Raw genomic sequence first — 198,808 nt, 5'->3', positions numbered from 1 at the left:
CGTTTGCTCCATCGATACCGTGTCGCGCACGCGCGCGCGACACGGTCTTTTCTTGCACCAGCGCCCTCGTCCGGGCGCGTGCTCAATCTGCGCCGCCCGTATAGGGCTTGAAGCCGTAACGCTCGAAGATCTCAAGCGCTTCGGGCGAACGGATGAACTGCAGCCAGCGCTGTGCCGCCTGCGGATGCGGGGCGTGCGCGGCCATGCCGCCCGCATAGATCGCCGTCGTATTCTGCGCATCCGGGATGTCGACGTGAGTAATCGCATGGCCGGCCTGCTCCTGGAACATGGCTTCGGACTGCCAGGTGACCCCGGCCTGAACCTTGCCCTGCATGATCCACAGCGGCGTTTGCCGGTGATGAATGTGCGTGAGCAGCGTGGTGCCGCCGTCGACCTTGGTCGTATAAACCGCGGTCACGAGCGCATCGCCGCCCGCCTTGGCAAGCGACGCCTTGATCTGCCGCGCAATGCCCTCGAACTCGGGATTCGGCATGGCGAGCCGCACGTCGGGCTTGCCGAGATCGGCGAGGCCCGTGATATGCGCGGGGTTGTCCTTCGGCACCATGATCGTGAGCGTGTTGGTCACGTAGGGAACAGCGGGTGCCTTGACGGTGCCGAGGTCAATCTGCTTCTGCACCGCCTTCAGGCCGGCGAGGTAAACATCGGGCTTGACCGTCCACGTCATGTTGCCGACCGTCACCGTGCCGCCGTTTTCCATCTGCTTCACGAGCAGCCCGGGCGGAATCGTTTCCCAATACAGGTGGCCGCGGTACTCGGGGTACTTGTCCTCGAACGCATGAACGAGCGGCGCCATCGCGAAGAAGTAATTGCCGCCGACATAGAGCGCAAGCGCAGGATGCTGCGGATCGCCGTGGAAGTCGGCAAGATTGTCGGCATCGGGCTCGGTGAAATCGAGCCCGCGCTTTGCCGCGTCGTCGTTCGCACCGTGTTGCCACGGCGGCGAGACGTTTTGCGGCGCGGAAGCGGTAGCGGTCGCCGCGGCATCGGCCGCGTGGGCCGGCAATACGCTTAATGCGCCGAGTGCGGCGACGAGCGAGGCAAAGAGGGGCGTTCTGATGAAAGGCATGGTCGGCATCCGTTTCGGCGGGATCAATCAAAGCGGCATGAGAACATAACCCTGCGATTCGAGCGTCGTGACCGTCGTCAGACCCGAGAGCGCGAGCGTAACGTCGGAGGCGATCGAGTCGTAGCTGAAGTGATGCTCCGCAACCGCCTGGCCGCATACGGCCACCGTCACGCCAGCCTTCTTCAACTCCGCGATCAGCGGCAGATTGGGATTGGCCACGCCGTACGCGGCGCGGTAGTGTGCGTCGTCGAGCACGAGCGGCGTCGCGGCGCCGTAGGCCACGGCCACGAACTTCAGGTGCGAAAGCGGCACGCCCGCGGCGGCGTACAGATTGACGGTGCGCGCCACGTGGTCGAGTGCCGGATTGACGGCGTCGGGCGTTTTCGGCCCCTGCGTGAGCGCGAACACGATCTTGTAGGTATGGTCGGCTTCGGGCTTGAACGCCGCATCGGGCAGGTAGTGCATCGGCCCGTAGCCCTGGATCGTGGGTGAGGTCCAGAAACCTTGCGGTTCGGCTTGCTGGGCATGAGCGCCAAACGACATCGCCGTGGCGGCCACCAACGTTGCGCACGCAATCGACTTGAGAATTTTCATGATCGTTCCATTCGTATGAGGTGAAAGAGAGAAGCGCGAAACGGGATTACGAAACAAACGCGCGTTCGACAACGTAGTGCGCCGGCGCGGCCTGGCTGCCCTCCACGAAGCCGCGCGCTTCGAGCAGCGTCTTCGTGTCCTTCAGCATCGGCGTGCTGCCGCACAGCATGAGGCGGTCGTGTGCGGGCGAAAACGCCTCGACGCCGATGTCGTCGAAGATCTGTCCGGACTCGATCAAGTCCGTGATGCGTCCGCGATTTGCGAACTCCTCGCGTGTGACGCTCGGGTAATAGATGAGCTTGTCGCGCACTGCCTCGCCCAGAAACTCGTGCTGCGGCAACACTTCGGTGATGTAGTCGCGATAGGCGAGCTCACGCACGTATCGGCACGTATGCGTGAGCACGATGCGATCGAAGCGGTCGTAGACCGACGGGTCGCGTATCACGCTCAGAAACGGCGCGAGGCCGGTGCCCGTCGAAAGCATCCAGAGCGTCCTGCCAGGCAGCAGGTTGTCGACGATGAGCGTGCCGCTCGGGCGCCGGCCGATCAGGATCGGGTCGCCCTCCTTCAGGTGCTGGAGCCGCGAGGTCAGCGGACCGTTGGGAACCTTGATGCTGAAGAACTCGAGATCGTCTTCGTAGTTTGCGCTGGCGATGCTGTATGCGCGCATGAGCGGCCGGCCTTCCACCTCCATGCCGACCATCGTGAACTGCCCGTTCTCGAAACGAAATGACGTATTGCGTGTGCAGGTAAAGCTAAAGAGCGTATCGGTCCAATGGCGGACCGACAGCACGGTTTGTTGTTCGACGTTGCTCATGATGGCGTCCATTCCTTGCACTGGATTCGCGAAGGTCTTGCGACCGCTTGATCCGCAGTCTAGGGAACGGGTCTCGCCCTGAAAAATACAAGGATGGCATCGTCGCCATGACTTCTGCGCATAGCAGGCGAACCGTAATGAATGCGGCGAACGCAGATACCTCGTAGATACCTAAAAGGCATCGCGCGAATGCCATCAAGATATTTTTCCGCGCGACGCTCTACCGATAAGCTGGATTTACCCGCACCGGCAAAGGAGAACACACGGTGGCGGGCACTACCCTTGAACCTGCGTTCCTGCTTACCGGACACCGCGATGAATTCCACTACCCTTCACCCCGCCAACGGCAGAATCAATACGACACAGGCTGCCGTGCCGGGTCTCAACGAGTCTGCTGTGCGAGCCGCCGGCCTTTCGTTAATTTCAGTTCGTGCAATTCAAGGTTTCATTTATTGGGGCGGCGGCTCGCGCCGCTTCATTTATGCTCCCAGCAAGCTCGATCCGCATGCCACGCACTGGATGGCAAACAAGTTCCAGACGGCCATGCCCGGCGCCCTGTTCGGCATGGACCACGTGATCAGCTACATGCTCCATCATTTCGCGCTGCTGTATGCGGGCGTGATCCTGTTCAGCGCGGCCGAACTCATCGTCGGCCTCATGCTGATCGCGGGGCTCTACACGCGGGCAGCGGCGCTCGCATCGATGGGTTTTTCCGTGCTGCTGATGCTGATGTTCGGCTGGCAGGGCGCAACCTGTATCGACGAGTGGACGATGGCCGCCTGCAATCTCGCCATGGGCGCCACGCTGTTCCTCGGCGGCGGCGGCGCGTATGCGCTCGACAACGTCCTGCTGCGCAAAAAGCCGGCGCGCGCGGATAGCACGCTCTTTCGCTGGGCCTCCGGCACGCTGCCGCTGCCGATGACAGGCGCCGGCTTTCGCAAGCTCGCGCTTATCGTGCTCGCGTTTGTCGTGGTGTTCGACGTGGGCACCTATAACTACTATCGCGGCTCCGTGTTCTCGCCGTTCCATAGCGGCCCCGTGAGCCCGACCGCGCATCACGTGACGCTCGCCGAGGCGACACTCGACGCCCAGGGTCAGTTGCGCTTTCACGCAACCCTCGACGCCGGTACGCCCGAAGCGCCGCTGCATATCGTGCGGGCCGCGCTCGTCGATGCCAACGGCACCCCGCTCGCCCAGTGGGACGCCGAAGCGCTCTCGCACCTGCCGAAAACCGCGTTCGCCAACGACTACGACTACAACCGCTTCGGCCCGGGCCCGTTCGGTCTGCGTGCGCCAATGGGCGCGGCGTCGTACATCACGCTTGCGTTGCCGGCCGGCAACGCCGCCGATGCGAAGAACGGAACGCGAATCGTCCTGACCGACGTCGACGGCCGCACGTTCTCGGCGCCGGTCCGTCCCGCAGTGGCAAACGCGCAGTCCGGCGCCTGATGCGGCGACCGGAATAAACGACGGCGAGGCGCGTTCGCCTCAGCAGGATTGATCACTGACTGAAGCATGCGCCCGCCGTCAAAGGCGCTTACCTCGATACAAGCCGCATGGAACATGTTCTCATCGTCGAATCCGACGTTGCCATCTCCGGCAACGTTGCCCGGGCGCTGAACTCGATGGGCCTGCGCGCCGATATCGAAGCCACGGGCCGGAACGCCATCGGAAAACTGATCGGCAACGGCTACCGCATGGCGGTGCTCAACCGCAGACTCCCCGATCTCGATGGGCTCTCCGTCGTTTCCTCGATCCGGGGCCTGGGCGTCACCATCCCCATGATCGTCGTCGATGCAGCAGGAAGCGTCGAGCACTGCATCGGCGCACTGCGCTCGGGCGCGGACGAATACCTCCCGCTGCCCGTGGACTGGGAAGAGTTTTCCGCCCGTACGATGGCAATCCTCCGACGCGACGCGCGCCGCAGCGCTTCGTCCGACGAAACGACCCAGACCGTTCTACGGGGTGGCGGCATTGTCCTTGATCGGGTTCTTCGCAGCGTGTCGGTAAAGGGAAACGCCGTGCAACTGCGCCCCACGGAATTCAGACTGCTCGAATTCATGATGCTCAACCCGGGACGGGTCATCACGCGCGTCGAGATACTCGAGGTCCTCTGGCATCGACGCTTCGATCCGGGCACGAACACCGTCGACGTTCACATCGGGCAACTGCGTTGCAAGCTCGGCGACCTGGCGGGAATGGGCATCATCCGCACCGTGCGCGGGGCGGGATATCTGTTCCAATCGGAAACCCGAGACACGCCCTCGATGGAGAGACGCAATTCAGCCCCGGAAATCCCGATCCGGATGCCCGCCATCCCCTGGACACCGACCCTTGCGCTCGACATGCGGGCAGGCCGGGCCGGTGATGGCTATCCGTGATCAACACCGCCATCCTGATGGCCGCCAACCACTTCCATACCCGGTACACCCGCACCCGCGCGAAACCCATCCGGCCGCGCCGGAATCGACGCGGCGGGGCGGCGTGCGCCGGATTGCACCCGCTCTCATTTCATTTTCCGGAGAAGTCACCATGAAGCTCGCCCTCCGCGCCGCCGGCGCGCTCTGCTTTTCGCTTGCGTGCGGCTATGCCGCCGCGCAGTCCACGCTGCACGTCTATGGGCCCGGCGGCCCGGCACCCGCGATGAAGGAAGCAGCCGCCGCGTTCGAAAAGGAAACCGGCACGCATGTCGACGTCACGGCGGGCCCGACCCCTGCCTGGATCGATCACGCGCGCGCCGACGCGGATCTCATCTTCAGCGGCTCGGAGACGATGATGTCCGACTTCGTCGTGGCGATGGGCGACCAGCTCACGCCCGATGCGCCCACGCCGCTCTATCTGCGCCCCATGGCGATCCTCGTGCGCCCCGGCAATCCGCGCCAGATTCACGGTCTCGCGGACGTGCTCAAGCCCGGTGTGAAGGTCCTCGTCGTGAACGGTGCGGGACAGAACGGCGTGTGGGAAGACGTGGCAGGCCGGCTTGGCGACATCCGCACCGTCGAGGCCCTGCGCCACAACATCGTGAGCTATGCGGGCAACAGCGCCGTCGCACGGCAGACCTGGACCTCGCAGCCCGATATCGACGTCTGGCTGATCTGGAACATCTGGCAGGTGGCAAACCCGTCGCTCGCGGACACGGTGCCGATCGAGCCGCGCTATGCGATCTATCGCGACTCGGGTATTGCGATAACGAAGCGCGGGGCCGACAATCCAGCATCCCGGCAATTCGTCGACTTCCTCAAGTCGCGCGAGGGTGCCGCGATCTTCTCGCGCTGGGGCTGGATGACCGGCACTGCGCCCGCGGACGGCAAAGCGCCGGCCTGAACGTATCGTTTCTCCCAACCGCCAAACCCGATGAACTTCACCCACCTCCTTGCGTTCTACGAAGTCGCACGCGCAGGCAGTGTCAGCGCAGGGGCCGAGCGCCTGCACGTGAGCCAGCCTGCGGTGACCCGCGAAATCCGCGAACTGGAGGACCGGGTGGGCCTGATCCTGTTCGACCGCCTGCCGCGCGGCGTCGCGCTGACCGAAGCGGGCAAGACCCTCTTCGAATACGCGGACCGCATCTTCTCGCTCGCGGACGGCGCCGAAAACCAGTTGAAAGAACTAGCGGGGCTTGGCGCCGGGCACATGAAGATCGGCGCGAGCGCCACGCTCGGCGTGTATTTCGTGCCCGACATGATTGCGCGCTTCAATTCGACCTATCCGCGCGTGGCGATCGACCTGACCGTCACCAACACGGAGCGCGTCGAAACCGGGCTGCGCGATCTCACGTTCTCGCTGGGATTCGTGGAGGGCCCGTTCGACGACACGGTCCTGCACGCGCACCCCATCGGCTCCGATGAGATCGCCGTGGTCGCCGCGACAGGTCATCCGCGCGCGAACCAGCGCCTGCGGGCCGGAGACCTCGTCGATCAGGTCGTCATCATGCGCGAGCCCGGTTCGGGCACGCGAGCCATCGTCGAGCAGGCCTACGCGCGCGCGGGGTTGCAGATCGAGCCGCTGATGTCGGTGAGCGATACGGAAGCGATCAAACGCATGCTGCTCGCCCAGCATGCGCTCGCCTACGTATCGCTGCTGAGTGTGCGCAACGAAATTCGGCGCGGCGAACTCACGATCATCGAAGTCGATGACCTGCGTATCGAAAGGCCGTTGCACATGGTCTGGAACAAGGGACGTTCGCTCTCGCCGAGCAACCAGGCGCTGTTCGATCTCGTCGTCGCCACGACGGCGGCGACGACGACGGGCACGCAGAAACGGCAGAAACCGCCGAAACCGCCGAAACCGCGCAAAACGGTTGCAGCGCCTTCCGAAAACGACGCCGCGTAAGCGTTTCGATTCGACCGATGAAGTGTGTCAAGCCCCAGCAATAGCTTCTACACCCGCTTCCTGCTGGATGGGATTACTGAGGCACCCGATTCGCTCGATTTCCACCTCGCAAATATCACCCGGTTTCATCCAGAGTTGAGGCTTGCGCGCTAGCCCGACGCCGCCCGGTGTACCCATGATTAACAAGTCTCCCGGCTCAAGCGTGGTCACCTTGCTGAGAAGCACGACAGCCTCCACCACTGAAACGATCATGTCGCTCGTATTGGCTGATTGGACAGTCGTTCCATTCAGCCGTGTTTCAATCTTGAGCCCCGCGGCTCCAGGCGGCAACTCATCCGCTGTGACGAATACAGGTCCAAACGCACCAGTACCGTCAAAGTTTTTCCCTAAAGTCCACTGCGACGATTTGAACTGGTAGTCTCGAATTGAAGCATCGTTGAACACCGAGTACCCCGCAATCACATCAAGAGCATTCTCTGGCGACACGTGTCGGGCGCGCTTACCGACTATCGCCACTAGCTCCCCCTCGAAGTCCAGGCTATCGGAACAATTCGGGCGAATAATGGCAGCATCCGGTCCAACCAAAGACGTTGCGGTACGAAGGAAAATGACCGGGAAATCCGGTCGGGCGACCTCGCTCTCGTCCGCATGTTCAACGTAGTTCAGGCCGAGGCAAAACATCTTTCCGGCTCGCGTGGTTGGTGCATGCAGCAAGACATCCTCGCGCCTGACGATGGCATTCCCGCGGGCCGCTTCGCCCGCGGCCCTTGCTACATCGAGACCATTCTCGCCTAGCGCCAGCAACTCCACCAGCTCTCGTGGAAGTTGGGGGGCAGCCACCCCAAGGTCGACAATAGTCTCCCCAACCTCCAACCCCAACTGGGGAGTGTCACCACGTGAGAAATTCACAATTCGCATGCCATACCCTTTAATATGTTATTTTGAAACGCAAGTTAATACGGATTTACTTTTAAATATTTAATATGCGAATCCAACTTCATTTATCTCTGCTGGATCATAAAACGACATCTTTTAAATAAATGTGCCAACGCGAGCAATTTCCGCGCCGAACTGCGCAAAGCTCATAGCCTATGACTCGACGGGAAATTGAACATGCCACAAGCAGGTCGCGATGGTTACGTCATGCTGCACGCTTGCGAAAACCGTTCCAATGGCCAACGGTGAGTTGCCCTAAAAGGAATGCCTGATCCCGAGGTCGACGCCAACCGTAGCCCCTTTGGCACCGGGAAGTGCACTGTTCACCAACAGCCCTGTATTCAACGCACCATGGTTCTCCACGACGCCGACCTGGGTGTAGAAGTTCGTCCGCTTTGACAAGAAGTACTGCGCACCGAGCGCACCCATGATCGAATGATTGGCTGTATGGTCACGATCGCTTGTCACCCAGACGCCGCCATTGAGGTCGACTTGCGGCGTAACGATAAAATCCAGCCCGCCGCTGTAAACATTGTTATTGAAGGAACCCGCGACCTTATAGTTGACGAAAGCGGTCTTGGCGGTAATATTGCCGAATTTGTAGCTCACTCCTATTGTGCGCCCTTCGAATGCGAGTGTAGTGGGAATCGCTGTCTGTACAGTGCCTCCGCTGTTACCGTCATATAGCGCCGAATTAATAAGAAAATTCCCATTTTCATATTTCAGGCTGAGGGAATATTGCCGCCCCGCCTGAAAATTCCCCGGCGCCCCACCTAGTGCAAGCATGGCCCTGCCTTCTAATCCGGCGACCTTGGGGCTTGTATACGAAATCCCGTTAGAATTAAAAATACTTGTACCAGCGACGTTGCCAATATATGTGACGAGACCGCTGCCGAACTGACTGAACCCGCGAGGGTCCGTGTCACGTAATGCGAGGAAAAGCGGTGAAAATTGCAGGCCTGCCGTAACTACGCCGTAATGACTGTCCAGCCCTACCCATGCCTGACGACCAAACAGATTGCCATTGGAATTGCCGAGGCCGCCATTCGCGACACTAATACCACTTTCCAGCCTGAATTCCACCTTCATACCACCCCCAACGTCTTCCACGCCGGTCAATCCGAACCGCGATGGCGAGGAACCACTGCTTACCAGGGAAAACTGCCTCCCCATATTCTGAGCATTGGACTGACTCGATGTCTTGCTGGTGTATAGCAATCCGGCGTCTAACACGCCATACAGCGTCACACTACTCTGCGCTCCTGCCAACCCGGAACCCGCCATTCCGACCGCAAATATCGCCACCTTCATTCCAAAAAAATTCTTCATGAAAACCCGTCTCCAGTTTTTGAAATTATATAAATTACAATTATTAAGTATTTCTAAATATATTGAGAAATACGTTTTATCTTCGAATAATCGCACGCTCCATTAAAACGTAAAACGGATTTATATTTAGATTACTAAATTCGCGGTGATTCAGGAGTGGCCGCGTGCGCCCAAGAAAAGGAAAGTAATTTTCGAAAATAGCCCATCATGAACCAAGGGCTAGTTAAACTGACCTTAACCATTTCGTCAGGTGAGTGCAGTATCGTCGTCCGATACGTGCGAGTATTCGCTCGACGCCATGTCATTCAATGCAATCACCGTGTTAGCAATCAAACCTTCCCTCCCACGATGACCACGGACAGCGGTCGGGGAAAATCCAAACCGTTGGCGAAAGCGGATGGCGAAACGCGACGACGATTCGTAACCTACGTCGAAAGCGATGTTACTGACCGGCGCATCAGTCGATTGCAACAATCTCAGCGCCAGCGACATCCGCGTATCGACAAGGACATTTCCCAGCGTCTCCCCCTCAACCGCGAGATGACGCCGCAGTGTTGCTTCACTCAACGCCAGGCGGTCCGCCACGGACGCGATGGACCACTTCTCCCCAGGGGACGATTCCACCAACTTCCGGACTCTCGTCGATAAAGACATCGTCGTCTGGGTCCGGAAACGGATCCCAAACGATGAAAGCCATAAGAGAACTTCCGCGACACGGTGCTGAGCCACCTCCTGCGGAATGACATCGTTCAGCCTAATGGCCTCACGCGCTCGAAGGAACGCGGCATATAACTCGTCATCGATGTGCGTGAGAATAGTCGCATCGACAAGAGGATCCTTCAATGGACCTTTGTTGTAGTTCGCCAAGATCGCAGGATCCCAGGTCAACCACTGGGCTTCATAGGCACCGTCCCTGGAGGGGCGATTGCCAATCGTCACAGTTTGGCCGCCGGCGAGCGCGATCGCCTGGCCACCTTCGAGCTGCCATACCCGATCGCCTGATTGAAGCGTCTTGAATCCCCGATGCAAAACGATAAGCGTTGGCTGATCGACGACAAGCCGGCTAAAACGAAGCTCACTCTTTTGCAGGATGCCAGCGGTAACACCAACACCTTGCCGAACGTAGATTGCGCGGTCGCTCGTAGCATGCTTGTCGTCCATTACTATCGTGCCCCCGTCAGTGTCAACTTCGCCTCGCCCAGCTTATGCATGTTGGAAAGAAACCCGACAAGCGCGCCAGTAGCGTTGGGGGGCAAATCCAGTTTCTCGACATCAAGCGCCTTCACCGTGATGAGATAGCGGTGCGTTTCCCCAACGGGTGGACAGGGGCCGCCATAGCCTGCCATCCCGGCATCCGTATTGGTTTGAATGGCGCCGGCGGGCAATCTGGAAACCTGGCCGCCAGCACCACGCGGCAATGAAGTCGCCGACGCAGGCACATTGACTACGACCCAATGCCACCAGCCAGAACCAGTCGCCGCGTCTTGATCGTACATCGTCACGACGAAACTTTTCGTACCCGCCGGTGCGCCGGACCACGAGACCTCCGGAGAGATGTTCTCTCCCGGACATCCCATCATGTTGGTGAAATGCACAACGGGAAGAATTCCGTTTTTGGCATCCGTGCTATTGACTTCAAACGATGCAGCCATGGCACTTCCACTCATGAGCATAACCCCCGCAAAATATGAAAAACACTTAAACCTGAACATAGGCATGATTTCCCCCTATCGATTACCGCGCTTCATTGACTGAACCGTTTGAATGGTACAGGTGAACCGCGGCAGCACATGTGCCTGGCAGATCAATTTAGATGCCGATCTGCGCACAAATCAGGGAGTGTCAAATCGGAACGGTGCTCGATGGGAACGTCAGCATTTGAAATGCGGACGGAGTCGGAAGTGGCACTCTTTACTTGAACGAAGGAACCGCAGCACGGAGAATTTCGACAAACATCAATTGCGTGAGATACGTCGAAGCAAGCGCGCTCCCCGGTAAATTGAACGCAAGCTCGGTTACCAGGCGCGTGAGCAACCACTGGAGGACAGCTGCCTGACCGTGATGCGCGGAGATATGTACCAGCGGCGGCAATACGTCGAGCAGCAGCGTGCCGTCGGGCCTCGCGAGCCGGACATGGCCGCCGATCTGCACACAGTCGCTGCCGTCGCCGATCTTCGCAGTCTTGGTCACGTTGCCGGAGAACAAGCCCGATGCGTCCACCGGCACCACGTCCGGCGCACTCGCAAGAACAAACGAGCGTTCGCCAGTCAGGAGAAAAACATCCCCCTGCTGAACATGGATCGGCGCCGTCGCCGCATCGATGCAAAGCCAGCAGTTTCCCTTGACCAAAGCAAAGAACTTGATCTTGTTCGGTTGAGGAAAACGGATTGCCCACCTGCCGCCAGCAGAAAAGCCGCCTGCCACAATGGGTTGGGCGCCCACCAGCATGAGCATATCGGAAAGTGGATCACTCGCGATTTCTGAACTCATACGACAGTATTCTGAATTTTTGATTATTCATCGTACAGGAGTTTGAGCACACACTGTCTGCATCATCATTCGTTCAGGAAGACACCATGCAGACGCCACAAAGACCAATCGGCTCTGGTTTCGGAGCCGCTACCACCGCTGAAGAGGTCGTCGCCGGCATCGATCTCTCCGGCAAGACTGCAGTCGTGACCGGCGGCTACTCCGGCCTGGGACGCGAGACCGCTCGTGTTCTGCGCGCGGCCGGCGCACGCGTCATCGTTCCCGCGCGCGACACGAGCAGGGCCCGCGTAGCACTGAGCGGCATCGACGTGGAAATTGTGCCGATGGACTTGCTCGATCCAGCCTCTATCGACGCGTTTGCCGTATCACTGCTCGAATCGACGCCAACTCTGCACATGCTGGTCAACAACGCCGCCATCATGGCCGTGCCGGAATTGACACGTGACGCGCGGGGCTATGAGCATCAGTTTGCGACCAACCACCTCGGCCACTTTCAGCTCACCATGCGGCTCCTGCCTGCGCTGCGCAAGGCGCAAGGCGCTCGCGTGGTGTCGGTCTCGTCGCTCGGCCATCGCTACTCGCCCGTGTTTTTCGACGACCCGAATTTCGAGCGTCGCCCGTACACGCCGTGGGCCGCGTATGGACAGTCGAAGACGGCCAATATCCTCTTTGCCGTCGCCCTCGACCAGCGCGAAAAAAGTCATGGCATCCGCGCGTTTTCGTTGCATCCGGGCGCCATTGCCGATACTGGGCTGGGAAAATACGTCTCGCACGAGCAGTTGGTCGCCGCAGGCATTCTCGACGAACAAGGCAAGCCGGTGCGCGATCCAGCCAAACAACTCAAGACCGTCGAGCAAGGCGCGGCCACCCAGGTATGGTGTGCAACCAGCCCGCAACTTGCAGACATGGGCGGCGTGTACTGCGAAAATGTCGATGTGGCGACGTTAAGGACGATACAACTGGAGAAGATCGATATGGCAGACGCCACACGACTCACCGGCGTCGCGCCTTACGCCGTGGATCGTGAGTCCGCCGACACCCTGTGGAGGCTCAGCGAGCGGCTTCTCGGGCTCTAGTGGGAGCGCCTGTCGGCCGGATCGCGGTCTGGCGGGTTGTCCGGATAAGGTAGATTCTGGCCGATCGACCTCCTCGTCCCATAACTCCTTCGTATCAGGAGGTTACGCAAGTGAAACTCGATGCGGAGTTCACGTCGCCACTGCCATTGTATTTCGGCCACGCCGGATAGCGGCACATCGGGCGAGTCAACGCAACCGAGCCGTCCGCCGCCAGTTTCTCTGCAAGCAACTGGTCCGGCGGCGTCACCCCTTTTTCCACCCAGTTTTCCAGCGCACCGAGGCGATCCGCGAGTCCCGCGCCGGGTCCCGTGCCGCTGTGCGTAACACCTGGCGCCGTGTAGTACCGCAGAAACGAATCGGTCTGCGTTTGCCCCATGGTCTGCACAACCGAATTGTAATAGGCGATGGTCCCAAACGGCTCCACCAGTTGATCACTGAGGCTCGAATACAAAATAAGCTTGCCGCCGCGTGCCGCAAATGCATTCATATCAGGATTCGTTGCATTCACCTGCTCCGATACAGCCTGCCATTGCTGCACATTGGAAGTCGGGTTGTACGTCAACAAGTTGTTTGCCGGATTGCCAGTGATCGCATACTTCACCCATTGATCCGAGAAAACCCCGAGCGCAGACGCAATTGCAGCATTGGTCGGCCCCAATTGCTCAGCGGCCCAGCCACCGCCGCTGTCCGTTTCTGCACCGATGCCCCAACGAGGCGCCACGGTAACGTTGTTTGCGAGTGGCACCGGCAACGTACTGTCGGTGGTGAGTAATTCAACTGTTGCAAGCTGTGCATCGGAAAGACAGGTATCGCCCGAATCCACGCCACCGGGGCAGCGAAGCGACTGCGGATTGAATGCGGTCTGGCATGCCGCGACGTTGGAAATAATACCGTCCGCTACGCCATCCAGTGCGTCGCATGCCGCCAGTTCGGCATTGGCATAAAGCTGGATCTTGTTCGCGTCCAGCCATCCCGCGCCGTTCGAATTCAATGCTTGCTGCTGGACACCAATCCCCTTCTGAATCACCTGGTCGTAGTCGATGACTGGCACATCAGCCACAATACCGTCATAGTTTTGGGGATTACGCTGCGCCTGCTGTAATGCCTCCCGCCCGCCGGTCGACATGCCGTAAAAGTAGTTATGAATCGGCGCGGCGCCGTACATTAGCTTGATCGTTGCCTGAGCCGCGGCGTAGGTTCTCGGCACTGCCAGCTCGGCGAAATTGTCGAAGCCCACTGGGTTGTTCAGCGCGAAGCTGAGATCCGCGATATTGCTGCTTTGATGCCCCGAGTCGTCCGCCACAACCGCATAACCACGCTGCCGCACATTGCCTGTTTCATAGACGCTCGTGTAGTCCTCGATCACACCGTCGTACGCGCCACCGCCCTCCTGCAGCATCTTATGATTCCAGGCGCTCGTGGTTGGCATCTCCACCTTGAAATTGATGGTCGATGCCGGAGATGAAACGATCGCCCCCATCACCGTGCACATTTCCGGTACGACGCCCGACGCCGGCACATCTACCGCGCTGACAATCGTTCCTTCCCCGACACTTTGGCCTTTCAACCCTGCACACGTTTGCTGGAACGTCTGCTGAGTGCTACTGCCGCCACATGCTCCCAACGAAAGCACGAACAGCAAACAGAATAGCAACTGCGCGAACTTGCTACCGTATGAATGTGATCGATATGAAAATCGGTTATGCATTGTCTCCTCCATAGTTTCGATATTCGCGGATTACTTCAGCCATGTACGCCAGGCTATTTTTTATGGACTACATAGTAATTTTTATGAATAAAAACCAATGAAATAAATTCCACCTCGGTTCTTACCAAACGTCGCTCCACCAGCCGTGCAGCACGACAACCGGTGCGCTGAAGATAGGGACGTACGTACCGCTAGACTTTGAATACCGAAATCGCTTTGACCAGCGTAGTCGCCTGCTCTTCGAGGGACTGCGCTGCAGCAGCGGCCTGCTCAACCAGTGCGGCGTTCTGTTGCGTGTCGTGGTCAATCTCGATGATTGATTGATGGAGATACTCGATCCCACAGTCTTGTTCATCGGAAGCCTGTGCAATTTCGCTGACAATGCCTCCTACGTGTGCAATCGAAATCCTGATACTTGACATTGCGGCCGTCACTTGCCTTGCCTGCTCCGAACCCGCCCGTATCTCGTCCACCGACGAAGCGATAAGATCTCGAATCTCCTTCGCCGCAACCGCGGAGCGTTGCGCCAAGCCGCGTACCTCGGTAGCGACCACTGCGAAGCCTTTCCCCTGTTCTCCCGCCCGAGCGGCCTCCACGGCTGCATTCAGTGCGAGGATGTTCGTCTGAAAAGCAATGCCCTCGATCACCGCAGTGATCTCGCTAATCCTCGCGGAACTCTTGCTAATTCTTCCTATTATGTCCACCATAGTGCGAACGACTTCCTCACCCGTCGTCACGGTCCCGGATGCCTCGATTGCCAGTGTATTCGCCTGTTGAGCGTTTGCGGCGTTCTGAGCGACGGTCTGGCTCAGAGTGGCCATAGTGGAGGTCGCCTTCTGCAGCAACAGCGCTTGCCTTTCCGTGCGAATCGACAAGTCAAGGTTACCGCTTGCAATTTCCTGCGTCGCAATGCTAACCGAACCCGTTGACGTATGTACGATCGACACCGTTTCCCCCACCTGACGCATAAATCTGTCGAAGGAAAGAGCCGCTCGGCCGAACTCATCCATCCGGGGCGGTGCTGCTCTTTTGGAGAGATCCAAAGTCGACGCAATATAGTCGAATACGGCCGACATTCGACCGAGACCGCTGCAAACTACGTTGTGTAGGTGAAACCCGCCATATACGGCGACCGCCAGGCCGACTGACACCGCGACCAGTACACCGGCGGTCTCCCATTCTCCAGGTGCGCGTGCCATGCCACCGAGACGATAGCACCAGGACGCTATCACGAAGCTCATGAACAGCATCACTACCGCACACGAACCGAACACAACGATCAGTTTGAGGCGTATAGAAAAATAGAACTTGCGCAAGTGAATTCCTCGACGCGCCAAAGTCCCCGTCAATCGTTGCTCCGACTGCACAGGCCGGCCAGGAGACTTCACGCCTCATGCCCCGAACGATGGCCACTTGAAGTCATTGGTTGCATGCTGGCCCAGATGTTGGCTCCAGGCGGCGCCGTCGCGCGATCAGAATAAGTTGATGGCGACGGCTCCCGCCACCTCCGATCAGAATGTATGGCGAATGCCAATATCGGCACCCACCGTCGTTCCCTGTACCCCGAACAGGGCATTGCTGACCGACAGTCCGGTGTCCATCGAGCCGTGATTGTTTACAACGCCGAGCTGACTGTACAACGCCGTACGTTTTGAAATGAAATATTGCGCACCGATCGCGCCCATTATCGAGTGATTCTCCGAATGGCCACGATCGGTCGTATAGTACACACCGCCATTAAGGTCGAATTGCGGCGTCACGTAACAATCCAAACCTCCGCTGTATATGTAGTTATTGAAGGATCCAGCAACTTTGTAGTTCACGAACGCAACCTTCGCTGCGACAATGCCGAACTTGTAAGACGCGCCAATCGTCCTGCCGATAAACGGGACCGTGGTGGGAACCGGTGTCTGCACGGTCCCGCCACTGTTTCCGTCGTAGAACGCGGCGCTGACGAGCAACCCTCCGGTTTCGTACTTCAGGCTGACGGAGTACTGCCGCCCCGCCTGGAAGTTTCCCGCCTCCCCACCCAATGCCAACATGGCGCTACCCTGAAATCCCGCGACGTTCGGGCTCGCGTATGAAATGCCGTTGGAATTGAAAATTCCCGTGCTGATAGCATTGTCTATATATGTTACGAGACCACTGCCGAATTGCGAAAATCCACGCGCGTCTGTTTCGTACTGCGATAGAAAGAACGGTGAAAACTGCAGACCTGCGGTCACCTGGCCATACCGGCTCGCGAGCGCAACCCATGCCTGACGACCGAACAGATTCCCGTTGGAGTCGTTAAATCCGCCATTTGCAACGCTGATACCGCTTTCCAGTTTAAACTTCACCCGAAGATCTCCACCCAGGTCTTCTGTACCCATCAACCCGAACTGAGATGGCGCCGAACCGCTATCGATCATCGAGAATTGATGGCCGGCGTTCTGGCCCGTCGTCTCATTCAATGTCTTGCTCGTATAAAGCAAGCCACCATCCACCAGACCGTACAGGTTGACGCTCGACTGTGCGTGCGCAATGTCTCCGCACACGCAGGCGATAGCCAGTACCGACACCTTGATTCCCCACTCTCCACGTTTCCACATACCTTTGTCTCCATTTCTGGCTTTAATTTAACTTTCCAGCATGCTCGATAGGCATACATTGCGGCAGACCAGAGTCGTGCTATCGCCGTCCTGCCGATGATTCTCGCCATGGAATAGCGCTTTAATTCATGGCATTTTTATTCGTTATACTTATTTATTCTTGTAGAAATTCGTATGTCGTTACCGCCCTTCAATTCACTCAGTGATCTATGGTCTGCGGTCTTCGGGGGGCACTAAACTTCATCCCGATCCGTCCATCCCACCACTTTGTTCACCATAACATACGCATTCGTATGCGTATGTTATGGTGAAGACTTTTGATGGTCAACGTGTTTGGCCTCGGGGTATACACCCGCTCTTACAGCTATTCGAAAGCTCTACTCCTTCAAATCAAGCGCGAGCTGGCCCGTCTTCCGCAACACTAAACGGCTATCACTCTTCGTTTGGTTGATGATCGACTGCCGTCACGAAAGCATCGCTGAAAAAGCTGCTTTCGCGCAAACCACACTCCGTTCGAAAGGCGTGACGCGCCGCATCGATCATCAGTGGATTTCCACACGCATAGACTTCGAACATCGAAAGATCCGGGTGATCTTCCTGGACCACCTCGTGAACGAAGCCTGTACGCCCCCTCCATGAAGCGTCCGGCTCGGATACAACGGGGACAAACCTGAAATTTGGTGAGAGACTCGCCCAGTTCCGAGCCTCTTCTGCTGCGTACAGGTCCTCTGCTCGACGACCACCCCAATACAATGTCGCCCCTCGCGCAGCGAGGTCGGCAGAATGTGTACGTATGATGGACGAGATCGGAGCGTAACCAGTGCCGGACGCGAGCAGTATCACTGGCGCTTGCGTGTTGCGAAGCGTAAAAGAACCAAACGGTCCCTCAACCCGCAGCAGATCTCGCGGCTTTAGATTTTGATAGACATGCTGGGAAAATCTGCCACCGGCCATCGCGCGGATGTGCCATTCTATCTGGCCGTCATCGGTAGGCGCGTTCGCCATCGAGTAACTACGGCGTGCGCCATCACGCAGTACAACATCCATATATTGCCCGGGAGCGAAGCTGAATCCCCCCGCTGCCGGTGCCTGCAAACGCAAGACAGTCACATCGCCGCTTACGCGGTCGACCTCCATCACGCGAACGCCTGTTTTGACAATCGGACGGCCGGCCACGCTCGACACTTCAGGCGCATCGAGCACGACATTCGATCGGGGAAGTGCCTTGCACGTCAGACAATGGCGTGGCTTCAAATCGTCTGGCGCGAATCCGTCTGCATATTGAATATCCCCAGAAACGATACGGGTCTCGCAGGCACGACATTCACCGCGTCGACAACTGTGCTTCGGGAAATATCCGGATGCCAGCGCGACGTCCAGTAACGTCATGTCGCCGTCGCAAGGCAACTCGATGTTCGAGGGCTCGAACTTCACTTTAAACGTCGCCATGGTGCGGTTCCGAATCAGCGGGTCACTGCGTCATCTGACGCAAGTTGGTGCCCGCTCCTCAGATCGAGTGCCACGTCGACAATCATATCCTCCTGGCCGCCGACCATGCGGCGCTTGCCGAGTTCGACGAGGATATCTACCGTCTTCAGGCCGTATTTCTTTGCAGCGACCTCCGAGTGGCGCAGGAAGCTCGAGTACACACCTGCGTAGCCCAGGGCGAGCGTTTCACGGTCCACGCGCACCGGGCGATCCTGCAGCGGGCGCACGATGTCGTCAGCGGCATCCATCAGCGTGTAGAGGTCGGCGCCGTGGTTCCAGCCCATGCGCTCCGCCGCCGCGATAAATACCTCGAGTGGCGCGTTGCCTGCACCCGCGCCCATGCCGGCGAGTGACGCATCGACGCGGTCGCAGCCTTCCTCCACCGCCACGATCGAGTTCGCCACGCCGAGCGAGAGGTTGTGGTGCGCGTGCATGCCCGTCTGCGTTTCGGGTTTCAAAACGGCCTTCAAGGCGCGGAAGCGATCGCGGACGTCGTTCATCGTCAGCGCGCCGCCCGAGTCCACCACGTAGATGCAGGTGGCGCCATAGCTTTCCATCTTCTTTGCCTCGACGGCAAGGTTCTCGGGCGTCGTCATGTGGCTCATCATCAGGAAGCCAACCGTGTCCATGCCCAGCTCACGCGCGTACTCGATGTGCTGCTTCGAGATGTCCGCTTCCGTACAGTGCGTGGCGACCCGTACCACGCGCGCGCCTGCGTTGTAAGCGGCCTTCAGGTCGTGGATCGTGCCAATGCCCGGCAGTAGAAGCGTCGCGATCTTCGCATGCTGCACGACCTCCGCCACCGCTTCGATCCATTCGAGATCGCTGTGCGCACCGAAGCCGTAGTTGAAGCTAGAGCCCTGCAAGCCGTCGCCGTGAGCGACTTCGATGCTGTCGACTTTCGCCTTGTCCAGTGCACGGGCGATGTCCTGCACGTTCTGGATCGAATACTGATGGCGGATCGCGTGACTACCGTCGCGCAGCGTCACGTCGGAGATATAGAGTTTCTTGCTCATGGTTTTAGGCTCCCTGTACGCTCAGGAGTGTTTGCGCCATACGCTCGGCAGTGGCGAGCGCGGCGGAGGTCATGATGTCGAGGTTGCCGGCGTAAGCAGGCAGATAGTGCGCGGCGCCTTCCACTTCCAGGAACACCGAAGTTTTCAGACCGCTGAATTTGCCAAAGCCCGGAATATTCAAAGGCGCACTCACGGGAATCTCGTCGAACTGGACCTTCTGCTTGAGGCGATAGCCCGGTACATAGGCGTGAACTTTCTTCACCGTCTCTTCGATCGACGCTTCCACCTTCTCGCGGTCCGCAAGCTCGGAGAGCGTATAGACGGTGTCGCGCATCATGACCGGCGGCTCGGCCGGGTTCAGCACGATAATCGCCTTGCCCTTTGCGGCCCCGCCTACCACTTCAATCGCCCTGGCGGTGGTTTCGGTGAATTCGTCGATATTGGCGCGCGTGCCGGGTCCCGCCGACCTGCTGCTGATTGAAGCCACGATCTCCGCGTAGTGCACCTTCGCCACGCGCGAAACGGCTGCGACCACGGGAATCGTCGCCTGGCCGCCGCAGGTGACCATGTTGACGTTGGGCGCGTCGATATGCGCGTCCAGGTTCACCACGGGCACGCAGTACGGGCCGATAGCGGCGGGCGTCAAGTCGATCATGCGAATCGACGGCTTTAGGCTGCGCAGCCGAGCATCGTTCCTCACGTGGGCGCCGGCCGAAGTGGCGTCGAACACGAAATCGATGTCGTTGAACACGGGTAAGCGCGTAAGACCCTCGACGCCTTCATGCGTGGTCGCAATGCCCAGACGCGCAGCGCGCGCGAGGCCGTCCGAGTTCGGATCGATGCCGACCATCGCCGCCATGTCCAGATGCTGGCTGTGGCGCAGAATCTTGATCATCAAGTCTGTGCCGATGTTACCTGAACCGATAACGGCTGCTTTCAGTTTCATTTCGTATTCCTGATCAGTCTAGGCGTGAGAAACATGGATAACTGCGTGATGCGCGGAATAAAGGCGTTCGACCTCTTCGGCGCGCATCGTGAGTACCGCGCGCTGATTGACGTATCCCTTGTCGGTGATTTCGCCCAGTTCGAGCGACGGCGGCGTCGAGAGCAACATGGCGCGTGCAGGACGCTGGGATGACCCCAAGCCCGAACCGAACTCGGCGAGCGCAGATGCCAGCACTTGCTGCACCTTTCCGTGGGCGGCCAGTTCTTCACCCGTCAGCCTCCCCGTAGAATCCTCGGCTAATGCGCGAAGAGCGGCCGACGGAAACAACAGTAGGCCAACTTCGTCCCGATCGTGGCCGGTAATCACCGCGTCCTGGACATACGGCGCAAGCGCCGACACGACTCGCACCCGCAACGTACCCACCGATACCCACGTCCCTGTCGTCAACTTGAAGTCTTCTGCAACGCGACCGTCGAAAATGACGCCGAGATTGGGGTCACCCGGATCGGCGAGCCGCCCGGCGTCACCGATGCAATAGAACCGCTCGCTGTCAAACGCCGCTGCTGTGCGTTGCGGATCGTCCCTGTAACTTGTAAATACAGAAGGACCACGCACACGCATCTCGAGCTTGCCCTGGCAGGGCACAAACTTCAGTTCGACGCCGGGGACCGGCACACCAATGTTGCGCGAGTCATGAGTGGCGAAGTGCGCACTGGTAATCACGGGCGAAGTCTCAGTCGAGCCCCATTCGGTCGTAAAGAACACGGGATCGTCGCGTACCGTTGAAGCGAGCGCCCGAATCCTGTCTGCGGTCTTTTGCGGAAGCGCCGCAGCGGCAAAGAACAGCATCTCGACTCGCTCGAACAGTGCCGAAGTCGCCTCCGCGTCGTTTTCCAGTAACGGCAATAGTGCGTCGTAACCACGTGGTACGTTAAAGAACAAGGTGGGCCTGACATCCTTCAGGTTCTGAACCGTGCGCTCAATCATCCCCGGCACAGGTCGGCCGTCATCGATGTAGAGCGAGCCGCCATTACGGAGAACCAGGTTGAAATTGTGATTCGCACCGAAGGTATGACTCCAGGGCAGCCAATCGAGGACCACCGGCTGAGCACGGTCCACAAAGTGCCAACACTGGGCAATCATCTGCTGGTTTGCACAAAGCATGTCATGCGTGTTGATGACAACCTTGGGTTTCCCGGTCGAACCCGATGTCAACAACAGGCGGGCGGTAGTTTGCGGCGTAGTGGCAAGGAACGCCTGCTCGACCGCATCCGTCGCCACAGTCGCTTCAATCTCCTGAAACGAGATTGCACCTGAACGAACGTTGCGCGTATATACGACATGACAACGACCCGAATAGCTCTCGACTGCCGTCCCGTATACTCCCCCGTCTTCCGCATAAATCACGGCCGGAGCCAGCTGATCGAGCATCGTATGCAGCTTCGCGTAGTCTTTCGCGACACGCGAATAGGCCGACGACACGACAGCAATTGGCTTGCCGACATGCATTGCGGCGAGAGACAACAACGCCAGGTTTACGCTGTTATCGGAGAGTGCGACGATCGAACCGCCGGCAGGCAAGTCGAGGTCCAGCAGCGACTGCGCGATCCGGCGGACCTTGTCAAATGCCGTCGAGTAACGAATCTCTCTCCACGTATTACGAGGACCCTCGATGTCGCGTTCAGCAATAAAGATCGCATCCGGTGTCTTGCGCGCCCACTCGATGAGCCATTCGCCGACTCGCCGATGGTATGGCTGGAGAAGGTCCGACGAACGGAGCACGAAGCTACCGTCGTTGCGGTCCTCCCGAATAATGTGCGGCACGGCCAACGCATTGGCTTGCGCAAGCGGGGATTGCCGATGGACTCCGGTCAACATGCTGGCTCCTGCGCACTCTGAATATCAAGGTTCGGCCCAGTTTTCGCAAAAGCCTTATCTGTCTTGGTCAATTAGTCTCTCCTCCATCCGCCTGCTTTGGCCGATGACTAAACCAGCTGGCAAGAAACGGAGCCGAAGCCACCAATCTGGACGTCGATCTGAGTGCCCCTGGACACCGCCACCATCGGACCCAGCGCACCGGAAAGCACGACATCGCCCGCGCACAGTGGTTGTCCGCGTGCGGCCAGGGTCTTCGCGAGCCACCATCCCGCGTATAGTGGATTGCCGAGGCACGCGGCACCCGAGCCTTCCGAAACAACAATACCGTTTGCACTGCAAACCATCTGGCAGGCGGTCAGATCGATCTCCGAGATGCGTCGTGGACGACTCCCGAGCACGTACAAACCGCATGAGGCGTTATCTGCAATCGTGTCGACGAGGGTAATCCTCCAATCCTGGATGGCGCTATCGACGACCTCGATTGCGGGCAATGCATACTCGATGCCATGCAGAAAACGTCCCCAGCTGATTACGTCGTCGTCAAGATCCCGACCGAATACGAAGGCAATTTCAGCTTCTGCCTTGGGTTGAGTGAGGCGCTCGCCGGGCAATTCCGCCCCCGTCAGGAACTCCATGTCGTCAAAGAGCACACCGAAGTCCGGCTGATCGACGCCCAACTGCTGTTGGACCGCCTTCGACGTTAGTCCGATCTTCTTCCCTATCATTCGGCGCCCGCTTGCCAGATCCCGACGTGTATTGAGCTCTGCGACCGCATACGCTGCGTCGATTCCATCAATGCCATAAGTTTCCGAAATCCGCGGGATTGTCGTACGCGTCCGACGTGCCTCTCGCAAGGCCCCAGCAGCTCGCTCGATTTGCTCACTCGTCATTGAAGTGCTCCCTCGTCGGTGGCCGATACGTCAGCCACCTTCCACCCTTGAACTTGTTCGGCCAGCCGCGCGATTACCTGACGCTCAACAGAGAGGCTCCCTGCATACTCCTGCGCCAGCCGATCAACAATGGCCGAAAGCGGCTCGATTTCCCTCACCGCCCCGACACCGTGCCCCGCTGACCATACGTCTTTCCATGCCTTGGGAGCCGTGCTGATATCGCCGGAGAAATCAATTTTCTTGTCTTCGCCAAGTTGCTCTGCCGATATGCCTGCACGTTCAAGCGTCGGTCGCAACCAGTTTGCGAGAACACCGGATACTGCCCTGGAAGCAGCGAGGTCCTCCATTCCGCTTTCAACGAGCAGTTCACGATAAGCGGGCTGAGCCATGCTTTCTTCGGCTGCGATGAAGCGTGTGCCGAGCACAGCAAAGTCAGCGCCAATCTGCTGGGCGGCCCGCACGTGTGCTCCGGACGAAATGGCTCCGGCAAGGCCGAGCGGTCCGTCCCAGAATTTGCGCACTTCGTCTACAAACGAGAAGGGGTGGTAGGTTCCCGTATGACCGCCTGCTCCGGCACACACGAGGATGAGCCCATCGACCCCGGCATCCGCTGCCTTGCGAGCCATCGTGGGTGTCGCCACGTCGGCCATCACAAAGCCGCCATAGCCGTGCACGTGCTTCAGCACCCGGAGTGGACTGCCAAGTGCGGTCGTAACGATTCTCGGCTGATATCGAAGCACCAGGTCAAGTTCAGCGTCGAATCTGTCATAGCTGCTATGAACAATCATGTTCAACGCCCAAGGAGCTGTGCCGCCGCGTTTGACACCCGCCGCGATGGCACCCAGTGCCTTGTCGAGAGCGGCGATATCGCGTGCGTTGGGGGCTGCGTATGTGCCAACAATGCCCGCATGTGCCGACGCAATGACAAGTTCCGGGCTCGAGACCAGGAACATCGGAGCGGCCATCACCGGCAGGCGGGTTCGCGCGAACAACGCGCGCAGTTCAGAGGCAGTAGTGTTTTCGTGCATGGCGATTAAATCAGTGGTTCGCGTCACTGTGCTTTCTTCCGCACGGGCCTGCCACGAATTTCCCAGCCGCAATCGCTTTGAAGGACAGTCGCGGTCGTCGCCGGCGAATTGACGCGAGAAGCAAGCAGCACATAGTGGCCGGTGTGGTCTTCCGGCCTGGCAATAAATCCGAGCGCCATAGCATCGGCGACGGTCTCCGCAAAGCCCGGGATGTCCGATAGCCGGTCATTCTCGCGTCCAAGCGCCTGCGGCCCCTTCAACGGAGTGACGGTTCCACCGGGCGCGACAGCATTCACACGGATGTCGGGTGCGAGCTCGTAGGCAAGCTGCTTCACGAGGCCAACTCCTGCATGCTTGGACGCGACATACACAGGACCACCGCCGCCGGCGTAGAAGCTCGCATTCGAGAGCGTGAAAATCATGCTTCCGCGTGTCTCGCGCAAAGCAGGTGCTGCTGCATGAGCGGCAAGCATGTAGCCGAGCACATTCACGCCGAACACCTCCTCGAATGTCGCCTTGAGCGTCGAGCCTTCGTACCTGCGCAGCGAGGCAAAGTGGTCCCATACCCCCGCATTTCCGACAAGTGTGTCGAGCTTGCCGAACGTCCTCACTGTCGCATCGACGGCTTCCGCGTTGGACTCCGGCGAGCGCACGTCCCCGACCGTCACTACAACCTTGTCGCCGAACTCCTCGTACATGGAATCAGCCTGCGCGGCGTTTCGAATCAGGACGCCAACGCCGCGCGCTCCTTCAGCGAGAAAGCGACGGACAACGGCAAGGCCGATACCCGAATTTGCGCCGGTCACGAGCGCAACATCATCATTGAGCCAGCCCATAATCAGAAGAATGTGTTGATGTTTTTGGACATCAGCAGCGACTGCGTGATGACGATCTTTCGTCTCGCAATACGCAGCTTCCCCTCGACTTCGCGCAGAACGTCCTCGCGACGTCCGAGCAGCAGATCGTTATCCGCCTCGCCACGACTCCGATAATTCACAAAGACCGAGTACACGACGAATTCTCCATTCGTATCGGAGTGCTGCGCCTCGACGTTACTGATCACATGCACGTGGCGGGTTGGCGGATCCTCCGCCCAAGCCGATGGCTGCATGAAGCGTGCAATACGGCGCTCCAGATCAAAGTGGTTATCGTCGAAATAGGCGCCTCGTCCCGGTGCGTACGCACCGAGGCGGTCAGCTCGGCGACGATTCTCGATCGCCGGCATCCAGTAGTGAATGTCGGGCGTCATGAGTTCAAGCCACTGTTCCCAGCGTTCGCTATCGAGCAGACGAGCTTCACGGAACAGAAACTGCTCGATTCGGTGCGCGGTATCCTGGTCGACAATCTGTTCGCCGGCAATGGCAAATTCCGCTTGTGCATTGGCATTCATGCCGCCACCTTCCCGTCCTGCCGATCAAATGCGCTCTCCGGCAGCATCGCGTTGTCGCGCTGCGGAACCTCGGCCCAGGAGCGCGCCCCCATCAGGTCCGCCCAGCGCTGGTAGAACGCCCGGTGATTCGCCTCGTTGACCTGGTTGCGGTAGACATTCCCCGGCAAGTCAGTGTAGGTCAAGCGGCTGCCGAGGCCGAGACCCATATAGAGCGCTTGCTGACGCGTAACGAAACCGGCATTCGTGCGCGTAGAGAATTCAAAGTTTTCCCCGTCGTCCATCTCGAAGACGCCCGACGGCGAGAACGTCATCATTGTTCCCTTGAGCCAGCGGTCCTTGATGTCCTGCGGCGCACTGCGGTTCACGATGGTCCAGGTGTGAAGCTCAATCTTGCCTGGACCGCGAGGGTGCCAGACACGGAAGGTGTTCTGCCCCGGCAGAAACGAGAGATTCGGGAAAACGCTTACCGACGAAATCGAGCCAATCATCTTCGAGCGGAACTCGCCGAGCCGCTCCGCCACCTGTGGCTGAATCCCGTAGAGATACTTACGGATCTCCTTGTCTCCTAACGTTGCCGCATTGCCGATAACGTCGAGATTGAACTCCCAACCGTGACCGTTGAAATTCACGTGATACGACTCAGGGTCTTTATAGACCTCGGCAACCGGGCCACCTAACATCGCGCGTGCTGCGGAGTCATGCGTCCACAAGGCGTGATAGATGTCGCCGATGAAATTCTCGACCGGTACTTTCCAGTTGCAATGGATCACGGACTTCACACACCCGCCCACGAACTCCGTGCCCTGCCCATCCATATCGAGCATGACATCCAGATAGAAGCGGAAATCGCCCAGCCATTGCGCGAGCGGCGGCGCTTCCGGATCCATGTTGCCGAAGACGAGCCCCTTGTACGACGCAACCTGCGCAACCGGGTGCAGGCCGTGTTCACTCGCTTTCATGCCGCTGGCGTCGAAGAGAGCCTGCCCCGCCATGCCGCGCAACGCCCCGTCGATGCCGAAGCTCCAGCCGTGGTAGTTGCACACGAAGCTGCGCGCATTGCCCGCATCGGTGAAATTCAGCTTGTTGCCGCGGTGCGGACACGTATTCAGAAACGCCTTGATCGAGCCATCTTTCTGGCGGACCACGATGACGTTGTCCTCCGCCATATAGGTGGTCAGGTAGTCGCCCGCTTTGGGCAGTTGCGACTCATGTGCGAGAAAGAGCCAACTGCGCGCGAAAATCTTCTCGAGTTCCTGCTCGTAAATCTGGTGATCCCAATAGACCCGACGCGAAAGACTGCCTTTTTCAAGGTCGATCAACCGGTCCAGATACGCAAGCGGCTCGCTCACTGCGTCGCGCTCGAGTCGCGGGCAAGTGCCCGTACAATCGTGTGACATATCGATCCCCTTAGACCGACGAAACCGCGTCTTCCGACTCGGCATCCAGATCGGCAAACACTTCATCGCCTTCTTCGATAACGCGGTAGGTGCGCAGGTCGACCGTGCAGGGAAAGGCAACGGCCTGGCCGGTCGGGATGTGAAACTGACCATCGTGCACTGGGCAGGCGATGAGATCGCCGTCGATGATTTCGCCCTCGGTGAGGGACGCCGTAGCGTGCGTGCAGGTATCGCTGGTCGCGTAGTAACGCCCGTCGACATTGAAGACGGCAAGCGGGCACCCGCTGTTTTCCACCTTGCGCATTTCGCCAGGCGCGAGCTCGTCACGCTTGATGAGAAAAACCTTGTTCATCTGAAACACTCCCTTATTGCAGACGGAGCTCGACGAAACCGAGCCCCGTCACCCACTCAGGCACGGGCGCATAGTCAATGACTTCCCCGCGTGCGCCGGTAAGTGCGCCCATTGCGCAGGCCCAATTCCGGATCTCCATCCCGCCATTCCCGCCGTTCCCAAGAATGTACTCATCAGTGAGTCGCGCGATGGCGTCGACGTCACAGCGCACCGCATAGTCGAGTATTTCGCGATCAAAGTCCTCGTTGACACGGCCCATGTCTGCAGTACCCACCCAGTGGCTAATGCCACCGCTGCCGATAATTGCAACACGCTCATCGCCGCGCCATGCTTCGACGGCGTCGCGAATCTGGCGTCCAAGCGACACTGCCCGGGTCAAGCGGATATAGGGGTCAACACCTGCTGCCAGATAGACCGGAATCGTGCCGACTTGCATACCGGCGTCACGAAAAGGCTGAACGATTAACTGATTAGGAATACCCACCGAATGATCGACAGTCAGTGCTCGCGCGACCGCCCAGTCAAAGCCGTTCGCAAGCCCATGTTCTGCGATGTATTGCGCCAGCGGTGCGCTATCCGGAATCACCCCTCGTTTCAGGCCAGGAAGCACATCGAGAGGCCCCTCGACGTCGCCAGTGCCTATCAGGAAACTCGGAAGACAATCCGTGCCGAAGAGCATGTAATGGTCCGCGCCGATAATCACGACGCTCGTCGGGCGCAGTTGTGCCAAACGCTCTGAGCAGGTCCTGAACGCTTTCCACATGCGGTCGCGAATTTCCGGCTTCGGCGCATCCGGCGCGACGAACATCACCGGGTCGTGTGGCACGAGAAAGCCACCTACTATTTTTGCCATGTTGGCCTTCCCCTGTTATTGCTTGAGTGCCGCAACGTGCACGGACTCACCGTCGCCCACCGGACGCAGACGCGCCATGTATTCGCGCATGTCGCGGTTCGGGGCGAGCTCCTGCCAAAAACCCATCGTCAGCATCGGATTGACACCCGCTTGCTGCAAACCCAGGACGTCGAAGTCGAGGACCATCCGGCGCTCGCCGTCGGTGAGTACGAAGCGCTGCAGAAAGCCTTCCGCATCTTCGCGAAAACGCTGCTTGGCGGAACGATCGACGCTCAGCTGATGGAGTACGCGCTCCAGTACGTTTCGGCTCATAGCGCTTATTCGCAGAAAGCCGTCACCAGGCGCAGGAAGTCCGCGCGGCGCTCGGTTTGCACCCAATGACCACATTGACCAAAGAGATGCAGGTCTGCACGCGGAATCGCGCGTGCGAGCAACTGGCCACAGGCCGGCGGAACCACACGATCTTCGCGGCCGTGAAGCACGAGCGCCGGCGCCTGAATCTTTGCGACCACATGCTCCGGAAAGCCCTTCACCATCGTCGGGCCTTCCAGGTTTGGTTTTGGAATCAGCTTGCGCAATGCGTCCTGAGCGCCTGGGCGAGCACTCGCCTCATAGCGCGACTTGACCATTTCCGAAGTGATGATCGACGGGTCGAACGGGAACAGGCGCATGGTCCGCTCCATGTTCTCCAGAGAGGGTTCGTATTCCCATGCCGAACGCAAGCCAGGCGTCTGCTCGAATTCGCCCGCCGGCGTGCCGAGCAGCACGAGACGTTCAACCCTCGAAGGATCGAACACCGCCAGGCCGAGCGACACCGCGCCGCCAAACGAGTTGCCGACGAATGACGCCTTCTCGATGCCGAGCGCATCCATGATGCCAACGAGATGACGGACCCAGAGCTTGATGTCGTACTGGCTGCCGTCCTTGAATTCCGTAAAACCGAACCCGGCGATGTCCGGCACGATGACGCGGAATTTTTCTGCGAGCTCGGACATGACGCCCTTCCAGTTCGTCCAGCCAGACACACCGGGTCCCGAACCGTGCAACAAGAACAACGGTTTGCCGCGGCCCTCGTCGAAATAGTTCGTCCGATGCTCCGCCGCAATCAGTTCATTACCCACACCTTCCAGATTCGTCATCGAATTCTCCATACGCATACGTATGCGTATGTTAGGAGGCGATTTGATTTGCGTCAACGAAATAGCCCCCAGGGTTAACGCTGTCCAGATGAGCAAGCCCAAGCGACAACGACAGCTCCCTGCGTGCGGGCCCTTATATTGAATCAAGGTAAAATGAATGCTTTCCGGAGCCAATATGGCAGAGACAAAAGCTAATCGGAGTAGTCGCGGGCAGTTCGGCCCAGATGACTGGATTCAGGCGGCGCAGCGCGTACTGTCGAGTCGCAGCATCGACTCGGTTCGCGTAGAAGTGCTGGCCAAGGAGATGGGTGTCACCAAGGGCAGTTTTTACTGGCATTTCAAGGACCGCGACGACCTTCTGCAGCGCATGCTGACCGCCTGGCGCGACGCGGCAACCGAGCAGATCATCTTTCGTTTCGAGAATCGCGGTTTGCCGCCACGCGAGCTGATTCGAGATCTCCTGTCTCTTCCGTTTCGCGGTACGCAGGCTATGGAGGCAGCCGCGGTAGAACTGGCCATTCGCGCATGGGCGCGCCGCGACGATGCCGCGAGAAGCGTTCTGGACGAAGTCGACGCGAAACGCCTCACCTACATCACGCAATGCTTTCGCGCGCTGGGGTTTAGTGTTAATGAATCGAAATGCCGCGCCTTCGCACTTTACAGTTATGAACTGTCGGAGTCTCTGCTGTCAAATCAGGGTACTGCAAAGCAGAAGGACGACCGGCGTGCATTCCTGGAGAAATTGCTACTCACGCCGCTTGCCACATCATAGGATTCCTGATCCATATCCCGAGCACTTTTATGCTCCGGGACGCAGATATCGGGACGCTCCGACCTCGCTGCGCCTGGCACGGATCGCCCCGCAGGCAAAACGTGTCTCATCGACCGGTAAAGCCTAAACGGTCCGAATGGCCACGCTCAGAACATTTGTCTCAACCCCAGGCTCACTCCCAATGTCGATCCCGGCACTTCGTAGAGCGCATTGTTGATCGAGAGCCCGGTGTCCATACGACCGTGGTTGTTGACGTAGCCAACCTGTCCATAAAGCGTTGTGCGCTTCGAGAGAAAGAACTGGACGCCGCTCGCCGCCATGATCGAATGATTGGCGCCCTCGTTGCCGTCGCGCGTGTAATAGACGCCTGCGTTCACGTTGAGATACGGCAGCACGAAGTAGTTGAAGCCGCCCGAATAGACGCTGTTGTCGAACGACTGGGCTACCTTGTAGAGCGTGTACGACGCAGAGATCACCAGGTCGTTCGTGAACCGGTAGCTCGCGCCGAGCGTACGGCCGACGAAGCCCAGCGTGCTCGGCACTGGCGTCGTGGCCGCCGTTCCGCCCGGATTGCCGCTATAAAGCGCGCCGGAAACCGTCAGCCCGCCAAGGTGATAGCGCAAGCTCGCCGAGTATTGCCGCCCAGCCTGAAAGTCGCCGGCCGTGCCGCCCAATGCTAGCAGCCCGGCCGCCTGAATACCAGCGATCTCGGGCGACGTGTAGCTGATCGAGTTACCGTTGAACAGGGCCGTCACGAACACATTGCCGATGTAGCTCGACAAGCCGCTCGCGAAGTTCGACATCTCGCGCGGGTCGAGGTCGAACATCGAGAGAAAGAAAGGCGAGAACTGCATGCCGGCCTTCACCGAACCATACGCACTATCGAGCCCCACCCAGGCCTCGCGCCCGAAGAAATTGCCGTTCGAGTTCGACAGCGAGCCATTCGCAACGCTGAAGCCGCTTTCGAGCGCAAACGTCGCGCGCAGCCCGCCGCCCAGATCCTCGGTTCCTCTCATGCCGAAGTTCGATGCAGTGAGCCCGCTGTCGGTGAACGAAAACTGATGACCGGCGTTCTGGCCGGTCATCGGGTTCAGCGTGTGATTCGTGTACATCAGCGATCCGTCCACGATACCGTAAAGCGTCACGCTACTTTGCGCACTCGCCTGCCCCATGCCTGCAAGCAACGAGGCCGCCATCAGCGCCCGGACGATCGATCTCCTGTTTTTATGGCCACTGCGATACATTTCACACTCCTAAATTATTGTTAATGATCGCCTGCAGTAACGTTTATTTTTCTGGTTATTCCTCTTCAGGCGATGCCGATGCTCCGGCATCGCCACACTGCTCAAACACCTTCGTAGAACTCGTAGGCGAACGTGAAGCGCCCGAGGACCGTCTCGGCCGCGTTGCGGTAAGCGGCGGTGTCGCCGAGCGAGACGCGCAGCACCGACGCGCCGCGCGCGCGAGTAATCACGTCGAGTGCCGCGACCTCGATGCCCGCCTCGCGCAACGCGAACGAGACCGCGTCGACGGCTTCGCGGCGCTTAAGTTCGGGCTTGAATATCTTGCCGACCCCCGTCAGCGGCATCGCCTCGACGATGCGGATGCCCTTCGGTATCGCCGCACGCTCGCCGACCGCCTCGGCCGCGAACGCGAGAAGCTCGTCTTCGGTCACCGTTGCACCGGGCTTCAATTGAACGTAGGCGACCGGCACCTCGCCCGCGTGTGAGTCGGGCCGGCCGACGGCTGCCGCGATCTGCACGGCCGGATGGCGATGCAACGGATCCTCGATGGCCGCCGGGTCGATGTTATGGCCACCGCGAATGATCAGTTCCTTCTTGCGCCCCGTCAGCCAGAAATAGCCCTGGGCATCGCGTCTCGCCAGATCGCCGGTGTTCAGCCAGCGCTTGCCGTCGCCGGCATCGAGCCACAGCCCTTCGTTGTGCTCGGCCTGCACATAGCCGGCGAACACGTTCGGCCCCGCGACAAGCAGGAGACCGGGCTCGTCGTCGCGACTGTCGCGCACGTAATGGCCGCTTTCGTCGACGATCACCGTTTTCATGTCTTGCAGCGGCAGCCGCAGGCCGATCGAACCGATGCGCCGCTCGCCCTCGGACGGATTGAGACTGCTTACGCACGTGCCTTCGGTCAGGCCGTAGCCCTCCAGGATGCGCACACCCGTGCGTGCCTCGAAAGCGCGAAAGACCTCGACCGGCATGGGCGCCGCGCCGCAAAACGCGAGCTCCAGCGAGCCGATGTCGTGGTCCTGCGCCGGCACCGAAAGCAAGCTGGCAAACAGCGTGGGCACGCCGCTGAAAAAATTGATGCGATAGTGCTCGACGATCGCCCAGAAGCGCGCGACGAGTCCCGGCGCACGATAACCTTGCGGCGTGCCCAGCAGCACGTGAGCGCCCTGCGAGAACGGCACGAGCCCGCTGCCGAGCACCGCATTCACATGGAACAGGGGCAGGCCGCAAAAGATGGTCTTGCCCGGCCCCATACTCCTGTCGTTGAAGCGGCTCACGCACCAGGCATTGACGACCTCGTTGCGGTGCATGCGCTTCGCGAGCTTCGGCAGTCCCGTCGTGCCGCCCGTGCAGAAGTATGAAGAAAGATCCTCGGGACTGAACACGCGGCCGCTGTCAAGCGCGTCGGGCGATTCGGCGGCGATCGACTCTCCGAACGCATGGACCTGCAGCGTTTCGGGCAACGCTTCCGCGATTTGCGCCGCGCGCCCGTCGGCACCGACGAGCACGAGATGCCTGAGGCAGCCGATCGTGTCGAGTTGAGCCGCGATCTTCGGCCAGAGTTCGTTGCCGGGAAAAGGCGCCAGCGTCACAAGCACGTCGGCGCGCGCCGCTTCGAGCAGCAGCGCAATGGCCTTGCCTTCGAGCAGCGGATTGATCGCGCAAACAATACCTGTCGCCTGGCCGCCCCAGATCACCAGGTGGGTCTCGGGCAGGTTCGGCAGCACATAGGCGATGACGGCGTCCTTCGTCAGCCCCAGGCGGTTGAAGAAGTTCGCCGTGCGCGTGATGTCCGCGAGCAGTTCGGCATAACGCCATGTGCGAGCCTGCTGGAAGCGCGCGGCATCGGCGAAGAACGTGAGCGCGGGCCCGTCGGGATCGATGGCCGCGCCACGGCGGATCATTTCATACGTGCTGACCGGCAGGTCGTCGGGCAAACCCTGCGCCTCGATGGCCTCGACGTCCGCCAGATCCGTCACTCTGCTCATGCTCCTTCCTCCACGACACGATTGCATTGCACACCCAGATCGATTGCGCCGTCATCGCTACGGATGCGCGACTCGACGACGTCCCCGGCACGCAGATATTGCGAACGCGCCGCCTGCATCTTCATGAACAACCGCCAACGCGTCGCCTCGGGCAGCAGCGCGGCCAGCCGCTGGCGGCGCGGCGACGGCACCGTGAGCGCGCAGCCCGCCGGCGTGCCGGTTGCAAGCAGATCGCCCGCGTTCAGGTCGTGGACGCCGGAAAGCTCGCTGAGCGTCTCGGCAAAACCGAACACGAGGTTGGCCGTCGAGTCCTGCTGGCGCACCGCGCCGTTCACCGTCAGCGTCAACCGGAGCCTGCCGAGTGCGGCCATCTCACGGCTTTCGAGCAGGCACAGATAAGGCCCGACTGGCCCGAACGTCCGGTAGCTCTTGCCCTTGTAAAACTGCATCTGCGGAATCTGGACATCGCGCGCCGAGTAGTCGTTGACGATCACCGCGCCCGCCACATAGTCGTGCAGATGCGCGTCGTCGATGCGGGTGCGCGCGCGAATATCGCGTCGCAGCACGAGGCCGAGCTCGATCTCGTAGTCGAGGAAGCGCACGTGCGCGGGCCGCACGAGATCGGCATCGGCCGCGACGATGCAACCGGGCGCCTTCGTGAAGATCATGTTGAAGGTCCTGGCATCGGGGTCCATGCCGGACTCGATCATGTGCTGGCGATAGTTCGCGCCCTGGCAGAGGAACTGCTGGCTCGCCGTCACGGGGGACAGCCACTGCACGTCCGCTTCGGCGATGGCCGGGCCGTCGAGCGAGGCGAGATCTTCGATTCGGTGAGCGCGGACGAACTCGCCGGTCGAGGCGAAATCGCCGGGGATCGGCGTAATCTGCCCATCCCGCACCACGCCCCAGCGGCGGCGCCCTTCATGCAGAAAATGGAGAATGTTCAACGACATCGATAGCTCAGCCTCGGCAAATCATCAAATGGTTCAGGCGAACAGTTTCGCCAGCGTCTTCAGCTTCTTCAACGACACGTCGGGACTGCGGCGCAGGTTGCGCCAAAGCGCGAGGATTGCCGGCAGCGTCATGCGCGGCTTGGTGAAGCTTTTGGGCATCGCCGGCCCCCATTGCGCCATCGCCTCGCGGCTGATCGCGTGGATGCCCGGGGGCCGGTCCGCAGTAAAGAGGTCGCCGTCGCAGTAATGCTCGTGCTTGTCGCCCTCGGCGTCGTGCCAGTAGTCGAATACCTGGCTGCCGAGGATGTGCCGGCCAATGCCCCACGCGTGCTTCCAGCCGCCCTGCTGCAACATGCGCTGCCCCATGCCCACGGCGTCGGCGTCCACGACCTCGAACGCGCTATGGCTATAGACGGCCGCAAAGCCCTGGGCCAGTGCGAGCGTGTGATGATCGGCAGGCGTGTCGCCCAGATCGAGCCGCATGAACGCAACGGCCGGCGAACCGTCGGGCAGCACCTGGACATCGCTCGGGATGAAGCCGAAGTGCTGGGTGTACCACGCGCAGGTCGCCTGGTAATCCGCGAGTTCAAGCACCAGATGGCCGAGCCGGATCACGTCGGGCGCGCAAACCGGCGGCCGCTGCGTGCCGTTGACGCGCACGACGGTATCGACCGAGTTGAACGGCAGCGGCGCGCGATGCGGCCACTCGATCACGGGCGTCTGGCCGCAGACGGCGTCGACGCGAAAGCCGGACGGATCGGTCAGCCGCACGCGCCATCCGCCGCCGGGCCAGGCGGACGACTCGACCGCCGATGCGCCGGGCAGCCGCGCAAGCGCGTCGAGTGCGGCCCGGTCGCGCACCTGCAAGCCGAAGCCGACGAACCGCGCGGCGCGCGCGCGACGCACGACGTAGCAGAACGGCGTAGCCGCCGTGCCGCGCAGGAATAATGCGTCGTCCGTGCGCGACACCGTGCGCAAGCCGAACTCGTCGAGGAAGCGCGCAGCGCGTTCGAGGTCGGGGCGATCGAAGATCAGATAGGCGAGCGCCGTCGCCTTCGTGGTCGGATCGGGGTGGCGCGCCGGTTGGGCGGTCGCGAGTTGCATGCAGAACATCTCCTGGTTCGGGCTAGACGAATTGTGCGTATTTCTTATTACGATAAGGATTGCAAAACGTATTTTCCGGCCCTCAATCACGGGAGCGATTCGCGCACGCCGCATCCGCGCGCGTCACCCTGCCTGTGTCTGTCGCCATGAACGCTGCGGGCGACTGCAATCGACGCCGGGCCGCTGCCCCGGATGTATACTTTGATGACTCGAACGAGCGTGCGATGATTTTATTGATAGATGTGTCATTATGACAAGACTATCGTTTTCACCAGGAAGTCCAATCGGGAACATGAACGAAGAACAGATTTCTCTCGACCATCGGCCACGCGTCGCCGCCGAGCGGCGCGAACGCACGCGGGCGAGGCTGATTGAAAGTGCGATGCTCGTTTTCGCCGACCGCGGCATGGGCGCCAACGTCATCCAGGAGGTGATCGCGGCCGCCGGTGTCTCGCAAGGCACCTTCTATAACTATTTCCGCTCGAATGAAGAGTTGCTCGAGGCCGTCGCGCAACAGCTCAACGACGAACTGATCCAGCTCATCGAAACAGAGGTGGACAGCTACAAGGACCCCGTACGGCGCGTCGCAAGCGGCGTGCGCATGTTCATGCATGCGGCGCGCGCGTATCCGTTGCTCGCACGCTTCATCTGCGTCGCCGGCCTGCGTTCGGCCGGCCCGGGCAGCCTGCTCCACGTGCATCTGCCGGTCGACATCGAGCAAGGGCTCGCACTGGGGCGCTTCAAGGGCGTCAGCGTCGAGGTCGCCGTCGACATCGTGGCGGGCACCACGCTCACGACGATCCTGCGCATGGCCACGTCGGACACTCCGTCGTCACAGCCGGAGCAGGCCGTCACCGCGATCCTTCACGGTCTGGGCATACCGCTGGCGCAAGCGCGCACACTCGTGCGCGCCCCCCTCGCGCCCATCAATGCGCCGCCTTCGTCGCTGCTCGAACGCGGCCGGACGAAGGTACCTGCTGAACGGGAGACAAAAAAATAGCGGTGCGGCACGCCTTTGTTGCGCAGTGCGCGCCCGGGCAGCGCAACGCCGGTCTCTCTTTCTCGCACATGTGCGCCCGACGTGGGGCAACGCTCAGGCGCTCAGGCGCCGATCAGGGTGCGGGCGCGCGCTGAAATGCGCGTTGCAGCATCCTTGACGGCTTCGACGAGGCTGTCGATATTCAGATATTTGAGCCGCGGATCGGGAACGACGATCGCCAGCGCGGCAACCGCTTCGCCCGGCTCCGAGAGAAAGATCGGCGATGCGATTGCACAAACGCCCGGCTCCAGTTCGCCGCGCGAGAGATAGAACCCCGCGCGCCGTATCTTGTGCAGCGTGGCGCGAAATGTTTCGAGTGAATCGCCCAGCCCGCCCGAAGCGATTTCGGCCGGATACTGTTCGAACAGCGCGGCGAGCTTCGCCTTCGGAAAGGTCGAAAGAATCGCTTTCGGCGCGGCGCCCAGAAAGAGCGGACGCGGCCGCCCGCGTCCGTAGCGCAGGTCCAGTGCGGCATCGAGCGTTTCCCGATGCGTATCGACGAGCGAGTCGCCATACCAGCGCGACATCACGGCATCGAATCCCGATTGCGTCACCAGCTCTCGCATGACTGGCTGGCCGGCCTTCAGTATCGGATCGGAAATGCGCAGATGGTAGTCGAGTGTAATGATGCGCGGGCCGAGCCCGTATTCGCCGCCGACGAAACGCAGCAGCATTCCCGACTCGACCAGCTCGCGCAAATAGCGATACGCGGTAGGCACCGAACAATCCAGTTCGCGCGCAACGTCTTCGACTGAAAGAAAAGGCCGGTCCTCCGTGAACAATTCGAGGATCGAAAGCAGTTTAGCAATGCTCGACAAAAGGCCGGTCTCCGTGCGCATGCAGATCCGGCCATTATACCGGCACGCCTGACGCGGCTTGCCGGTCCTCCCCGCGGCTCAATCAGCTTTCGAGCAGGCGCGGGAACAGCTTGAGCGCGTTGCCGCGCATGACCGCTGCACGCATCTCGCCCGCCAGAGCCGGGGTGCGGTCGAGCGCGTCGGTCAGCATGGCCATCCGCGCCGTCGGCGTAAAGGGCCAATCGCTCCCGTATAGCAACCGTGCCGAATCCGCGATCTCCAGCAATGCCGGAATGCCTCGCGGCACCGGAAAACCGGCGAGATCGAAGTAGAGCGTACGCAGATCGGCGAATACTTCCTCGGGCGAAGGGCGCCGCGGCAGATCGAGCACCGGCATTGAACCGACGACCCGGTCCACGACGAGCGGAAGCGCCGCGCCCGCATGGGGAACGATGAAACGAACCTCGGGATAGCGCGATATGACGCCGTTCAACAGAAGTTGCACGACCGCCCGCGTCGTTTCGAAGATGAATTCCAGCGTAGGGCGAGGATAGCCGAGGCTCGCGCCGTGACAACAAGGACAGGCCGGCGACGTGGGATGCAGAAACACAATGGCGCGACGCCGGTTCAGCTCTGCGAAAAGCGGATCGAGCCGCGCATCGCCGGGATACATGCCGTCGAAGTTGCTCTTGAGCACGATGCCGTCGGCGTGCAGCACATCGAAAGCGTGCTCGAGTTCCAGCAGCGCACCGTCGAGGTCGGGTAGCGGGAGCGATGCAAACAGTCCGAAGCGCCCGGGGTAATCGCGCACCGCCTGCGCACCTTCTTCGTTGACCATCCTCGCGAGGTCTCTCGCCGCCTCGGCGCTCCCGAAGTGAACGCCCGGTGAAGAGATGGACAACATCTGCGTCTGGACATCGACGCTATCCATGACGTCGAGCGCCTCGGCAACGCTCCAGCCCGGAAGAAACGGCATGCCGTCGGGATGAGCGTGACCTGCGGCGATCGCCGCTTCGCGGTATCGCGCCGGCAAATAGTGCGCGTGAACATCGATACGGCCACCGTTGTGCGTAATGCGTCCGGCCGTCAATGCTGCTTCATTTTCCATTTCCACCGCCTCCTTGATATTTTCAGCGTCTTGATAGTGACGAGGCTATCGCCGGATCAGTTGCAAACCAACGAGCTGTTCCCAGGTCAATTTCTGCATCTGATCTTCCCCTGTCGTCCATTCGCAATGCGATTTATGTCCTGTTGCAACCCATGCGTCTGGCCCGCTGGCCAAAGACATTGGCCGGTCTTAGACCGTGTGTAAACAAGCGCCCGGCGACGGGGCGGCCACTCCTGCCGTTGCACCGAGAATCGCCAGACTCTGCGCGACAAGACGATTAACCTCGCTTGCCGGGCCGTCGTGAATGAGCACGCGGTCGGGCCGCACAATCGCCACCCAGCCGAAAGGCACGCTACGCGGCAGGAACACACCGTCCAGATCCTCCCAGCCGCCCGCCTCCGCCCTATGCAGGCGCTGTCCGCGATGCATGACCTGCACGATGGATCCGCCCGCCGATGCGAACGCCGCCGCGAGGCCAGCATCGAGCGTCTGTCCGGCATCGACGCCGAATCCGATCAGGGCCAGCCCGGAGCCGAATACGTCATCGCTCAGGCATATCTGCCCCGCGGCGTTTCGCATCCATCCCTGAGGCACGACGCCGCCGCGCTGCAATTTCGATCCGGTTCGTCCGGTTCGATCGGCAATGAACAAGCCGCGTCGAAACACGTTTTTCGGCTTCATCTCCTGCTCGTCGAATCGACGCCGCAATATCGGCACGAACCGCGTAAGACGCATGATTCCGTGGATCAACAACGCCGCGACGGCATTGCGCGGCATGACCAGCCGGCCCATGAAGCGGGCGAAGTCGATCATCGCTTTCACGTGGGGACGGCGCTCGGCGTCGTAGGAATCGAGAATGTCCGGCGCCGCCCGTCCCTTGACCACCCACGCGAGTTTCCAGCCGAGGTTGGCCGCATCGCGCAAGCCAGCCACGAGTCCCTGCCCCACGAAAGGAGGCGTAATGTGCGCCGCGTCGCCAGCCAGAAATACGCGTCCCTTGCCAAAGGTTTCGACTGTCCGGGCATGAAAGCGATACACCGCTTTACGTTCGAGCTGGATATCGTCGAGACTGCCCCACGGGGCGAGTAATTCACGAATACGTTCGTCGGACTCCATTTCCTCGCGAGTCTCCCCACGACGCAACATGAACTCCCAGCGCTCACGCCCGCCTGGGGCCACCATATGCGGCGTCGGGCGCCGATAGTCGCAAATGAACTCGACGTGATCGATCGGACGCGGGACATTGCGCGCATCGACGACCAACCAGTCCTCGGCAAACGTCTTGCCGACGAACTCCTGGCCGCTCAGCTTGCGCACGAGCGAACTGGCGCCATCGGCGCCAATCAGATAACGCGCTCGCACCGAATGTCTTTCGCCCGCCGCCGTCTTGATCGTGGCAATCACCTCGTCCTGCCCGGCGACATAATTTTCGAGCGCAACGCCGGTCCCGATATGGACGTTGCTGCGCCCGGCCAGCATTTCACGCAGACGGCGCTCCAGTTGGGGCTGATAGAACGTCACGAGCTTCGGATGCCCATCCTGGCTGCCCATCGTATTCGCGCGGCCGAATTCCCCAAAGAACGGCGAGCGCATGCTGACATGCGGAATTGCCACGGTTTCGAGGTCGCGCTCGGTCATGCCGAGGTACTGCAGGATGCGCAGTGCCTCGTTATCCAGCGCGATAGCCCGAGGCGACATGTGAATCTCGCGTTCCCGGTCAATGACCAGCACTTGCAAACCGTAGGCCGCAAGCAGATTCGTCAGCGCTGCGCCCACCGGCCCGAAGCCGGCTACGAACACATCGACGACCGAAGGCAAACGAGCGAATTCCGATGCCGGCTCGCAAGGCGATCCGTCAACCCCGATGCTCGACTGAACCGTTTGATGCATGAAGTCTCCGTTTTTCTTACCGCGTCCGGGACCGTTTCGTTCCGGTCACAAAGCAAGGCTCATGTGGCGTCGCCAACGGCAGGGCTGGCCGCGACGACCCGGTTGACAAAGATTCCGGGAGTGACGACGGTTTCCGGATCGAGGCTGCCCAGCGGCACGATCTCGCTCACCTGCACGACGGTCAGCCGCGCGGCGGTCGCCATGACCGGACCGAAATTGCGCGCGGCCTTTCGATAGACGAGATTTCCGAAGCGATCGGCCTTTAACGCCTTGACGAGCGCCACGTCGCCGTGCAACGGCGTTTCGAACACATGGGGACGGCCATCGATCAGGCGTTGCTCCTTGCCTTCGGCCAGCTTCGTTCCATACGCCGTGGGTGTATAGAATCCCCCGATGCCCGCGCCCGCGGCACGCATACGCTCCGCCAGGGTTCCCTGTGGCACGACCTCCAGTTCGATATGTCCTGCACGATAGAGATCGTCGAACACCGACGAATCCGCCGTGCGCGGAAATGAGCAAATCATCTTTCGCACGCGGCGCGCTTTCATCAAGGCGGCAAGGCCACCGGTGCCGCTCCCGACGTTGTTGGACACAATCGTCAGATCACGGACACCCAGATCGAGTACGCCTTCGACCAGCTCGGTTGGCATCCCGGCATCGCCAAAACCACTCACAAGAATGATCGAGTTGTCCTCGATACCGGCAAGAGCCGTTTCGGTCGAATCAACGGTCTTGTCAATCAATTTTTCACTCCTAAACAAAATCATGCGACAAGGTTTAAATCAGTCCGTCTGAAAGCGCTCGATACCTTGCGCCCCGGGGCGAACCGGCGCCGTCTCCTTGATGGCCAGAACAATGCCCAGACCGACAACCAGTGCCCCGAACACCAGATAGAGCACCGAATGAATTCCGAAAAGCATTGCGAAATGTCCCCCGATTGCCGGCGCGATGCCGCCGCCAAACAGTTCGCCAACTCCAATGACGATGCCGGAGGCTGCTGTCGCGAGATGCGGTGGGACGGATTCGGTGCTGATCGGGCCAACCGTAAGCGTGATGAGGCTAAACAGGAAAAAGACCGCCACCGACAACAAGCCAAATAGCAGCGACACGTCCGACCCCGCATCAGAGAAGCAGGCGAATGCGATCAATTCGCCGAGCACGGAGACAATCAAGACAGGCTTGCGGCCCAACCGATCGGACAGTGCCGGCATGACGACCGTGCCAAGCGTTCCTCCCACGCCGGTCGCCGAGAGGATGAAGCCCATCTGCGCCAGGCCAATGTGCAAATAGTCGGTCAGGTAATTCGGCAAGAACGCCCCTACCACAGTAAACACGGTCACCCAGCACAGCATCGCCGCCATCGCCAGGCGCAGATTGCGGAAGCGCAGCGCATTTCTCCACGCGCTTCCCTCTTCGGGCGTTGCATGCACATTCGGCGACGAGGCAGGTGCCTTCACATTTACATTGCGCAGGACTTTCCACATCGGAATACAGAGCAGCAGACCGGGTATGGCCGCGATGACAAACATCGCGTGCCATGGAATCCAGCGGAGCAGCTGAGTAACGACGATAGGCGTGACGCACATTCCGAAGAACGGTGCGGCTGCTTGCTGCAAACCGAGGTTCCGCCCATACCGGCCGGGATGAGATGCGGCGAGCGTCGCCGTAATGCAGGCGGGTGCGTACGAGCCTTCCGCGAATCCCATGATTGCCCGAAAGACAAGCAGACTTCCGACACCCGTCGCGAGTCCGCTGATGCCGACGAACAGCGAAAAAATCAGCAACGCTGGAATGATGACCTTGCGATGCCCAAAGCGATCGGACAGTTGACCCGTCAGCAAAGCGGACGCGCCCCACGCCAGAGAGAGGACGCACGTGATGTAGCCGAGATCCCGGTAGTCGAGCCCCATGTCCTTCATCATTACCGGGAACATCGGCATGACGATGCCCCGATCGGCGCCTACGAGACCAAACCCGAGCGCAAGTAGCGTAACGACTCGCCATTCATACTTCGTGTCCCACTTTTCCAGCGCCGCGCTTCTCATACCGTCTCCGTGATTTTCCCGGCGCGAGTCTTCAACGCCGCCGCGTTAATTTGACAACATTGTCATAGTGACTGATACGCCAATTAAGTAGGGGAAACCCGCGACGCCGTCACAAGCTGGTCTGGAATCGGTGCAGCGACCTGAACGAGCAACGATGCCGCTCTTTATATAAAGCAGTCCTTATCTATCTGATCCAATAGGGCGAGGCAAGACAACGTACTACCTGAGCGGATCGAGCTTGCCCCGTTGCACGTCGTTCAACCGTCGATACGCATGAACGTTCCGCTTGCGTGCAAGACCTCCCGCTCGCCGGTTCGCAACGAGCAGTCGGTAAACACCATGCGCCGCCCCAGGCGCCGCACAAACGCGTGCGCTTCCAACCAGTCGCCGACGCGAGCGGAAGCCAGGAACTCCGTCGAGAGCGTGGTCGTAACGCTCGGCTGTCGATTCGCATGCGAAGTACTCGCGGGCTCCCCGGATTGCCGGCCGGAAGCCGCTAGTGCAAATCCGATGCACGTGCCCATCGCCGCGTCTGCCAATGTGACCAGCATGCCGCCGTGGGCCACGCCAAGGATGTTCGTATGCTGCTCCGCGATGCGCAGCGCGAAAACGGTCCTACCTTCCGGGACAGGTCGGGCGTACACCGCCCCCAACGAACTGAAATAGGGTCCGCCGTGCTCGAACAACCTGTAGCCTTCGGGAACGGACAACGCCTGCCCATCAGGCTGCGCCGGGTGAAGTCGGGATAGTTCGCTCATGGCTCCCATTGAAAATGACAATTTTGTCATTACGATAGTATCCGCAAAAACCAGCGCCGGCAACGTGATTTTTCAAGCGAAATCATCCGATTGAAGCGACGCACGCTCACGCGATCCCCATGCGGGCGGCCATTTCCTTTTCCCATTCGGCTCGCGGCCGAAAACCGGGCAGCTTGCGCGCATGGCACTCGACATCGGCGAGCAACGCTTCGTCGGAGAGCGCGAAATCCAACGGTACGCGCATCGGTTGGTCGACGTACCAGGGCGTATCGATGAAGATCTCCAGCCGGTTGCCCTCCGGGTCACACGCGTAGAACGAAATCGCATTGCCGTGCGTGACTGGCGTGATCTCCTGCATGCCCTCTTCCACGAAGCGCCGATGAAAGCGCTTGAGCGTTGCAAGGCTGTCCGCTTCGAACGAGATCTGGTTGATCGGATTGAACGGCAGCGTTTCGGGCCGCCCGCTCGCCAGCACGATCTGGTGATGGACCACCGGATCGCGGCTCAGGAAGACGAGATCGACTGCGCCGCGCGGTGTGGGCAACGTGCCGCGATCGGTGACGGTGAAGTCGAGCACGCGCGTATAGAAGTCTTCGACGCGCGCCATGTCGCTCACGTAGAACCCCATGTGGCTCAGAGAGAGTCCGAGGCGTTTGGCTTTCGGCAGAGTCATGCTGTCTCCAGTACTAGTGATAAACCCTGATAAAAAACGAGTTGTAGATCGCTCGTTTCATATTGTATTCTCAAAATACGATAAACACACCAAAAAATATCGTCGATCGATCTAGTGAAATTCAAATTTTTATCAACGGAGCATCATGAAACTCATCAGCTTTTCCACCCGTGAAGGTCAGTCGTTCGGTGTCGTGCAAGACGGTGCGGTATTCGATCTGAAGAAGCGTCTCGGCGGGCGCTACACCAGCCTCAAGGCATTGATCGCCGCCGGGGCATTCGATGAAGCGCGCCGTGCCGCGAGCGAAGGCACGGGCGATCATGCGCTGGCCGAAGTCGCGCTCGAGCCGGTCATTCCCGATCCACAGCAGATTTTCTGCGTCGGCCTCAACTACGCCGAGCATGTGAAGGAAACCAATCGCGAGACGACCGAGCAGCCCGTCATCTTCATGCGCGTGCCCGCGTCTCAGGTGGGTGCCGGCCAGCCGATGCTGCGTCCGCCCGAGTCGACGCAGTTCGACTACGAAGGCGAGATCGCGGTCATCATCGGACGCGGCGGCCGCCGCATCGCAGAAGCCGATGCGTGGAATCACATCGCCGGCTACAGCTGCTACAACGACGGCTCGATTCGCGACTGGCAGCGTCATACGGGCCAGTGGGGGCCGGGCAAGAACTTCTTTCGCACGGGCGCGTTCGGCCCGTGGATGGTAACGAGCGACGAGATCGGGCCGAACACGCTCATGACGCTCGTCACGCGCCTGAACGGCAAGGAAGTTCAGCGCGCGACCACGGAGATGCTGATCCACGGCATCGCGAAACAGATCGCCTATCTCTCCACCTTCACGCCGCTCTTCCCCGGCGACGTGATCGTGACCGGCACGCCGGGCGGTGTCGGCGCGAAGCGCAACCCGCCGCTCTTCATGAAGGCGGGCGACGTAGTCGAAGTGGAAGTCGACCGCATCGGCACGCTGTCGAATCCCGTCGCCGACGAGGCATAAGCAAGGCACGAACAAGGCATAAACGCGAAAGTGCCGCGCGCTTCGGAGCGCGGCGCTTTCGATCACGATTCAGACATGATTCAGGTAAATGTGATGAAGGATCTCGTCGAGCCGGCGCCGCGCACCGAGCCCGAGTTTGACGTCGCGGTCATCGGTTTCGGGCCGACCGGCGCCACGCTCGCCAATCTGCTCGTGTTGCGCGGCCTGAAGGTCGTCGTGTTCGAGCGCGACAAGGACATCTTCGCCCTGCCACGCGCCGTGCACTTCGACGGCGAATGCATGCGCGTGTTCCAAAGCATCGGCATCGCGCAAACCATGCTGCCCGATCTGTTCGTCGGGCCCGGCATGAAGTTCGTCAATGCACGCGGCGAGCTCATGATCGACTGGAGCCGTCCGCCGGGCATCGGCCCGCACGGCTGGTGCGCCAGCTACAAATTCCATCAGCCGGACCTGGAGCGCGCCTTGCGCGCGCAGCTCGGCCGGCATGGCGGCGCGGACGTGCGCCTGCGCCATGAAGTCTTCGCACTCGACGAGCACGACACGCACGTGCGCATCCGCTTCGAAGACACCGCGCAAGGCCGTCTTGCACAGACGACGGCGCGCTACGTGGTCGGCTGCGATGGCGCGCGTTCGACGGTGCGCCGCTTCATCGGCACCGAGCTCGCCGATCTGAAGTCGCACGAGCGCTGGGTTGTGGTCGACGTATTGCTCGAACGCGAGCGTGCGGATCTTGGCGACTATTCGATCCAGCACTGCGACCCCGAGCGCCCGACCACCTACACACGCGGCCCGCACAACCGCCGCCGCTGGGAAATCATGGTGATGCCCGGCGACGACGAACGCCGCATCGGCATGGCCGACTGGATCTGGGAGCGCCTTGCGCGCTGGATCACACCGGCCGATGCGCAACTCGAACGCTCGGCGATCTACACGTTCCATTCGGTAATTGCACAGGGCTGGCGGCGCGACCGGCTGCTGATCGCCGGTGACGCCGCGCATCAAACGCCGCCATTCATGGGACAGGGCATGGCCGCCGGCATTCGCGACGCGTCCAACCTCGCGTGGAAGCTCGCCGATGTCGTGCACGGTGCGATGCCCGAGACGCTGCTGGATACCTACGAAAGCGAACGCGAGCCGCACGTGCGGACGTTCATCGAGACGGCGGTGCAGCTTGGCCGCGTGATTCAGGCGACCGATCTCGATGAGGTGGCCGGGCGGGATCGTGAAATGACGGCGACCATCCGCGAATTCAAAACGCCCCAGCCGCGACTCGGCGTCGGTCTGCACGACGGCGAACTGGGCGGGCATGTCGGGCCACAGCCGTCGTTCGCGGACGGCTCACGCCTCGACGATGCCGTGGGCTATCGCTTCGCGCTCGTCGCCGAGGAACCGCTGGCGCTTCACGCACGGCGCATCGTGCCCGAGACGGCTCTCGAACGCATGGCGATCGTGCCGGCGGTCGACCCGGCCTTGCGCGAATGGCTCGCATCCATCGGCGCACGCGCGGCGATGCTGCGGCCCGACCGCTATATCGGCGGCGTGGCCAACGACGCGGCCGGCATGGAAACCCTGATCGCACGAACCGGCGCAATCTTCGTCGCCGGGCAGCGGCGCTGCAAAACTGCTTGAACGGCTTGATTTGCATGCAGGCCTGAATGCGGGCCTGCGTGACGAGAACAACACAATATCTGTCAGGAGAGACAATGGAGACAAAACCTTCGGGCGCCGGCGCGGCGTCCGCGACCGGCATGCCCGGTCTGAACCGCGCCCAATGGCGGATGATCCTCATCGCGAGTCTGGGCGGCTCGCTGGAATTCTATGATTTCGTGGTCTACGGCTTTTTTGCGCACTACATTGCGGCGAGTTTCTTCCCGGCCACCGATCAGCTCGTCAGCATGTTGCTGACGTTTTCCGTGCTCGCGATCGGCTATATCATCCGGCCGCTCGGCGGCATCGTGCTCAGCAGTCTTGGCGATCGCATCGGCAGACGCCCCGTGTTCATCGCGTCGATCGTCGTCGTGACACTGGCGACGATCTGCATCGGCCTGCTGCCCGACTATTCGCACTGGGGCATCGCCGCGCCGATCGCGCTCATCACGCTGCGGGTGCTGCAGGGCTTTTGCGTCGGCGGAGAAATGCCGGGCGCGATCACTTACGCCGTCGAAGCGGCACCGCGTCGGGCAGGTCTCGCGGCCGGCGTGATCGTTTGCGCGATCAATACCGGCGTCATGCTGGCGACGATCGTCAACCTCGTCGTACAGTCGACGCTATCGCCCGCCGAGGCCGCCGACTACGGCTGGCGCATCGCCTTCCTCACAGGCGGCCTGTGCGGCATCGTTTCGTATCTCCTGCGCCGCAACCTCGACGAATCGCCCGAGTTCAAGCAGATGCACGGCGCGGTGGTGAAGCAGCCGTTTCGCGAGACGCTGCGCCATCATCGCGGCGCCGTCGTGGCGGGCGCGCTCTCGATTGCGGTGATGGCCGGCTTCAACGGCGTGCTTTATGGCCATATGCCCGCGTATATCGTCGAGGCGCTGCACTACGCGCCACGCGAGGCAGCCATCGCACAGAACGCGTATCTGCTTGTCAGCTCGGCGGGATTGCTCGCGGCGGGCTGGGCCGGCGACTACGTGCCGCGCCGCTACTTGCTGCGGCTCTCGTGCGTGCTGCTCGCGGCACTGGCGTGGCCGTTCTACACAGCGCTCGTTGCTCATAGCGTGAACGTGGTCCTGCTGTTCGTGCTCGCCGCGCTGGTGTTTTCGCTCGCAAGCGGCACATGGGCATCGGTGCTCGCCGACTTCTTCCCCGTGCAGGTGCGCTTTAGCGGCATTGCGCTGGCCTATAACGTGTCCGTCGTCATATTCAGCGGCTTCGCGCCGCTGCTGTGCGCGATGTTCGTGCGCACGACGGGCTCGCTTGCGGCGCCCGCATGGTACGTGATCGGCTCGGCGCTGGTCACGCTCGTCGCCAGCCTCGCGATGCAGGCACCCGCGCGCGCCGCGCAGCCGGGCGCCGGTCTCACGCATATCGGCTGAAGCTCCGCATTACGCGTTGCACTGCGCCGGTGTGCCTCGGGCACACCGGCCGGTTTTCCTCGTCATCCCGTTCCGGACGGCCGCGTCGTGTCGGCCGCTCCATCCAGAGAGGCATTTCAAGTGAATCGCAAGCTTATTTGTGCGCTTGCCGCAGCATGGGTGATCCCGGCTGCCCACGCGCAAAGCAGCATTACGCTATTCGGTATTCTCGACGTCGGTGTCAGCTACGTGTCCAATGAAAACGGCGCGCACAACTTCATCGCGCAAGACTCCGTCTATACGCCGAGCCTTTGGGGTATCCGCGGCGTCGAAGATCTTGGCGACGGTTACAAAGCCATTTTCGAACTGCAATCGCAATTCTCTGTCGACAGCGGCGCAGGCGTGCCGACCCCTGACTTCAATCGCGGTGCGTATGTCGGTCTCGCGAAAGACGGTTTGGGCCGGATCACCTTCGGCCAGCAATACAACCTGCTGTTCGACTTCCTGTTCTTTCCGCCCGCGCGTCTCGACGGCACGTTCCTTTACGGTGGCCTCTACAACATGCGGCAAGGGCCATTCAGCGGGCTCGGCATTCCGCAGAATCCGACCGGCGCGCTCGACTTCGACCAGACCGCGGGAACCTCGCGCGTCTCGAATGCCGTGAAGGTGACATCGGCCTCGTTCAGCGGCTTTCGCTTTGGCGCGCTATACGGTTTCGGCGACACGGCGGGGAGTCTCTCGACGGACAACACGGTCGGCTTCGGCATGAACTACACGTTTGGCACATTCGGCGCAGGCGCGGCTTACAACGAAACGCGCTACGCGGCGCTGAACGACGGCCATGACGGCATCCGCAATATCGGCGTGGGTCTCGGCAATACGTTCGGCAATCTCTATGCGAGCATGCTCTATACGTACACGCACAACACCTTGAACGGAACGACTGCACAGGCCGCCCAGATCAGCGGCCTCTACTCCTTCAGCCCGTTCTGGCGACTCGGTGCGAATTACCAGTACATGAAGGGCAACGCCGCGCTCGATCACAACCAGGCGCAGCAGATCACGACGACGCTCCAGTACTCACTCTCCAAACGCACCCTGCTTTACGTGGAAGCCGCGTATCAATGGACCAATGGAGACGTTGCGGGAATGCACGGCGCGTGGATCGGCGGGCTCGATCCCTCCAGCTCGGACACGCAGTTCGTTGGTCGATTAGGAATGCAGACATTTTTCTGAGCGACTCGCTGGCGACCCATGTCGTTCCACGCATAGCGTATCCAGAGAAGGCGGCTGCCCCGGAACTTCCGGATGCGGCCGTCGCCGCATGCGACCGCCTTCCCTGGCTGGGGCTACCAGTTATGCTTCATCGCCACGCGAACGATCGTCTGATTGCGCGTCGACGATGGTGTGGCGCTATAGCCGATCACTGCGTCCACCCCTTCCGATGCGCGCATCCAGTCAAGCGAGGTATAGACTTCCGTGCGCTTCGAAAGCAGATAGTGGGCGGAGAGTGCGGCTTCGTGCCAGTGGTGATCTTCGAATGTCGAATACTGGTATCCCGCAATCAGGGTCATTGCGGGCGTGAGAAAGTAGCGCACGCCGGGTTCATAAACGCGCAACGACGAAGTCCGTCCGAATCCTTTGAATACCGTATCGCTGAAGTCGCCCGCAATCACCAGCGAGCCGAGCGTCCAGGACGCACCGATGCCGTATATCGACTGCGAATCGACCGGAAACCCCGTGGCCGAATAAAGGTCGTTCACGGCGCCGTTCGGTCCGACCGTCGCAACCGTCTGACCGAGCATCGAGGTCACGCCCATCGCTGCGTAGGGATCAATCGCCCCAAGCCCGCTGGGCGAATTCAGGCGCGTGTAATTGCCGCCTGCCGAAAACGCCCCCATCTGATAGCTGAAGCCCGTGCTCCATGAGCTGCCGTTATGAAAGTCGCCTGCGCGATTGCTGAATGCGTACATGCCGCCGACTATGAGCCCGTGATAGCTGTTGCTCACGAATTTGACAGCATTCTGCAGTCGCGCACCGCCCTGGCGGTCGAAGTTGCCAAGGTGCACGCCGTAGCCGCTTCCGTATGCCCCCGTATTAAATAGCCCGGTGAAGTCGAGAGCAAAGTCGTACTGAATGCCGAACGTGAGTGTGCCGAGCGAATTGCCGAGGCCGACGTAGGCCTGTCTGCCGAACAGCGCGCCCCCTTGGTTCAACTGCCCGGTACCCAGGTGGTAGCCGTTCTCCAGCACGAACAGTGCACGATTTCCGCCACCGAGGTCCTCAATGCCCTTGAACCCCAGCTCGTTCGGCTGATACGCGCCGTCCGCGAACTGCCATGCGTGCGAGCCGCCCGTATTGCTCAGAAAGTTGATCCCGGCATCGGCCGCCCCGTACAGGGTGATGCTGCTTTGCGCATGCACGCCCGCCTGTACGAATAGCCCGGTCACGCCTGCAAGCCACCATTTCCTTTTCATCGCCACACTCTCCAATCCTGATTGACATCGCATGCCATGTCGGCGCTTTGCTTTGAACTACTAATCGTCAAGGTCATCCTCGGGAATTCGTGGTGACCGTCTGTGGCGTTGCCCCACCTGGCCCGCGCGCCTCCCGAACTGCGCCGGCCACCGCCTTCCCCCGTCTTGCCGAGGTCAAGTGCTGCCTCACCCGAAACCTCATAAGAATCGTGTAATTCGCACTTTTATTGACCGAACGGGCATTACGGAATATGCTTTGGTCATAAACGTGTGGAAATCAGTGTAAACCCGCTCAATACGCAAGCGAGACACGAACGCCCGTTCGGTTTCGTTCGCATGCGACGAAAAGGAGAGAAGATGCCCCGATGTCCGAAACGCCGCGATGGCGGCACACGCAACGGTCGCGCCCCGGAGGCACACTTATGACCGCGCTACCTCCAGGGCCGCACTTTCGCCTCGACGGCGCGCGGGCACTCGTCACGGGCGGCAGCAGCGGCATCGGCTTCGCCGCCGCCGTCGCGCTCGCCCGTAGCGGCGCGCACGTCACGCTCGCCGCGCGCCGGCAAGATCCGCTCGACGTTGCCTGCGAGGCGCTGCGCGCCGAGGGTCATGCCTGTGAAACGCGGCTGCTCGACGTGACCCTTTCCGCGGACGTCGATCGCGTCGTCGGCGACCCCGGCGCGCCGCCCTACGACGTGCTCGTGAACAACGCCGGAACAAACCGGCCCAAGCCGCTAGTCGAAACCCGCGACGAAGACATCGACGTCGTGCTCGACGTCAACGTGAAAGCGATGTTCTACGTCGCGCGCGCGTTCGCGCGCCGCCTGCTCGCTGCACAGCAACCCGGCACGATCGTCAACGTCTCGTCGCAGATGGGGCATGTCGGCAGTCCGCGCCGCACGCTCTATTGCGCGAGCAAGCATGCGATCGAGGGCATGACGAAAGCGCTCGCCTGGGAACTCGGGCCGGCGGCCATTCGCGTCAACACCCTGTGCCCTACCTTCATCGAGACGCCGTTGACGGCGGGCATGCTCGACGACACGGCGTTTCTCGATTGGGCCAGCCAACGCACGGCCCTCGGCCGGATCGGACAACTCCACGAAGTCATGGGCGCCGTGGTATTTCTCGCGTCATCCGCCTCGAGCCTCGTCACAGGCAGCGCGCTGATGCTCGACGGCGGCTGGACCGCTGCATGAGCCCACAGCAAAACGCCTGCGATGTACCGCAATCCACGCCTGCCGACCCAGCCATGACGACCCGCCCTCTTCCCGCCGATTTCAGCCTGCGCGCGCGCCTCGCCAACGGGCCGCGCCTGCGCGGCGTATTCAACGCGTTGCCGAGCCCCGCGATCATCGAGATGTGCGGCTATGCCGGCTTCGATTTCGTGATCATCGACAACGAGCACGGCAGCGCCGATTACGGCACGACCGAACACATGCTGCGCGCCGCGCGCGCGAGCGGCATCGCGCCCGTCGTGCGCTGCTTCGAACGCGATCTGGCGCGTCTGCTCGACATGGGTGCGGGCGCGGTGCAGATTCCGATGGTCGAAACCGCCGAGCAGGCGCGCCGCCTCGCCGCAGCCGTGCGCTACCCGCCGCTCGGCACGCGCGGCTGCGCGTTCAGCCCGCGCGCGGCGGGCTACGGTGCCTTCGGCGGCAGCGCGCACGTCGAGCGCAGCAACGCCGGTATCGCACTCGTGGCGATGATCGAAACACCGCTGGGCGTGGCGAACGCCACGGCAATCGCTGGCGTGGAAGGCATCGATGCGGTGTTCGTCGGCCCGAACGATCTCGCGCATGTAATGGGCCACGGCGGCAACTGGGAAGCGCCCGAAGTGCGTGCGGCGATCGAGTCCGCGCTCGCCGCAATCGTCGGCGCGGGCAAGTGTGCGGGCATCGTCGCACTGACGCCGGACGAAGAGGAGCGGTACGCCGCGCTCGGCGCGCGCTACTTCGCGAATGTCACGACAAGCCTGATTACCCGCGCCTTGCGCGAAGCCGCGACGGGCCAGGCACAACGCGCGAGCTACTCGTGAGCACGAGCGCACGCGACACCGCCGCTACGCGTCCCGCCATCGTGCTGCTGCCCGGCACCCTCTGCGACAACGCACTATGGGAGCCGATGCTCGGCGCGCGGCCCGCGCTTCGTGCGCGCGCGATCGCCCTGTCCTATGCGGGCGCGCGTAGCGCGCGCGAGGCGGCGAGCGCGCTGTTGCCGCATCTGCCCGCACGCTTTGCCGTGCTCGGCTTTTCGCTGGGCGGCTTCGTCGCGCTCGAACTTGCGCACGCCGCGCCCGAGCGCGTCGCGGGCCTCGCGCTCGTCGCGACCAACGCGCGACCGGACCTCGCCGACAATGCGGCGCGCCGTCGTGCGGCCGTAGCCACCGCGCGCGAGCGCGGGCTCGGCAACTACGTGCGCGAAAAACTCTGGGCGCAGTACGTAGCGCCTTCGCGGCTACACGACGATGCACTGGCCGCGCCTATCCTCGCGATGGCCGCACGCACCGGTTTCGGCACCTTCGAAGCGCAAACTGAAATCGCCATCTCACGCGCCGACAGTCTGCCGCGTCTTGCCGCGATGCGCATGCCGTCGCTCATCGTCAGCGGACGTCACGACGTCATCAATCCAGCGGACCGCCAGCAGGAGCTCCACGCCGGCTTGCCCGGTTCGGTGTGGCGCGTGTGCGAGACGGCGGGCCATTTCGTGCCGCTCGAAGCGCCGGCCGAACTGGCGAATTTCGTCGAGACGTGGCTCGCGCGCGTCGACGCCGCCGTCGCGCGAATCTGATGCCCTCACCCCTGCGCGCGGCGTGCCGTCTCAGTGCCACCGCCGCGTGCGCGCAACCGCATCGGCAAAACGGGCCCGGGCCTCGCCGACGAACGCCGCACTGCGGCTCGGCTCGTACACCGTCGCGTCGCCCTCGCGCGGCGGCAGCGCGATGCCGGCGCCGCGCGCGGCAAGCGACGCGCAACCGTACGCGGTCAGTTCGTGAAACCGCTGCGTGACGACCGTGCGCTCCAGCATGTCGGCGAGGAACTGCACGAAATAGCGGTTCTGCGTGAGACCGCCGTCAACCGAGATCCGGTCCGCGACGCCCACGTGCGCGCGCATCGCCTCGATCACCTCCACGGCGCTCAGCGCAATGCCTTCGAGCAGCGACTGGCAGAGATCCGCACGTTGCGTCGAAGCATGCATGCCGATCCACATCGCCCCGGCGCTGCGGTCCCAGTGCGGGCACGCCAGTCCCGAGAGCGCGGGCACGAACGTCAGTCCGCGCGAGATCGCGGCGGGCGCCGCGAATTCGGCGATCTCCGATGTATCGCCAAAAAGCCCCAGACGCGCGGCCCACTCGACAGCCGAACTCGCGTCGTACACACCGCCGTCGACCGCGTAGGCAAGCTCGCCGTCGAGATGCCATGCGACGGTGGGCAGCAGGCCCTGCTCGGGCGCGCGCACGATCGACGCCCCCGTGAGCGCGAGCGCGAACGCGCCGGTGCCGAACGTGATCTTCGCGTCGCCCGGCGCGCGGCAACCGTGACCGTAGAGCGCCGCCTGTTGATCGACGATCGAGGCGCTCAGGCGCGCGCGCCCGAGCCAGCCGAAGTCGCCCACGCTCTCGCGGATTTCGGGCAGCGTCTCGATCGGCACTCCGAACAATTCGCACAGGTCCGGGTCCCACTGCCCGCTCGCGAGATTCATCAGGGACGTGCGTGACGCCGTGGTCGTGTCGGTGACGAAGCGGCCCGCAAGGCGGTCGAGAAACCATGCGTCGGTCGTGCCGAGGCGCAGCCGTCCCGCGCGCAGCGCGGCGCTCACGCCGGGCTGATGCTCGACCAGCCAGCCGAGCTTCGCCGCCGAAAAGTAGGCGTCGAGCGGCAAGCCCGCGCGTTCGAGCGTCAGCGCTTGCGCCCCTTGCGCGCGCAGCGCCTCGATGTGCCCGGCGGTGCGGCGGTCCTGCCAGACGATGACGTCCGAGAGCGGCGCCTTCGTGACGGCGTCCCAGGCGAGACAGCTTTCACCCTGATTGTCGATGCCGATCGCGTCGACGTCCCCCGCTGCCGCGAGGCAAGCTTCGATGTTGGCGAGCAGCTCCTGCGGGTCGTGCTCCACCCAGCCGGACTGCCGATGATGCTGGGCGTGACGGACCGCGTGTGCGATCGACATCGTGCCATCCTCGTTGACGACGAGCACCCGTGTGCTCGTCGTGCCCTGATCAATCGCTGCAACTCGCTTCATGCCTGTTCCGTTTCCCTCGTTTTCATGCCTGCGCCCGCACGGCGACGTGCAGCGTATCGGTTCCGGGCGGCACGGCAAGTCCCGCGAGCGGCACCAGCATGCGCCGCTCGGGCAGCGCGCTCACCGGCTGCTGCCAGAGCACGCGTGCGCCCGCCCTGACTTCGAGCACGCCATCTACCGCGCGCGTCACGCGGACCTGCAGCGCGTCCAGCCCCGCGTCGCCCAGGGGCATGGCGAGCCGTTGCGGCATCGCCAGCTTGATATTGTCGCCGCGCTCGACCCGCACCGTTGCGCCCGTGGGCACAGCAGCACGACTGCCCTGCAGATCGCCGGCAATCGTCGCACCGATGCGCCGCCCCTCGCGGAACGACCAGCCGGCCGTTTCCACGGGCCGCAGCAGGTTGCCCGCCGCAAAGAACGCCGGGTCCGAGCAGCGGCCGTACTGATCGACGACCGGGCCGCCTGTGCCGCTGTCGAGCAGCAGATGGCTGGCGCGCACGAGCGTCGACTCCGGGACGAATTGTCCGGTGAACAGAATGCCGTCGCAATCGACCGTGCGCAGCGCGCCGTCCGATTCGCGCAGCCGCGCCCCTTCCACACGGCTCGCGCCCACGATCTCCTCGAGTCGCGTGCCGTACCACACGGGCACGCGACACAGTCTCGGCAAGGCCATGAAGAGACGCCGCGTTGTCGGGCGCGCGGCGACCTCGACCATCCCGACGGGTCGGATGCCCGCCTTCAGGCACGTGAGCACAGCGGAAATCGCCACCAGCTCCGTGCCGACGATGAGGGGCCGCCGGAACGGCATCAGGTGGCGCTGATAGACGAACGACTGCAGCGCACCCGTATTGAGAACGCCGATCGGACGGTCGCCGGAGACGAGCCGCGCCGAGCGCGGCGACTCGCGCACGCCCGTCGCGAGCAGCACGCGCGCAGCAGAGAGCTGCGCCGTGCCGGACGCATCGGCAATGTGCACCGTGCCGCCAGGCGCCAGTTGCGTCACCGTGACGCCGGTGCGGATCTGCACGCCGTGGCGCGCAGCAAGCGCGGCAAGACGCGCGGCATAGGCGGGGCCGCGGTACACGCGCCCGAATTCGCGCATGCCGAATGGCGGATGCCCGCAATGGCGCGGCACGCCGCCGAGCTCGGGCTCCCGTTCGAGCAGCGTGACCGACGCCACGCCGCGCCGGCGCAACTCCACCGCGGCAGCGATACCGGCGGGGCCGCCGCCGACCACGAGCACTTCGCAATCGAGTCGCTCACTCATGGCAGTCTCCGAGGGCGAGCGGCGTCGCCAGCCGCGTGCGCGTCAGCTCGGCCACGCGCGCGCTGCAATAGAAGCCCTGACAGCGGCCCATGCACGCGCGCGTACGCCGCTTCAAACCGCCGATATCGCCGGGTGGAATCACACTGCCGAGCGCGGCCTCGATCTCGCGCTGCGTAACGAGCTCGCAATGGCAGATGATGGCATTGTCGCCCGGCAGTTGCCAGTCGCGCGGCCGGTGTTCGGCGAGATTCGGCATGCGCGGCCAGCTGCGGGGCTCGACCCCGGCGCGTAATTCGCCACCTTCGTAAAGCGCCAGAACGTGCTTCGCGATGCCGAGAGCGGCAGTCAGGCCAGTCGAGCGGATGCCGCCGACCGCCAGGTAGCCGCGCTCCCGCTCGATGCGAATGCGGTATTCCTTGCGCTCGGTCGCGGGGCGCAGCCCCGCGTAGATCGCCGTGACAGGCATGCCTTCGAGCGCCGGCACACGCGCCACGGCGCTCGCAACGAGATGCGTGAGCGTGTCCCGATCGACGCTTGCGCGCGTGCGGTCGTCCTGCTCCTCGGCGGTAGGGCCGACCAGCAGGTTGCCGAACGCGGTACGCGTGATCACGATGCCCTTGGTGCGCTCGGTCGGCACGGGCAGCAGGATGCTGCGAAGGCAGCGCGACGACGCCTTGTCGAACACGACGAATTGCCCCTTGCGCGGCAGGATCGTGAATTCGCTGCTGCCGAGCAGCGCACGCTCGACATGATCCCCGAACAACCCCGCGCAGTTGACGACGAACGCGGCCCGCCAGCAGCCCTGGCTCGTTTCCAGCTCCCAGTTGCCGCCGTTGCGACGCGCGCCGGTCAGCTCCGCGCCGAACAGCGCACGCGCGCCGTGTTCGACAGCCTGGGTCAGATACGCCAGCGGCGCACTCCACGGATCGATCACATGTTCGCGCGGCACCAGCACGCCGCCGCGCACCGCGGGAGACAAGCCGGGCTCGCGCTCCAGCATGGCGGCGCGCTCGATACGTTGCACGTCGGTCACGCCGTTCGCGTGCGCCTGCTCGACGATGGCGTCGAGTCGAGCAAGCTCCTCGTCGCTCCACGCGGCAACCAATGCGCCCGTTTCCAGAACGGGCAAGTTCATGCGCGGCGCGATCTCCAGATACTCCTCGTAGCCCGCCTCCATGCAGGCGAGTTCGAGGCTGCCGGACGGCGCGTCAAAGCCCGTATGGAGAATCGCGCTATTGGCCTTGCTCGCGCCGGACAGCAGATCCGCGCCCTTCTCGATCACGAGCACACGTTCGCCCGCCAACGCAAAACGGCGCGCGACCGCGCAGCCGACGACGCCTGCTCCCACCACCGCCACATCGAATTGCTCGCCTACGCCCGGCCTCATCGCATCACCGATTTATCAAATACAATGACCGAACGTTATACATAAATGCCCGAACAGTCAATATGTGCGGCCTTGACCGCGTAATTCGGTGACTTTTTGCGTCTTTTGCCGATCCATGCTTGACGCGACCGCCCGCCTGACGCACGATTTCGCACCATCTGCGTCGGCTTCGGGCATGCTGCGCGTTCACGTCGCAGCATGACGAGCTTTCCTCCTCGGACCGCCATCGATGAAACCCTCTGTACGACACGCAACCATTCTTGAACTGCTGCGCGAGCACCGCAAAGTCACCGTTGACTTCCTGTCCGAGCGTCTCGGCACCTCGCGCGAAACGATCCGTCGCGACCTCACCGAGCTTTCGCTACGCGGGCAGCTGCGCAAGTACCACGGCGGCGCGACGCTGCTGGACCAGCAGACCGAAGGCGCATTCCGCTCGCGCCTGCTCGATCAGGCCGACGAAAAGCGCGCGGTCGCGCGCTGTGCTGCGGCGCTGTTCGATCGCGACGACACGCTTTTCATCGACACCGGCACCACCACGCTCGCCTTCGCGCAGGAACTGGCGGCACGCCCGGCGATGACCGTTGTCACGAACTCGCTCGCCATCACGCAAACCATGGCGCGCGGCGGCGAAGGCCACCGGGTGTTTTTGATCGGCGGCGAGTATGTCGACGAAGCGTCCGAGAATGTGGGGCGGCTCGCCGTCGAGCAGATTTCGCAGTTCCACGCACGCGACGCCGTCATCACGGTCGGCGCCATCGACGCGAGCGGCGTGATGGACTACGAATTGCGCGAGGCGGAGATCGCGCGCGCCATGATCGCGCAGGCCAGGCGCGTGACGGTCGTGGCCGACGCCACGAAACTCAACCGCACGGCGTTGTTCCAGGTCTGCACGCTCGAGCGCATCGATCGGCTCGTCATTAACGAGCGTCCCGACGCGGCGCTGGCGGAGGCGCTGGCTGCGGCCGGCGTGGACGTGATCGTCGTCGCGCTCGAACGCAAGAACGCCGCCTGACGGCGGCGGCACAAGAACCGATTCGCCGCGGCGCACACGGATGGCGCGCGCGCCGCAGGCCAGAATCAGCCGCGCCAGGTCGCTCCCGCCACATCCGCGGTGCCGGTGACGCGATACAGGCTCGCCTCGCCCGACATGCTCGGTGCGAGCGTGTAATCGAGGCCCGGCGGCACCGCGCAGGTATCGCCCGGCGCGAGCACGATCGAACCGTCCGCCCACGCAAACCGCCAATGGCCGCGCATCGTCATCAGCACGGTATCGCGGCCGGCACGTTGCGGCGCTCCGCCAAGCGAATCGCGGCCCAGCAGTTCGACTTCAAACCCCGGCCGGTCGCGCAACAGACCGGACTCGCCGATAACCTGCGCGGGCGCATGCCTCGCCAGCGCAAGCAGGTCGCGATAGCGCGCCACGTAGTCGCGCACCACGTACGACGTCGGCGGTTCGGGAAAGTCCGCGAGTTCCGCTTCGCTCAGGAGCGGCATTGGCGCCACGCCCGCGGGTAGCGATTCCCCTTTCTTCGTGTCATAGAGGCGCCCGTTGGCGCCTAGCACGAGGCCGTGATGCGCGGCTTCCTCGATCACCTGCGGCGCCCAGATCACGCCTCCGCCCGCGTCGTCGCCGCCCAGCATCGACATGATCATGCCGTAGTCGGTACCCACGTTCTCGAAGCCGCGAAAGATCCCGGTGGGAATGTCGAAGATGTCGCCTTCCTCGAGCACCACTTCGCCCGCGTCGCCCCAGCGGCCCCAGAAGAAACGCCAGCGGCCTTTGAGCACGAAGAACACCTCGGCGGTGCGGTGCGCATGCAGTGAATTGCGGCAGCGCGGCGGCTGCCCCGCCGCGCCGATGTTGAAGCCCGGCGCGATGGCGAGATGAACGTGCTGGTCCGGGCTCTCCGACACGCCGCGCCCGATGATCGTGAAGTTCTCCTTCTGGTTCGAGCCCGGCGTATGAGCATCGATGAACGCCGTTCGGCATGGCACGAGTTCGCCATAGCGGACGGTGCGACGCATCATCTCTTCAAAAGTCACTTTCATTCGTTGTCCTGTTCGTCTTTCCGGCAGGCCTGTGTGGCCCGAACCGTTGTCTCTGCGCGCTGCGCTGCGTCAGTCGATGCGCCTGCCGGTCTTGCGATCGAAGAGGTGGCAGATCGCCGCGGGCACCGACGCGCTAAGCCGGTCGCCGATCTCGGCGCGATAACTCTTGGACGATTTCACCGAAACCAGCGAATGGCCGATGCGAAAGCTCGCCATGGTCGCCTCGCCGAGCAGCTCCATCGAATACACGTCGGCGGTGAGGTTGCCGCCTTCGGCAACGAGCGTGGCGTCCTCCGCGCGAAAGCCCAGCGTGACGTCGCCCGCCACGTGCGCGGGCAAACCGTCGATGTGTATGCCGGGCGCGCTGAACGTGCCGCCGCGGATCTCGCCGTCAACGAGGTTCATCGCCGGCGAGCCAATGAAGCTCGCAACGAAAGTATTGGCCGGGCGGTCGTAGATCTGCGTGGGCGTGCCGACCTGCTGGATCACCCCCTTGTTCATCACGACGACGCGGTCGGCCATCGTCATCGCCTCGATCTGGTCATGCGTCACGTAGATCGTCGTCACCTTCAACTGGTGCTGGAGATTCTTGATCTGCGCGCGCGTGGATACGCGCAGCTTCGCGTCGAGATTCGACAGCGGCTCGTCCATCAGGAATACGCGCGGATGGCGCACGATCGCCCGGCCGAGCGCGACGCGCTGCCGCTGGCCGCCGGAGAGCGCGGCGGGGCGCCGATCGAGCAGTTCGTTGAGCTCGACCATGGCAGCCGCGCTCATAACCATTTCGTGATGGCGTTGCGCCGCGACTTTGCGCACCTTCAACGGAAAGCGGATGTTCTCGTACACGGTCATGTTCGGATACAGGCCGTAGCTCTGGAACACCATCGAGATGTCGCGATCCTTCGGCTCCAGCCGGTTCACGAGTTGATCGTCGAACCAGATTTCGCCCTCGGTGATGTCCTCCAGACCCGCGATCATGCGCATGGTCGTGGTCTTGCCGCAACCGGACGGTCCGAGCAGCACGAGAAACTCCTCGTTCTCGATCGTGAGATCGAAATTGTCGACGCCGACGAAATTGGACCACCGCTTCGAGACGTTCTTGAGACGGATTTGCGCCATGACTTGCCCCTTAACCCTTGACGGCGCCCGCGGTCAGCCCGCTCACGATGCGCCGTTGAAAAAACATCACCAGAATGAAAAGCGGAACCGTCGCCGATACCACCGCCGCCACCGCATACATGACGTTGCCCTCGGTCTGCACCGTGCCGAGAAAGCTTGAAATCTTCGGCACCATCGTCAGGTTGTCCTGGCTCAGCAGCATCGCGGTCACCGCGAAGTCGTTATAGGCGAGCAGGAAAGAGAACAGCCCGGTCGTGACGAGCCCCGGCAGCATCACCGGCATGATGACCATGCGAAACGCCTGGAAGCGCGTGCATCCATCGACCATCGCGCTTTCGTCGAGATCCTTCGGGATGGAGAGAAAAAACGAATGCAGCATCCACAGCGTGAACGGCTGGTTGATGGCCACGAGCACGATGATCGCCGTCGGCAGATGGCCCCAGACGTTGAGCTCGAAGAACGGCAGCAGATAACCGGATACGAGCGTGATCGGCGGCATCGCGCGGAACACCAGCGCGATCATCAGGATCCAGAACGTCGAGCGCGAATTCGAGCGGGCGAGCGCGTAGCCGCCGAGCGTGCCGAACGTGAGCGAAATCGCCACGACGCAGACGGTCACGATCGTCGTGTTGATGGCCTGCTGCCAGAAGTCGCGCACGACCCACGCGCCGTAATAGCCCGCACCGGTGAACGCATGCCCTGTCTGCGCGAGCGTCTTCACGCCCCAGATCGCGTTCCACCAGGTGGTGCGCGAGAAGAAGTCGGCCTCGACCTTGAACGAGCCCCACACCGTCCACACGAACGGAAAGGCCGCGACGAACACCCACAGAACGACGAAACCGGTGGACAGTGCGTTGAGGCCCCAGGGGCGCTTGCGAGTGCTGGTTGACATCCTGGGTCTCCTATTTACGGTTGAAATCGCGCCACGTGCGCACGAGCACCGGCATGAGCAGGATCATCACGCCGATGATCGTGAGCACGGAGGTCGCCGCCGCCGAACCGAACTGCTGATCTGCCTGCCCCTGCAGATCGTGAAACACGTTCCAGCTCAGCGAAGTGGCGTTGGCCTGCGCGCTCATACCGACCACGGGTTCGAACACGCGGAAGTTGTCCATCAACTGCACGAGTGCAATGAAGGTCGCGAGCGACCACAGATGCGGAATCACCACGTAGCGGATGCGCTGCCAGCGGCTCGCGCCGTCGATCATGGTCGCTTCGAGCGTATCGAGCGGCACCGTCTGGAGCCCCGCATAGAACACGATGAAAGAGAACGGCGCATTGGTCCATACGCCGTAGGTGAGCAGCGCGAGCCACGTGAGCGGCGCGGACGAACTCAGCGCCAGTTGCGGATCGCCGGTGATGGCCTGCAGCGTCGCCCCCAGAATGCCGAGCGGATTGATCATCCAGTAGAGGATCAGCGCGCCAATCAGCGGCGTGATGATCATCGGCAGCAGCGAGAAGAAAATCACGAAGCCCTTCGCCTTCGGCCGGATGGTGTTGATCGCGAGCGCGGTGGCGAAACCGAGGAGCATCGCGAGCGGCGTCACGACGAAGGTGTACACGAGCGTAAACGACAGCGCCTTGTAGAACGGCAGCGCATAGAGGCGGTTGAAGAAGGTGCCCGCTCCATCGCTTGTGTGAAGCGCCGCGCGGATGTCCGCGACCGCGAGATGATTGCGGTCGAGATACGTGCCGAAGCCGTTGAAGTGACCAAGAGGTTGTGCCGCGCGGCGCTTCTCGGTCGCCTCGGAATCGACGCGCACACCGGTCGTGCAGCCGCTGTACGGCGTGCAAAATTGCGACTTGAGCAGCACCTGTTCGTGCTGGGTGTAGAACGACTGGACCGCGACCGACACGATTGGCAGTGCGATGAATATGAGCATGGCCGCCAGCGATGGCAGCATGAAGGCAAAGAAAGCCCGGCGTGGCACGGCACGTCTCCTTAAGAACCGACCCAAATTATCTGGCGCGACATCCGACGCGCCGTTCAGCGCAGAAACCCGCTCGCGCGTGCCGATGCGATGTAGGCGGACTCGACATTCGCGAGCGCCGTCGCGGCGTCCTCGCGGCCGAGCAGAAACTGCGGCAGTTCGCTGCCGAGCGCCGCATGCAGCAGATCCATGTAAGGCACCATCGGATAGGGCTGCGCGCGCAAATGCGCCGTCGCGAGCACGCCGGCCGAGCCGAGGCCGGGGCGATAGCCGTCGGCGAGCCAGGTGGCGTCGTCGGGATGCGCGCGTGCGACCTCCGTGCGAATGCCGTGCAGCAGCGCGAGAAACGAGGCTTTCGCATCTTCGTCGGACACGTTGCGCGCAATCACGAAGCCGTCCCACCAGAGCGCGGCCGCAGGCGTGCTGCCGCCGTCGACGGTCGGTGCGGCCGCCAGCACGGTGTTGGCCGCGATTTCAGGCGCGGCGCCGTGCCGGTCGATCACCGTATCGGCCACCGAGCCCCACTGGTTCATCATCGCGACCTTGCCGGACATATAGACCTTGTTCATTTCGTCCGCGCTGTAGGTCGTGTAGTCGGGCGCCATGTAGGCGGCGAGCGCCTTCATCATGTTCAGCGCCGCAATGCCCCGGCTGTTGTCGATCGAAGGCTCGGCCGTACCTGGCTTGAAGAACGCGCCGCCATAGCCGAGATACATGTTCACGAACTCGGCGGCAACGTACCAGCCCGCCTGATCGGTTGCGGCAAGCGGATACTGCATCAGCCCCTTCTCGCGAATGATCTTCGCCGCCGCGAGAATGCCCTCGTAAGTGGTCGGCGGCGCGATGCCCGCGCGCCGCAGGATGTCCGCGCGGTAGAACAGATGCTGCGCGTTGATATCGACCGCGATCGCCATCACGTGGCCGTCGACCGTCACGAGCTGCTCGGGCCGCAGGTCCGCGCCGTACTTCGCGACGAGGTCGTCGAGCGGGCGGATGAGGCCCTTGTCCATCAACGGAAACAGCGAGTTGTTGGCGACGAACACCGCCGAATAAGCCGCCGGGCTGATCTGCAACGCCGGGACCTGCAGACTGTCGTGCTGCGTGGTTTCGTTCGCCGTCACGCTGACGGTGTTCGAAGCGCAGGTCTGCGCCGCGTCGATGATGATGCGCAGCGCCGCGAAGTCGTTCGCGAGAATGCGCACCGAGCCCGCCGGAATATCGCAGGCCGCGCGCGCGCTCTGGGGAATGGCGAGTGCCGCCGCAAGGGCCGCGGCGCCCGCCACGGATAGGACCTTCTTCATGGATGTCTCCGCTGCCGGCGGCGGCGCGGCCGTGTGTCCCGGCCCTGCCCGCCGCTGCGTTACCGAACCGGCGCCGCGCATGTCGAGGCCGCATCGCCCGCCCGCGCGCGCCGATACCCGGCACGCCGACGTCTTATTTGTTGATCTGCATGAGGACGCCGAACTCGTTGAACATCGTCCACTCCTTGGTGACCTTGCCGTCCTCGATCACCCAGTGCGTGATGCCCCAGAGATTGATTTCGCGCCCCGTCGGCGCGCCGTAGCGGCCGTTGCCGCGGTGCGTGCCGAGCATGCTCCAGCGGATCGCGACGAGATAGCCCTCGCGTGCGTTGCCCATCCAGTAGAGATCGTCGATCGCGTAGAGCATGTCGGGGAACATCGCGAGCATCGACAGGATGAACGATTGCAACTGCCCCTGACCGTGGAAATTGCGTCCCGCCGTCACCTGCACGAGCACCGAGGGGTGATAGACGCGATCGATCGCGCTCAGGTTGCGGCGGTTCCAGATCGTATGCAGCGCGGCCCGCACGAATTCTTCCGGGTTCTCGCCGATATGCGCGGGCAGCGGCACGCGCGGCGGCTTCGACTGACCGCTCATGCGCTTGGGCTCGCTGCCGAGAAAGTCCCGCGGCAACTGCGAGCCGGCGTCGGACTGCGCAAGCTTGCGCGCCGTTTCGACCACGTCGTAGCCGAGTTGCTGGACCACCGACGCCGTGTCGTACACCACGTGCTCGTGAAAGATCTCGTTGTCCCGTGCGACGCAGTTCGCGAGGCACCAGAACTGCACGCGACGGCCGGTCGGCTCGCCGTAGCGCGTATAGCCGGTGTTCGTGCCCACGATGCGCGTGCGATGCGACGTGTGGAAGCCGACCGTGTCGTCGCCGGCCCAGATCACTTCGTCCGCGACGATGCGGATGTCCGGGAACGCGTTGTTCAGCGAAATGGTGTCCGCGACGATCTTGTCGCGGCCGAACTGCAGCGCGAGGTCGTCCCACACGGCGCAATCGTGGCTATAGGTGTCGTAGATATAGCCGATGTCCTTCTCTTCCCAGATCTGATGCGTGATCCGGACGATGTAGTCGACGATGTTGACGTAGGTCGGCTCGAACCCGTGCATCGACTGCGCGACGGCATGCCTCGGCGCCTGGCCGAGGAATGCATCGGTGCCCCCGCGACGGTAGGCATCAAGTGAAATCGAAAAATCCTTCGGCATGTGCTGCGACGAAAGCGCCTTGAATTTCGAGCGCGCCTCGTCCTTGTGCGCGTGCGCTGCCGCGTCCGGTTTCGGCTGCGCCGACACCACCGGACGGGGCGCCTCCTCGACGGCCGCCGGCTTTGCCGCACCCTTGGCGGCCTGTTCGTTCTTCACTGTCTGTTCGCTCATCATCTCGCATCCTGTCTCTTCATGAAAGCGCCTGGCCAAGCGCGGCTCGATCCACTTTTCGCCGGTCGTGCCGGCGAGGTCCCACGCCTCGTAGCGAGGCGTCGTCCGTCGCGAAACTATAACCAGCCGATTTCCGTATAGTCAAGCAAAATGCCCGATCGGTCAACAAGAACAAAATTAATCAAGAAAATGATCACTGGAGCCGAGCACAGATCGATCGCAATTTCCACGCACTATCCCGAATCTACGGGCACCGAAGCGCTTACGACCTGTCTCCTGCCCCCCTCCTGGAGTCGGATCGATATACACATATTTTGTGTTTTCAGTCATAATTTTATTCCGTTCGGTCTTTTACGATCGGACCCGACGCGTCCCGCAGGGCCTGCGGACCGCCTCTGCGCCGTTTCTCCCTTTCACCTTCGGAGCCTCAATGGAATTCGCGCTGTTCCTTACCCGCAACGACAAGACCGTCGCCGACTGCCTCGACCTGTTCCCGCAATTCCAGAGCCTCGGCCTGCGCCACTTCGGCTTCAAGGACGTCGGCGTCGAGCACGCGACGTTGCAGGGACTTGCCGATGCGATCGATGCGGCGGGCGGCTTGTCGTACATGGAAATCGTGTCGGCGTCGAAGGACGACTGCCTGCGCTCGGCGGAACTCGCTGCGCAACTCGGCGTGAAGCGCCTGCTCGGCGGCACGCACGTGGAAGAGATTCAGGCCGTTCTGGCCGGCACCGCGACGCAATACTTTCCTGCCGCGGGCAAACCGCTCGGCCATCCGGTACGCCTCGAAGGCTCGGTGCAGCAGATCGTGGACGACTGCAAGCGCTTCATGGACCTGGGCTGCGCCGGTGTCGATCTGCTCGCGTATCGCGCGACCGGCGCCGACCCGCTGGAACTCGTCGCTGCGGCGCGAGACGTGATCGTCCCCGGCGGCCTGATCGTATCGGGCTCAATCGGTACACTGGAGCGCATTCGCGCAATCCGCGCGGCAGGCGCCGATCTTTTCACGGTCGGCAATGCAGTGCTCGATTGCACCTACGTGCCGGGCGAGACCTCCGCCGTCGAGCAGGCTCGGGCAATGCTGCGCGACAGTCGCGCCTCTTGATGCAATGCGGTTCGCGGCGCGAACGCGTGCCTCGAACCGCATCGACGTCAGGACCGCAATCGTCGAACGCCGTGCGATCGCCGCCCGCATGCGGGCGGCTTGAACGCCCTACCGGGCTCAGGGCGTGACGGGCACCGCGCTCGCATACGGCACGTCGCGATGGCCATAGCGGCGTACGCGGATGTTCGCCTGCTCGCCGTGCGCAATCATGCCTTCTATCGCGCACAGTCTTGAGCAGTACGAACCGATCAGTGCGCTTGCTTCGTCGGTCAGCACCTTCTGGTAAGTACAGGTCTTGATGAATTTTCCGACCCAAAGGCCGCCGGTATAGCGCGCCGCCTTGCCGGTGGGCAGCGTATGGTTCGTGCCGATCACCTTGTCGCCGAACGCAACGTTGGTGCGTGCGCCAAGGAACAATGCGCCGTAGTTCTTCATGTTGGCGAGGAAGTAGTCGGGATCGCGCGTCATCACCTGTACGTGCTCCGAAGCAATACGATCGGCCTCCTGCACCATCTCGTCGATCGTATCCGTGACGATCACGGCGCCAAAATCGCGCCACGATACGCCCGCGGTATTCGCAGTCGGCAGGATCGCCAGAAGCCGTTCGACCTCGGCGATGGTGTCCTGCGCAAGCTGCATCGAATTGGTGAGCAGGATCGCGGGCGTATTGAAGCCGTGCTCCGCCTGCCCGAGCAGATCGGTTGCGCACAGTTCGGCATCGACGCTGTCGTCGGCGATCACCAGTGTTTCGGACGGTCCCGCGATCAGGTCGATGCCGATGCGGCCGAACAACTGCCGCTTGGCCTCGGCGACGAACGCGTTGCCCGGTCCGACGACCATCGACACCGGATCGATCGTCTGCGTGCCGAGCGCCATGGCGGCGATCGCCTGCACGCCTCCGAACGTATAGATCTCGTCCGCGCCGCCCAGATGCATCGCTGCGACGACGGCCGGATTCGGCCTGCCCTGTACCGGCGGCGACGCCGTGACGATGCGCGGCACGCCCGCGACCTTCGCAGTCACGACGCCCATGTGCGCCGAGGCGACGAGCGGGAATTTCCCGCCCGGCACATAGCACGCCACGCTATCGACCGGCATGTTCTTGTGACCGAGCACGACGCCGGGCAGCGTCTCCACCTCGACGTCGCGAATCGCCTCGCGCTGGACCTGTGCGAAATTGCGCACCTGTGCCTGCGCGAATTTGATGTCGTCGAGCTGGCCCGGCGAGAGCGCACGCACGCATGCCGCGATCTCGTCTTGCGACAGGCGAAAACTTGCGGGCGACCAGTTATCAAATTTGCGGGAAAGCTCGGCGACAGCCGCGTCGCCGCGCGCGGCGACGTCGGCGAGAATATTCGTGACGGTGTCGCGTACTTTCGCGGCGTCCTGCGAACTGTCTTCGGGACTGCGCCCGCGCTTGAGGTACTGGATTGCCATGCTGATGGTCCTTTCGGAAAGTGACGGTGATGGGCTCGCATTCGCGATTTCGAAGCGGTCGTTGCACCCGGGTTCCGAGCCTAATGCAAATCCCACTGCAAAAGTTACGCAAACACTACCCACTTTCCCTGAGCGCCCCATGCCGGCAAAGCGCTTCTATAATGAGCTTTTCGCGTTCCAGACACGCTTATGCAAACCCGCGCAAAAAATCAGGTTCGCGCGCCGAAAGCCCGTCTCGAGGACATCGCGCAACGCCTCGGCGTCTCGGTCTCGACCGTGTCGCGCTCGCTCGCGGGCCAGCCTTCGATCAGCAGCGAAACACGCCAGGCGGTGCTCGCCGTGGCGTCCGAGCTTGGCTATCGCGTCCCTGCCCAGGGGCCGCGCACGCGAAAGTCCGAAACGAAACTAATCGGCGTCGTGGTCGGCGCGCTGCACAACCGTTTCATGACCGTGCTGCTCACCCACCTTCACGACGCGCTGCAGGAGTTCGGCTACCACATCACGCTTTTCATCGATCCGATGAACGATCCACACAACCTGCTGGCCTTCCGGCCGCTCATCGACGGCTATCTGGACGGACTGATCTTTGCCACCGCAACGCTCGATTCGCCGATCGTCGGCGAGATGCAGCGGCGCGGCATTCCGCTCGTGCTCGTGGTCCGGTCGGTCGACGATGTGGCGGTGGACACGGTGGAGATCGACAACGTTCACGCGGGCGCCGTTGCCGTGGAGCATCTTGTTAAACTAGGACACCGAAGCATTGGCTTCGTGCTGGGGCCGCCGAACACCTCGACGAGCCGGGACCGCGCGAAAGGCGCACTCGCGCAACTGCGCGAGATGGGCTTGCCTGCCGATGTGGCAACGATCGTCTGGGGCGACTACACGACGGAAGCGGGATATTCGAGTGCCCTAACGATGCTCGGCGAAGCCGCGCGCATCAGTGCAATCGTCGCGGGCAACGACACGATTGCGCTCGGCGTGCTGGAAGCCGCCACGCGGCGCGGCATCGACGTGCCGGGCGAACTTTCGGTGATCGGCTTTGACGACATGCCGCTCGCGGGCTCGCCGCTGATCGGCCTCACCTCGATCCGCCAGCCCGTGGAAGCAATGGCGCGCACGGCGGCGCGCCGCCTGGTCGAGCGCATTCAGGCGGGCGGCATGAAGGCTCCGGTGCATGACGTGCTGCCGATCCAACTGGTATGCCGCGCCACGACGGCGGCGTTACGCGAGGCGTAGTGCATCGACTTTTCTGCGAGGGTGCATCCACGAGCAGCCGATCGAGTTTTGAAAGATGGCGGCAGCACCTGCTCGAACTCAGTTAGCAGTGCGCTATTTCTGCCCATAGCGCGAAACGGGTTCACGCACACCGAGCGCTTCGGCCATTAACACCAGATCGGCAAGCGAATCGGCTGCCATTTTTTTCATCAGATTACCGCGATGGATCTTGACGGTAATTTCGCTGAGTTCGAGGCGACCAGCTATCTGCTTGTTCATCAGCCCCGCCGACACGAGTCCGAGTACATCGCGTTCGCGCGGCGTCAGACTGTCGAAGCGCGCGCGCAGCAGCGCCTTTTCACGTGAGATGATGCGTTGCTCACGACCTCGGGCAATCGCCTCATCAATCGCAGCCAGCATTGCCTCTTCAGCGAATGGCTTCGACAGGAACGTGATGGCTCCCGCTCGCATACCGCGCACGGTCATGGGAATGTCGCCGTGACCACTCATCAGAATCACGGGTAACGCCGCCTCGCTCCCGGCCAACTCCTGCTGGAAATCGAGGCCGTTAAAGCCACGCAGCCGCACGTCGAGGATCAGGCATGCCGCCGAATCAGCCTCGTCGCATTCAAGGAATTCATCGGGATTACTGAACGTCCGGACTCGATGGCCGTTTGATCGCAGCAGCGTGTCGAGTGACTCACGAACATCTGCATCGTCATCGACGACGCAGATCAGATCGCCGGCAGACAGGGAGCGGGGTTCGTTCATTGTGGATCTCATTGGGCAGGGTCATGTTGCTGTCGGGCGGGCATGAGCGGCCAGCACGCCAGCGCCGGTTCAGGCGCCCAGCAGGGCCTCGACTTCAGCCAGCAGCCATTCAGGATCCGCCGGTTTTGAGACAAAGCGTGCGACACCCAGCCCCCGCGCCCTCTCACGCGCCTCTGGTGTCGGGTAGGCGGTCATGAGTATGACCGGCACATTGCAGCCCAGTCGCGTCAGTTCACGCTGCAGGTCGAGTCCGTCCATGCCTTGCATGTGCAGATCCGTGATGACACATTGCATCGCTGACAACTCGGACGATGCAAGCAGAGATTCGGCTGCGTCGAAACTCCGGATAGCGATCCCCGCCGACCGAAACAACATACCAATGCTGTCCCGCACCTCTGCATCGTCATCGACGATGCCAATCAAAGAGTCGCTGCAACCCACGATATCGTCCTCATTGCGGCGGATCCGCGATTCCAGGATGCCGATGTTAGCGCGGCGCATTTCAACGCGGCAATCATATCAAGGTTTGATTTCGGCCTCGGGGCGCCTGGTCGTTGCCTACGGCGGGCAACGTGAATATCACCTGAGCACCCGGCTCGCTCCCGTTGTTCGAGGCCCCAATCTGGCCTCCCTGCGCTTCAATGATAGAACGGCAAATGGACAGGCCCATCCCCATTCCCTCCACCCTGGTCGTAAAGAAAGGCTCGAAGGCATGCGCCGCGCCATCAGGAAATCCGGGGCCGGAATCCCGCACCACGAGTTGTATCATCCCATCGGCCTGATGCGTCGCGCGGATCTGGATCGTTCGTTCACGGTCGGTCGGTTCGCGCATCGCCTGGATGCTGTTCATCACGAGGTTCACCAGCACCTGCTGAACCTGCACGCGATCGGCATAGACCTTCGGCAACTCACCCTCGATGGTGTGCATTAACGTGATGCCGGCGCCTCGCGCTTCGCGCTGGACCAGCTCCATCGCGTCATTGGCGAGGTCGGTGACGTCAAGAGCCTCGACCTGGGGAGCCTCCTTGCGTGCAAGCGCCCGGACACGCCCGATCACATCGGCCGCGCGGGTGCCGTTTGACGTGATTTTTTCGAAACAACGCTGGACTTCGTCCAGGTCCGGGTCGGCGCGCCCGAGCCAGCGCTGCCCCGATTTCGCGTAGTTGACGATCGCGGTCAGGGGCTGATTGACTTCGTGCGCAATCGACGCCGACAGCAGGCCGAGCATTGACACCCGCGCCGCGTGCGCAAGCTCAGCCGAAGCCTGTTCAATCCGCGCGCGCGCTTCGTTGCGCTCCGTTACGTCGAATGCCATCACGAGCACATGTGAGCCGCGCTCGCCCTCGGGCAACCGCGTCACTCGCAGAACGATGTCCGCAACGCGGCCGCTCGGCGTCAAGATCCGGGTCTCGCTCTCCGCCATATGAGCCCCGCGCGTGAGTGCTGCGAGGATGCGCGCGAACCCGGCTCGCGCCTCGGGTAGATGTGCCCGGCACGGGTTCGAGCCAATCAGCTTCTCGACCGTACCCGTCTCGAACAGATCGACCGCCGCCTGGTTGCCGTTGCGAACCACTGCGCCAGCGATCGCACGCTCCACGATGTCCGGACGGCCAGCCAGCCACACGTCGATGGGCAAATGAGGCGGCAAGCCATCGGCAGCAATCTGCAATGTCGTGGACCAGTCGGACTCCCAGGCGGCAAAGCCGGCAAGATCGAACAGGGTCCGGTAGCGCTGCTCAGACACACGTCGCTCGAGATCAGCACGTCGCAGTTCGGTCAGATCCGCACTCGACTCGATCACACCGATCGGGCGACCCGTCGGGTCCCGGCGCGCGAGCCAGCGACTCGCCAGCACGATCCGCGTGCCGTCGCGACGGGTTCGGACGATTTCTCCCGACCATTGGCCGTCGGCGTGCAGCGTCGATCTCACCTCGGCTGACGGGAATGCACACATGAGCAGATCGCTGCAAACACGGCCCACTGCTTCCTCACGTGTCCAGCCATAGAGCTTTTGCGCGCCATCGTTCCAGTAGAGGATCACGTCGTCCGGGTCGCGAATGATGACCGTATCGTGCGTCAACTCAAGGATTCGGGCCTGTTCACCAAGCGTAGTCCGGATAAAACGGTCACGCAGCGAGAGCAGCGTCGTAATTGCGATCGCCGCAAGGCCGACGCTGTATCGCAGCAACGCACTACCCGCCCCCCCGTCCAGACGCCCCATGACAAACGACTGTGTCGCAAGCGCAGCAGTCACTGCGCCTGCCACGAGCACGTAGCGCCGGCCAAACGGCGCGACAAGCAATATCACCGCGAGATATAGCACCGGGATTGCGCCGTCGAACGGCGCCAGCGTATCCCATGCGCAGATCGCGAGTTCGATGCCGGCCACAATCGCCAATGCGAGACCCGCCGAGGCCCCGATCACTATTCTTCTGCCAATCATAAAAGACGTGTCCGGTCAGTCAGTGCGTTACGGGAAGGTCGATCTCACATCGACGTGAACGATTGTAGCGACTACAAAACGCGTCGTGCTGCCCCCCCCTACTTTGGTATGAGGCGCGTCGGCGCCCCTCCCCGAACTTGCCGGCTTCTCCTTTCCAGTCAGGGACATGGAGTGCCTCCCGGATCCCACGAAAGTCTCTCTCATACCTAGGCATGAATTTCCGGAAGCCTCCGGGGCGGGTAACTTTGCATCCATCGCAGCACCGGACACCAGGCAACAGGATACGGTTCCGCGACGCGATCAGAGCATCGAACCGTGTACCCAACCTTTCAGATCGTCTCATTACCGTTCAGGAGCCAGCATCATGAAACACCTCGCCAAACTCGCCACTACTCTCGCAGGAGCCACCATCATGAGCCAGGCAGCAATCGCACAAGACGTCGCCACCGATCCCCACCTCGACCCGCAGGTGCGCTCGTTTCTCGTCGACATCAACAAAGACAGCAGCGAATTCTGGAAACTGCCGCAACCGCAACCGCAGGATATCCTGACCGGTCTGCAGAACAAGACACCTGTCGACCTGTCGGGCGTCACGACCACCGAACACACGATGAGCGCCGACGGCCATTCGTTCAAGGTCTATGTCATGAAGCCCGACCACGTGCAGGGCAAGCCCGGCGTGCTGCTGTTCATTCACGGAGGTGTGTGGATCGTCGGCAATTTCGCGAATCACCAGCGGCTGCTGCGTGACCTCGTGGTCAAGTCAGGGCAGATCGGTGTGTTCGTCGACTACACGCCGCTGCCGGAGGCGAAATTCCCCACCCAGCTTGACCAGTCGTACGCGACACTTCAGTGGATCTCGGAGCACGCCGCCGATTTCGGTGCCGACGGTAGCCGGATCGCGGTCGCAGGCAATTCGGTAGGCGGCGACATGGCCGCGGCGCTCGCACTGATGGCAAAGGATCGCCAGGGCCCGAAGATCAGCTACCAGGCACTGCTGATTCCGGCCACCGACGCGAGCGTCGATACGGACTCCTATCATCAGTATGGTACGGATCGCTTCCTCTCCCGCTCGTTCATGCAGTACGGCTGGGATTTGTACGCGCCCGACGCGAAGACGCGTGACAACCCATATGTCTCGCCGCTGCGCGCCAGCGCCGACGAACTGAAGGGTCTCCCGCCGGCACTCGTCGTGACGGCCGAGAACGACCCGCTGCGCGACGAAGGCGAAGCGTACGCCCGAAAGCTGAAGGAGTCCGGCAACGTGGTGGCCGCGGTCCGCTACAACGGGACGATTCACGACTTCGTGCTGCTCAACGCATTGCGTCATGTCCCCTCAACGGAGGCCGCGCTCCAACAGATCAGCGACGGGATCCGCGCGCATATCGGTCAGTAGGAGTCGGAAAGAACGACCCGGTGCAACCTTGATGCCCCGGGTCGCTTGCACCATCAGGCAGTTGTCGTTTCGCAGATTGGCCGGGACGGCTCTGACGATATTTAGAGTTACCGCCAAACGCAGGAAGTCAACGGACTCTGATAGCAATTCGGGGAACAGGATATGGGCTAAGGAGCCCGCCCATAAAGGGTTTCGAGGACGCGGATAGAACGCCCCGGAACTTGAAGGAATAACAAATGGTGGACCGGGTCGGGTTCACATGCCAGCCGCTGAGGCCCGCCCCGCAAGGAATTCCCGATTCGATGATGTTTGGCTACCCCTAGATCTACCCCCTGCGGACGGCGGAACAGAATGGACCGAGAGACCCGCGAAAAAATACCGCCCGCTCCTCTCCCGCGCCCCTGGTGGCCTCGTCCCGATGTCTCAATTTCGCAACGACCAAATGACACTACGCCGTTACCGGTGGTTCCGCGCGGCCGGCGCGCCGACCGTCGCTTAGTTCGGTGCTTCTGCGCTCGCTACAGCTTTGTCTTCCGTCTTTGCCGGCGCTTTCCTGGACGCAGTCTTCTTCGCAGTCGAATTCCTCGGCTTCGCCGCACGCTTTCCTGTGGGAACGGCCCCGGCCACCGCTGTTCCGGCCATGGCTTTTCTGGTTACGAGTTTTTTCGCAGCCGTCTTCTTCGCTGTGGACTTCCTCGCGGTCGTCGCCTTCGGCGCCGCCTTGCCGTTGCCTTCAATCAGAAATACAGCCCTGTCCTTGGCCTCCGCCAGCCACGCCGGTGCACGGCCTCGTCCGCTCCACGTTGCACCCGTTTCTGGATCGCGATATTTCGGCATCTGCGGCCCGCGGACATAGTTCCCGGGTTTGCTTGCCCTTTCTCCAGCGCTCGCCGGCTGCTGCGCACTGGCATCAATTAAAAATCTGTTTCGGTTCCTGGCGTTGGCAATCCAGGCCGGTGCACGACCGTGACCGGTCCACGTCGCTCCGCTCTTCGGATCAACGTACTTTGCTGCACTATTTCGCTTGCCGGCCGCTTTTACTCCGGCCACTTTCCGGCCGCGTTTTCTCTCACCGAGGTGCGATTCAAGATCGGCCAACGTCAGACCATGCTTTTCCATCAACTCGGCGATCTTGCCAACAGCGGCCAATGACTGCTTCTTAACGATTGCTTCTGCTTCCGCCTGCAGCCGAACAATCTTTGCCTGGATATTTTCTAGCGTAGCCATCACTCCCCCATCGTTGTAGCAATGCCCGAACTATGCCACACCGAGCCACCGGGATGTTAGTGCGGTGGTGAAAGCGTCGGACGTAACACTTGATACCGTCGGATGCTATCCAGTGCGATCCGATCAAAGCCAGTCGATGCCGCTACCTTAAAGGGGTTCAATTATTGCGGACTAGTTCTAAACGCTACCATGATTCATCTCAAGAATGCTGGGATCGATCGTGCCTGGACGGGCTACGATCGCTGATGGCGTATCCGGGGAATCGCTGTTGCCGCGTGATACCGGATTAGATGGACATGCAGTGCTTCCAGATCGGTCGCGCCGGTTCACGTCACGGGCCGTAGACACCTCAGTGCCGACAAGGTCGATGCCACACCCGCTTGCCCGCGCCTGGAAAAATCAGAGCATCGCCGCAATGGAACATCGCAGACCTTCGAGCGACCAGGATATCCGGCGCGGTGCTGAGCGCCGAAATGTGCCAGGGGTGTCTCATATCACGCGTGTTATTAACCCTGAACACGCTGACAAAAGCATCACTCCTGGACCGGCCATTGCCCATTCTTCCCCGAGCGACCTATTCTCCGCGAACGACAATGCTTGTTATGATGCCTTCACGACTTCCGAGAGCACCAGATGGATATTTACGCAATTGGCAGATTCTGCGATCGCTGGATCGAGAAGGCGGACTCCTATCGATCCGGCAACCTGGAGGATCTTTTCGATCGATTCTTCACGCTCTTTGTCGCCTACAACCACCTTTATTCCGCTGCAGCCATCTCGTATCGCGCCAGCCTGGATGAGAGACGAGCCGAGATGCTGCGGGGTGACCGGAGAGAAGCGACCACAATCATGGCTCGACTTATTGGTCAACCTCGATTTACCGCCCAGTGCGGTTCACTGACGGTGCGAAGTATTTCTTCTCGTGGTGGGCCGCCGCTCGCAAGAGTCCGCATCAAGCAAAAATCAATTCATGCTCAAAGCGGCGCAATATCAGCTTCACGCAATCTGCCTCCCATTTACCGCTCGCCAACTCAAACCATTCGCGCACGATCACCTGAGAGCTATTCGCCGCTCGATCTTTGCCGGCTGTCTTCTGTGCCTTCCCACGACCTGTAGCTGTAGCGAGTATCTCGCGTGCCTCGTCGCGCCGAGCACAGACATCTTTGAGAGAGCCGTCGGAGTAAGCTCCGAACGAAATGAGCTTCTTTTCCTCAACAAAGCGATACTCCGGCCGCCACCAGCACGAGCCGTTCGGGTTCAGCAGCGAGCGGGCACTGCGGGACAATCCCAACAAGCTCAACGAGGGATTCTCAGACCCATGATTTCGCGAGCCTCGGCAGGCGTCGCGATCGACATCCCGATATTCTCAACGATGCTGCACGCACGCTCAACCAGTTGGCCATTTGTGGCAAACACCCCACGGCTTAGGTACAAGTTGTCTTCCAGTCCCACCCGAATATTCCCACCCAACAATGCGGCCTGCGCAACCATCGGCATTTGATACCGAGCAATACCGAACGCGGCCCATTGGGCGTTTTGGGGAATCAAACCACGCTGATAAATCAGCGTCTCAGGCGTCGCGGGAGCCCCCCACAGCACACCGAGAACCATTTGGAACAACGGCACGCCGTCAATCAGTCCATCGGCGATCAGTGAGTTACCGAAGAGGATGTCGCCCGCACTGAAAACTTCCAGCTCCGGCTTGACGCCCAGATCCTGGAAGCGCTTTGCCATCGCGCGCAGCGTACGCGTAGTATTAAGGTAGACATTCGAGCTTACCCTCCACCTGGTCAACTGCGGTATTGCCGAACGTGCGGCACGCGGATACATCGGCTGCTTTCTGATGCCGCAAAACTACGGCCCCCGGACGTCGAGCCCCCATTCGGGGCCACTCGATTTCTGCATAGGAGCTACGCGGTTCGTGACCAGACACTATCGAGCGTCTCGTACCGAGATGAACCTGAATGCCTTGGCACACGATTTCAAGCGGGAGATCGAAATCGCCGGAACGAAACCCTCGGTCACAGCGATGAGGACTTAAGCCCTGCTGGTGCGGCGCGAAGAAGTACACCATTCTCGTATGGCTGATGGACAGCTTGTTCTCAGCCTGGACATAAGGATTGCTTCCACACGGCCTCCTCCGTCGAGTGCGGCCGACCGCCTCAGGGTAACTCGCGACCTTCCGACAATCGCCGATCGTTCCTCATGGTCAGTGGAGCGAGGATTCACCTTTCAGGAGAAAAGATCTGCACGCGCGTATGAGAAAAAGCGGATCATCATGCAGAAAGCCCCCCCTCCGCTCGCAACCAGTCGACAAAATCCCGCATATGCGCCGGCTTGTCTGCATCGAGTGGCACTAACGCATAGTAGGTAGCTCCCCTGGAGGTCATATCGGGAAACGGCTTCTGCAGGCGTTGCGCGACACAATCGACTTCGAGCGTCGGAAATGGTCCGATACCGAAACCCAGACCATCTGCGATCGCCTGCAAAGTCACAAAGAAGTGATCGAATCGTAACGTGCGACTCGCTCTAAGCGCGGGTCGGCCCACCGCTTCCGTCCATTCTTCCCAATCCCTCGGACGCGTTTCCGTGGTAAGCCATGTTTGCTCAGCAAGCTGCTCAATCGTCGCCATCCCTGTCCGAGCAATCAACGCCGGGCTCGCGATCACCGTGTTGCGCTCCTCGAATAGCGGCCATACCTGAAACTGCCCGTCGGCCGGCACCTCCCGGCGAATGGCCAGATCGAAACTGCCACGCAGCGCAGAATCCGTAGACAGCGTCGTGGACACGCGCACATCGACGCCCGGCCGGTTCGCCGTGAACAACGGCAGACGTGGGATCAGCCAGCGCATCGCGACGGTCGCCGCCGCGCTGACCCGAATCACCTTCTGGTGCGGGCTCTTGCCATAACGCTCCGCCCCATCCGCGATATGGTCGAAGGCCGCGCTGATTTCGCGGGCAAACGCGCGCGCATGCCCAGACGCGACCATGCTCTGCCCCTCGCGCACGAACAGCGGTTGGCCCAGCCAGTCTTCAAGATTGGCGATATGGCGGCTCACCGCGCCGTGCGTCAGGTTCAACTCGCGCGCAGCCGCGGAATAACTGCCTGCGCGCGCGGCGACCTCGAACACGCGCAGTGCGTTCAGGGGAGGAAGCTTCGATCGCATGCGTGAGTTTATTTAACGGGTTGTGGAAAATTTTGTCGATTGTGTGAATGAATTAAACATCATACGCTGATCTCGTCCCACTCACGCAACCCAAAGAGGTACACCATGACCCGGCAGATCAACGTCAACTCCCGGACCTATCAATGGCCTTCTGCACCGACGATCGTGGTGTGCATCGACGGCTGCGAACAGGAATACATCAACCAGGCGGTCCTGGCCGGCGTGGCGCCATTTCTGGGTAGCCTGCGCTCGATTGGCACCGTGCTGGCGGGCGACTGTGTCATGCCGTCGTTCACTAACCCGAACAACCTCTCGATCGTCACCGGTGCGCCACCGTCGGTTCATGGCATTTGCGGCAACTTCTTTTTTGACGAAGAGGCCCAGGCTGAAGTACTGATGAACGATGCCAAATACCTGCGCGCCCCTACCATTCTTGCGGAAATGGCACGTGCGGGTGGCCGCGTCGCCGTCGTTACCGCGAAGGACAAGCTGCGCAGTTTGCTCGGCCATCGGCTGGAAGGTATTTGTTTTTCGGCCGAGAAAGCCGATGAGGCGACGCTCCGGCAGCACGGCATCGACAACGTCCTGTCGCGGGTCGGCATGCCCGTGCCGTCGGTGTACAGCGCGGAACTATCGGAATTCGTATTTGCCGCTGGCCTTGCCATTCTGCGGGAAGAGCGCCCGGACCTGATGTACCTGTCCACCACGGACTACGTGCAGCACAAGCACGCGCCAGGTACCGCGGAGGCGAACGCTTTCTACTCGATGATGGACTGCTACCTGCAGCGGATGCACGGCGAGGGCGCCGTGCTGGCGCTCACTGCCGATCACGGCATGAACGCGAAAACCAACGCCATTGGACGCCCCAACATCGTGTTCCTGCAAGACCGGCTCGATGCGCAGTTCGGTGCGCAAAGCACACGCGTCATCCTGCCGATCACCGATCCGTATGTCGTTCATCACGGCGCGCTCGGCTCCTACGCCACGATCTATCTGCACGATGTCGACGACGCACGGCAGCGCGCCGTGATGGCGTTCATTGCGTCGATCAATGGCGTCGAGGAAGTCCTGACCCGCTCGCAGGCGAGCGAGCGATTCGAACTTCCGCCAGACCGGATCGGCAATCTCGTGGTGCTCGGCGAACGACTCACGGCACTCGGCAGCGCCGCCGGGAAACACGACCTGTCCGGGCTCACCGTCCCACTGCGCTCTCACGGCGGCCTCTCTGAACAGAAGGTGCCGCTCATTTTCAACCGAAAACTCAAGGGCGTCGACGACACGCGGCGCCTGCGCAATTTCGACGTCATCGATCTCGCACTCAATCACCTCGCCTGATAGTGGATAAATGGCTAGCGCGGCAAAGACCGCGCGCCATATGGAGACAGCAATGCCCCCGGATACCCCTGAAGCCTTGCAATATGCATCCTTCAACGCGGCCGCTGATTTCGCGCAATACAAGTGGCGTGCCTTGATAGGTGTGACCCTTTGCTATCTTTTCTATTACACCGGCCGGCAGACGCTGGGTTTTGCGGTCGCCGGTATTCAGCACGACTACGGTCTGTCGAAGTACGAGATCGGCTGGATCAGCGCGACGATGCTCTGGTGCTATGCAGGCGGCCAGTTCATCAACGGCAATCTGGGCGACAAGCTAGGCGGCAAGACCATGATGCTCGCCGGAGCAGTTCTCTCGCTGGCGGCAAACTGGTTGTTCAGTTTTGGCCATACATTCGTGTTCTTTTTGCTGGCGTGGGGACTCAACGGCTATTTTCAGTCGATGGGATTCGCCCCGGGCAGCCGCCTGTTGTCCAACTGGTGGGGCCACGAACACCGTGGGTTTGTCTATGGCGTCTATGTGGGCTTCTCGGGTTTTTCGTCGGTACTTGCGTACATTTTCCCGGTAGTCATTCTCGGTGCGATGCAACTCGGCTGGGTCTGGATCTTTCGTCTGGCGCCGCTCTCCATGCTGCTCGGCGCGCTGGTCCTGCTGCTATTCGTCGCCGAGCGGCCCGAGCCACGAGATCTGGGCGCTGTCGATCAAGCGTGCGAAGCAACATCGCCTGCAGAACCAGACGAAGAACTGACGAGCGCGCAGCGTTATGGGCTCGTAATGAGGAACTGGAGGCTTTACGTCACGGGGCTCGCGATCGGCTTTCAAAACGCAGCGCGATACGCACTGGTGGTCTGGGTGCCGGTCCATTTTCTCGGTGTGCATTGGCAGACGTCCTCCACCCTGATCGACCCCAAGTGGGTCACGGTTGCGCTGCCGGTGGGCATGGCGCTCGGCTCGCTGTCAAACAGCTGGATCTCCGATACGTTATTCCAGGGGCGCCGTTATATCGCGATCGTCTGGTATATGGTGCTGGCTTGCACGACAGCGGTCTTTATGACATTTGTGCCTCATGCCAGCATGCTGGCGATCTCACTACTGTTTCTGTGCGGATTCTTTGTCTTTGGGCCCGCATCTTCGTTCTGGGCTCTGTGTCCCGACATTTTCGGAAGACGTGCCGCAGGGACCGCAACGGGGGTGCTCAACACTATGTCGTACATGTTCGCGGGTATCGGGGAGCCGTTAGTCGGCCATATCATCGACAAGACGGGTCATACATCAGTGATCTTTCCGATCGTTGCCACACTTTGCGCTGCGAGCGCAGCGCTTTCGATATTGATCAAGCGCTGAATAGTTAGGTTGACGAATTAATTATGCAACGGACTAGCCAGACGATGAGCCGTCGCAGTTGAGCATCGCCGATGGTCGCTACCAGCCAGGAACACGTTCCTGGCTGGTCAATGCCAATCGTTGATATCTCCGGCGTAAATCGAGCCAGCATCCATGAATATGACGCGATCGGCCACCTTTCTGGCGAATCCCATTTCACTAGTCACAACCATCATCGTCATCCCGTCGCGTGCATGACCGATTGCTCACGTTCCTCGATTCGCTTTGATCAAGGGCCACGACTATGCCGAATGTGAATCGCGCGAGGTCTGGCAAATCGTCGAGCGTGTGTGGACCGAGCGTGAGATTTGCGCGCAATCCGACGATGCCGGCTTTTCGCAGTCGCTCCAGCTCCATACGGGACGAGTCAGCGGATACGACGGCCACTCCTTTCGCCGCACCATTCGCGGCCTTTAAGGTCCGAACCAGCACCCGATTGTCAAATCCGTAAGTCGACGGCTGCACAATCACGAACCGGCTCGCGCCGTTTATCGCCTGTACTGCCTTGTAGTCGGCGAATGTGGTTGTCGGATGAGTGAGCGACGACTGCGACCAGGTCGGGTAGTCGTTGTCGTAGAAATGGATATGAATGTCGCAAACTGGATACGCGACACGTGACTCGTCGGACAAAGCTGAAACTCCTCAGCTAGCAATTAAAAACGATACGCGTGGCAAAGGTCGCGCATGGCGAAGCAGATTGTTCCGCCCACGATGACGCGCCGTTAGCCTTCGGACCGATGCGAGACCATAGTTTTCCCCGAGACATCGACTCGCGCGCGATAAATCTGTGCGCTCCGGGATTCGGTTATGAAGATGTCCCGGTTCTCTGGGCCACCAAAAGCGAGATTTGTGGACAGAGCGCCGTCTGGCGTGTTCACACGATAGGTCGGTTCGCCTCGGGCATTGAAGACCCAGACGGCTCCCATGCCTGCATGCGCAATCAGCAGGCCACCCGACGAGTCGAGGGCTAGCCCGTCCGGGCCTATGCCACCCGAGAGCTGGATGAAGGTACCGACCTTCGCGACGCCACCGTTGAGGATGGGCACTCGCCACACAGCATTTGCACGTGTTACTGCCAGCAGTAGCGCGTTTTCATCGAGGTCCATGACCAGTCCGTTTGGGCTGGGCACGTTCGACAGCAGACAATCGACCTTTCCGTCCCGCGTGACACGGAAAAGACGTCCAGTGGGGTCGTGCAGCCCCGTCAGTCCCTGGTCAGTAAAAAAGAGATCACCATTAGCGGCGAAGAACAGGTCGTTGACCGCCTTGAACCGTTCCACGCCAGCGCGAACCAGGAACGGCTTTACGACATTCGAGCCAGGCTCGTGCACCATGATGCCGTGCTTGTAGTCGGCGATAAATACGAGACCGTCTTCGCGAATCTTGAGGCCATTCGGCCAACCGTCATACTCAACAGCAACGGAAAACTGACCATTCTGGTCAATGTTCAGGATTCGACCGTTCACGACATCGACGCACCAGAGAACGCCACTGCGGTCAAAAGACGGGCCTTCGAGAAAACTCGACGCATGCAGCCCAGCGGGTTGACCAGCATTCCATTCACTCTTCTCAGTACCGGTGCGAAGTTCGTCTGGTAAGCGGGCGAACGGTTTGGCCTCAAGCGTTTCGGGTAATGCAAACATCGCTGATTGTCTCCGTTGATGTAATGGGACGACGTGTGAGCAACAGCGTTGCCGCAGCAGCTGTCAGTACCAGAACGCCCGTAATGATGAATCCTGCCTGATAGCTATGCGTCATCGAAACGACGTACCCGGTCGCGATGGGAGCCATCAGGCCAAAGCCGTTGCCACCGACGCTGATCATTGCGATTGCCGTTCCTGAGTCTTTCTTCGAGGGTAGCAGGTCATTGACCAGCGACAGGTTCGAGGCAACCGCCGCAGTGCATCCAGTCAGCGAAAGCGTCAACAGAAGCATCACGAACCAGAGCCCGTTGGCTCCTGGAACGAGCAAGATGAGAGCGGACATCAGCAGGCAAGCAGCCACGACAACCCTGCGGCTTCCTCCAGCGATGTCCTTGCCGCACAGATAGCGGTCGCTGCAGCGACCAATCAACACACCAAGTATTGCAGCACCGGCATATGGAATTGCGGTGAACAGTGCGCTCCGCGTGATGCTCATGCCCTTTTCGGCCTGCAAGTAGCTCGGCATCCATGTCAGGAATAGATATGTTGCGTACACCGCACAACCATGGGTGAACGCGATGGCCCAGATGGTTTTTGACCGGACAAGCGCGGCAAAGCCGAGGCGCTTCGGCTCTACCGAGCCCGAGGTTCCCACTGCGTTGCGAGAAGAGAGAATATGCCTGCGCTCTGCGTCGCTGAGCCACCTGGCATCTTCGGGCTGTCGAAACCAGATGAGCCAGGCGGCCAACCAGACAAAACCGGCGGAAGCGGCAACGAGGAATGATGCACGCCATCCGTATGTCGTCACCACCCATCCAAGGCCGATGGCTCCGATCGCCGGTCCAAGGAGGCTGCCCGCGTGAAAAATCGATGTTGCGATTCCGCGCTCGGAGGCGGGTGCCCACTCGCGAATCACCCGGCCGCCCGCGGGATAAGACGTCGACTCGCCAAGCCCCATCAGAAGCCGCGTTGCCAGCAGCGAAATGAATCCGCCGGTGAGAGCGGTCAATGCGGTGGCGAGGGACCAAAAGCCGATGCCCCACGCATTGAGGCGTTTGCTGCCGAACCGGTCGACAAGCAAACCCATCGGAATCAGGGCAACTGCGTAGAGCCACAAGAACGATGAAAACAGGTAGCCCAGGTTGACCGGCGACAGTGAGAATTCCTTGCTTATTTGAGACGATGCAATGGACAACGCCACGCGGTCGACATAATTCACGACCGTTAGCAGGAACAGAAATAGGTATATCCAATATCGGCGTTTCATTGCATCGTCTCCGTATTTAGTTTTTTAAAACTGCCAGGTAGTTATTCGAGCGTCTCTTCCTTGCCAATCACGCTTGCCATACGTAGCGCATCATCGAGCCATGGTGAAACGAGAATTCCGTCGCGGATTTCCGCTAGGCGCTGCGCCTCTGCCTCGAGCTTCTTCTCGGCTGCCTTGAGAACCTTGTCCACATCTGCGCGAGGAATGACGACGACACCGTCACAGTCACCGATAACCAGGTCACCTGGCTCAACCGACACACCACCCAGCGAGACAGGCACGCCAATGCGGCCATCGAGGCTTTTGGTCGGGCCAGCAGGATTACGGCCATTTGCAAAAATCGGCATGCTGCTGTTACGAAGGGTCTCGACATCGCGCGCCGCGCCGTCAACAACCAGTCCGCCGAGCTTGGCTGCGATAGCTTGCGTCACCATCAATTCGCCGAAGAGCGCGGCCGATTGATAACCTTTGCCATCGACGACGATGATGTCACCCGGCTTCGCAAGTGCCAGCGCAACGTGGAACATCAGGTTGTCACCCGGGCGAACCTCGACCGGAAACGCGGGGCCCGCGACCACCATACTCGGAACGAGCGGCTGGATGTCGCCATGCAGTGCACCGCGACGTCCTGCGACATCACACAGAACTGCAGCCTGGAATTCACGCGCACGCTCGATTTGTTCCGGCGTGACGCGTTCGAAATCGGCGGTTTCGTTGAAACGGTTCGTCTTCATGGGGGATGCCCTTAAACAGTTGCGTTAATGGTGTTAAGCCTCGGAAGAACTTGATGCGGCGGAGTGCGGCCGGCGAGAGCTTCGATAACTGCGTGCGCCGCTGCGTGACCCATCCGAACGAGCGATTCCTTGCTACTGGCAGCGATGTGTGGGGAGGCTACGAAGTTCTCGAGCCTCAGCAGGGGGTGGGACGCGGGCACTGGCTCGGTTTCGAATACGTCGCTTGCCGCGCCGGCGATTTGTCCATCAACTAACGCCTGATAGAGCGCGTACTCATCGACAATCCCGCCGCGCGCCACGTTGATGAAGAGCGCTGAGTTGCGCATAAGCTTGAATTCGGCTGCACCGATGAGGTTCTTCGTGGCGGCCAGCAGGGGCAGGTGCAGGCTGACGACATCACAAGCCGGCAGCAGTTCATGAATGGAGTTCACTCGTACGGCGCCCAGTTCTTCAAAGGCGGCATCGGGAGCGTACAGGTCGTAGACCACCAGCCCGGAGCCAAATGCAGCCTTGAAAAGACGCGCCGTTCTGCGGCCAATATCACCGAAGCCCAGAATACCGATGGTCTTCCCTGTCAGTTCGACGCCCCCCTGGAGTTGTGCTTGCTGCAATTGACGCAGCGCCCGGTCGGCAACGCTGACCTTTCTCGCAAGCGCCAGAGTAATCGCGAGAGCGTATTCCGCGACAGCGTTTGCGTTGGCTCCGGGCGTATTCGTCACCAGGACACCGGCTTCGCTCGCAGCCTCGATGTCGACGTTATCCACACCGGTGCCGTGCTTCGCGACAATTTTCAGGTTCCTGGCCTTCGATAAGTCAGACGCCCTGACTTCGAATGTTCTTACAACGACGGCATCTGCGTTGGCGTGCCAGTCGGCGGTGCGTGATTCGGGGTAGTTGACGACCGTGTGAGCCTTCGAGAGCAGTTCCACCGCGCTCGGGTCAATCTGGTCCATGACGAAAACTTTCATGTGCTGGTTCCGCTGTTTGTCGAGGTCGCGGGACCAAGCATAAAAGCGACTCTCAGGTAGGAAGTAGCGACATTTTTCGACCCAGGAGCATTCCGTTTTCGACTGTCCGGGTGAACCCCTAGAAAATGCTCTGAGCCTTACTAGGCGGGAGAACTCAGGTGGGGAAAATTAGTTCGAGACTGCATCAATTGGTCAATCAGGGTTAGCCCCCAAGTCGAAAATGGAATGCTGGAACATCGACAAAAGTCGCTACGTATTGACCTATCAGACGACTTACGATGAGCCAGGGTCAGAGAGCCGTAGCAGGTGATCGGCGCCGCCGTGGACAGGAGACACATATGAAAGGCAGTTCCACCGCCCGAACGGGCTATCGCTGGATTGTTCTCGCGATGATATTTGTGACCTATTGCATCGCCGGAGCAGATCGCGCCAACCTCGGTATGGTCATTCCGACGATTCGGAACGAATATCACCTGAGCAACACAGACATCGGCGCCATGGCCAGCCTTTTTTACTTTGGTTACGCCATTGTACAAATCCCTTCGGGATACCTTTTCGGCCAACTCGGTGTCCGCGGATTGATGGTCGGCTCGATGGTGCTGACGTCACTTGCGACACTGTTCATGGGGCTGGCGGGTAGCGTCATTCAACTCAAAGCTGCGCGTGCCGTTCTCGGCCTTGCGGAGGGCCCTGTCAACATTGGTATCGTTGCAACTATCAACCGGTGGTTCCCGCCTCAGGAGAAGGGGCTGGCAGCGGGTGTCTTTATCTCCGCCATCAAATTCTCCCCAGCATTCGTTCCGCCGCTGTGTGCACTTTTGCTTTTGAAGTTCGGCTGGCGCGACGTGTTCTTCTTCTTTGCAGTACCCGGACTCATCACTTCGCTCCTGTGGTTTTGGCTAGTTCGCGACGAGCCAAAAGAATCACGCTACGTCTCGCAGAGCGAGGTCGACTACATCAAGTCCTCACCACCGGCCGAGCAAGCGAAAGAGCAGAAGAGGACCGTCGAACATTCGTGGGTAGACCGTCTTATTAGAACGCGCCGGGTGCAACTGCTTTCGACGAGCCGGTCTATCTTCACTTCCTGGAACGTCTGGGGATGCGCGCTTGGGTATTTCTTTCTGGTAGGCATCACTTATGCCATCATGACCTGGGTGCCCACCTACCTCATCAGCGTGAAGCACTTTTCGGTGATGAAGATGGGAGCAGTTGCTTCTGCACCGTGGGTTGGGGCAATTGTTGGCAACTTGCTCGGCGGATGGCTCTCGGACACAGTTTTTGCCCGGCGCCGGAAGCCCGTCATGATGATTACCTCGGTGGCGACGGTGGGTATGATGTACACGCTGTTGTTTGCACCGAACGACCCGATGATGCTCGCCCTGCTGTTTTTCGCCGCAGGTGTGTTGCTTAATCTCGGGTACTCAACGTTCCTCGTTTATCCGATGGGCATCGCTACCCGAGACAAGGTGCCGCTCGCAGCATCAATCGTAAACACCGGTGGCTCTCTCGGAGGAGCGTTTGCGCCGTTCATCGTCGGACTCATCCTCGACAAATCTGGCTGGTCATGGGTGTTCGCTTTTCTCGCAGCATGCTCAGCCGCAACTTTCCTGCTTCTGCTCAGCATCATCGAACCACGAAGCACTGCCTCCGGCGATGAGCAGACTGTAGTCGCAAATCCCGCTCGTGACGGTAACAAGCAGCTTGTCGAGCAAAGCGCATGACGTGTCGCCGAAGCTCATCGGTCATCCGGCTACGATAGGCGCATGCATTCCGATAATGGTACGCCGCGATTTCGTGGCGTACCTGCAGGTTCTCTATCCCACTATGACTCTCAAACAACTTGAGGCATTCTACTGGGCGGCCAGTCTTGGCAGCTTTTCGATAGCAGCTACTCGCTTGCACGTAACACAGTCCACGCTTTCGAAACGCATTGCGGAACTGGAAGCCGCGTTAAACGTACCACTTTTTGACAGGTCCGCTCAGAGGTCAGTCTTAACAGAGCACGGAACAAGAATTCTTGGCCACGCTCATAAGATTCTCCAGTTCGAGGGAGAGATTCATGAACTGCTAGGCACGCCCCCCCGCCTTTCCGGGTTATGCCGGTTCGGCGTCAGCGAGCTCACGGCGCTCACCTGGTTTCCGAAATTTGTCGCGCGGGTTACGAACGAGCATCCCGACCTGGCGTTGGAGCCGTACGTCGACTTGGCTGCAGGATTGGAGCGTCGTCTCGTTCGAGGCGAGATTGATTTTGCCATTCTTCCGCAAAGCAGCGAAGAGAACCTGACGTTGACCTCAGTCCCGCTCGCCACGCTCGAGTTCGCGTGGATGTCGTCGCCCAAGCGGATTCCTGCAGGCACCGTTCTCAAGTCCGAAGACATCGCTCGCCATCCAATTCTGACGATGACCGCAGAATCCCGTCTGACGGCGACCTACGAGTTCTGGGCTGCGTCGAACAAGATTCACGGACGTCGCATCCTCGCCTGCAACAGTCTGAGTGCCATCGTCGGATTAACGGTAGCTGACGTTGGAATCAGCTTTCTTCCGCGCCTGTTCATGCGCAACCTCATCGAAACAGGTCAACTGAATGCATTCCGGACCATGCCAGAGTTGCCGAGCATCGAATATTGCTTCAAGTGGCGCACGGACGATACCCGGGCGTTTATTTCAGCTCTCGCTCAATTTGCAAAAGAAGAGGCGGACTACACCCTCTCACTTGGTTCCCAGACCACATATAGCGACACGAAGACACAACGATGACTACCCACTCCGGCAGTAGCGCCCGCTTTAACAAGCTTCTCAGCCTTGATGACTTCGAAGCTGCTGCCAGGCGTCACCTTCCGCGCCCTATCTTTGGTTACGTGCACGGAGCCGTCGAAGACAACGTCTCAATTGCCTTGACGCGGAACAGCTTCCGGTCGTATGCATTTGTACCGCGAACACTGGTCAATGTTTCACAGCGGTCAACCGATACGGCATTGTTTGGCCATAACTACGCGGCTCCTTTTGGCCTGGCACCGATGGGCTTGAGTGCGTTATTCGCGTATAGGGGCGACCTCGTCATGGCACGCGCGGCGCGCGCGGCAAATGTTCCAATGATTATGAGTGGATCGTCGCTCATTCGACTTGAGGAAGTCATCGAGGAGAATCCTGATGCCTGGTTTCAGGCCTACTTGCCCGGCGAAGATGCGCGCATTGTCGCTCTCATCGAGCGGGTCAAACGAGCCAACTTCAAAACGCTGGTTATCACCGTAGACACGGCGGTCGCGGCCAATCGTGAAAACAACATCCGCACAGGATTTTCAACACCTCTCAAACCGTCGTTGCGTCTTGCTTTCGATGGCATAACGCATCCCGCATGGCTTTTCGGAACCTTCTTCAAGACCATTGTGCGACATGGCATGCCTCACTTCGAAAATAACTATGCCGAGAGAGGTGCGCCAATACTGTCTTCGACAGTATTGCGGGACTTTTCCGACAGAGGCCACCTCACCTGGGAGCATGTCGAGCGTATCCGAGTGCTATGGCCCGGAACACTCATCATCAAAGGAATTTTGCATGCCGATGATGCGCGTAAGGCGGTACGGTCCGGCGTAGACGGAATCATCGTCTCGAACCACGGCGGCCGACAACTCGATGGCGCCATCGCTCCGCTCTCGGTGCTGGACGAAATCGTGCAAGCAGTTCCTGAAATTCCGGTTATGCTCGACAGCGGAGTTCGGAGAGGCACCGATGTCATCAAGGCGCTCGCGCTCGGAGCCCGATTTGTCTTTGTGGGACGGCCGATGGGCTATGCAGCGGCTATTGGTGGAGATGGCGGAGTTGCTCACGCAATAAGGTTACTTCGCGAGGAAGTTCGCAGAAACATGGGACTGCTGGGAGTCACCGCTATCAGCGAAATTAACGCGCAACATGTGCGGCATGTTCGTCATTCATAGCTGAGGTGGCTGTGCCGAAGGCCAAGGGCAAGCGGGTCGGTGTGCAACAAGGCACCGCTCAGGAAACCTATGTGAAGCGGTATTGGCGCATAGCTGGCGTTGACGTCTGGGCAGACCTCGTTTCCGGACGTCTTGACGCCGCGTTGAGTGTGGCCGAGCAGGCGGATCGCCGAGAAAGCTAACATCCCAGCCAGCGGCGTCTAGCATTCCCTGGGCAGTCCACCTGGCATCGGACCGGTTGTCTCAACAGTTCTCATTGCTGCGGTTGGCAATGGCACCGCACTCAAGCGGGCCCGCGATATGTCAGCCTGGCTCGGTCTTGTACCGAAGCAATACTCAAATGGCGGCAAGTCGGATCCTGGTGGCATCAGCAAGCGCGGCAACGCCTATTTGCGGATGATGGTGATCCAAGGCTCCCGGCAGCGCCGCCGGGAAACATGACCTGGCCGGGCTCACCGTACCACTGCGCTCTCACGGCGGCCTCCCTGCACAAAAGGTGCCACTCGTTTTCAACCGAACACTCACGGGTGTCGACGACATGCAGCGCCTGCGCAATTTCGACGTCGTCGATCTCGCATTCAATCGCCTTGCCTGATAGTGGATAAATGGTTAGCGCGGCAAAGACCGCGCGCCATATGGAGGCAGCAATGCCCCCCGGATATAGGCGTGATCGCCCATCAATATTTACGTTGTGAATGGCATCCGGAGGCACTACAGCTAATGGATGATTTTCCCAAGGAACTCCCGCGCGCGCGAAGAACACGGCTCGTCGAAAAAAGCCGTCTTCTCACGATCCTCAACAATCGAGCCAGCATCCATGAATATGACGCGATCGGCCACCTTTCTGGCGAATCCCATTTCATGAGTCACAACCATCATCGTCATCCCGTCGCGCGCCAACCCGATCATGACCTCCAGAACCTCGTTCACCATCTCGGGATCCAGCGCCGAGGTCGGCTCGTCAAAGAGCATGGCGACAGGATCCATGGCAAGTGCCCGTGCTATCGCTACACGCTGCTGCTGCCCGCCTGAAAGTTGGCCCGGCAGTTTGTGCGAATGCGCATCCAGCCCCACACGCTGCAGATAATGATGCGCTTTCGCGAGCGCCTCCGCTCTTCCACGCTTTAGTACCTTGACCTGGCCAAGCAGCATGTTGTCGATAACGCTCAGATGAGGGAAAAGTTCAAAGCCCTGGAATACCATACCAATGCGCGACCGGATTCCCGGCAGATCCGCGTTGCGCCCCGTGACAGAAAAGCCGTCGACACTGATGCTGCCTTCGCCAACCGACTCTAGTCCATTGACGGTCTTGATGAGGGTGGACTTGCCGGACCCCGAAGGGCCACACACCACGACCACTTCTCCCTTGGCCACGGATGTGCTGCAACCATTCAGCACGCGGAAGTTCCCATACCACTTGGAGATGTTTTCGATCTGGATCATTTTCTAGACAGCCCTGCGCTGAGCCATGTGTCTGACTAGCGACGAAAGAATGAAGCAAATGGTGAAATAGACGAGCGCGACGAAGAGGTACATCTCGAGGAGTCGCCCGTCACGCTGAGCGATGGCGGCAGCGGCCCCCACAAAGTCAGTGATCGACACCACATAGACAAGGGAAACGTCCTGCAAGAGAACGATGGACTGCGTGAGTATCAGCGGCAACATGGCCCGAAAGGCTTGCGGCAGGACCACATGCACCATAACCCTGGTGTAATTCATGCCAATGGCCTGGGCCGCGTAGACCTGCCCCAAAGGAACGCCTCGTATGCCCGCGCGAATGATTTCGCAGTAGTACGCTGCCTCGAACATGACGAATGTGATCAATGCCGAGCTGAACGCCCCCACCTCTATCGGCTCATTCGACCGGATGATCCACCCTCCGATATAGGGCACCAGAAAAAAGAACCAGAAGATGACCAGAATGAGCGGAAGCGAGCGAATGATGTTCACATAAGCCCCCGCCGCGACCCTCAAGATCCTGACATGCGAAAGCCGCATCAGCGCGAGGAACGTGCCGAGAACGGAACCTCCCACCATGGCCATCAGGGTCAGCTTGACGGTGAACACCATGCCCACGCCGAAAAGGTACGGCAATGACCGGCCTATCACACTGAAATCGAAAGCATCAAACATGACGTTTGGCCCCCAGGAAGAAACCGGAGCGCGGCGCCCGGCCAGGTGCTGCGGCAACCTCCACGGCCTTCATTAACCCGATCGCGAACAGGTTCACGACCAGGTAGATGATGGTGGCGGCGGTAAACGCCTCGAAGACCTGAAACGAAAATTCCGCCATGGATCTGGCACTGGCGGTCAGTTCGACCAGACCGATTGTCAGAGCAACCGACGTATTCTTGATATTGCTCAGGAACTCGTTGGTCAAGGGTGGGAGGATGCGCCGCCCGGCAACCGGTAACAGTATGTATCGATAGACTTGCCACTCCCGCATGCCGAGGGCGTTGCCGGCCGCTCGCTGTCCGCGAGGCAGGGAGTCAATGCCGGCCGAGACCTGCACCGCTATCCGTGCCGACGTGAACAGTCCCAGACAAACAACGGCGGCGACAAAGGATCCGTCGCTTAGGCCCTTGAGCCAGAGCCCTGTCGCATGCGGAACCATCTCCGGAACCACGAAGTACCACACGAACATCTGCACCAGGAGGGGAATGTTGCGGAATAGTTCGATGTAGCCGAATGCAAGGCGCCGTGCTGGCCGTGACGCCGTAGTTTTCAGGATGCCGACGGCGGTTCCTATAACGAGCGCGATGCACCACGCCGAAAGCGCCGTGGCAATCGTCCAGCCCAGCCCGGCTATCAGGCTATGCAGATAGGTACCGGTGCCGTCCGGCGCGGTTTCGTTGAAAATGGCCCAGTTCCAGTGATAGTTCATGGGGCAAATATCAGTAGTGTTAGCGGGACCCAACGGCCAATTCGAGAGAGGCAATGAGGCTCGCGGTTTGAATTGCCGTCAACGGCGCCAAAGGCTCCTTCGTCGCGGCCCACGTATCGTCCTTCTGCCGCCACCCCACGGCTGCCTTGACGGCGGGCACGAGCGGCATGCTGGAAAGGGCCTTGCGGACCGCCACCATCGACGTATAAAGGGCGGCGTCGACGTTCGCGCCGCGGTCAAATACGTCACATGCCAGGCCGGGATAGACGTTTACGGACGCCGATACACAACCGGCAAAGCACTTGGCCTGCCGGTCTCGCAACGTAGCCTCGTTGCTCGGAAACACGGTAAGTTGTCCTAAGTTTGTGGCCACATCTTCAGCATAGGCAAGCTCGCCCGAGCTGTCCTTAATTCCCGCAAGCATTTCACCCAGGCTCACCGACAATCGCTCCAGCATTGCCAAGGTGTAGCGTAAGCCGGTGAATTGAGGGATGTTGTAGAGGTAGATACGCGTGGTCTGCAACCTGGACTGGTTTGCCAGCCGCTCCACAAAGTTGGCAAGTGCGGCCTCGCCAATGTCCTTGTAGTAGAACGGGGGAAGAAGTAGCGCACCAGCAAATCCCATGCTGTCAGCCGCACGAGACAAGTCCACCGCCTCGTCGAAGGCTGCGGCCCCTGTCCCGACCATCATTCTGGATGCAAGACCCGCCTTTGCGACGGCCTCCATCACTTGTAGACGTGCAGCGCGCGCGAAGGATGTCGCCTCCCCGGTGGTCCCGAGTAGATTTACGCCATGACAACCCGCATTAAAAAGCTCGCGGATGAAAGAAACCAGCTTTTGCGGGTCGGGATTGCCGTCAGCATCCAGCGGTGTCGGCACCGCCGGAATGACGCCATGCAGTGCGGGGATCATGCTTGCGCCTCCGCGGCCTTCTGCGAGCGAGGCACATAGGCAACCACGTCGACTTCCACCATCACTTCGTTCAGTACACTCCCAACGGTCGTACGTGCCGGAAGCGTGACCGGAAAGTACCGCGCATAGACCTGATTGAATCTGCTGGCATCCCGGAGGTCAGCCAGATGCACGTTGACTTTCACTACGTCGTCGAGGGAAGCGCCGGCCGCGTCCAGCGCCAGCTGCACGTTCTCCAGCGTGACGGCGGTTTGCTCCTCGATGGTCGCGCCAACAATCGTCCTTTGCGCATCACGCGGCGTCTGGCCCGAAATGAATACGAAGTCTCCCGCGCGTACCGCCTGCGAGTAGTGCCCTCCTCTCGCCGTGTCACGCCCTGTACTGATCATCTCTAACATCATATCTCCATGTAAAATAACTACCCATCTACTTTGTATTGATACATAACTTTTATGTGTCGAATTATTGGCGGGTACATTTTGAGATGTCAAGCCGTAATTCCCCGATCATGGAGACAGAAAAGATGGAACGAGCGGCGAACTGGGTACCGGATTTATCCGGGACGACTGGGCCGATGTATGAACAGATCGCCACGGCGCTCATCCGCGACATTCAGAGCGGGAAGCTCAAGCCGGGAGATTTGCTCCCACCCAACAGAGAGTTGTCGGCCAGCCTTGGGGTAACCGTCGGCACCGTATCGCGTGCGTTTGCCGTGGCGCTCAGGGCCAATCTCATAGAGACCGGGGCCCGGCGCGGCACACGCGTCAAGGCCCCGGCCGAGACGGTTGAAGTTGACCAGCAAGACTTGCCACGCGCTCTGGAGCGCGGCATTGCGGACCTTCGCGGGCACCAGGCTGCGGTCAAGCACTGGTGGGGAAGCCTCGCCCAGGAAATGGCATCCCTGCACTCGTCCCCAGCGCTGGGTAATCTGCTGCGCTATGACAACCCCGGTGGCCGCCTTAGTCATCGCGAAGTCGGCGCGCAATGGCTGGGGGGCCGCGAGGGGCGTCATGTGGATCCCGCGAAGGTCGTCGTCACGGACGGGGCGCAGCATGCATTGCTCTGCGCTTTGCTGGCGTGCACGAAAGCCGGCGACCGGATCGCGACCGAACGGCTCACTTACACGGGTCTTAAAACTGCGGCCTCAATGCTTGGCCTTGAAGTCGTGCCGGTCGATATGGATGAGGAAGGCATGCGCTCCGACAGTCTGCGCGCCGCACTCGCGGATGGATCGGTGAAAGCAATCGTTTGTGTACCCAACATACACAATCCAACGACAACCACAATGTCCTCGGCCCGGCGCATAGAGATCGCGGGAATCGCAGAACAATCCGGCGTACCCATCCTGGAAGACGATGTGTACGGCTACCTGACCGATGCCGACCTCCCCTCACTGGCAAGTCTCGCCCCCGATTGCACCATACGGTTTACCAGTTTCTCCAAGACTCTCGGCCCCGGGCTCCGGGTTGGCTTCATGGAGACTCCGGGTCGCTTCACATCGGCTGTAATCGAAGCGGTCCGCGCCTCCACCTGGATGGCGTCCCCAATATCGGCGGAGCTTGCGGCGAAACTGGTGGCCTCGGGTCAGGCCGATCAGATGCTCCTGGAGAATCGAATGGAATTGCAGCGCCGCAACCAGGCATTGAGCGAAATACTCGGTGCACGGGTGCAGACCACGCCTTACGCCCCTCATGCGTGGCTCACTTTGCCGGAGCCGTGGACCGGCCGCCAGTTCTGCAGCCTCGCGGAAACCATGGGTTATCTGGTTTTATCCGCGGAGGCGTTCGGTGTGGACGGGACCGCCCCCGTGCCGGCAGTGCGCCTGAGCGTGAGCGCGGCGCAGGACGTAGACGAGCTGAATCGGTTCGCAACCCTCGCAGCTCACAGCCTGCGCTCCGGGCCGCGCACGCCGGAGCAGGGGTTGTTTGCATAGGGTTTGTCCTCGCTTTACCCTCATTTTGTATCGACTCATAATTAATTTACACATTATGTATCGATACAAATGGAGATTTGGCATGTTGCTTGCTCGACAATTCGTACCTTTCGCTGGAAAACGATTCCTTGCCGTGCTGGCGTTGTGCGTACTCTGCGAAACGGCGGTAGCGCAGTCATCCGAAACGATGAGCAAGATCCGGGAAAAGCACGAGATCACACTAGGGGTCCGGGAAACGGCGTTACCGTTTTCCTATCTGGACGACGCCCACCATTTCGTAGGCTATTCGGTAGACCTGTGCTTGCGGGTGGTGGACGCTGTGAAGACCAGCCTGAAGTTGCCGGACCTGAAGGTGAACATGGTGCCCATCGCATCGTCGAACCGTATTCCGCTCATCGCCAACGGCACTGTCGACCTTGAATGTGGCACCACCTCCAATACCGTTGAGCGTCAACAGCAGGTCGCGTTTTCCTCGACCATCTTCGTATCGAGCACCCGGTTTGTCTCAAAAAAGAGTGCGGGACTGGACAACCTGGACACACTCAGAGGCAAGCGTGTCGTTGCAACGGCTGGGTCGTCCAACCTCCGCCAGATCACGGCACTCAACGTTGCGCACAGTTACAACATGCAAATTTCCCCCTCGAGGGACTTCGCCGAGGGCTTTCTGATGATGGACACGGATCGGGCCGCGGCATTTTTCCTGGACGACATCACCCTCTCGGCTCTGGCCGCCAGCTCAAAAAACCCGGCGGATTTCGTCATATCCAAAGAACCCTTGTCTGTGGAACCCTACGCGCTGGTAATGCGCAAGGATGATCCCGTTTTCAAGTCCATAGTGGATGGTGCACTCAAAAGTACCTTCGAGAGCGGTGCTATCGACGCCATCTATACCCGCTGGTTCGAGTCGCCGATTCCGCCGAAGGGGATCAACCTGCACGTTCCGGTAAGCCCGGCGCTGCGCAAGGCCTTTGCCCGACCGACCGATAGCGCGGATCCGGCTTCCTACCAGTGAGGCCGATCATGGCGACTAAAACATTTCCGGCAGTACGATTCACCGAAAGCGCGACGCCCCTGCAGCATCTTCCACGTCTTTCGGCGCATCTGGGCGGACCTGCAATCTTCATCAAGCGCGACGACATGACCGGCCTGGCCGGCGGCGGCAACAAGGCACGCAAGCTCGAATACCTTGCCGCCGACGCGTTGGCCAAGGGGGCCGATACCCTCATCGGCCTGGGCGCAACCCAGTCCAACCATGCGCGCCAGACGGCGGCCGCGGCGGCACGACTGGGCCTGCACTGTGTATTGCTGCTCGAGCGTCGGCTGGAAGGACAACCCGAGGAATACTACCGGGCGGGCAACGCTTTGCTGAACCGGGTCCTCGGCGCAACCCTGTGCGATGAGCTACCCGCCGGAGCGGATATTGCGAGGGCCGTCACGCAACTCCAGGAGAAACTGGTCAAGCAGGGGCGCAAGCCTTATGTGGTACCCGGGGGCGGCTCCAACGCGCTAGGTGCAATGGGTTACGCCCGCTGCATCGAAGAGCTTCAGTCCCAGGCACGCGACTTGGGCATCGGGATCGATGCGATCGTGCACGCAGGCAGTAGCGGCGGCACACAAGCCGGATTGGTCGCCGGACTCGGTGCGCACCGCGGGACCCTGGTACGCAGCTACAGCGTCAGGCTGGAAGCCGCTCTTCAGATCAACATCGTGCGTAAAATCGCCGAAGAAACGGCGGAGATGTTATCCGGATCTGCGGAGAATTTTTGCCCTATCGACGTCGATGATTCTCAAATTGGTCCCGGGTATGGGATACCGACGGTGGAAGCGCTTGACGCCATACGCCTGCTTGGTAGGCTCGAAGGCATCTTGCTTGACCCGGTGTACACCGGTAAAGCTATGGCCGGCCTGATCTCCGATATCAATACCGCACGCTTTTCCTCTGGCCAAAACATTGTCTTCTTGCATACCGGTGGGGCAACGGCACTGTCCGCATACGCGTCCTGGCTCTAGACACTCCGTCGTTCGACCACACTTCATGCAGTGGCCCCCTGCCGGACCATGACAAAAAAGCGCACCCACTGCCGCCACGTTTCTTGAGATTGGCCACGTCCGTTCTACGCCAGTCCAATACCTTTTCCATCTCCTCGGAGGCGTTGTCCAGACGGTTTTCTCTATAATACAGGAATCCGAAATAACTGATCCCGATACGTTTCGCACATTCAAAAACCGGGAGATCAGCCTGAAGACCTGCCCCCAGCAAACCGGGCCAGCCGGAGTCTAGTAAAGTTCGTTTTCGGAGAAGAAGACGAACATGAAGAAGCGTTTTACGGAAGAGCAAATCATCGGCTTTTTGAAGGAAGCCGAGGCCGGTATGCCGGTCAAGGAACTGTGCAGGAGCACGGGTTCAGTGATGCGTCGTTCTACACCTGGCGCGCGAAGTTCGGCGGCATGGAGGTGTCGGAGGCGCGCCGGTTGAAGGACCTTGAGAGCCAGCAGAGTTTGCAGCGAAACACCGGGCAACAGCGGATGCTCCTGCCGCTTTACAGGAGCTGATTTAAAGGGACTTTGCTAGAGGCCCGTTGGCCCTGCTGAAGGGGGCAGGTCATGACTTCGGAACCGGAAGCGCTATCGTCCTAATCCTATTTCGGTACACGGCAAAGACCGATCTCTCTCAAAAGCGCCTGAGTTGGCTGCACACGAACTTGGCGTCGTGCGCAGCCAACATGGGACCAGGACTAGAAGGGCCCTTCAGCAACCAAGGCATGGCCAACGGTTCACCCTTCGCGATAGCCGGGTTGTGGCGCGAGTGGAACGATCCAGAGGGCGTCGCCTACTCGTTCACGATGCTGAGTCAACGCGGCCGAGCATCCGCTCATGAAGCGATTCCACAAGCCGGGTGATGAGAAGCGATCGGTCGTGATCGTGCCGCCGGCGGAGTATGAGGGCTGGCTCGCGAGCCGATCGATGGGCGAGGCGCGCTCGTTCCTGAATCTGTTCCCCGCCGATCGGATGCGTGCTGAGGAGTTTCCGGCACCGCCGCGAATGACAAAAAAGGCAGAAAAACCCACACCTCACGATGCGCGCTGATCTGCCTTAATAGCTAGAAACCTTACTGGGCTTGGTGGGCCGGGTCGGGTTCGAACCGACGACGGGATTTCTCCGGCGGATTATGAGTCCGCTGCCTGCAACCAACACGGCGTCCGGCCCAACGAGCAATAACAAACAACCACAACAAAGCATCAACAAAAAAGCCCGGTCTACCCAAAGGCCGGGCTTTCTGAAGACAGGCCGACATACTACACGAAAGCATGCCCACCTGTTAAGTGCGCCCGCGATACGCGGGCACTGAAAACAAACACCGACAAACACCGCGCAAACATCGCCCAAAAATCAGTTCCCTTCGAGGAACGACTTGAGCTTGTCCGAGCGGCTCGGGTGACGCAGCTTGCGCAGCGCCTTCGCTTCGATCTGGCGAATCCGCTCACGCGTCACGTCGAACTGCTTGCCCACTTCTTCGAGCGTGTGGTCGGTGCTCATTTCGATACCGAAACGCATGCGCAGCACCTTCGCCTCGCGTGGCGTGAGCGAATCGAGCACGTCCTTCACGACGTCGCGCATCGAGGCATGCAGCGCGGCGTCCGCGGGCGCAACCGTATTCGTGTCTTCGATGAAGTCGCCCAGATGCGAATCGTCGTCGTCCCCGATCGGCGTTTCCATGGAGATCGGTTCCTTCGCGATCTTCATGATCTTGCGGATCTTGTCCTCCGGCATTTCCATCTTCTCGGCGAGCGTTGCCGGATCCGGCTCGAGACCGGTTTCCTGCAGGATCTGCCGCGAGATACGGTTCATCTTGTTGATCGTCTCGATCATGTGAACCGGAATGCGGATCGTGCGCGCCTGGTCCGCGATCGAGCGCGTGATGGCCTGGCGAATCCACCACGTCGCGTAGGTCGAGAACTTGTAGCCGCGGCGATATTCGAACTTGTCCACCGCCTTCATCAAGCCGATGTTGCCTTCCTGGATGAGGTCGAGGAACTGCAGCCCGCGGTTCGTATACTTCTTCGCAATCGAGATCACGAGACGCAGGTTCGCCTCGGTCATCTCGCGCTTGGCCTGACGTGCCTTCAGTTCGCCGGCCGCCATCTGGCGGTTGGTTTCCTTCAGGTCCTTGAGCGGCAGAACCACGCGCGCCTGCAGATCGAGCAGGCGCTGCTGCTGTTCGCGGATCGCGGGAATGTTGCGCGAGAGAATCCCGCTATACGCATGGCTTTCGGAGACGATTTTTTCGGCCCACTCCAGATCCGTCTCGTTGCCCGGGAAGCGCGCGATGAACTCCGAGCGCGGCATGCCGCACTTGTCCACGACCGTATGCAGGATCTGGCGCTCGACCTGACGCACTTCGTCCACTTGCGCGCGCAGCGTGTCGCACAGACGCTCGACGGTACGCGCGGTGAAGCGGATCGACATCAGTTCGTTCTGGATCGTTTCCTGCGCCTTGAGGTAGGACTTCGACTTGTAGCCTTCCTTCTCGAACGCGCGGCGCATCTTGTCGAACCATTCGCTGATGAGCGCGAACTTCTCGAGCGAGGCGCGCTTGAGCGCTTCGAGTTGCGCTGCGTTGGCCGTTGCCTGCGCTGCGCCTTCGTCCTCCTCTTCTTCCTCTTCTTCCTCTTCCTCTTCGTCCTCTTCGGTCTCGTTCTCGATCTCTTCCGCTTCCTGCGCGGAGAAGCCGTCGGTGTCCTCGGCATTCGGATCGATCAAGCCGTCGACGAGTTCATCCACGCGGATCTCGTCGTTCGCCACGCGCTCGGCCATCGCGAGGATGTCGGCAATCGTGGTCGGGCACGCGGAGATCGCCATGACCATGTGCTTGAGACCGTCTTCGATGCGCTTGGCGATTTCGATTTCGCCTTCGCGCGTGAGCAGCTCGACCGTGCCCATTTCGCGCATGTACATGCGCACGGGGTCGGTGGTGCGACCGAATTCCGAATCGACGGTGGACAGCGCGACTTCGGCTTCTTCTTCTACTTCGTCGTCCGAAGAAGCGTTCGGTGCGTTGTCGTTGAGCAGCAGCGTTTCGGCATCGGGCGCCTGCTCGTACACGGCCACGCCCATGTCGTTGAAGGTGCTGATGATGCCTTCGATCGCCTCGGTCTCGGTGAAGTTGTCCGGCAGGTGATCGTTGATTTCGGCGTACGTGAGAAAGCCGCGCTCCTTACCCAGCTTGATGAGCGCTCGCAGTTTCGAGCGACGCTCCTCGAGCTCCTCGACGGTCCCGGGCTGCGAGGACGCGAACGCGTCTTTCAGCAGCGCCTTTTCCTTCGCCCGCCGGTCGCGCGCCCGGGCCTTTTCGCCCTTGCCCGCGGCGGGCGTGCTGTCTTCGCTCTGACTTGCGTCGTCTTCGACGGATACTTCATTCAGCTTTTTCGTCATGGAGTTCGCCGTTTCGGCTATAGTCTCGACTCGCGGCTGGTGGACGTCAGCCTCTTGAACCGTGGATACTGGAGCCTCGCGCTCTGCCACATCGTCCGCAATGGCAGGCACTTGCCTTGCACTACTCGAACCGGACCGCTTCGTCGCCGGCCGGGTTGCGGCCGGGGTTGCAGCTCTCGCCGCGCGTGTTGGCGCCGCTCGTGCGGCCGAAGCAGCCATGGTTTTTTTCCGGGCAGCGGGTTCAGGAGAGGTGGCGGAAGACTTTCTGGCGGAACGGGTGGCAGTGGCCTCGTTGACCTTGCTGGTCGGCTCCGTGGAGCTTTTGCCTGGTGCCTTTTTTCCGCCTGTAGTCTTTGCCATTTGCCATTCCGTCCTTGCTGGAAGCTGGGTATGAAGCCCGGAAAAAAACAAAAAACAAACCGCTGAAAACCTTTTATTATAGCACGCGAGGCAAAGTCCCTCCGTGCGCCTCCCTTCCTTACAAACCGAGCTGACGCTTCATTTCGGCCTGCACCTGAATCAGGTTCATCAATTCCGCCTTTTCCTCGGGCGTATGCAGTGATTGTCGCGTCAGCACGTTGAGCCGGTCCCGGCAAGCGTCGTAGCGCATCTTCAGGATGGCCGCCTTGAGCTCTTCGCCCACGAGGCGCTCCTGTTCGCGGCGCTCCTCCGCCACCGCGCTGTCTTCCGGATTTTTCATCAGCAAATCCCGGACGTTTTCATCATAGTCCAGAATTTCCCGAAAAATCTCCTCGAAGGTCGGGGCGTTCGCGCCATTGCGCAAGAGGTCCGAAAGGAGCTGAAACTCGGCTGCATCGCCCAGCCCGCGGGCGTGCGTAGCCACTTCCTCGAACAATTCGCCATGGCGCGTAAGCGTGATCAGCGCCCGTTCGGCTTCCTCGTCCAGCTGCGCCACGATGCGCGGAAGCATGACGAGATTGCGCAGCGACTTGCGCTCGATCCCGGTCACGAGGTGCCGGTCCTTGCGCGCGGGCGCCGAGCGCGCCGCCTGGGCAATCCGCGCATCGACCTCGCAGAGCGCCGCCACTTCCTCGAACGGCACGTCCAGCCGGTCCGCGAACATATGCATGATCTGCGCGCGCAGCGCGTTCGCCGGCAGCGCCTGCAACAGCGGCTTGGCGTCGAACAGCGCCCGCGCACGGCCTTCCGGCTGGTCCAGCTCCTTGCCCGTCAGCACCTCGTTCAGCATGAACTGCGACAGCGGCATGGCGCGCTCCACCTGCTCCCGGAACGCCTCGGTGCCGAACTCGCGCACGTAGCTGTCCGGGTCGTGCTCCTGCGGCAGGAACAGGAACCGGATCGTCCGGTTGTCCGCCGCGTGCGGCAGGCACGCGTCGAGCGCGCGGCGCGCGGCGCGTCGACCGGCCGAATCGCCGTCGAAGCTGAAAATCACGGTGTCGGTCTGGCGCAGCAGCTTCTGCACGTGGATCGGCGTGCAGGCCGTGCCGAGCGTCGCCACGGCGTTCTGGAACCCGAGCTGCGCGAGCGCCACGACGTCCATATATCCTTCGACCACGAGCACGTATTGCTGCTCGCGGATCGCGAGGCGCGCCTCGAAAAGCCCGTAAAGTTCACTGCCCTTGTTAAATAACGGCGTTTCCGGCGAATTCAGATACTTGGGCTCGCCGCCGTCGAGCACGCGCCCGCCGAAGCCGATCACCTGACCCTTGACGTTGCGGATCGGGAACATGATCCGGTCGCGGAAGCGGTCGTAACGCCGCGCCTGGCCCTGGCCATCCTGCTTTTCGCTGACGATCACGAGCCCGGCTTCGACGAGGGCCTCGTCGCGGTAATTGGGGTACGCGGATTCGAGGTTCTGCCAACCGTCGGGCGCGTAGCCGAGGCCGAAGCGCGCTGCGATTTCACCCGTGAGGCCGCGTTTTTTCAGGTACTGGATCGCATTGGGCGCGCTGCGCAACTGCTTGCGGTAGTAGTCGCAAGCCGTCTGCATGAGGTCCGAGAGAGCGGTTGCGACGGCCTTCGAAGGCCCGCTTGCGTAACCGCCTGCGCCGCCGCCCCCAGCGCCCCCGCCGCGCATGGGCGACGGTTCCTGCGGCACGGTCAGGCCTACCGATTGCGCGAGTTCGTTGACGGCCTCGGGAAACGTGAGGCCGGCATGCTCCATGAGGAAGCCGATGGCAGTGCCGTGGGCGCCGCACCCGAAGCAGTGGTAGAACTGCTTCGTTGGACTAACGGTAAACGAAGGGCTCTTCTCGTTGTGAAACGGACAGAGGCCCATGAAGTTCGCGCCGCCCTTCTTGAGCTGCACGTAGCGCCCCACCACGTCGACGATATCGACGCGGTTCAGGAGATCCTGCAGGAATGAATGCGGAATCATCGGAACGGAGGCACTCCTGCTGCGTGCACGACGAATGGCGCGCGGTCCGCCGGCCCTGCGGGGCCGCGAACGGGTCGCGCGCCTCGGTATTTACTTCGAGAGCGCGGCCTTGACCAGCGCGGACACGGCCGTCATGTCGGCGCGGCCGGCGAGCTTGCCCTTGAGCACGCCCATCACCTTGCCCATGTCCTGCGGACCGGCGGCGCCCGTCTGCGCGACCGCGGCCTGCACTTCGGCGGCGATTTCGGCTTCGGAAAGCTGCGCCGGCATGTAGTCGGCCAGCACCTTCAGCTCGGCGGCTTCCTTCTCGACGAGGTCCGTGCGACCCGCCGCCTCGAACTGGCTGATCGAATCCTTGCGCTGCTTGATCATCTTGTCGATGACCGCCGTGACGGCGGCGTCGTCGAGCGTCAGGCGCTCGTCCACCTCACGTTGCTTGATCGCGGCGAGCAGCAGACGAATCGTGGCAAGGCGCTCGGTTTCACGGGCGCGCATCGCGGCTTTCATGTCGTCGTTGATTCGGTCCTTGAGGCTCATCACTCACCTGAAATGCGTTGGGGTTACGAATACCTGGATCTCTCCAGGCGATGGGTCGCGCGCCTCACCTGCCGCACAAGCATCACGTCAATACAAAAACCCGCCTGGAAACGCTTCCAGGCGGGTCGGCGCAGATTCTCGATGGTTGCGACCACACCAGAGGGGGCTGCAACAGCCGCGGTGCCCGGAATTCAGGGCCGGCGGCGCTGCCGGCTGCTTATATGGGGCAAAGCTTCAGGGAAGGCAACCCCCGAACCTGCCCGGCAACGCCGGAATCAGTACAGCTTCTTCGGCAGCATCTGGCCGCGCAGGCGCTTGAAGTGGCGCTTCACTGCCGCCGCCTTCTTGCGTTTGCGCTCGGCCGTCGGCTTTTCGTAAAACTCGCGCGCACGAAGCTCGGTCAAAAGGCCGTTCTTCTCGATCGTGCGCTTGAAGCGGCGCATGGCCACTTCAAAGGGTTCGTTTTCTTTTACGCGGATGGTCGTCATTTTCCAATAACGGATCGGGGGTAAAGAGAATCAAGTATAGCAGTTCCCTGGACGCGCAAGCGGGGGAACGCTGGACGGAAAAACCCGATCCGGGCGGCCTGTCCGGGCCGACGCAAAGGTCGCTCCAAGGCCGCCCGAGGCGCGCTCAACCCTCGCCCGAACCTTGGCCCTGGCCCACGGCCGCCGTCCATTCCGCCGCCGCCTCGCCAGCCGCCACGCCCGAAGCCCACGCCCACTGGAAGTTGTAGCCGCCGAGCCAGCCAGTCACGTCCACCGCCTCGCCGATGAAGTACAGGCCCGGCACGCGCTGGCTCATCATCGTGGCAGACGAAAGCTCGCGTGTATCCACGCCGCCGCGCGTGACCTCGGCCTTCTTGTAGCCTTCGGTGCCGGTGGGCGTGAGCGTCCATTGCGCAAGGCCCTCGCCGATGCGGCGCAGCGTCTTGTCGGGCAAGTCCGCGAGACGCGCGTCGAGCGGCACCTGCTGCGCCTCCAGCCAGAGGTGCGCGAGGCGCGCTGGCATCCATTCGGCGAGCAGGTTGCCGATCTGGCGCTTCGTCGCGCCCTTGGCGTCGATCAACTCCGCCTCCGCCTCGCGCTCGGGCAGCAGGTTCACGCGGACCGGCTGGCCCGGCTGCCAGTAGCTCGAAATCTGCAGCACGCCCGGCCCGGACAGGCCGCGGTGCGTGAACAGCAGGTCTTCGTCGAACGTTCCGCCCGTCTTGCGCTCGCCCGTGGCGATACGCACTTCCAGCGAAACGCCCGAAAGCGCCGCATACGGCGCCCAGTCGTCGTGGGCAAACGTGAGCGGCACGAGCGCCGGGCGCGTGTCGATCAGCTTGTGGCCGAACTGTTTGGCGATGCGGTACGCGAAATCGGTGGCGCCGATCTTCGGAATCGAGAGGCCGCCGGTTGCGATGACGAGCGCGCGGGCGCGTATCGTGCCCTGCGGCGTGGCGAGGGTGAAGCCCGCGCCGTCGGCATGGCTGACCGCCTCGACCGGCAGCGGCCGGCGCCAGGTCACACCGCCGGCGTCGCATTCGGCGCGCAAGACGTCGATGATCGCCTCGCTCGACTGGTCGCAGAACAGCTGCCCTCGGTGCTTTTCGTGCCAGGTCACGCGGTGCTGGCGCAGGAGCGCGAGAAAGTCGCGCGGCGTATAGCGCGCGAGCGCGGAGCGGCAGAAATGCGGATTGCTGGAGAGGTAATTGGCCGGCCCGGCGTGCAGGTTCGTGAAGTTGCAGCGCCCGCCGCCCGAGATGCGGATTTTCTCCGCGAGGCGCGGCGCGTGATCGATCAGCGCGACGCGGCGCCCCTGCTGGCCGGCCACCGCCGCGCACATCATCCCGGCCGCACCTGCGCCGATCACGGCGATGTCGAAAGATTCCATGGCGCGCATTCTACCTGCCGGGCGGCAACGGACCCGCCAGATCCGCTCGACCTCCGGGGCCGCCCGCCTCGTTTCCGGCCCACTGCTATACTTTGAGGCTTCCCGCTTACTCTTTTTCGGCAAGGGTCGAACGTCCGGCTTCATCCGGAGATCCGCCATTGCCCGCCCGACCCATGCTCGTTCTCGGCATCGAAAGCTCCTGCGACGAAACCGGCCTTGCGCTCTACGACACGGACCGCGGCCTCCTCGCCCACGCACTGCACTCGCAGATCGCCATGCATCGCGAGTACGGCGGCGTGGTGCCGGAACTCGCCTCGCGCGACCATATCCGCCGCGCGCTGCCGCTGCTCGAAGAAGTGCTGGAGAAGAGCGGCGCCCAACGCGGCGACATCGACGCGATCGCCTACACGCAAGGCCCCGGCCTCGCGGGTGCGCTGCTGGTCGGCGCGAGCATTGCGAACGCACTGGCCATGGCGTGGGGCCGGCCCACCGTCGGCATTCACCACCTGGAAGGGCACCTGCTCTCGCCGCTCCTCGTGGATGCACCGCCGCCGTTCCCGTTCGTCGCCCTGCTCGTTTCGGGCGGCCACACGCAGTTGATGCGCGTGACCGACGTGGGCGTGTACGAAACGCTCGGCGAGACGCTGGACGACGCCGCCGGCGAGGCCTTCGACAAGACCGCCAAGCTCCTTGGCCTCGGCTACCCCGGCGGCCCGGAAGTATCGCGGCTGGCGGAATTCGGCACGCCCGGCGCCATCGACCTGCCGCGCCCGATGCTGCATTCGGGCGACCTCGACTTCAGCTTCAGCGGCCTGAAAACGGCGGTCCTCACTCAGGTGAAAAAGCTCGGCCCGAACCTCTGCGAGCAGGGCAAAGCCGATATCGCACGCGGTTTCGTCGATGCCGCCGTGGAGGTGTTGGCGGCGAAGTCGCTGGCCGCGCTCAAGCGCACGAAGCTCAAGCGCCTGGTGGTGGCGGGCGGCGTAGGTGCGAACAAGCAGCTGCGCGCGACGCTGTCGGCCGCGGCGCAGAAGCGCGGCTTCGAGGTCCATTACCCCGACCTGTCGCTGTGCACCGACAATGGCGCGATGATCGCGCTCGCCGGTGCGATGCGGCTCGAACGTTGGCCCGAGCAGGCCACGCGCGACTACGCGTTCACAGTCAAGCCGCGCTGGGATCTGACTTCGCTCGCGCGATAGGTCTGTCGCCCCCGGCTTTCGCCGTTGCGACGGCAACAAAAAACCGCCCTCGAGGCGGTTTTTTTATTTCACACGAGAAGACGCCCGCAATCAGCTGCGCACGCGCTTGTCGTGCTCGATCACGGCATACGCGCTGTGATTGTGGATCGACTCGAAGTTCTCCGCTTCCAGCACATACGCCGCCACACGCGCATCGGCGTTCAGGCGCACGGCCACGTCGCGCACGAGGTCTTCGACGAACTTCGGGTTCTCGTAGGCCCGCTCGGTCACGAACTTCTCGTCCGGACGCTTGAGCAGACCCCACAGCTCGCACGACGCCTCTTCTTCGGCGATGCGGATGAGGTCCTCGACCGGCAGGTCGCCCGCCAGCTCGGCGTCGATCGTGACGTGCGAGCGCTGGTTGTGCGCGCCGTATTGCGAGATCTTCTTCGAGCAGGGGCACAGGCTCGTCACCGGCACGAGCACCTTCAGGAAGAGACGCGCAGCGCCGTCGCGCGCATCGCCCGTGAGCGTCACTTCGTAGTCGAGCAGGCTCTCCACGCCCGAAACCGGCGCCACCTTCTTCACGAAGTACGGGAACGATACTTCGATACGGCCCGCCTGCGATTCAAGCTTCGCGAGCATCGTGGCCAGCATCGTGCGGAACGTCGCGGGTTCGAGCGGCGCCTTGTTCTCTTCGAGCAGCGCGACGAAGCGCGACATATGCGTGCCTTTCTGGTCCGCAGGCAGATGAACGTCGAGGTTCCATGTGCCGACCGTCGGCTGCACGTCGCCGTTGCCGGTCTTCACAGTCAGCGGATGACGCACGCCCTTCACGCCCACGCGCTGGATCGGGATCTGGCGGGTATCGACGGAGCTCTGCACGTCCGGCATCACGAAGGCCGGGTTCATCTGGTTCATGTTCTTGTCCTTTGGGCTGCGCGCTTCGCGGCGCGCAATGGCAAGCGCCGGCATGAGCCGGCGCTGGCTGGCGGTCCCGGGTTCGAAACCCGCCCGCCGATTCAAACGGAGTGTGGGCTTGCTGCGCTCAGGCGACGCGCATCACCGACTTGCCGGATGCGTTTGCCGTGCGATCGAGAAAGCGCTCGCGAATCGACTTCGCAATCCCTGCCGCGTCGAGCCCTGCGCCCGAGAGCAGCTTGGCCGGGTCGCCGTGATCGATGAAGCGGTCGGGGAGGCCCAATTGTAGTACGGGCTTGATAACCCCACTTTCAAGGAGGGCTTCCACGCAGGCCGAACCCGCACCGCCCATGATGCAGCCTTCCTCGACGGTCACGAGGTAGTCGTGTGTATCGGCCAGCTGCTTCACGAGCTCCGTGTCGAGCGGCTTCACGAAGCGCATGTTGGCCACGGTGGCGTCCAGTTCCTCGGCGGCGGCGAGCGACGGCGCAACCATCGTGCCGAACGCGAGGATGGCGATGCGCTTGCCGGCCGGCGCATGGCTCTCGCGGCGGACTTCGCCCTTGCCCACCGGCAGCGCGGCCATCTGCTTGACCGTCGCCACGCCGGTGCCTGCGCCGCGCGGATAGCGCACGGCCGTCGGGCAGTCCTGCTGGAGCGCCGTGTAGAGCATCTGGCGGCACTCGTTTTCGTCCGAGGCAGCCATGATCATCATGTTCGGGATGCAACGCATGAACGCGAGATCGTAGGCACCCGCGTGCGTCGCACCGTCCGCGCCAACCAGACCCGCGCGGTCGATCGCGAACACCACCGGCAGGTTCTGCAATGCGACGTCGTGGATCAGCTGGTCGTAAGCACGCTGCAGGAAGGTCGAGTAGATTGCGACAACGGGCTTGAGGCCCTCGGCCGCGATACCGCCCGCGAACGTCACCGCATGCTGCTCGGCGATGCCCACGTCGTAGTAGCGATCCGGGAAGCGCTTTTCGAACTCGACGAGGCCCGAGCCTTCGCGCATCGCCGGCGTGATGCCGACCACGCGCGAATCGAGTTCGGCCGCGTCGCACAGCCATTCGCCGAAGACCTGGGTATAGGTCTTCTTGCTCGGCGCCGTGGACGGCTTGATACCTTCGGCCGGATTGAACTTGCCGGGACCGTGGTAGAGCACCGGATCCGCTTCGGCGAGCTTGTAGCCCTGGCCTTTTTTCGTCACGACGTGCAGGAATTGCGGACCGCGCAGTTCCTTGATGTTCTGCAGCGTCGGGATCAGCGAGTCGAGATCGTGGCCGTCGATCGGCCCGATATAGTTGAAGCCGAACTCCTCGAACAGCGTGGCCGGCACGATCATGCCCTTCGCGTGCTCTTCGAGCTTGCGCGCGAGGTCGAGCACGGGCGGCGCATGGCGCAGCACGCGCTCCACGCCCGCACGCGCAGCGGCATAGAAGCGGCCCGACATGAGACGCGCGAGGTGGCGGTTGAGCGCCCCCACCGGTGGCGAGATCGACATGTCGTTGTCGTTGAGGATCACGAGAAGCGGCACGTCGTCTTCCACGCCGCCGTTGTTCAGCGCCTCGAAGGCCATGCCGGCGGTCATTGCGCCGTCACCGATCACGGCGATGCCCATGGCGTTATCGCCCTTGAGCTTGCTCGCGATGGCCATGCCGAGCGCGGCCGAGATCGACGTGCTCGAGTGGGCCGTGCCGAATGTGTCGTACGGCGACTCGTCGCGCTTCGGGAAGCCCGAGATGCCGCCGAACTGGCGCAACGTGTGCATCTGGTCGCGGCGGCCGGTCAGGATCTTGTGCGGATAGGTCTGGTGGCCGACGTCCCAGACGATGCGATCGCGCGGCGTGTCGAACACGTAGTGCAGCGCGATCGTCAGCTCGACCGTACCGAGGTTGGACGACAAATGGCCGCCCGTCTGCGAGACGCTGTCGAGAACGAAGGCACGCAGTTCGTCGGCAAGCGGCTGCAACTGGCGGCGATCGAGGCGGCGCAAATCCGCCGGGTCGTCAATGGTTTTCAGCAAGTCGTACATCGTCGTTCCATCCAGGAAATCGGGCGCTCCCGCACTTCTGGCGCACACTACGTCCCCTTCATGCGCGCGGGCGGGTTGGCGCGGTCAGCTGACCCGGTTCACCACCAGGTCGGCGAGTTCGGCAAGGCGCTGTGCGCGCGCGCCGAACGGTTCAAGCGCCGCATGCGCGTCGCCGCGCAACTGCTGCGCCAGCGCTCGCGATGCGTCCAGACCGATGATCGACACGTAGGTCGGCTTGCCGTCCTTCGCGTCTTTGCCAGCAGTCTTGCCGAGCGTCGCCGTGTCGGCGGTGACGTCGAGAATGTCGTCCACCACCTGGAAAGCGAGGCCCACGGCCGCTGCGTACGCATCGAGCGCCTGCAGCGTGCCGGCCGCGGGCGTTTCGCCCGCGAGCGCCCCCATGCGCACCGATGCGCGCAGCAGCGCGCCGGTCTTCAGGCGGTGCATCGTTTCGAGTTCTTCGCGCGTGAGCGAACGGCCCACGCTCGCGAGGTCGATGGCCTGGCCGCCGGCCATGCCGATCGAACCGCTCGCCAGCGCCAGCTCGCGCACGAGCGCGGCCTGACGCGGCGCCGCATCGCGCAAACCCGGCACATCCGACGTCAGCGTAATGAAAGCCTGCGACTGCAGCGCATCGCCGACGAGAAGCGCGGTGGGTTCGTCGTACTTCACGTGAACCGTCGGCTTGCCGCGGCGCATGTCGTCGTCGTCCATGCACGGCATGTCGTCGTGCACGAGCGAGTAGACGTGAATCATCTCCAGCGCGCAGGCCGCGGCGTCGAGCGCCTCGGGCGTGGCGCCGCTCAGCTCACCCGCAGCATGGCACAGAAGCGGGCGCACGCGCTTGCCGCCGCCCAGCACTGCGTAACGCATGGCGTCATGCAGGCCCGCGGGCAGCACGTCGGCTGCCGGCAAATAGTGTTCGAGCGCGCTCTCAACCCGGTCCAGCACCAGCCGGGTCCATTGTTCAAAAGTCATAGATCGTCGTCTCCGCCGGTCGCGGATGTCGTATTGAGGGGCACGGGCCTGAGCGTTTCGCCGTCGAGCACGCGCACCTGTTGTTCAACTTTTTCCAGCTGCTGCTGGCAGAACTTCACCAGCACGGCGCCGCGCCGGTACGCGGCCAGCGACTCTTCGAGACTCAGGCTGCCGCTTTCCATGCGCGCCACGAGCGTGTCGAGCTCCGCCAGCGCGGCCTCGTAGCTCTCGGGCTGCGGCAATCCGTCACCGCCCTCGTTGCCGCTACCGCCGCCATTGCGATCATTGCGGCTTTCGGCTTCGTCAGCCGACGCAGTGCGGTCCGCACTGCTGTCTTTCGTTGCGGATTTCGCCATGAGTCGTCGCAGAATTGAAACAAGGCGGACATTCTACGGCAAAAGCGACTTATCCGACCCGCTCGCCAGCGAGCGTGCCCCGCGAGCCACAAGTTCGATCCTGACCGAAATTCACCCGACCGGCACCTCATACGCGTTGCCCCGCGGCAATTTTGGCAAAAATCAGTGACTTAGCTACCCCTTGGGGGTGGGTTCGGGTATAATCGCCGGCTCCCTAAATCGAATCTTCGATGGTTGGGTTGTTCACTGCTTTCACGTCTTCATCGGGAGTGGGAATGTCCAATCTGAGCAATGCATTGCAGCTGAAGTCTATTCACAGCCAGCTGCCAGTCACCGCTTATTTTGACGATGCGCTTCTCCAGCGCGAAATCGAAACGCTTTTCCAGAAAGGTCCCCGTTACGTCGGGCACGAGCTGATGGTGCCCGAGGCGGGGAATTATTTTGCACTGCCCGGCGAGAAAGAAGGCCGTGTGCTGGTGCGCAACCAGCAAGACCAGATCGAGCTGCTCTCGAACGTCTGCCGCCACCGCCAGGCCATCATGCTAAACGGTCGCGGCACGGCCGACAACATTGTATGTCCGCTGCATCGCTGGACCTACGATCTCAAGGGCGAGCTGCTCGGTGCGCCGCATTTCGCGGACAAACCTTGCCTGAACCTGAACAAGACGCCGCTGCAACAGTGGAACGGCCTGCTCTTCGAGTCCGGGGGGCGCGACATCGCGCGCGATCTCGCTCGTCTGGGCCCGGCGAAACACCTCGACTTTACGGACTACATGTTCGATCACGTCGAGATCCACGAGTGCAACTACAACTGGAAGACCTTCATCGAGGTCTATCTGGAGGACTACCACGTCGTCCCGTTCCACCCGGGCCTCGGCAACTTCGTGTCGTGCGACGACCTGAAGTGGGAGTTCGGCGAGTGGTACAGCGTGCAGACCGTGGGCGTGCACAACCACCTCGGCAAGCCCGGCAGCCCGACGTACCGCAAGTGGCACGACGAGGTCCTGCGCTTCCGTAACGGCGTGCCGCCCGAGTTCGGCGCGATCTGGATGGTGTACTACCCGAATCTCATGATCGAGTGGTACCCGCACGTGCTCGTGGTGTCCTGGCTGATTCCGCAGGGCACGCAGAAAACGACCAATGTGGTCGAGTTCTACTACCCCGAGGAAATCACACTGTTCGAGCGCGAATTCGTCGAGGCCGAGCGGGCCGCCTATATGGAAACCGCCGTCGAAGACGACGAGATCGCCGAGCGCATGGACGCCGGCCGCCGCGCGCTGTTCGAGCGCGGCGTTTCGGAGGTCGGCCCGTATCAGAGCCCGATGGAAGACGGCATGCAGCACTTCCACGAGTTCTTGCGCCGCGAGCTCGGCACGATCTGACACACGCGCTTCTGCGGACAGGAAAGACGGGCTTCGGCCCGTCTTTTTGTTTAGACTGACGACATCGGGCCGGCCCGGCCGGCCGTGCATCCATCATGCTTTGCATAGGGTCGCGCCAGGCGCCGAAGCGCCCGGCGCGATCGACAAGGAGCCGTCGTCATGTCCCACACCCACTACACCACGCTGATTTCCGCCGCCAATCTGCACGAGCGGCTCACGGCGGCGCCGGGCAGCGTGCTCGTGTTCGATTGCCGCTTCGATCTCGTCGATCCGACGATCGGCGAAGCGGCCTACGCGGCCGGCCACATTCCCGGCACGCAATATCTCCACCTCGACCGCGATCTCTCCGGCACGAAGACCGGCAAGAACGGGCGCCATCCGCTGCCCGAGCGCACGACGCTCGTCGCCACGCTCGCGGCGCGCGGGCTCAATGCCGGGCAGCAGGTCGTGGCCTACGACGCGCAGGGCGGCAGTTACGCCGCGCGGCTGTGGTGGCTGCTGCGCTGGCTCGGCCACGATTCCGTGGCGGTGCTCGACGGCGGCCTGCAGGCGTGGGAAGCGGCGGGCTATCCGCTCTCGAAGGACGTGCCCCAGCCCGCGCCGGGCAATTTCAAGGCCGGCGCGCCGCTCCAGGTGACGGTCGACGTACAGGCCGTCGTGCGCAATCTGTCGACGCACGAACAGCTCGTGGTGGACGCGCGCGCGGCGGACCGCTATCGCGGCGAGAACGAAACGATCGACCCGGTGGGCGGACACATTCCGGGGGCGCGCAATCGCTTCTTCAAGGACAACCTGGGCGCCGACGGCCGCTTCAAGCCCGCACATTCGCTGCGCGAGGAATTCACGGCCGTGCTCGCGGGCAAGACGCCCGAACATGTCGTGCTGCAATGCGGCTCGGGCGTCACGGCCTGCCACAACGCGCTCGCCATGGAAATCGCGGGACTGCACGGCGCGGCGCTCTATGGCGGTTCGTGGAGCGAGTGGTGCGCCGACCCGTCGCGTCCTGTTGCGACGGGCGCCAATCCGTAAGCAACGTCAAGGCCGAGGCAAAGGCGCTCGAGCGCGCCCGCGGCGTCACGCGACGCCGTGCTCCCTGAACCACGCGAGGGTGCGCTTCCAGCCGTCCTCGGCGTCGGCCTTGCGATAACTCGGACGATAGTCGGCGAAGAACGCGTGCCCGGCATCGTCGTACACCACGAACTCGGAGCCGCGGCCGCCCTGCGGCCCTTGCGCAATCGCCTTCTTCATCTGTGAGAGCGTGTCCTGCGGAATGCTCTGATCCTGCCGGCCGTACAGGCCAAGCACGGGCACCTGCAGATCGTTCGCCAGATCGACCGGATTTTGCGGCATGGTCTGCGTATGCGGCCCCGCCACGCGCCCGTACCATGCGACGGCGGCCTTCACATGCGGATTGTGCTCGGCATAAAGCCAGGCAATGCGACCGCCCCAGCAAAACCCGTTGATCCCCAGACGCTTCAGGTCGCCGCCATGCTCGCCGGCCCAGGCCACGGTCGCGTCGAGATCGGACATCACCTGCGCGTCGGGTAGCTTGCTCGTGATGTTCTGGTCGATCTGCTGGATGGTGGGATACACCGAGGCGTCGCCTTCGCGCACGAAGAGATCGGGCGCAATGGCGAGGTAGCCGAGCTTCGCGAAACGCCGGCACACATCAGCGATATGTTCGTGCACGCCGAAGATCTCGTGCACGACGATGATCACCGGCAGGTGCGTCTTGCCGAGCGGCTGCGCGCGATACGCGGGGATCAGCGTGCCGTTCGACTCGAAGCCGACTTCACCGGCTTCGAGACCCGCCGCATCGGTATGGATGGTTTGCGCGGAGACCGGCAGCACCGCCGCGGCAAAGCCGCTGCCGAGCGCGGCCTTCAGGAAGGTGCGCCGATCGAACGGCACGTGCGGAACCAGGGAATCGACTTCGGGCTTCAGCATGCAACGCTCCTTGTTGAACGGCAATACCGTGAACGGCAATACCGGCTGAATTATGGCTTGATGCGAAGGAATGCGCCCGCGCGGCGAGGTGCCGGCGGACGCGGCGGTCAATGCAGCTTCACGCGCGGCAGCGTCGTGCGGCGCAGCCAGTGCGCAAAGGTGTCGAGCACCATGCGCGCATAGCCGTGCAGCGCGGCAATATGCAAGCGGTACAGCGACATGTACATGAAGCGGGCAAAGAGGCCCTCGATCAGCATGCTGCCGCCGATCAGCCCGCCCATCAGGTTGCCCACGGCGCTGAAGTGGCCGAGCGACACCAGCGAGCCGAAGTCGCGATAGGTGAACTCGGGCAGCGCCTGGCCCTCGAGCACGTTGCCGAGCGCGCGCAACAGGAAGGCCGCCTCCTGGTGCGCCGCCTGGGCGCGCGGCGGCACGCCGCGTTCGTGGCCGGGCCACTCGCACGCGGCGCAGTCGCCGAACGCGAAGATATTGTCGTCGGTTTCGGTCTGCAGCGTGCGGCGCACGATCAGCTGGCCGAGCTTGTTGACCGGCAGGCCGTCGAGCTGAGACAGCACCGGCGGCGCCGTGATGCCCGCGGCCCAGACCGTGAGGTCCGCGCGCACGGCCTTGCCGCTCGCCGTGCGCACGACGCCCGGCCCGACTTCGGTCACGCGCTCGCTGGTGAGAATCCGCACGCCGAGTTTCTTCAGCAGATCGGCGGTCGCCGACGAAACGCGTTCCGGCAGCGCGGGCAGAATGGTCGGACCGGCCTCGATCAGCGCGATGCCGACATCGCGGCTCGGATCGAGCTTGTGCAGGCCATAAACCGAGAGCACCTGCGCGGTATTGCGCAGCTCGGCCGAAAGCTCGACGCCGGTCGCCCCCGCGCCGATGATCGCGATCTGCACGCGCGGCTCGTCGCTTGCCGCCACGCCTTCGGGAAGGGGCTCGGGCGCCTGATGCTCGGCACGCATGCAGGCCGCGATGAGCCGCTTGCGAAAGCGTTCGGCCTGCGCGACGGTGTCGAGCGCAATCGAGTTCTCCGCAGCGCCTGGCACACCGAAGAAATGCGTGGTGCTGCCGATGGCGAGCACGAGCGTGTCGTACTCGATCTCGCGCGGCGGTATCAACTCGGCGCCGTCCTCGTCCAGCACGGCGCCAAGGCGAATGCGTTTGCCCGCCCGGTCGAGGCCGGTCAGCTCGCCCTGCTGAAACTCGAAGCCATGCCAGCGCGCCTGCGCGGCATATTCGAGTTCCTGGGTGAACGGGTCCATGCTGCCCGCCGCGACTTCATGCAGCAGCGGTTTCCAGATATGCGTCGGGTAGCGGTCGACGAGCGTCACGCTCGCACGCGGCTCGCGGCCGCGACGCGCCTTGCCGTACCGGTCGCCCAGCCGGGTGGCCAGCTCCAGTCCGCCAGCGCCTCCTCCCACAACGATAAAGCGATGCATAGACTCTCCGTGCGTGTCGTTTGGCTTCACCCATTGTCGGCTGACGCGGCGCTTCGCAACAAGCCCGCACCGGACATAACAGTCATGCGGGCGGCGTGCTTGTTACGGCACGCCCTCGCTACACCCTCAGTGCGCTTCTTCCCAGTTCGCCCCCACGCCTACTTCGGCAACGAGCGGCACCTTGAGCTTTGCCACCGAACACATCAGCTCCGGCAGGCGCTTGCGCACTTCGGCCAACTCGTCGTCGGGCACTTCGAGCACGAGTTCGTCGTGCACCTGCATGATCATCTTCGTGCGCATGCCGGTCTCGTCGAGCCACTTCTCCACGGCGATCATCGACAGCTTGATGAGGTCGGCCGCGGTACCCTGCATCGGCGCGTTGATGGCAGCACGCTCGGCGGCCTGGCGGCGCGGGCCGTTGCCGCCGTTGATCTCGGGCAGCCACAGGCGCCGGCCGAACACGGTCTCGACATAGCCGTGCGATTTCGCGTCCATGCGCGTCTCGTCCATGTAGCGCGCCACGCCAGGATAACGCGCGAAATAGCGGTCGATATAGAGCTTCGCCGCGTCGCGCGTGATGCCGAGATTCGAGGCGAGCCCGAACGCGCTCATGCCGTAGATCAGGCCGAAATTGATGACCTTGGCAATACGGCGCTGGTCGGCGCTCACTTCGAGCGGCGTCACGCCGAACACTTCGGCCGCCGTGGCGCGGTGAATGTCGTCGCCGCGCGCGAAGGCGGCCAAAAGCGACTCGTCGCCCGAAATGTGCGCCATGATGCGCAGCTCGATCTGCGAGTAGTCGGCCGAGACGATCTTGCATCCCGGCGACGCGATGAACGCCTCGCGTATGCGCCGGCCTTCGCCCGTGCGCACCGGAATGTTCTGCAGATTCGGATCGTTCGATGCCAGCCGCCCCGTGACCGCCACGGCCTGCGCATAGTTCGTGTGCACGCGGCCCGTCTGCGCGTTGACCATGCGCGGCAGCTTGTCGGTATAGGTCGACTTGAGCTTCGCGAGACCGCGATGCTCGAGCAGCAGCTTGGGCAGCGGGTAGTCTTCCGCGAGCTTTTGCAGCACTTCTTCGTCGGTCGACGGTGCGCCGCTCGGCGTTTTCTTGACGACGGGCAGTTGCAGCTTCTCGAAGAAGATCTGGCCGATCTGCTTGGGCGAGCCGAGATTGAACTCCCCACCCGCCAGTGCATAGGCCTCCTGCTCCAGCTCGACGAGACGCACCGCAATCTGCGCGCTCTGCTTCGCGAGACGCTCCGTGTCGATCAGCACGCCGTTACGCTCCATCTGGCGCAGCACGCGCGAGGTGGGCATTTCGATCTGGCGATACACGTAGTCGAGCCCCTTCTCCGGCTCGATCTGCGGATACAGCGCGAGGTGCAGCTGCAGCGTGACGTCGGCGTCTTCGGCCGCATATTCGGCGGCCTTTTCGAGCGGCACTTCGTCGAAACCGATCTGCTGCGCGCCCTTGCCCGCCACCTCCTCGTACTTGATCGTCTTGATGCCGAGATGGCGCAGCGCGAGGCTGTCCATGTCATGGCTGCGATGCGATTCGAGCACGTACGATTCGAGCATCGTGTCGTGCTCCACGCCGTTCAGCGCGATACCGTAGTTCGCCAGCACCTGCTCGTCGTACTTCATGTGCTGGCCGACTTTCTTGTGCTGCTCGCTTTCGAGCCACGGCTTCAGACGCGCGAGCACTTCGTCGAGCGGCAGTTGCTCCGGAGCATCCACGCCGCGATGCCCCACCGGCAGATAGGCGGCTTGCCCGGGCTCCGTCGCGAACGACAGGCCCACGAGCTTCGCCACCATCGGATCGAGCGCCGTGGTTTCGGTATCGAACGCCGTGATGCGCGCCGCTTCGATCTTCTCGAGCCACGTATCGAATTGCGCCCACGTCTGGATCGTTTCGTAGTGACGCGGCACGTCGAGCATCAGCGCGGGCTGCACGCTCGCGTCTTTCGCGGGCGCGTCGCCGGCGGTCGCCGCCGGCACGGCTTCGCTCTGCTGCGACGCCTCGTTCACTTCGCGCAGCCAGGTCTTGAAGCCGTGGCGCGCGAAGATGTCGCGCAACTCCTCGCGCGCTTCGGGACGCGTGGCGAGCGACGCTTCGATCGACTCGATGTGCGGCGTGAGATTGCAGGCCGTCTCCACCGTGACGAGTTTTCTCGCCATCGGCAGGAAGTCGAGCGCATCGCGCAGATAACCGCCCACCGCCCCCTTGATGTCGGCCGCATGTTCGACGATGCCGTCGAGCGTGCCGTACTCGGTGAGCCACTTCACCGCCGTCTTCGGGCCGCACTTGTTCACGCCCGGCACGTTATCGACGGTGTCGCCGATGAGCGAAAGATAATCGACGATGCGCTCGGGCGGCACGCCGAACTTCGCGATCACGCCTTCGCGATCGAGCGTTTCGTTCGTCATCGTATTGATGAGCGTGACGCGATCGGTCACGAGCTGCGCAAGATCCTTGTCGCCCGTGGAGACGATCACCTTCATGCCGCGCTTTTCCGCTTCGCGCGCGAGCGTGCCGATCACGTCGTCGGCCTCCACGCCTTCGATCATCAGAAGCGGCCAGCCGAGCGCGCGCACGGCCACGTGAATGGGCTCGATTTGTGCTGCAAGCGGCTCGGGCATGGAAGGCCGGTTCGCCTTATAGTCGGGATACCAGTCGTCGCGGAACGTCTTGCCCTTTGCATCGAACACGCACGCGCTATACTCTGCCGTAACCTCCTTGCGCATACGGCGCAGCATGTTGATGATCCCGTATAGCGCACCCGTCGGCTCGCCGTCAGGACCGCGCAGATCCGGCATCGCATGGTAGGCCCGATAGAGATAGCTAGAACCATCGACCAGCAACAGGGTCTTTCCTTCCAGCTCAGTATTTAGGTTGGTTTCCACGCGAAGTTCTTCAGGCATTATGGACAAGAGAAAAGTGATTCCGAGTCTGCGTTCACTCGCAGATCAAGAGCGCGCAACGGCCAAGAAGGCGCGCGCATCGTGGCAGATGTTCACGATTATGGCAGAGTTTATCGAGGCGACCGAGTACCTGTCCGAGATCCGGCCGGCCGTCAGCATCTACGGTTCTGCCCGCCTGAAACCGGACTCGAAGTACTACCAGTTGGCCACGGAAATCGCGCGCAAGGTGTCGGACGCCGGCTTCGCCGTGATCTCCGGCGGCGGCCCCGGCATCATGGAAGCCGCGAACAAGGGCGCACACGCAGGCAAATCGCCTTCAGTGGGTCTGAACATCGAGTTGCCGCACGAGCAGTCGGGCAACCAGTGGCAGGACATCTCGCTGCGCTTTCGCCACTTCTTCACGCGCAAGGTCACCTTCGTCAAGAACTCCGACGCGGTGATCGTGATGCCCGGCGGCTTCGGTACGCTCGACGAACTCGCCGAAGTGCTCACGCTGATCCAGACGAAGAAGTCGCGCCATGTGCCGATCATTCTGGTGGGCGCCGAGTTCTGGGAAGGCCTGCTCGGCTGGTTCCGCTCCGCGCTCGTGCCGATGGGCCTCATCAATCCGGAAGACATGGATCTGATGCAGGTGATCGACGAACCGGACCAGGTGCTCGACGCCGTGCTGAAGTTCTACGAGGACGCGAGCGAGAGCGAGGAGTCCGGAAAAGAGCATCCCGCGCATCGCGACCGGGACTCCGACGAAGACCGGATGTTCTACCTTTGACGGTTGAACTGCTGGTTTAAGCGCCGGTTCAGCATCGGTTCAAGCGCAGTTTTGCCCGCCGCGTGTGCGGCGGGCGCCTCGTCCTGCCTTATCCTCCCTGCCTTTCTTTCCGCTTGCGCGGGCGCTCAGCCCCGCGCGGCACGCTCGCCCGGGCTTGCCTGCTCTTCCAGCCAGCGGCAGAACTGCACCACCAGCGGCGCATCGGCCACTTCGCGCCGCACTACCCACCAGTAGCCCCGTGCATCGAGTTGCGGCCCCGCAAGCGGCGCAACGAGGCGCCCCGACGCCAGTTCGTCGTCGACGAGCGGCAACGGTCCGAGCGCGACACCGAGGCCATCCACCGCCGCCTGCAAGGCAAGGTAGAAATGATCGAACGACTGTTTCTTCCTGCATTTCGCTTTCACGCCCGCTGCGGCGAGCCAGGTGCGCCACGCGTCGGGGCGCGTATCCGAATGCAGCAGCACGTGGCGCGCGAGGTCGCCGGCCGTGTGGATTGGCTGGCGCTCCAGCAGCGCCGGACTGCACACCGGCAACTCCATTTCGTCGAGGAAATGGCCGCTCGCGCAGTCGGGCCAGTGCGCCGGGCCGCGCCGCACGGCCACGTCGAAACCTTCGAGCGTTTCCACCGGCGCATTCGAGGTCGAAAGGCGCAACTCCACGTTCGGCACGAGGCGCTGGAATTGCGAAAGCCGCGGCAGCAGCCATTTCATCGAAAACGTGGGGAGAGCGTTCACGCGCAGCACGTGGACGACAGCGGTATCGCGCAACTGCTGCGTGGCGCGCGCGATGCTGTCGAATGCCGACTGCACGGTCGCGAGATAATGCCGGCCATCGTCGGTGAGCGCGACGCGCTTGCCGTGCCGGTGAAAAACCTGCACGCCCACCCACGCTTCGAAGGCGGCCACCTGCCGGCTGATTGCACCGTGAGTCACATGGAGTTCGGCCGCCGCGGCGGTGAAGCTATTGTGCCGCGCGGCAGCCTCGAACGCGCGCAGGGCAGGAAAAGGAGGAAGCGATCGGACCATGCTTGTGATTCTAGATCACAAGGTGCCGCCGTAAAAATCGTTTTGCGGCGAGACCGATCGGCGCTAACCTCGGGGCTCGACTCGAGGATCGTCCCAGCATGAAAGAAACGCTCTCCCCAACTGCCCCGCCCGCCGCGCCCCAAGCCGACGAACTGCACACGCCGACCGTGCGCGAACTGTTCCTCGGCTTTCTTGGCCTCGGCTTTTCGTCGTTCGGCGGCGCGCTGCCGCTTGCGCGGCGCACCATCGTCGACCAGCGCCGCTGGCTCTCGTCGGCCGAATTCACGGATCTGCTCGGTCTGTGCCAATTCCTGCCCGGCGGCAACGTCATCAATCTTTCGGTGGCGATCGGCATGCGCTTCCAGGGCTGGCGCGGCGCGCTGGCCGGCCTGCTCGGACTGATCGCCGGGCCGTCGCTCGTGGTGGTCGGGCTGGGCGTGCTCTACGAGCGCACGCAGAACGACCCGCACGTGCGCCATCTGTTCGTCGGGCTTGCGGCCGCAGCGGCGGGACTTCTGATCGCGATGGCCGCGAAGATCGTGCTGCCGCTGCGCCACGATCCAGCCGCGGCCTTCATTGCCGTGCTCGGCTTTATCGCAATCGCGCTCCTGCGCACGCCGCTCCTGCCCACCATGCTCGTGCTCACGCCGATCGGCATTGCGGTTGCGGCCCGCGCCGCCCGCCGCGCCGGAGGTGCGCAATGAACGCCACGCTGCTCGCGCTCGCCGCGATCTTCAGCCAGCTCTCGCTGCTCGCCTTCGGCGGCGGCAATACCATCCTGCCGGAGATGCAGCGCCAGGTGGTGGAGGTGCATCACTGGATGCCTGCCAGCGAGTTCAGCGCGCTCTTTGCGCTCGCGCAGGCGGCCCCCGGGCCCAACATGATGATCGTCACGCTGGTGGGCTGGCACGTGGCGGGCTGGGCGGGCATGCTCGTGACTTCGGTGGCGAAGTTCGGGCCGTCCTCGCTCGTGACCGTGGCGGTGCTGCACGCGTGGGACCGCTTCAAGGACCGCCCGTGGCGGCGCATCGCGCAGCGCGGGCTCGTGCCGGTGACGTCGGGACTCGTGGCGGCGAGCGCACTGCTGATTGCCAAGGCCTCCGATCCTTCGTGGATTGCATGGGTGGTCACCGGCGTCTGCGCGGTGCTGGCGTTTCGCACGAAGATTCACCCGCTATGGCTGCTCGGGGCAGGGAGCTTGATCGGGTTGTGCGGGTTCGGTCAGTGATGAGCGTTGATGTGAACCCGCCCCATCTGCAGTACTAACGATTGCAGGCCCGATAACCGATAACGACAACCATCGAGCCCGGCCGCGCATGCACTGCGCGGCCGGGCTTTTTGCCTTACTGGAACGCCACCTCGGCAAAGCTGCGCAGCTTGCGGCTATGCAGCTTATGCAGGCCGTTCGTGCGCAAAATCTCCATCGCCTTCACGCCGATCTGCAGATGCTGGTCCACCTGCCCGCGGTAGAACGAATCGGCCATGCCGGGTAGCTTCAGTTCGCCGTGCAGCGGCTTGTCGGAAACGCACAGCAGCGTGCCGTACGGCACACGGAAGCGGAATCCGTTCGCCGCGATCGTCGCGCTTTCCATATCGAGCGCAATCGCCCTGCTTTGCGAAAGCCGCTGCACCGGCTCGCGGTGATCGCGCAGCTCCCAGTTGCGGTTGTCCACGCTCGCCACCGTGCCCGTGCGCATCACGCGCTTGAGCTCGGGCCCGTCGAGCTGCGTGACCTCCGCCACCGCGCGCTCCAGCGCAAGCTGCACTTCCGCGAGCGCCGGAATCGGCACCCACAGCGGCAGATCCGCGTCGAGCACGTGATCCTCGCGCACGTAGCCGTGCGCCAGCACGTAGTCGCCGAGGCGCTGCGTGTTGCGCAGCCCCGCGCAGTGGCCGAGCATGACCCATGCGTGCGGACGCAGCACCGCGATGTGATCGGTGATGGTCTTCGCATTGGACGGCCCGACGCCGATGTTGACCATCGTGATGCCGCTGCCGTCCGCCCGCTTGAGGTGATAGGCCGGCATCTGCGGCAGGCGCGCGGGCGGCGTGCCCTCGTCGTCCTGCTCGCCGAGATTCGCGTTGTACGTCACCACGTCGCCCGGTTCGACGAACGAGGTGTATTCGCTGCGATAGTTGCGCAGCTCGGCGTCTTCGGTGCGGGCCATCATCGCGCGGCCGAGCTTCACGAACTCGTCGATATAGAACTGATAGTTCGTGTAAAGCACGTAGTTCTGGAAGTGCGTGGGCGAGGTTGCCGTGTAGTGCCTCAGCCGGTGCAGCGAGAAGTCCACGCGCGGCGCCGTGAAAAGCGCGAGCGGATGCGGCTCGCCCGGCGCCGGCTCGAAGGTGCCGTTGACGATGCGGTCGTCGAGCTGCGCGAGGTCCGGGGTATCGAACACGTCGCGCATCGCGACGAGCCGTTCGCGGTCGAGGTCCCCTTCGAGGTGGATGCCTTCGGCGAACGCGAAATGCACGGGAATCGGCTGGTCCGAAACGCCCACTTCGATCTTCACGTGATGGTTCTTCGCGAGGAGCCGCAACTGCTCGCGATAGTAGTCGCCGAACAGGTCCGGCCGCGTGACGGTGGTCTCGAACACGCCCGGCCCGGCGACGAAGCCATAGGAGCGGCGCGAATCGATGTGCGTGTTGACCTCGGTGCGGATGCGCACGAACGGGTAGCAGGCGCGCACATGGCGGTCGAACACCTCGCCGCGCCGGTAGCGCGCGAAGGCGTCGCGCAGGAACGAGGTGTTTGCGTCGTAGAGGGTGGACAGCTGGGCGACCGCGTCGCCGGCGTCGTCGAAAGACCCGGTCGGGAATTCGTGGGCGGACGTCATGAGCGGCCGCAGGCTGGTGTCGTTGTTCATCGTCTTACGCTCCGGTCGGTCGAACCACCTTACCACGGAACCAGGCCACACTGACGACACCCTTGCGCCCCGCCCGAAGATCGCCGCCGCGCGGGGGCGGCCGAGCCGCGGAACGGCGCAGGTTCGGCCGCGGGATTTGCTAGAATCGGGACATCGAACCGGACTCTCAACGGAATCATCATGAAGTCGCTCCTTCCCGTCGCCGCCGCTGCGCTGCTCGTGCTCAACGGGCTCGCCACGGGGGTCGCTATGGCCGCGCCCACCGACGACGCGAAGAACGCCGTCGAAGCGCAATCGGCCGAACCCCCGCCGCCGCCGCCCCTGTCGGCCAACGAACAGGCCGGCCTGCCCAACCTCGACGAGATCAACCGCCCGGCGGCCAAGATCACGTCGAAGGTCGAGTTCAACCAGCCGCGCACGCCGAGCTTCCACGAAGTGAGCCCGAACGGCACGGAAATCACCGAATACCGCGACAAGGGCAAGCCCGTCGAAATCAACGTGCGTTCGAACTTCGGCACGCACTACACGATGACCGCGCCGGCCGACACCTCGCCGCAGGTCCGCACGAGCGGCCAGGCCAGCGAGCGCCTGCCCTCGATCAACCTGCACTACTGATCCGCAATGCTGTCCGCGCGCCTCGCGTGCGGGCCGGACGGCGCGCAAACGGCGCCGCGAGCGGGCGCCCCCGCGCGCGAGGCGAAACCGCACCCGTCTGACGCCTGACCATCGCCCGACCCCGAAACCAACCCGATTCCCGCATGGCCGTCTTCACCGCTGTCACCGACACCCAGCTTGGCGCATGGATGCGCGACTACGATCTCGGCGATGTCGTCGATTTCCGCGGCATCCAGTCCGGCATTGAAAACAGCAATTTCTTCCTGACGACCACGCGCGGCGAATACGTCCTGACGATTTTCGAAAAGCTGACGGCCGGGCAACTGCCGTTCTACCTCGACCTGATGCGCCATCTCGCGGCGCACCGCGTGCCGGTGCCCGATCCGATGCCGCGCGCCGACGGCTCGCTCTTCGGCCTCCTGAACGGCAAGCCCGCGACCATCGTGACGAAGCTCGACGGCGCGCCGGAACTCGCGCCGGGCGTGGAGCACTGCGCCGAAGTCGGCCAGATGCTGGCCCGCATGCATCTGGCGGGCCGCGACTTCCAGCCGGACCAGCCGAACCTGCGCAGCCTGCCGTGGTGGGAAGAAACGGTGCCGACGGTGCTGCCCTTCCTCGCCGACGCGCAACGCGAGCTGCTCACGGGCGAACTCGCGCATCAGCGCGCGTTTTTCGCCTCGCCGGACTACGCCGCGCTGCCGGGCGGCCCGTGCCACTGCGACCTGTTCCGCGACAACGTGCTGTTCGCGCGCGCCGAGGCGCTGCCGGGGCACGAAGTGCGCCTGGGCGGTTTTTTCGACTTCTATTTCGCCGGCTGCGACAAATGGCTGTTCGACCTGGCGGTCACGGTGAACGACTGGTGTGTCGATCTGCCCACCGGCAAGCTGGACCTGCCGCGCGCCGAAGCGCTGCTGCGCGCCTACCAGACGGTGCGCCCGCTCACGGCCGAAGAAACCCGCCACTGGGACGACATGCTGCGTGCAGGCGCGTACCGCTTCTGGCTGTCGCGCCTGTATGATTTCCACCTGCCGCGCTCGGCGGAGCTGCTCAAGCCGCACGATCCCGGCCACTTCGAGCGGATCCTGCGCCAGCGCCTTGCCGCCAGTGCAACCGTCGCCCTCCACGCAGGATCTCGCGCATGCAACTGATTGAAGTCCCCGCGAAGACGGGCTATGTCTGGTTCCGCCAGGGTATCTGGCTGTTCCGCCGCAACCCGCTCGCGTTCCTCACGCTGTTCTTCGCTTATCTGCTGGCGATGACGCTGATCTCGGCGATTCCGCTGGTGGGCGGCGTGCTGCCGCTCATCTTCGTGCCGGGCGTCGCCGTGGGCTTCATGGCCGCCTGCCGCGACACGGTGGCGGGCAAGCCGGTCTTTCCCACCATCCTCGTGGATGGCTTTCGCTCTTACGGCTCCGGGGTGGCCAAGCGCCTGTTCGCGCTGGGCGGGCTCTACGTGGTGGCGATGACGCTCGTGCTCGCGGCCTCCGCGCTCGCAGACGGCGGCGCGCTGCTGCAGTTGATGACGCTGGGCGGTTCGGTGGACGCGGATTCGCTCGAAAACAGCAACCTGCCGCTCGCGGTGCTCGCCTCGCTGGTGTTTTACGTGCCGGTGTCGATGCTGTTCTGGTTCGCCCCGGTGCTGACGGCATGGCACGACGTACCGCCCGTCAAGGCCATGTTCTTCAGCGTGGTGAGCTGCTGGCGCAACAAGGGCGCCTTCATGGTGTACGGCGCATTGTGGATGGCCGTATCCGTGGTCGTCTCGCTCGGGCTCTCGGTGCTGCTGCACACGCTCGGCGCGGGAGACTATGCGCTGGCCGTGCTGATGCCCGCGCTCATCGTCGTGACGACGATGCTTTACTGCTCGTTCTACGCCACGTATCGCGGCTGCTTCGGCATTCAGGATCAGCAGACCGCCGGCACCACGTCTGGCGGTTCGGGCCGCTAGACTCGCCTGCCGGTTCGCCCACGCCCCGCGGGCGGCGCCTTGCGCGCCGTCCGTCGATACCCGGCTCGGGCCGGCAGCTCAGTGCTGGCTCATCCAGTCCGGATGACGCGTCGACTTTTCGCGGTCGAGCTTGCGCAGACGGAATTCCAGATCGTAGATATCGTTGGCTTCGGCGAGATACGCCTCTTCGCGCTCTTTTTGCACGTCGTCGGCGGACTTGGTCAGGAACAGGAACAAACGGCTCAGGAGATACATGATTAGGCCCTACTTCGGATGAACTTGGATTTCAAGTGAATATCCGGATTATAGGGTAAACCCTAGTATCTTGTCAGCCGTGCCAAAAAGGCGAACCGCCAGAAAGGGTGCGACGTATCGTCCGCCCGGCCGCTCAGCGAGCGCGCCTGGCCATTGCGCCGCCGAAGGCGTCGTTAGCCGCTTTGCGGCGGCGGCCTTCGAAGAAGGCCCAGATCATCGCGCTCGCGTCCGGGCCCGTGGCCGAGTGGAACGGCACGGCGTCGTCGCCGCCGCTCCACGCGTGATCCAGATTCGCCACGCGGCACAGCCGCACCACGCTCTTGCCGCGGCGCGTGTAGTCCTGCACCACATGGCCGTCGAGCGCCGTTTCCTGCGGCGCGACGTCGGGTCGCACGCCGTCTGCATCGGCGAGTCCGTTCAGACGCAGGAACTGCACCGTGAGCTGCTCAGCGTTGACCGGCGCCACCACGGCATCCTGTTCGCCCTGCACGACGATGGCGGGCATGCCCGGGTGCGGCCCGTCGCCCAGCTGGCGCTCGAGCAGTTCGACCGGATCGTGATGCAGCCCGCGCCGCATGACGTCGAGCGCCGTCACGCCCGAACGCGCCTCGCCGAATGCGGGGCCGGAGTGCAGCGCCACGGCCGCGAACCGTTCGGGCGCGCGCACCGCCAGCAGCGCGGCAAGGCCCGCACCGGCGGAAAGTCCCGCAGCATAGACCCGCGAACCGTCGAAACCGTAGTCCTCGACGAGCGTATCGACCAGCGAAACGACCGCGTCGGCTTCGCCGCCGCCCGCTTCGTCGCGAGCGTCGTACCAGTGCCAGCACTGATGCGGGTGGGCCAGCCCCGATTGCTCGGGATAGACCACGGCGAAGCCGTGCCGGTCGGCGAGCAGGTTCATCCGCGTGCCTTCGGCGAACGTGTCCATCGACTGCTTGCAGCCGTGCAGCATCACCACGAGCGGCAGCCCGGCCGTCTGCTTGCGGCCCGCCGGCAGGTAGAGCCCGTAGGAGAGCGTGCGCGCTCCGCGCTGCGGCGTGGCCGGTGCGACGTGCTCGGCACGCCGCCATTCGCCGGCCGCCCAGGCAGCCCCGCGCGGTCCCACGCGCGATTCGCGCGGCGGCGTCGCAGGGCGCTTCGCAGTAGAAGCGGTAGAGGCAGAGGTGGCGCTCGGGGCAGCCGCATGGGCCGCCTGGGTTGCCGCAGCCTGCGCGGCGTGCCACAGCGCGTGCGCCTGGGGCGCGCGAGCACCCGCTTCGTGCAGCGCCGTGCGGGCGGCGCGATTCTGGATGGCGAGCAGACGTCGCATGCCACCCGCCCACAGCTTCGTCAGATCTTTCGTCATCATCGGCCTTGTGAAAGGGGTCGGATACGTAACCGGATCGTCCGGCGACGTTTCGTTGTGCGATGCACAATAACACTAATCAACGGACGCTGCAGAACAAAGCGCGGAAACTCCACGCGGCCATCGTGCAGCGCAACCATAGACGGGACAGATAAGGCCGATGCCGAGGTTTTTCGAGAGGGATATACTTAAAGACCATGTAAAGCGCATGTCCGCCGGCGAGGCGGCTCGTGCGTTGAGTTGAATGAATAACCCCGCTGGATAACCCCTTTTATTTGCGCCATTGCGGCGCCGAGCCATGCCAGATTTGCCTCTTCACCAGTGGTATGCGATCACGAACCTCGGCGGCGCCGGGCTGACGCTGCCGCTCGCGCTCGCGATCGCGCTTTGGCTCGCCGCCGGCTACTCCACGCGGATGGCGGCGAGCTGGCTGCTGCTGCTCGGCGCTTCGATCGGTGTCGTCACGGTCACGAAGATCGCCTTCCTCGGCTGGGGCGTAGGCGTGCGCGAGCTCGATTTCACGGGCGTGAGCGGGCACGCCATGCTGTCCACGGCCGTTTATCCGGTGGCGTTCTTCCTGATGCTGCAAGGCGCCCGGCCGGCGCTGCGCGTCGCGGGGGTCGCGGTGGGACTCGCCATGGGCGTCGCCGTGGGGCTCTCGCGCGTGGTGCTGGAGGCGCACTCGCCGTCCGAAGCCGTCGCTGGCTTCGTGGTCGGCGCGCTCACGGCGCTCATTTTCGTCCGCTACTGGTGGAACGCGCAGGCGGGTCGCATATCGGCGGCGGCGGTTACGCTCAGTCTCGTCGCGCTCACCTTCGCGCTGCACGACGTGCGGGTGCCCACGCACCGCTGGGTCACGCATCTCGCGCTGACGGTATCGGGCCACGAGCAGCCCTACGTGCGCGCGCGCTGGAAAGCCAACCGCGACAATCCGTCGCCCACGTCGCCCCTCTCGCAAACCCGCAACACGCTGGTCGCCCCCACCCAGCGGCACGCCTGACTGATCGCGGCGCTCAGCCGCTCACACCCAGCAGCACGCTCGAAGCCTTGAAGACGGCCGTGGCCGGCGCTCCGGCGACGAGACCCAGTGCGTCCACGCTGGCATCCGTCACCACCGCCGCGATCACCGTGCCGCCCGGCAGCGCAAGCGTCACCTCCGCATTCACGGCCCCGCGCCGCACCTCGTCGATCGTCCCGCCAAGGCGGTTGCGCACCGAAAGCCGAGCCGCCGCCTCCGGATCGCCCGCCACCAGCACCACCGACGAAGCCTTCACGAGCGCCACCGCCGCCGCGCCTTCGGTGAGCCCGAGCGATTCGGTGCTTTCACGCGTCACCACGGCCACGACTGTCTGACCGCCTGGCAGCGCAAGGGACACCTCGTCGTTCACTGCGCCGCGCTCGATTCGCGCCACCCTGCCGTAGAGATAATTGCGCGCGCTGGTGCGCAGGCTAAAGCGGCCGAGAAGCGCCAGATCGCTGTCGAGCCGACCCGCGGCATGCTCGCCGCCGAGCGCGGCCGCGGCAGCGGCCGCCCGCTCCAGAAAACGCCGATGCTCGCGTTCGATGGCATGCCAGGTCTCGATGAGACGCAGCGCGCGCGCCGTGAGCGTCGTGCCGCCGCCGCCCTTGCCGCCGGCGGCGCGCACCACGAGCGGCTCGCCCGCAAGGTTGTTCATCGCATCGATGGCGTCCCACGCGCCCTTGTAGCTCATGCCGACCGCCTTCGCGGCACCGGTGATCGAGCCGGTTTCGCGGATCGCGGCAAGCAGGCCAATGCGCGTGGCGCCGCCCAACATCTGCTGGCCGGACTGAAACCAGAGCGCGCCGCCCATGCCGAGTTCGGGAGGCGTCGCCCCGGCCGGCAGCGCATCGGAAGAAGAAGGGTTCATCGCGGAAAAGGACGCCAGAGTCAGGGCGTTCGATTATAGAGACGCACGCTGCGCCGACCGCCGTTACGACCTCAATCGCCCGAAACTTTCGGCTTGGGCAATTCGCGCAACAGCCGCTCGCCCTCCTTCGCCGTGGCTCGCTTGACGGCCTCGCACCAGCCGCGCGCGAAACCGAGCAGATAGGGATCGACGGCCATCGCCTCGATAAAACCCAAGGCCACGGCCGCGTCGTTGCCGTCGCCCAGCACGGACTGCAGCCGCGCGAGCGTACGCGCCGTTTCCGTGCGCGTGCGGCGCGAGGCGATGGGCGCGAAGAACTCCAGCGTGTAGCGCAGGTACTTCGCATTGATGCGCGCCTGATGCCGGCTGGCTTCGTCGATGACGGTGAGCCTGGGCGTCTCCGCGAGGTGCCTGTAATAGCGCCGCACACGCTTTTGCGCCTGCTCGTGGAGTGGGCGCGGCGCTTCGCCGGGCCCCGCGCCCGCCGTCTCGCCGCGTGCGCGAGCGGCCAATGTGGCCAGCCAGCGCAACCACGCCAGAGCGACATGCGCATAACGCGGCGAACGCAGCGCATCGCGCACGCGTGCGCGCGCCGCAAGCCGTGTCTTGTCCGCCGCTTCGCGCACGGCCTCCCAGCGCTGCGGCTCCGTGTCGGCGGCGGCGAGCACCGGCAGCGTCGATTCCACGAAGACATCGCGGTCGCGCGCCTCGCCCAGCAAGTCCCCCAGCCACTTCAGATCGGGCTTGATCTGCGTGCTCCAGGTTTGGTCCTGCCAACGCGAGAAGATGCGCATCGCCGTGCGCAGGCGTCGCTGCGAGACGCGCATCTGGTGAATGAACTCCGTCTTCGGCGAATCGCGCACGCCCGCGTCGTTGCCGAACCATTGCGCGCTGATGTTGCGGCCGATGGCGACGAGCGCGGCAGCATCCGTATGCGCGCCGGCCAGGTCGACCGGCGCGGCGTGCACGGCTTCGATGTCGCCGGCAAAGTTGCCTGCCGCGGCTCGATCCAGGGCATCGGTCACGCGCACGAACGCGGGCGCGTCGGCAGGCGCGGCATCGATCAGCGCATCGGCGCAGGCGAACAGCGCATCGGCGATGGGCTCGGGATCCGCATCGTCGGGCCAGGGCGCGCGCACGCGCAACTCGTGCAGACGAGGGCCCTCGTGGGCCAAACCGGAAGCCGACGCTGTTTCGCACAACTGCGCATCGAGCACCAGCTCGGCCTCGATGCCGTCGCGCCGCCAAGGCCAGCGATAACGCACGGCACTCAACCCCGCCACCGGGGCCGGCTTGCCCGCCGCGGCCAGTGCCTCGCGAAACGGCTCGGGCGCGGCATCGAATAGCGAATCCGCAATGTCAGCGGCGTCGAGCGGGGCCTCGAAGATCGGCGTGATCGCGTGAATGCCCGGTGTCATGGCATGGCGGCGCAACACGGCGACCTTGCTCACGTCGCCGCGCGTCTCCACGGCAATGCGCCAGCCGTCGTGGGCCAGCAACGTATCGTGGTCGAACAGCGTGGTGACCACGCGCGCCCCGCCGACTGTCGCCGTGCCGAGTTGCGGCAGCGCATCAATGAATGCCGCGGCGAGCGTGGCGGGCGCCGCCATGCCGCGCGGGGCATGTTTTCCCGACGCGGCACGCGCGGGAAGCACGATATCCAGCACGATTTCGAGAACACGAACCATGAACGCTCCTGCGATCGAACCGAGGACGAAACAAGGTGACGGGAGGAATCGAAACGGCAACCGAGAGTCTACTGACCCTCATAATACAACGGCCTGTCAGAGACGGGGCGTGCCCAGCCGCGAGAAAGGTGCACAGGCTGGCGCCTATCCTCATGCACTTTGACTATTATCAAGACAGCAAATCGGTGGCAGCGAAAGAATGCTTACGTTTATTGTCGGCAATCCGGCGCTTTGTAAGGAGTATTGAGTGTTCCCAGAATTCAGAGACCTGATCTCGCAGCTGAAGACCGAAGACGACCACTTTGCGCGGCTCTTCCACCGTCACAACGAGCTGGACCAGCAGATCAAGAACATGGAGGCCGGTATCGTGCCGGCCGACGGCATGGCAATCGAGCAACTGAAGAAAGAGAAACTGCAGATCAAAGACTCGCTGTATCACATTCTCGTCAAGGCTTCGCAGGCCTGAAGGCGGTGCTGCAGTTGCACTGCGGTTGTGCCTCAACCGCGCGCGTTCGCTGTCGAGCGCGCGCGAACGCGTTCGCACCCAAAGCGCTAGTGCGCGAGGGCGGCACGATTCATCACAACGCGAAGCTGACCGGCGCCGCCCCACCGCCCGGATGCGGCAGCGTCGTCATCGGGATGCCGTAAATATCGGTGAGCGTTTGCGGATGCATCATCTGTGCAGTCGGCCCGCTCGCGAGCAGTCTCCCCTCCTTCAACGCGATGAGCTCATCGCAGAATCGGGCGGCCATATTGATGTCGTGCAGCACGACGACGACACCGAGCCCCCTCTCCTCGCTCAAACGCTTTACGAGGCCAAGCACCTCGATCTGGTGTGCAATATCGAGTGCCGAAATGGGCTCGTCGAGCAGCAGACATTCGCTGTCCTGCGCGACCAGCATGGCCAGCCACACCCGCTGGCGCTCGCCGCCCGAAAGACTATCGACCGCGCGATCGGCGTAGCGCGCGAGATCGGTCTGCTCGATCGCCTCCGCCACTTTGCGTTCGTCGTCCTGCGAAAAGCGGCCCAGCGCGCCATGCCAGGGATAACGCCCCAGAGCGACGAGCTCACGCACCGTCATGCCATCGGCGGCGGGCAGATGCTGCGGCAAATAGGCCACCTTGCGCGCGAAGGCGCGGTTATCCCAGTCGGCGAGGTGCCGTCCTGCAAAGCTCAGCATGCCCGCGCCCGGCTGCAGCTGCCGCGCCAGCAGCTTCAGGAGCGTCGATTTTCCGGAACCGTTGTGGCCGATCAAACCGTACATGCGGTGCTTCGACACCGACAGCGTGAGCGGCTTGAGCAACGCGCGGCCATCGACTTCGAAAGACACCTGGTCGAGCGAAAACAATACGTTCGCATCCGGGTCGGGTGTCGTGCCCGCCCGGTTCGGGGCGCTCAAACTTAAGGACTCCGTTTCATTCATGTTCATGGAAGACTCATTGACTGGCGCGAAACATCTCGACGACGGACGATGCACGCAAGGCCGCGCTGCCGCTTGCGAGCAGGTCGGCACCTGTGCCCGTCTCCACGATTTGCCCGTATTCCAGTTTGATATAGCGGTCGGCCAGATGGAAATAGCGGTCGTCGTGCGTGATGACAACCACGGTCTTGCCTTTCGCTTTCAACTCGGGCAGCAGTTTTCTGTAGAAAACGTCCTTGAAAAGCGGATCCTGATCGGCGGCCCATTCGTCGAACAGATAGAACGGCCGGTCTTCGAGGTAGGCAACCAGCAACGCGAGCCGCTTGCGCTGCCCTTGCGAGAGGTCGAGTGTCGAAAACGTGCCGTCCGCGACACGAACCTTGTGATCGAGATGAAGTTGTTCGAGCAATGTCTGCGCGGATTCATCCAGCCCGTCGATCCGCATGCCCAGCAAGCTGTCGAACAGAAAAAAGTCGCTGAACACCACCGAAAACAGCTGCCGATAATCGTCGCGTTTCGTATCGGCAACAGGTTCGCCATTCAGCAGAATGCGGCCTTTCTCGGGTGAATAGAGGCCCACCAGCATCTTCGCCAGCGTGGTCTTGCCACTACCGTTTCCGCCGATCAGATAAACCAGTTCGCCCGGCTTGAACGACAGATCGATGGGGCCGAGCGTGAACACATCGTTTTCCTTCTCGCGGAAATAGTGATGCGTGACGCCTTCGAGCGTGATCTGTTCGAATGCATGGGTCGATGTCGCGGCATCCGTCGTTTCGACGGGCAGATCGGCGCTGAACTGCCGAATGCGCTCGAGCGCCACTCTTGCCGAACTCACGTTCGGGATCGCGGAGAGCAGGGCTTCGATCGGCATGATCATATACAGAAAGACCATCGCGTAGCCGGCCATGACATGCGGGCCGACCGGAAACACGCGATTGAGCACGAACAACGTGCAGCCGATGAACGCGAACAACATGAAGCTGCCCCAACTCGCGGCAGCGGCGTAAAGCACGTAGCCGCGCGTACGTTGAACGCGCACGGCTTCGACGTTGGTCGCCAGCGTATCGTCCACAAAGGCCGCGCGGCGCAGGCGATGCAACTTGAGTTCCTTCGAGCCGTCGAATAAGGCACGAAACTGCTTGATCAGATCGTCTTCGCGGCGGCGCGAGGCACGCAGATGAAACATCGCCCGGCCATTAGCAAACCAGAAGCCAAACGCCCCCGCGCCGATAGTGGGTATCGCAAGCAGCAGGATTTCCCAGGACAGATAGCCGAGATAGCCAAGACAGCCCACGATCACGGCGCCCTGCATCGCAAGCGTGGGCAGGCTGATAAACAAAATGACGATCGTATCGAGATCCTGCGTCAGAACGGCTAGCGCTTTCGCTGCGCCCTGCCGTTCGAGTTCGCGATAGGACGCTTCGCCAATGCGGCGGATCGCGTACATCCGCAGCGTCGCCTTGGCACGCTGTCCGAGATACATGAAGAGGGTCTGCGACAGCGTGCGTGTGACCAGCACCCATGCGCCCACCAGCAAAAAGCGCCAGCCGAGTTCGATCAAACGATCGCGCGATGCGCCAAGCGCCTCGTTGATCAGCGCGATCAGTCCGGCATTGCCCAGCCCGCTCACGATACTGGTCACCAGTGCCGTGAGGAGCATCCATCGTGAATGACGAACGAGATACAGAAAAATAGACATGGGGATTTCCTGAGGCAATCTCGCCGCTCTCGCCGTTTGAAGAGGCCATGGCGGATTGCCGTTCTTTGTTTTTCCACTCAGGTTGTCGGCGGCGAAGTCCATCCAGCGACTTCGCCGCCGACACTCAACGTCTCAACAGCCACAACAGATAAGGACCTCCAATCATTGCGGCAAGCAATCCAGCTGGCATTTGCTGCGGGAAGATCAGGTTGCGACCCGCCCAATCGGCAAGCACCATAACCAGCGCGCCAATCAACGCGGCGACGAGCAACTGGGCGCGCGCCCGCGGAAAGCCGAGCAACCGCGCGAGATGTGGCGCAAGCAACCCGACGAACGACAACGGACCCACCACAATCGTCGCACCCGCCGTGGCCATGGCGGCCACTAGCATCAAGAGGAATCGGGCGCGGCCGGCTCCGACGCCCAACGCGCCTGCTACGCCCTCTCCCAGCGGCAAAATCGTGAGCCAACGGCCGCATACGCCCGCTGCAACGGCAGATGCCACGGCCCAGACGGCGGCCGCTGAGGCAATGCCCGGGCCAATCAGATAAGTCGAGCCCAGCGTCAGGCTGCGCAACAGAAAGGCATAGCTTCCGCCGCTGGCCGTTGCGAGCGCAATCACCGATTGGGACAACCCGGTCAGCGCTACGCCGACTAGCAGCATCGAGGCAGGCGCGAATCGGCTTCTGCGTGCGAACAGCATCATGGCCGCAAGGCCCAGCAACGAACCCGCGAGCGATGCGCCCAGCAGCCCGGTTGCGGAGGGCGCAGCCCACGCCAGCGTCGCGCAGAACAGGCCCAGCATGGCGCCGCCGCTCACACCGAGCAGCTCCGGACTTGCCATAGGATTGCCACTGGTTCTTTGCAGCACGGTGCCGGCAATCGCGAGCATCACGCCCGCCGAAGCGGAAGCCACGAGGCGCGGCACGCGCCAGAACGCCACGCTCGACAACTCGTCAGCGCCGCTCCAATGCCATCCCTGTGTTGTGTTGGAGAAGCAGAGCGAGACGAGAACGGCCAACTCGAGCATCACCAGCAGGAGCGGCGCGACGGTCCCGAGCCTGCGCCGCGCAATGGCCGGTTCGGAGAGAAGCGCGCCAACGCTGCTGCCGCCATTGACAGGCAAGCGGCGCAGAAGCCACAGCAACAGCGGACCGCCGAGCAGGGCCGTGGCCGCGCCGGTGGGCAACAGATCCCCGCCCATGCCAGGCAAGCACTGCACGGCCTGATCGGTGAGTGCAAGCAATGCTGCGCCGGTCAGCGGCGCCCAGAGCAACTGATCGCGCAGGCGCCGGGCGCCGGCCAGGCGTGCAAGCACCGGCCCCGCCAGCCCCACAAAGCCGATCACCCCGACGGCGCTCGTGACGAACGCACCCAACGCGACCGCCACGGCGAGGGTAAGCGGCCGGACGCAGGCGAGCGACAGGCCGAGTTGCCGCGCCCCTGCATCGGGCAACGCGAAGAGCGTGAGCGGCCTCACCAGCAGCACGGCGCACAGCACGCCGGCCGCTACACGCGGCAGCAGCCACAGCACGCTGTCCCAGCCGTTCTGGCTGAGCGAACCTCCGCCCCAGATGAACACGGCGATGAGCGTGCGCTCATGCGCGATCGTCAGGATCACGCCGACCGCGCCGCAATACAGATTGACGATCATCCCCGCCAGCACGACGGGAACCGGCGCGAAGCCCTTGCGCCAGGTGAGGCTCAAGGTAACGAGCATGGCCAGTGCCGCGCCCGCGAACGCAATGCCAAAGCGCTGGCTCGCGAACAGCGCGGGCGCCCAGATCGCGGCCACGGTCATGGTCAGGCTTGCACCCGCGGAAACACCAAGCGTCATCGGCTCGGCAAGCGGATTGCGCAGCACCTGCTGGAACAGCGTCCCGGCGAGCGCCAGCGCGCCGCCTGCGACCAGAGAAACCACGAGCCGCGGCAACCAGGCGTACTGCACGACCAGCCGCTGCAGCGCAACGGCCGGTGCTGCCGGATTGGCGTCGAACCATTGCGAGGGCGCGAGGTGGCGGCTCAGCGTATGCATTGCGAGCAAAGCAGCGAAGAGCGCCAGCCAGGCAGCGAGACGCCACGGCCGGCGGTCTGACGAACACGCAGGCCGTGTCGCTGCGATCGCCGCTTCATCGGCTAACCGCCTCATGACATGGCTCCGGTCAATGCGTCGGCAAGCTGCGTCGCGAAGCGCATGGCCGATACGGGGCCTCCGGTCGCCGATGCCTTGCCGATCCGATAAAGGCGCCCGTCCTTGACGAACGGCAGGGCGCGCCAGAGCGGGCTCTGCGCGAGTTCTGGGGGGATAGTGCGCGACGGCATGCCGACCAGCACAGCGCTGGCATCGGGCCGCTGCGCGAGCGCTGCAACGTCGGTTTCGGCGATACCCTGGCCATCGGCCCCGCCCTGCCAGGCGTTGGTCAGGGCAAGTTCGCGCATGACGCCGCCGAACAGCCCCTGCGGCCCGTAGACCGTCACATGCCGCGCGTCGATGGGCCGGACCGCGTAGAGCGGCCGTTGCCCGCCCCCGGTCGCCTGCAAACGCTTTGCGTTGGCCGCCACGACATCGTCGAGACGACTCAGCAGCGCCTCGGCCTGCTGCGCACGACCGAGCGCGCCTGCCAGGTGGCGCGTCTGCGCGCGCATGTTCGTATAGGCGTCCACACCGGGCGTGAACATCGTGATGGTGAGTGTCGGTGCGATGCGCTCGAGCATCGGGCGCAGCATGGCATGCCACGCGGTGATGACGATCAGATCGGGCGCAAGCCGTTGCAGGACCTCGAAGTTCGGCTGATACAGCAGCCCCGTATCGACCACCCCGCTGGGCAACGGCGGATCGCCGTCGAGCTGCGTGTACCAGACCGGCCGTGCAACGCCCACCGGCACGAGGCCGAGCGACAGCACGATCTCCGTGAGGTCCCAATCGAGCACGACGATGCGGCGCGGCGCACCGACTGTTGCGTGCGCAACGTCGCCTGCGAATGCGGCATGCCACGGCGGTAGCAGGCAAGCGGGCGCCGCCATGCACGCTGCCAGCCTCGCGAGTGCACGGCGGCGCCCTGAATCGATCGTGTCGGCGATTCTCACGACGCAATCACCACGTATAACGTGCCGAACCTACGATGGAACGCGTTGCGCCCCAGTAGCAGAGGAACGTGTTCGTGCAATACGAAATGTATTCATGGTTGAACAGGTTGTTGATGTTCAAGCCAAGTCTCCAGTCCTGCCAGTCGTAGTGGAACGCAAGATCGACCAGCGTGCGTGCGGGCACCTGGAAGGTATTCGCGTTGTCGCCTTCCGTACTGCTCATGTAGCGCACGCCGCCGCCAACGCCGAAGTTACGCAGCGGGCCGCCATGGAACGTGTAGTCGGCCCACAGTGCCGCGTTGTGACGCGGGGCGATGGTCGGACGCTTGCCTTCATAGGTCGTGTCTTCGGTCACGCGCTGGTCGAGGTAGGCATACGAGGCGATCAGCTTGAGCTCTTCGGTCAGGTTCACGTGCGCTTCGGCTTCGATGCCTTGCGAGCGCACCTGGCCTGTCTGGACCTGATAGTTCGCATTGGAAGGATCGGTCGTCGCCACGTTGTCCTGGCGCAGATCGTAGGCGGAGAGGCGGAAGTAGCCCGCATAACCCTTCGGCTGATAGCGCACGCCGATTTCGACCTGCTTGCCGGTGGTCGGCACGAACGGCGAGCCGTTCTCCGTCGAACCGAGCACCGGCTCGAACGAACGCGCATAGCTCACGTAAGGCACGATGCCGTTTTCGAACTCGTAGGCAAGACCGGCTCGCCAGGTGAAGGCGTGATCGTTGGCGTGCGTCACCGCGGCGTCGGCCTGCTGGTTGGTGCTCGCATTGTCCTCGCGGATGCCCACCGTGAAAACCCAGCGCTGGTAGCGCATTTCATCCTGCGCGTACACGCCGATCTGGCTCAGCGAATAATCGAGGCGCTGATTCGGCGTGATCGTCGAGAGGGACGCATAGTCCGGGTCGTAGAGATTGAGCGTTCCCACCACGCCGCCACCCGTATCGTCGCCGCCCAGTACGCGACGATAATCCACGCCGAACAGCACGGTGTGGTCGATCGGGCCGGTTGCGAACTTCGCCTGTGCGTGCGTGTCGACCTGGAACTGGCTCCAGTGCTCGTTGTCGACATTGCCCCACATGTAGGCCGTGTCGTTATTCGTGAGCGGGCTCGTCACCGAGGTCTGGTAGTAGCGCTCGTCGATATGCAGGTAACGCAGATTCTGCGACACGCTCCACGTATCGTTGAACGCATGCTCGAACTGATAGCCGAACCAGTACTGGGTGCGATGCATGCCGTCAGTGTTCGGGTTACCGAAGTATTTGTCGGGACCGAGCTCGCCGTTCGGATTGCTCCAGATCGTTCCGCTCGCGGGGACCGGATTGAAGAGGCCGCCGTTCGGATCGCGCTGATAGCCGGCTTGCAGCGTCAGGCTGGTCTGATGATCGGGCTTGATCGTGATCGACGGTGCGATCGCGATGCGTTGATCCTTGATGTCGCTGACCTGCGTTTCCGCGTCGCGCCCGATCCCGGTCACGCGATACAGCACGGTGCCGTCCTGGTTGAGCGGGCCGCTCAAATCGAAGCCGAGCTGATAGTTATTGTGATTGCCGATGACCGCTTCGACTTCGTGATACGGCGTTTCGGTCGGCAGCTTGCTCAGATAGTTCACCATGCCGCCGGGGTTGCCCTGGCCGTACAGCACCGAGGACGGCCCGAACAGCACGTCGATGCGGTCCATCAGATACGGATCGATACGCGGCGTCGCAAAGCGCGGCGACTGGAACAGCGCGAGACCGTCCATATAGGAGTCCATATCGAATCCGCGAGCGCGCAACTGATCGAAGCGCACATCGGTGCCGTCCTGCGTGTAGACGCCCGCGGTGTAGCGCAGCGCCTGATCGACGGTCTGCACGCCCTGATCGTCCATCTGCTGGCGCGTGACCGTGGAGATAGACTGGGGATTGTCGATGACTGCGGAGTCGGTTTTCGAACCCGTCGTGCTGCGCTTCGCGACGTAGCCCACGCCGGGCCCCTGCGGGTCTTCAATGGCGGCGGATTGCACCTTGACGGCCGGAAGAACGGTTCCGCCTGACGCGGCCGTTGCGCCGGCATCGGTCGAGTCGGCCGCGTAGGCCCGCAGCACGCTGCTTCCCAGCAAAGCAGCGATCACGCTCAGTCGGAGCGGGTTGGAAAAATCCCCGATTTTCATCTTGTGTAGCCTTTCTATACCTTCACCAGCATTGTTTAAATGATAAGCGTTTGCATTAGCATTCGCACTATTCTTCTCAATCAGTTGATCAGAAGGATCATACCGGCTACCATTTCACACAGGTTGACAACATTTGTTTAGTTTTTGCCAACTTCTGGCCGAATCTAAACGGCTGCCCCCTGAGGTCCCATGAAGGAATTTCTGCTCAAGCGCTACCCGCACCAGCGCCGACAACTTTCACGCCAGGTGACCGTGCGCGCGATTACCTACCACGACGGCGAGCGCGAGTTATGGCATCAGCATGAGCACGGCCATCTGATCGTCCCGCTGCGCGGCGTGGTGCGGGTGCTCACGCCCAGCAGAACGTGGACGTTGCCGCCTTCGCGCGGGCTGTGGCTGCCGTCTTTCATCGACCACGAGTTGCACGCGGTCGGCAGCCTCCATTTATGTACGGTGAACGTCGAGCCGGGCACGACCGGATGGCTCTGGACGAAAGGCAAGGTCCTGCCCGTCGAGCCGCTGTTGCGCGAACTGCTCAAGGGGATGCTCCCCGACGGTCTGGATTACGCGCCGGGCAGCCGCACGGCGCTGGCCGTGCCCTTCCTGCTCAAACTGCTTGAAGAAGCGCCGTTGCTGGGAGAGGAAGGACTGCCGCTGCCACGCGATGCGCGACTCCTCGCCATCTGCGAGCACATGATGACCGAGCCCTCCACCGACTACACGCTCGATCGCTGGGCAGACGAAATCGGCACCAGCGGCAGAACGCTGGCAAGACATTTCAAGGAGGAAACGGGGATGAGCTTCGGGCACTGGCGCCAGCACATGCGCGCCGCCGAGGCGACGACGCGGCTCGCCTTGGGTGCCGCGGTCACGGAGGTCGCGCTCGGGCTGGGGTACAGCACGCCAAGTGCCTTCACTGTGATGTTTCGGCGGCTGTTTGGCGCGTCGCCTCAGCAATATATGTCGTCCAGCAGCTAGTCGCCGGATGGAGGCGGGGCCAGCGGTCAGGATTTTGATGCCAGCAGGAACGGATCGACGGCCCAGACTTCCCCGGCGTCGAGATGCCGCTGCGAAAGGGCAAGCCACGCCTCGAGCGGCGTGAGACGGATGCCCGGCGGCACGGAACCGCCGAAGGACTCGGAGACAAACGACGCATTATCCTCAGGATGACGAACAACCTGAACGATGTGCGTGATGCCGCGCGGCCGGGGATGATTACTTGCCCAGCGCGGTTCTCCCATTTTCAGCCCAAGGGTGGCACAACGCGGCAGGTTGAGGGTTGTGATCTCGCGCCCTTCGAGAATGAACCCTGTGCGGGTCGCGATCTCCTCGATGATCCGGTCCGACCACACCTGCAAGGCAGCCACAACGTCGGCCCCAAACACTGCACGGCCGGCGGACTCGTTCTCCGCCTGCATCGCGCTCGTGAGAAGCAGACGGGTCCATCCCGAGCAGTCGATGACCGGCGGGTCGGCCGAGAGTCCCTCCGACTTCAAGCCGCGTTGATACCCCACGCGCCCCGTGTAGCGTTGTACGAGGTGCCACATGGTCATCTCGCCGGTGGTTAAGGACATTGTGCAAACCTTCGCGCTGCGGGATGCAGGAAGCGATTCATGAAGCCCGTTAAGATTGCGCCGTAGTATCTCATGGGTACAGGAGCCCCGAATGACGCTCGCCGAAACCCTGCTTCACCTCTGCAAAACGACGCTCGGCGCACTCCGCCGCGAACTGACCACACAACCCTCCAAGGCCCGCATGACATTCGGGACCGAGGCAATGCTCTCGGTCGCACTGGCCGTCGCGCTCGCCCACGCCTTGCATCTCTCGGACACATGGTGGGCGGCCATCAGCGGTTTCGCAGTCATGCAAACGAGCTTCTCCGGGTCCGTGCAGCGCGCGACACATCGCATGATCGGCACACTGATCGGCGCCGCGCTCGGAACGCTGATCGGCCCGTGGATAGGCGACCGTCCGTGGCTCTTCGTGCCCACGCTCGGCGCGACAGGCGGCGTCGCGATCTATTACGCCAATGGGTCCCGGGCCGGTTACGCCTGGGTTCTGGGCGGCGTGACGGCGCTGATGGTCACCTACGAAGCGCATGCGCTCATGTCGTTTCGGGCGACCGCCGTGTTTGCCGCGCTGCGCGTGGCCGAAGTCGCCGTGGGTACGCTCGCGTGCCTGCTGGTGGCAAGCGCATTTCACTTCGCGCCGATGGGGTACAGGAAGATCCTGCCGACATCGGGATCTGCAACTTCCGCCGCGGCCGCAGCGTCCTCGGCGTCACTTCCTTCGCCATCCTCACAAACGCTGCGTCCGATCCGCCGTCTGCTGGGCTTGCAGGGTGCGCTGGCCATCGTCGTCCTTGCGGCCCTCACCTATATTTTGCATCTACCCGGCTTTGCGCAGGCGATGGTCACGGCGATCGCGGTATTGATCCTGCCGCCGGGCCTGGCTGCGGACAGAACCCACCAACCGATCATGGAAAAAATGGTGCAGCGCTTCGCCGGCTGCCTGCTGGCCGGTGCGATCGGCGTGGCGCTACTGCCGCTCATGCAGGGACAAGCGATTCTCTGCACCCTCGCGCTCTGCCTTGGCGTCTGGGTGGGATGTCACGTGCAGACGGGGCGTGAAGGCGCAGGCTACGTCGGCCGGCAATTCACGATCGCGTTCATCATGGTCTTTGTCCAGGACCATCGCTGGTCGGCCGATCCGCAGCCCGCATTGCTGCGGCTATCCGGCATTCTCACCGGCATCGTCGTGCTGGCAGTGGCCATGTTCGCAACCAGCAGGCTGCATGCGCCACACACGACGAACGAGGCAAATCGCTAAGGGCCGCTGCGCTACGGACGATTCGCGCGCGGCACGCTGATTGCGCAATTCACGATCAAGCAGACGAGATTCGTCTGCGTCGATATTCCAGCCCAATCAATGAGGAGCGGATCATGAACAAGGCAAGCAGCCTATTCGTCGCGGCCCTCGCCGCGCTTACGTTGGCAGGCAGCGCTTACGCGCAGACGGGTGGAGGCGCGAACGGCAACGGTTCGTCGAGTTCCGGCAGCACGGCCTCGCCAGCGGCGACCCAGATGAACGACTCGAACGGCGGCTACGGCATGCCTGGCGCCACCAACTCGGAAAGCGGCATGGGCGCCCAGTCGCCGAATTCGACCCTGCAGCCAGGCATGAACAATGGCTCGACGCCGCCGCCGCGTCCGCCCAAGACCAACAATACGTTGGCGACCCCATCTACGGTGTCGCCGGCTGACCAATAACGGCGATCACCGCAATCAAAACAAGACGCACAGGTCGCTGTCCTTACGGACAGCGACCGTTTATTTCTCGCAACGCCCCGCAGATGATTGTTCGTGTTGCGCATTGCGTGATGCCATTGACAAAAGATACCCGCCATAACATCCGTACCTAATCGTCTAAAGCCTTATCAAGGTATTGCTTTGGACGATTCAGACGAGAGCCGGCTAACAGGAATCGGAGAACCGCGAGCACACGTCTAACCTAGCCGCCAGAGTCGGCGATCACCGTGAGCATTGAACGGTCCGTTTTGGGGAAGTCGATTGTCCTAAGCGAGTCGACAAGAGGACTGCGTGGTCTAGAACGTCGGCGGCAGTGGTAGCCTGCGCCGAGTTCGGCCATGAACCGCCATTCGACTCCACCGTCCAGATCGCCGACAATTCATCCGCTGAGATGGTCGCAAAACAATTTGTTTTCACGCCGGGGATCGTTATGGCGAAAGAATCGAGGCCTGTACTGATTCGCCCAACCAACGAAGATGATTGGGAAATTTTGAAGACAGTTCGCCTTGCCGCGCTGCAGGACAGCCCGACTTCGTTCGGGTTGAGCTACGCGACTGCGGCCACGTATAGCGAACAACAATGGCGCGACCGTGCTTCACATCAGACGCAGCCGCAATTCTTGGTTGCCGTGGAGAAAGGTCAAGCAGTCGGTCTTATCGGCGATTCCCTAAACCCCTCCGGCGAATACAACCTGATTGCCATGTGGGTTCACCCGATGCGTCGAGGCATGGGAATCGCAGGTCGATTGGTCAATGCAATCCAGGCGCGCGCGATTGAACGCGGACATCGGAGAATCGTGTTGAGCGTCGCCCCAGACAACGCCGACGCTGTAGGACTATATCGTCGGCACGGCTTCACATTCTTGCCAGAATGGGAGCCGTTGGAGAGTCAGCCTGGCATCAACGTGCAAAGGATGGAATGGACGAGCGGTCGCTGATTGTCAGAACGATTACTCTGACGGTTTGAGCGACCGCTCTGAGCGTGCTCGAAAGGCAGAAACGGGTTGGGATATGCCTTTTGCATGGCGACCATACCCGAGGCGATTACCACATTCGGGCGTGGGGCGGTAGCCGGCAAGTTGCGGTCACTCGACCTCGGCCGCCACATCGCTGACAATGCGCCCGCCGAGGACGGCCGGTAGAATGCGGCAGGTTATCCCATACTAATTTTCGCGTTTTCCTGGCTGAAAAAACAATGGCTCATGTAATCCGCATCGTCCGATGGGAGGAGTTAAGCCCAGTACAGAAAGTCGGCGTTGAAAACCTGAAGGTTTCCGATCAACAGATTGAATATGCAGGGCCGATTCGACGTGCAATCGAGGCCTGCATTTCCGATCTGACTGGCGACGTCCAAGGTCTGGCTATCTTCAATGGGGACGAAATTGCCGGTTTTCTCGTTCTGAAGAGGCAAACCGCTAACCCAGGCTGGGCGTCAACGGGAGCGGCCGTCATCTCGGCCCTACGTATCGACCTACACTTCCAAGGTTTGGGTATTGGAACAGCAGCGCTCCAGTATCTGCCGGAGTGGTTTTCGACCCACTGGCCCGACACCACGTCCATCATGCTTTCAGTCGACGAGGAGAATGAGGTCGGGCGCCGTTCATACGCAAAAGCCGGCTGGGTGGACTCGGGAACCCGGGACAAAGGAAGAATTGGGTGGGTTCGCTACATGAAGCGCGATCTGCAAAAGGTGACTGCCGTATCTGATTGAGATCGTTGCAAGGACGCGCTTCGGCCGAGGCTGTGTGAAAACGCGAAATTCCCCGGTTTTCGGGTGTCGCTTTACCAAGCCAATACAGCGCGATCTGAACGGTCGAGTTTCTCGAATGGACCATTTGGCCTGCGTTTTCACACAGCCGCGGCCGTACGGAGCCCGACGGCGGTAGGTTCAGGACGACCCACAAGCGACAGTGGAATACGTGGAAAGCGGACGTTCAGACGCTCTCCCGGTTGGCAAAGGGCTGCTTTCGCTTCAACCCTGGCGTCCCGTCCCGTTAGCCGATAACGGTCACTTACCATGCATGCCCAGGGTGATTGGCAGGGTGTGCTCGCCCGTTACTCTGCACTCGCGTGAACAAGACGCAGCGCCCATCCAGTCTTTAACTTGCCGTCTTCACGCTGCATGGGTGTAACCGCCGTCAACAATTCGCGCTTGAATTGCTCACGTCCAGCTTCCGGCATCCTGTCGGTATCGTAGGTTTCCAGCATGCTCTGCCACAACTGCTCTGGAGTCGGCAACCAGTCGACGTCAATGTCTTCAAACGTGATGTCTGAGAACCCATGCTGAAGAAGTTCCCTCCAACCGTCTTCGCTGCGCGTACGCGAATCACCGAAACGTATCTGCGCCAGGTGCGCCTTCCCAATAGGTCTAAACACGTTGAGGAACACCTCCCCGACTTCGCCCAGCAGAAAGGCTCGGCCAACGATAGCGACAAATTTGCCGCCCTTACGCAAGACGCGGTGAATTTCACCCATGACCTGCTCAATGTCGTCCATCAACATCAGGGCCATGTGCGACAGCACGTAGTCCGCAGATCCGGTTTCAAGCGACAACGCTTGCGCGCGTTCATTGATCAACCTGACATTCGGCGACAGCACTGCCCTAGCGGCAGCCAACTCGCCATTGCTGATGTCAATGCCGATCAATTTTGTCGCTGAGTTGCCCCTGTCGTTCAGAATCTCCAGCAGGGGCCCATCGCCACATGCCAGATCAACGATGGTTCGGGGCATCGCATCATTCGGCACCCGTTCTGCTAGCGCGTGATAAGACGACAAGTATTCCGCCTGTGCGGATCGCGCAGCATAGGTGGCGAAAGCCCTGCGTGTTGTTCCAACTCGGCGCTGATGGAAATCTTTCAAATAGGCTTCTGCGTCGGAAGTCATGCTTGCGTGACCGGATCGTTTAGGTTGCGGTTTTACTTCAAGGCTTTGTTATCTTCACCGATAATTGTCAACAAACTCGACTCCGATGTCGAATGTTCCTTCATGGCCGCACACCGCCCAGCACCGCCATCTCGCCCCGCCTTGACTGACGGACGGCATGCGTCGCCCCGAAGCGGCCTCTTATTCCCGCCAATACCGGACACCGGACATCTGATGGAAGGCAGCGGCCACTTGCTCATCGGGAACAGCCTCGGACAAGTGTCATCAACTTCCAAGTTGCCTCAAACGAACATCGCACAGACTCGCCTGATGGGCGACGATCGGGTTAAACCACCCCTCGGTTTTCTGCAATATCCCGTACATAAGTACGAACGGCAAAACGCCTTTCAAAATAACGAGAGTTACAAAGTCAAACGAGGTTTCGGGAACGTTCCCTTGAGGTAGCGGACCCGTGAAGAACAGGGCCATGAGCATCGCACAGACGTTCATCATCGAATGGGCGCCGAACGCAAGTTCAAGACGCTGGTCGCGCAAGCTCAAGGCCGACAAGCCCAATGAGTCAGCGAAGATCAGTGTCTTCAATCGCAAGTTATAGTCCGAATGGGCGTGCGCAAAAAGCAGGGCAACCAAAAGAACAACAATAAGCGTTGAGCGTATGTAGTGCCCGAGGGTCTGGGTCAGCCACGCGCGGAACCAAAGCTCCTCTGCGAATGCGAGGATGGGGATGATGAGCAGCTTCACCATCGATTCGAAAATCAGGCCATATTCATGTGGCGGCCACTCGAAGTGACGAGGTATAACGATCCAGGCGCCATATCGCAACGAAGTGAACAGCGAGATCGCGGCGAAACTTATCACATTGGCGACGAGATACAACCCCGCACCCAGCAAGAAACGGCGAATTCTGAACGTCATGTCTGTGGAGATGAGCGATCGGAACGGACGGCGCAGAACTTTTACGCATACGAGCCAAAGTCCGAAAATGTATCCGGCAGACTCCGCCAACGGGAATACGATCGTCTTGTCCGCTTCGGGGACTTTGAAAGGGTGGTGTCCGGAAGGAACGGGTGGAGCTACAGCGATTCCGGTAGTTATGCCAAACAGCGCAACTAGAAACTCAACTATCAGGAAGGCCAACGCAACGCTTCGCCAGTCGGTTCGCCCCATTTTGGCGAGGTCGATAAAGGCACGCGAAAACTCGTTTTTTGATTTCATGAACGCAACTCGAGTGAGACGACGTTTGCTTTACGGAAACCAAATTCCAGCGGTACCTGCGTCGGCGTCCATGGACCCTGAGGGTCGATCCAGGAAGTTCAGTCCGACTGAAGAATGACCTGCATCCTGCTTAGAAAGCGCGAAACAAATCGTCTTTCGGATAAGGTAGCGCCAGTTCAGGCATATCGTGTCTTCCGAAATATTGAATAGATTTTGTCTCGGAATCGGTGGGGATGCCGGAGCCGCCGATGACCTGGCATTGGAACAGCGTCACGACGTACTCAACATGATCGCCATTTGGATACCTGTATCGGAATGAGCGGCCGCCGTACACGCCGAGAATGCCATGAATGCAAACTGCATATCCCGTCTCTTCCATTACCTCGCGGACCATCGCCTCTTGGGGACTTTCTCCCAATTCAATCCCGCCTGCCGGAAGACTCCAAGCTTCTCCTGATGATTTTTCCTGCAAGAGTAGTTTGCCTTCACGGTCGTGAATCACGGCTCCAACAGAGGGACAAATTATCAAATCGCTACCAACCTTTCGGCGTAGTTGACTCATGTAGCTTTCATTACCAGGATGCGGCGACATCTTCCCTCCGGATCGTTCTGTAGCTGTACGATTGTCGACGATCTGGCCTTTATGGTCGAGTGTCTGAAAGTGGCCGGCCACCGCCCCATGCCCGAATGTGGCAATCGCCTCCGGCATGGTCGTCATGCAAAAGGCATATCCCGACCCATAGCAGACTCGAACCGCCCAATAGCGGTCGCTGGCATTCCAAACCAGCCTTCGTAATTCTCCACTTGAGCCACGTCCCGAAGTGAGCATTGCACTCATTCTTGACCTTGGCCGGGTTAGCGCAGTTGCCGGACATTTTGACCATCAGATCGTACGTATTACAATCTGATGCGATTGCAAGAATGAGGGAAAATATAATGCCTATTAGCTATATCAAGCGCGTCGTGAAGTGGGCGATCCCCGCCGCATTGATATTCATGGCTATTCAATATCATGATTCCGGCAAGTTTAGCGTTTATGCCGTGCCCAAAATTCTGGTCGCATTTATACTGGCCGGCGTGGTCGCTGAGGCGTTAGATTCCTGGTGGAAAAGGACGTTCGGTACGAGCACCGCCGCGGTGGCTGTGTCTGCGCTCTTCTGGAGCTGCACGGCAATCGGTTTGTTTGTGTTCTTTTATCAGATGCGTTAAGTCAGTGTTTCGCTGATGGCGCGGTTTCCATCGTGAAGGCGCCGCCTATGGCAAGAACTTGGCTTCAGGATTGCCAGCGATTTGCGCACAGGAGTCGAACGTCTGCAACTGGCCGAGGCTGTGTGAAAATGCAGGCCAAATGGTCCATTCGAGAAACCCGACCGTTCAGATCGCGCTGTATTGGCTTGGTCGCGACCCGGCAAGGGTAAAGCGACACCCGAAAACCGGGGAATTTCGCGTTTTCACACAGCCTCGACCACGAGCGGTCGGTCAACATCGTTGTCTAAATTGTCGACAACGAGTTACCGCCGCCACTTACAACGCAATTCAAACATCCCCATGTATTCAATCACTCTCGGACCGCTTGTGCTGAATCTCAACGCAGCGATGATCATGGTACCGAGCAATGGCGACTACGACTGGATGAACGGGGAATGGCGCGACACGCAGCAAGAAATTGAAGTCATTCAAGGCAACACATCGGCCACAGTGATTGGCAAGTCGGGGCGAATCGCATAAGGCCGTACGCGGCCAGCTTCGACCGTTCGACATAGCCCCCTAGATCGTCGACAATCGGTGCGAATGTCGCAAGGGAACGACTCGCAAATCTCCACCAAAGAAACCGTCAGCCATGCTCTTTGACCCGATTCGTCATGCCCCCCTTCTGCCTGTCACCTGGGATGAGCAACGCGTTCACGAAGTTATAGTCCGCATCGTCGATGATTCAAACGCCACGTTCGAACCCGAAACACTGTGGCCAAAACATCCGCTAGACTTCGAAAGCGATACTGAATCCCCGCCTCTCACACCGCTTTACTTCGGCGCGACAGGGACAGTCTGGGCGCTCCAGTATTTAGAGGCTTCGGGCATAGCCTCCTCCCATATCAAATGGGGGGAACACCTTGATTCGATTCGCGTACGCAACCGAACATGGCTCGATACGACAGGTTACGGTACTGCCGACGCTTCGTTTCTGATGGGCGAGTTGCCAATACTGATGCTCCAATATGCGCATACCCCCACGGCCGCACTCGAAACCCGACTCGCTAAACTTATCAATGACAATATCGATCATCCCGCGCGCGAACTGATGTGGGGATCGCCAGGTACGCTACTAGCTGCCTGCTTTTTGTACGAATGCACCGGCAATGAACGTTGGGCAGCCCTGTTTCGCGACACGGCTGCTTGTCTATGGGATCAGCTGGAGTGGTCCGACGAGCACAACTGCCACTACTGGACCCAAGACCTCTATGGCAAACACGTCAACTACCTCGATGGTGTACATGGCTTCGTTGCGACCGCCTCGCCGCTGATCCGCGGGCGGCATCTTCTCGACACAGCGGATTGGTCGCGGTGGCAGGAAACCATCGTAAACACGGTACATCGCACGGCAACCTGGGAACACGGCAGAGTCAACTGGCGTGCTCGGCTCAGCTCTGTGGTCACGCCGGAAAGCTGCCTGCTGATGCAGTTCTGCCATGGAGCACCAGGCTTCGTAGTCTGTCTCGCCAATCTTCCAGATAAGGCGCTGGACGATCTACTTATCGCCGCAGGTGAGACGGTCTGGGATGCAGGACCGGTCGCCAAGGGTGCATCTCTCTGCCACGGTACGGCCGGCAATGGCTACACGTTCCTTGCGCTGTATCAGCGGACCCGGAACCCGCGCTGGCTTGAACGGGCTCGAGCATTTGCCATGCACAGTATTCATCAGATCGAAGCCCATGCCGTCCAGTACGGCCAGCTACGCTATTCGTTATGGACGGGGGATCTGGGGGTAGCCGTCTATCTACTTGACTGCCTCCGTGGTGTTGCCGTATTTCCAACGCTAGACGTCTTCTATCCACATCCCCTCGGCGTAAGCCGTCACCGGTCCGAGCGTTAGCCGTTGAGCTGCATGCGTCCACAACCGGTCGTTCGACATGGGCGCCAAAATCGCTGACAATCAACGGCGATTTTCTTTGCCGATTTACCTTTTCCGATACCGTGGGGTAGGCATGACTTGTTGGTATTCGAGATGGCTCAACGGATTTGAGGGCAGAGCGCGTTCTACCGCAATGGCCGCAGTATTCTTGGGTGTGACCAATACAGCCACCGCAGATCAGTTCGAAGACGCAGAGGTAGCATTTCAGCGTATGGACTACGCAACCGCAGTCGCACTTTGGCAACCACTTGCTGAACATGGGAGCCCAAGTGCGGAAATTGGTCTGGGAAAACTCCTTGATTCCGGATTCGGCATCCCTAAGAATCAAGTGCAAGCCACAGTTTGGTTTCAGAAAGCTGCGAGCCAAGGTGATGCCGAAGGCGAATGCATCGTCGGAGAAAGATACGTGCAGGGAGATGGCGGCCTATCTCATGACGTTTCGCAGGGGTTGGCGCTAATGGAAAAGGCCGCCGATCACGGAAATGCAAACTGCGCGGGACAGATCGGGGAGCTCTATCGAAATGGTCTATTTGGAGTTCCCAAAGATCACGTTGAAGCGGCTGCATGGCATCGACGAGGGGCGGAGATGGGGGACGCGTCCGCCGAAGGGCGACTTGGCATCGACTATCAGTTTGGCATCGGAGTGCAACAGGATTCCGCGCAAGCTGCATATTGGTATCGAAAAGCTGTAGAACAAACGCGCAAAGAGGCTGATCAAGGTAACGTCGCTTCACAGCTGAATCTAGGCCAATCCTACGAATGGGGATCATTGGGCTTAGCCAGAGACAAACCTGCAGCCTTGTATTGGTGCCAAAAGGCAGCGCAACAAAGGAGCCGCATTGAGAATTTCGCCGAGCAATGCGTCGCGCGGGTTGAGCGGGAACGGTTTCCTACTGATACAAAGTGACGGTCGCCCTGCCATCCTGAATGGCCAATCTCGGCGTTCCTCAATGACCGAAAGGGGTCAACCACCGCCACCCAGCCCCCTCACCACCAGAATTCAGCGAGCCGCCCAGCAACCCCTCTGCCCTGGTTATACCCGGCTCTAGCGGAAGATGGACGCGCCGACGGATCCATCTGGTTCGTGCCCATCGAGACGCGGGAATCGGCATCCGGTGTGATCACCTCGACGCGGCTACCCTGCTTGCGCAGGGCCTCGACCTGGCTTGTAAGGTCAGTGCCCCATTCCGCTGATCTGCGCAGGCCCTCGAACTGGCCTGCCGGGTCCGCGCCCCGTCCCGGTGGCGTTTGGTTCCGTTCACCAAACGGCGATAGCACCACGACCTTCGCATAACCAGCAGCAAGATCGGCGTTTTCGCTGGAACGCACGCCACCATTGATGTAGCGAGCGCCGTTGATGTTGTGCGTCGGCACCAAACCAGGCAGTGCAGTGCTCGCGGTGACTGCATCCACGAGCTCCACGCCGGAATCGCGGTCGAACGCAGCCAACTCGCCCGTATGCGCATCGACGGCCACCAAAATCATTGGCCTGTCCGGCCATGCCTGGCGAGGCAACCTGGCGGCGACCGTTGCGCGCCGCCGTTCCGCCGCCTCGGGCCCGAGTATGGCGTCGCTCTCCAGGCCAAACGCACCCATCGCACGTTGTAGATCGAGTGCCGAGGTGGCGGCGGCGCCGATGGCCCTCATCCGCTCGTGCACCGCATTCATCGGCAGGGCCGCCCGTATCTCCCGGCCCTGTCCGGCCAGTTGAACGGGCGGGGACAGCGCCGCGGCCAACAGTTCAGCCGCCGGTATTCCGCTGCGCACCTGCACCGCCGTGGTGGAACCGGACGAGGTGCCGATCACCAGATCGGCCGCCTCTGCCAGATCGAGACCAGCCTCTGCCAGGCCGGCGATCACGCCGACCTGCCACGCATTTCCGGTAGCCCCGCCACCACCGAGAACCAGCGCAAGGTTTTTGGCCAGCACAAGGTGAGTGATGCGCCGGTGCGCAGCGGTCAAATGAAATCCGTGTTTGCCGATGTCGTCGAGGCAAGCGCTCACATCGACACCCTGATAGGGTTCGTCCCGGTGCAGCTCTATCGTTTTGAAGCTGGTCCAGGGGCCATATTGCCGCGGCAGGTTCGTCCCCTGCGGATCGAGCGTAAAGCCGAACACGCGGTCCTGTCCTCTTAAAACATGCACTCTCGCCATGGGTCGCTCTCGCTTCGCTTTCCCAGGAGCCGATCGCGGCACAAGATGTCGCCCAACCTGCCCTTTCCTGGCACAGGAGTCGACGAACCGCATGGAAGAGCGATATATTCCAGATAGATTGTTGGTGTCACCAACAATCTATCATGAGCAATCCGGTGTCGCCAATGGAAAATTGTTGGTGGCACCCCTCTCTTCGGGGCGCGATGGACATCACTAAACATACGGGCCAAGCACCTCTATGGCGCAATCTGGCATCCCGCTTGCTGAATCAGACTGCCATCCTGATCGGCAGAGTCGTGAGCGAAGCTCTCAGTGCGGAGGGGACCCATCGCTACCAGCTCGCCGCGCTGGCTACGCTCGATGCGTTTGGTGCCTGCTCGCAGTCCGAACTCTGTCGGCGGACCAACATCGACCGCAGCGATATGAACGCGATTGTCAATGCGTTGGAGGCGGAAGGTACGGTCATACGCGTTTCCGATCCACGCGACCGACGCCAGAATATTGTTGAGATGACAGAAGCGGGCAAAGCTCGCTTCGAGCGCCTGAAGGCTTGCCTCGCAGAGGCGGAGGACCGTGCGCTGGCGCCATTGATTCCGGCAGACAGGCAAGAGTTGCTCCGTTTGCTTCGGATACTTCACGATTACCACGCAGTTCCACCGCCTTCCACAGAAAGCCGGGGCTAAAGCCCCGGCCGCCTGCGATTGCTTACGTTGCGTACTGCGCGATCCCATTGCCGAACGACCAGTTCTCGCGGGCCACATCCACCAGATTGACGAACACGTCCTCGGGCCGCACCCCCGGACTGTCCGCGAGATTGCGCGCGATCTGTGCAAACAGCGCCTTCTTCTGCTCCTGGCCACGCGTGTTGTTCACCGCGATCTGGATCATCACGAGGTCGTCGCTACGCTCGATGCCCAGATACTGGCGGCCGAAAAAGAAGTTGTCTGCGTCATGTTCGTTGACCAGCATGAAGAAGTCGTCTTCCGGCACCTTGAACACTTCCATGAGCGCGCGATGGACGCCCTTGGTCAGGGCTTCGCGGTATTCGGCAGGCTTGCCGGTGCGCACGGCGATTCGGGTGAAGGGCATGTCGTTCTCCTCGATTGAATTGACATGCACAAGCTTAGGCGAGCATTATCATAACAAACAGACATAGATAGATATTTCATCTATTTTCAATAGAAATGAAACCCGAGATGAAAACGCTCGACCTCGATGCCGTGCGCGCCTTCGTGCTGGTTGCCGAACTACGCAGCTTCACGCGCGCCGCCGACGCGCTCGACACCACGCAATCCGCCGTGAGCCTCAAGCTCAAGCGCCTCGAGAGCCATCTCGGGCGCCAGTTGCTCGAACGCACGCCGCGCGTCGTGCGCCTTTCGCCCGATGGGCTGGCGTTCCTCGGCGCCGCGCGCGATCTGCTGGGCGCGCACGAGCGCGCGCTAGGCGTGCTGACCGACGACGAACGGCACCTGGCGCTCGGCCTTTCCGAGCACGTGGCCGATGCGCAACTGGCGAGCCAGCTTGCCAGCTTGCGCGCGCACGATCCGGGGCTCGTGATCGAGCTTCATCTGGGATCGTCGGCGGCACTGCTCGCCCAGTACGACGAACGCCGGCTGGATGCGGCGATCATCCGTCAGGAAGACAACGAGCTGCCGCGCGGCGACGCGCAGACGCTCTTCACCGAGCCGCTGGTCTGGCTGGCCGCGCCCGGTTTCCATTGGCAACCGGGCACGCCGCTGCCGCTCGCGCTGGTGGCCCCGCCCTGCGCGGTGCATGCCATGGCGGTTCGGGCGCTCGACACGGAAGGGATCGTCTGGAACAAGGTGTTCGTAGGCGGCGGCGTGGCCGCCGTCGGCGCGGCGCTGGAGGCCGGACTGGCCGTATCGCCGCTCGCGCGGCGCGTGGCGCCGCGTGCGCTCGTGGACGTGAGCGCGCGATTCGGTCTGCCCACGCTGCCCGCTTCGCGCGTGCAGCTTTATTCGCGCGTGCGGGAGCCGCGTTCGGCGGCTACGCTGCAACTGCTCGCCGCGAGCCTCGGCGCGGGGTAAGCCGTCGCAAAGGTGCGCGGCTCCGGTCGGAGCGCCGGGGCGTCCTGGCTTCAGCCAAGGATGGGCGGCAGCTCGCGCGACTGGGCAGCGGGGGAATGACGCGGCGCGTTAGCCGCCGCCGGGGACGCCTGCACCACGAGTTTGCGGCGCGCGGCCGGACGCGTCGCTGCCGGCCTGGCCGGCGCGGGCTTCGGCACATGGGCCGCACTCTCGCGCGCTCGCGCATGCTCCTCGGTCGCGGCGTGCGGGTTGCCGTGGGGCGCCTTCGCCGCATGCGCCGCGCCAGCATGAGCACCGGCATTGCGCGCCGTCGGATGCGCACCCGAATGACCGCCGCCATGATGCGCCGGCGCCGAATGCGTGCGTGCCGCACCCGGCTTCGCGTGCGTTTCCCGCTTCGGCTTGGGGGCATGATTCCCACGCGCTGTAGCCTGCGCGCCCTTTCCGGCATGCGCCCGGGCCCCCGCATGCGCCTGCTGCGCACCCGACGCCCCTGCCCGCCCACCCGCTTCGGCCGCCACGGCCGCCGTCGATATCCACATTGCCGCGACCAACACTGCCACTGCCCGCACGTCGCCCTCCTGACTACCCGTCTCGATCTTTGGTTTACCGGCCGGCGATTATACCCAACCTGAACTTGCAATAATCCATATATGGACTAATATTCAGTTAAAGTTCATTTTAGGACTCAATCATGCCGTATGCGAGCGCTTCTTCGTCAGCCGCCCCGGCCCGACGGCCGGGGGCCGAGCCCACGCTCACCCAGATGTCGGCGGCCGGCCTGCGCGCCTTTTTCAACATCGCACGCGATTGGGATCTGACGGTCGACGAGCAGATCGTCCTGCTCGGCTCCCCGGGCCGCTCGACCTTCTTCAAGTGGAAGCAAACGCCCGAAAGCGCCCGCCTTGGCCGCGATACGCTCGAACGCCTCTCGCTCCTCCTCGGCATCTACAAGGCGCTGCAGATTCTCTTGCCCCAGCCCACCGCCGCGGACGCGTGGGTCAAGCGCCCCAACGGCGCGCCGCCGTTCGGCGGCCGGCGCGCGCTCGACCGCATGCTGGCCGGCAATATCAGCGATCTCGTGGCGGTGCGCCAGTATCTGGATGCGATGCGGGGCGGCTGGGCGTGACGCAAACGAACTGGCAACACCGCTGGCGCAGCGCGCCGCTCGCATGGTCGCCGGCGTATCGGGTGATTCCCACCCGCTTTCCCGCCGTGAACCTGTTCGACCGCGTGGCATCGGCCGAGGATTTCGAGGCGCTCTACGCGCTCGAAGCCCTCACCAACGACCGCCTGCGCACCGAAACCGGCGAACTCGATCTCGTGCCGCGCGAGGAGCGCCGCTTCGGCCCCGGCTATGGCCCGATCATGGCCGCCTTCACGCACCTGAATCCCCAGGGCAGCCGTTTTTCCGACGGCAGCTACGGCGTGTTCTACTGCGCGCGCTCGCGCGAGACCGCCATCGCCGAAACGCGCTACCACTCGGGGCTGTTCCTCGCCGCGACCAACGAGCCGCCGCTGCGCCAGCAGATGCGCCTTTACACGGTGGAAGCCAAAGGAGAAGTGGTCGATCTGCGCGACGATCCGGCGCTCGACCCGGCCGTGCTCTCGCCCCTCGACTACGGGGCCGGCCAGGCGCTCGGCCGCGCGGTACGGGCGGCGGGTGCGCCCGGCATCGCCTACCCTTCCGTGCGCGACGCGGGCGGCGAGTGTCTGGCCGCGCTGCGCACGTCGATCGTGCGCGCGTGCCATCACGCGGCCTACCTCGAATACAACTGGAACGGTCAGGCCGTCGATATGGTGTTCGAACTGAACCGCATAGGCTGAGGCAGCAGGCAACAGGCAGCGCAAGCAGGAAATCGCCGCTTCAGGGCAGCGCAATCTGCGCGGCGCCTTGCTCGCGCGCCTCGGGGGTCGAGACCGACCATTGCCGCTGCGTGAGCGCCTCCACAATCGTCAGCCGGCCTTCGGGAATGAACGCACCGGTATCGATGAAAATCTGCGCGCCGATCTGGCGCACTTCGCGCATCGGCGTGTGTCCGCAGTAGGTGGGAGACAGGCCGCGCTTCGGCTTCGCCTCGCCGAGCGCGAGTTCGCGCCCCCAGAGCAGGCGCTCGCGCACAGTGTCGTCGAAGCGGGCCGCGTCGAGTTCGGCATCGTCGCCGAAAAATTCCGCGTGGAGCACGTTGAATCGCGCGCCGCCCTCGCCGACCACGCGCACGAGCGGCAGCTTGCGCAGACGCGCCGCGTGCTGCACGAGCGCGCCCTCCGGCAGCGACTCGGCCCACGCACCGCCGATGCCGTACCAGCGATAGCGCGGCTGGCGGCCTTCGGCCACGGCGCACATCGTGTCTTCGTGATTGCCGAGCACCGCGAAAAACCACGGCTTTTCGAGCAGCGCCAGCGCCTCGATGCACTGTTCGCCGCGATCGACGAGGTCGCCCACCGAGAACAACCGGTCGCGCGACGCGTCGAACCCCACCTCGCGCAAGAGGAAGCGCAGCGCATCCACGCAGCCATGCAGGTCGCCGACCACGAAATCGCGGCCGGCGGCGTTGCTTGCGTGATGTTCGATAAGCGGAATGGGAGCGGGGATCATGCCTTCATGATAGCGCCGCCGCCAGGTCTGCGCGTGTCATCCCGGCGCGCAGGCGGCGTGCCCGCTTCGGGGCGCCGCCCTGCGTCCCCGGCCAGGCGCCTGAGGCTACGCGCTCCGAGCTATGCGCCGCCCCACCCCCTCACTGCGGCTGGGCGCGCAGCGTGCCGACCTGATCGGGCGTGATCGTCGCCTGCGGATTGCCGAACTGCTTTGTCACGTAGTTCGAGATCGCGGCAATCTGGTCGTTGGTGAGTTCGCTGCCGAACGCGGGCATCAGCACGTCCGCGTCCTTCGTTTTGCGCGTCACGCCGTGCAGGATCACCATCGCCAGGTTGCTCGGGCTGGCCGCGCCCGCCACGCTGTTGTGGATCAGCGCGGGGTAGGCACCCGGCGCGCTCGCGCCGACGCCTTCTCCGGTCCAGGCATGGCAGCTCGCGCAGTTCGCGATGAAGAGCTGCACGCCGTTCACGCTCGTGATGTCGGTGCCGCGCAGCGCCGTCACATCGTCCACGGCCGGCTTGCCCCACGAGTCGCGCGAGCGCGTCACGCCGCCCGAGATCGGCTGCTGCGCGCGCAGGTAGGCCACGATCGAGCGCAGGTCTTCGTCGGTGAGATATTGCGTGGAGTTCTGCACGACTTCGGCCATCGGGCCCGCCGCGTTCGCGTGGCCGGCGGCGGCGCCGGTCGCCAGATAAGCGATCAGTTCGTCATCGCTCCACGTACCGATGCCGCCCGCCTTGTCCGGCGTGATGTTGTAAGCCTGCCAGCCCGCCTGGGTCGCGCCCGCGAAGCGCTCGCTCTTGCTCAAGCCCTGCATGAAGTTGCGCGGCGTGTGGCACTCCTCACAATGCGCCAGCCCTTCCACGAGATACGCGCCGCGGTTGTATTCGGCGCTCTGTTGCGGATCCGGCACGAAGCGCCCTTCGTTGAAGTTGAAAAGGTTCCAGAAGATCATCAACCAGCGCATATTGAACGGAAAGCGCAGTTCGTTGGCGGGCGGCGCGTAGTGGATAGGGGTGACGGTGTTCAGATACGCGCGGATCGCCTGCACGTCCTGTTCGGTGACGCGCGTGAATTCCACATACGGGAACGCCGGATAGAGCCGCTCCCCGTTCTTGCCGATGCCTTCGTGCATCGCGCGCATGAAGTCGGCATCGCTCCACTGGCCGATGCCGGTGTCGGGATCGGGCGTGATGTTCGGCGTATAGATCTTGCCGAACGGCGTGGCGATGGCAAGGCCCCCCGCAAACGGGCGGCTCTTGTCGGCAGTGTGGCAGGCCACGCAGTCGCCCACGCGCGTGAGGTATTCGCCGCGCTTCACGAGGTCGGGCTGGCTGACCGCCGTGCCGTCGGGCGTGGCGCCCGATGCCTGGCCGTGCGCGGACGACAAGGGCAGTTCGTCCACGGGCCGCGCCGCGCCGTCGTGCGAAGCGTGCCACGCGATATAGAGCGCAAAAGCGCAGAAGAAGACCGCCGCCAGCGCGGTGCGCGTGCGCCGGGTGCGCGCCACGGGTGCGAGCAGGGCGGCGCGTGCGGAAGGGGACTGTTGTTCGTTCATCGTCTGTCTCCGGCCGGTGCGCATCAGAGCTCGTGCCGCAGCTTGTCCGCCAGCTTCAGCGACAACGCGGCAATCGTGAGCGTGCAGTTGACCGATGCCGCGGTGGGCATCACGGAGCTGCTCGCGATGAACAGGTTCGAATGGTCATGGGTGCGGCAGTCGGCGTCCACGACCGAGTCCGCAGGATTGGCCCCCATGATCGTCGTGCCCATGATGTGGTTGTTCGGCGCGAAGGTATCGTCGAACGCGACCTCGGTGCCGCCGAAGAGCTGCGCGATCTGCGCGTAGAGATCGTGCGTATTGGCTGCGCTTTTCTTCACGTAGTCGTTGATCGAGTAATAGATCTCGGGCTGCGGAATGCCGAGTGCGTCCTTGCGCTCGCCCGAGGGCAGCACGCGGTTCTGCGGCTCGGGCAGATGTTCGTGAAAGCTGTTGATGTTGAGCGTGCGCGCGGCGCGGTCGCGGATCTGGCGGTCCAGTTCGGCCCCCGTCACGCCGTTCTTGAGAAGCGCGGCGGTCACGGCCATGGTGCCGACGCCATTCGAAAGATGCAGCTTCTTCGCGGCATAGTCGGAGCGGAACGCGCCGTCGCGGAAGTTCACCACGGAGGTCATCTCCATCGGCCCGCGCCCCGGCCACAAGGGCTCGTTGGCGAGGAACGTGACGCCCGTGCCCGGGTGGTCCATGAGATTGCGGCCCACCTGGTCGGAACTGTTGCCGATACCGTGCGCAAATGCATCGCTCACGGACATCAGCATGAGCTTCGGCGTTTCGATGCCGTTCGCCGCGAGCACGAAGAGCTTGCCCGTGACGCGGGTGCTGTTGCCGTTCGGGTCCTTGTAGTGGACCGCGGTAATGAGCCCCTTGTTGTCGGCCTCCACGCGATAGACCACCGCCTGCGGGATCAACTTCGCCCCCGCATGCTCGGCTTTTTCGGCATGGATCACGCCGGCGTACATCGCCGCGATCGGGCAGATCGGCATGCAGTTGTTGTTGCCGCAACAGGTGGGCCGCGCATCGTAGGGCCGGCTGTTGCGCGCCACGGGTTCGGGCACGACGTGAAAGCCGTTCGCATTGAGCACGTCGGAGAAGCGCTGGTCCATGTACGAAAGCGGCAGCATGCTCATCGGATAGGGATGCGAGCGCGGCGAGCCCAGATCGTAGGGGGTGCCCGGCCCCGACACGCCCAGCGCCTCTTCGGCCGCCTGGTACCACGGCTCGAGCGTCTCGTACGGATAGGGCCAGTCGCGGCCCACGCCGTACTGCGTTTTCAGGCGGAAATCCGCGGGCAGGAGCCGCCACGCGGCGGCGGCCCAATGCCACGTCGTGCCGCCCACGAGGCGCAGATACTGCGAGTTGTACGGGTAGTCGCCCTTCTGGATCAGATAGTCGTTGGCCGGCGAATACTCGGGATGCGGGGCGTAAGGCGAGGAGGGATAAGGCGTTGCGAAATCGGCTTTCGCGGGCGAGTTGCGGAAGTTCTCGACGATCTGCCAGCGCGCGAGGCGCGGCCCGGCTTCGAGCAGGATCACCGAGGCGCCCGACTGCGCCAGCTGATACGCGACCAGACTGCCCGCCACGCCCGAGCCGACCACGACTACGTCGGCAGAATTATCTATCGCCATTGTCGTCCTCTTTCTTCTGGCTTTCGTTGTGGGGACCGCGCGCGGCATTGCGCAACCGCCGCGCCCGGAAGACGCGGCGGCCGTCGCGTGCGAGAGGCAGCACGCGCGAGGCCTTGCGTGACGCGCCTCAAGCCTGCGCACGCCCGGCCGGGACGCTCTGCCCGGCCGGCACGCGCCATGCGGCACGTCCGCCACTGCTACAACCTGCCCATGCTCAACTGCTGCCGGGCTTTTTCGTCCAATAGAACGGCACGTCGCGGCAATACGACGGAATGGTCAGCACATCGTTGACCGGATCGAACATCAGCGCCTTCTCGTACGCCAGCACCTCGATATGCGGCGAATCGCCCACGAGGCCCAGATACCAGGCGCGCATGATGTCGCCCACCGTCGTCGCGAGTTCGGGCTGCGCGTCTTTGAGCGCCGCGGTCACGCTGTCCGAAGGCACGCCGCCGTGACTCTGCAGCCAGCCGCTCAGGGTGTCCACGTTCGAGACGAACTGGCTGTTCGCGCGGGCGAGCGCCGCATAGACGCGCTCGCCGAGCAGCTTGTCGAAGCTGGCGCGGCCGGTAAGCCGTTGCGAAAGGGCGATGAACGCGTCGTAGCCGCTGTCGTCGGCGGAAGTGGCGGCGAACACGCGTGCGAAGCCGGGCAGCGAGCCGGGGCGGCCGGCCATCGTGAAAGCCAGCACCGCCGCGGCGGCGCACGCACCGGTCACGAACTGCCGGCGGCCGGGCCGATGGCCCGAGGGGTGGGGCGTCCCGTCCTGCGTCACATCTGTCATGCGGACTCCAGATGAGTTTCGTAGCGAGCCGGCAGCCATGTTGCCTGCCGGGTCCGGGGCGATACGAACGAGGTTTGCTATCGTGTTGCAGCACGCGGGCCGGCTTTCCCGATGAAAGGTGCCGATGACGCGCCGCGCAAGCAATATAGCCTTTCCTGGCCCGATTAGACAAACCCGTTGCCATAATGCATGGCATAAAACGCACGCCAGAATCGCCGCAGCCGGCGTGTGCCCGATGTTTTGTCACACTCACGACGACATGAATCTCTATCCTCAGGTGTTACGCAATCGTCCGTACATGGTGCTCGGGGCGCTGGCCGGATTCGCGGTGGGCTTCCTCTCTCCCGCCGCGCTCAAACCCACGGCACGCGTGCTGCTGGGCTGGGACGCGGCGATCTGGGTCTACCTCGTGCTGATCTGGATTCACATGGCCTTCGCCTCCGAAGAGAGCGTGCGCAGCAACGCCCAGCGCGAAGACGAAAACGCGGGCGCGGTGCTCTTCGTGATCTGCACGGCCACGGTGGCGAGCATCGTGGCGATCGTGCTGGAGCTCGGCACCACGAAGGACCTCGGCATCGCTTCGAAAGTGCTGCATTCGGCCATTACTGGCCTCACGCTGATCGGCGCCTGGTTCCTCATCCCCACCATCTTCACGCTTCATTACGCGCGCGTGTTCTACGGGTCCGATCCCGCAGCGCCCGCGCTCGTCTTTCCCGACCGCGAGCTTGCGCCGAATTACTGGGATTTCCTGTACTTTTCGTTCACCATCGCCGTGGCCTCGCAAACCGCCGACGTGGGCATGCGCGGGCGCAGCGCGCGCCGCAGCGTGCTCGCGCAGTCCATTCTTTCGTTCTACTTCAACGTCGCCGTGCTGGGCCTGTGCGTGAACATCGCGGCCGGCATGGTCGGCGGCTAGGCCCCACCTTCCCTCCCGCCCGCGGGGCGGCCGCTGCCCCATCGCTGGGCATGCCCCTTGCTGAATGTCCGCCCAAGAGCCCTACGACGTTCGCGGTTTGGTTCCGGCCTGCTCTTGCACTACATTGAACAGGACGCGCCGCCGCGGGCGCAGTAGCAACCCACGCCGCGGCTCCGGCACCCTCCGGGCGACGTGATCGCGCGAAAGCGCATCCCCGCTGCCCGACGCATCGGGAATACGATCGATGGAACCTCCACACGCCTATGCGCCGCGGATCTACTTCGTCCATTCCGTCCTCGTCGGGCCGCTCGACGCGTGGCCTGCCTGCTTTGCCCACGCGGCCTCGCTCGGCTTCGACCATGTGCTGATCGGGGCGCTGTTCGCGCCCGGCTCCTCCGGCGACGGCCGCATCGTCGCCGATCACGCACGCCTTCACCCGGTCTTCGAAACGTCGCAATCCGCCGACGAAGCGTTGCGCACCCTCGTGGACGCTGCGCGCGAACACGGCCTCACCCTGCTCGCCGACCTCACGCTCGACCGCTCAGCCGCCGACGGCGCGCTCTACGCCGCGCATGCCGAATGGTTCCATCCGTTCGAGCCCGAGGACGCGCGGCTCGACCCGCGCCACGGCCATCGCGAGGCCAACGTCGCCTATGCCGATTTCGAACGCGCGGCCGCCCCGCTCGCCGCCTGGTGGTCGCAGCGCATGATCGAACTGGTGCAGGCGGGGCTGGGCGGCTTTCGCATCGACTCGCCGCACCGCGTGCCTGCGGACGTGCTGCACGGCATCTTCGACGTCGTGCGCGAGCGCCAGCGCCACACGCGCTGGCTGGCCGCCACACCCGGCCTCGCGCGCACCGAAATCGCGCGCCTCGAAGGCGCGGGCTTCGACGCCGCGTTCTCGTCGCTGCGCTGGTGGGACTTCTCTTCGAGCTGGTTCGTGGAAGAGCATGAAGTGCTGCGCCGCGTGGGCTCGCCCGTGACGTTTCCCGAGGCGCCCTACGGCACGCGCTACGCGCACGACCAGGAAGGCGCCACGGACGCGCGCGCGGTCGAGCGCGCCTACCGGCGCATGCTGCGCGCCGCGGCGGCGTTCGGCACCGGCTGGCTCGTGCCGATGGGTTTCGAGTACGGCATTGCCGAAGCGGTGACCCACAGCGGCGGCAGCGCGGTGGCGTACAAGGAAGCGCAAGCGCACTCCCCATTCGATCTTTCTGCCGAGATTGCGCACGCCAACGCCTTGCAGCGCGAAACCTGGACGCTGCAGACCAACGGCGAGCTGCGTGCGCTGAACGGCCCGGGCGCCCCCATCATGGCCGTGCTGCGCGGCGACCGCGCCGATCTGCGCGATGCGGACGACGCCGTGCTCACGCTCGTCAACCCCGCGCTCGCCGCGCCCGTGCGCGTGAACATGGCGCGCCTTCTTGACGGCACGCCCGGCGGCTTCACGCGTTTCACGCCGCTCGACGCCGAGACGCTGCCTGGCGCGCGCACGGGCATGCCGCGCGACGCGAGCGCCGTGCCCGAGGCGTTCACGCTGCCCGCAGGCGCCTGCTGGATGTTCCGCGCGCTTGCGACGCCCCCGGTGGTGCTCGCGCCGCCCGAAGACATTGCGAAATCGCGCACGAGCGGTCACAAGAGCGTCGTGGAAGCGCTCGCCGCGCCGCGCATCGCCATCGAAAGCGTGACGCCTTCCGTCGACGAAGGCCGCTTCGTGGCCAAGCGCACCGTGGGCGAGCGCGTGGAGGTGCGCGCGGCGATCTTCGCCGACGGCCACGACCGCATCGACGCCGCCGTGCTCTGGCGCGCCGCCGACGAAACGGCCTGGCACGAGTCGCCGATGACCCCCGTGCAGCCCGCGGGCACCGACATGTGGAGCGGCCACTTCCCGCTCGAGCGCGTGGGCCGCTACGAATACGCGGTGATCGCGTGGCGCGACGACTTCGCCTCGCTCGCCGATCACGTGCAGAAAAAACGCGCGGCGAACCAGAGCGTCGATCTGGAGATGGAAGAAGCGAGCCGCCTCTTCGCGCTCGTGCTCGCGTGCGCCGAAACCTCCGACGCGCCCGACGAAGCCGGCGCCGTCCACGCGCGCACCTGCGCCGCGCTCGATGCCATCGTGCACCGCTTCGTGGGCGCCGACACCGACACGCGCTGCGCGCTGCTCGCCGCGCCGGCCACGGCGGCGGCCGTGCGCGCCGCGCATCACCGCCCGTTCCTCTCGCGCGACGAACACGTGCGGCGCGTGGACGCCGAACGCAGCGCCGCGCGCTTCGCGAGCTGGTACGAAATCTTCCCGCGCTCCATGAGCGACGACGAAAGCCGCCACGGCACCTTCGACGACGTGATCGCGAAGCTGCCGCGCATCCGCGACATGGGCTTCGACGTGCTGTATTTCCCGCCGATCCACCCCATCGGCCTCGCGAACCGCAAGGGCCGCAACAACGCGCTCAACGCGCAGCCCGGCGACGTGGGCAGCCCCTATGCGATCGGCGCGGCCGAAGGCGGCCACACGGCCATCCATCCGGAACTGGGCACGCTCGAAGACTTCTGCCGCATGCTGGCCGCTGCGCACGCGCACGGCCTCGAAATCGCGCTCGACTTCGCGGTCCAGTGCTCGCCCGATCACCCGTGGCTGAAGGCGCATCCCGGCTGGTTCGCGTGGCGCCCGGACGGCACGCTGCGCTACGCGGAAAATCCGCCGAAGAAGTACCAGGACATCGTGAACCCCGAGTTCTACGCGCACGATTCCAAGCCCGAGCTCTGGCTCGCGCTGCGCGATGCGATCCTGTTCTGGGTGGACACGGGCGTGCGCATCTTCCGCGTGGACAATCCGCACACGAAACCGCTGCCGTTCTGGGAGTGGATGATCGCCGACGTGCGCGCGCGCCATCCCGACGTGATCTTTCTTTCCGAGGCCTTCACGCGGCCGCGCCTCATGTACCGGCTCGCCAAGCTCGGCTTCTCGCAGTCGTACACGTATTTCACATGGCGCGAAAGCAAGCGCGACTTCACCGACTACCTCACGGAACTGACGCAAACGCCGGTGCGCGACTTCTACCGCCCGAACTTCTTCGTCAACACGCCCGACATCAATCCGCGCCATCTGCAAACCAGCGCGCGCGCGAGCTTCCTGATCCGCGCGGCGCTGGCCGCGACGCTCTCCGGCCTGTGGGGCGTCTATTGCGGGTTCGAGCTCTGCGAGGGCCGCGCATTGCCCAACAGCGAAGAATATCTGGACTCCGAAAAATACCAGCTGCGCGCATGGGACTGGAACCGGCACGGCAACATCGTCGCGGAGATCGCCGCGCTCAACCGCGTGCGGCGCGCGAATCCGGCCTTGCAAACGCATCTGGGCATCACCTTCCTCGAAGCGCGCAACGAGTGGATTCTGTGCTTCGAGAAGGCCACGCCCTCGCGCGAAAACGTGGTGATCGTGGCGATCAACCTCGATCCGTGGGGCGAACAGGGCGCGGATTTCGAGCTGCCCTGGCAGACTTTCCAGCACTGGCGCATCGACGACGGCGCGCCGCTTGCTGTCACCGACGAACTCACCGGCGAGCGCTTTGCGTGGCAGGGCCGCTGGCAGCACGTGCGCCTCGACCCGCACGCGCGGCCTTTTGCGATCTGGCGCATCGAACCCGCGCGCGGCCTGCCGCGCGAGGAGCCGCCGCCTGAAACGGACGAAACGCGCGTGGCGGGTCACCCCGAATTCGACGAGGACTTTCCGCCCGGAGGAGCGACATGAAACGCGATCCCGCCTCCCAGCAACCGCACGAACCCGAAACCGGCACGCCCGGCGAGCACGACCCGCACGAAGGCGGGCACGGCACGACGGCGGCGCAGCGGCGCGGCAAAGCCTCGCTGCTCACCGACGACCCGCACTGGTACAAGGACGCCATCATCTACCAGGTGCACGTGAAGTCGTTCTACGACGCGAACAACGACGGCGTGGGCGACTTCGCGGGCCTCTTCGCAAAGCTCGACTACATCGCGGGACTCGGCGTGACCGCTATCTGGCTGCTGCCGTTCTACCCGTCGCCGCGCCGCGACGACGGCTACGACATCGCCGACTACCGCAACGTGCACCCCGACTACGGCCAGCTCGCCGACGTGCGCCGCTTCATTCAGGAAGCGCACGCGCGCGGCATCCGCGTGATCACGGAGCTCGTCATCAACCACACGTCCGACCAGCATCCGTGGTTCCAGCGCGCGCGCCGCGCGAAGCCCGGCTCGAATCACCGCAACTACTACGTGTGGTCCGATACCGATGCGAAATACGCGGGCACGCGCATCATCTTCATCGACACCGAGCCTTCGAACTGGACCCACGACCCGGTGGCGGGCGCGTACTACTGGCACCGCTTCTACTCGCACCAGCCCGACCTGAACTTCGACAATCCGGCCGTGCTGCGCGAAGTGCTGCAGATCATGCGCTTCTGGCTCGACATGGGTATCGACGGGCTGCGGCTCGATGCCGTGCCGTATCTGGTGGAGCGCGAGGGCACCAACAACGAGAACCTGCCGGAGACCCACGCGATCCTCAAGCAGATCCGCGCGACCATCGACGCGCACTACCCCAACCGCATGCTGCTGGCCGAGGCGAACCAGTGGCCCGAAGACGTGCAGGAGTACTTCGGCAACGAAGACGAATGCCACATGGCGTTCCATTTCCCGCTCATGCCGCGCCTCTACATGGCGATCGCGAGCGAGGACCGCTTCCCGATCATCGACATCATGAAGCAGACGCCGGATCTGCCCGCTAGCTGCCAGTGGGCGATCTTCCTGCGCAACCACGACGAACTCACGCTGGAAATGGTCACCGACTCCGAGCGCGACTATCTCTGGAACACCTATGCGAGCGACCGGCGCGCGCGCCTGAACCTCGGCATACGGCGCCGTCTCGCGCCCCTCATGGAGCGCGACCGCCGCCGCATCGAGCTCATCAACTCGCTGCTGCTCTCCATGCCCGGCACGCCGGTCATCTACTACGGCGACGAACTCGGCATGGGCGACAACATTCACCTGGGCGACCGCGACGGCGTGCGCACGCCGATGCAATGGTCCTCGGACCGCAACGGCGGCTTCTCGCGCGCCGACCCCGAACAGCTCGTGCTGCCGCCGCTCATGGGCTCGCTCTACGGCTACGACGCGATCAACGTAGAGGCGCAGAACCGCGATCCGCATTCGCTGCTCAACTGGACGCGGCGCATGCTCGCCACGCGCCGCGCGAAGCAGGCGTTCGGCCGCGGCACGATCCGTTTCCTGCGTCCCGCCAACCGCAAGATCCTCGCGTACCTGCGCGAGATGCCGGGCGAGGCGCCCATCCTGTGCGTGGCGAATCTCTCGCGCGCGCCGCAGGCCGTCGAACTCGATCTTTCCGAATACGCGGGCACGGCGCCCATCGAAATGACGGCGGATTCCGTTTTTCCGCCCATCGGCCAGTTGCCCTATCTGCTCACGTTCCCACCGTACGGATTCCTGTGGTTCCTGCTGTGCTCGAGCAGCCAGCGCCCGGCATGGAGCCAGCCCGCGTCCGAGCAGTTGCCCGAATTCGTTACCGTGGTGATCCGCGAGGGGCAGGCGGGGCCGACACCCGAAAACGTGCGCCTGCTCGAATCGGAAGTGCTGCCCTCGTGGCTCTCGCGGCGGCGCTGGTTCGCCTCGAAGGACAAGCCGCTGAAAGCGGTGCGCCTCGCTGCGCTCACCACCATCCACGGCGCGGGCTTCGCCTTCACCGAAATCGAAGCCGAGCTTGGCGACGGCACGAGCGAGCGCTACGTACTGCCCATCGCGATCACCTGGGGCACCGATACGACGACGCCGCTGCATATCCAGCTCGCGCTCTCGCGCGTGCGCCGCGGCCGCACCATCGGCTACCTCACCGACGCGTTCTCGCTGCCGTGGTTCGCCTATGGCGTGCTGCACAAGCTGCGCGAACGCGCGGCCGTGACCACGGTGCAGCAGAGCGTGATCCACTTCCGGCCCACCGAAAGGCTCGACACGCTCGACCTGGGCGAAGCGCCCGAGATCCGCTGGCTCGCCGCCGAGCAGAGCAACAGCTCGCTCGTGATCGCCGAAGCGCTCGTGCTCAAGCTCGTGCGCCACCTCATGCCCGGCGTGCATCCCGAAGTGGAAATGTCGCGCTATCTCACGCGCCTCGGCTACGCGAACACGGCGCCGCTCTATGGCGAAGTGGTGCGCGTCGATCCGGCCGGCGTGCCGCACACGCTCGCCATCCTGCAAGGTTATATCGACAACCAGGGCGACGCGTGGGACTGGGCGCTCGACTATCTGCGGCGCGCGGTCGACGAACTGGCGCTCGCCGTGGACGACGGCGCCGCCGATCAGGCCCACGAGGAAGAAGCGATGCAGAGTTACAGCGCAGTGATCGGCACCATCGGCCGGCGGCTGGGCGAATTGCACGCGGCACTCGCCACGCCCACCGACGACCCCGCGTTCGCGCCCGTGGAAGCGACGCGCGACGACGTGCGCCACTGGATCGACGACACGAAAACCATGCTGATCGAAGCACTCGATATTCTCGAACGCCATACGTCGGGCAATGCGCACACGCTCGACGACGACAGCCGCGAACTCGCGCTCGGCCTGCTCGCGCGGCGCGACGCGCTGATCGATGCCGTTACGCATCGCGTGCCGCTCGATTCCACCGCGTGGCGCATTCGCATCCATGGCGACTTCCATCTGGGTCAGGTGCTGCTCGCGCAAGGCGACGCGTACCTGATCGACTTCGAAGGCGAACCCGCGCGGGCGCTCTCGTACCGCCGCGCGAAGGCGTGCCCCTTGCGCGACGTCGCAGGCCTGCTGCGCTCGCTCTCGTATGCGGGCGCCGCCGCGCAATCGACCACCGAAAGCGCACCGCAACAGACAGCCGACCGCAAGCGCACGCTCTTCGAGCGTTTTCGCGCGAATGCCGTCGAGGCGTTCCTCAGCCACTATCGCGCCGCCGTCACGGATGCCCCGCATCCGCTCGTGAGCGCCTCGCACGAGCAGGCGCTGCTCGACCTCTTCCTGATCGAGAAAGCGGCCTACGAGATCCGCTATGAGGCGGCGAACCGCCCCTCGTGGCTCGGCCTGCCGATACGCGGGCTCGCCGCGCTCGCGAGCCGCGTGCTGGGACCGACGGGCTCGCATCCCGCAGGAGGCGCCCATGGCTGACCACGCGAGCGATGCCGGCCTCTCTCCAGACGATATCGACGCCCTCGCCGGCGCCCGCCACGCGGACCCGTTTGCCGTGCTGGGCCCGCACGTGATCGACGGCACGCCCTACGTGCGCGCGTGGCTGCCCAACGCCACGCAGGTCCGGGTGCTCGCGCGCGATCGGGCCCATACGCTGGCCGAACTCACGCGCGTTCACCCGGCGGGCCTGTTCGCAGGCCCGGTTGCCGAATCCGTGCCGTACCGGCTCGAAATCGACTGGCAAGGCGTGGTGCAGGAAATAGAGGATCCCTATGCATTCGGTCCGCAGCTTTCGGAGGAAGCACTACGCCGGCTCGCCGACGGCGATCCGTATGCCGTGCTCGAATGCCTGGGCGCGCGGCCGCTGGAATGGGACGGCGTGCCCGGTGTGCGCTTTGCCGTGTGGGCGCCGAACGCGCGACGCGTTTCCGTGGTCGGCGATTTCAACGCATGGGACGGCCGCCGCCATCCCATGCGGCTGCGCTTCGAGGCCGGCGTCTGGGAGCTCTTCATTCCGCGCGTGGCCGCGGGCGCGCGCTACAAGTACGAGATCCTCGGCGCGCGCGGCGAGGTGCTGCCGCTCAAGGCCGACCCCTGTGCCCTGCAGACCGAAAGTCCGCCCGCCACGGCCTCGGTCGTCGCCCCCGTCGAAGCCCTCGACCACTACGCCTGGCGCGATCACGACTGGCTGCAAACGCGCGGCGAACGGCAGAGCGCGCGCAGCGCGCTCTCGATCTACGAAGTGCATGCGCCCTCGTGGCTACCGGCCCAAGGGGCCGACGCAGCGGCACCCGACTGGACCGCGCTCGCCGAACGCCTGATCCCCTACGCACAAGGGATGGGCTTCACGCATCTCGAACTGATGCCGGTGGCCGAGCACCCGTTCGGCGGATCGTGGGGCTACCAGCCGCTCTCGCAGTTCGCGCCCACGGCGCGCCTCGGCTCGCCGCTCGACTTCGCGGCGTTCGTGGACCGCGCCCACGAAGCCGGGCTCGGCGTGATACTCGACTGGGTGCCCGCGCATTTCCCGAACGACGCGCACGGCCTTATCGACTTCGACGGCACCGCGCTCTACGAGCACGCCGATCCCCGCGAAGGTTATCACCCCGACTGGAACACGATGATCTACAACCTCGGCCGTCGCGAGGTGAGCGCGTTCCTGATCGCGTCGGCGCTTGCGTGGCTCCTGCGCTATCACGTCGATGGCCTGCGCGTGGACGCGGTGGCCTCCATGCTGTACCGCGACTACTCGCGCAATGCCGGCGAGTGGGTGCCGAATATCTACGGCGGGCGCGAGAACCTCGAATCGATTGCTTTTCTCAAGCGCCTGAACCACGAAACGCAATACGTACCGCAGCGGCCCGGCGTCATCACCGTGGCCGAGGAATCGACAGCGTGGCCCGGCGTGAGCGCGCGGCCCGAAGACGGCGGCCTCGGCTTCCAGTTCAAGTGGAACATGGGCTGGATGCACGACACGCTGCGCTACATGCACGAAGACCCGATCCACCGCCGCTATCACCATCACGAAATGACGTTCGCCATGGTCTATGCGTGGTCGGAGCGCTTCGTGCTGCCGCTCTCGCACGACGAAGTCGTGCACGGCAAGGGGTCGCTGCTCGGCAAGATGCCCGGCGACCGCTGGCAGCGCTTCGCGAATCTGCGCGCGTATCTGGGCTTCATGTGGGCGCATCCGGGCAAGAAGCTGCTCTTCATGGGCGGCGAGTTCGGCCAGCTCGCGGAGTTCGATCACGACGGCACGCCGCACTGGCATCTGCTGGACGACCCGCTGCACCGCGGCGTGCAAACGCTGGTGCGCGATCTGAACGGCCTGTACACGGCCGAGCCGGCGCTCCACGTGCTGGACGCGGAGCCGGGCGGCTTCGAATGGCTCGTGGCCGACGACAGCGAAAACAGCGTGCTCGCGTGGCGGCGCGTGGACGGCTCGGGCCGCGAGATCGTGGCGGTGTGCAACTTCACGCCTGTGCCGCGCGAGGGCTACCGCATCGGCATGCCGCAACCGGGCCAGTGGGAAGAGGTCGTGAACACGGACGCCGCGATCTACGGCGGCTCGAACCGGGGCAACGGCGGCCAGATCGAAACGGAACCCGTGGCCAGCCACGGCAAGCCGCAGTCGGCGGCACTGGTGCTGCCGCCGCTCGGCACGCTCTATTTCCGTCTGCGCAGATAACGAATGCATGCCCGAACAAGAACATCAGGATAACGATGCAATACGAAGAACAACGAATGGGGCACTGCCATGGCTAACGGCATGCCCGATCGCCTGCAGCCGGGTTCGCCGTGGCCGCTCGGCGCGACGTGGGACGGGCTCGGCACCAATTTCGCCGTGTTTTCGGCCCACGCCTGGCGCATCGAGGTGTGCCTGTTCGACCGCACGGGGCGCAAGGAACGCATGCGTTACACACTGCCGGAATGCACCGACGAAGTCTGGCACGGCTACCTGCCCGGCGCGCATCCGGGTACGGTATACGGCCTGCGCGCACACGGCCCATACCAGCCGCAACAAGGTCATCGCTTCAATCCGCACAAGCTGCTGCTCGACCCCTATGCACGGCGACTCGTCGGCCAGTTCCGCTGGTCCGATACGCTCTACGGCTATCGCGTGCATTCGAACCGCGCCGACCTTTCGCTGGAGCGCCGCGACTCCGCGCCCGCCATGCCCAAGGCAATGGTGGTGGCCGACACCTTCGACTGGTCGCAGGACGTGCGCCCCCACGTGCCCTGGGGCAAGACCGTAATCTTCGAAACGCATCTGCGCGGCATCTCGATCCTGCGCCACGATCTTCGCGCGCATACGCGCGGGACTTTCGCGGGGCTCGCGAATCCGCACTTCATCGACCATCTGCACAAGCTGGGCGTCACCGCCGTCGAACTGCTGCCCGTGCACGCGTTCATGAACGAACGCTTTCTCGTGGAGCGCGGCCTGCGCAACTACTGGGGCTACAACAGCGCCGCGTTCTTCGCGCCGGAGCCCTCGTACCTGGGCGGCTACGATCCCGACATGATGCGCATTGCCGTGCGCCAGTTGCACGCGGCCGGCATCGAGGTCTTTCTCGACGTGGTCTACAACCACACCTGCGAAGGCGGCGAAACCGGCCCCACGGTCTCGTGGCGCGGCCTCGACAACGCCAGCTATTACCGCGTCGTGCCCGGCGACGAGCGCCACTTCATCAACGACACGGGCGTCGGCAACACGCTGAACCTCTCGCATCCGCGCGTACTGCAGATGGTGACCGATTCGCTGCGCTACTGGGCCAGCTCCTACCGCATCGACGGCTTTCGCTTCGACCTGGGCGTCACGCTCGGCCGCGAGGCCCACGGCTTCGACCCGGGAAGCGGCTTCTTCGATGCACTGCGCCAGGACCCGGTGCTCTCGCAATGCAAGCTGATTTCCGAACCGTGGGACGTGGGTCCGGGCGGCTATCAACTGGGCAATCATCCGCCCGGCTTCTCCGAATGGAACGACCGCTTTCGCGACAGCGTGCGCCGCTTCTGGCGCGGCGACCCGCACCAGCGGCCCGAACTCGCCGCGCGGCTCACGGGGTCGGCGGACCTCTTCGACAAACGCAAGCGGCGGCCATGGGCGTCGATCAACTTCGTCACCTCGCACGACGGCTTCACGCTCGCCGACGTGGTGGCATACGATCGCAAACATAACGAGGCCAACGGCGAGGACAACCACGACGGCCACAACGAAAACTGGAGCGCGAACTGGGGCGTGGAAGGCGCAACCGACGACCCCGCCATCGTCGATACGCGCGCCCGTGTGGCACGCTCGATGCTTGCCACGCTCTTCATCGCGCTCGGCACGCCGATGCTGCTCGCGGGCGACGAAGCCTGCCGCACGCAGCGCGGCAACAACAATGCCTACTGCCAGGACAACGAGATTTCGTGGGTGGACTGGACGCTCGCCGCCTCGCCCGAAGGCGAGGCGATGACGGCGTTCGCCGCGCGCGCCATCGCGCTGCGCCGGGATCACCCCTTGCTGCGCGAAACACGTTTTCTGTTTGGCGAGCGCGAAGTGCTGCCCGAGGTGCACGACATCGACTGGTTCGACGAACGCGGCGAACCGCTTTCGCCCGAAGCCTGGCAAGACCCCGAAGGCCGCGCGCTCGTCATGCGGCGCGCGGGGCCGGGCCTCGACGGCGAAATAGAAGTATTGTTAATCATGCTGAACGCGGCGCCCGCCGCCATCGCGTTCTCGGCGCCCGCGCCGTCCATGCAGTGGGACGTGCTGCTCGACAGCGCCCACCCCGAGGACCCGCCGCACAGATTGCCTCGCGCCACCTTCGAAGTGGCTGCGCACACGATCGCGGTGCTGGGCGCATGGCCCACGCGCAAGAGCGCGCACGAGGCGACCGCGCACGAGCCGGCGCTGCGCGACGAGGCACCGCCGCCGCCCGATCCAAGGACGATGGCCGGCACCGCGGCGGCATCGTCTGCGGCGACTACCGGCGGAACTACCGGATAGCAACAGGAATTCGTCATGTCTGCGACTTCAACCCATCCTCACGCGCGCCACTACATGCATTGCCTGCCGTTCGGCGCGCAGCTCACCGGCGCATCGCGCGCGCAGCCGCGCACGCGTTTTCGCTTCTGGGCGCCTTCGTCGCGCACGGCCCAGGTGGTGTTCGAACGCATGCCCGGCGACACACCGCTGCCGGCGCCCCTCGACATGACCCCCACCGGCAATGGCTGGTTCGAGGCCGAAGCGCCCTGCGGGCCCGGCACGCGCTATCGCTATCGCATCGAGGGCGGCGAGGCCGTGCCCGACCCCGCCTCGCGCTTCCAGCCCGAAGGCGTGCACGGGCCGAGCGAAGTGCTCGATCCGCGCGCCTACGCCTGGCAGCACGCGCAATGGCTGGGCCGCCCCTGGGAAGACACGGTGCTCTACGAACTGCACGTCGGCGCGCTGGGGGGGTATCGGGGCGTGACCGAACGGCTCCCGGCGCTCGCGGAACTGGGCGTAACGGCCGTCGAACTGATGCCGCTGAACGATTACGTGGGCGAGCGCGGCTGGGGCTACGACGGCGTACTCCCCTACGCGCCGCACGCAGCCTACGGCAGCCCCAACGAACTGAAAGCGCTCGTCGATACCGCGCATGGTCTCGGCCTGCAGGTCTTCATCGACGTCGTGTACAACCATTTCGGCCCGGACGGCAACTGGCTCGGCCAGTACGCGAAGCCGTTTTTCCGCGCGGATGTGAAAACGCCGTGGGGCGACGCACTCGACTTCGACCGTTTCGAGGTACGCGACTTCTTCTGCGACAACGCGCTCTACTGGCTCACGGAATATCGCTTCGACGGGCTGCGCATCGACGCCGCCCATGCCATCGGCAACGTGCCCTGGCTGCGCGAACTGGCCGACCAGGTGCACGCGCGCGTGGAGAGCGGCCGCCACGTGCATCTCGTGCTGGAGAACGAGCACAACGCGGCGAATCTGCTCGAATGCCATTTCGACGCGCAATGGAACGACGACGCGCATCACACGCTGCATGTGCTTCTGACCGGCGAAAGCGAGGGCTACTATCGCGCGTTCTCGCAGCATCCCATCCGCCAGCTCGCGCGCGTACTGGCCGAAGGCTTCGCCTATCAGGGCGACCCCTCGCCGGTTCACGAAGGGCAGCCGCGCGGCGAGCCGAGCGCGCATCTGCCGCCCACGGCCTTCGTGGTGTTCCTGCAGAACCACGACCAGATCGGCAACCGCGCCTTCGGCGAACGGCTGCGAGCCCTGTGCCGCGACGACGACGCGCTGCGCGCGGCCACGGCGCTCTACCTGCTCACGCCGCAGATTCCCATGCTGTTCATGGACGAAGAATACGGCTCCGTTCAGCCGTTCCAGTACTTCACCGCCTACACGGGCACGCTCGCCGACGCGGTGCGCGAAGGGCGCCGCCGCGAGTTCGCAGCGTTCGGCGCGTTCGCCGATCCCGCGCGGCGCGAGCAGATTCCCGATCCGAACGATCGGCAGACCTTCGTGAATTCGTCGCCGGCGCTCGATACGCGCCTCGACGCCGAGCGCCTCGAATGGATGCACTTCTACAAGTCGGCGCTTGCGGTGCGCGCCCATCTGCTGATGCCGCGCCTGAAGCACGCGCGCGCGCTCGGCGCCACCGTGCTCGCCGACGACGCGGGCAACGACCTCGCGGCGCTGGTCGCGCGCTGGCGCCTCGCCGACGGCGCGGTGCTCGCGATCGCGCTGAATCTCGGCCACGAAGGCGTGCCGTTCGACCACGAGCCGGACGGCATGGTGGTGTTCGAAACGCCGCCGCGCGCGCGCGATTGCGTCGCCAACGGCGTGCTGCCCGCCTACGCTACGCTGGCGTGGCTGACCGGCGACGTGCCGGAGTACGCGAGCCATCACGACGCCCGCATCGTCCATCGTGAGGAGCCCGTATGAATACGGCGCGCCGGACGGAAACACTCGCAGGACTCGCCACGCGTGCCGGCTTCGAGGTCGAATGGGCCGACGCGCATGGCGTCATGCAGCGCGTGCCCGACAGCACGCTCGAGGCGCTGCTCGAATGCGCGGGACTGCCGTGCGCGAGCGCGACGCAGTTGCGCCAGAGCGCGGCGCTCCTCAACGCGGAGCAATCGGCGCGGCGCCTGCCGCCGCTCGTCACGGCCGAATACGAGAGCGCGATTGCACTGCCGGCTTCGGCCGTGCGCTCGGGCAGCCACTACCGCATCGAACTGGAGAGCGGCGAGCGCATCGAGGGCCGCTTCACGTCGCCGCGGGGAGAGACCGCGCTGCTCGCGCCGCTCAGCGAGCCCGGTTATCACACGCTGTTCGTGAACGACCATCACCTCACGCTCGCCGTGGCGCCCCCGCACTGCCCTACGATCGCCGACGCCTGGCGCGCGCGTCATGGCGCAGCCGGACAGGTTCCCGCGCTCTGGGGCGTCGCCGCGCAACTCTACGGGCTGCGGCGCAAGGGCGACGGCGGCATCGGCGACTATACGGCGCTCGCCACGCTCGCGGTGCACAGCGCGCGGCACGGCGCACAGGCGCTGGCCGTGAGCCCCACGCATGCGATGTTCAGCGCACAGGCCGGCCATTTCAGCCCCTATGCCCCTTCCTCGCGGCTCTGGCTGAACGTCACGCACATCGACCCGGCTGCACTGTTCGGCGCGCAGGCGGCACACGAAGCTTGTGCCGCGGTTCACGCGGAAGCCGCCTTGCAGGAGCTCGAAGCGTTGCCGCAAATCGACTGGAAACGCGCCGTGCCGCTCAAGCTCCAGGTCTTGCGCGCGCTCTTCGAACGCTTCGAGAAAGAAGAACGCGCGAGCGACTCGCCGCGCGCCGCTGCCTTCGAAGCCTTCTGCGCGCGCGGCGGCGAATCGCTCGAAGATCACGCGCGTTTCGAAGCCCTCCAGGCTTCGATGCTGGCCAGTCCCGGCGGAGCGGCGCATTGGCGCGACTGGCCGGCCGGCCTGCGCGATCCGCGCAGCCCCGAGGTGGCCGCGTTCGCGGCCGCGAACCGCCGCGAAGTCGATTTCCACCGCTTTCTGCAATGGCTCGCCGCAGAAGGACTCGGGCGCGCGCAGCAGGACGCGCGCGAGGCGGGCATGGCGATCGGCCTCGTCGCCGATCTCGCGGTGGGCTGCGACGGCGCGGGCAGTCACGCGTGGTCGCTGCCGCAGGATATGCTCCAGCGCGTTTCGGTCGGCGCGCCGCCCGATATCTTCAACCAGGCCGGCCAGAGCTGGGGACTCACCACGTTCTCGCCGCGCGCGATGCACAACAACGGCTTTCGCGCCTTCATCGACATGCTGCGCGCCGCGTTCGTCCACGCGGGCGGGGTGCGCATCGACCATATTCTCGGCCTGCGGCGCCTGTGGCTCGTGCCCGAAGGCGAAAGCGCGAAACACGGCGCGTATCTGCGCTATCCGTTCGAGGATCTCGTGCGGCTCATCGCGCTCGAATCGTGGCGGCATCGCGCCATCGTGATCGGCGAAGACCTCGGCACCGTGCCGCCCGGCCTGCGCGAGCGGCTCGCCTCGCATGCGCTCTACGGCATCCGCGTGCTCTGGTTCGAACGCGACGGCAACGCGTTTCTCGCGCCGCCGCGCTGGGACACGAACGGTGTCGCCACCACCACCACGCACGATCTGCCGACGGTGGCCGGCTGGTGGCGCGGACTCGATATCGACTGGCGCAACCGCATCGGCCAGACGCTGCCGCGCGCGGACGGCCGCGATCCGGTCGCGCTGGCCCACGCGGAACGCGACGCCGACCGCCACGCGCTCTGGCACGCGCTCCAGCAAGCAGGCTTCGCCCCGCACGATGAAGGACCGCCGCCGCCGGAGCGCGCGCCGGTCGAAGGCGCGCTCGGCTACGTGGCCGCCACCGCGAGCCCGCTCGCGACCTGTCCGCTCGAAGACCTGCTCGGGCTCGCGGAACAACCCAACCTGCCGGGCTCGATCGACGAACACCCGAACTGGCGCCAGCGCCTGCCGCTCCCCGTCGATCTGCTCTACGCGAACCCTGCGTTCGCGGCACGCGTGGAAACGGTGGTCCGCGCGCGCGAAGCAGCCACGGCAGCGGCAGCCGCAGCGGTACCTCCGGCCGATCCCACCGCCTGCGGCACGCCCGCCGCGCCGCCCACCGGCCCGACGCCATGACCTACCCGCGCGCGACGCTGCGGCTGCAGCTCAATCACGACTTCACGTTCGACGACGCGCTCGCGCAACTCGACTACTTCGCAGCGCTCGGCGTGAGCCATCTCTACACCTCGCCCATCACAACGGCGCAGCCCGGCTCGATGCACGGCTACGACACCGTCGATTACGGCACCGTGAGCGCGGAGCTGGGCGGCGAGGCGGGATTGCGGCGCCTCGCCGCCAAGGTGCACGAGCGCGGCATGGGCCTCATCGTCGACATCGTGCCCAATCACATGGGCGTGGGCGGCTCGCACAACGCATGGTGGCTCGACATCCTCGAATGGGGACGGCATAGCGCCTTCGCGCGCCACTTCGACGTGGACTGGCATTCGCCCGATCCCGCGCTGCGCGGCAAGGTGCTGATGCCTTTTCTCGGCGCGCAGTATGGCGAGGAACTGGCAGCGGGCCGCATCGAACTGAAATTCGACGCGCGCGACGGGCGCTTCATCATTGCCTATGGCCCGCATGTGTGCCCGGTCTGCCCGACCGACTATGCGGCGCTCCTGCAGTCGGCGAACCGCGCCGATCTCGACGCGCTCGCGGCCCCCTTCCAGGGCCTCACCACCCAGCCCGACGACCAGCCTCGCGCGGCGGCCGCGCGCGACGCGCTGCGCGCCTTCGTCGAGCGCAACGGCACGGACGCCATCGATTCCCTGCTGGAAGGCTATGCGGGCGCGGACCCGGTGCCGCGCGACCGCCTGCACCGCCTGCTCGAACGCCAGCATTACCGGCTCGCCTGGTGGCGCACCGCAACCGACGAGGTGAACTGGCGGCGCTTTTTCGACATCAGCGCGCTGGCCGGCGTGCGCGTGGAACGCCACGACGTGTTCGAAGCCGTGCACAAACTCGTATTCCGTCTCTACGCGGACGGCGTGATCGACGGACTGCGCATCGATCATATCGACGGGCTTGCCGATCCGCGCGAATACTGCGAGCGCCTGCGCCAGCGATTAGTGCCGCTGCGCGCGACGCTGCCGTATATCGTGGTGGAAAAGATTCTCGCGCGCGGCGAAGCGTTGCGCGCCGACTGGCCCGTACAAGGCACCACGGGCTACGACTTCATGAACGACGTGGGCGCGTTGCTGCACGACCCGGCGGGCGCGGCGCCGCTGGGGGAAACGTGGGCGTCGATCAGCGGCTCGGAGGCTTCGTTTGCGCGCGTGGCGCTCGAGGCGCGCCGCGAGATACTCGCCGCGTATCTGGCCGCCGAACTGGACCACGCGGCACGCGCCCTGCACCGCATCGCGCGCGAGCAAATCACCACGCGCGATTACACCTATGCGAGCGTGCATCGCGTAGTCGCGCAGCTCGCCATGCACTGTCCCGTCTATCGCATCTATCCCGCGAACGGCTTGCGCGGACCGATCGACAACCGCTATTTCGATGTGGCGCTCGATGCGGCGCGCGCTGCGCTGCCGCGCGCGAATCGCGCCGTGCTCGATCAGATCGATGCGTGGCTCGGCGCGCGCTCGCCCGATACGGCGGCGCAAACGGGCGACGCGGCGACGAACGTCAAGCCGCAGCGCACGCAAAACGCGGCGCAGAATGCAGCGAGCAAGGGCCCCATCGCCAGGAGCACGGCCAACGGCGGGCCGCCGAATGCACCGCTCAGCCATGCGCTCATCGCGCAACGCACCGCGCTCGCGCTGTTCTCGCAACTCACTGCGCCGCTCGCGGCGAAGGCGAACGAGGACACCGCGCTCTACCGCTACGGCCGCCTGCTCTCGCGCAACGAAGTGGGCGCGGACCCGGACGACTTCGCCCGCAGCGTCGAAGCATTCCATGCCGCCAACGCTGAGCGCCAACGTTGCGCGCCTTACGCGCTGCTCGCCACGGCAACGCACGACCACAAGCGCGGCGAAGACGTGCGCGCGCGCCTCGCCGTGCTGAGCGAGCTGCCCGTGGAGTGGAGCGCGGCGCTGCGCGCCTGGTCCACGCTGAATCTGCCTCACCGCCGCAACGACGCTGCGGGCAGCACCGATTGGGCACCGGGCCCCGCCGCGGAAGCGATGCTCTACCAGACGCTCGCGGGCTGCTGGCCACCCGGCCTCGACCCCGGCGACGCGGCCGGCGTGCGCGCATTCGCCGAACGCATCGCCCAGTGGCAATTGAAGGCCTTGCGCGAAGCGAAGCGGCGCACGAACTGGCTTTCGCCGGACGAAACCTATGAATCGGACTGCCAGGCATTTTTGTTCGATATCCTCGCCCCGCAGCGCCGCGACGGCTTCCTGCGCGAACTCGCCGGATTCGTCGCGCGTATCGCGCCCGCCGGGGCGCTCAATGCGCTGCTGCAAACCACGCTGCGCCTCACGTCGCCGGGCGTGCCCGATCTCTACCAGGGCACGGAGCTCTGGGACTTCAGCCTCGTCGATCCGGACAATCGCCGGCCCGTGGATTACGCCGCGCGCGCAGCGGCCCTCGACGACGCACCGCCCGCCACGAAACTCGCGCACTGGCGCGATGGCCGGGTGAAGTTCGCCACGCTGCGGCGCCTCCTTGCCCTGCGCGCACGCGCTCCGGAATTGCTGCGCGAAGGCGCTTATGTGCCGCTCGAAGTGCGCGGCGAAGGTGCGGCGCATCTCATCGCATTCGCGCGCCGCCATCGCGATTCCTGGGCGGTGATCGTCGGCACGCGACTCGCCGCCGCTTTGCTGGACGGCGACGTGCCGCTCGTTACGCCGCAGCGCTGGGGCGACACCGCGGTCGTCTTGCCGGAGGGGCTATCGGCACCTCAATGGCACGACTGGCTAAGCGACACGACGCAAACCGCCAGCGAAGAAAATCTGCTGCCCGTGCGCGACCTGCTCGCGGCGCTACCCGTTGCCGTGCTGTCGAATCTCGCGCCATCGTCGGCATGACTGCGCCGCCGATGGCGCTCGCTCAACCGCCTTCGTCCACGAGTCCCTTGGGATAGATGCGCACGAGCACGATGCGCGGCCCCTTCATCTTCTTCACGACGATGTCGAAGTGCGGGAACGACACGCGCTGCCCCTCGGTGGGCAGGTCGTTGAGCGCGTGAATCACGAGACCGCCCACCGACTCCGCGCGCCCTTCGTCGATGTCGATGCCGAGCGCCTGCTCCAGCGACACCACGGGCAAGCTCCCGCGGCCCATCAGCGTGCCGTCGTCCATGCGTGTCCAGTCCGTATCGGCCTGATGGAATTCGTCGTGAATCTGGCCCACCAGCGCGCCCAGCAGATTGTCGAGCGTGAGAAAGCCGTTGGGCCTTGCGCCCTTGCGCCCCACCAGCGCGAAATGCGGCGCCCCCTTGCGAAAACGCCTGAAAAGCGCGAGCGCGGGGGCTTCGGGCTTCACGTACTGCACCGGACGCACGAACTTGCCGAGATCGTCGAGCGCGTGGCCCGCCTCGCGGGCCAGCAGCAGATCCTTCAGATGAATGAGCCCCGCCACGCGCTCGCCCGTGGCGTCCTCGAACAGCGGATAGCGGCTGAAACGATGGCGCGCGACGATCTGCATGTTCTCGGCGAGCGGCAAGTCGCGCCGCAGGCCCACCATTTCGTGCAGCGGCCGCATGAGGTCCGAGACGGTCATGCGCGAAAAGTCGAGCGAATGCGCGAGCGTGTTCCATTCGTCGGCGCTATAGGCGTTCGCCGCGGCGGAGAGCGCAGGAAAGCGGGCGCCGTTCGCGCCATCCGCGGCATGCGCCGCATCGGCTTCGGCCTGGGCCGCGGCGCGGCGGCTGCGCAGGATGAGCTTCAGTTCGTCGGTCGAATAGTGGGAATCCGGGCCATGCTCCGAGGCCAGGCCCGCGAGGCGCAGCACGGCGTTCGCGCTTCGGTTGAGCGCCCAGATCGCCGGATACATGGCCCAGTAGAAGCCATAGAGCGGCGCGGCCGTCCACAGCGAAATCTTTTCGGATTCGCGGATCGCAAGCGACTTCGGCGCGAGCTCGCCCACCACGATATGCAGAAAGGAAATCACCGTGAAGGCGAACACGAGCGAGACGGCGTGAATCACCTCGGGCGATTGCACGCCGAAGAGCTCGAACAGCGGCGAAAGCAGCTTCGCGAAAGCCGGTTCGCCGATCCAGCCGAGGCCGAGCGACGCGAGCGTAATGCCGAGCTGGCAGGCAGACAGATACGCATCGAGCTGGCCGTGCACCTTCGCAAGCAGCTTGCCGCGCAGGCCGTGCTGCGCCGCGAGGCTTTGCACGCGCGTCTGCCGCAGCTTGACGAGACCGAATTCGGCGGCCACGAAAAAACCGTTGAGGGCAACCAGCAGCAGCGCGCCGACGAGGGCGATAACCTGGATCAAGACAGAGGGCTCCGGGGTGGCGAAGCGATCAGTATAAGGCGCGGCCGCCCTCTGGCCGTCGGATCAGCCCCCCGGGATACTCAAACTGAGCGCGGCCGCTTCGCCGTCCAGGAGCGGCAGTTGCTCGAATTTCCCGCCGTGCGCCTCGGCCACGCGCTGGCACAGCGCCAGCACCCAGGCGTGGCGCCCGGTCTCCTGCGGCTCGCTCGCCTGCACCCGCGCGAACGGTTCGAGCAGATGGGCCAGCGCATCGTCGGTGAGCGCCGCCGGCGTCGCGCGCCACTTCACGTCGAACTGGGCGGCGTTGGCCGCCGCGCTCACGTCCAGCACCACGCTCGCGCCCTGCGCGCTCGTCTCCACGGCGAAGGTCAGCATCAGCCAGAGCGCCTGTGCAATGCGTTCGCGGTCGCCGTCGAGCGTCGCGCCCGTCGGCGTGCCCTGCACGGCCAGCGTGACGCCCCGGGCATCGGCAAGCGCGATGCGCACGTCATCGACGGTTTCGTCGATCAGCGTATCGAGCGCGAACGGCGCCCGGTCGATCGCCAGCTTGCGCGTTTGCGCACGCGTCTTGTCCACGAGCGATTCGAGCAGCTGGACCTGCTGATCCACGCCCGTGCGGATGCCGCCGAGCGCGCGCTGCGCCGCCGCATCCACGGCATCGATCTTGCGCTCGAGCACGTAGGCCCAGCTATGGATCGCGTTCAACGGGCTGCGCAGATCGTGCGACACGCGCGCGAGCACGTGGTCGCGCATGAACAGCGCGGTTTCGGCGCACAGTCTTGCTGTGCGTTCAGATCGCGAATCGGAATTCGACGCCATGGGTTTCCTCGTCTCTCGCCCGCAGGCGGGGCGCACCCGGGCGGGTTCGTGCTCCGGGCCCGCGCACAGTCGCGCATGGCAGGCCCAGCCTTGCGCCCGGCCTCCCCGGGCCGGGCGAGCCCTCATTATAGGCAGGCGCGCCAAAGCGCCTGCCGGCAACGCGCACGTCTTATGCCCATGGCACGTCCCGCCGCAATAAGCGCCTACAATACCGGTTTCATCCCATCCGATTCAGGAGTTTTCCATGTCTATCGTGACCACCGCATCCGGCCTCAAGTACGAGGACCTGACCGAAGGCACCGGCGCCGAAGCCACGGCCGGCCAGACCGTCAGCGTGCATTACACCGGCTGGCTGACGGACGGCCAGAAGTTCGATTCGAGCAAGGACCGCAACGACCCGTTCGCCTTCGTGCTGGGCGGCGGCATGGTCATCAAGGGCTGGGACGAAGGCGTGCAGGGCATGAAAGTGGGCGGCGTGCGCAAGCTCACGATCCCGCCGCAACTCGGCTACGGCGTGCGCGGCGCGGGCGGCGTGATTCCGCCGAACGCCACGCTCGTGTTCGAAGTGGAACTGCTCGAGGTCTGAGCGGCGCTTCTGCGCCAAGCCTGCCGCCCGCCGCCGTCATGAATCCGCATCACCACGCCCCCGTCACCGCGCCCGGCGTCGAACTGCGCCGCTATGGCGCGATCGAGGAAACCGATCTGCACGATTTTCACCAGATCGTGCTCGGGCTCGACGGTGCGATGGAGATGACCGTGGACGGCGTGGGCGAGCGCATCGACTGCTGCTCCGCCTGGCTGATCCCGGCCGGCGCGCGGCACGACTATGCGGGCATCGGCGAGAACCGCCAGCTGGTGCTCGACCTGCCGGCCGCCTCGCTCGCCGTGCCCGAACGGCTCTTCGACGCGGCGCGCGCCGTGCCCATCGATCCCGCGCTCACCGGGCTCGTGCGGCAGATCGCCCAGAGAGCGGCGCAGACACCCCCGTCGCTCGACGGCGACGCCGTGCGCGCGCGGCGCTTTCATTGGGACGCTTCGGCTCGCCTGTGCGCGGCGGTGATCGCGCAAACGGGCATCGCGGGCGGTGCCTCGTTCGACGCAGCCGCGGGCCTCGACTTCGCGCGCATCGACCGCTGGTTGCGCACGCACCTGGCCGAGCCGCTGCGCATGGCCGATCTCGCCGCGCACTGCGGCTTCGGCATGCGGCGCTTTCATCAGCTCTTTGTGGAGGCGTTCGGCGAAACGCCGCACCGCTACCTGCAGCGGCTGCGGCTCGACACGTCGCTTACGCTGCTCGGCGATCCGCGCCGCTCGCTCATCGACGTGGCGCTGGAGGTGGGGTTCGGCGATCAAAGCGCGTTCACGCATGCTTTTACGCGGCGCTTCGGGCTCGCACCGGGGCAGTGGCGCGCACTGCCGCAATGATGCCGCAATCTATACGTCGTACTACTCGAAGCGCCACTCCCACTCGACTTCGGCCCCCACGGCCACACGCCTGCCCTGCCCCGCCACGACCACCGCGTTCTGTCCGAACGTGAGGCCGCCGTCCACGCGCGGATCGGCCCGAAAGCCCGTCATCGTATCGAGCGGCTCCGTGGGCCATTGCGCGTCGCGCTCGCCCGTCTGCTGGTCGATCGTCGTGATCGGGCAACGCGCGCAGGGCTTCGCGAAGCGCAGCACCACGTCGCCGCTTTCGATCGACATGGTCTCGATGAAATCTTCGTCGAAGGCGCCCTCGCCGTCCACGACGATGTTCGGACGGAACCGGCTCATCGGCACGGGCGTCGCGCCGTTTTGCGCAAGACGCGCGTTCAGCTCGGCAAGCGAGGCTTCGCTCGTCACGAGCAGCGGAAAACCGTCGGCGAACTGCGTGGGTACGTCCTCGTCGTTCGTCCACTTCTTGCTGGACAGGCGCGTGACGTCGGGCGCGAAACGCACGAGCCGCACCGGCACACCCAGCGCCTGCGAGAACCATTGCGCCGCGTCGTCGCCCTCGTCGAGCGCTTCGAACGTATCCTTCCAGACCGTCGCGCTCACGCGGCACGCGTCGCCGTCCGGCTCGAAGGAAAGCTTCAACGTGGACGGCATGTTCGTCGTCGCCAGCTCGATGCCCCCGTCGACGAACGCCGGCACGATGCGCGCCATCGCCGCGTATTCGCGCTGCGACACGAAGCGCCCGATCTCGTCCACCACCATCCAGTGGCGGTCCCACTTCAGGCCCTCGGCTTCGAGTTGCGCCTCGCCGAGCGCGATGGCGCCGCACGACTTGACGGGATAAACGAACAGCGCACGAATGATGGGCATGGCGGCGAACCTCGGCAATGAATGAAAACGGGCCGCGCTACGCGGCCCGAAACACTTGCGACGCAGTACGAATGAAACGGACTGTCGCGATCAGGCCTTCGCGTCCAGCCCGCGCGCCAGGTCGTTGCGGATATCCTGGGCGTTCTCGAGGCCGACAGCAAGGCGAATCAGGCCTTCGGTGATGCCCGCCGCCGCGCGCGCTTCCGGCGTGATGCGGCCGTGCGTGGTGGTAGCCGGATGCGTGATCGTCGTACGCGTATCGCCGAGGTTGCCGGTGATCGAACACACCTTCGTGTTGTCGATCACACGCCAGGCGTTCGCGCGTTGCTGCTCGGGCGTGTCGCCCTTGAGTTCGAACGAGACGATGGCGCCGCCCGCCTTCTGCTGGCGCTTCGCGAGCGCGTACTGCGGATGCGATTCGAGGCCCGGATAGAACACGCGGCTCACGGCCGGGTGCGCTTCGAGCCAGCGCGCGATTTCGAGCGCGTTGTCCGACTGCTTTTCCACGCGCAGCGAAAGCGTTTCCATGCCCTTGAGCAGCACCCACGCATTGAAGGCGGAAAGCGTCGGGCCCGCGCTGCGCACGAACGGAAACACCTTCTCCATGATGAACTGCTTCGAGCCCACCAGCGCGCCGCCCAGCACACGGCCCTGGCCGTCGAGGAACTTGGTGGCCGAGTGCATCACCACGTCGGCGCCCAACTTGAGCGGCTGCTGCAGCGCCGGGCTGCAGAAGCAGTTGTCCACCACGAAGAGCGCGCCCGCCGCTTTGGCGATCTTGCCGATTGCTTCGATGTCCGATACTTCGGTGAGCGGGTTCGACGGCGTTTCGAGGAAGAACATCTTCGTTTCGGGGCGCACGGCGTTCTTCCACGCATCGAGATCGGTGGGATCGACAAAGGTGGTCGTGATGCCGAACTTGCTGAAGATCTGCGAGAACATGCCGAGCGTGGAGCCGAAGAGGCTCTGCGAGCTCACGATATGGTCGCCCGCCTGCAAAGCCGACATCACCACCGACATGATCGCGGCCATGCCCGAAGCCGTCGCCATGCACGCCTCGCCGCCTTCGAGCGCGGCCAGCCGGTCCTGGAACATCGTCACGGTGGGGTTCGTGAAACGCGCGTAGGTGTAGCCGGTTTCGGAGTTCTTGAAACGCTCGGCCGCTTCGGTGGCGCTCGAAAAGCAGAAGCTCGACGTGAGGTAGAGCGCTTCCGAGTGCTCGTTGAACTCGCTGCGCAGGGTGCCCGAGCGCACGGCGAGGGTGTCGAAGTTGAAGGTGTCGTCCATGTTCGTGTTGTTTCCCATTCGAAGACCATCCGGCTACCGGTGCGGCCTGCAGCAACCGCAATAACCACAGTAACGACAGCAACCATCAGGCGCAAAAAAGCCCGCTTTGCGTCGGCAGAAGCGGGCTTCGGGTATTCGGGGCAGCAGCGGGGCATCGGATATCGAACGACCTGACTACCTGTTCGCGATGCCTTTCGCTTTAGCTGTTTTGGGTTGCCCCGCGTCCGCAAGCTGAGATCAAATCGACGCAAGCCCTTATCCTAACACGGGAAACGCGGACGTGCCGCGCTTCCCGCCGGGCGCGGCTTATTCGACCGACAGTTGCAGATGCAGCTGCGAACGCGCCGCGCCGCCTTCGAGCGCTTCGCTCGCGGCGTCGCGGTCCGACTGCGCCTGCGGCGCGAGACGTGCGGTCTCGATCTTGTCGAGGTAGGCGCTCGTGATGTCGCCGGTGATGTAGTCGCCGTCGAAGCACGAGGCTTCGAAGTGCTTGAGCTCCGGATTGATGTCGCGCACCGCCTGCTTGAGCGCTTCGACGTCCTGATACACGAGATGGTCCGCACCGATGATCCGCGCCACTTCCTCGTCCGTGCGGCCGTGCGCCACGAGTTCGCCGCGCGTGGGCATGTCGATGCCGTAGACGTTCGGGTACTTCACGGGCGGCGCCGCCGAAGCGAAGATCACCTTGGTCGCGCCCGCGTCGCGCGCCATCTGCACGATTTCGTGCGAGGTGGTGCCGCGCACGATCGAGTCGTCGATGATCAGCACGTTCTTGCCCTTGAACTCGATGCCCATGGCGTTGAGCTTCTGGCGCACCGACTTCTTGCGCATCGCCTGGCCCGGCATGATGAAGGTGCGGCCCACGTAGCGGTTCTTGAAGAAACCCTCGCGATATTCCACGCCCAGTTTCTTCGCAACCTGCATGGCTGCGGGACGCGACGAGTCGGGAATCGGCATGACCACGTCGATCTTCACGTCGGGCAGTTCGCGCTTGACCTTCTCGGCGAGATAGTCGCCCATGCGCAGGCGCACGTTGTACACGGGCACGCCGTCGAGCACCGAGTCCGGACGCGCGAGGTACACGAGTTCGAAGATGCAGGGGTTCAGGCTCGGCGTGGCCGCGCACTGCTGCGAGTGGAAGTTGCCGTCGAAGTCGATGAACACCGCTTCGCCCGGCGCCACGTCGCGCACGAATTCGAAGCCGATGCCTTCCAGCGCCACCGATTCCGACGCCAGCATCCACTCCGTGCCTTCCGGCGTTTCGAGCTTGCCGATGCACAGCGGGCGAATGCCGAACGGGTCGCGGAACGCGAGCAGGCCGTAGCCGGCGATCAGCGAAACGATGGCGTACGAGCCGCGCACGCGCTTGTGCACGCCCGAGACCGCCTTGAAGAGCGCCGACGGATCGAGCTCGAGACCGGAGCTGGCCGTCTGCAGTTCGTGCGCGAGCACGTTGAGCAGCACTTCCGTATCGGAATTGGTGTTCACGTGCCGGCGATCGACGCGGAACATCTCTTCCTTGAGCTGCTGCCAGTTCGTGAGATTGCCGTTGTGGGCGAGGATCAGGCCGAACGGCGCGTTCACGTAGAACGGCTGGGCCTCCTCTTCGCTCGACGCCGAGCCGGCCGTCGGGTAGCGCACCTGGCCGATGCCGCTCGTGCCCGGCAGGCTGCGCATGTTGCGCGTGCGGAACACGTCGCGCACCATGCCGTTGGCTTTGTGCATGTGGAAGATGCTGCCGTCCGCGGTGGCAATGCCGGCCGCGTCCTGGCCGCGGTGCTGCAGGAGCAGCAGCGCGTCATAAAGAAGCTGATTGACGGGAGAGCGGGAAACTACGCCTACGATGCCGCACATGGCAGGTCCTTCAAAAAAGCGAAAATCGGTAGCAGCGGCGCCCGGCCAAAGCCGGGCCTGCGCCGCGCGGGCTGGCTGCTTGCGCTTTGCTTTGTCTGCGTTCGCCGGTCGGCCTAACCGGCCGGGGCTAGATATGAACGTAGCTCGCGAGCGTTTCGGGCAGCAGCGGTTTCAGTTCGTGCACGCCCTGCTCGGCATACGGCCGCAGCAGCGCATTGCGCCAGAAGTCCTGCTGGGGCAGCTCGGTCAGTCCGCCGAGGACGACGAGAATCAGCACCAGCACGACGCCTCGCACGAGGCCGAACATCAAACCGAGCGACCGGTCCACGCCGGACAGTCCGCTCACCTGCACGAGGCGCCCCAACAGCGCGTTCGCCACGCCGGCCACGAGCACCACAGCAATCACGATCAGCGCGAAAGCGATCAGCCACTGCGTCAAGGCGCCGCCGGGCCAGTGCGCCGGAATCCACGGCACCACGCGCTCCACATAGCGGCATGCCACGAGAAACGCAGCCACCCAGCCTATCAATCCGAAGATTTCGCCGATGAACCCGCGCCACGCCCCGCGCAGCGCCGACAAGCCGATTACCGCCATTACAGCGTAGTCGAATGCAGTGAACATCGGCGGCTTATTCCGCTGCTCCGTTCGACCCTGCCATCAAGCCGGCCCCGCGCACCTTCGCGATCGCCTCCGAGGCGGCCGCGCGATCCGGGAACGGCCCTGCGCGCAAAAGCGTGCGCGTCGAGCCGTCGGGCTGCTTGCTCTGTTCCGTATATGCGGGGACTCCGGCCGCTTTCAACTTCGTCACCCAGTTGCGCGCGGCGGAATCGCTCGCGAACGAGCCCAGCTGCACCGCGAAACGGGCGCCGGGGGGCGCGGCCGGCGAGCCGCTGCCGCCCGCGCTGCTGTCGGCGCTCGAATCGGTATCCTGGTTCGACGCCACCGGGGTCTTCGCCGAAGGCGCGGCCGGCCGGGCCGTTGCGGCCTTGGGTGCGGCGCTCGCCTGGGCGGTCTGCGTGTTCTGTGAGGTCTTGCTGGAGGCGGTGGCCTGGCTCTGCGCCGGTGCGGCGCTCTTCGCGGGCGCGGCAGACGGGGCCGAGGTTGCGGCAGCGGTTGCGGCAAGCCCCGATGCGCCGGGGTTGTCGGGCGCTACGCCGGCCTGGGTGTCGTCCGCGTCGTCGCGGGCCGCGTTCTTTTCGTCGGCCGTGGCCGGGCGACTGGGAATGTCGATCGCGATGTCGTCGGTGACGGGCTTCGGATGCGAATCGAGCACCATCGGCAGGATCACGATAGCCGCCACCACGAGAGCGATCGCGCCGACGAGCCGGCGGCGCGCGCGCTGCTTTTCGGGCAGCGTGGGATCGAGCAGCATCGCTTCGGCGTCGCCCGACCGGTCCGGCCGGCGGCTGCGCCGCTCCACGCGCGTGCTCTGGCTGCTACGCCGGCTCGAGCCGGCTTCGGCGCCGCGCCGTCGGGGCGCCGCTTCGTCTTTCTTGCCGAACGAGAAAATTCCCATGTATGGCTGCTTTTGGCCCGCTTTTGGCCTGATGTCTGCGTGGCTTGGTAGCACCCAGCTGCCCAACCAGCGCCGTGCGATCAGTGCTGCTGCGACTTTCGCCAGGCCATCACGCCGGCAACGGTCAGGAAACTACCGAAAACAACAATTCTATCATTTTCGGATGCGCGTTTTAGCGCATCTTGAAATGCCGCTGCGGGCGATTCGTAGCCCGTCACGCTGCTGTCCGGGCCGTCTTCGACGCCGGCCTCGCGCAGCACGGTTTCGAGCTGTTGCGCGGATGCCGCACGCGGTCCGGGCAGGTCGGTCACGCACCAGTGATCGATCTCGCCCTTCAAATGCTGGACCACGCCTGCGATGTCCTTGTCGCGCATCGCGCCGAACACGGCATAGGTGTACGGAAAATAGCCCATGCCGCCCAGATTCTGCCCCAGCACGGCCGCCGCATGCGGGTTGTGGCCCACGTCGAGGATCACCGCGGGCTTGCCCGGCAGCACCTGGAAGCGGCCCGCCAGTTCGACGTTGGCGAGGCCAAGGCGAATGTCCTGCGCCGAGACCGGCAGGCGGTCGCGCATCGCCTCGAGCGCGGCGAGCGCCGCCGAGGTGTTGATCAGCTGGTTGGCGCCGCGCAGCGCCGGATAGGCGAGCGCCGAGCGGCGCAGGGTACGGCCCACGTAGTTCCATTGCTGGCGCTCGCTGCCGGCCTGGCCTTCATAGCGGAAATCGCGGCCGAAGAGCCACAGATCGGCGCCGATCGCTTCGGCATGGTCGATCAGCGACTGCGGCGGCAGCGGATCGGCGCAGATGGCGGGCTTGCCCGGGCGGAAGATACCGGCCTTTTCGAAGGCGATCTTCTCGCGCGTGTCGCCCAGGTATTCGGTGTGGTCGATGTCGATGCTCGTGACGATCGCGCAGTCGGTATCGAGCACGTTCACGGCATCCAGCCGACCGCCGAGGCCCACCTCCAGGATCACCGCATCGAGCCCGCGCGAGGCGAACAGATGCATGATCGCGAGCGCCGTGAACTCGAAGTACGTGAGCGAAACAGGCTGCGGCAGCGAGAGGCGCGCGGCCTCCACGGCCTCGAAGTGCGGCAGCAGGTCAGCGTCGCTCGCCTGCTGGCCGTCCAGACGCGCCCGCTCGTTGAACGACAGCAGATGCGGCGAGGTATGGCAGCCCACGTGATAGCCGGCCTTCAGCAGGATCGTTTCGAGAATCGCGCAGGTCGAGCCCTTCCCGTTCGTGCCGCCCACCGTGAAGATCGGGCAGCCGAACTCGAGCTGCAATGCCTCTTTGACCTGCCGGATCCGGTTGAGCCCCATGTCGATGCCGACCGGATGCGCAGTTTCGAGGTGCGTGAGCCACGCATCGAGGGTGGGAAAGGTACTCATCGGATATCGCTTGCAGTGCGGGCCCTGCCGGGTTCACGACCGCCGCGCGAGACGGCAGCGGTTGCGAACCCGGCGGGGCCCGCTGGAAAAAACGGCATTATCCCGGAAATGACAACGCGCCGCTTGCTTTCGCTTGCGGCGCGCGGGGGAAAAGCTCGGCTGCCGGAGCCCGCGACACGATGCCGCAAGCGTCCGGGCTCCCGGACGAGGCTCAGGCCACGGCGTCGGCGGGCTGGCGCGACAGGATGGCCATCAGTTGCGCGAGTTCTTCGCGCAGCTTGCGGCGGTCCACGATCATGTCGATCGCACCCTTTTGCAGCAGGAATTCCGAACGCTGGAAGCCTTCCGGCAGCTTCTCGCGCACGGTCTGCTCGATCACGCGCGGGCCGGCGAAGCCGATCAGCGCCTTCGGCTCGGCGATCACCACGTCGCCGAGGAACGCGAAGCTGGCCGACACGCCGCCCATGGTCGGGTCGGTCAGCACGGAGATGAACGGCAGTTTTGCCTCGGCAAGCTTCGTGAGCATGGCCGTGGTCTTGGCCATCTGCATGAGCGACAGCAGGCTTTCCTGCATGCGCGCACCGCCCGAAGCCGTGAAGCAGATGAACGGCACTTGCTGCTCCAGCGCGTTCTGCGCGCCGCGCGCGAAGCGCTCGCCCACCACCGAGCCCATCGAGCCGCCCATGAACGCGAACTCGAAGCACGCCACCACCACCGGCAGCGTATGGATCGCGCCGCCCATCACCACCATGGCGTCGGTTTCGCCGGTTTCGTCCATCGCCTCTTTCAGGCGATCCGGGTACTTGCGGCTGTCCTTGAACTTGAGCGCGTCGACCGGCACGATTTCCTGGCCGATCTCATAGCGGCCTTCCGGATCGAGCAGACCGTCCAGACGCTCGCGCGCGCCGATACGCATGTGGTGGTCGCACTTCGGGCAAACGTGCAGGTTCGCTTCGACGTCGTTGCGGTACAGCACCGCCTCGCACGAGGGGCACTTGATCCACAGACCTTCCGGAATGCTCTTGCGGCTTTTCGGATCGGTTTGCTTGATCTTGGGCGGCAGCAGTTTATCGAGCCAGCTCATTGAGTTTCCTTCCTTGATTCGTGATGCGCGGCGCGGACGAGCCGGGTTCCGACCCCGACCGCGCATGGCGAAAAGTGGATTTTACCCCAGGTCCGGCAACGCCCCTCGCCGCTTTTAACGTGCCTTTAACGATTACCGGCCGCAATGCCGTCGATCGCGACGCGAATGCCCGCGACGAACTGCCTGAGCGTCTCTGCCGCCTCCTGCGGCGGCGCCTGCTCGAGCAACTGCACGATACGGCTGCCGATCACGACGGCATCGCTCACGGCGGCGACGGCAGCGGCCGTCTGCGCGTCGCGGATGCCGAAGCCCACGCCGACCGGCAGCGGCACGTGCGCCCGGATCGCCGGGATTTTACTCGCGATGCTGGCCACGTCCAGATTCGCGGCGCCCGTCACACCCTTGAGCGAGACGTAATAGACGTAGCCGCTCGCCACGCGGCCCACTTCGGCAATGCGCTCTTCGGTCGAAGTCGGTGCGAGCAGGAAGATCGGATCGATGCCCGACGATTTCATCTTTTCGGCGAAGTTGACGCACTCTTCGGGCGGGTAGTCCACCACCAGCACGCCGTCCACGCCGGCTTCCTTCGCCGCGGCGGCGAATGCTTCCGTGCCCATGCGCTCGATGGGGTTCGCGTAGCCCATCAGCACCACGGGCGTCTTCTGGTCGGTTTCGCGAAAGCGCTTCACGTCGGCCAGCACGCTCTTGAGCGTGACGCCCTTCGCGAGCGCACGCTCGGACGACTGCTGGATCACGGGGCCGTCGGCCATCGGGTCCGAGAACGGCACGCCCAGTTCGATCACGTCCGCGCCGCCGGCGGCGAGCGCGTGCATGAATTCGACGGTGCGCGCCGGATCGGGATCTCCGGCGGTCATGAACGGGATGAGGCCTTTTTTGCGCTCTGCGGCGAGCGCATCGAACGTGTTCTTGATACGGGACATTTCAGGGTCCTCTGCTTCAAAGGGTGACTGCTGCAAATCGCGACGGTAGCGGCGGGCAGCGACGGCGCATCAGGCGCCGGCCGCAGCGGGCTGCACGGCGGACGCGGGGGCCGGCACAGCCGATGCAACCGATGCGGCGCTTACGCGTTCGCGCGCGATCGCGCAGTAACTTTCGTTGATTTCATAGCCGACGAATTCGCGCTTCTGGCGTGCGCAGGCGACTGCCGTGGTGCCGCTGCCCATGAACGGGTCCAACACGCGGCCGCCCGGCGGGCAGCTCGCGAGCACCATGCGCTCGACGATTTCCAGGGGCTTCTGGGTGGGATGATCGACGCGCTCCGCGTGCTGGCGATGCAGCCGCGAAACCGACCAGACGTCCTTGGGGTTGTAGCCGAGCTCCAGCCACTTGCTGCCTTCGAACAACTTGCGCGAACGCGCCTTCTTCGTGACGGCATCGTAGGGGATGCGGACGGGATCGAGATCGAAGTAGTAATCCTTCGAAACCGCGAAGAAACCGATGTTGTCATGCACCGACGTGAAACGGCGCGTCGTGCCGCCCATGCTCGGCACGCGCCGGTCCCAGACGATCTCGTTGATCATCGTGAGCTTCGTCTTGAGGAAAACGAAGATTTCCGGCGCGTACTGCCAGGTGCAGAACACATAGAGCGAGCCGCTCGGCTTGAGCTTCGGAATCGCCAGCTCGAGCCATTCATAGGTCCAGGCGAGGAAATTCTCGCCCGAGCGCATGTCGGAGTCGTTGCCGTAGTCCTTACCGAGCCCATAGGGCGGGTCGGCGACGATCAGGTCGATCGAGGCATCGGGCAGGTTCGCCGCATCGGTCAGAAAATCGCGGTTCAGGAGCCGGATGGTGTCCGGCACGACCGGCAGCGCACCGGCCGGCGGCGGCGCGCAGGGTGTCTCTGCGGCCACCGTACCGGTCAGGGCGCTCGCCCCGGAAAGGGGCGCGGGAACGGGCGGCTCGTCGAACTCGTCACGCATCGCTTGCGTCTCTTCCGGCGCTCAGAACTGGATGCCCGATCGCTCGGCGACCGTGTGCATGTCCTTGTCGCCCCGGCCCGACAGATTCACCAGCAGAATCTTGTCCTTGGGCAAGGTGGGCGCGAGCTTCGCCGCATACGCGAGCGCGTGGCTCGATTCGAGCGCGGGAATGATGCCTTCGATACGGCAGCAATCGTGGAAAGCCTTCAGCGCTTCCTCGTCGTCGATCGTCACGTATTGCGCGCGGCCGCTGTCCTTGAGCCACGCGTGCTCGGGACCCACGCCCGGATAGTCGAGGCCCGCCGAAATCGAATGCGTCTCGATGATCTGGCCGTTCTCGTCCTGCAGCAGGTAGGTGCGGTTGCCGTGCAGCACGCCCGGCGTGCCGGCCGCGAGCGAGGCGGCGTGACGGCCCGTTTCCATGCCGTCGCCGGCCGGCTCCACGCCGATCAACTGCACCGAAGTGTCATCGATATACGGGTAAAAGATGCCCATCGCGTTCGATCCACCGCCTACGCACGCGATCACGGCGTCGGGCTGGCGTCCCGTCATTTCGGGCATCTGCACGCGGCATTCGTCGCCGATCACACGCTGGAAGTCGCGCACCATCATCGGGTACGGATGCGGGCCCGCCACGGTACCGATGATGTAGAAGGTGTTTTCGACGTTGGTGACCCAGTCGCGCATGGCTTCGTTGAGCGCGTCCTTGAGCGTGCGCGAGCCCGACTCCACAGGCACGACGGTCGCGCCCAGCAATTTCATGCGATAGACGTTCGCGGCCTGGCGGCGCACGTCCTCGGCGCCCATGTACACCACGCATTCCATGCCGAAGCGCGCTGCGATCGTGGCGGTGGCCACGCCATGCTGGCCCGCGCCCGTTTCGGCGATCACGCGCGGCTTGCCCATGCGCTTCGCGAGCAGCGCCTGGCCGATCACGTTGTTCACCTTGTGGGCGCCAGTGTGGTTCAGGTCTTCGCGCTTGAGGTAGATCTGCGCGCCGCCCACCATCTCGCTCCAGCGCTGGGCGTGATAAATCGGCGAGGGACGGCCGACAAAATGCTTCAACTCGCGCCGATATTCGGCCACGAAGTCGGGATCGTCCTTGAATTTTTCGTAGGCGTCGCGCAGTTCGTCGATCGCCTGCATGAGGGTTTCGGCGGCGAACACGCCGCCGTATGGGCCGAAATGGCCACGTTCATCGGGTAAGTTGTACATAAGTCACTCGCTCGGCCGGCGCGGCGCGCTCGTATTGCACGAGGCCCTGCCAGCCCAAGGGGGATTCCACCCCGGATTATCCCGCGTCCGCTTCGCGCACTGCGCGCACGAACGCCGCCATGCGGGCGTGATCCTTCACGCCCTTCGCGCCCGGCGCTTCGATGCCACTGGAGACATCGACAGCGAACGGACGCACCTGGCGGATCGCATCACCGACGTTTTGCGCGTTCAAGCCACCACTCAAAACGGCCCGACGCGCGAGCCCTGCGGGGATAAGTGACCAATCGAAAACCTTCCCGCCGCCGCCGTACCCTTCGACATGCGTGTCGAACAGAAGGCCGCTGGCTGATGAATAACTATTGGCCGATTCTATCAAATCGGCCTGCCGAGTATCGGCCGCCACCCGCAGCGCGCGCAACCAGGGCAAACCGGCAACGGCGGCGAGCGATTCGCACTGCGCCGGCGTTTCGTCGCCGTGGAACTGCAACAGCGTGAGCGAGACGTTGCTCGCCACTTCGCCGATCCATTGCGGCGTCGCGTTCACGAAGAGGCCCACCACCGAGACGAACGGCGGGATGTCGTGGGTAAGCTCGACCGCCTGCGCCACGCTCACCGAGCGCGCGCTGGGCGGATAAAACACGAGGCCGATCGCATCGGCGCCCAGGTCGATGGCATGGGCGACCGCCTCAGGCGTCGAGAGCCCGCACAGCTTGACGCGCGTGCGATGCTGGGTGGCGATGGGATCGGCTGCGTTCATGGCAGATAAGGGTGGCTTGTTCGAAATTACGGCGAATTCGCTGTGGTTCAGCCGGCGCCGTCGGACCAGATCTGGCTCCAGGGGACGCTGGCCGTATGCGGACCGGGTACCCGGAATTCGTCAGGATAGCCTACCTCGGCGAGATACAGGCCGTCGGGCATGAAGGTGGGCGCAGCCTTCGTGCGGTCGAGGCCCGCCAGCACTTCGGCCATCCATGCTGCCGGATAACGCCCGCGCCCCACCGCCACGAGGCAACCCATCAGGTTGCGGACCATGTGATGCAGGAACGCGTTGGCGCGGAACCGGAAGTGGATGAAGTCGCCCTGCGGCCGGATGTTGATCTGATAGAGATGTTTGACCGGCGTCTTCGACTGGCACTCCGACGACCGGAACGCCGAAAAATCGTGCTCGCCGATCAGGCACGCGGCCGCCTCGCGCATCGCGTCCACGTCGAGCGGCGTGTGGATCCAGCCGGCCCGGCCCGTAAGCATGGGCGAGCGCACCGGATTCACGTACAGCGCGTAGAAATAGGTGCGTTCGAAGGCCGAAAAGCGCGCGTGAAAGGTCTCCGGCATCGGCTCGGCCCATTGCACGGCTACCGTTGACGGCAAGAACGCGTTCGTGCCGCGCACCCACGAAAACGGCGTGCGGTCGAGATCGGTGTCGAAATGAACGACCTGGCCCAGACCGTGGACCCCCGTGTCCGTGCGGCCGGCGACCACGGTCTGCAACGGCACGCACGCGAATTCGCGCAGCGCGCGCTCGAGCGCGTCCTGCACGGTCTTGCCATGCGGCTGCGATTGCCAGCCGCAGAACGCGGCGCCGTCGTACTGGATGCCTAGCGCGATACGCATGGATCTGCCGCGCTCCGGTTACGAGAGCGGCGCGAGCGTCGAGAGCAGCGCCTGCGCGTCGGCGCGCGTGGCGTGATCGTTCGACTCGATCACCTCGTTGATGAGCGAGCGCGCCCCCGAAAGATCGCCCAGCGCGATGTATTCGTGCGCGAGTTCGAGCTTGTTGCGGGCGATGCGCGCGAGTTGCTCCGGCGTGAAGACCGGCAGCGGCTCGGCCGAATCGGGCGGCAGGTTCAGGTCGAAGTCGAGCGTGAGCGCGCCGAACCGCGGCGCCCCGAGACCCGCGATGGCACCCGGTCCGGCCGTGCCCGCCTGGATGGCCTCGCCGGCCGGCAGCGGGGGAGGCTCGAAGAACGGCATGGCCTGGGCGGCCGTCGTTTCCGGCGAGTTCACCGGCTCCGTGGAAAGCGGCGCGTGCGGGGCGGCCAGGTCTGCCGGATCGGCAAGCCGCGGCGGCAGCGGCATGTCGAGACCGCCGAGGGCGCTTACGGCATCGTGCGGGAACTCGGGCGGTACGGCTGCGTAATTCATGTCTTCTGCGGCAACTGCGGGCAATGCGGGTTCTGCGAAATGCGGGGTTTCGGGTTGCGGAACGTGGGCCGGTTCGCCGGGCAGGTGGAGTTCCGGCTCCGGGACCGTGGGCGGCATGCCGAGGTCCAGCGCGGGCATGTCAGCCTGGGCGGCCTGAGCGACCTGCGGCGGCTCGGCTGCGTGCTGCGGCGATGCGGGTTCGTCGGCAGGTTCTTGCGCGGGCTCCTGCGCGGCCTCGGGCAGATCCGATTCTGCCGCGCGAGCCAGTTCCTCGGCCTCGCCTGCGGGCGCCTCGGCCGGCAAGCCCTCCGGCGCCAGCGCAGATGCGCCCAGTTCGGCGGCAGCGGCGAAACCTGCTGCGTCGCTGGCATCTGCGAGTGTTTCCGGTTCGCCGGCGGGTGCTATGCCGTGCGCCGGAAGATCAGGCTCTTCGTGATCCGCGCGCGGTTCGACCGGGCTGGCCTGTTGCGGCTCGTCCTGTGCGGTTTCGGAGAACGCAGGCGGCAATGCCTCGCCTCCGGACGATGCCGTAGCCGAGAGACGGGCGGCATCGGTGGCGTGATCGAGGGTTTCGTCGGGTTGCGGCCGATCGTGCGAGAGTTCTGCCTGTGTCCGCGGCACGGTCTCCGCCGTGGCGGCGGCACCGGCTAAAGCCGCTGCACGGGCATCCGGTACCTCGGCCGTTTTCAGCCCCGCCGGCTCGACTGACTCACCCGCGACCGGCGAATCCTGCACGGCGGGCGGCACGTCATCGACGGTCTCCACGGGCTTCTTGCGCTTGCGCATGAGCAAACGCACGATCAGCAGGAGGATCACCACGCAGCCGATCGCTGCCGCGACGCCCAGCACCACAGGGGGGAGTTCCGGCTGCGCGGCGCCCGGCGCGGGGTTGGCCGCACCCGCCGCAGTTGCGCCGCTGACCGGCACGCCGCTGCTCACGGCTGCAGGCTGCGCGGGCTTGCCGATGCCGTGCTTCTGCAACGCCATCAACACGCGGTTCTTGAGCGCCAGCAATTGCTGGAGACTCGATACGGGAGCGGTCACTTGCGGCGACGAAGCTTGCGCACTCGCCGGCGCGGCTTCGATCGAGCCGCTCCAGACATGGGTATCGCTCGCACCACTGGCAGCGACCGGCTGGCTCGCAGCCGTACTGGCCGAAGCGCCCGATGCCGACGCCGCAAGGGCAGCGCCTGGTGCTGCCGATGCGGCGGCCGCTGCACTGGCCGTCGTGCCTGCTGCTGCGCTGGCTGCCGTCGCGGATACCGCACTCGCCGCCGAGCTGGCCACGGCGACGCTCGCACCGGCTGCGGCAGCGGTTGGCGCGCTCGCGGGCGCCGAGGCAACCGGCGCACTCGCGGCAGCCGCGCTCGTCGCGGGTGCCGAGGCAGCTTCAGGCGCCGAAGCCGCCGTCACGCCGGAAGCGCCGGCCACGACGCCCGCCACGCCAGGCACATTCAGCACCGAGCCGACCTTCAGCCGGCTGGGGTCATGCCTGGCAAACGCATTGGGGTTGGTATCGAACAATGCCTGACTCACGTTAGCGAGCAGGTTCTTGTCGTGCGACTGGGTGAGATCGACGGCAATATCGTGCAGGGACTGTCCCGGGTGCACCGAATACTGGCCGACAATGGGTGCGGTGGGCGCAGCAGCCGATGCCGCTGCGGCTGCCGATGCAGCCGGCGCAGCGCTCGCAGCCGCTGCCGCGTTACCGCCTTGCGCGCCGGCAACACCGCTCAGCGCGAAAAACACTGCCGCCGTGGCGGCGTGGGCTGCCCGCCGCTTCGTGGCGGCGGAAACAGAATCAAATCGAACGATCATCAGATGCCCTGGCATACCGCTCGCGCGGCTGTCGACGAATCAGATACAGGTTGCAAAGACACAATGAAAAATAAAAAAGCGCCGCGGCTGGCGCGGCGCTTTCCATCGTCTCTACGCGTCATTAGCCGCGTAGTTTAAATGATTCACTTGTCGAGCAGAATGCGCAGCATGCGGCGCAGCGGCTCGGCAGCCCCCCACAGCAGCTGATCGCCCACCGTGAACGCCGACAGATACTCGCCGCCCATCGCGAGCTTGCGCACACGGCCCACCGGCACCGTCAGCGTGCCCGTCACC

The 198,808-nt window shown here is 63.3% G+C and carries 174 protein-coding genes, 1 tRNA gene and 5 pseudogenes (1 of these 180 only partly in view); 66 read left to right on the top strand and 114 right to left on the bottom strand.

Features of this window, described 5'->3' with window-relative positions:
- Positions 1 to 82: 82 nt before the first annotated feature.
- The 3 genes from U5760_RS15005 to U5760_RS14995 are packed head-to-tail and all read right to left on the bottom strand — an operon-like array spanning position 83 to position 2,498.
- Positions 83 to 1,087 carry a substrate-binding domain-containing protein gene (locus tag U5760_RS15005; protein WP_322012804.1) on the bottom strand — a complete coding sequence of 335 codons (1,005 nt, stop codon included), beginning with the start codon at positions 1,085 to 1,087 and terminating at the stop codon, positions 83 to 85.
- Between the two features lie 27 nt (positions 1,088 to 1,114).
- Entirely contained in the window at positions 1,115 to 1,681 is a 567-nt protein-coding gene (locus U5760_RS15000) for a DsrE family protein (protein ID WP_322012803.1), read from the bottom strand.
- Between the two features lie 46 nt (positions 1,682 to 1,727).
- Positions 1,728 to 2,498: a ferredoxin--NADP reductase gene (locus U5760_RS14995; protein ID WP_322012802.1), complete on the bottom strand. Its 771-nt coding sequence runs from the start codon at positions 2,496 to 2,498 to the stop codon at positions 1,728 to 1,730.
- A 315-nt stretch (positions 2,499 to 2,813) separates the two neighbouring features.
- Between U5760_RS14995 and U5760_RS14990 the strand changes: the two genes are divergently transcribed.
- The 4 genes from U5760_RS14990 to U5760_RS14975 all read left to right on the top strand — a co-directional run bounded on the left by U5760_RS14990 (position 2,814) and on the right by U5760_RS14975 (position 6,827).
- A complete protein-coding gene (locus U5760_RS14990; protein ID WP_322012801.1) occupies positions 2,814 to 3,947 on the top strand; it encodes a TQO small subunit DoxD in 1,134 nt (377 codons plus the stop codon).
- 107 nt (positions 3,948 to 4,054) lie between these two features.
- Positions 4,055 to 4,879 carry a response regulator transcription factor gene (locus tag U5760_RS14985; RefSeq protein WP_322012800.1) on the top strand — a complete coding sequence of 275 codons (825 nt, stop codon included), beginning with the start codon at positions 4,055 to 4,057 and terminating at the stop codon, positions 4,877 to 4,879.
- A 151-nt stretch (positions 4,880 to 5,030) separates the two neighbouring features.
- A complete protein-coding gene (locus U5760_RS14980) occupies positions 5,031 to 5,822 on the top strand; it encodes a substrate-binding domain-containing protein (RefSeq protein WP_322012799.1) in 792 nt (263 codons plus the stop codon).
- A gap of 30 nt (positions 5,823 to 5,852) precedes the next feature.
- Positions 5,853 to 6,827: a LysR substrate-binding domain-containing protein gene (locus tag U5760_RS14975; protein ID WP_322012798.1), complete on the top strand. Its 975-nt coding sequence runs from the start codon at positions 5,853 to 5,855 to the stop codon at positions 6,825 to 6,827.
- A gap of 27 nt (positions 6,828 to 6,854) precedes the next feature.
- Here U5760_RS14975 and U5760_RS14970 read toward each other — a convergent pair whose 3' ends face one another.
- The 5 genes from U5760_RS14970 to U5760_RS14950 form a co-directional block, all read right to left on the bottom strand.
- Complete coding sequence (locus U5760_RS14970) at positions 6,855 to 7,637, bottom strand: fumarylacetoacetate hydrolase family protein (RefSeq protein ID WP_322012796.1); 783 nt, start codon at positions 7,635 to 7,637, stop codon at positions 6,855 to 6,857.
- Positions 7,638 to 8,018: 381 nt separating this feature from the next.
- Positions 8,019 to 9,092: a porin gene (locus tag U5760_RS14965; RefSeq protein WP_322012795.1), complete on the bottom strand. Its 1,074-nt coding sequence runs from the start codon at positions 9,090 to 9,092 to the stop codon at positions 8,019 to 8,021.
- A 246-nt stretch (positions 9,093 to 9,338) separates the two neighbouring features.
- Positions 9,339 to 10,253, bottom strand: a complete 915-nt coding sequence (locus U5760_RS14960; protein ID WP_322012793.1) for an AraC family transcriptional regulator — start codon at positions 10,251 to 10,253, stop codon at positions 9,339 to 9,341.
- Positions 10,254 to 10,255: 2 nt separating this feature from the next.
- Complete coding sequence (locus tag U5760_RS14955) at positions 10,256 to 10,744, bottom strand: YbhB/YbcL family Raf kinase inhibitor-like protein (protein ID WP_322012792.1); 489 nt, start codon at positions 10,742 to 10,744, stop codon at positions 10,256 to 10,258.
- A 259-nt stretch (positions 10,745 to 11,003) separates the two neighbouring features.
- Complete coding sequence (locus U5760_RS14950) at positions 11,004 to 11,582, bottom strand: cupin domain-containing protein (RefSeq protein WP_322012790.1); 579 nt, start codon at positions 11,580 to 11,582, stop codon at positions 11,004 to 11,006.
- A gap of 86 nt (positions 11,583 to 11,668) precedes the next feature.
- Between U5760_RS14950 and U5760_RS14945 the strand changes: the two genes are divergently transcribed.
- The gene (locus U5760_RS14945; RefSeq protein ID WP_322012789.1) at positions 11,669 to 12,658 is read left to right on the top strand and encodes an oxidoreductase; all 990 of its coding nucleotides are present in this window, start codon (positions 11,669 to 11,671) and stop codon (positions 12,656 to 12,658) included.
- A 94-nt stretch (positions 12,659 to 12,752) separates the two neighbouring features.
- Here the strand turns inward: U5760_RS14945 and U5760_RS14940 are convergent, their stop codons facing one another.
- From U5760_RS14940 to U5760_RS14865, 16 genes are all read right to left on the bottom strand, one after another.
- Positions 12,753 to 14,366: a tannase/feruloyl esterase family alpha/beta hydrolase gene (locus U5760_RS14940; protein WP_322012788.1), complete on the bottom strand. Its 1,614-nt coding sequence runs from the start codon at positions 14,364 to 14,366 to the stop codon at positions 12,753 to 12,755.
- Between the two features lie 191 nt (positions 14,367 to 14,557).
- The gene (locus U5760_RS14935) at positions 14,558 to 15,682 is read right to left on the bottom strand and encodes a methyl-accepting chemotaxis protein (RefSeq protein WP_322012787.1); all 1,125 of its coding nucleotides are present in this window, start codon (positions 15,680 to 15,682) and stop codon (positions 14,558 to 14,560) included.
- Positions 15,683 to 15,877: 195 nt separating this feature from the next.
- Positions 15,878 to 16,957, bottom strand: a complete 1,080-nt coding sequence (locus U5760_RS14930) for a porin (RefSeq protein ID WP_322012786.1) — start codon at positions 16,955 to 16,957, stop codon at positions 15,878 to 15,880.
- A gap of 432 nt (positions 16,958 to 17,389) precedes the next feature.
- Positions 17,390 to 18,406 (bottom strand): FAD-binding oxidoreductase, encoded by a 1,017-nt coding sequence (locus U5760_RS14925; protein ID WP_322012785.1) that lies wholly within the window; start codon positions 18,404 to 18,406, stop codon positions 17,390 to 17,392.
- A 14-nt stretch (positions 18,407 to 18,420) separates the two neighbouring features.
- Positions 18,421 to 19,461, bottom strand: coding sequence for a 4-hydroxy-2-oxovalerate aldolase (dmpG, locus tag U5760_RS14920; protein ID WP_322012783.1), 1,041 nt, complete (start codon positions 19,459 to 19,461; stop codon positions 18,421 to 18,423).
- A gap of 4 nt (positions 19,462 to 19,465) precedes the next feature.
- Complete coding sequence (locus U5760_RS14915; protein ID WP_322012781.1) at positions 19,466 to 20,407, bottom strand: acetaldehyde dehydrogenase (acetylating); 942 nt, start codon at positions 20,405 to 20,407, stop codon at positions 19,466 to 19,468.
- 18 nt (positions 20,408 to 20,425) lie between these two features.
- Positions 20,426 to 22,285, bottom strand: coding sequence for a feruloyl-CoA synthase (locus tag U5760_RS14910; RefSeq protein WP_322012779.1), 1,860 nt, complete (start codon positions 22,283 to 22,285; stop codon positions 20,426 to 20,428).
- A 107-nt stretch (positions 22,286 to 22,392) separates the two neighbouring features.
- Positions 22,393 to 23,175 carry a 2-keto-4-pentenoate hydratase gene (locus U5760_RS14905; protein WP_322012777.1) on the bottom strand — a complete coding sequence of 261 codons (783 nt, stop codon included), beginning with the start codon at positions 23,173 to 23,175 and terminating at the stop codon, positions 22,393 to 22,395.
- Positions 23,172 to 24,230 (bottom strand): nitronate monooxygenase, encoded by a 1,059-nt coding sequence (locus U5760_RS14900; protein WP_322012775.1) that lies wholly within the window; start codon positions 24,228 to 24,230, stop codon positions 23,172 to 23,174. Before U5760_RS14900 ends, U5760_RS14905 begins: the two co-directional genes overlap by 4 nt.
- Positions 24,227 to 25,039 (bottom strand): 3-(cis-5,6-dihydroxycyclohexa-1,3-dien-1-yl)propanoate dehydrogenase, encoded by an 813-nt coding sequence (gene hcaB, locus U5760_RS14895; protein ID WP_322012773.1) that lies wholly within the window; start codon positions 25,037 to 25,039, stop codon positions 24,227 to 24,229. Before hcaB ends, U5760_RS14900 begins: the two co-directional genes overlap by 4 nt.
- A gap of 2 nt (positions 25,040 to 25,041) precedes the next feature.
- Positions 25,042 to 25,593 (bottom strand): 3-phenylpropionate/cinnamic acid dioxygenase subunit beta, encoded by a 552-nt coding sequence (locus U5760_RS14890; protein WP_322012771.1) that lies wholly within the window; start codon positions 25,591 to 25,593, stop codon positions 25,042 to 25,044.
- Entirely contained in the window at positions 25,590 to 26,942 is a 1,353-nt protein-coding gene (locus tag U5760_RS14885; RefSeq protein ID WP_322012769.1) for a Rieske 2Fe-2S domain-containing protein, read from the bottom strand. The genes U5760_RS14890 and U5760_RS14885 overlap by 4 nt, the downstream gene beginning before the upstream one ends.
- Before the next feature lie 58 nt (positions 26,943 to 27,000).
- A complete protein-coding gene (locus U5760_RS14880; RefSeq protein ID WP_322012767.1) occupies positions 27,001 to 27,342 on the bottom strand; it encodes a non-heme iron oxygenase ferredoxin subunit in 342 nt (113 codons plus the stop codon).
- Positions 27,343 to 27,355: 13 nt separating this feature from the next.
- Positions 27,356 to 28,195, bottom strand: a complete 840-nt coding sequence (locus tag U5760_RS14875) for a hypothetical protein (RefSeq protein ID WP_322012765.1) — start codon at positions 28,193 to 28,195, stop codon at positions 27,356 to 27,358.
- A gap of 15 nt (positions 28,196 to 28,210) precedes the next feature.
- Positions 28,211 to 28,507 carry a hypothetical protein gene (locus U5760_RS14870; RefSeq protein WP_322012764.1) on the bottom strand — a complete coding sequence of 99 codons (297 nt, stop codon included), beginning with the start codon at positions 28,505 to 28,507 and terminating at the stop codon, positions 28,211 to 28,213.
- A gap of 5 nt (positions 28,508 to 28,512) precedes the next feature.
- The gene (locus U5760_RS14865; RefSeq protein WP_322012762.1) at positions 28,513 to 29,334 is read right to left on the bottom strand and encodes an alpha/beta hydrolase; all 822 of its coding nucleotides are present in this window, start codon (positions 29,332 to 29,334) and stop codon (positions 28,513 to 28,515) included.
- Positions 29,335 to 29,491: 157 nt separating this feature from the next.
- Between U5760_RS14865 and U5760_RS14860 the strand changes: the two genes are divergently transcribed.
- Positions 29,492 to 30,106 carry a TetR/AcrR family transcriptional regulator gene (locus U5760_RS14860; RefSeq protein ID WP_322012760.1) on the top strand — a complete coding sequence of 205 codons (615 nt, stop codon included), beginning with the start codon at positions 29,492 to 29,494 and terminating at the stop codon, positions 30,104 to 30,106.
- A gap of 146 nt (positions 30,107 to 30,252) precedes the next feature.
- Here the strand turns inward: U5760_RS14860 and U5760_RS14855 are convergent, their stop codons facing one another.
- The 4 genes from U5760_RS14855 to U5760_RS14840 all read right to left on the bottom strand — a co-directional run bounded on the left by U5760_RS14855 (position 30,253) and on the right by U5760_RS14840 (position 35,398).
- The gene (locus U5760_RS14855; protein WP_322012758.1) at positions 30,253 to 31,302 is read right to left on the bottom strand and encodes a porin; all 1,050 of its coding nucleotides are present in this window, start codon (positions 31,300 to 31,302) and stop codon (positions 30,253 to 30,255) included.
- 149 nt (positions 31,303 to 31,451) lie between these two features.
- Complete coding sequence (locus U5760_RS14850) at positions 31,452 to 33,341, bottom strand: acyl-CoA synthetase (protein ID WP_322012756.1); 1,890 nt, start codon at positions 33,339 to 33,341, stop codon at positions 31,452 to 31,454.
- Positions 33,338 to 34,294 (bottom strand): fumarylacetoacetate hydrolase family protein, encoded by a 957-nt coding sequence (locus U5760_RS14845; protein WP_322012754.1) that lies wholly within the window; start codon positions 34,292 to 34,294, stop codon positions 33,338 to 33,340. The genes U5760_RS14850 and U5760_RS14845 overlap by 4 nt, the downstream gene beginning before the upstream one ends.
- Before the next feature lie 33 nt (positions 34,295 to 34,327).
- Positions 34,328 to 35,398 (bottom strand): VOC family protein, encoded by a 1,071-nt coding sequence (locus U5760_RS14840; protein WP_322012752.1) that lies wholly within the window; start codon positions 35,396 to 35,398, stop codon positions 34,328 to 34,330.
- A gap of 292 nt (positions 35,399 to 35,690) precedes the next feature.
- Here U5760_RS14840 and U5760_RS14835 point away from each other — a divergent pair, with 292 nt between their 5' ends.
- The gene (locus U5760_RS14835) at positions 35,691 to 36,398 is read left to right on the top strand and encodes a TetR/AcrR family transcriptional regulator (RefSeq protein ID WP_322012751.1); all 708 of its coding nucleotides are present in this window, start codon (positions 35,691 to 35,693) and stop codon (positions 36,396 to 36,398) included.
- A gap of 101 nt (positions 36,399 to 36,499) precedes the next feature.
- Here the strand turns inward: U5760_RS14835 and U5760_RS14830 are convergent, their stop codons facing one another.
- From U5760_RS14830 to U5760_RS14800, 7 genes are all read right to left on the bottom strand, one after another.
- Positions 36,500 to 37,255 (bottom strand): IclR family transcriptional regulator, encoded by a 756-nt coding sequence (locus tag U5760_RS14830; protein WP_322012828.1) that lies wholly within the window; start codon positions 37,253 to 37,255, stop codon positions 36,500 to 36,502.
- A gap of 82 nt (positions 37,256 to 37,337) precedes the next feature.
- Positions 37,338 to 38,342 (bottom strand): amidohydrolase family protein, encoded by a 1,005-nt coding sequence (locus U5760_RS14825; protein ID WP_322012749.1) that lies wholly within the window; start codon positions 38,340 to 38,342, stop codon positions 37,338 to 37,340.
- A gap of 189 nt (positions 38,343 to 38,531) precedes the next feature.
- Positions 38,532 to 40,232: a bifunctional 3-(3-hydroxy-phenyl)propionate/3-hydroxycinnamic acid hydroxylase gene (locus U5760_RS14820; RefSeq protein WP_322012747.1), complete on the bottom strand. Its 1,701-nt coding sequence runs from the start codon at positions 40,230 to 40,232 to the stop codon at positions 38,532 to 38,534.
- A gap of 59 nt (positions 40,233 to 40,291) precedes the next feature.
- Positions 40,292 to 40,975 carry a 3-oxoacid CoA-transferase subunit A gene (locus tag U5760_RS14815; RefSeq protein ID WP_322012745.1) on the bottom strand — a complete coding sequence of 228 codons (684 nt, stop codon included), beginning with the start codon at positions 40,973 to 40,975 and terminating at the stop codon, positions 40,292 to 40,294.
- A 39-nt stretch (positions 40,976 to 41,014) separates the two neighbouring features.
- Positions 41,015 to 42,277, bottom strand: coding sequence for an MFS transporter (locus tag U5760_RS14810; RefSeq protein ID WP_322012743.1), 1,263 nt, complete (start codon positions 42,275 to 42,277; stop codon positions 41,015 to 41,017).
- Between the two features lie 257 nt (positions 42,278 to 42,534).
- Positions 42,535 to 43,035 carry a PaaI family thioesterase gene (locus U5760_RS14805; RefSeq protein ID WP_322012742.1) on the bottom strand — a complete coding sequence of 167 codons (501 nt, stop codon included), beginning with the start codon at positions 43,033 to 43,035 and terminating at the stop codon, positions 42,535 to 42,537.
- A 106-nt stretch (positions 43,036 to 43,141) separates the two neighbouring features.
- A complete protein-coding gene (locus U5760_RS14800; protein ID WP_322012740.1) occupies positions 43,142 to 43,708 on the bottom strand; it encodes a VOC family protein in 567 nt (188 codons plus the stop codon).
- Positions 43,709 to 43,853: 145 nt separating this feature from the next.
- On the opposite strand from U5760_RS14800, the gene U5760_RS14795 reads away from it, so the two are divergent.
- From U5760_RS14795 to U5760_RS14780, 4 genes are all read left to right on the top strand, one after another.
- Positions 43,854 to 44,705: a fumarylacetoacetate hydrolase family protein gene (locus U5760_RS14795; protein WP_322012739.1), complete on the top strand. Its 852-nt coding sequence runs from the start codon at positions 43,854 to 43,856 to the stop codon at positions 44,703 to 44,705.
- A gap of 75 nt (positions 44,706 to 44,780) precedes the next feature.
- Positions 44,781 to 46,334, top strand: coding sequence for a bifunctional 3-(3-hydroxy-phenyl)propionate/3-hydroxycinnamic acid hydroxylase (locus U5760_RS14790; protein ID WP_322012737.1), 1,554 nt, complete (start codon positions 44,781 to 44,783; stop codon positions 46,332 to 46,334).
- A 74-nt stretch (positions 46,335 to 46,408) separates the two neighbouring features.
- Entirely contained in the window at positions 46,409 to 47,740 is a 1,332-nt protein-coding gene (locus tag U5760_RS14785) for an MFS transporter (protein ID WP_322012735.1), read from the top strand.
- Between the two features lie 120 nt (positions 47,741 to 47,860).
- The gene (locus U5760_RS14780) at positions 47,861 to 48,955 is read left to right on the top strand and encodes a porin (RefSeq protein WP_322012733.1); all 1,095 of its coding nucleotides are present in this window, start codon (positions 47,861 to 47,863) and stop codon (positions 48,953 to 48,955) included.
- 113 nt (positions 48,956 to 49,068) lie between these two features.
- On the opposite strand, the gene U5760_RS14775 is transcribed toward U5760_RS14780, so the two are convergent.
- The gene (locus U5760_RS14775; protein ID WP_322012732.1) at positions 49,069 to 50,196 is read right to left on the bottom strand and encodes a porin; all 1,128 of its coding nucleotides are present in this window, start codon (positions 50,194 to 50,196) and stop codon (positions 49,069 to 49,071) included.
- A gap of 422 nt (positions 50,197 to 50,618) precedes the next feature.
- On the opposite strand from U5760_RS14775, the gene U5760_RS14770 reads away from it, so the two are divergent.
- From U5760_RS14770 to U5760_RS14760, 3 genes are read left to right on the top strand one after another with little or no spacing between them, the layout of a single operon-like run.
- Positions 50,619 to 51,392: an SDR family NAD(P)-dependent oxidoreductase gene (locus U5760_RS14770; protein ID WP_322012730.1), complete on the top strand. Its 774-nt coding sequence runs from the start codon at positions 50,619 to 50,621 to the stop codon at positions 51,390 to 51,392.
- Positions 51,393 to 51,445: 53 nt separating this feature from the next.
- Positions 51,446 to 52,231 carry an HpcH/HpaI aldolase family protein gene (locus tag U5760_RS14765; RefSeq protein WP_322012728.1) on the top strand — a complete coding sequence of 262 codons (786 nt, stop codon included), beginning with the start codon at positions 51,446 to 51,448 and terminating at the stop codon, positions 52,229 to 52,231.
- Positions 52,228 to 52,983 (top strand): alpha/beta hydrolase, encoded by a 756-nt coding sequence (locus U5760_RS14760; protein WP_322012726.1) that lies wholly within the window; start codon positions 52,228 to 52,230, stop codon positions 52,981 to 52,983. The genes U5760_RS14765 and U5760_RS14760 overlap by 4 nt, the downstream gene beginning before the upstream one ends.
- A 30-nt stretch (positions 52,984 to 53,013) precedes the next feature.
- On the opposite strand, the gene U5760_RS14755 is transcribed toward U5760_RS14760, so the two are convergent.
- Genes U5760_RS14755 through U5760_RS14745 form a run of 3 tightly spaced genes read right to left on the bottom strand, consistent with a single transcriptional unit; the run spans position 53,014 to position 57,086 of the window.
- On the bottom strand, positions 53,014 to 54,432 hold the full coding sequence (locus U5760_RS14755) for an FGGY family carbohydrate kinase (RefSeq protein WP_322012724.1): 1,419 nt from the start codon (positions 54,430 to 54,432) through the stop codon (positions 53,014 to 53,016).
- A gap of 22 nt (positions 54,433 to 54,454) precedes the next feature.
- Positions 54,455 to 55,699: an FAD-dependent oxidoreductase gene (locus U5760_RS14750; protein WP_322012723.1), complete on the bottom strand. Its 1,245-nt coding sequence runs from the start codon at positions 55,697 to 55,699 to the stop codon at positions 54,455 to 54,457.
- Entirely contained in the window at positions 55,692 to 57,086 is a 1,395-nt protein-coding gene (locus U5760_RS14745; protein ID WP_322012721.1) for an NAD(P)/FAD-dependent oxidoreductase, read from the bottom strand. The genes U5760_RS14750 and U5760_RS14745 overlap by 8 nt, the downstream gene beginning before the upstream one ends.
- A 229-nt stretch (positions 57,087 to 57,315) precedes the next feature.
- Here U5760_RS14745 and U5760_RS14740 point away from each other — a divergent pair, with 229 nt between their 5' ends.
- Entirely contained in the window at positions 57,316 to 58,098 is a 783-nt protein-coding gene (locus U5760_RS14740; RefSeq protein ID WP_322012720.1) for a DeoR/GlpR family DNA-binding transcription regulator, read from the top strand.
- 65 nt (positions 58,099 to 58,163) lie between these two features.
- Here the strand turns inward: U5760_RS14740 and U5760_RS14735 are convergent, their stop codons facing one another.
- The 6 genes from U5760_RS14735 to U5760_RS14710 form a co-directional block, all read right to left on the bottom strand.
- Positions 58,164 to 59,135: a cupin domain-containing protein gene (locus U5760_RS14735; RefSeq protein ID WP_322012718.1), complete on the bottom strand. Its 972-nt coding sequence runs from the start codon at positions 59,133 to 59,135 to the stop codon at positions 58,164 to 58,166.
- Positions 59,136 to 59,204: 69 nt separating this feature from the next.
- Positions 59,205 to 60,254: a sn-glycerol-3-phosphate ABC transporter ATP-binding protein UgpC gene (locus U5760_RS14730; protein WP_322012717.1), complete on the bottom strand. Its 1,050-nt coding sequence runs from the start codon at positions 60,252 to 60,254 to the stop codon at positions 59,205 to 59,207.
- 10 nt (positions 60,255 to 60,264) lie between these two features.
- Positions 60,265 to 61,146, bottom strand: a complete 882-nt coding sequence (locus tag U5760_RS14725; protein WP_322012716.1) for a carbohydrate ABC transporter permease — start codon at positions 61,144 to 61,146, stop codon at positions 60,265 to 60,267.
- A gap of 10 nt (positions 61,147 to 61,156) precedes the next feature.
- Positions 61,157 to 62,185 (bottom strand): sugar ABC transporter permease, encoded by a 1,029-nt coding sequence (locus U5760_RS14720; protein WP_322012715.1) that lies wholly within the window; start codon positions 62,183 to 62,185, stop codon positions 61,157 to 61,159.
- 56 nt (positions 62,186 to 62,241) lie between these two features.
- The gene (locus tag U5760_RS14715) at positions 62,242 to 63,486 is read right to left on the bottom strand and encodes an ABC transporter substrate-binding protein (RefSeq protein ID WP_322012714.1); all 1,245 of its coding nucleotides are present in this window, start codon (positions 63,484 to 63,486) and stop codon (positions 62,242 to 62,244) included.
- A gap of 133 nt (positions 63,487 to 63,619) precedes the next feature.
- The gene (locus tag U5760_RS14710; protein ID WP_322012712.1) at positions 63,620 to 64,870 is read right to left on the bottom strand and encodes an ester cyclase; all 1,251 of its coding nucleotides are present in this window, start codon (positions 64,868 to 64,870) and stop codon (positions 63,620 to 63,622) included.
- A gap of 430 nt (positions 64,871 to 65,300) precedes the next feature.
- Here U5760_RS14710 and U5760_RS14705 point away from each other — a divergent pair, with 430 nt between their 5' ends.
- Entirely contained in the window at positions 65,301 to 65,975 is a 675-nt protein-coding gene (locus tag U5760_RS14705; RefSeq protein ID WP_322012711.1) for a 4-hydroxythreonine-4-phosphate dehydrogenase, read from the top strand.
- A gap of 117 nt (positions 65,976 to 66,092) precedes the next feature.
- Here the strand turns inward: U5760_RS14705 and hisD are convergent, their stop codons facing one another.
- Positions 66,093 to 67,412 (bottom strand): histidinol dehydrogenase, encoded by a 1,320-nt coding sequence (gene hisD, locus U5760_RS14700; protein WP_322012710.1) that lies wholly within the window; start codon positions 67,410 to 67,412, stop codon positions 66,093 to 66,095.
- Between the two features lie 189 nt (positions 67,413 to 67,601).
- Between hisD and U5760_RS14695 the strand changes: the two genes are divergently transcribed.
- Positions 67,602 to 68,648 (top strand): LacI family DNA-binding transcriptional regulator, encoded by a 1,047-nt coding sequence (locus U5760_RS14695; protein ID WP_322012709.1) that lies wholly within the window; start codon positions 67,602 to 67,604, stop codon positions 68,646 to 68,648.
- 93 nt (positions 68,649 to 68,741) lie between these two features.
- On the opposite strand, the gene U5760_RS14690 is transcribed toward U5760_RS14695, so the two are convergent.
- The 3 genes from U5760_RS14690 to U5760_RS14680 all read right to left on the bottom strand — a co-directional run bounded on the left by U5760_RS14690 (position 68,742) and on the right by U5760_RS14680 (position 71,841).
- Positions 68,742 to 69,398 carry a response regulator transcription factor gene (locus U5760_RS14690; protein ID WP_322012708.1) on the bottom strand — a complete coding sequence of 219 codons (657 nt, stop codon included), beginning with the start codon at positions 69,396 to 69,398 and terminating at the stop codon, positions 68,742 to 68,744.
- Between the two features lie 69 nt (positions 69,399 to 69,467).
- On the bottom strand, positions 69,468 to 69,899 hold the full coding sequence (locus U5760_RS14685; RefSeq protein WP_322012707.1) for a response regulator transcription factor: 432 nt from the start codon (positions 69,897 to 69,899) through the stop codon (positions 69,468 to 69,470).
- Between the two features lie 13 nt (positions 69,900 to 69,912).
- Entirely contained in the window at positions 69,913 to 71,841 is a 1,929-nt protein-coding gene (locus U5760_RS14680) for an ATP-binding protein (protein WP_322012706.1), read from the bottom strand.
- A 364-nt stretch (positions 71,842 to 72,205) separates the two neighbouring features.
- Between U5760_RS14680 and U5760_RS14675 the strand changes: the two genes are divergently transcribed.
- Entirely contained in the window at positions 72,206 to 73,237 is a 1,032-nt protein-coding gene (locus tag U5760_RS14675) for an alpha/beta hydrolase (RefSeq protein ID WP_322012705.1), read from the top strand.
- Between the two features lie 495 nt (positions 73,238 to 73,732).
- Here U5760_RS14675 and U5760_RS14670 read toward each other — a convergent pair whose 3' ends face one another.
- Positions 73,733 to 74,464: an H-NS family nucleoid-associated regulatory protein gene (locus U5760_RS14670; protein ID WP_322012704.1), complete on the bottom strand. Its 732-nt coding sequence runs from the start codon at positions 74,462 to 74,464 to the stop codon at positions 73,733 to 73,735.
- 633 nt (positions 74,465 to 75,097) lie between these two features.
- Between U5760_RS14670 and U5760_RS14665 the strand changes: the two genes are divergently transcribed.
- The gene (locus tag U5760_RS14665; protein ID WP_322012703.1) at positions 75,098 to 75,580 is read left to right on the top strand and encodes a hypothetical protein; all 483 of its coding nucleotides are present in this window, start codon (positions 75,098 to 75,100) and stop codon (positions 75,578 to 75,580) included.
- 180 nt (positions 75,581 to 75,760) lie between these two features.
- Here U5760_RS14665 and U5760_RS14660 read toward each other — a convergent pair whose 3' ends face one another.
- Together U5760_RS14660 and U5760_RS14655 are read right to left on the bottom strand one after the other, a co-directional pair.
- Positions 75,761 to 76,198: a 3-keto-5-aminohexanoate cleavage protein gene (locus tag U5760_RS14660; RefSeq protein WP_322012702.1), complete on the bottom strand. Its 438-nt coding sequence runs from the start codon at positions 76,196 to 76,198 to the stop codon at positions 75,761 to 75,763.
- A 542-nt stretch (positions 76,199 to 76,740) separates the two neighbouring features.
- Positions 76,741 to 77,631: a LysR substrate-binding domain-containing protein gene (locus U5760_RS14655; protein ID WP_322012701.1), complete on the bottom strand. Its 891-nt coding sequence runs from the start codon at positions 77,629 to 77,631 to the stop codon at positions 76,741 to 76,743.
- A gap of 105 nt (positions 77,632 to 77,736) precedes the next feature.
- Here U5760_RS14655 and phnA point away from each other — a divergent pair, with 105 nt between their 5' ends.
- Both phnA and U5760_RS14645 read left to right on the top strand, forming a co-directional pair.
- Positions 77,737 to 78,966 (top strand): phosphonoacetate hydrolase, encoded by a 1,230-nt coding sequence (gene phnA, locus U5760_RS14650; protein WP_322012700.1) that lies wholly within the window; start codon positions 77,737 to 77,739, stop codon positions 78,964 to 78,966.
- A gap of 52 nt (positions 78,967 to 79,018) precedes the next feature.
- The gene (locus U5760_RS14645) at positions 79,019 to 80,308 is read left to right on the top strand and encodes an MFS transporter (RefSeq protein ID WP_322012699.1); all 1,290 of its coding nucleotides are present in this window, start codon (positions 79,019 to 79,021) and stop codon (positions 80,306 to 80,308) included.
- Positions 80,309 to 80,415: 107 nt separating this feature from the next.
- Here the strand turns inward: U5760_RS14645 and U5760_RS31650 are convergent.
- From U5760_RS31650 to U5760_RS14615, 6 genes and pseudogenes are all read right to left on the bottom strand, one after another.
- Positions 80,416 to 80,547 (bottom strand): annotated as a pseudogene (locus U5760_RS31650) (amino acid ABC transporter ATP-binding protein); the annotation flags it as partial.
- Complete coding sequence (locus U5760_RS14635; RefSeq protein WP_322012698.1) at positions 80,507 to 80,977, bottom strand: amidohydrolase family protein; 471 nt, start codon at positions 80,975 to 80,977, stop codon at positions 80,507 to 80,509. The gene U5760_RS14635 and the pseudogene U5760_RS31650, both read right to left, overlap by 41 nt.
- A 92-nt stretch (positions 80,978 to 81,069) precedes the next feature.
- Complete coding sequence (locus U5760_RS14630; protein WP_322012697.1) at positions 81,070 to 81,990, bottom strand: SMP-30/gluconolactonase/LRE family protein; 921 nt, start codon at positions 81,988 to 81,990, stop codon at positions 81,070 to 81,072.
- Complete coding sequence (locus tag U5760_RS14625) at positions 81,965 to 83,257, bottom strand: MFS transporter (RefSeq protein WP_322012695.1); 1,293 nt, start codon at positions 83,255 to 83,257, stop codon at positions 81,965 to 81,967. The genes U5760_RS14630 and U5760_RS14625 overlap by 26 nt, the downstream gene beginning before the upstream one ends.
- Positions 83,258 to 83,298: 41 nt before the next feature.
- Positions 83,299 to 83,991, bottom strand: coding sequence for an RraA family protein (locus U5760_RS14620; protein WP_322012693.1), 693 nt, complete (start codon positions 83,989 to 83,991; stop codon positions 83,299 to 83,301).
- An 11-nt stretch (positions 83,992 to 84,002) separates the two neighbouring features.
- Complete coding sequence (locus U5760_RS14615; RefSeq protein ID WP_322012691.1) at positions 84,003 to 84,959, bottom strand: hydroxyacid dehydrogenase; 957 nt, start codon at positions 84,957 to 84,959, stop codon at positions 84,003 to 84,005.
- A gap of 338 nt (positions 84,960 to 85,297) precedes the next feature.
- Here U5760_RS14615 and U5760_RS14610 point away from each other — a divergent pair, with 338 nt between their 5' ends.
- From U5760_RS14610 to U5760_RS14585, 6 genes and pseudogenes are all read left to right on the top strand, one after another.
- Positions 85,298 to 86,680: an MFS transporter gene (locus tag U5760_RS14610; RefSeq protein ID WP_322012690.1), complete on the top strand. Its 1,383-nt coding sequence runs from the start codon at positions 85,298 to 85,300 to the stop codon at positions 86,678 to 86,680.
- 1 nt (position 86,681) lies between these two features.
- Entirely contained in the window at positions 86,682 to 87,716 is a 1,035-nt protein-coding gene (locus U5760_RS14605) for a LysR family transcriptional regulator (protein WP_322012689.1), read from the top strand.
- Positions 87,713 to 88,894: an alpha-hydroxy acid oxidase gene (locus tag U5760_RS14600; protein ID WP_322012688.1), complete on the top strand. Its 1,182-nt coding sequence runs from the start codon at positions 87,713 to 87,715 to the stop codon at positions 88,892 to 88,894. Before U5760_RS14605 ends, U5760_RS14600 begins: the two co-directional genes overlap by 4 nt.
- A 23-nt stretch (positions 88,895 to 88,917) precedes the next feature.
- Positions 88,918 to 89,064: pseudogene (locus U5760_RS14595) on the top strand (ABC transporter substrate-binding protein); the annotation flags it as partial.
- A 40-nt stretch (positions 89,065 to 89,104) separates the two neighbouring features.
- Positions 89,105 to 89,314 (top strand): annotated as a pseudogene (locus U5760_RS14590) (transposase); the annotation flags it as partial.
- A pseudogene (locus U5760_RS14585) lies at positions 89,313 to 89,489 on the top strand (phosphonoacetate hydrolase); the annotation flags it as partial. The pseudogenes U5760_RS14590 and U5760_RS14585, both read left to right, overlap by 2 nt.
- 122 nt (positions 89,490 to 89,611) lie before the next feature.
- Here U5760_RS14585 and U5760_RS14580 read toward each other — a convergent pair.
- Genes U5760_RS14580 through U5760_RS14560 form a run of 5 tightly spaced genes read right to left on the bottom strand, consistent with a single transcriptional unit; the run spans position 89,612 to position 93,089 of the window.
- Complete coding sequence (locus tag U5760_RS14580; RefSeq protein WP_322012687.1) at positions 89,612 to 90,337, bottom strand: amino acid ABC transporter ATP-binding protein; 726 nt, start codon at positions 90,335 to 90,337, stop codon at positions 89,612 to 89,614.
- A gap of 3 nt (positions 90,338 to 90,340) precedes the next feature.
- Positions 90,341 to 91,027, bottom strand: a complete 687-nt coding sequence (locus U5760_RS14575; protein WP_322012686.1) for an amino acid ABC transporter permease — start codon at positions 91,025 to 91,027, stop codon at positions 90,341 to 90,343.
- On the bottom strand, positions 91,020 to 91,778 hold the full coding sequence (locus tag U5760_RS14570; protein WP_322012685.1) for an amino acid ABC transporter permease: 759 nt from the start codon (positions 91,776 to 91,778) through the stop codon (positions 91,020 to 91,022). The genes U5760_RS14575 and U5760_RS14570 overlap by 8 nt, the downstream gene beginning before the upstream one ends.
- Positions 91,779 to 91,797: 19 nt before the next feature.
- Positions 91,798 to 92,691 (bottom strand): dihydrodipicolinate synthase family protein, encoded by an 894-nt coding sequence (locus U5760_RS14565; protein WP_322012684.1) that lies wholly within the window; start codon positions 92,689 to 92,691, stop codon positions 91,798 to 91,800.
- Positions 92,688 to 93,089 carry a RidA family protein gene (locus U5760_RS14560; protein WP_322012683.1) on the bottom strand — a complete coding sequence of 134 codons (402 nt, stop codon included), beginning with the start codon at positions 93,087 to 93,089 and terminating at the stop codon, positions 92,688 to 92,690. The genes U5760_RS14565 and U5760_RS14560 overlap by 4 nt, the downstream gene beginning before the upstream one ends.
- 176 nt (positions 93,090 to 93,265) lie before the next feature.
- Between U5760_RS14560 and U5760_RS14555 the strand changes: the two genes are divergently transcribed.
- The 5 genes and pseudogenes from U5760_RS14555 (at position 93,266) to U5760_RS14535 (ending at position 97,711) form a co-directional block, all read left to right on the top strand.
- The gene (locus U5760_RS14555; RefSeq protein ID WP_322012681.1) at positions 93,266 to 94,624 is read left to right on the top strand and encodes a PLP-dependent aminotransferase family protein; all 1,359 of its coding nucleotides are present in this window, start codon (positions 93,266 to 93,268) and stop codon (positions 94,622 to 94,624) included.
- Between the two features lie 82 nt (positions 94,625 to 94,706).
- Positions 94,707 to 95,636, top strand: coding sequence for an amino acid ABC transporter substrate-binding protein (locus U5760_RS14550; RefSeq protein WP_322012680.1), 930 nt, complete (start codon positions 94,707 to 94,709; stop codon positions 95,634 to 95,636).
- An 8-nt stretch (positions 95,637 to 95,644) separates the two neighbouring features.
- On the top strand, positions 95,645 to 96,634 hold the full coding sequence (locus tag U5760_RS14545; RefSeq protein ID WP_322012679.1) for a D-cysteine desulfhydrase family protein: 990 nt from the start codon (positions 95,645 to 95,647) through the stop codon (positions 96,632 to 96,634).
- Positions 96,635 to 96,935: 301 nt separating this feature from the next.
- A pseudogene (locus U5760_RS14540) lies at positions 96,936 to 97,123 on the top strand (transposase); the annotation flags it as partial.
- Positions 97,124 to 97,498: 375 nt separating this feature from the next.
- A complete protein-coding gene (locus tag U5760_RS14535; protein ID WP_322012676.1) occupies positions 97,499 to 97,711 on the top strand; it encodes a hypothetical protein in 213 nt (70 codons plus the stop codon).
- A 32-nt stretch (positions 97,712 to 97,743) separates the two neighbouring features.
- On the opposite strand, the gene U5760_RS14530 is transcribed toward U5760_RS14535, so the two are convergent.
- The 6 genes from U5760_RS14530 to U5760_RS14505 all read right to left on the bottom strand — a co-directional run bounded on the left by U5760_RS14530 (position 97,744) and on the right by U5760_RS14505 (position 104,831).
- A tRNA-Ile gene (locus tag U5760_RS14530) sits at positions 97,744 to 97,831 on the bottom strand.
- A gap of 183 nt (positions 97,832 to 98,014) precedes the next feature.
- Positions 98,015 to 100,417: an RNA polymerase sigma factor RpoD gene (rpoD, locus tag U5760_RS14525; protein ID WP_322012675.1), complete on the bottom strand. Its 2,403-nt coding sequence runs from the start codon at positions 100,415 to 100,417 to the stop codon at positions 98,015 to 98,017.
- A 118-nt stretch (positions 100,418 to 100,535) separates the two neighbouring features.
- Positions 100,536 to 102,416, bottom strand: a complete 1,881-nt coding sequence (gene dnaG, locus U5760_RS14520) for a DNA primase (RefSeq protein WP_322012674.1) — start codon at positions 102,414 to 102,416, stop codon at positions 100,536 to 100,538.
- Between the two features lie 90 nt (positions 102,417 to 102,506).
- Positions 102,507 to 102,953: a GatB/YqeY domain-containing protein gene (locus U5760_RS14515; protein ID WP_322012673.1), complete on the bottom strand. Its 447-nt coding sequence runs from the start codon at positions 102,951 to 102,953 to the stop codon at positions 102,507 to 102,509.
- A 275-nt stretch (positions 102,954 to 103,228) separates the two neighbouring features.
- Complete coding sequence (gene rpsU, locus U5760_RS14510) at positions 103,229 to 103,441, bottom strand: 30S ribosomal protein S21 (protein WP_237575346.1); 213 nt, start codon at positions 103,439 to 103,441, stop codon at positions 103,229 to 103,231.
- A 145-nt stretch (positions 103,442 to 103,586) separates the two neighbouring features.
- Positions 103,587 to 104,831, bottom strand: coding sequence for an NAD(P)/FAD-dependent oxidoreductase (locus tag U5760_RS14505; protein ID WP_322012667.1), 1,245 nt, complete (start codon positions 104,829 to 104,831; stop codon positions 103,587 to 103,589).
- Positions 104,832 to 105,004: 173 nt separating this feature from the next.
- Between U5760_RS14505 and tsaD the strand changes: the two genes are divergently transcribed.
- Complete coding sequence (gene tsaD, locus U5760_RS14500) at positions 105,005 to 106,030, top strand: tRNA (adenosine(37)-N6)-threonylcarbamoyltransferase complex transferase subunit TsaD (protein WP_322012827.1); 1,026 nt, start codon at positions 105,005 to 105,007, stop codon at positions 106,028 to 106,030.
- Between the two features lie 90 nt (positions 106,031 to 106,120).
- Here the strand turns inward: tsaD and folE2 are convergent, their stop codons facing one another.
- The 4 genes from folE2 to U5760_RS14480 all read right to left on the bottom strand — a co-directional run bounded on the left by folE2 (position 106,121) and on the right by U5760_RS14480 (position 110,299).
- The gene (gene folE2 / locus U5760_RS14495) at positions 106,121 to 106,930 is read right to left on the bottom strand and encodes a GTP cyclohydrolase FolE2 (RefSeq protein WP_322012665.1); all 810 of its coding nucleotides are present in this window, start codon (positions 106,928 to 106,930) and stop codon (positions 106,121 to 106,123) included.
- Between the two features lie 127 nt (positions 106,931 to 107,057).
- Positions 107,058 to 108,965 (bottom strand): 1-deoxy-D-xylulose-5-phosphate synthase, encoded by a 1,908-nt coding sequence (gene dxs, locus U5760_RS14490; protein ID WP_322012663.1) that lies wholly within the window; start codon positions 108,963 to 108,965, stop codon positions 107,058 to 107,060.
- Positions 108,966 to 109,049: 84 nt separating this feature from the next.
- On the bottom strand, positions 109,050 to 109,943 hold the full coding sequence (locus tag U5760_RS14485; RefSeq protein ID WP_322012662.1) for a farnesyl diphosphate synthase: 894 nt from the start codon (positions 109,941 to 109,943) through the stop codon (positions 109,050 to 109,052).
- Positions 109,940 to 110,299 (bottom strand): exodeoxyribonuclease VII small subunit, encoded by a 360-nt coding sequence (locus U5760_RS14480; RefSeq protein ID WP_322012661.1) that lies wholly within the window; start codon positions 110,297 to 110,299, stop codon positions 109,940 to 109,942. The genes U5760_RS14485 and U5760_RS14480 overlap by 4 nt, the downstream gene beginning before the upstream one ends.
- A 275-nt stretch (positions 110,300 to 110,574) precedes the next feature.
- Between U5760_RS14480 and U5760_RS14475 the strand changes: the two genes are divergently transcribed.
- Together U5760_RS14475 and U5760_RS14470 are read left to right on the top strand one after the other, a co-directional pair.
- A complete protein-coding gene (locus tag U5760_RS14475; protein ID WP_322012660.1) occupies positions 110,575 to 111,681 on the top strand; it encodes an aromatic ring-hydroxylating dioxygenase subunit alpha in 1,107 nt (368 codons plus the stop codon).
- Between the two features lie 159 nt (positions 111,682 to 111,840).
- Positions 111,841 to 112,710 (top strand): sulfurtransferase, encoded by an 870-nt coding sequence (locus U5760_RS14470; protein WP_322012659.1) that lies wholly within the window; start codon positions 111,841 to 111,843, stop codon positions 112,708 to 112,710.
- A 45-nt stretch (positions 112,711 to 112,755) separates the two neighbouring features.
- Here U5760_RS14470 and U5760_RS14465 read toward each other — a convergent pair whose 3' ends face one another.
- From U5760_RS14465 to polA, 3 genes are all read right to left on the bottom strand, one after another.
- Positions 112,756 to 113,628: a dienelactone hydrolase family protein gene (locus U5760_RS14465; RefSeq protein WP_322012657.1), complete on the bottom strand. Its 873-nt coding sequence runs from the start codon at positions 113,626 to 113,628 to the stop codon at positions 112,756 to 112,758.
- 107 nt (positions 113,629 to 113,735) lie between these two features.
- Positions 113,736 to 115,079, bottom strand: a complete 1,344-nt coding sequence (locus U5760_RS14460) for an NAD(P)/FAD-dependent oxidoreductase (RefSeq protein ID WP_322012655.1) — start codon at positions 115,077 to 115,079, stop codon at positions 113,736 to 113,738.
- Positions 115,080 to 115,205: 126 nt separating this feature from the next.
- Positions 115,206 to 118,007, bottom strand: a complete 2,802-nt coding sequence (polA, locus tag U5760_RS14455) for a DNA polymerase I (protein WP_322012653.1) — start codon at positions 118,005 to 118,007, stop codon at positions 115,206 to 115,208.
- Between the two features lies 1 nt (position 118,008).
- Between polA and U5760_RS14450 the strand changes: the two genes are divergently transcribed.
- A complete protein-coding gene (locus U5760_RS14450) occupies positions 118,009 to 118,776 on the top strand; it encodes a TIGR00730 family Rossman fold protein (RefSeq protein ID WP_322012651.1) in 768 nt (255 codons plus the stop codon).
- A gap of 125 nt (positions 118,777 to 118,901) precedes the next feature.
- Here U5760_RS14450 and U5760_RS14445 read toward each other — a convergent pair whose 3' ends face one another.
- The gene (locus U5760_RS14445; RefSeq protein ID WP_322012649.1) at positions 118,902 to 119,801 is read right to left on the bottom strand and encodes a transcriptional regulator GcvA; all 900 of its coding nucleotides are present in this window, start codon (positions 119,799 to 119,801) and stop codon (positions 118,902 to 118,904) included.
- 98 nt (positions 119,802 to 119,899) lie between these two features.
- Here U5760_RS14445 and U5760_RS14440 point away from each other — a divergent pair, with 98 nt between their 5' ends.
- Together U5760_RS14440 and U5760_RS14435 are read left to right on the top strand one after the other, a co-directional pair.
- A complete protein-coding gene (locus U5760_RS14440) occupies positions 119,900 to 120,505 on the top strand; it encodes a chromate transporter (RefSeq protein ID WP_322012647.1) in 606 nt (201 codons plus the stop codon).
- On the top strand, positions 120,502 to 121,029 hold the full coding sequence (locus tag U5760_RS14435) for a chromate transporter (protein WP_322012646.1): 528 nt from the start codon (positions 120,502 to 120,504) through the stop codon (positions 121,027 to 121,029). The genes U5760_RS14440 and U5760_RS14435 overlap by 4 nt, the downstream gene beginning before the upstream one ends.
- 115 nt (positions 121,030 to 121,144) lie before the next feature.
- On the opposite strand, the gene U5760_RS14430 is transcribed toward U5760_RS14435, so the two are convergent.
- Positions 121,145 to 122,671: an AMP nucleosidase gene (locus U5760_RS14430; protein ID WP_322012645.1), complete on the bottom strand. Its 1,527-nt coding sequence runs from the start codon at positions 122,669 to 122,671 to the stop codon at positions 121,145 to 121,147.
- A 180-nt stretch (positions 122,672 to 122,851) separates the two neighbouring features.
- On the opposite strand from U5760_RS14430, the gene U5760_RS14425 reads away from it, so the two are divergent.
- The 3 genes from U5760_RS14425 (at position 122,852) to U5760_RS14415 (ending at position 125,234) form a co-directional block, all read left to right on the top strand.
- Positions 122,852 to 123,286, top strand: a complete 435-nt coding sequence (locus tag U5760_RS14425; protein WP_322012644.1) for a hypothetical protein — start codon at positions 122,852 to 122,854, stop codon at positions 123,284 to 123,286.
- Positions 123,287 to 123,429: 143 nt separating this feature from the next.
- The gene (locus U5760_RS14420; RefSeq protein WP_322012642.1) at positions 123,430 to 124,434 is read left to right on the top strand and encodes a homoserine kinase; all 1,005 of its coding nucleotides are present in this window, start codon (positions 123,430 to 123,432) and stop codon (positions 124,432 to 124,434) included.
- Positions 124,425 to 125,234 (top strand): BPSS1780 family membrane protein, encoded by an 810-nt coding sequence (locus tag U5760_RS14415; protein WP_322012640.1) that lies wholly within the window; start codon positions 124,425 to 124,427, stop codon positions 125,232 to 125,234. The genes U5760_RS14420 and U5760_RS14415 overlap by 10 nt, the downstream gene beginning before the upstream one ends.
- Before the next feature lie 78 nt (positions 125,235 to 125,312).
- On the opposite strand, the gene U5760_RS14410 is transcribed toward U5760_RS14415, so the two are convergent.
- Together U5760_RS14410 and U5760_RS14405 are read right to left on the bottom strand one after the other, a co-directional pair.
- Positions 125,313 to 125,489 (bottom strand): DUF3563 family protein, encoded by a 177-nt coding sequence (locus tag U5760_RS14410; RefSeq protein ID WP_322012638.1) that lies wholly within the window; start codon positions 125,487 to 125,489, stop codon positions 125,313 to 125,315.
- Between the two features lie 133 nt (positions 125,490 to 125,622).
- Positions 125,623 to 126,834 carry a PHB depolymerase family esterase gene (locus tag U5760_RS14405; RefSeq protein ID WP_322012636.1) on the bottom strand — a complete coding sequence of 404 codons (1,212 nt, stop codon included), beginning with the start codon at positions 126,832 to 126,834 and terminating at the stop codon, positions 125,623 to 125,625.
- A gap of 298 nt (positions 126,835 to 127,132) precedes the next feature.
- Between U5760_RS14405 and U5760_RS14400 the strand changes: the two genes are divergently transcribed.
- On the top strand, positions 127,133 to 127,834 hold the full coding sequence (locus U5760_RS14400; RefSeq protein WP_322012634.1) for a phosphatase PAP2 family protein: 702 nt from the start codon (positions 127,133 to 127,135) through the stop codon (positions 127,832 to 127,834).
- A 13-nt stretch (positions 127,835 to 127,847) separates the two neighbouring features.
- Here U5760_RS14400 and U5760_RS14395 read toward each other — a convergent pair whose 3' ends face one another.
- Both U5760_RS14395 and U5760_RS14390 read right to left on the bottom strand, forming a co-directional pair.
- Positions 127,848 to 128,723: a TOBE domain-containing protein gene (locus U5760_RS14395; protein WP_322012632.1), complete on the bottom strand. Its 876-nt coding sequence runs from the start codon at positions 128,721 to 128,723 to the stop codon at positions 127,848 to 127,850.
- A 71-nt stretch (positions 128,724 to 128,794) separates the two neighbouring features.
- Positions 128,795 to 130,411 carry a CHAD domain-containing protein gene (locus U5760_RS14390; RefSeq protein WP_322012630.1) on the bottom strand — a complete coding sequence of 539 codons (1,617 nt, stop codon included), beginning with the start codon at positions 130,409 to 130,411 and terminating at the stop codon, positions 128,795 to 128,797.
- A gap of 247 nt (positions 130,412 to 130,658) precedes the next feature.
- Here U5760_RS14390 and U5760_RS14385 point away from each other — a divergent pair, with 247 nt between their 5' ends.
- Positions 130,659 to 130,877, top strand: a complete 219-nt coding sequence (locus tag U5760_RS14385) for a YdcH family protein (RefSeq protein WP_322012628.1) — start codon at positions 130,659 to 130,661, stop codon at positions 130,875 to 130,877.
- A 112-nt stretch (positions 130,878 to 130,989) separates the two neighbouring features.
- Here the strand turns inward: U5760_RS14385 and U5760_RS14380 are convergent, their stop codons facing one another.
- From U5760_RS14380 to U5760_RS14360, 5 genes are all read right to left on the bottom strand, one after another.
- Positions 130,990 to 131,841 carry an ATP-binding cassette domain-containing protein gene (locus tag U5760_RS14380; RefSeq protein WP_322012626.1) on the bottom strand — a complete coding sequence of 284 codons (852 nt, stop codon included), beginning with the start codon at positions 131,839 to 131,841 and terminating at the stop codon, positions 130,990 to 130,992.
- Between the two features lie 7 nt (positions 131,842 to 131,848).
- A complete protein-coding gene (locus tag U5760_RS14375; RefSeq protein ID WP_322012624.1) occupies positions 131,849 to 133,531 on the bottom strand; it encodes a cyclic peptide export ABC transporter in 1,683 nt (560 codons plus the stop codon).
- A gap of 124 nt (positions 133,532 to 133,655) precedes the next feature.
- Positions 133,656 to 135,680, bottom strand: a complete 2,025-nt coding sequence (gene fhuB, locus U5760_RS14370; protein WP_322012622.1) for a Fe(3+)-hydroxamate ABC transporter permease FhuB — start codon at positions 135,678 to 135,680, stop codon at positions 133,656 to 133,658.
- Positions 135,677 to 136,618 (bottom strand): iron-siderophore ABC transporter substrate-binding protein, encoded by a 942-nt coding sequence (locus U5760_RS14365; protein ID WP_322012621.1) that lies wholly within the window; start codon positions 136,616 to 136,618, stop codon positions 135,677 to 135,679. Before U5760_RS14365 ends, fhuB begins: the two co-directional genes overlap by 4 nt.
- Before the next feature lie 7 nt (positions 136,619 to 136,625).
- Complete coding sequence (locus tag U5760_RS14360) at positions 136,626 to 138,767, bottom strand: TonB-dependent siderophore receptor (protein WP_322012619.1); 2,142 nt, start codon at positions 138,765 to 138,767, stop codon at positions 136,626 to 136,628.
- Between the two features lie 189 nt (positions 138,768 to 138,956).
- Between U5760_RS14360 and U5760_RS14355 the strand changes: the two genes are divergently transcribed.
- Entirely contained in the window at positions 138,957 to 139,745 is a 789-nt protein-coding gene (locus tag U5760_RS14355) for a helix-turn-helix transcriptional regulator (protein ID WP_322012616.1), read from the top strand.
- 26 nt (positions 139,746 to 139,771) lie between these two features.
- On the opposite strand, the gene U5760_RS14350 is transcribed toward U5760_RS14355, so the two are convergent.
- Positions 139,772 to 140,341, bottom strand: coding sequence for a hypothetical protein (locus tag U5760_RS14350; RefSeq protein WP_322012614.1), 570 nt, complete (start codon positions 140,339 to 140,341; stop codon positions 139,772 to 139,774).
- A 91-nt stretch (positions 140,342 to 140,432) separates the two neighbouring features.
- On the opposite strand from U5760_RS14350, the gene U5760_RS14345 reads away from it, so the two are divergent.
- The 4 genes from U5760_RS14345 (at position 140,433) to U5760_RS14330 (ending at position 143,785) form a co-directional block, all read left to right on the top strand.
- Positions 140,433 to 141,596 carry an FUSC family protein gene (locus U5760_RS14345; RefSeq protein WP_322012613.1) on the top strand — a complete coding sequence of 388 codons (1,164 nt, stop codon included), beginning with the start codon at positions 140,433 to 140,435 and terminating at the stop codon, positions 141,594 to 141,596.
- A 113-nt stretch (positions 141,597 to 141,709) separates the two neighbouring features.
- Complete coding sequence (locus U5760_RS14340; RefSeq protein ID WP_322012612.1) at positions 141,710 to 142,036, top strand: hypothetical protein; 327 nt, start codon at positions 141,710 to 141,712, stop codon at positions 142,034 to 142,036.
- Between the two features lie 352 nt (positions 142,037 to 142,388).
- Positions 142,389 to 143,012, top strand: a complete 624-nt coding sequence (locus U5760_RS14335) for a GNAT family N-acetyltransferase (RefSeq protein ID WP_322012610.1) — start codon at positions 142,389 to 142,391, stop codon at positions 143,010 to 143,012.
- A 257-nt stretch (positions 143,013 to 143,269) separates the two neighbouring features.
- The gene (locus tag U5760_RS14330) at positions 143,270 to 143,785 is read left to right on the top strand and encodes a GNAT family N-acetyltransferase (RefSeq protein WP_322012608.1); all 516 of its coding nucleotides are present in this window, start codon (positions 143,270 to 143,272) and stop codon (positions 143,783 to 143,785) included.
- A gap of 344 nt (positions 143,786 to 144,129) precedes the next feature.
- Here U5760_RS14330 and U5760_RS14325 read toward each other — a convergent pair whose 3' ends face one another.
- The 3 genes from U5760_RS14325 to U5760_RS14315 form a co-directional block, all read right to left on the bottom strand.
- Positions 144,130 to 144,957, bottom strand: coding sequence for a class I SAM-dependent methyltransferase (locus U5760_RS14325; RefSeq protein ID WP_322012606.1), 828 nt, complete (start codon positions 144,955 to 144,957; stop codon positions 144,130 to 144,132).
- Positions 144,958 to 145,221: 264 nt separating this feature from the next.
- Entirely contained in the window at positions 145,222 to 146,172 is a 951-nt protein-coding gene (locus U5760_RS14320) for a type II CAAX prenyl endopeptidase Rce1 family protein (RefSeq protein ID WP_322012604.1), read from the bottom strand.
- A gap of 130 nt (positions 146,173 to 146,302) precedes the next feature.
- On the bottom strand, positions 146,303 to 146,890 hold the full coding sequence (locus U5760_RS14315) for an NUDIX domain-containing protein (RefSeq protein ID WP_322012602.1): 588 nt from the start codon (positions 146,888 to 146,890) through the stop codon (positions 146,303 to 146,305).
- Between the two features lie 218 nt (positions 146,891 to 147,108).
- Here U5760_RS14315 and U5760_RS14310 point away from each other — a divergent pair, with 218 nt between their 5' ends.
- The 4 genes from U5760_RS14310 (at position 147,109) to U5760_RS14295 (ending at position 150,209) form a co-directional block, all read left to right on the top strand.
- The gene (locus tag U5760_RS14310; RefSeq protein WP_322012600.1) at positions 147,109 to 147,381 is read left to right on the top strand and encodes a hypothetical protein; all 273 of its coding nucleotides are present in this window, start codon (positions 147,109 to 147,111) and stop codon (positions 147,379 to 147,381) included.
- 366 nt (positions 147,382 to 147,747) lie between these two features.
- Positions 147,748 to 147,900 carry a hypothetical protein gene (locus tag U5760_RS14305; RefSeq protein WP_322012598.1) on the top strand — a complete coding sequence of 51 codons (153 nt, stop codon included), beginning with the start codon at positions 147,748 to 147,750 and terminating at the stop codon, positions 147,898 to 147,900.
- Between the two features lie 112 nt (positions 147,901 to 148,012).
- The gene (locus tag U5760_RS14300) at positions 148,013 to 149,263 is read left to right on the top strand and encodes a LanC-like protein (RefSeq protein WP_322012597.1); all 1,251 of its coding nucleotides are present in this window, start codon (positions 148,013 to 148,015) and stop codon (positions 149,261 to 149,263) included.
- A gap of 37 nt (positions 149,264 to 149,300) precedes the next feature.
- Positions 149,301 to 150,209, top strand: coding sequence for a tetratricopeptide repeat protein (locus U5760_RS14295; RefSeq protein ID WP_322012596.1), 909 nt, complete (start codon positions 149,301 to 149,303; stop codon positions 150,207 to 150,209).
- Positions 150,210 to 150,289: 80 nt separating this feature from the next.
- Here U5760_RS14295 and U5760_RS14290 read toward each other — a convergent pair whose 3' ends face one another.
- The gene (locus U5760_RS14290) at positions 150,290 to 151,420 is read right to left on the bottom strand and encodes a patatin-like phospholipase family protein (protein WP_322012594.1); all 1,131 of its coding nucleotides are present in this window, start codon (positions 151,418 to 151,420) and stop codon (positions 150,290 to 150,292) included.
- Between the two features lie 179 nt (positions 151,421 to 151,599).
- Here U5760_RS14290 and U5760_RS14285 point away from each other — a divergent pair, with 179 nt between their 5' ends.
- Positions 151,600 to 152,139, top strand: a complete 540-nt coding sequence (locus U5760_RS14285) for a MarR family winged helix-turn-helix transcriptional regulator (protein ID WP_322012592.1) — start codon at positions 151,600 to 151,602, stop codon at positions 152,137 to 152,139.
- 22 nt (positions 152,140 to 152,161) lie between these two features.
- Here U5760_RS14285 and U5760_RS14280 read toward each other — a convergent pair whose 3' ends face one another.
- Positions 152,162 to 152,545, bottom strand: coding sequence for a tautomerase family protein (locus tag U5760_RS14280; RefSeq protein WP_322012590.1), 384 nt, complete (start codon positions 152,543 to 152,545; stop codon positions 152,162 to 152,164).
- A gap of 107 nt (positions 152,546 to 152,652) precedes the next feature.
- Here U5760_RS14280 and U5760_RS14275 point away from each other — a divergent pair, with 107 nt between their 5' ends.
- Positions 152,653 to 153,504, top strand: a complete 852-nt coding sequence (locus U5760_RS14275; protein ID WP_322012589.1) for a LysR substrate-binding domain-containing protein — start codon at positions 152,653 to 152,655, stop codon at positions 153,502 to 153,504.
- Between the two features lie 50 nt (positions 153,505 to 153,554).
- Here the strand turns inward: U5760_RS14275 and U5760_RS14270 are convergent, their stop codons facing one another.
- The gene (locus tag U5760_RS14270) at positions 153,555 to 154,076 is read right to left on the bottom strand and encodes a hypothetical protein (RefSeq protein WP_322012587.1); all 522 of its coding nucleotides are present in this window, start codon (positions 154,074 to 154,076) and stop codon (positions 153,555 to 153,557) included.
- A gap of 194 nt (positions 154,077 to 154,270) precedes the next feature.
- Between U5760_RS14270 and U5760_RS14265 the strand changes: the two genes are divergently transcribed.
- Together U5760_RS14265 and U5760_RS14260 are read left to right on the top strand one after the other, a co-directional pair.
- Positions 154,271 to 154,633, top strand: coding sequence for an MbcA/ParS/Xre antitoxin family protein (locus U5760_RS14265; RefSeq protein WP_415914104.1), 363 nt, complete (start codon positions 154,271 to 154,273; stop codon positions 154,631 to 154,633).
- A complete protein-coding gene (locus tag U5760_RS14260; protein ID WP_322012584.1) occupies positions 154,630 to 155,331 on the top strand; it encodes an RES family NAD+ phosphorylase in 702 nt (233 codons plus the stop codon). The genes U5760_RS14265 and U5760_RS14260 overlap by 4 nt, the downstream gene beginning before the upstream one ends.
- Before the next feature lie 40 nt (positions 155,332 to 155,371).
- On the opposite strand, the gene U5760_RS14255 is transcribed toward U5760_RS14260, so the two are convergent.
- From U5760_RS14255 to U5760_RS14240, 4 genes are all read right to left on the bottom strand, one after another.
- On the bottom strand, positions 155,372 to 156,103 hold the full coding sequence (locus U5760_RS14255) for a metallophosphoesterase (protein WP_322012583.1): 732 nt from the start codon (positions 156,101 to 156,103) through the stop codon (positions 155,372 to 155,374).
- 139 nt (positions 156,104 to 156,242) lie between these two features.
- The gene (locus U5760_RS14250) at positions 156,243 to 157,661 is read right to left on the bottom strand and encodes a cytochrome c (protein WP_322012581.1); all 1,419 of its coding nucleotides are present in this window, start codon (positions 157,659 to 157,661) and stop codon (positions 156,243 to 156,245) included.
- Between the two features lie 23 nt (positions 157,662 to 157,684).
- The gene (locus U5760_RS14245; RefSeq protein ID WP_322012579.1) at positions 157,685 to 159,286 is read right to left on the bottom strand and encodes a GMC family oxidoreductase; all 1,602 of its coding nucleotides are present in this window, start codon (positions 159,284 to 159,286) and stop codon (positions 157,685 to 157,687) included.
- A gap of 214 nt (positions 159,287 to 159,500) precedes the next feature.
- A complete protein-coding gene (locus tag U5760_RS14240; RefSeq protein WP_322012577.1) occupies positions 159,501 to 160,070 on the bottom strand; it encodes a sugar dehydrogenase complex small subunit in 570 nt (189 codons plus the stop codon).
- A 259-nt stretch (positions 160,071 to 160,329) separates the two neighbouring features.
- Here U5760_RS14240 and U5760_RS14235 point away from each other — a divergent pair, with 259 nt between their 5' ends.
- The 8 genes from U5760_RS14235 (at position 160,330) to treY (ending at position 179,726) form a co-directional block, all read left to right on the top strand.
- Positions 160,330 to 160,986 carry a DUF1345 domain-containing protein gene (locus tag U5760_RS14235; RefSeq protein ID WP_322012575.1) on the top strand — a complete coding sequence of 219 codons (657 nt, stop codon included), beginning with the start codon at positions 160,330 to 160,332 and terminating at the stop codon, positions 160,984 to 160,986.
- Between the two features lie 244 nt (positions 160,987 to 161,230).
- Complete coding sequence (locus U5760_RS14230; protein ID WP_322012573.1) at positions 161,231 to 164,734, top strand: alpha-1,4-glucan--maltose-1-phosphate maltosyltransferase; 3,504 nt, start codon at positions 161,231 to 161,233, stop codon at positions 164,732 to 164,734.
- A complete protein-coding gene (treS, locus tag U5760_RS14225) occupies positions 164,731 to 168,165 on the top strand; it encodes a maltose alpha-D-glucosyltransferase (protein WP_322012571.1) in 3,435 nt (1,144 codons plus the stop codon). Before U5760_RS14230 ends, treS begins: the two co-directional genes overlap by 4 nt.
- Complete coding sequence (gene glgB, locus U5760_RS14220) at positions 168,158 to 170,374, top strand: 1,4-alpha-glucan branching protein GlgB (protein ID WP_322012570.1); 2,217 nt, start codon at positions 168,158 to 168,160, stop codon at positions 170,372 to 170,374. Before treS ends, glgB begins: the two co-directional genes overlap by 8 nt.
- A gap of 69 nt (positions 170,375 to 170,443) precedes the next feature.
- Entirely contained in the window at positions 170,444 to 172,675 is a 2,232-nt protein-coding gene (gene glgX, locus U5760_RS14215) for a glycogen debranching protein GlgX (RefSeq protein ID WP_322012568.1), read from the top strand.
- A gap of 15 nt (positions 172,676 to 172,690) precedes the next feature.
- Entirely contained in the window at positions 172,691 to 174,604 is a 1,914-nt protein-coding gene (gene treZ / locus U5760_RS14210) for a malto-oligosyltrehalose trehalohydrolase (RefSeq protein ID WP_322012566.1), read from the top strand.
- A complete protein-coding gene (gene malQ / locus U5760_RS14205) occupies positions 174,601 to 176,829 on the top strand; it encodes a 4-alpha-glucanotransferase (RefSeq protein WP_322012564.1) in 2,229 nt (742 codons plus the stop codon). The genes treZ and malQ overlap by 4 nt, the downstream gene beginning before the upstream one ends.
- Positions 176,826 to 179,726 carry a malto-oligosyltrehalose synthase gene (treY, locus tag U5760_RS14200; RefSeq protein ID WP_322012562.1) on the top strand — a complete coding sequence of 967 codons (2,901 nt, stop codon included), beginning with the start codon at positions 176,826 to 176,828 and terminating at the stop codon, positions 179,724 to 179,726. Before malQ ends, treY begins: the two co-directional genes overlap by 4 nt.
- A 22-nt stretch (positions 179,727 to 179,748) precedes the next feature.
- On the opposite strand, the gene U5760_RS14195 is transcribed toward treY, so the two are convergent.
- Together U5760_RS14195 and U5760_RS14190 are read right to left on the bottom strand one after the other, a co-directional pair.
- Positions 179,749 to 181,143 carry a hemolysin family protein gene (locus U5760_RS14195; protein ID WP_322012561.1) on the bottom strand — a complete coding sequence of 465 codons (1,395 nt, stop codon included), beginning with the start codon at positions 181,141 to 181,143 and terminating at the stop codon, positions 179,749 to 179,751.
- Positions 181,144 to 181,206: 63 nt separating this feature from the next.
- Entirely contained in the window at positions 181,207 to 181,962 is a 756-nt protein-coding gene (locus tag U5760_RS14190; RefSeq protein WP_322012559.1) for a HAMP domain-containing sensor histidine kinase, read from the bottom strand.
- A 244-nt stretch (positions 181,963 to 182,206) separates the two neighbouring features.
- Here U5760_RS14190 and U5760_RS14185 point away from each other — a divergent pair, with 244 nt between their 5' ends.
- Both U5760_RS14185 and U5760_RS14180 read left to right on the top strand, forming a co-directional pair.
- Positions 182,207 to 182,548 carry an FKBP-type peptidyl-prolyl cis-trans isomerase gene (locus U5760_RS14185; RefSeq protein ID WP_028223844.1) on the top strand — a complete coding sequence of 114 codons (342 nt, stop codon included), beginning with the start codon at positions 182,207 to 182,209 and terminating at the stop codon, positions 182,546 to 182,548.
- Between the two features lie 38 nt (positions 182,549 to 182,586).
- Positions 182,587 to 183,387: an AraC family transcriptional regulator gene (locus U5760_RS14180; RefSeq protein ID WP_322012557.1), complete on the top strand. Its 801-nt coding sequence runs from the start codon at positions 182,587 to 182,589 to the stop codon at positions 183,385 to 183,387.
- 21 nt (positions 183,388 to 183,408) lie between these two features.
- Here the strand turns inward: U5760_RS14180 and U5760_RS14175 are convergent, their stop codons facing one another.
- The 14 genes from U5760_RS14175 to asd form a co-directional block, all read right to left on the bottom strand.
- Entirely contained in the window at positions 183,409 to 184,266 is an 858-nt protein-coding gene (locus tag U5760_RS14175; protein ID WP_322012556.1) for an MOSC domain-containing protein, read from the bottom strand.
- A gap of 90 nt (positions 184,267 to 184,356) precedes the next feature.
- Positions 184,357 to 185,553, bottom strand: coding sequence for an O-succinylhomoserine sulfhydrylase (locus U5760_RS14170; RefSeq protein WP_322012825.1), 1,197 nt, complete (start codon positions 185,551 to 185,553; stop codon positions 184,357 to 184,359).
- 306 nt (positions 185,554 to 185,859) lie between these two features.
- Positions 185,860 to 187,407: an amidophosphoribosyltransferase gene (purF, locus tag U5760_RS14165; RefSeq protein WP_322012554.1), complete on the bottom strand. Its 1,548-nt coding sequence runs from the start codon at positions 187,405 to 187,407 to the stop codon at positions 185,860 to 185,862.
- Positions 187,408 to 187,534: 127 nt separating this feature from the next.
- Entirely contained in the window at positions 187,535 to 188,029 is a 495-nt protein-coding gene (locus U5760_RS14160) for a CvpA family protein (protein WP_322012552.1), read from the bottom strand.
- A gap of 7 nt (positions 188,030 to 188,036) precedes the next feature.
- A complete protein-coding gene (locus tag U5760_RS14155) occupies positions 188,037 to 188,924 on the bottom strand; it encodes an SPOR domain-containing protein (protein WP_322012550.1) in 888 nt (295 codons plus the stop codon).
- An 80-nt stretch (positions 188,925 to 189,004) separates the two neighbouring features.
- Complete coding sequence (gene folC / locus U5760_RS14150; protein WP_322012548.1) at positions 189,005 to 190,315, bottom strand: bifunctional tetrahydrofolate synthase/dihydrofolate synthase; 1,311 nt, start codon at positions 190,313 to 190,315, stop codon at positions 189,005 to 189,007.
- A gap of 211 nt (positions 190,316 to 190,526) precedes the next feature.
- Positions 190,527 to 191,399 (bottom strand): acetyl-CoA carboxylase, carboxyltransferase subunit beta, encoded by an 873-nt coding sequence (gene accD / locus U5760_RS14145; protein WP_322012547.1) that lies wholly within the window; start codon positions 191,397 to 191,399, stop codon positions 190,527 to 190,529.
- A 125-nt stretch (positions 191,400 to 191,524) separates the two neighbouring features.
- A complete protein-coding gene (gene trpA / locus U5760_RS14140) occupies positions 191,525 to 192,340 on the bottom strand; it encodes a tryptophan synthase subunit alpha (protein ID WP_322012546.1) in 816 nt (271 codons plus the stop codon).
- A 69-nt stretch (positions 192,341 to 192,409) separates the two neighbouring features.
- Positions 192,410 to 193,339 carry a site-specific DNA-methyltransferase gene (locus tag U5760_RS14135; RefSeq protein ID WP_322012545.1) on the bottom strand — a complete coding sequence of 310 codons (930 nt, stop codon included), beginning with the start codon at positions 193,337 to 193,339 and terminating at the stop codon, positions 192,410 to 192,412.
- A gap of 21 nt (positions 193,340 to 193,360) precedes the next feature.
- Positions 193,361 to 194,554 (bottom strand): tryptophan synthase subunit beta, encoded by a 1,194-nt coding sequence (trpB, locus tag U5760_RS14130; RefSeq protein ID WP_322012544.1) that lies wholly within the window; start codon positions 194,552 to 194,554, stop codon positions 193,361 to 193,363.
- A gap of 76 nt (positions 194,555 to 194,630) precedes the next feature.
- Complete coding sequence (locus U5760_RS14125) at positions 194,631 to 195,311, bottom strand: phosphoribosylanthranilate isomerase (RefSeq protein ID WP_322012542.1); 681 nt, start codon at positions 195,309 to 195,311, stop codon at positions 194,631 to 194,633.
- A gap of 47 nt (positions 195,312 to 195,358) precedes the next feature.
- Positions 195,359 to 196,165, bottom strand: a complete 807-nt coding sequence (truA, locus tag U5760_RS14120; protein ID WP_322012540.1) for a tRNA pseudouridine(38-40) synthase TruA — start codon at positions 196,163 to 196,165, stop codon at positions 195,359 to 195,361.
- Between the two features lie 18 nt (positions 196,166 to 196,183).
- Entirely contained in the window at positions 196,184 to 198,514 is a 2,331-nt protein-coding gene (locus tag U5760_RS14115; protein ID WP_322012538.1) for a FimV/HubP family polar landmark protein, read from the bottom strand.
- 143 nt (positions 198,515 to 198,657) lie between these two features.
- Positions 198,658 to 198,808: the end of an aspartate-semialdehyde dehydrogenase gene (gene asd / locus U5760_RS14110; RefSeq protein ID WP_322012537.1), read on the bottom strand. It continues 971 nt past the right edge of the window; only the last 151 of its 1,122 coding nucleotides appear in the window; its start codon lies off the right edge, out of view; the stop codon is at positions 198,658 to 198,660.

The organism is Paraburkholderia sp. J12 (assembly GCF_905220215.1).
Classification (GTDB): Bacteria; Pseudomonadota; Gammaproteobacteria; order Burkholderiales; family Burkholderiaceae; genus Paraburkholderia.
This window is presented reverse-complemented; position numbering and strand designations above follow the sequence as displayed.

Excerpts from the sequence above, each read along its gene's own strand:
- U5760_RS14465 (WP_322012657.1), bottom strand. The coding sequence starts at position 113,628 with ATGCTGAAGCCCGAAGTCGATTCCCTGGTTCCGCACGTGCCGTTCGAT.
- U5760_RS14955 (WP_322012792.1), bottom strand. The coding sequence starts at position 10,744 with ATGGCTGCATCGTTTGAAGTCAATAGCACGGATGCCAAAAACGGAATT.
- U5760_RS14375 (WP_322012624.1), bottom strand. The coding sequence starts at position 133,531 with ATGTCTATTTTTCTGTATCTCGTTCGTCATTCACGATGGATGCTCCTC.
- U5760_RS14750 (WP_322012723.1), bottom strand. The coding sequence starts at position 55,699 with ATGAGTGAGCGACTCGATTGCGAAGTGCTCGTGGTCGGCGGCGGCCCC.
- U5760_RS14665 (WP_322012703.1), top strand. The coding sequence starts at position 75,098 with ATGGATATTTACGCAATTGGCAGATTCTGCGATCGCTGGATCGAGAAG.
- U5760_RS14350 (WP_322012614.1), bottom strand. The coding sequence starts at position 140,341 with ATGTCCTTAACCACCGGCGAGATGACCATGTGGCACCTCGTACAACGC.
- U5760_RS14330 (WP_322012608.1), top strand. The coding sequence starts at position 143,270 with ATGGCTCATGTAATCCGCATCGTCCGATGGGAGGAGTTAAGCCCAGTA.
- U5760_RS14715 (WP_322012714.1), bottom strand. The coding sequence starts at position 63,486 with ATGAAGAAGGTCCTATCCGTGGCGGGCGCCGCGGCCCTTGCGGCGGCA.
- truA (WP_322012540.1), bottom strand. The coding sequence starts at position 196,165 with ATGCGTATCGCGCTAGGCATCCAGTACGACGGCGCCGCGTTCTGCGGC.
- U5760_RS14180 (WP_322012557.1), top strand. The coding sequence starts at position 182,587 with ATGAATCCGCATCACCACGCCCCCGTCACCGCGCCCGGCGTCGAACTG.
- polA (WP_322012653.1), bottom strand. The coding sequence starts at position 118,007 with ATGCCTGAAGAACTTCGCGTGGAAACCAACCTAAATACTGAGCTGGAA.
- U5760_RS14925 (WP_322012785.1), bottom strand. The coding sequence starts at position 18,406 with ATGGCGACGTTTAAAGTGAAGTTCGAGCCCTCGAACATCGAGTTGCCT.
- U5760_RS14460 (WP_322012655.1), bottom strand. The coding sequence starts at position 115,079 with ATGCATCGCTTTATCGTTGTGGGAGGAGGCGCTGGCGGACTGGAGCTG.
- U5760_RS15005 (WP_322012804.1), bottom strand. The coding sequence starts at position 1,087 with ATGCCTTTCATCAGAACGCCCCTCTTTGCCTCGCTCGTCGCCGCACTC.
- U5760_RS14265 (WP_415914104.1), top strand. The coding sequence starts at position 154,271 with ATGTCGGCGGCCGGCCTGCGCGCCTTTTTCAACATCGCACGCGATTGG.
- U5760_RS14505 (WP_322012667.1), bottom strand. The coding sequence starts at position 104,831 with ATGGAATCTTTCGACATCGCCGTGATCGGCGCAGGTGCGGCCGGGATG.
- U5760_RS14480 (WP_322012661.1), bottom strand. The coding sequence starts at position 110,299 with ATGGCGAAATCCGCAACGAAAGACAGCAGTGCGGACCGCACTGCGTCG.
- hisD (WP_322012710.1), bottom strand. The coding sequence starts at position 67,412 with ATGGCAATCCAGTACCTCAAGCGCGGGCGCAGTCCCGAAGACAGTTCG.
- U5760_RS14675 (WP_322012705.1), top strand. The coding sequence starts at position 72,206 with ATGAAACACCTCGCCAAACTCGCCACTACTCTCGCAGGAGCCACCATC.
- U5760_RS14190 (WP_322012559.1), bottom strand. The coding sequence starts at position 181,962 with ATGGCGTCGAATTCCGATTCGCGATCTGAACGCACAGCAAGACTGTGC.
- U5760_RS14670 (WP_322012704.1), bottom strand. The coding sequence starts at position 74,464 with ATGGCTACGCTAGAAAATATCCAGGCAAAGATTGTTCGGCTGCAGGCG.
- trpB (WP_322012544.1), bottom strand. The coding sequence starts at position 194,554 with ATGTACAACTTACCCGATGAACGTGGCCATTTCGGCCCATACGGCGGC.
- U5760_RS14430 (WP_322012645.1), bottom strand. The coding sequence starts at position 122,671 with ATGAACAACGACACCAGCCTGCGGCCGCTCATGACGTCCGCCCACGAA.
- U5760_RS14360 (WP_322012619.1), bottom strand. The coding sequence starts at position 138,767 with ATGAAAATCGGGGATTTTTCCAACCCGCTCCGACTGAGCGTGATCGCT.
- U5760_RS14325 (WP_322012606.1), bottom strand. The coding sequence starts at position 144,957 with ATGACTTCCGACGCAGAAGCCTATTTGAAAGATTTCCATCAGCGCCGA.
- U5760_RS14160 (WP_322012552.1), bottom strand. The coding sequence starts at position 188,029 with ATGTTCACTGCATTCGACTACGCTGTAATGGCGGTAATCGGCTTGTCG.
- dmpG (WP_322012783.1), bottom strand. The coding sequence starts at position 19,461 with ATGAGCAAGAAACTCTATATCTCCGACGTGACGCTGCGCGACGGTAGT.
- U5760_RS14600 (WP_322012688.1), top strand. The coding sequence starts at position 87,713 with ATGACTACCCACTCCGGCAGTAGCGCCCGCTTTAACAAGCTTCTCAGC.
- folE2 (WP_322012665.1), bottom strand. The coding sequence starts at position 106,930 with ATGAACCAGATGAACCCGGCCTTCGTGATGCCGGACGTGCAGAGCTCC.
- U5760_RS14535 (WP_322012676.1), top strand. The coding sequence starts at position 97,499 with ATGAAGCGATTCCACAAGCCGGGTGATGAGAAGCGATCGGTCGTGATC.
- U5760_RS14615 (WP_322012691.1), bottom strand. The coding sequence starts at position 84,959 with ATGAAAGTTTTCGTCATGGACCAGATTGACCCGAGCGCGGTGGAACTG.
- U5760_RS14310 (WP_322012600.1), top strand. The coding sequence starts at position 147,109 with ATGCCTATTAGCTATATCAAGCGCGTCGTGAAGTGGGCGATCCCCGCC.
- accD (WP_322012547.1), bottom strand. The coding sequence starts at position 191,399 with ATGAGCTGGCTCGATAAACTGCTGCCGCCCAAGATCAAGCAAACCGAT.
- U5760_RS14690 (WP_322012708.1), bottom strand. The coding sequence starts at position 69,398 with ATGAACGAACCCCGCTCCCTGTCTGCCGGCGATCTGATCTGCGTCGTC.
- U5760_RS14825 (WP_322012749.1), bottom strand. The coding sequence starts at position 38,342 with ATGGAAAATGAAGCAGCATTGACGGCCGGACGCATTACGCACAACGGT.
- U5760_RS14570 (WP_322012685.1), bottom strand. The coding sequence starts at position 91,778 with ATGAACTATCACTGGAACTGGGCCATTTTCAACGAAACCGCGCCGGAC.
- rpsU (WP_237575346.1), bottom strand. The coding sequence starts at position 103,441 with ATGACGACCATCCGCGTAAAAGAAAACGAACCCTTTGAAGTGGCCATG.
- U5760_RS14315 (WP_322012602.1), bottom strand. The coding sequence starts at position 146,890 with ATGACGACCATGCCGGAGGCGATTGCCACATTCGGGCATGGGGCGGTG.
- U5760_RS14300 (WP_322012597.1), top strand. The coding sequence starts at position 148,013 with ATGCTCTTTGACCCGATTCGTCATGCCCCCCTTCTGCCTGTCACCTGG.
- U5760_RS14835 (WP_322012751.1), top strand. The coding sequence starts at position 35,691 with ATGAACGAAGAACAGATTTCTCTCGACCATCGGCCACGCGTCGCCGCC.
- U5760_RS14625 (WP_322012695.1), bottom strand. The coding sequence starts at position 83,257 with ATGAAACGCCGATATTGGATATACCTATTTCTGTTCCTGCTAACGGTC.
- U5760_RS14235 (WP_322012575.1), top strand. The coding sequence starts at position 160,330 with ATGAATCTCTATCCTCAGGTGTTACGCAATCGTCCGTACATGGTGCTC.
- U5760_RS14115 (WP_322012538.1), bottom strand. The coding sequence starts at position 198,514 with ATGATCGTTCGATTTGATTCTGTTTCCGCCGCCACGAAGCGGCGGGCA.
- U5760_RS14710 (WP_322012712.1), bottom strand. The coding sequence starts at position 64,870 with ATGAGCGAACAGACAGTGAAGAACGAACAGGCCGCCAAGGGTGCGGCA.
- U5760_RS14960 (WP_322012793.1), bottom strand. The coding sequence starts at position 10,253 with ATGGACGACAAGCATGCTACGAGCGACCGCGCAATCTACGTTCGGCAA.
- U5760_RS14735 (WP_322012718.1), bottom strand. The coding sequence starts at position 59,135 with ATGAAAGTGACTTTTGAAGAGATGATGCGTCGCACCGTCCGCTATGGC.
- U5760_RS14660 (WP_322012702.1), bottom strand. The coding sequence starts at position 76,198 with ATGGCAAAGCGCTTCCAGGATCTGGGCGTCAAGCCGGAGCTGGAAGTT.
- U5760_RS14345 (WP_322012613.1), top strand. The coding sequence starts at position 140,433 with ATGACGCTCGCCGAAACCCTGCTTCACCTCTGCAAAACGACGCTCGGC.
- U5760_RS14995 (WP_322012802.1), bottom strand. The coding sequence starts at position 2,498 with ATGAGCAACGTCGAACAACAAACCGTGCTGTCGGTCCGCCATTGGACC.
- U5760_RS14395 (WP_322012632.1), bottom strand. The coding sequence starts at position 128,723 with ATGAACCCTTCTTCTTCCGATGCGCTGCCGGCCGGGGCGACGCCTCCC.
- U5760_RS14545 (WP_322012679.1), top strand. The coding sequence starts at position 95,645 with ATGGCGACTAAAACATTTCCGGCAGTACGATTCACCGAAAGCGCGACG.
- U5760_RS14435 (WP_322012646.1), top strand. The coding sequence starts at position 120,502 with ATGAACGCCACGCTGCTCGCGCTCGCCGCGATCTTCAGCCAGCTCTCG.
- U5760_RS14445 (WP_322012649.1), bottom strand. The coding sequence starts at position 119,801 with ATGGTCCGATCGCTTCCTCCTTTTCCTGCCCTGCGCGCGTTCGAGGCT.
- treZ (WP_322012566.1), top strand. The coding sequence starts at position 172,691 with ATGTCTGCGACTTCAACCCATCCTCACGCGCGCCACTACATGCATTGC.
- U5760_RS14725 (WP_322012716.1), bottom strand. The coding sequence starts at position 61,146 with ATGTCAACCAGCACTCGCAAGCGCCCCTGGGGCCTCAACGCACTGTCC.
- U5760_RS14820 (WP_322012747.1), bottom strand. The coding sequence starts at position 40,232 with ATGCATCAAACGGTTCAGTCGAGCATCGGGGTTGACGGATCGCCTTGC.
- malQ (WP_322012564.1), top strand. The coding sequence starts at position 174,601 with ATGAATACGGCGCGCCGGACGGAAACACTCGCAGGACTCGCCACGCGT.
- U5760_RS14755 (WP_322012724.1), bottom strand. The coding sequence starts at position 54,432 with ATGAAGCGAGTTGCAGCGATTGATCAGGGCACGACGAGCACACGGGTG.
- U5760_RS14865 (WP_322012762.1), bottom strand. The coding sequence starts at position 29,334 with ATGACGAATCTGGAAGGTGTGGGTAATGAACTGATTGCGGCGGAGCAT.
- U5760_RS14850 (WP_322012756.1), bottom strand. The coding sequence starts at position 33,341 with ATGAGCAGAGTGACGGATCTGGCGGACGTCGAGGCCATCGAGGCGCAG.
- U5760_RS14880 (WP_322012767.1), bottom strand. The coding sequence starts at position 27,342 with ATGAACAAGGTTTTTCTCATCAAGCGTGACGAGCTCGCGCCTGGCGAA.
- U5760_RS14785 (WP_322012735.1), top strand. The coding sequence starts at position 46,409 with ATGGAGACAAAACCTTCGGGCGCCGGCGCGGCGTCCGCGACCGGCATG.
- U5760_RS14575 (WP_322012686.1), bottom strand. The coding sequence starts at position 91,027 with ATGTTTGATGCTTTCGATTTCAGTGTGATAGGCCGGTCATTGCCGTAC.
- U5760_RS14175 (WP_322012556.1), bottom strand. The coding sequence starts at position 184,266 with ATGCCCATCATTCGTGCGCTGTTCGTTTATCCCGTCAAGTCGTGCGGC.
- U5760_RS14950 (WP_322012790.1), bottom strand. The coding sequence starts at position 11,582 with ATGAGTTCAGAAATCGCGAGTGATCCACTTTCCGATATGCTCATGCTG.
- U5760_RS14135 (WP_322012545.1), bottom strand. The coding sequence starts at position 193,339 with ATGCGTGACGAGTTCGACGAGCCGCCCGTTCCCGCGCCCCTTTCCGGG.
- U5760_RS14860 (WP_322012760.1), top strand. The coding sequence starts at position 29,492 with ATGCTTTCCGGAGCCAATATGGCAGAGACAAAAGCTAATCGGAGTAGT.
- tsaD (WP_322012827.1), top strand. The coding sequence starts at position 105,005 with ATGCTCGTTCTCGGCATCGAAAGCTCCTGCGACGAAACCGGCCTTGCG.
- U5760_RS14805 (WP_322012742.1), bottom strand. The coding sequence starts at position 43,035 with ATGAGCGAACTATCCCGACTTCACCCGGCGCAGCCTGATGGGCAGGCG.
- purF (WP_322012554.1), bottom strand. The coding sequence starts at position 187,407 with ATGTGCGGCATCGTAGGCGTAGTTTCCCGCTCTCCCGTCAATCAGCTT.
- trpA (WP_322012546.1), bottom strand. The coding sequence starts at position 192,340 with ATGTCCCGTATCAAGAACACGTTCGATGCGCTCGCCGCAGAGCGCAAA.
- U5760_RS14230 (WP_322012573.1), top strand. The coding sequence starts at position 161,231 with ATGGAACCTCCACACGCCTATGCGCCGCGGATCTACTTCGTCCATTCC.
- U5760_RS14975 (WP_322012798.1), top strand. The coding sequence starts at position 5,853 with ATGAACTTCACCCACCTCCTTGCGTTCTACGAAGTCGCACGCGCAGGC.
- U5760_RS14400 (WP_322012634.1), top strand. The coding sequence starts at position 127,133 with ATGCCAGATTTGCCTCTTCACCAGTGGTATGCGATCACGAACCTCGGC.
- U5760_RS14410 (WP_322012638.1), bottom strand. The coding sequence starts at position 125,489 with ATGTATCTCCTGAGCCGTTTGTTCCTGTTCCTGACCAAGTCCGCCGAC.
- rpoD (WP_322012675.1), bottom strand. The coding sequence starts at position 100,417 with ATGGCAAAGACTACAGGCGGAAAAAAGGCACCAGGCAAAAGCTCCACG.
- U5760_RS14340 (WP_322012612.1), top strand. The coding sequence starts at position 141,710 with ATGAACAAGGCAAGCAGCCTATTCGTCGCGGCCCTCGCCGCGCTTACG.
- U5760_RS14630 (WP_322012697.1), bottom strand. The coding sequence starts at position 81,990 with ATGTTTGCATTACCCGAAACGCTTGAGGCCAAACCGTTCGCCCGCTTA.
- U5760_RS14980 (WP_322012799.1), top strand. The coding sequence starts at position 5,031 with ATGAAGCTCGCCCTCCGCGCCGCCGGCGCGCTCTGCTTTTCGCTTGCG.
- U5760_RS15000 (WP_322012803.1), bottom strand. The coding sequence starts at position 1,681 with ATGAAAATTCTCAAGTCGATTGCGTGCGCAACGTTGGTGGCCGCCACG.
- dxs (WP_322012663.1), bottom strand. The coding sequence starts at position 108,965 with ATGTACGACTTGCTGAAAACCATTGACGACCCGGCGGATTTGCGCCGC.
- treY (WP_322012562.1), top strand. The coding sequence starts at position 176,826 with ATGACCTACCCGCGCGCGACGCTGCGGCTGCAGCTCAATCACGACTTC.
- U5760_RS14940 (WP_322012788.1), bottom strand. The coding sequence starts at position 14,366 with ATGCATAACCGATTTTCATATCGATCACATTCATACGGTAGCAAGTTC.
- glgB (WP_322012570.1), top strand. The coding sequence starts at position 168,158 with ATGGCTGACCACGCGAGCGATGCCGGCCTCTCTCCAGACGATATCGAC.
- U5760_RS14740 (WP_322012720.1), top strand. The coding sequence starts at position 57,316 with ATGAAACCCTCTGTACGACACGCAACCATTCTTGAACTGCTGCGCGAG.
- U5760_RS14555 (WP_322012681.1), top strand. The coding sequence starts at position 93,266 with ATGTATGAACAGATCGCCACGGCGCTCATCCGCGACATTCAGAGCGGG.
- phnA (WP_322012700.1), top strand. The coding sequence starts at position 77,737 with ATGACCCGGCAGATCAACGTCAACTCCCGGACCTATCAATGGCCTTCT.
- U5760_RS14155 (WP_322012550.1), bottom strand. The coding sequence starts at position 188,924 with ATGGGAATTTTCTCGTTCGGCAAGAAAGACGAAGCGGCGCCCCGACGG.
- U5760_RS14890 (WP_322012771.1), bottom strand. The coding sequence starts at position 25,593 with ATGAATGCCAATGCACAAGCGGAATTTGCCATTGCCGGCGAACAGATT.
- U5760_RS14695 (WP_322012709.1), top strand. The coding sequence starts at position 67,602 with ATGCAAACCCGCGCAAAAAATCAGGTTCGCGCGCCGAAAGCCCGTCTC.
- U5760_RS14765 (WP_322012728.1), top strand. The coding sequence starts at position 51,446 with ATGACGACCCGCCCTCTTCCCGCCGATTTCAGCCTGCGCGCGCGCCTC.
- U5760_RS14280 (WP_322012590.1), bottom strand. The coding sequence starts at position 152,545 with ATGCCCTTCACCCGAATCGCCGTGCGCACCGGCAAGCCTGCCGAATAC.
- U5760_RS14620 (WP_322012693.1), bottom strand. The coding sequence starts at position 83,991 with ATGAAGACGAACCGTTTCAACGAAACCGCCGATTTCGAACGCGTCACG.
- U5760_RS14705 (WP_322012711.1), top strand. The coding sequence starts at position 65,301 with ATGGAATTCGCGCTGTTCCTTACCCGCAACGACAAGACCGTCGCCGAC.
- U5760_RS14250 (WP_322012581.1), bottom strand. The coding sequence starts at position 157,661 with ATGAACGAACAACAGTCCCCTTCCGCACGCGCCGCCCTGCTCGCACCC.
- hcaB (WP_322012773.1), bottom strand. The coding sequence starts at position 25,039 with ATGGGCTGGCTCAATGATGATGTTGCGCTCGTGACCGGCGCAAATTCG.
- U5760_RS14930 (WP_322012786.1), bottom strand. The coding sequence starts at position 16,957 with ATGTGGAAACGTGGAGAGTGGGGAATCAAGGTGTCGGTACTGGCTATC.
- U5760_RS14775 (WP_322012732.1), bottom strand. The coding sequence starts at position 50,196 with ATGAAAAGGAAATGGTGGCTTGCAGGCGTGACCGGGCTATTCGTACAG.
- U5760_RS14580 (WP_322012687.1), bottom strand. The coding sequence starts at position 90,337 with ATGATCCAGATCGAAAACATCTCCAAGTGGTATGGGAACTTCCGCGTG.
- U5760_RS14990 (WP_322012801.1), top strand. The coding sequence starts at position 2,814 with ATGAATTCCACTACCCTTCACCCCGCCAACGGCAGAATCAATACGACA.
- U5760_RS14355 (WP_322012616.1), top strand. The coding sequence starts at position 138,957 with ATGAAGGAATTTCTGCTCAAGCGCTACCCGCACCAGCGCCGACAACTT.
- U5760_RS14550 (WP_322012680.1), top strand. The coding sequence starts at position 94,707 with ATGTTGCTTGCTCGACAATTCGTACCTTTCGCTGGAAAACGATTCCTT.
- U5760_RS14440 (WP_322012647.1), top strand. The coding sequence starts at position 119,900 with ATGAAAGAAACGCTCTCCCCAACTGCCCCGCCCGCCGCGCCCCAAGCC.
- U5760_RS14855 (WP_322012758.1), bottom strand. The coding sequence starts at position 31,302 with ATGGCGGCCTCGTTGCTTGCAGGCATGGGGCAGGCGAGTGCGCAAAGT.
- U5760_RS14380 (WP_322012626.1), bottom strand. The coding sequence starts at position 131,841 with ATGAACATGAATGAAACGGAGTCCTTAAGTTTGAGCGCCCCGAACCGG.
- U5760_RS14795 (WP_322012739.1), top strand. The coding sequence starts at position 43,854 with ATGAAACTCATCAGCTTTTCCACCCGTGAAGGTCAGTCGTTCGGTGTC.
- U5760_RS14245 (WP_322012579.1), bottom strand. The coding sequence starts at position 159,286 with ATGGCGATAGATAATTCTGCCGACGTAGTCGTGGTCGGCTCGGGCGTG.
- U5760_RS14565 (WP_322012684.1), bottom strand. The coding sequence starts at position 92,691 with ATGATCCCCGCACTGCATGGCGTCATTCCGGCGGTGCCGACACCGCTG.
- U5760_RS14450 (WP_322012651.1), top strand. The coding sequence starts at position 118,009 with ATGGACAAGAGAAAAGTGATTCCGAGTCTGCGTTCACTCGCAGATCAA.
- U5760_RS14275 (WP_322012589.1), top strand. The coding sequence starts at position 152,653 with ATGAAAACGCTCGACCTCGATGCCGTGCGCGCCTTCGTGCTGGTTGCC.
- folC (WP_322012548.1), bottom strand. The coding sequence starts at position 190,315 with ATGAGTACCTTTCCCACCCTCGATGCGTGGCTCACGCACCTCGAAACT.
- U5760_RS14420 (WP_322012642.1), top strand. The coding sequence starts at position 123,430 with ATGGCCGTCTTCACCGCTGTCACCGACACCCAGCTTGGCGCATGGATG.
- U5760_RS14515 (WP_322012673.1), bottom strand. The coding sequence starts at position 102,953 with ATGAGCCTCAAGGACCGAATCAACGACGACATGAAAGCCGCGATGCGC.
- U5760_RS14800 (WP_322012740.1), bottom strand. The coding sequence starts at position 43,708 with ATGACTCTGCCGAAAGCCAAACGCCTCGGACTCTCTCTGAGCCACATG.
- fhuB (WP_322012622.1), bottom strand. The coding sequence starts at position 135,680 with ATGAGGCGGTTAGCCGATGAAGCGGCGATCGCAGCGACACGGCCTGCG.
- U5760_RS14870 (WP_322012764.1), bottom strand. The coding sequence starts at position 28,507 with ATGAGCCGAAACGTACTGGAGCGCGTACTCCATCAGCTGAGCGTCGAT.
- dnaG (WP_322012674.1), bottom strand. The coding sequence starts at position 102,416 with ATGATTCCGCATTCATTCCTGCAGGATCTCCTGAACCGCGTCGATATC.
- U5760_RS14875 (WP_322012765.1), bottom strand. The coding sequence starts at position 28,195 with ATGGCAAAAATAGTAGGTGGCTTTCTCGTGCCACACGACCCGGTGATG.
- U5760_RS14470 (WP_322012659.1), top strand. The coding sequence starts at position 111,841 with ATGTCCCACACCCACTACACCACGCTGATTTCCGCCGCCAATCTGCAC.
- U5760_RS14185 (WP_028223844.1), top strand. The coding sequence starts at position 182,207 with ATGTCTATCGTGACCACCGCATCCGGCCTCAAGTACGAGGACCTGACC.
- U5760_RS14240 (WP_322012577.1), bottom strand. The coding sequence starts at position 160,070 with ATGACAGATGTGACGCAGGACGGGACGCCCCACCCCTCGGGCCATCGG.
- U5760_RS14810 (WP_322012743.1), bottom strand. The coding sequence starts at position 42,277 with ATGAGAAGCGCGGCGCTGGAAAAGTGGGACACGAAGTATGAATGGCGA.
- U5760_RS14770 (WP_322012730.1), top strand. The coding sequence starts at position 50,619 with ATGACCGCGCTACCTCCAGGGCCGCACTTTCGCCTCGACGGCGCGCGG.
- U5760_RS14965 (WP_322012795.1), bottom strand. The coding sequence starts at position 9,092 with ATGAAGAATTTTTTTGGAATGAAGGTGGCGATATTTGCGGTCGGAATG.
- U5760_RS14910 (WP_322012779.1), bottom strand. The coding sequence starts at position 22,285 with ATGTTGACCGGAGTCCATCGGCAATCCCCGCTTGCGCAAGCCAATGCG.
- U5760_RS14425 (WP_322012644.1), top strand. The coding sequence starts at position 122,852 with ATGAAGTCGCTCCTTCCCGTCGCCGCCGCTGCGCTGCTCGTGCTCAAC.
- U5760_RS14745 (WP_322012721.1), bottom strand. The coding sequence starts at position 57,086 with ATGAGGCCGGGCGTAGGCGAGCAATTCGATGTGGCGGTGGTGGGAGCA.
- U5760_RS14295 (WP_322012596.1), top strand. The coding sequence starts at position 149,301 with ATGGGCGCCAAAATCGCTGACAATCAACGGCGATTTTCTTTGCCGATT.
- U5760_RS14610 (WP_322012690.1), top strand. The coding sequence starts at position 85,298 with ATGAAAGGCAGTTCCACCGCCCGAACGGGCTATCGCTGGATTGTTCTC.
- U5760_RS14170 (WP_322012825.1), bottom strand. The coding sequence starts at position 185,553 with ATGGACGACACCTTCAACTTCGACACCCTCGCCGTGCGCTCGGGCACC.
- U5760_RS14320 (WP_322012604.1), bottom strand. The coding sequence starts at position 146,172 with ATGAAATCAAAAAACGAGTTTTCGCGTGCCTTTATCGACCTCGCCAAA.
- U5760_RS14390 (WP_322012630.1), bottom strand. The coding sequence starts at position 130,411 with ATGGTTCGTGTTCTCGAAATCGTGCTGGATATCGTGCTTCCCGCGCGT.
- U5760_RS14905 (WP_322012777.1), bottom strand. The coding sequence starts at position 23,175 with ATGACGAGTGAGCAAATCGAGCGAGCTGCTGGGGCCTTGCGAGAGGCA.
- U5760_RS14125 (WP_322012542.1), bottom strand. The coding sequence starts at position 195,311 with ATGAACGCAGCCGATCCCATCGCCACCCAGCATCGCACGCGCGTCAAG.
- U5760_RS14255 (WP_322012583.1), bottom strand. The coding sequence starts at position 156,103 with ATGATCCCCGCTCCCATTCCGCTTATCGAACATCACGCAAGCAACGCC.
- U5760_RS14645 (WP_322012699.1), top strand. The coding sequence starts at position 79,019 with ATGCCCCCGGATACCCCTGAAGCCTTGCAATATGCATCCTTCAACGCG.
- treS (WP_322012571.1), top strand. The coding sequence starts at position 164,731 with ATGAAACGCGATCCCGCCTCCCAGCAACCGCACGAACCCGAAACCGGC.
- U5760_RS14730 (WP_322012717.1), bottom strand. The coding sequence starts at position 60,254 with ATGGCGCAAATCCGTCTCAAGAACGTCTCGAAGCGGTGGTCCAATTTC.
- U5760_RS14790 (WP_322012737.1), top strand. The coding sequence starts at position 44,781 with ATGATTCAGGTAAATGTGATGAAGGATCTCGTCGAGCCGGCGCCGCGC.
- U5760_RS14945 (WP_322012789.1), top strand. The coding sequence starts at position 11,669 with ATGCAGACGCCACAAAGACCAATCGGCTCTGGTTTCGGAGCCGCTACC.
- U5760_RS14285 (WP_322012592.1), top strand. The coding sequence starts at position 151,600 with ATGAGCAATCCGGTGTCGCCAATGGAAAATTGTTGGTGGCACCCCTCT.
- U5760_RS14485 (WP_322012662.1), bottom strand. The coding sequence starts at position 109,943 with ATGACTTTTGAACAATGGACCCGGCTGGTGCTGGACCGGGTTGAGAGC.
- U5760_RS14405 (WP_322012636.1), bottom strand. The coding sequence starts at position 126,834 with ATGACGAAAGATCTGACGAAGCTGTGGGCGGGTGGCATGCGACGTCTG.
- U5760_RS14415 (WP_322012640.1), top strand. The coding sequence starts at position 124,425 with ATGCAACTGATTGAAGTCCCCGCGAAGACGGGCTATGTCTGGTTCCGC.
- U5760_RS14475 (WP_322012660.1), top strand. The coding sequence starts at position 110,575 with ATGTCCAATCTGAGCAATGCATTGCAGCTGAAGTCTATTCACAGCCAG.
- glgX (WP_322012568.1), top strand. The coding sequence starts at position 170,444 with ATGGCTAACGGCATGCCCGATCGCCTGCAGCCGGGTTCGCCGTGGCCG.
- U5760_RS14680 (WP_322012706.1), bottom strand. The coding sequence starts at position 71,841 with ATGATTGGCAGAAGAATAGTGATCGGGGCCTCGGCGGGTCTCGCATTG.
- U5760_RS14915 (WP_322012781.1), bottom strand. The coding sequence starts at position 20,407 with ATGAAACTGAAAGCAGCCGTTATCGGTTCAGGTAACATCGGCACAGAC.
- U5760_RS14655 (WP_322012701.1), bottom strand. The coding sequence starts at position 77,631 with ATGCGATCGAAGCTTCCTCCCCTGAACGCACTGCGCGTGTTCGAGGTC.
- U5760_RS14840 (WP_322012752.1), bottom strand. The coding sequence starts at position 35,398 with ATGCAACTCGCGACCGCCCAACCGGCGCGCCACCCCGATCCGACCACG.
- U5760_RS14845 (WP_322012754.1), bottom strand. The coding sequence starts at position 34,294 with ATGTCGTTGAACATTCTCCATTTTCTGCATGAAGGGCGCCGCCGCTGG.
- U5760_RS14985 (WP_322012800.1), top strand. The coding sequence starts at position 4,055 with ATGGAACATGTTCTCATCGTCGAATCCGACGTTGCCATCTCCGGCAAC.
- U5760_RS14560 (WP_322012683.1), bottom strand. The coding sequence starts at position 93,089 with ATGTTAGAGATGATCAGTACAGGGCGTGACACGGCGAGAGGAGGGCAC.
- U5760_RS14685 (WP_322012707.1), bottom strand. The coding sequence starts at position 69,899 with ATGCGCCGCGCTAACATCGGCATCCTGGAATCGCGGATCCGCCGCAAT.